196 protein-coding genes, 2 tRNA genes, 3 rRNA genes and 1 pseudogene (2 of these 202 cut by a window edge) are annotated in these 230686 nt (G+C 56.8%); 82 read left to right on the plus strand and 120 right to left on the minus strand.

What is annotated here, in order from left to right; genetic code table 11:
- The 3 genes in view from rplD to rpsJ are tightly spaced (at most 32 nt apart) and all read right to left on the minus strand, a layout consistent with a single transcriptional unit that may run on beyond the window.
- Positions 1-99, minus strand: the 5' end (the start) of a protein-coding gene (rplD, locus tag MX657_RS20380) for a 50S ribosomal protein L4 (protein WP_000424395.1). It extends 507 nt beyond the left edge of the window; the window shows 99 of its 606 coding nt (coding positions 1-99); the start codon lies at positions 97-99; its stop codon lies off the left edge, out of view.
- A 10-nt stretch (positions 100-109) separates the two neighbouring features.
- Complete coding sequence (gene rplC, locus MX657_RS20385; protein WP_003863274.1) at positions 110-739, minus strand: 50S ribosomal protein L3; 630 nt, start codon at positions 737-739, stop codon at positions 110-112.
- Between the two features lie 32 nt (positions 740-771).
- The gene (rpsJ, locus tag MX657_RS20390) at positions 772-1083 is read right to left on the minus strand and encodes a 30S ribosomal protein S10 (RefSeq protein ID WP_001181005.1); all 312 of its coding nucleotides are present in this window, start codon (positions 1081-1083) and stop codon (positions 772-774) included.
- A 380-nt stretch (positions 1084-1463) separates the two neighbouring features.
- On the opposite strand from rpsJ, the gene MX657_RS20395 reads away from it, so the two are divergent.
- Complete coding sequence (locus tag MX657_RS20395) at positions 1464-1937, plus strand: prepilin peptidase (RefSeq protein ID WP_346806610.1); 474 nt, start codon at positions 1464-1466, stop codon at positions 1935-1937.
- Here the strand turns inward: MX657_RS20395 and bfr are convergent.
- The 11 genes from bfr to fkpA all read right to left on the minus strand — a co-directional run bounded on the left by bfr (position 1921) and on the right by fkpA (position 10126).
- Positions 1921-2397 carry a bacterioferritin gene (gene bfr, locus MX657_RS20400; RefSeq protein WP_003863270.1) on the minus strand — a complete coding sequence of 159 codons (477 nt, stop codon included), beginning with the start codon at positions 2395-2397 and terminating at the stop codon, positions 1921-1923. The two genes, MX657_RS20395 and bfr, sit on opposite strands and share 17 nt — an antisense overlap.
- 72 nt (positions 2398-2469) lie before the next feature.
- Entirely contained in the window at positions 2470-2664 is a 195-nt protein-coding gene (bfd, locus tag MX657_RS20405; protein ID WP_008503493.1) for a bacterioferritin-associated ferredoxin, read from the minus strand.
- 179 nt (positions 2665-2843) lie between these two features.
- Positions 2844-4028: an elongation factor Tu gene (gene tuf, locus MX657_RS20410; RefSeq protein WP_023309456.1), complete on the minus strand. Its 1185-nt coding sequence runs from the start codon at positions 4026-4028 to the stop codon at positions 2844-2846.
- A 73-nt stretch (positions 4029-4101) separates the two neighbouring features.
- The gene (gene fusA, locus MX657_RS20415) at positions 4102-6216 is read right to left on the minus strand and encodes an elongation factor G (protein WP_346806613.1); all 2115 of its coding nucleotides are present in this window, start codon (positions 6214-6216) and stop codon (positions 4102-4104) included.
- A gap of 96 nt (positions 6217-6312) precedes the next feature.
- Positions 6313-6783 (minus strand): 30S ribosomal protein S7, encoded by a 471-nt coding sequence (gene rpsG / locus MX657_RS20420; protein ID WP_003861706.1) that lies wholly within the window; start codon positions 6781-6783, stop codon positions 6313-6315.
- 96 nt (positions 6784-6879) lie between these two features.
- Positions 6880-7254 carry a 30S ribosomal protein S12 gene (rpsL, locus tag MX657_RS20425; RefSeq protein ID WP_000246815.1) on the minus strand — a complete coding sequence of 125 codons (375 nt, stop codon included), beginning with the start codon at positions 7252-7254 and terminating at the stop codon, positions 6880-6882.
- Between the two features lie 124 nt (positions 7255-7378).
- A complete protein-coding gene (gene tusB, locus MX657_RS20430; RefSeq protein ID WP_041911943.1) occupies positions 7379-7666 on the minus strand; it encodes a sulfurtransferase complex subunit TusB in 288 nt (95 codons plus the stop codon).
- A gap of 7 nt (positions 7667-7673) precedes the next feature.
- Positions 7674-8033, minus strand: coding sequence for a sulfurtransferase complex subunit TusC (gene tusC / locus MX657_RS20435; protein ID WP_217480383.1), 360 nt, complete (start codon positions 8031-8033; stop codon positions 7674-7676).
- Complete coding sequence (tusD, locus tag MX657_RS20440; RefSeq protein WP_346806616.1) at positions 8033-8419, minus strand: sulfurtransferase complex subunit TusD; 387 nt, start codon at positions 8417-8419, stop codon at positions 8033-8035. The genes tusC and tusD overlap by 1 nt, the downstream gene beginning before the upstream one ends.
- Positions 8419-9141, minus strand: a complete 723-nt coding sequence (locus MX657_RS20445) for a helix-turn-helix transcriptional regulator (protein ID WP_003861697.1) — start codon at positions 9139-9141, stop codon at positions 8419-8421. Before MX657_RS20445 ends, tusD begins: the two co-directional genes overlap by 1 nt.
- A 166-nt stretch (positions 9142-9307) precedes the next feature.
- A complete protein-coding gene (gene fkpA, locus MX657_RS20450; protein WP_080329016.1) occupies positions 9308-10126 on the minus strand; it encodes an FKBP-type peptidyl-prolyl cis-trans isomerase in 819 nt (272 codons plus the stop codon).
- Between the two features lie 238 nt (positions 10127-10364).
- On the opposite strand from fkpA, the gene MX657_RS20455 reads away from it, so the two are divergent.
- Positions 10365-10583, plus strand: coding sequence for a protein SlyX (locus MX657_RS20455; protein ID WP_008503009.1), 219 nt, complete (start codon positions 10365-10367; stop codon positions 10581-10583).
- 51 nt (positions 10584-10634) lie between these two features.
- Here MX657_RS20455 and slyD read toward each other — a convergent pair whose 3' ends face one another.
- The 4 genes from slyD to kefG form a co-directional block, all read right to left on the minus strand.
- Complete coding sequence (gene slyD, locus MX657_RS20460) at positions 10635-11225, minus strand: peptidylprolyl isomerase (protein ID WP_003861691.1); 591 nt, start codon at positions 11223-11225, stop codon at positions 10635-10637.
- Between the two features lie 94 nt (positions 11226-11319).
- Positions 11320-11520 (minus strand): YheV family putative zinc ribbon protein, encoded by a 201-nt coding sequence (locus MX657_RS20465; RefSeq protein ID WP_003861689.1) that lies wholly within the window; start codon positions 11518-11520, stop codon positions 11320-11322.
- 13 nt (positions 11521-11533) lie between these two features.
- A complete protein-coding gene (gene kefB / locus MX657_RS20470; RefSeq protein ID WP_217480385.1) occupies positions 11534-13339 on the minus strand; it encodes a glutathione-regulated potassium-efflux system protein KefB in 1806 nt (601 codons plus the stop codon).
- Positions 13340-13894 carry a glutathione-regulated potassium-efflux system ancillary protein KefG gene (gene kefG, locus MX657_RS20475; protein WP_059357223.1) on the minus strand — a complete coding sequence of 185 codons (555 nt, stop codon included), beginning with the start codon at positions 13892-13894 and terminating at the stop codon, positions 13340-13342. It abuts the gene before it with no gap.
- A gap of 135 nt (positions 13895-14029) precedes the next feature.
- On the opposite strand from kefG, the gene MX657_RS20480 reads away from it, so the two are divergent.
- From MX657_RS20480 to MX657_RS20495, 4 genes are all read left to right on the plus strand, one after another.
- The gene (locus tag MX657_RS20480; RefSeq protein WP_265195379.1) at positions 14030-15934 is read left to right on the plus strand and encodes an ABC transporter ATP-binding protein; all 1905 of its coding nucleotides are present in this window, start codon (positions 14030-14032) and stop codon (positions 15932-15934) included.
- 112 nt (positions 15935-16046) lie between these two features.
- Complete coding sequence (locus MX657_RS20485) at positions 16047-17069, plus strand: hydrolase (protein ID WP_333017500.1); 1023 nt, start codon at positions 16047-16049, stop codon at positions 17067-17069.
- The gene (locus tag MX657_RS20490) at positions 17066-17284 is read left to right on the plus strand and encodes a YheU family protein (RefSeq protein ID WP_013099053.1); all 219 of its coding nucleotides are present in this window, start codon (positions 17066-17068) and stop codon (positions 17282-17284) included. Before MX657_RS20485 ends, MX657_RS20490 begins: the two co-directional genes overlap by 4 nt.
- A gap of 30 nt (positions 17285-17314) precedes the next feature.
- Positions 17315-18184: a phosphoribulokinase gene (locus MX657_RS20495; protein ID WP_219366511.1), complete on the plus strand. Its 870-nt coding sequence runs from the start codon at positions 17315-17317 to the stop codon at positions 18182-18184.
- Positions 18185-18271: 87 nt separating this feature from the next.
- Here MX657_RS20495 and MX657_RS20500 read toward each other — a convergent pair whose 3' ends face one another.
- On the minus strand, positions 18272-18676 hold the full coding sequence (locus MX657_RS20500; protein WP_023323819.1) for an OsmC family protein: 405 nt from the start codon (positions 18674-18676) through the stop codon (positions 18272-18274).
- 311 nt (positions 18677-18987) lie between these two features.
- Here MX657_RS20500 and crp point away from each other — a divergent pair, with 311 nt between their 5' ends.
- Positions 18988-19620, plus strand: a complete 633-nt coding sequence (gene crp, locus MX657_RS20505; protein ID WP_000242758.1) for a cAMP-activated global transcriptional regulator CRP — start codon at positions 18988-18990, stop codon at positions 19618-19620.
- 57 nt (positions 19621-19677) lie between these two features.
- The gene (locus MX657_RS20510; protein ID WP_346808582.1) at positions 19678-21765 is read left to right on the plus strand and encodes a YccS/YhfK family putative transporter; all 2088 of its coding nucleotides are present in this window, start codon (positions 19678-19680) and stop codon (positions 21763-21765) included.
- Here the strand turns inward: MX657_RS20510 and argD are convergent.
- From argD to ppiA, 4 genes are all read right to left on the minus strand, one after another.
- Positions 21762-22982: a bifunctional acetylornithine/succinyldiaminopimelate transaminase gene (gene argD, locus MX657_RS20515; RefSeq protein WP_208861688.1), complete on the minus strand. Its 1221-nt coding sequence runs from the start codon at positions 22980-22982 to the stop codon at positions 21762-21764. The two genes, MX657_RS20510 and argD, sit on opposite strands and share 4 nt — an antisense overlap.
- A gap of 86 nt (positions 22983-23068) precedes the next feature.
- A complete protein-coding gene (pabA, locus tag MX657_RS20520) occupies positions 23069-23632 on the minus strand; it encodes an aminodeoxychorismate synthase component 2 (RefSeq protein ID WP_346806623.1) in 564 nt (187 codons plus the stop codon).
- A gap of 30 nt (positions 23633-23662) precedes the next feature.
- Positions 23663-24247: a putative adenosine monophosphate-protein transferase Fic gene (locus MX657_RS20525; protein ID WP_346806625.1), complete on the minus strand. Its 585-nt coding sequence runs from the start codon at positions 24245-24247 to the stop codon at positions 23663-23665.
- A gap of 105 nt (positions 24248-24352) precedes the next feature.
- A complete protein-coding gene (ppiA, locus tag MX657_RS20530; RefSeq protein ID WP_014885514.1) occupies positions 24353-24925 on the minus strand; it encodes a peptidylprolyl isomerase A in 573 nt (190 codons plus the stop codon).
- Between the two features lie 276 nt (positions 24926-25201).
- On the opposite strand from ppiA, the gene tsgA reads away from it, so the two are divergent.
- Positions 25202-26386, plus strand: a complete 1185-nt coding sequence (gene tsgA, locus MX657_RS20535) for an MFS transporter TsgA (protein ID WP_346806626.1) — start codon at positions 25202-25204, stop codon at positions 26384-26386.
- A 3-nt stretch (positions 26387-26389) separates the two neighbouring features.
- On the opposite strand, the gene MX657_RS20540 is transcribed toward tsgA, so the two are convergent.
- Positions 26390-27706: a cytosine deaminase gene (locus MX657_RS20540; RefSeq protein WP_346806627.1), complete on the minus strand. Its 1317-nt coding sequence runs from the start codon at positions 27704-27706 to the stop codon at positions 26390-26392.
- A gap of 240 nt (positions 27707-27946) precedes the next feature.
- On the opposite strand from MX657_RS20540, the gene nirB reads away from it, so the two are divergent.
- From nirB to MX657_RS20560, 4 genes are all read left to right on the plus strand, one after another.
- On the plus strand, positions 27947-30490 hold the full coding sequence (gene nirB, locus MX657_RS20545; RefSeq protein ID WP_080329026.1) for a nitrite reductase large subunit NirB: 2544 nt from the start codon (positions 27947-27949) through the stop codon (positions 30488-30490).
- Entirely contained in the window at positions 30487-30813 is a 327-nt protein-coding gene (nirD, locus tag MX657_RS20550; RefSeq protein WP_080329027.1) for a nitrite reductase small subunit NirD, read from the plus strand. The genes nirB and nirD overlap by 4 nt, the downstream gene beginning before the upstream one ends.
- Positions 30814-30948: 135 nt before the next feature.
- On the plus strand, positions 30949-32322 hold the full coding sequence (gene cysG / locus MX657_RS20555; protein WP_346806629.1) for a siroheme synthase CysG: 1374 nt from the start codon (positions 30949-30951) through the stop codon (positions 32320-32322).
- A 138-nt stretch (positions 32323-32460) separates the two neighbouring features.
- Positions 32461-32631, plus strand: coding sequence for a YhfL family protein (locus MX657_RS20560; protein ID WP_080329029.1), 171 nt, complete (start codon positions 32461-32463; stop codon positions 32629-32631).
- Between the two features lie 144 nt (positions 32632-32775).
- On the opposite strand, the gene trpS is transcribed toward MX657_RS20560, so the two are convergent.
- The 12 genes from trpS to MX657_RS20620 all read right to left on the minus strand — a co-directional run bounded on the left by trpS (position 32776) and on the right by MX657_RS20620 (position 42744).
- A complete protein-coding gene (gene trpS, locus MX657_RS20565; RefSeq protein WP_080329030.1) occupies positions 32776-33780 on the minus strand; it encodes a tryptophan--tRNA ligase in 1005 nt (334 codons plus the stop codon).
- Positions 33773-34534 carry a phosphoglycolate phosphatase gene (gph, locus tag MX657_RS20570; RefSeq protein WP_080329031.1) on the minus strand — a complete coding sequence of 254 codons (762 nt, stop codon included), beginning with the start codon at positions 34532-34534 and terminating at the stop codon, positions 33773-33775. Before gph ends, trpS begins: the two co-directional genes overlap by 8 nt.
- Complete coding sequence (rpe, locus tag MX657_RS20575; RefSeq protein ID WP_080329032.1) at positions 34527-35204, minus strand: ribulose-phosphate 3-epimerase; 678 nt, start codon at positions 35202-35204, stop codon at positions 34527-34529. The genes gph and rpe overlap by 8 nt, the downstream gene beginning before the upstream one ends.
- 41 nt (positions 35205-35245) lie before the next feature.
- Positions 35246-36058 (minus strand): adenine-specific DNA-methyltransferase, encoded by an 813-nt coding sequence (gene dam / locus MX657_RS20580; protein WP_080329033.1) that lies wholly within the window; start codon positions 36056-36058, stop codon positions 35246-35248.
- Positions 36059-36125: 67 nt separating this feature from the next.
- Positions 36126-37421, minus strand: a complete 1296-nt coding sequence (damX, locus tag MX657_RS20585; RefSeq protein ID WP_346806631.1) for a cell division protein DamX — start codon at positions 37419-37421, stop codon at positions 36126-36128.
- A gap of 92 nt (positions 37422-37513) precedes the next feature.
- Entirely contained in the window at positions 37514-38602 is a 1089-nt protein-coding gene (gene aroB / locus MX657_RS20590; protein ID WP_041911921.1) for a 3-dehydroquinate synthase, read from the minus strand.
- Positions 38603-38659: 57 nt separating this feature from the next.
- Complete coding sequence (gene aroK / locus MX657_RS20595; RefSeq protein ID WP_003861630.1) at positions 38660-39181, minus strand: shikimate kinase AroK; 522 nt, start codon at positions 39179-39181, stop codon at positions 38660-38662.
- 286 nt (positions 39182-39467) lie between these two features.
- A complete protein-coding gene (hofQ, locus tag MX657_RS20600; RefSeq protein WP_346806633.1) occupies positions 39468-40706 on the minus strand; it encodes a DNA uptake porin HofQ in 1239 nt (412 codons plus the stop codon).
- Positions 40618-41022, minus strand: coding sequence for a HofP DNA utilization family protein (locus MX657_RS20605; protein WP_346806635.1), 405 nt, complete (start codon positions 41020-41022; stop codon positions 40618-40620). Before MX657_RS20605 ends, hofQ begins: the two co-directional genes overlap by 89 nt.
- Positions 41012-41473: a HofO gene (locus MX657_RS20610; RefSeq protein ID WP_346806636.1), complete on the minus strand. Its 462-nt coding sequence runs from the start codon at positions 41471-41473 to the stop codon at positions 41012-41014. The genes MX657_RS20605 and MX657_RS20610 overlap by 11 nt, the downstream gene beginning before the upstream one ends.
- A gap of 3 nt (positions 41474-41476) precedes the next feature.
- Positions 41477-41971 carry a PilN domain-containing protein gene (locus MX657_RS20615; protein ID WP_333017508.1) on the minus strand — a complete coding sequence of 165 codons (495 nt, stop codon included), beginning with the start codon at positions 41969-41971 and terminating at the stop codon, positions 41477-41479.
- The gene (locus MX657_RS20620) at positions 41968-42744 is read right to left on the minus strand and encodes a pilus assembly protein PilM (RefSeq protein WP_252003016.1); all 777 of its coding nucleotides are present in this window, start codon (positions 42742-42744) and stop codon (positions 41968-41970) included. Before MX657_RS20620 ends, MX657_RS20615 begins: the two co-directional genes overlap by 4 nt.
- 120 nt (positions 42745-42864) lie before the next feature.
- On the opposite strand from MX657_RS20620, the gene mrcA reads away from it, so the two are divergent.
- Positions 42865-45417 carry a peptidoglycan glycosyltransferase/peptidoglycan DD-transpeptidase MrcA gene (gene mrcA, locus MX657_RS20625; protein WP_219366517.1) on the plus strand — a complete coding sequence of 851 codons (2553 nt, stop codon included), beginning with the start codon at positions 42865-42867 and terminating at the stop codon, positions 45415-45417.
- 79 nt (positions 45418-45496) lie between these two features.
- Here the strand turns inward: mrcA and nudE are convergent, their stop codons facing one another.
- Entirely contained in the window at positions 45497-46057 is a 561-nt protein-coding gene (nudE, locus tag MX657_RS20630; protein WP_008503041.1) for an ADP compounds hydrolase NudE, read from the minus strand.
- 322 nt (positions 46058-46379) lie between these two features.
- Between nudE and MX657_RS20635 the strand changes: the two genes are divergently transcribed.
- The 5 genes from MX657_RS20635 to pckA all read left to right on the plus strand — a co-directional run bounded on the left by MX657_RS20635 (position 46380) and on the right by pckA (position 52539).
- On the plus strand, positions 46380-48515 hold the full coding sequence (locus MX657_RS20635) for an intracellular growth attenuator family protein (RefSeq protein ID WP_346806639.1): 2136 nt from the start codon (positions 46380-46382) through the stop codon (positions 48513-48515).
- Positions 48516-48581: 66 nt separating this feature from the next.
- A complete protein-coding gene (yrfG, locus tag MX657_RS20640; protein WP_080329043.1) occupies positions 48582-49265 on the plus strand; it encodes a GMP/IMP nucleotidase in 684 nt (227 codons plus the stop codon).
- Positions 49262-49663, plus strand: a complete 402-nt coding sequence (hslR, locus tag MX657_RS20645) for a ribosome-associated heat shock protein Hsp15 (RefSeq protein ID WP_080329044.1) — start codon at positions 49262-49264, stop codon at positions 49661-49663. The genes yrfG and hslR overlap by 4 nt, the downstream gene beginning before the upstream one ends.
- A gap of 18 nt (positions 49664-49681) precedes the next feature.
- Positions 49682-50566, plus strand: coding sequence for an Hsp33 family molecular chaperone HslO (gene hslO / locus MX657_RS20650; RefSeq protein ID WP_346806641.1), 885 nt, complete (start codon positions 49682-49684; stop codon positions 50564-50566).
- Positions 50567-50919: 353 nt separating this feature from the next.
- On the plus strand, positions 50920-52539 hold the full coding sequence (gene pckA, locus MX657_RS20655) for a phosphoenolpyruvate carboxykinase (ATP) (RefSeq protein WP_045259359.1): 1620 nt from the start codon (positions 50920-50922) through the stop codon (positions 52537-52539).
- A gap of 96 nt (positions 52540-52635) precedes the next feature.
- Here the strand turns inward: pckA and envZ are convergent, their stop codons facing one another.
- On the minus strand, positions 52636-53982 hold the full coding sequence (envZ, locus tag MX657_RS20660; protein WP_023309494.1) for a two-component system sensor histidine kinase EnvZ: 1347 nt from the start codon (positions 53980-53982) through the stop codon (positions 52636-52638).
- Entirely contained in the window at positions 53979-54698 is a 720-nt protein-coding gene (ompR, locus tag MX657_RS20665) for a two-component system response regulator OmpR (protein WP_001157751.1), read from the minus strand. Before ompR ends, envZ begins: the two co-directional genes overlap by 4 nt.
- 229 nt (positions 54699-54927) lie before the next feature.
- Between ompR and greB the strand changes: the two genes are divergently transcribed.
- The 5 genes from greB (at position 54928) to feoC (ending at position 60941) form a co-directional block, all read left to right on the plus strand.
- Positions 54928-55401: a transcription elongation factor GreB gene (gene greB / locus MX657_RS20670; protein ID WP_014885539.1), complete on the plus strand. Its 474-nt coding sequence runs from the start codon at positions 54928-54930 to the stop codon at positions 55399-55401.
- Positions 55402-55487: 86 nt separating this feature from the next.
- Entirely contained in the window at positions 55488-57815 is a 2328-nt protein-coding gene (locus MX657_RS20675; RefSeq protein WP_217480400.1) for a Tex family protein, read from the plus strand.
- 300 nt (positions 57816-58115) lie between these two features.
- Positions 58116-58343, plus strand: a complete 228-nt coding sequence (feoA, locus tag MX657_RS20680) for a ferrous iron transporter A (RefSeq protein WP_008503050.1) — start codon at positions 58116-58118, stop codon at positions 58341-58343.
- A 30-nt stretch (positions 58344-58373) separates the two neighbouring features.
- Positions 58374-60692: a Fe(2+) transporter permease subunit FeoB gene (gene feoB, locus MX657_RS20685; RefSeq protein ID WP_346806643.1), complete on the plus strand. Its 2319-nt coding sequence runs from the start codon at positions 58374-58376 to the stop codon at positions 60690-60692.
- Positions 60693-60704: 12 nt separating this feature from the next.
- Complete coding sequence (gene feoC, locus MX657_RS20690; protein WP_047743474.1) at positions 60705-60941, plus strand: [Fe-S]-dependent transcriptional repressor FeoC; 237 nt, start codon at positions 60705-60707, stop codon at positions 60939-60941.
- 33 nt (positions 60942-60974) lie between these two features.
- Here feoC and MX657_RS20695 read toward each other — a convergent pair whose 3' ends face one another.
- Positions 60975-61244, minus strand: a complete 270-nt coding sequence (locus MX657_RS20695) for a YdgH/BhsA/McbA-like domain containing protein (protein ID WP_023309499.1) — start codon at positions 61242-61244, stop codon at positions 60975-60977.
- A 111-nt stretch (positions 61245-61355) separates the two neighbouring features.
- Positions 61356-62129, minus strand: coding sequence for a pimeloyl-ACP methyl ester esterase BioH (gene bioH / locus MX657_RS20700; protein ID WP_346806645.1), 774 nt, complete (start codon positions 62127-62129; stop codon positions 61356-61358).
- 36 nt (positions 62130-62165) lie between these two features.
- Here bioH and gntX point away from each other — a divergent pair, with 36 nt between their 5' ends.
- From gntX to gntT, 3 genes are all read left to right on the plus strand, one after another.
- Positions 62166-62849 carry a DNA utilization protein GntX gene (gene gntX / locus MX657_RS20705; RefSeq protein ID WP_080329049.1) on the plus strand — a complete coding sequence of 228 codons (684 nt, stop codon included), beginning with the start codon at positions 62166-62168 and terminating at the stop codon, positions 62847-62849.
- A gap of 61 nt (positions 62850-62910) precedes the next feature.
- The gene (gene nfuA, locus MX657_RS20710) at positions 62911-63486 is read left to right on the plus strand and encodes a Fe-S biogenesis protein NfuA (RefSeq protein WP_003861601.1); all 576 of its coding nucleotides are present in this window, start codon (positions 62911-62913) and stop codon (positions 63484-63486) included.
- 307 nt (positions 63487-63793) lie between these two features.
- Complete coding sequence (gntT, locus tag MX657_RS20715) at positions 63794-65110, plus strand: gluconate transporter (protein WP_119916340.1); 1317 nt, start codon at positions 63794-63796, stop codon at positions 65108-65110.
- Positions 65111-65221: 111 nt separating this feature from the next.
- On the opposite strand, the gene malQ is transcribed toward gntT, so the two are convergent.
- Both malQ and malP read right to left on the minus strand, forming a co-directional pair.
- Complete coding sequence (gene malQ / locus MX657_RS20720) at positions 65222-67300, minus strand: 4-alpha-glucanotransferase (protein WP_346806648.1); 2079 nt, start codon at positions 67298-67300, stop codon at positions 65222-65224.
- A gap of 9 nt (positions 67301-67309) precedes the next feature.
- On the minus strand, positions 67310-69703 hold the full coding sequence (gene malP, locus MX657_RS20725) for a maltodextrin phosphorylase (RefSeq protein WP_346806650.1): 2394 nt from the start codon (positions 69701-69703) through the stop codon (positions 67310-67312).
- Between the two features lie 585 nt (positions 69704-70288).
- On the opposite strand from malP, the gene malT reads away from it, so the two are divergent.
- Complete coding sequence (gene malT, locus MX657_RS20730) at positions 70289-72994, plus strand: HTH-type transcriptional regulator MalT (RefSeq protein WP_059355755.1); 2706 nt, start codon at positions 70289-70291, stop codon at positions 72992-72994.
- An 81-nt stretch (positions 72995-73075) separates the two neighbouring features.
- Here malT and MX657_RS20735 read toward each other — a convergent pair whose 3' ends face one another.
- From MX657_RS20735 to glpE, 3 genes are read right to left on the minus strand one after another with little or no spacing between them, the layout of a single operon-like run.
- The gene (locus tag MX657_RS20735; RefSeq protein ID WP_080329054.1) at positions 73076-73834 is read right to left on the minus strand and encodes a DeoR/GlpR family transcriptional regulator; all 759 of its coding nucleotides are present in this window, start codon (positions 73832-73834) and stop codon (positions 73076-73078) included.
- Between the two features lie 16 nt (positions 73835-73850).
- On the minus strand, positions 73851-74681 hold the full coding sequence (glpG, locus tag MX657_RS20740) for a rhomboid family intramembrane serine protease GlpG (protein ID WP_080329055.1): 831 nt from the start codon (positions 74679-74681) through the stop codon (positions 73851-73853).
- Between the two features lie 47 nt (positions 74682-74728).
- Positions 74729-75061, minus strand: coding sequence for a thiosulfate sulfurtransferase GlpE (glpE, locus tag MX657_RS20745; RefSeq protein WP_080329056.1), 333 nt, complete (start codon positions 75059-75061; stop codon positions 74729-74731).
- A gap of 188 nt (positions 75062-75249) precedes the next feature.
- On the opposite strand from glpE, the gene glpD reads away from it, so the two are divergent.
- On the plus strand, positions 75250-76758 hold the full coding sequence (gene glpD / locus MX657_RS20750; protein ID WP_080329057.1) for a glycerol-3-phosphate dehydrogenase: 1509 nt from the start codon (positions 75250-75252) through the stop codon (positions 76756-76758).
- Positions 76759-76844: 86 nt separating this feature from the next.
- Here glpD and glgP read toward each other — a convergent pair whose 3' ends face one another.
- From glgP to asd, 6 genes are all read right to left on the minus strand, one after another.
- Positions 76845-79292: a glycogen phosphorylase gene (glgP, locus tag MX657_RS20755; RefSeq protein ID WP_080329058.1), complete on the minus strand. Its 2448-nt coding sequence runs from the start codon at positions 79290-79292 to the stop codon at positions 76845-76847.
- Between the two features lie 18 nt (positions 79293-79310).
- Entirely contained in the window at positions 79311-80744 is a 1434-nt protein-coding gene (gene glgA, locus MX657_RS20760) for a glycogen synthase GlgA (RefSeq protein ID WP_061096850.1), read from the minus strand.
- Positions 80744-82039, minus strand: a complete 1296-nt coding sequence (glgC, locus tag MX657_RS20765; RefSeq protein ID WP_080329059.1) for a glucose-1-phosphate adenylyltransferase — start codon at positions 82037-82039, stop codon at positions 80744-80746. Before glgC ends, glgA begins: the two co-directional genes overlap by 1 nt.
- 17 nt (positions 82040-82056) lie before the next feature.
- Positions 82057-84030: a glycogen debranching protein GlgX gene (gene glgX / locus MX657_RS20770; protein ID WP_346806653.1), complete on the minus strand. Its 1974-nt coding sequence runs from the start codon at positions 84028-84030 to the stop codon at positions 82057-82059.
- On the minus strand, positions 84027-86213 hold the full coding sequence (glgB, locus tag MX657_RS20775) for a 1,4-alpha-glucan branching enzyme (RefSeq protein WP_346806655.1): 2187 nt from the start codon (positions 86211-86213) through the stop codon (positions 84027-84029). The genes glgX and glgB overlap by 4 nt, the downstream gene beginning before the upstream one ends.
- A 242-nt stretch (positions 86214-86455) precedes the next feature.
- On the minus strand, positions 86456-87559 hold the full coding sequence (gene asd, locus MX657_RS20780) for an aspartate-semialdehyde dehydrogenase (RefSeq protein ID WP_033146834.1): 1104 nt from the start codon (positions 87557-87559) through the stop codon (positions 86456-86458).
- Between the two features lie 179 nt (positions 87560-87738).
- On the opposite strand from asd, the gene yhgN reads away from it, so the two are divergent.
- Positions 87739-88332 carry an NAAT family transporter YhgN gene (gene yhgN / locus MX657_RS20785; protein WP_003861574.1) on the plus strand — a complete coding sequence of 198 codons (594 nt, stop codon included), beginning with the start codon at positions 87739-87741 and terminating at the stop codon, positions 88330-88332.
- A 64-nt stretch (positions 88333-88396) separates the two neighbouring features.
- Here yhgN and tusA read toward each other — a convergent pair whose 3' ends face one another.
- Entirely contained in the window at positions 88397-88639 is a 243-nt protein-coding gene (tusA, locus tag MX657_RS20790) for a sulfurtransferase TusA (protein ID WP_008503071.1), read from the minus strand.
- 167 nt (positions 88640-88806) lie between these two features.
- On the opposite strand from tusA, the gene MX657_RS20795 reads away from it, so the two are divergent.
- A complete protein-coding gene (locus MX657_RS20795; RefSeq protein ID WP_028014693.1) occupies positions 88807-89472 on the plus strand; it encodes a 7-cyano-7-deazaguanine/7-aminomethyl-7-deazaguanine transporter in 666 nt (221 codons plus the stop codon).
- A 72-nt stretch (positions 89473-89544) separates the two neighbouring features.
- The gene (locus MX657_RS20800; RefSeq protein WP_008503073.1) at positions 89545-90102 is read left to right on the plus strand and encodes a DcrB family lipoprotein; all 558 of its coding nucleotides are present in this window, start codon (positions 89545-89547) and stop codon (positions 90100-90102) included.
- Positions 90103-90106: 4 nt separating this feature from the next.
- Here the strand turns inward: MX657_RS20800 and MX657_RS20805 are convergent, their stop codons facing one another.
- A complete protein-coding gene (locus MX657_RS20805; RefSeq protein ID WP_119916333.1) occupies positions 90107-91324 on the minus strand; it encodes an MFS transporter in 1218 nt (405 codons plus the stop codon).
- 144 nt (positions 91325-91468) lie between these two features.
- On the opposite strand from MX657_RS20805, the gene MX657_RS20810 reads away from it, so the two are divergent.
- From MX657_RS20810 to acpT, 20 genes are all read left to right on the plus strand, one after another.
- Positions 91469-92518 (plus strand): AI-2E family transporter, encoded by a 1050-nt coding sequence (locus MX657_RS20810; RefSeq protein WP_346806659.1) that lies wholly within the window; start codon positions 91469-91471, stop codon positions 92516-92518.
- A 337-nt stretch (positions 92519-92855) separates the two neighbouring features.
- Positions 92856-93245, plus strand: coding sequence for a hypothetical protein (locus MX657_RS20815; protein WP_346806661.1), 390 nt, complete (start codon positions 92856-92858; stop codon positions 93243-93245).
- A 69-nt stretch (positions 93246-93314) separates the two neighbouring features.
- A complete protein-coding gene (locus MX657_RS20820) occupies positions 93315-94379 on the plus strand; it encodes a methyltransferase (RefSeq protein WP_119916332.1) in 1065 nt (354 codons plus the stop codon).
- 66 nt (positions 94380-94445) lie between these two features.
- Positions 94446-95168 carry a beta-ketoacyl synthase chain length factor gene (locus MX657_RS20825; protein ID WP_119916331.1) on the plus strand — a complete coding sequence of 241 codons (723 nt, stop codon included), beginning with the start codon at positions 94446-94448 and terminating at the stop codon, positions 95166-95168.
- Complete coding sequence (locus MX657_RS20830; protein WP_346806663.1) at positions 95165-95980, plus strand: lysophospholipid acyltransferase family protein; 816 nt, start codon at positions 95165-95167, stop codon at positions 95978-95980. Before MX657_RS20825 ends, MX657_RS20830 begins: the two co-directional genes overlap by 4 nt.
- A complete protein-coding gene (locus MX657_RS20835; RefSeq protein WP_028014701.1) occupies positions 95961-96218 on the plus strand; it encodes a phosphopantetheine-binding protein in 258 nt (85 codons plus the stop codon). Before MX657_RS20830 ends, MX657_RS20835 begins: the two co-directional genes overlap by 20 nt.
- A 10-nt stretch (positions 96219-96228) precedes the next feature.
- Positions 96229-96480, plus strand: a complete 252-nt coding sequence (locus MX657_RS20840; protein ID WP_080329068.1) for an acyl carrier protein — start codon at positions 96229-96231, stop codon at positions 96478-96480.
- A 54-nt stretch (positions 96481-96534) separates the two neighbouring features.
- The gene (locus MX657_RS20845; RefSeq protein WP_429844955.1) at positions 96535-97074 is read left to right on the plus strand and encodes a hypothetical protein; all 540 of its coding nucleotides are present in this window, start codon (positions 96535-96537) and stop codon (positions 97072-97074) included.
- The gene (locus MX657_RS20850) at positions 97067-98428 is read left to right on the plus strand and encodes an AMP-dependent synthetase (protein ID WP_346806667.1); all 1362 of its coding nucleotides are present in this window, start codon (positions 97067-97069) and stop codon (positions 98426-98428) included. The genes MX657_RS20845 and MX657_RS20850 overlap by 8 nt, the downstream gene beginning before the upstream one ends.
- The gene (locus tag MX657_RS20855) at positions 98415-98768 is read left to right on the plus strand and encodes a hydroxymyristoyl-ACP dehydratase (protein WP_119916327.1); all 354 of its coding nucleotides are present in this window, start codon (positions 98415-98417) and stop codon (positions 98766-98768) included. The genes MX657_RS20850 and MX657_RS20855 overlap by 14 nt, the downstream gene beginning before the upstream one ends.
- Positions 98759-100450, plus strand: a complete 1692-nt coding sequence (locus MX657_RS20860; RefSeq protein ID WP_346806669.1) for a glycosyltransferase family 2 protein — start codon at positions 98759-98761, stop codon at positions 100448-100450. The genes MX657_RS20855 and MX657_RS20860 overlap by 10 nt, the downstream gene beginning before the upstream one ends.
- 3 nt (positions 100451-100453) lie before the next feature.
- Positions 100454-100876, plus strand: coding sequence for an acyl-CoA thioesterase (locus tag MX657_RS20865; RefSeq protein WP_061096838.1), 423 nt, complete (start codon positions 100454-100456; stop codon positions 100874-100876).
- On the plus strand, positions 100873-101478 hold the full coding sequence (locus tag MX657_RS20870) for a LolA family protein (protein ID WP_119916325.1): 606 nt from the start codon (positions 100873-100875) through the stop codon (positions 101476-101478). Before MX657_RS20865 ends, MX657_RS20870 begins: the two co-directional genes overlap by 4 nt.
- Positions 101447-103771: an MMPL family transporter gene (locus MX657_RS20875; protein ID WP_346806670.1), complete on the plus strand. Its 2325-nt coding sequence runs from the start codon at positions 101447-101449 to the stop codon at positions 103769-103771. Before MX657_RS20870 ends, MX657_RS20875 begins: the two co-directional genes overlap by 32 nt.
- Entirely contained in the window at positions 103768-104346 is a 579-nt protein-coding gene (locus MX657_RS20880) for a DUF3261 domain-containing protein (RefSeq protein ID WP_061096835.1), read from the plus strand. Before MX657_RS20875 ends, MX657_RS20880 begins: the two co-directional genes overlap by 4 nt.
- 1 nt (position 104347) lies before the next feature.
- Positions 104348-105517, plus strand: a complete 1170-nt coding sequence (locus MX657_RS20885) for a beta-ketoacyl-[acyl-carrier-protein] synthase family protein (protein WP_218727743.1) — start codon at positions 104348-104350, stop codon at positions 105515-105517.
- Positions 105514-105987 carry a 3-hydroxy-fatty acyl-ACP dehydratase gene (locus MX657_RS20890; RefSeq protein WP_080329077.1) on the plus strand — a complete coding sequence of 158 codons (474 nt, stop codon included), beginning with the start codon at positions 105514-105516 and terminating at the stop codon, positions 105985-105987. The genes MX657_RS20885 and MX657_RS20890 overlap by 4 nt, the downstream gene beginning before the upstream one ends.
- Complete coding sequence (locus tag MX657_RS20895; protein ID WP_346806673.1) at positions 105984-106715, plus strand: 3-ketoacyl-ACP reductase FabG2; 732 nt, start codon at positions 105984-105986, stop codon at positions 106713-106715. Before MX657_RS20890 ends, MX657_RS20895 begins: the two co-directional genes overlap by 4 nt.
- Positions 106712-107941 (plus strand): beta-ketoacyl-ACP synthase, encoded by a 1230-nt coding sequence (locus MX657_RS20900; protein WP_217480420.1) that lies wholly within the window; start codon positions 106712-106714, stop codon positions 107939-107941. Before MX657_RS20895 ends, MX657_RS20900 begins: the two co-directional genes overlap by 4 nt.
- 2 nt (positions 107942-107943) lie before the next feature.
- A complete protein-coding gene (gene acpT / locus MX657_RS20905; protein WP_119916319.1) occupies positions 107944-108552 on the plus strand; it encodes a 4'-phosphopantetheinyl transferase AcpT in 609 nt (202 codons plus the stop codon).
- On the opposite strand, the gene arnF is transcribed toward acpT, so the two are convergent.
- From arnF to MX657_RS20945, 8 genes are all read right to left on the minus strand, one after another.
- On the minus strand, positions 108509-108889 hold the full coding sequence (gene arnF / locus MX657_RS20910) for a 4-amino-4-deoxy-L-arabinose-phosphoundecaprenol flippase subunit ArnF (RefSeq protein ID WP_346806675.1): 381 nt from the start codon (positions 108887-108889) through the stop codon (positions 108509-108511). The genes acpT and arnF overlap by 44 nt on opposite strands.
- Positions 108886-109221 carry a 4-amino-4-deoxy-L-arabinose-phosphoundecaprenol flippase subunit ArnE gene (gene arnE, locus MX657_RS20915; RefSeq protein ID WP_119916317.1) on the minus strand — a complete coding sequence of 112 codons (336 nt, stop codon included), beginning with the start codon at positions 109219-109221 and terminating at the stop codon, positions 108886-108888. Before arnE ends, arnF begins: the two co-directional genes overlap by 4 nt.
- Positions 109221-110876, minus strand: a complete 1656-nt coding sequence (gene arnT, locus MX657_RS20920) for a lipid IV(A) 4-amino-4-deoxy-L-arabinosyltransferase (RefSeq protein WP_346806676.1) — start codon at positions 110874-110876, stop codon at positions 109221-109223. The genes arnE and arnT overlap by 1 nt, the downstream gene beginning before the upstream one ends.
- Positions 110873-111775, minus strand: a complete 903-nt coding sequence (gene arnD, locus MX657_RS20925; protein ID WP_119916315.1) for a 4-deoxy-4-formamido-L-arabinose-phosphoundecaprenol deformylase — start codon at positions 111773-111775, stop codon at positions 110873-110875. The genes arnT and arnD overlap by 4 nt, the downstream gene beginning before the upstream one ends.
- The gene (arnA, locus tag MX657_RS20930; RefSeq protein WP_346806678.1) at positions 111772-113754 is read right to left on the minus strand and encodes a bifunctional UDP-4-amino-4-deoxy-L-arabinose formyltransferase/UDP-glucuronic acid oxidase ArnA; all 1983 of its coding nucleotides are present in this window, start codon (positions 113752-113754) and stop codon (positions 111772-111774) included. Before arnA ends, arnD begins: the two co-directional genes overlap by 4 nt.
- Entirely contained in the window at positions 113751-114734 is a 984-nt protein-coding gene (gene arnC / locus MX657_RS20935) for an undecaprenyl-phosphate 4-deoxy-4-formamido-L-arabinose transferase (RefSeq protein WP_218729187.1), read from the minus strand. The genes arnA and arnC overlap by 4 nt, the downstream gene beginning before the upstream one ends.
- Before the next feature lies 1 nt (position 114735).
- Entirely contained in the window at positions 114736-115875 is a 1140-nt protein-coding gene (gene arnB, locus MX657_RS20940) for a UDP-4-amino-4-deoxy-L-arabinose aminotransferase (protein WP_119916312.1), read from the minus strand.
- A gap of 322 nt (positions 115876-116197) precedes the next feature.
- Complete coding sequence (locus MX657_RS20945) at positions 116198-116704, minus strand: phenolic acid decarboxylase (RefSeq protein WP_119916311.1); 507 nt, start codon at positions 116702-116704, stop codon at positions 116198-116200.
- A gap of 98 nt (positions 116705-116802) precedes the next feature.
- Between MX657_RS20945 and MX657_RS20950 the strand changes: the two genes are divergently transcribed.
- Positions 116803-117684: a LysR family transcriptional regulator gene (locus MX657_RS20950; RefSeq protein ID WP_346806679.1), complete on the plus strand. Its 882-nt coding sequence runs from the start codon at positions 116803-116805 to the stop codon at positions 117682-117684.
- Between the two features lie 32 nt (positions 117685-117716).
- Positions 117717-118511 carry an SDR family NAD(P)-dependent oxidoreductase gene (locus tag MX657_RS20955; RefSeq protein WP_080329090.1) on the plus strand — a complete coding sequence of 265 codons (795 nt, stop codon included), beginning with the start codon at positions 117717-117719 and terminating at the stop codon, positions 118509-118511.
- A gap of 5 nt (positions 118512-118516) precedes the next feature.
- Here the strand turns inward: MX657_RS20955 and MX657_RS20960 are convergent, their stop codons facing one another.
- Positions 118517-119044, minus strand: a complete 528-nt coding sequence (locus MX657_RS20960) for an NlpC/P60 family protein (protein WP_333017529.1) — start codon at positions 119042-119044, stop codon at positions 118517-118519.
- A 239-nt stretch (positions 119045-119283) separates the two neighbouring features.
- On the opposite strand from MX657_RS20960, the gene MX657_RS20965 reads away from it, so the two are divergent.
- Positions 119284-119946, plus strand: coding sequence for an HAD family hydrolase (locus MX657_RS20965; protein WP_119916307.1), 663 nt, complete (start codon positions 119284-119286; stop codon positions 119944-119946).
- A 60-nt stretch (positions 119947-120006) separates the two neighbouring features.
- On the opposite strand, the gene MX657_RS20970 is transcribed toward MX657_RS20965, so the two are convergent.
- Both MX657_RS20970 and MX657_RS20975 read right to left on the minus strand, forming a co-directional pair.
- A complete protein-coding gene (locus MX657_RS20970; protein ID WP_080329092.1) occupies positions 120007-121032 on the minus strand; it encodes a TerC/Alx family metal homeostasis membrane protein in 1026 nt (341 codons plus the stop codon).
- A gap of 107 nt (positions 121033-121139) precedes the next feature.
- On the minus strand, positions 121140-122339 hold the full coding sequence (locus MX657_RS20975; RefSeq protein ID WP_346806682.1) for an NAD(P)/FAD-dependent oxidoreductase: 1200 nt from the start codon (positions 122337-122339) through the stop codon (positions 121140-121142).
- 228 nt (positions 122340-122567) lie between these two features.
- Here MX657_RS20975 and pitA point away from each other — a divergent pair, with 228 nt between their 5' ends.
- The 3 genes from pitA to MX657_RS20990 all read left to right on the plus strand — a co-directional run bounded on the left by pitA (position 122568) and on the right by MX657_RS20990 (position 125025).
- Positions 122568-124067, plus strand: coding sequence for an inorganic phosphate transporter PitA (gene pitA, locus MX657_RS20980; RefSeq protein ID WP_080329096.1), 1500 nt, complete (start codon positions 122568-122570; stop codon positions 124065-124067).
- A 174-nt stretch (positions 124068-124241) separates the two neighbouring features.
- Positions 124242-124631, plus strand: coding sequence for a polymorphic toxin type 44 domain-containing protein (locus tag MX657_RS20985; RefSeq protein WP_346806683.1), 390 nt, complete (start codon positions 124242-124244; stop codon positions 124629-124631).
- Positions 124609-125025 carry a hypothetical protein gene (locus MX657_RS20990; RefSeq protein WP_080329097.1) on the plus strand — a complete coding sequence of 139 codons (417 nt, stop codon included), beginning with the start codon at positions 124609-124611 and terminating at the stop codon, positions 125023-125025. The genes MX657_RS20985 and MX657_RS20990 overlap by 23 nt, the downstream gene beginning before the upstream one ends.
- A gap of 34 nt (positions 125026-125059) precedes the next feature.
- Here the strand turns inward: MX657_RS20990 and uspB are convergent, their stop codons facing one another.
- The gene (gene uspB, locus MX657_RS20995) at positions 125060-125395 is read right to left on the minus strand and encodes a universal stress protein UspB (protein ID WP_003861224.1); all 336 of its coding nucleotides are present in this window, start codon (positions 125393-125395) and stop codon (positions 125060-125062) included.
- A gap of 282 nt (positions 125396-125677) precedes the next feature.
- Between uspB and uspA the strand changes: the two genes are divergently transcribed.
- Entirely contained in the window at positions 125678-126115 is a 438-nt protein-coding gene (gene uspA, locus MX657_RS21000) for a universal stress protein UspA (RefSeq protein WP_003861223.1), read from the plus strand.
- A gap of 60 nt (positions 126116-126175) precedes the next feature.
- Here the strand turns inward: uspA and rsmJ are convergent, their stop codons facing one another.
- Positions 126176-126928 (minus strand): 16S rRNA (guanine(1516)-N(2))-methyltransferase RsmJ, encoded by a 753-nt coding sequence (gene rsmJ, locus MX657_RS21005; protein ID WP_032640378.1) that lies wholly within the window; start codon positions 126926-126928, stop codon positions 126176-126178.
- 7 nt (positions 126929-126935) lie between these two features.
- Positions 126936-128978 (minus strand): oligopeptidase A, encoded by a 2043-nt coding sequence (gene prlC, locus MX657_RS21010; RefSeq protein WP_080329099.1) that lies wholly within the window; start codon positions 128976-128978, stop codon positions 126936-126938.
- 179 nt (positions 128979-129157) lie between these two features.
- Between prlC and MX657_RS21015 the strand changes: the two genes are divergently transcribed.
- Positions 129158-130000 carry a 23S rRNA (adenine(2030)-N(6))-methyltransferase RlmJ gene (locus MX657_RS21015; RefSeq protein ID WP_346806687.1) on the plus strand — a complete coding sequence of 281 codons (843 nt, stop codon included), beginning with the start codon at positions 129158-129160 and terminating at the stop codon, positions 129998-130000.
- A gap of 71 nt (positions 130001-130071) precedes the next feature.
- The gene (gene gorA, locus MX657_RS21020) at positions 130072-131424 is read left to right on the plus strand and encodes a glutathione-disulfide reductase (protein ID WP_346806689.1); all 1353 of its coding nucleotides are present in this window, start codon (positions 130072-130074) and stop codon (positions 131422-131424) included.
- Between the two features lie 10 nt (positions 131425-131434).
- On the opposite strand, the gene MX657_RS21025 is transcribed toward gorA, so the two are convergent.
- Positions 131435-134995, minus strand: a complete 3561-nt coding sequence (locus tag MX657_RS21025; RefSeq protein WP_346806691.1) for a response regulator — start codon at positions 134993-134995, stop codon at positions 131435-131437.
- A 269-nt stretch (positions 134996-135264) separates the two neighbouring features.
- Here MX657_RS21025 and MX657_RS21030 point away from each other — a divergent pair, with 269 nt between their 5' ends.
- On the plus strand, positions 135265-135603 hold the full coding sequence (locus tag MX657_RS21030) for a Biofilm associated protein A (protein ID WP_119916301.1): 339 nt from the start codon (positions 135265-135267) through the stop codon (positions 135601-135603).
- A gap of 4 nt (positions 135604-135607) precedes the next feature.
- Here the strand turns inward: MX657_RS21030 and MX657_RS21035 are convergent, their stop codons facing one another.
- Positions 135608-136879, minus strand: coding sequence for a tetratricopeptide repeat protein (locus tag MX657_RS21035; protein ID WP_419179117.1), 1272 nt, complete (start codon positions 136877-136879; stop codon positions 135608-135610).
- A 402-nt stretch (positions 136880-137281) separates the two neighbouring features.
- Between MX657_RS21035 and MX657_RS21040 the strand changes: the two genes are divergently transcribed.
- On the plus strand, positions 137282-140152 hold the full coding sequence (locus MX657_RS21040; RefSeq protein WP_346806693.1) for a transporter substrate-binding domain-containing protein: 2871 nt from the start codon (positions 137282-137284) through the stop codon (positions 140150-140152).
- A gap of 20 nt (positions 140153-140172) precedes the next feature.
- Here the strand turns inward: MX657_RS21040 and MX657_RS21045 are convergent, their stop codons facing one another.
- The 7 genes from MX657_RS21045 to MX657_RS21075 all read right to left on the minus strand — a co-directional run bounded on the left by MX657_RS21045 (position 140173) and on the right by MX657_RS21075 (position 157032).
- Positions 140173-140859, minus strand: a complete 687-nt coding sequence (locus MX657_RS21045) for a response regulator transcription factor (RefSeq protein ID WP_346806694.1) — start codon at positions 140857-140859, stop codon at positions 140173-140175.
- A gap of 50 nt (positions 140860-140909) precedes the next feature.
- Positions 140910-142385, minus strand: coding sequence for a TolC family protein (locus tag MX657_RS21050; protein WP_346806696.1), 1476 nt, complete (start codon positions 142383-142385; stop codon positions 140910-140912).
- 1 nt (position 142386) lies between these two features.
- Positions 142387-143625 carry an HlyD family type I secretion periplasmic adaptor subunit gene (locus MX657_RS21055; RefSeq protein WP_346806698.1) on the minus strand — a complete coding sequence of 413 codons (1239 nt, stop codon included), beginning with the start codon at positions 143623-143625 and terminating at the stop codon, positions 142387-142389.
- Positions 143622-145868, minus strand: coding sequence for a type I secretion system permease/ATPase (locus tag MX657_RS21060; RefSeq protein WP_346806699.1), 2247 nt, complete (start codon positions 145866-145868; stop codon positions 143622-143624). The genes MX657_RS21055 and MX657_RS21060 overlap by 4 nt, the downstream gene beginning before the upstream one ends.
- A gap of 214 nt (positions 145869-146082) precedes the next feature.
- On the minus strand, positions 146083-146991 hold the full coding sequence (locus MX657_RS21065; protein WP_346806701.1) for an OmpA family protein: 909 nt from the start codon (positions 146989-146991) through the stop codon (positions 146083-146085).
- Between the two features lie 46 nt (positions 146992-147037).
- Entirely contained in the window at positions 147038-152335 is a 5298-nt protein-coding gene (locus MX657_RS21070; RefSeq protein WP_346806703.1) for an Ig-like domain-containing protein, read from the minus strand.
- Positions 152336-152421: 86 nt separating this feature from the next.
- The gene (locus MX657_RS21075) at positions 152422-157032 is read right to left on the minus strand and encodes an Ig-like domain-containing protein (protein WP_346806705.1); all 4611 of its coding nucleotides are present in this window, start codon (positions 157030-157032) and stop codon (positions 152422-152424) included.
- Positions 157033-157308: 276 nt separating this feature from the next.
- Here MX657_RS21075 and MX657_RS21080 point away from each other — a divergent pair, with 276 nt between their 5' ends.
- Both MX657_RS21080 and MX657_RS21085 read left to right on the plus strand, forming a co-directional pair.
- Complete coding sequence (locus MX657_RS21080; RefSeq protein ID WP_346806706.1) at positions 157309-157932, plus strand: response regulator transcription factor; 624 nt, start codon at positions 157309-157311, stop codon at positions 157930-157932.
- Positions 157933-158117: 185 nt separating this feature from the next.
- Entirely contained in the window at positions 158118-159767 is a 1650-nt protein-coding gene (locus tag MX657_RS21085; protein WP_346806708.1) for an alpha,alpha-trehalase, read from the plus strand.
- Between the two features lie 73 nt (positions 159768-159840).
- Here the strand turns inward: MX657_RS21085 and MX657_RS21090 are convergent, their stop codons facing one another.
- A complete protein-coding gene (locus MX657_RS21090) occupies positions 159841-161433 on the minus strand; it encodes an STY4199 family HEPN domain-containing protein (RefSeq protein ID WP_080329102.1) in 1593 nt (530 codons plus the stop codon).
- 148 nt (positions 161434-161581) lie between these two features.
- On the opposite strand from MX657_RS21090, the gene MX657_RS21095 reads away from it, so the two are divergent.
- Both MX657_RS21095 and MX657_RS21100 read left to right on the plus strand, forming a co-directional pair.
- Positions 161582-162121 carry a GNAT family N-acetyltransferase gene (locus MX657_RS21095; protein WP_119916290.1) on the plus strand — a complete coding sequence of 180 codons (540 nt, stop codon included), beginning with the start codon at positions 161582-161584 and terminating at the stop codon, positions 162119-162121.
- A 71-nt stretch (positions 162122-162192) separates the two neighbouring features.
- A complete protein-coding gene (locus MX657_RS21100; protein WP_346806710.1) occupies positions 162193-162531 on the plus strand; it encodes a lysozyme in 339 nt (112 codons plus the stop codon).
- Here the strand turns inward: MX657_RS21100 and MX657_RS21105 are convergent.
- Entirely contained in the window at positions 162510-163112 is a 603-nt protein-coding gene (locus MX657_RS21105) for a response regulator transcription factor (protein ID WP_265195423.1), read from the minus strand. The genes MX657_RS21100 and MX657_RS21105 overlap by 22 nt on opposite strands.
- A 173-nt stretch (positions 163113-163285) precedes the next feature.
- Positions 163286-164044, minus strand: coding sequence for an SDR family NAD(P)-dependent oxidoreductase (locus MX657_RS21110; protein ID WP_346806711.1), 759 nt, complete (start codon positions 164042-164044; stop codon positions 163286-163288).
- A 119-nt stretch (positions 164045-164163) separates the two neighbouring features.
- Here MX657_RS21110 and MX657_RS21115 point away from each other — a divergent pair, with 119 nt between their 5' ends.
- The 3 genes from MX657_RS21115 to MX657_RS21125 all read left to right on the plus strand — a co-directional run bounded on the left by MX657_RS21115 (position 164164) and on the right by MX657_RS21125 (position 167724).
- Positions 164164-165063, plus strand: a complete 900-nt coding sequence (locus MX657_RS21115) for a LysR family transcriptional regulator (RefSeq protein ID WP_119916287.1) — start codon at positions 164164-164166, stop codon at positions 165061-165063.
- Positions 165064-165114: 51 nt separating this feature from the next.
- Positions 165115-166140, plus strand: coding sequence for an inner membrane protein YhjD (yhjD, locus tag MX657_RS21120; RefSeq protein ID WP_080329108.1), 1026 nt, complete (start codon positions 165115-165117; stop codon positions 166138-166140).
- 261 nt (positions 166141-166401) lie between these two features.
- Positions 166402-167724 (plus strand): MFS transporter, encoded by a 1323-nt coding sequence (locus MX657_RS21125; RefSeq protein WP_346806714.1) that lies wholly within the window; start codon positions 166402-166404, stop codon positions 167722-167724.
- A gap of 496 nt (positions 167725-168220) precedes the next feature.
- Here the strand turns inward: MX657_RS21125 and MX657_RS21130 are convergent, their stop codons facing one another.
- Both MX657_RS21130 and pdeH read right to left on the minus strand, forming a co-directional pair.
- Positions 168221-170263 (minus strand): AsmA family protein, encoded by a 2043-nt coding sequence (locus tag MX657_RS21130; RefSeq protein ID WP_346806715.1) that lies wholly within the window; start codon positions 170261-170263, stop codon positions 168221-168223.
- A gap of 65 nt (positions 170264-170328) precedes the next feature.
- Entirely contained in the window at positions 170329-171102 is a 774-nt protein-coding gene (pdeH, locus tag MX657_RS21135) for a cyclic-guanylate-specific phosphodiesterase (protein WP_080329110.1), read from the minus strand.
- A 229-nt stretch (positions 171103-171331) separates the two neighbouring features.
- Between pdeH and MX657_RS21140 the strand changes: the two genes are divergently transcribed.
- Positions 171332-172261, plus strand: a complete 930-nt coding sequence (locus MX657_RS21140) for a sugar kinase (RefSeq protein ID WP_346806716.1) — start codon at positions 171332-171334, stop codon at positions 172259-172261.
- 63 nt (positions 172262-172324) lie between these two features.
- Here the strand turns inward: MX657_RS21140 and MX657_RS21145 are convergent, their stop codons facing one another.
- The 9 genes from MX657_RS21145 to bcsR all read right to left on the minus strand — a co-directional run bounded on the left by MX657_RS21145 (position 172325) and on the right by bcsR (position 188188).
- Entirely contained in the window at positions 172325-173818 is a 1494-nt protein-coding gene (locus tag MX657_RS21145) for a M16 family metallopeptidase (RefSeq protein ID WP_218727782.1), read from the minus strand.
- Between the two features lie 226 nt (positions 173819-174044).
- A complete protein-coding gene (locus MX657_RS21150; protein ID WP_080329113.1) occupies positions 174045-175331 on the minus strand; it encodes a dicarboxylate/amino acid:cation symporter in 1287 nt (428 codons plus the stop codon).
- A gap of 158 nt (positions 175332-175489) precedes the next feature.
- Positions 175490-177496: a biofilm formation regulator HmsP gene (hmsP, locus tag MX657_RS21155; protein WP_346806717.1), complete on the minus strand. Its 2007-nt coding sequence runs from the start codon at positions 177494-177496 to the stop codon at positions 175490-175492.
- A 119-nt stretch (positions 177497-177615) separates the two neighbouring features.
- Positions 177616-181098 carry a cellulose synthase complex outer membrane protein BcsC gene (gene bcsC / locus MX657_RS21160; protein ID WP_346806719.1) on the minus strand — a complete coding sequence of 1161 codons (3483 nt, stop codon included), beginning with the start codon at positions 181096-181098 and terminating at the stop codon, positions 177616-177618.
- Positions 181080-182186 carry a cellulose synthase complex periplasmic endoglucanase BcsZ gene (gene bcsZ / locus MX657_RS21165; protein WP_217480460.1) on the minus strand — a complete coding sequence of 369 codons (1107 nt, stop codon included), beginning with the start codon at positions 182184-182186 and terminating at the stop codon, positions 181080-181082. Before bcsZ ends, bcsC begins: the two co-directional genes overlap by 19 nt.
- Before the next feature lie 6 nt (positions 182187-182192).
- Entirely contained in the window at positions 182193-184613 is a 2421-nt protein-coding gene (bcsB, locus tag MX657_RS21170) for a cellulose biosynthesis cyclic di-GMP-binding regulatory protein BcsB (RefSeq protein WP_119916279.1), read from the minus strand.
- Between the two features lie 10 nt (positions 184614-184623).
- On the minus strand, positions 184624-187239 hold the full coding sequence (gene bcsA / locus MX657_RS21175; protein WP_080329117.1) for a UDP-forming cellulose synthase catalytic subunit: 2616 nt from the start codon (positions 187237-187239) through the stop codon (positions 184624-184626).
- On the minus strand, positions 187236-187988 hold the full coding sequence (gene bcsQ / locus MX657_RS21180; protein ID WP_080329118.1) for a cellulose biosynthesis protein BcsQ: 753 nt from the start codon (positions 187986-187988) through the stop codon (positions 187236-187238). Before bcsQ ends, bcsA begins: the two co-directional genes overlap by 4 nt.
- Before the next feature lie 11 nt (positions 187989-187999).
- Positions 188000-188188, minus strand: coding sequence for a cellulose biosynthesis protein BcsR (gene bcsR / locus MX657_RS21185; RefSeq protein ID WP_008503237.1), 189 nt, complete (start codon positions 188186-188188; stop codon positions 188000-188002).
- Between the two features lie 174 nt (positions 188189-188362).
- On the opposite strand from bcsR, the gene bcsE reads away from it, so the two are divergent.
- From bcsE to bcsG, 3 genes and pseudogenes are all read left to right on the plus strand, one after another.
- Positions 188363-189925, plus strand: a complete 1563-nt coding sequence (gene bcsE, locus MX657_RS21190; RefSeq protein WP_346806723.1) for a cellulose biosynthesis c-di-GMP-binding protein BcsE — start codon at positions 188363-188365, stop codon at positions 189923-189925.
- Positions 189922-190116, plus strand: coding sequence for a cellulose biosynthesis protein BcsF (gene bcsF / locus MX657_RS21195; RefSeq protein WP_080329120.1), 195 nt, complete (start codon positions 189922-189924; stop codon positions 190114-190116). Before bcsE ends, bcsF begins: the two co-directional genes overlap by 4 nt.
- A pseudogene (bcsG, locus tag MX657_RS21200) lies at positions 190109-191788 on the plus strand (cellulose biosynthesis protein BcsG). Before bcsF ends, bcsG begins: the two are co-directional and overlap by 8 nt.
- Before the next feature lie 168 nt (positions 191789-191956).
- Here the strand turns inward: bcsG and birA are convergent.
- The 11 genes from birA to pepQ all read right to left on the minus strand — a co-directional run bounded on the left by birA (position 191957) and on the right by pepQ (position 203475).
- Complete coding sequence (birA, locus tag MX657_RS21205; RefSeq protein WP_346806724.1) at positions 191957-192919, minus strand: bifunctional biotin--[acetyl-CoA-carboxylase] ligase/biotin operon repressor BirA; 963 nt, start codon at positions 192917-192919, stop codon at positions 191957-191959.
- Positions 192916-193944, minus strand: coding sequence for a UDP-N-acetylmuramate dehydrogenase (gene murB, locus MX657_RS21210; protein ID WP_346806726.1), 1029 nt, complete (start codon positions 193942-193944; stop codon positions 192916-192918). The genes birA and murB overlap by 4 nt, the downstream gene beginning before the upstream one ends.
- Positions 193945-194068: 124 nt before the next feature.
- Positions 194069-194184 (minus strand): 5S ribosomal RNA (gene rrf, locus MX657_RS21215).
- Between the two features lie 65 nt (positions 194185-194249).
- Positions 194250-197153: ribosomal RNA gene (locus MX657_RS21220) — 23S ribosomal RNA — on the minus strand.
- Positions 197154-197324: 171 nt separating this feature from the next.
- Positions 197325-197400 (minus strand) — tRNA-Ala (locus tag MX657_RS21225).
- A 42-nt stretch (positions 197401-197442) separates the two neighbouring features.
- Positions 197443-197519, minus strand: a tRNA-Ile gene (locus tag MX657_RS21230).
- A gap of 69 nt (positions 197520-197588) precedes the next feature.
- Positions 197589-199128: ribosomal RNA gene (locus MX657_RS21235) — 16S ribosomal RNA — on the minus strand.
- The 16S, 23S and 5S rRNA genes sit together here with 2 tRNA genes alongside, the layout of an rRNA operon.
- A gap of 352 nt (positions 199129-199480) precedes the next feature.
- The gene (gene hemG, locus MX657_RS21240; protein WP_217480744.1) at positions 199481-200026 is read right to left on the minus strand and encodes a menaquinone-dependent protoporphyrinogen IX dehydrogenase; all 546 of its coding nucleotides are present in this window, start codon (positions 200024-200026) and stop codon (positions 199481-199483) included.
- Between the two features lie 10 nt (positions 200027-200036).
- A complete protein-coding gene (trkH, locus tag MX657_RS21245; RefSeq protein ID WP_013099227.1) occupies positions 200037-201488 on the minus strand; it encodes a Trk system potassium transporter TrkH in 1452 nt (483 codons plus the stop codon).
- Positions 201489-201529: 41 nt separating this feature from the next.
- Complete coding sequence (locus MX657_RS21250) at positions 201530-202144, minus strand: IMPACT family protein (protein ID WP_218727798.1); 615 nt, start codon at positions 202142-202144, stop codon at positions 201530-201532.
- Entirely contained in the window at positions 202144-203475 is a 1332-nt protein-coding gene (gene pepQ / locus MX657_RS21255; RefSeq protein WP_080330397.1) for a Xaa-Pro dipeptidase, read from the minus strand. Before pepQ ends, MX657_RS21250 begins: the two co-directional genes overlap by 1 nt.
- A gap of 190 nt (positions 203476-203665) precedes the next feature.
- Here pepQ and fadB point away from each other — a divergent pair, with 190 nt between their 5' ends.
- On the plus strand, positions 203666-205855 hold the full coding sequence (fadB, locus tag MX657_RS21260; RefSeq protein ID WP_346806728.1) for a fatty acid oxidation complex subunit alpha FadB: 2190 nt from the start codon (positions 203666-203668) through the stop codon (positions 205853-205855).
- Positions 205856-205864: 9 nt separating this feature from the next.
- Positions 205865-207028, plus strand: coding sequence for an acetyl-CoA C-acyltransferase FadA (gene fadA / locus MX657_RS21265; protein ID WP_008501515.1), 1164 nt, complete (start codon positions 205865-205867; stop codon positions 207026-207028).
- A gap of 106 nt (positions 207029-207134) precedes the next feature.
- On the opposite strand, the gene fre is transcribed toward fadA, so the two are convergent.
- Positions 207135-207836: an NAD(P)H-flavin reductase gene (gene fre / locus MX657_RS21270; protein WP_028014772.1), complete on the minus strand. Its 702-nt coding sequence runs from the start codon at positions 207834-207836 to the stop codon at positions 207135-207137.
- Positions 207837-207878: 42 nt separating this feature from the next.
- On the minus strand, positions 207879-209372 hold the full coding sequence (ubiD, locus tag MX657_RS21275; RefSeq protein ID WP_346806730.1) for a 4-hydroxy-3-polyprenylbenzoate decarboxylase: 1494 nt from the start codon (positions 209370-209372) through the stop codon (positions 207879-207881).
- 170 nt (positions 209373-209542) lie between these two features.
- On the opposite strand from ubiD, the gene rfaH reads away from it, so the two are divergent.
- Positions 209543-210034, plus strand: coding sequence for a transcription/translation regulatory transformer protein RfaH (gene rfaH, locus MX657_RS21280; protein WP_080330394.1), 492 nt, complete (start codon positions 209543-209545; stop codon positions 210032-210034).
- Here rfaH and tatD read toward each other — a convergent pair.
- From tatD to udp, 9 genes are all read right to left on the minus strand, one after another.
- Entirely contained in the window at positions 210031-210813 is a 783-nt protein-coding gene (gene tatD, locus MX657_RS21285) for a 3'-5' ssDNA/RNA exonuclease TatD (protein WP_346806732.1), read from the minus strand. The two genes, rfaH and tatD, sit on opposite strands and share 4 nt — an antisense overlap.
- A gap of 41 nt (positions 210814-210854) precedes the next feature.
- Positions 210855-211625 (minus strand): Sec-independent protein translocase subunit TatC, encoded by a 771-nt coding sequence (gene tatC, locus MX657_RS21290; protein WP_080330392.1) that lies wholly within the window; start codon positions 211623-211625, stop codon positions 210855-210857.
- A gap of 2 nt (positions 211626-211627) precedes the next feature.
- Positions 211628-212170 (minus strand): Sec-independent protein translocase protein TatB, encoded by a 543-nt coding sequence (tatB, locus tag MX657_RS21295; RefSeq protein WP_080330391.1) that lies wholly within the window; start codon positions 212168-212170, stop codon positions 211628-211630.
- Between the two features lie 3 nt (positions 212171-212173).
- Positions 212174-212428, minus strand: a complete 255-nt coding sequence (tatA, locus tag MX657_RS21300) for a Sec-independent protein translocase subunit TatA (protein WP_080330390.1) — start codon at positions 212426-212428, stop codon at positions 212174-212176.
- 76 nt (positions 212429-212504) lie between these two features.
- Positions 212505-214145, minus strand: a complete 1641-nt coding sequence (gene ubiB / locus MX657_RS21305) for a ubiquinone biosynthesis regulatory protein kinase UbiB (RefSeq protein WP_080330389.1) — start codon at positions 214143-214145, stop codon at positions 212505-212507.
- Complete coding sequence (gene ubiJ / locus MX657_RS21310; protein WP_346806735.1) at positions 214142-214747, minus strand: ubiquinone biosynthesis protein UbiJ; 606 nt, start codon at positions 214745-214747, stop codon at positions 214142-214144. The genes ubiB and ubiJ overlap by 4 nt, the downstream gene beginning before the upstream one ends.
- Positions 214748-214760: 13 nt before the next feature.
- A complete protein-coding gene (gene ubiE, locus MX657_RS21315; RefSeq protein WP_003860790.1) occupies positions 214761-215516 on the minus strand; it encodes a bifunctional demethylmenaquinone methyltransferase/2-methoxy-6-polyprenyl-1,4-benzoquinol methylase UbiE in 756 nt (251 codons plus the stop codon).
- Positions 215517-215582: 66 nt separating this feature from the next.
- Positions 215583-217040, minus strand: a complete 1458-nt coding sequence (rmuC, locus tag MX657_RS21320; RefSeq protein WP_265195580.1) for a DNA recombination protein RmuC — start codon at positions 217038-217040, stop codon at positions 215583-215585.
- A gap of 139 nt (positions 217041-217179) precedes the next feature.
- Positions 217180-217941, minus strand: a complete 762-nt coding sequence (gene udp, locus MX657_RS21325) for a uridine phosphorylase (protein WP_003860792.1) — start codon at positions 217939-217941, stop codon at positions 217180-217182.
- 255 nt (positions 217942-218196) lie between these two features.
- On the opposite strand from udp, the gene MX657_RS21330 reads away from it, so the two are divergent.
- Positions 218197-219003: a dienelactone hydrolase family protein gene (locus MX657_RS21330; protein WP_346806739.1), complete on the plus strand. Its 807-nt coding sequence runs from the start codon at positions 218197-218199 to the stop codon at positions 219001-219003.
- Between the two features lie 44 nt (positions 219004-219047).
- On the opposite strand, the gene metE is transcribed toward MX657_RS21330, so the two are convergent.
- Positions 219048-221309, minus strand: coding sequence for a 5-methyltetrahydropteroyltriglutamate--homocysteine S-methyltransferase (gene metE / locus MX657_RS21335; protein ID WP_346806741.1), 2262 nt, complete (start codon positions 221307-221309; stop codon positions 219048-219050).
- A 115-nt stretch (positions 221310-221424) separates the two neighbouring features.
- Between metE and metR the strand changes: the two genes are divergently transcribed.
- On the plus strand, positions 221425-222378 hold the full coding sequence (gene metR, locus MX657_RS21340) for an HTH-type transcriptional regulator MetR (protein WP_080330385.1): 954 nt from the start codon (positions 221425-221427) through the stop codon (positions 222376-222378).
- Here the strand turns inward: metR and MX657_RS21345 are convergent.
- The 3 genes from MX657_RS21345 to pldB all read right to left on the minus strand — a co-directional run bounded on the left by MX657_RS21345 (position 222266) and on the right by pldB (position 225072).
- A complete protein-coding gene (locus tag MX657_RS21345) occupies positions 222266-223165 on the minus strand; it encodes a carboxylate/amino acid/amine transporter (protein ID WP_346806743.1) in 900 nt (299 codons plus the stop codon). The two genes, metR and MX657_RS21345, sit on opposite strands and share 113 nt — an antisense overlap.
- Before the next feature lie 82 nt (positions 223166-223247).
- Complete coding sequence (gene yigL / locus MX657_RS21350) at positions 223248-224048, minus strand: sugar/pyridoxal phosphate phosphatase YigL (protein ID WP_346806744.1); 801 nt, start codon at positions 224046-224048, stop codon at positions 223248-223250.
- A gap of 31 nt (positions 224049-224079) precedes the next feature.
- Complete coding sequence (gene pldB, locus MX657_RS21355; protein WP_119917161.1) at positions 224080-225072, minus strand: lysophospholipase L2; 993 nt, start codon at positions 225070-225072, stop codon at positions 224080-224082.
- Positions 225073-225182: 110 nt separating this feature from the next.
- Here pldB and rhtB point away from each other — a divergent pair, with 110 nt between their 5' ends.
- On the plus strand, positions 225183-225803 hold the full coding sequence (rhtB, locus tag MX657_RS21360) for a homoserine/homoserine lactone efflux protein (RefSeq protein WP_028014786.1): 621 nt from the start codon (positions 225183-225185) through the stop codon (positions 225801-225803).
- Here the strand turns inward: rhtB and rhtC are convergent.
- From rhtC to pldA, 3 genes are all read right to left on the minus strand, one after another.
- Positions 225800-226420 (minus strand): threonine export protein RhtC, encoded by a 621-nt coding sequence (rhtC, locus tag MX657_RS21365; RefSeq protein ID WP_109846480.1) that lies wholly within the window; start codon positions 226418-226420, stop codon positions 225800-225802. The two genes, rhtB and rhtC, sit on opposite strands and share 4 nt — an antisense overlap.
- A 61-nt stretch (positions 226421-226481) precedes the next feature.
- On the minus strand, positions 226482-228311 hold the full coding sequence (gene recQ, locus MX657_RS21370) for an ATP-dependent DNA helicase RecQ (RefSeq protein ID WP_047345452.1): 1830 nt from the start codon (positions 228309-228311) through the stop codon (positions 226482-226484).
- Positions 228312-228401: 90 nt separating this feature from the next.
- Entirely contained in the window at positions 228402-229271 is an 870-nt protein-coding gene (pldA, locus tag MX657_RS21375; protein WP_080330381.1) for a phospholipase A, read from the minus strand.
- A 162-nt stretch (positions 229272-229433) separates the two neighbouring features.
- Between pldA and yigI the strand changes: the two genes are divergently transcribed.
- Both yigI and rarD read left to right on the plus strand, forming a co-directional pair.
- Positions 229434-229901: an acyl-CoA thioesterase YigI gene (yigI, locus tag MX657_RS21380; protein ID WP_028014789.1), complete on the plus strand. Its 468-nt coding sequence runs from the start codon at positions 229434-229436 to the stop codon at positions 229899-229901.
- A gap of 51 nt (positions 229902-229952) precedes the next feature.
- A protein-coding gene (rarD, locus tag MX657_RS21385; protein WP_119917162.1) for an EamA family transporter RarD crosses the window boundary here: on the plus strand, positions 229953-230686 show its 5' portion. It continues 163 nt past the right edge of the window; 734 of the gene's 897 nt are visible here — the first part of the coding sequence; the start codon lies at positions 229953-229955; its stop codon lies off the right edge, out of view.

Raw genomic sequence — 230686 nt, forward strand, 5'->3', positions numbered from 1 at the left:
AACAACAACCTGGTGAACCAGCGCTTCGTTGAAATCACGACCGAAGGTAGTTTCGGAAACAGTCAGCGCGCTCTGCGCGTCTTTCAATACTAATTCCATTGCTATCCCCTTACGCCTTCACAGCTGGTTTAACGATCAGGTCGCTACCGGTTGCACCCGGGACCGCACCTTTAACCAGCAGCAGGTTGCGCTCAGCGTCAACACGTACTACGTCCAGGCTCTGAACGGTTACACGTTCGTTACCCAGCTGACCTGCCATTTTCTTGCCTTTGAACACTTTGCCCGGAGTCTGGTTCTGACCGATAGAACCCGGAACGCGGTGAGACAAGGAGTTACCGTGAGTAGCGTCCTGGGTACGGAAGTTCCAGCGCTTAACGGTACCAGCAAAACCTTTACCTTTAGAGGTACCGGTTACGTCAACTTTTTTAACGTCAGCAAACAGCTCAACGCTAATGTCCTGACCTACGGTGAACTCTTCGCCTTCAGCAAGACGGAATTCCCACAGACCACGGCCAGCTTCTACGCCAGCTTTAGCGAAGTGACCCGCTTCTGGTTTGGTTACACGGTTAGCTTTTTTAGCACCAGTGGTAACCTGAATAGCGCGGTAGCCATCGTTAGCCAGATCTTTAACCTGAGTAACGCGGTTTGCTTCAACTTCGATTACGGTTACTGGGATAGAAACGCCATCTTCAGTGAAGATGCGGGTCATACCCACTTTTTTACCGACTAAACCAATCATTGTTTCAACCTCTCAATCGCTCGATGACCTGATTAACCCAGGCTGATCTGCACGTCTACACCGGCAGCCAGATCCAGACGCATCAGAGCATCAACGGTTTTCTCAGTTGGCTCAACGATGTCAACCAGACGCTTGTGAGTGCGGATTTCGTACTGATCGCGCGCGTCTTTGTTAACGTGCGGGGAGATCAGAACGGTGAAGCGCTCTTTGCGGGTCGGCAGCGGGATCGGACCACGGACTTGCGCACCAGTGCGCTTAGCAGTCTCGACGATTTCCGCGGTTGATTGATCGATCAGACGATGATCAAACGCTTTAAGGCGGATACGGATTCTTTGGTTCTGCATGAGACCAGAGCTCCAATTATTTTATAAACGAAAATGATTACTCCTCAAACCCATTACGATTGATGGGAGAGTGTAACCGTTCTTACGTAGCTCCCCAATTGGGAGCATTGTTGAGTAACAAAATGAGCTACTCTGGTTCTGATTGAACCCGCCGTCAATTACGACAAGCCCGCGCATTATACGTAAATCAGAGAAAGACGCAAGTGCCGTTTATAAATTAAGCGTCAAAGGCATGATATGCGTAAGGCTGCGCAACTTTTTTCGCAATGTAACCTTCCCCGACGCTTTGTTGGAAGGCTCTACGCAATTGTTGGTTTTGTACATTGCCGGATAAGCAGATTATGGCGAGGATGCGCTCAAACCCGTTTGAGGCCTTTTCCATGCTAACTACCCTCCCCTTTCTGCTGATCTATTTTTCGCTGACGGTCTTCCTCGTACATGCCGATCTTCGCCATGGTTTACTTCCCGATAAATTTCTCTGCCCGCTACTATGGGCGGGTCTGCTCTTTCAGCTCTATGTCCATCCTGATTTTCTGCCGAGTGCGGTGGTGGGTGCGATGGCAGGATATGTCGGTTTTGCCATTATTTACTGGGGCTATCGGTTTATCTGCCGGCGGGAAGGGATGGGATACGGTGATGTGAAGTATCTGTCAGCACTGGGCGCGTGGCATGGGTGGTGCATACTTCCAACGCTGGCGTTACTCGCCGCGCTGATGGCACTTCTTTGCATTCTTAGCTTTTCGTTTCTCAACCCAGATAAGGAGGTATTAAAAAACCCACTGCCTTTTGGGCCATTTCTGGCAGCAGCGGGTTTATGCGTTGGCTGGGAAAACCTGATTAGCTTTCCACTTTGATCTGCGATTGTAGATAGTTCTGCAGCCCAATTTTGCTAATGAGATCCAGTTCGGTTTCCAGCCAGTCGATGTGGCCTTCTTCATCGGCAAGGATCTGGATCATCATATCACGGCTAACATAGTCATGGACGCTGTCAGCATAAGCAATGGCTTCACGCAGATCTTTCGCACCTTCCAGCTCCAGCCGGAGGTCAGAACGCAGCATCTCTTCGACATCCTCACCGATGCCCAGCTTGCCGAGATCCTGCAGGTTTGGGATGCCTTCAAGGAATAAGATACGCTCGATGTATTTATCGGCGTGTTTCATCTCATCAATGGACTCATGATATTCAACATCGTTGAGGCGAGTCAGCCCCCAGTTTTTGAACATTCTTGCATGAAGAAAATACTGGTTGATTGCGACAAGCTCATTTCCCAATAATTTATTGAGATAACTTATGATTTTAACATCACCTTTCATTATATAGTCCCTCCGCTTCCACTCATTGAAGCGTAGATCGGGCTACGGGGATGTCAAAAAAAAGATGGGCGCTTAGGCGATCTCTTTGTATTCCGGGATCTGCATCAGTTCGTCCTGCATAATCTCACGCGCTGCGCGAACGCATTTACCGCATTGATTTCCCACTGGAACAAACTTGCGAAGCTGCTGGAATGACTGTGGCTGAAACTGGCGAACGGCCTGACGTATTTTTTTGTCGCTTACACCATTACATAAACAAACGTACATAGAGACTCCCGTTCAAAATATGCGCAAAGTGTAAGTGAGAATGGTTATGATTACAATAGCACAGGCGCTGGAATACGGGGCGGGAGAAGACAAAAAATGCGAATTTTTATGACAATGATTCAGCGACAGAAAACAAAAAAGGACGCCGAAGCGTCCTTTTTTAATTCAGGGATAATTAATTAACCCAGAACTTTAGCAACAACGCCCGCGCCAACGGTACGGCCGCCTTCACGGATTGCGAAACGCAGACCGTCGTCCATCGCGATTGGGTGGATCAGAGTCACAACCATCTTGATGTTGTCGCCTGGCATTACCATCTCAACGCCTTCTGGCAGTTCGATGGTACCGGTCACGTCAGTTGTACGGAAGTAGAACTGTGGACGGTAGCCTTTGAAGAACGGAGTATGACGGCCGCCTTCGTCTTTGGACAGAATGTACACTTCAGATTCGAACTTGGTGTGTGGCTTGATTGAGCCTGGCTTCGCCAGAACCTGACCACGTTCGATTTCTTCACGTTTGATACCACGCAGCAGAACACCAACGTTCTCACCAGCACGGCCTTCGTCCAGCAGTTTGCGGAACATTTCAACGCCAGTACAGGTAGACTTCGCAGTCTCTTTGATACCAACGATTTCAACTTCTTCGCCAACTTTGATGATACCGCGCTCTACACGACCGGTAACAACGGTACCACGACCGGAGATGGAGAATACGTCTTCGATTGGCAGCAGGAATGGCTTGTCAATCGCACGCTCTGGTTCTGGGATGTAAGAATCCAGGAAGCCAGCCAGTTCGATGATTTTCGCTTCCCACTCTGCGTCGCCTTCCAGCGCTTTCAGCGCGGAACCGCGAACGATTGGAGTGTCGTCGCCTGGGAAATCGTACTGAGACAGCAGTTCACGAACTTCCATCTCTACCAGTTCCAGCAGCTCTTCGTCATCAACCATGTCGCATTTGTTCAGGAACACGATGATGAAAGGAACGCCAACCTGACGACCCAGCAGGATGTGCTCACGAGTCTGAGGCATTGGGCCGTCAGTCGCAGCAACAACCAGGATCGCGCCGTCCATCTGCGCAGCACCGGTGATCATGTTTTTAACATAGTCGGCGTGGCCTGGGCAGTCTACGTGTGCGTAGTGGCGAGTCGGGGTGTCGTACTCAACGTGAGAGGTGTTGATGGTGATACCACGAGCTTTTTCTTCTGGCGCGTTATCGATCTGGTCGAATGCACGAGCAGAACCACCGTAGGTTTTAGCCAGAACGGTAGTGATTGCAGCGGTCAGGGTAGTTTTACCATGGTCAACGTGGCCGATAGTACCAACGTTGACGTGCGGTTTTGTACGTTCAAATTTTTCTTTAGACACGGCTATATTCCTTACTATAGTGCTCTCCCCTCTGGAGAGAGCACGGGACTTAGGTTTTAATCCTGTGGATTAATTACTTACCACGGGCTTCAATAACGGCCTGAGCAACGTTGTTAGGCGCATCATCATACTTCAGGAATTCCATAGTGTATGATGCACGACCTTTGGTCAGAGAACGCAGCTGAGTTGCATATCCGAACATTTCAGACAGCGGAACTTCAGCGTGGATCTTAACGCCAGTTACTTCGGATTCCTGACCACGCAGCATACCGCGACGACGGCTCAAGTCACCGATAACGTCACCGGTGTTCTCTTCAGGAGTTTCTACTTCAACCTTCATGATTGGCTCAAGCAGAACTGGTTTTGCTTTCTTAAAGCCTTCTTTAAAGGCAATAGACGCAGCCAGTTTAAACGCCAGTTCAGAGGAGTCAACGTCGTGGTAAGAACCGAAGTGCAGACGGATACCCATGTCAACAACCGGATAGCCAGCCAGAGGGCCCGCTTTCAGCTGTTCCTGGATGCCTTTATCAACGGCTGGGATGTATTCGCCAGGAATTACACCACCTTTGATGTCGTTGATGAACTCGTAACCTTTCGGGTTAGAGCCCGGCTCCAGTGGGTACATGTCGATCACAACGTGACCGTACTGACCGCGACCACCAGACTGCTTAGCGTGTTTACCTTCAACATCGGTAACTTTCGCGCGAATCGCTTCGCGGTAAGCAACCTGAGGTTTACCCACGTTCGCTTCAACGTTGAATTCACGCTTCATACGGTCAACGATGATGTCCAGGTGCAGTTCACCCATACCAGCGATGATGGTCTGGTTAGATTCTTCATCAGTCCATACGCGGAATGATGGGTCTTCTTTCGCCAGACGGCCCAGAGCCAGACCCATTTTTTCCTGGTCAGCTTTGGTTTTTGGTTCAACCGCGATGGAGATTACCGGCTCAGGGAATTCCATACGCTCCAGAATGATCGGGTGATCAGGGTCACACAGGGTGTCACCAGTGGTCACGTCTTTCAGACCGATAGCTGCAGCGATGTCGCCCGCACGAACTTCTTTGATCTCTTCACGTTTGTTAGCGTGCATCTGTACGATACGGCCAAAACGTTCACGCGCCGCTTTCACGGAGTTCAGGATGGTGTCACCGGAGTTAACCACACCAGAGTAAACGCGGAAGAAGGTCAGGTTACCCACGAATGGGTCGGTAGCAATTTTGAACGCCAGTGCAGAGAACGGCTCGTCATCACTTGCGTGACGCTCGGCCGGAGTGTCTTTACCGTCGTCCAGGATGCCGTTGATCGCAGGAACGTCAACCGGGGATGGCAGGTAGTCAACTACCGCATCCAGCATCGCCTGAACACCTTTGTTCTTGAACGCAGAACCACAGGTTACCAGGATGATTTCGTTGTTCAGAACGCGCTGACGCAGAGCTTTTTTGATCTCTTCTTCAGACAGTTCTTCACCACCCAGGTATTTCTCCATCAGCTCTTCAGAAGCTTCAGCAGCGGATTCGATCAGGTTCTGGTGCCATTCGTCAGCCAGGTCCTGCATCTCAGCCGGGATATCTTCATATTCGAAGGTAACGCCCTGGTCTGCGTCGTTCCAGTTGATGGCTTTCATTTTCACCAGGTCGATAACGCCGGTGAAACCTTCTTCAGCACCAATTGCCAGCTGCAGCGGAACAGGGTTCGCGCCCAGACGGGTTTTGATCTGACCAACAACTTTCAGGAAGTTAGCACCCATACGGTCCATTTTGTTAACGAACGCGATGCGTGGAACTTTATATTTGTTCGCCTGACGCCATACGGTTTCAGACTGTGGCTGAACACCACCAACTGCGCAATAAACCATTACCGCGCCGTCAAGAACACGCATGGAACGTTCTACTTCGATGGTGAAGTCAACGTGCCCTGGGGTGTCGATGATGTTTACGCGATGCGGTTCGTACTGCTTAGCCATACCTGACCAGAATGCAGTAGTCGCTGCGGAGGTGATAGTAATACCACGCTCCTGCTCCTGTTCCATCCAGTCCATGGTGGCTGCGCCGTCATGAACTTCACCGATTTTATGGTTTACACCGGTGTAGAACAGAATACGTTCGCTAGTAGTGGTTTTACCGGCGTCGATGTGCGCACTGATACCGATGTTACGGTAGCGTGCGATGGGTGTTGTACGAGCCATTTGATTCCTCGTTTATATCTTTAGGCGTTCAGTTAAGTTACCCAGAGCGGGCGGCTTCTCTGAAGCGCCCGCCTGGTGACTAATACTCCGAAGGGATTACCAACGGTAGTGTGCGAACGCCTTGTTGGCTTCTGCCATACGGTGAACGTCTTCACGTTTCTTAACTGCAGTACCTTTGTTTTCTGCAGCATCAGAAAGTTCGTTCGCCAGACGCAGAGCCATGGATTTATCACCGCGTTTACGAGCAGCTTCAACGATCCAACGCATTGCCAGGGCATTACGACGAACCGGACGAACTTCAACTGGAACCTGATAAGTAGAACCACCAACGCGGCGGGACTTAACTTCTACAGTTGGGCGAACGTTGTCGAGAGCGACTTCGAAAGCTTCCAGTTCATTTTTACCAGAACGCTGAGCCAGGGTCTCCAGCGCGCTGTATACGATTGCTTCTGCAGTAGATTTTTTACCATCTACCATCAGGATATTTACAAATTTTGCCAGCAGTTCTGATCCGAACTTCGGATCTGGAAGAATTTTACGCTGACCAATGACGCGACGACGTGGCATGGGAATACTCCGTTGTTAATTCAGGATTGTCCAAAACTCTACGAGTTTAGTTTGACATTAAGATAAATCAGTTTGGCCTTACTTAACGGAGAACCATTAAGCCTTAGGACGCTTCACGCCGTACTTGGAGCGAGCCTGCTTACGGTCTTTAACACCTGAGCAGTCCAGCGCACCACGAACGGTGTGGTAACGAACACCCGGAAGGTCTTTAACACGACCGCCACGGATCAGGATCACGGAGTGCTCCTGCAGGTTGTGACCTTCACCACCGATGTAGGAAGTCACTTCGAAACCGTTAGTCAAACGCACACGGCATACTTTACGCAGTGCGGAGTTTGGTTTTTTAGGAGTGGTGGTATATACACGAGTACATACGCCACGTTTCTGCGGGCAGGCTTCCAGCGCAGGCACGTTGCTCTTTGCAACTTTGCGTGCACGTGGTTTGCGTACCAGCTGGTTAACTGTTGCCATTAAATAGCTCCTGGTTTTAGCTTTTGCTTCGTAAACACGTAATAAAACGACCTCATACAATATGAGGACGCGAAATTTTAGGGCTACGTCGAAAAGGTGTCAAGAAATATACAGCGATCTCAAATCACCAGTTCATTTGACTGGCGTGCGTCACAGTAAGATTGACGAAATCAGTATAGCCAACCACGTCAATTTTGGCTGAAATTTGACCAGAAAGACCCCGCGCGTCAAGATCATCCTTCAGCGCAGAGACAGTTATGGGGGCATTCGTGAGAATTTCAACGAAACGACCGCCTTCAAGTGCAGCGAGCACGCCATCCTGAATCAGCAGAAGATCGTCACCTTCGCGCAGCATGCTCAGCAGCGTGTCGATATCACATTGCCACGGTGAATGGCTCAGAATATGGAGCATGGCAGCCTCAGAAAGTCAAAACAGTGTCGAAGTGGGAAAGGTGTTCGCGCAATGCAGAAGAAGGCAGGACCGTCACATCCAGCACGAAAGGCGTTGCCTCGTTTAAACCGCGCGCGGCTAATGAGTCAGCACAAACATAGAAGGTTTCGATATCGTAAAGCGGTAGCACTTTGAACGTTGCGATGTAATCGCGCGCCAGAATGGCCTGCGGCTGCTGCCCCGCCAGAAGCTGAAACACTCCATCCCCCAAAAAGAAGACGCCGATATCTTCCGTTAATGCCGATGTTGCCAGCAGCGCGTCCAGGCCTTCGCGACCAGAGGCGCTGCCGTGCGGCGCAGAAGTAAAAACAAATGCCACACGCTTCATCAGAATTGCACCACTCTGTCGCAGGTTAACGCCGCCTGGGCCAGTGCGCCCAGACCACTCAACGAAAATCCGGGCTGCAGGTTAGCACCCGATAACCCCAGGCGTTCGGCTTCGGCTGCATCCGTCACGCCGCGACGCAGTGCCGCCGCCACGCAGATATGCAGCTCAACGCCCTGCGTTTCGTTTAACGCCTGCCAGGCGCGAACCAGATCAAACTCATCGCTCGCCGGTGACGTAAACTGGTTCGCGTTATACACCCCTTCCCTATAGAAGAAGACGCTCGCCAGCTCGTGTCCGGCCGCCAGTAGCGCATGCGCATACTGCAGCGCGCTACTGGCCTGCTGAGTCCCATACGCCGGGCCTGTCACCATTAACGCAAAACGCATTACTTGTCTTGCCCCAGGAAGTCACCGCTTTTGAACTGGCGAATGTAAAGATAGACCGTATGCTTGGAGATGTTCAGACGATCGGCCACCTGGTTGATGGCATCTTTAATATCGAAAATCCCTTTCTCGTAGAGATTGAGTACGATCTGGCGATTCTTGGCGTTGTTCGATACGTTACGGTCGGCATTCACCTCTTCAATGGTGAACTCCAGCGTCTGCGTCACAAGATCCTCAACGGAGGAAGCAAAGTTAACAGAAGAGCCAACGTCTGGCGTTTCTGGCGGGATAAAGGTGCTCATGATCTGCGAGAAAGGCACATCAAGGTTCATGTTGATGCACAGCAGCCCAATCACACGATGCTCGCGGTTTCGAATCGCGATAGTTTCTGATTTCATCAGCACGCCGCTTTTGGCGCGGGTGAAATAACATTTGGAGACGCTGCTGTCCGCGCCGGTCATGTCATGCAACATACGCAATGCAAGGTCGGTAATTGGCGAACCAATTTTTCGGCCAGTATGCTCACCATTAGCAATGCGGATGGCAGAACATTTCAGATCTTGCAGGGAGTGCAATACGATTTCGCAGTGGGAACCAATGAGCATCGCTAACCCGTCCACTACCGCTTCATAGGATTTAAGAATATCGAAGTCGGTCTGGTCAAAAGGACGTTGATCCAGCAAATCAAGTTCACTGGTTTCGTTGGTTAAAAGCGACCTGGACATGAAAAAAACACTCCTTTTCAGGAGCCTGTCGTTAGGTTTTCAGGGCAGGCTCATTATCTACACGGACAACTAAATTAATACAGCGTGTATAACGCTTTCCAGTGTTAATTATATCTGCCCCACAATAAAAAACCGCCGCCTCAAGGGCGGCGGTTTTTTTTCAGCATTACTTCTTAGCAGCAGCGGCTTTATCGTCAGCCGGAGCGTCTGCCTTGGCATCCGCTTTAGGTGCTGGTTTGATATCCAGCAGTTCTACGTCAAAGACCAGCGTAGAGTTAGCAGGAATACCCGGAACGCCGGTTTTGCCGTAAGCCAGATCCGGTGGGATGACCAGCTTGATCTTACCGCCTTTTTTGATGTTCTTCAGGCCTTCGGTCCAGCCCGGGATCACACCGTCCAGACGGAAGGAAAGAGGCTCACCACGGGTGTAAGAGTTGTCGAACTCTTTACCGTCGATCAGCGTACCTTTGTAATTTACTACAACAGTGTCGCTGTCTTTAGGTGCGTCACCGGTACCTTCTTTCTCAACTTTGTACACCAGGCCAGTAGAGGAAGTTTTCACACCCTTCTCTTTAGCAAAGGTATCGCGGTAGGCTTTGCCTTTCGCTTCGTTGTCTTTAGCGTCCGCTTCCATCTTGGTCTGCGCGGCACCCTTCACGCGCGCTTCGAACGCCTGCAGAGTCTGTTCGATTTCCTGGTCAGACAGTTTGCTCTTATCAGCAAAGGCGTCCTGAACACCGGCGATCAGCTGGGCTTTATCCAGTTTGATGCCCAGTTTCTCTTGTTCTTTCAGAGAGTTTTCCATGTAACGGCCCAGAGATGCGCCCAGTGCGTAGGCGGATTTCTGGTCGTCATTTTTGAACGCCGCTTTGCTGTCTGCAGTGGCAGCAGGCTTCGCAGCAGTATCAGCAGCGAATGACAGCGGCGCGTTCAGCGCAACAGCCATCGTCGTCGCCAGCAGCGTTACTTTAAACAGTGATTTCATCCATATCTCCAGGGCCTGGGGTCTCTCACCCCAGCATTAAACGTAAATGAGTGACGTACTATAAAACGTTGCGGAAGAAATCTACAGACAGACACTTCCAATTCTCGCCACTTTTCAGACTATTTTTGTTTAAATAAGTTTCTTGCCAACGGGATAGAGACTGCACTTAAGGATAAACTCAGTTAAACTGCGCCGCCGCTGGGCCAATATGGCGTATCAGATATAAACGAGGTGAATGATGAAGGACACAACGATAGAAGCGAGAATGGCTGAGCTGGAAAGCCGCCTGGCTTTTCAGGACATCACCATCGAAGAGCTTAACCAGACCGTGACCGCGCACGAACTTGAAATGGCGAAACTGCGGGATCATATGCGCCTGCTGACGGAAAAGCTGAAGGCTACGCAGCCGTCAAACATTGCCTCACAGTCGGAAGAGACGCCACCACCTCATTATTGAGGCGTAAAAAAAGCGGGATAATCCCGCTTTTTTATTTTCCGCTTGAAGGAATTAGTGGCAACCGCAGCCGCCGTTGCCGCAACCACCTTTACCGTGGCCATGGTCATGACCATGGTCGTGGCCGTGACCACCGCAGCAGCCGTCGTGGCCGTGATCATGGTCATGGTCGTGACCGTGCGCACCGTGAACGTGGCCATGAGCCAGCTCTTCTTCGGTCGCTTCACGGATCGCAACAACTTCTACGTTGAATTTCAGGTTCTGGCCAGCCAGCATGTGGTTGCCGTCAACCACAACGTGGTCGTCTTCAACTTCAGTGATTTCAACAGGAACTGGACCCTGGTCAGTTTCAGCCAGGAAGCGCATGCCAACCTGCAGTTCGTCAACGCCCATGAACACGTCTTTAGGAACGCGCTGAACCAGGTTGTCGTCATACTGACCGTAAGCGTCGTTCGCGCCTACAGCAACGTCAAATTTATCGCCAACTTCATGACCTTCCAGCGCAGTTTCCAGGCCGGAAATCAGGGAACCGTGACCATGCAGGTAGTCCAGCGGCGCACTCACCGGAGACTCATCAACCAACACACCGTCTTCTGTACGTACCTGATAGGCCAGGCTGACCACCAGGTCTTTTGCTACTTTCATGATATCTCCTGAGCGTGGGAAAATTGCTGGCGCAGATTGTAGCGGAAATCTGCACCCGTGTACCCTTTAGCTTAAAAAAACTCAGGGCATATCGCTAGTCCGGATGAAAAATGCCGATAACTTGCTCTTCTTTGCGAACGTGATCGCGGGCCTCTTTATCGGCCTCACGCATCTGGTGACCGCACTTAACACACTCAACTATATCAATATTATTTTCCCGCCACATCGCCAGCGTATCTTGCGCCTGGCAGGACGGGCACTTTGCACCCGCGATAAAACGTTTACGTACAGCCATCTTTCGTTACCCTTTATTCAAATTCATCCCAGCCATCGAGCTGGCGTCGTTCCTGTTGCATCTCTCGCTGGAAGATCTCCTCCAGCTCGCGCCGCGCTTCCCGCACGCGGGAGATTTGCGCCGTATCGCTATGTACCGGCATCAGCTCGCGCAGCATTCGCATATCCAGCCGGCGGAAATGCATCTGGGCGCGCTGCGCCTGATGCGGATGCATGCCGAGCGAGATCAGTGCCTTACGGCCCAGTTCCAGCGCACTGGAGAACGTCTCACGGGAGAAGTGTTTCACACCTGCCTGCAACAGTTCGTGAGCTTCAACACGTCCCCGGGCACGCGCCAGAATATGCAGGTGCGGGAAGTGCTGCTGACACAGCTCCACCAGCTTCATCGTATCTTCCGGATCGTTGCAGGTGATGACGATAGACTCCGCGGCTTCCGCCCCGGCCGAGCGCAGAAGCTCAAGCTGGGTCGCGTCGCCGTAGTAAACCTTATAGCCATATTTGCGCATCAGATTGACCGCGCTAATATCGCGCTCCAGCACCGTAATGCGCATTTTGTTCGCCATCAACAGGCGGCCGATAACCTGTCCGAAACGGCCAAAGCCCACCACAATCACCTGCGGCTTATCGTCTTCCACCCACGGCGCTTCATCTTCACCGTCAGCCGAGTTCAGGCGGCGCGACAGCAGTTTATCCACCAGCTTCATCAGCAGCGGCGTGGTCATCATAGACAGCGTGACCGTCACCAGCAGCAGCGCCATCTGGTCATCTTTAAACAGCTTCTGGGAGGAGGCGGTGGAGAACAGCACAAACGCGAACTCGCCCCCCTGGCTTAACACGCTGGCAAACTGCATGCGTTCTGAACTGCGCAGCCCGTAAATACGCGCCATGACGTACAGCACCAGGGTTTTCACCGCCACCAGGATCGCAACACTCACCACAACCCACAGCAGATGGGTATAGAGCACGCCAAGATTGAGCGCCATTCCTACCGAAATAAAGAACAGGCCTAACAGCAGACCTTTGAAGGGATCGATGGCAATTTCCAGCTCGTGCCGGTATTCACTCTCCGCCAGCAGCACCCCGGCAATAAAGGTGCCCAGCGCCATCGACAGCCCCAGCGCGTCCATAAACAGCGCCGAGCCGAGCACCAGCAGCAGCGTCGCGGCGGTAAACACCTCGCGCACGCCCGAAGCGGCAATAAAGCGGAACACCGGACGTAACAGGAAACGTCCGCCAATCAGCATGCCGGCGAAGGCCAGCACCTTCATGGAGATTTTTGCCCAGTCGAAGTGATCGTCCCCGGACCCCGCCAGCAGCGGCACCAGCGCCAGCGCCGGGATCACCGCTAAATCCTGGAACAGCAGCACCGAAAAGCCGAGCTGTCCGGCTTCGTTGCGGTTCATCCCCTTGTCGCGCATCAGTTGAAGCGCCATCGCCGTCGACGACATCGCAAGGCCTATCCCGCCAATCACAGCCGCCTGCCAGGAAAAGTTGGTCAGCATTAACAGGCCAGCCAGAATCGCGGCGCTAAACAGCACCTGAGCCGCCCCTACACCAAAGATAGAGCGTCGAAGCTGCCACAATTTGGAGGGGTTCAGCTCCAGGCCGATGATAAACATCAGGAATACCACGCCCAGCTCGGAGAAATGGAGAATCTCATCTACATCACTGATGAATCCCAGTCCCCAGGGGCCAATCGCGATCCCCGCCAGCAGATAACCCAACACCGCACCGATACCAATCCGTGCAGCAAGCGGCACCGCGACGACGGCCGCAAATAAAAACAGCACCCCGGCGAGGAGCAAATTCGATCCTTCCATTTAACGACCTCCAGCCGGAATGGGTGACGCCAGCCATTCACCGTAGGCTCTGGCGTGGCTCGCCAGCGCTTTCGGATCCTGACGCCGTGCCCAGTAAACGATAATTGGGCTCATCCAGTGCATACGGCACATTGCCGCCGTTAGTTCGAAAGGCCGCAGAATGTCGCTCATCGGATAACGGTTCAGCCCGTCATGACGGTACGCACTTTCAGGCTCGCCGGTGGTGATGACGCTACGCCAGTACTTTCCCGCCAGCTGGTTGCCCCCCACCCCGCTGGAGAAGCCCCGGCTCAGCACACGGTCCAGCCACTCTTTGAGCAGCGCCGGACAACTGTAGGTATAAAGCGGATGCTGGAACACGATCACGTCATGCTGACGCAGCAGTTCCTGCTCGTAAGGAATATCAATAAAGAAATCAGGATAGTGCGCGTAGAGATCGTGCACCGTTACGTTACTGAGCTGTGTGGCCGGCTTAAGCAGCACCCGGTTCGCCACCGAGTCCTGAGATTCCGGATGGGCATACAGCAGCAGCACTTTTGCTGTCTGAGACATCATTCCCCTCCCGGTCTTGTTTCTGTTTTTGTGTATCGTCGTTGTTTTGGGCTACCATGGCGGCCCGGTGCGGAAAATGGCCCACACCTTACATTATCATAATGACAAATTAACATAGTCGGAACATACGGCGCTTCTATGATTGTTTTCTCCTCGTTACAAATTCGTCGCGGCGTGCGCGTCCTGCTGGATAACGCCACTGCTACCATCAACCCGGGCCAGAAAGTGGGGCTGGTCGGCAAAAACGGCTGCGGTAAATCCACCCTGCTGGCGCTGCTGAAAAACGAGATTAGCGCTGACGGCGGTAACTTTACCTTCCCGGGGAACTGGCAGCTCGCGTGGGTAAACCAGGAGACGCCAGCCCTGAGCGAACCGGCGCTCGACTATGTTATCGACGGCGATCGCGAATACCGTAAGCTCGAAGCGGAACTCAATGCCGCGAACGAGCGCAACGATGGTCACGCCATCGCCACCGTTCACGGCAAGCTGGACGCCATCGACGCCTGGACCATTCGCTCCCGCGCCTCCAGCCTGCTGCACGGCCTGGGCTTCAGCAATGAACAGCTTGAACGCCCGGTCAGCGACTTCTCCGGCGGCTGGCGTATGCGTCTCAACCTGGCGCAGGCGCTGATCTGCCGCTCAGACCTGCTGCTGCTCGATGAACCGACTAACCACCTCGATCTCGATGCGGTTATTTGGCTCGAGAAGTGGCTTAAGAGCTATCAGGGCACTCTGATTCTCATCTCTCACGACCGCGACTTCCTCGACCCGGTGGTGGATAAAATCATTCATATCGAACAGCAAACGATGTTCGAGTACACCGGCAACTACAGCTCCTTCGAGCGCCAGCGCGCGACGCGTCTTGCCCAGCAACAGTCCATGTACGAAAGCCAGCAGCAGCGCGTGGCGCACCTACAAAGCTTTGTGGATCGCTTCAAAGCTAAAGCGTCGAAAGCGAAGCAGGCCCAGAGCCGCATCAAGATGCTGGAACGCATGGAGATGATTGCCCCTGCGCACGTGGATAACCCGTTCCACTTCAGCTTCCGCGAGCCGGAAAGCCTGCCAAATCCGCTGCTGAAGATGGAAAAGGTCAGCGCGGGCTACGCCGACCGCATTATTCTCGACTCCATCAAGCTCAACCTGGTCCCGGGTTCACGTATCGGCCTGCTGGGGCGTAATGGCGCCGGTAAATCGACGCTGATTAAACTGCTGGCGGGCGAGCTTAATCCGGTAAGCGGTGAAATCGGCCTGGCGAAGGGCATCAAGCTGGGCTACTTCGCCCAGCACCAGCTGGAATTTTTACGCGCGGATGAATCCCCGATTCAGCACCTGGCGCGCCTGGCGCCGCAGGAGATGGAGCAGAAGCTGCGCGACTATCTCGGCGGCTTCGGCTTCCAGGGCGATAAGGTGACCGAAAACACCGAGCGTTTCTCCGGCGGCGAAAAGGCCCGTCTGGTGCTGGCGCTGATCGTCTGGCAGCGACCGAACCTGCTGCTGCTCGACGAACCCACTAACCACCTCGATCTCGACATGCGTCAGGCGCTGACCGAAGCGCTGATTGAGTTCGAAGGCGCGCTGGTTGTCGTGTCGCACGACCGTCACCTGATCCGCTCCACCACGGACGATCTCTACCTGGTGCACGGCGGTAAAGTCGAACCGTTCGACGGCGATCTGGAAGACTATCAGCAGTGGCTGACGGACGTACAAAAGCAGGAAAACCAGCCGGAAGAGTCAGCCAAAGACAACGCCAACAGTGCACAGTCGCGTAAAGACCAAAAGCGTCGTGAAGCCGAGCTGCGCACCCAGACGCAGCCGCTGCGTAAAGAGATTGCCCGTCTTGAAAAAGAGATGGAAAAACTCAACGCCACGCTTGCCACCGTTGAAGAGAAGCTCGGCGATAGCGGTCTGTACGATCAGAGCCGTAAAGCCGAGCTGACGGACTGCCTGCAAACCCAGGCGAAGACCAAATCCAGCCTCGAAGAGTGCGAAATGGCGTGGCTGGACGCGCAGGAACAGCTGGAAGCGATGCTGCAGGCGGAGTGACCTATTTACCCCGTTGTGCGAACGGAATTTGTCCCTGGTTCGGAAATCCAGGCTAAACGGGGTACAATTCGGAAAGTATCGTAAATTTCCGACAAGAATCAGCATCGCGCTTATGACCCAAATCATTCCATCAGACTTCGACATCGCAGCCGAAGACAGCACCGAGTTCGTGCCCATGCGCGGCGTGGCTAACCCCCACCTGCAAACCATGCTGCCTCGCCTGATTCGCCGTAAGGTTCAGTTCACCCCGCACTGGCAACGGCTCGATCTGCCCGACGGTGACTTTCTGGATCTCGCCTGGAGCGAAGCGCCGGAGCAGGCTCGTCATAAGCCGCGTCTGGTGGTGTTTCACGGTTTAGAAGGCAGCCTGCACAGCCCGTATGCACATGGGTTAATTGAGGCGGCAAAAGCGCGCGGCTGGCTCGGCGTGGTGATGCATTTTCGCGGCTGTAGCGGCGAGCCCAATCGTCAGAAACGCATCTATCATTCGGGTGAAACCGAAGACGGCACCTGGTTTTTACACTGGCTGCGGGAAAATTACGGCACTGTGCCAACGGCCGCCGTCGGCTACTCGCTGGGTGGTAATATGCTGGCCTGCCTGCTGGCTAAAGAGGGCGACAGCGTACCGCTGAATGCCGCCGTCATTGTTTCCGCACCATTTATGCTGGAGCAGTGCAGCTACCACATGGAAAAAGGCTTTTCCCGCGTCTATCAGCGCTATCTGCTCAACCTTCTGAAAGCCAACGCGGCGCGCAAGCTGAAGGCCTACCCGGATACCCTGCCGGTAAGCCTGCGCCAGCTGAAAAAGGTGCGCCGCATCCGCGAATTCGACGACCTGATCACCGCGAAAATCCACGGCTTCGCCGATGCCATCGACTATTATCGTCAGTGCAGCGCCATGCCGCTGCTCAGCAAAATCACGCAGCCGACGCTGATTATTCACGCCAAAGATGACCCGTTTATGGACCATCACTCTATTCCCGCGCAGGAATTCCTGCCTGACAACGTTCACTACCAGCTGACCGAGCATGGCGGCCACGTCGGGTTCATCGGCGGCACGCTGCGCAGGCCGAAAATGTGGCTGGAGGCGCGAATTCCTGACTGGCTTACTCCTTATCTGGACGGTGCAAAATGATCATTCCCTGGCAGGATCTGGCTCCCGAAACGCTCGATAATCTGATTGAAAGCTTTGTATTACGCGAAGGCACCGATTATGGTGAACATGAGCGTTCGCTTGAGCAAAAGGTCAACGATGTAAAACGCCAGCTGAAAAGCGGCGACGTGGTGCTGGTGTGGTCAGAACTGCATGAGACGGTCAATATCATGCCCCGCAACGCGTTTCACGGCTGATCTTCCAACCTTTTCAGTCAGGGAGTTGCTATGTCTGCCAGACATCCCATTATTGCCGTTACGGGCTCGAGTGGTGCGGGAACCACCACCACCAGCCTCGCATTTCGCAAGATTTTCGCCCAGCTGAATCTCCGTGCGGCGGAGGTCGAAGGCGACAGCTTTCACCGCTATACGCGGCCTGAGATGGACATGGCGATCCGCAAGGCGCGCGATCTGGGCAAACACATCAGCTACTTCGGCCCGGAAGCCAATGATTTCGGCCTGCTGGAACAGACATTCCGTGAATACGGACAGAGCGGCACCGGGCAGTCCCGCAAGTATCTGCACACCTACGACGAAGCCGTACCCTGGAACCAGGTTCCAGGCACCTTTACCCCCTGGCAACCGCTGCCGGAACCAACCGACGTGCTGTTTTATGAAGGATTGCACGGTGGTGTGGTTACGCCTCAGCACGACGTGGCGCGGCACGTGGATCTGCTGGTCGGCGTGGTCCCAATTGTTAACCTGGAGTGGATCCAGAAGCTGACGCGTGACATGAGCGAGCGCGGCCATTCGCGCGAGGCGGTAATGGACTCGGTGGTGCGTTCCATGGAAGACTACATCAACTACCTCACGCCGCAGTTCTCCCGCACCCACATTAACTTCCAGCGCGTGCCGACGGTGGACACCTCCAACCCGTTTGCCGCCAAAAGTATCCCGTCTCTGGATGAGAGCTTTGTGGTGATCCATTTCCGTAATCTTGAAGGCATTGATTACCCCTGGCTGCTGGCGATGCTGCAGGGCTCGTTTATTTCGCACATGAATACGTTAGTGGTACCGGGCGGGAAAATGGGGCTGGCGATGGAGCTCATCATGACGCCGCTGGTGGAGCGGCTGATGGAAGGGAAGCAGATCGCGTAACATCTGTTGCCGGATGGCGCTTCGCTTATCCGGCCTACGTTCGTGCAGTTGTAGGCCCGGTAAGCGCAGCGCCACCGGGCTTTGTTTTTAAGCCTCGATCACTTCATACGAATGCGTGATTTTTACCGCTTTCTCCAGCATTAACGCCACAGAGCAGTATTTCTCCGCAGAAAGATCCACCGCACGTGAAACCGCCGCGTCTTTCAGTTCTTTGCCGGTGACGATAAAGTGCAGATTAATATGGGTGAACAGGCGTGGCGCCTCTTCGCGACGTTCTGAGGTGAGTTTAACCTCGCAATCCGTCACGTCATGACGACCTTTTTGCAGAATCGACACCACGTCAATCGCGCTGCATCCGCCTGCCGCCATCAGCACCATTTCCATTGGGCTAGGGGCTTTATCGCCGGAGTTACCATCCATCAAAACCTGGTGCCCTGATGCGGACTCGCCCAGGAACGTTAAACCTTCAACCCACTTCACGCGCGCTTGCATATTCATTAACTCCAACGTTGCATTTTTGGTGACAGATTACGCGCACGTTACATTTCTCGCAATGGAAGGCGACCTGCATCATGCTGAAGCGAGACACCAGGAGACACGCGGCGAAAGCTATGCTAAAACACTCAGGATGCTACAGTAATACATTGACGTTACACATGTATGCAGAGGACATCAAACTTTACTGGCTGCGAAACGTTACGACAGCCGACTTCCCAGGGTATGGGTAAGAATTCGATTGCAACCCCAGAGTCCGGATGCATCTGATGACTCTGGTGACAGCTTATAACAGAGGATAACAGCGCATGGTGCTTGGCAAACCGCAAACAGACCCGACTCTCGAATGGTTCTTGTCTCATTGCCACATTCATAAGTACCCATCGAAGAGCACGCTGATTCACCAGGGTGAAAAAGCGGAAACGTTGTATTACATCGTCAAAGGCTCGGTGGCAGTGCTGATCAAAGATGAGGAAGGCAAAGAGATGATCCTTTCTTATCTGAACCAGGGCGATTTTATCGGTGAACTGGGCCTGTTTGAAGAAGGCCAGGAACGTAGCGCCTGGGTTCGTGCAAAGACAGCATGTGAAGTGGCTGAAATTTCCTACAAGAAATTCCGTCAGCTGATTCAGGTTAACCCTGACATCCTGATGCGTCTTTCTTCCCAGATGGCGCGCCGTCTGCAGGTGACGTCAGAGAAAGTGGGTAACCTCGCCTTCCTGGACGTGACCGGCCGCATCGCGCAGACCCTTCTGAACCTGGCGAAACAGCCAGACGCGATGACCCACCCTGACGGCATGCAAATTAAAATTACCCGTCAGGAAATTGGTCAGATCGTCGGTTGCTCCCGCGAAACAGTGGGCCGTATTCTGAAAATGCTGGAAGATCAAAACCTGATCTCCGCCCACGGTAAAACCATCGTGGTTTACGGAACCCGTTAATCCCGGTCAAACGGCGTGTCATCGTAAGGTGTCACGCCGTTTTTGTCTCTATTCCCCATGTGGCGCAGGCTGATCTATCACCCGGAAGTTAACTACGCACTGCGACAAACGCTGGTGCTGTGTCTTCCCGTGGCCGTGGGCCTGATCCTCGGACATCTTCAGCAGGGTCTGCTGTTTTCCCTCGTCCCCGCCTGCTGCAACATTGCCGGTCTGGACACGCCGCATAAACGCTTTTTCAAACGCCTGATTATCGGTGGCAGCCTGTTTGCTGGCTGTAGCCTTGCCGTCCAGCTTTTACTGGCCCGCGACATTCCGCTGCCGCTGATCCTGTCCGTGCTGGCCATGACCCTCGGCGTCACCGCCGAAATCAGCTCGCTGCACGCCCGTCTGCTTCCCGCGTCACTCATTGCGGCCATCTTCACCCTGAGCCTCGCCGGAAATATGCCCGTGTGGGAGCCGCTGCTGATCTACGCCCTCGGCACGCTGTGGTACGGGCTGTTTAACTGGTTCTGGTTCTGGCTGTGGCGTGAACAGCCGCTGCGCGAATCCCTGAGCCTGCTCTACCGCCAACTGGCCGATTATTGCGAAGCGAAATATACCCTGCTTACCCAGCACACTGACCCGGAAAAATCGCTGCCGCCGCTGCTTGCGCGCCAGCAAAAGGTGGTAGACCTGATAAGCCAGTGCTATCAGCAGCTGCACATGCTTGCCGCCAACAAAAATCACGAATACAAACGGCTGCTGCGCACCTTCCAGGTCGGGCTCGATTTGCAGGAGCATATTTCCGTAAGCCTGCATCATCCGCAGGAGGTGCAAAAGCTGGTTGAGCGCAGCCATGCCGAAGCGGTGATCCGCTGGAACGCGCAGACCGTCTCCGCGCGCCTGCGGGTGCTGGCAGATGATATTCTCTACCACCGCTACCCCACGCGCTTTACCATGGACAAACAACTCGGCGCGCTGGAGAAAATTGCCCGCCAGCACCCGGAAAACCCGGTCGGCCAGTTCGCCGCCTGGCACTTCAGCCGCATCGCCCGCGTGCTGCGCACCCAGCGACCGCTTTATCCCCGCGACCTGATGGCGGATAAACAAAAACGTCTGCCGCTGCTGCCCGCCCTCAAAAGCTACCTGTCGCTGAAATCATCCGCCCTGCGCAACGCCGCAAGGATTAGCATCATGCTCAGCATCGCCAGCCTGATGGGAATGGCCCTGCACCTGCCGAAACCGTACTGGATCTTAATGACCGTGCTGTTTGTTACCCAGAACGGCTATGGCGCCACGCGGGTGCGCATTCTGCACCGGGCAGGCGGCACGATGGCGGGGCTGATCATTGCGGGCGTGACGCTGCACTTCCACGTACCCGAGGGCTATACCCTGGCGGGCATGCTGGCGATCACGCTGGTGAGCTATCTGATCATCCGTAAAAACTACGGCTGGGCGATGGTGGGCTTTACGGTGACGGCGGTATATACCCTGCAGCTGCTTACGCTTAACGGCGAACAGTTCATCGTTGCCCGGCTGATCGACACGCTGATTGGCTGCCTGATTGCCTTTGGCGGCATGGTCTGGCTGTGGCCGCAGTGGCAGAGCGGGCTGCTGAGGCAGAACGCCCACGACGCGCTGGAAGCTGACCAGCAGGCCATTCGTCTGATCCTGAGCGACGACCCGCAGCCTTCCCCGCTGGCTTACGAACGTATGAAGGTCAACCAGGCGCATAACGCCCTGTTTAACTCGCTGAATCAGGCGATGCAGGAGCCGGGCTTTAACGCGCATTATCTGGCGGACATGAAGCTGTGGGTGACGCACAGCCAGTTTATCGTCGAGCACATTAACGCCATGACCACGCTGGCGCGCGAGCACACGATGCTGACGCCGGATCTGGCGCAGCGCTATTTGCAGTCGTGTGAAATTGCGTTGCAGCGGTGTCAGCAGCGTCTGGAGTATGACGCGCCGGGTGAGTCGGGAGATTCGAACATTCTGGAAGCACCGGAGACGCTGACCCACGGGCCGATGAGCACCCTGGAGCAGCATTTGCAGCGCGTTCTGGGACATCTGAACACCATGCACACCATTTCGTCGGTGGCATGGCGTCAGCGCCCGCATCACGGCATTTGGTTAACGCGGCGGTTAAAACGCACCGAGTATTAGCTCTTTACGATCTTCTCAACCGCCGCAGCAAAGCGGGTTAACCCGTCTTCAATGTCTTTGTCTTCTACCACCAGCGACGGCGCAAAGCGCATCACGTCCGGCCCGGCATTGAGCACCATCACCCCTTCGTGGGCGGCTGCGTGCAGAAAATCGCGCGCGCGGCCTTTGTACTGCGGCTTCAGCTCCGCGCCAATCAGCAGCCCCATGCCGCGGATCTCGCTGAAGACGTCGTACTTATCGTTAATCTGCTGGAGATGCTGCACAAACAGCTCACGCTTTGCGCTGACGCCGTTTAGCACCTCAGGGGTGTTGATGATGTCGAACGCGGCACCTGCCACGGCGCTCGCCAGCGGGTTACCGCCGTAGGTGGAGCCGTGAGACCCGACGTGGAACGCGGAGGCAATCTCCTGCGTCGTCAGCACCGCACTCACCGGGAAACCGCCGCCGAGCGCTTTGGCGCTGGTCAGAATATCCGGCGTCACGCCGTAGTGCATATAGGCAAACAGTTCTCCGGTACGCCCCATCCCGCACTGCACTTCATCAAAGACCAGCAGCGCCTGATGCTCGTCGCACAGTTCGCGCAGCCCTTTCAGGAATTCCGGGGTTGCTGCGGTCACACCGCCCTCACCCTGAATTGGCTCCACCACTACCGCGCAGGTATGGTCGTCCATCACCGCTTTCACCGCGTGCAGATCGTTAAACGGCACGTGGACGATGTCGGCCGGTTTCGGGCCGAAGCCGTCGGAATACTTCGGCTGGCCGCCAACGGAGACGGTAAAGAAGGAGCGTCCGTGGAAGGCGTTATGGAAGGCAATGATTTTGGTTTTATACGGGCTATGGCGCGTGGTTGCGTAGTAGCGTGCCAGCTTAAAGGCGGTTTCGTTCGCTTCGGTGCCGGAGTTCATAAACAGCACGCGTTCCGCGAAGGTGGCATCAATGATCTTACGACCCAGACGCAGCGCCGGTTCGTTGGTGAACACGTTGCTGGTGTGCCACAGGGTTTCACCCTGGGTTTTCAGTGCCTCCACCAGCGCAGGATGGCAGTGACCCAGCGCCGTAACCGCAATGCCGCCCGCGAAATCCACATACTCCTTGCCCTGCTGATCCCAGACGCGGCTGCCTTTCCCCTTCACCGGGATAAACTCAGCCGGTGCATAAATCGGCAGAATCACTTCATCGAATGTTGCGCGGGTAATTGCTGGTTGTTCAGTTGCCATGTCATGCCCATCCATTTTACGTCACAGTTATTGTGAAAATATAATCACAAAATATGCATAAAAAATCACAACAAGGCAACAGATATTCAGCGATGAAGGAAATTTGCCAGCAGGGCGTGCCCCTGCTCGCTGAGGATACTTTCCGGGTGGAATTGCACGCCTTCGAGATCCCACTCGCGGTGGCGAATGCCCATGATCTCCTGCGTATCGCTCCAGGCGGTGACTTCAAAGCAGTCGGGCAGCGTCGGCGGGTCAATCACCAGGGAATGGTAGCGCGTCACGGTTAACGGATTATTCAGCCCCGTAAATACGCCCGTGCAGGTGTGCGTGACTGGCGAGGTTTTTCCGTGCATCACTTTTGCGGCACGGACAATTGTTGCGCCAAATACCTGGGCAATGGCCTGATGCCCCAGACAGACGCCCAGGATCGGCAGCCTGCCGGCATAGTGGTGAATAACGTCCAGAGAAATGCCCGATTCCGACGGCGTACACGGCCCCGGCGAAATGACGATTTTCTGCGGAGCCAGCGTCTCGATATCGGCCAGGCTGAGTTCGTCGTTGCGGCGGACAACCACCTCTGCACCCAGTTCGCAAAAATACTGGTAAAGGTTCCAGGTGAAGGAATCGTAGTTATCAATCAGCAGAATCATGGCGGCTCCCGAAAAAAATGCCGCCCTATTCTACTCAGATTCCCGCGCTACGCTCACTACTTTGGCAAAGATAGCGCTTAGTGTGCTCAAATCCCCCGTGGCCCCGCTTCGGTTCGCCGCCACCCACTGCCCGGGATCGATATCCCGCCAGTCCAGCGCGTAACCCGCGTGGAGGGCCAGTTGCTCAAAGAAGACGCGTTGCGCAATGCCGTTACCGCGTATAAAGGGATGCAGCATGTTGATTTCACAGTAGTAATGGCTGACTTTGTCAACAAACGCCGTTTTCTCAAGACCCACAAGATACTTATCGCTCTCCAGCGCCGCCATCAGCTCGTTACCCATCTTCTCGATGTACTCGAAATGACAGAAGGGAATGTCACCCTTAAAAATATCGTCGGTACGGAATTCGCCTGCCCGCTTCATCTCGCTGTGATACAGATGGCGGTGAATAAGGCACAGATGGGGCAGCCCGGGCGCGGAAGGCCCAAGCTCCAGCGTCTCGATGTGGGGTTCTGAGGGACCATTACCTTTTTCAAGGAGACAACTGGCCTGAAGATTGACGTTACGCTGCTGCTCCCAGAGACGGGATTTTTGCTTATCGGTGAGTTTTTTCACTTAACGCCTCCCTGAATAGTCCGTTTGCCACAAGTATAAGCAGCAAAACGCGCTTTCGCAGGGAGGGGTCGCAACACGGGCTAGGATCGCCCGTGTTAAAGAGGATTACGGCAGAACTTTCGCGGAGAGGATCACGACAGGTTTAGACGGTACATTCTGGTACGGGCCGACGTCATGAGTCGGTACCTGAGAAATCTTGTCCGCCACGTCCATCCCTTTCACGATTTTACCGAAGACCGCATAGCCGAAGTCGCGCTGGCCGTGGTCAAGGAAGGCATTATCCGCCACGTTGAGGAAGAACTGGCTGGTGGCGCTATCTTTGTCTGCGGTACGCGCCATCGAGATGGTGCCGCGTTTGTTCAGCAGGCCGTTGTCCGCTTCGTTTTTAATTGGCGGGTTCGGCTGTTTCTGCTGCATCTGCTCGTTAAAGCCGCCGCCCTGGATCATGAAGCCCGGGATCACGCGGTGGAAGGTGGTGTTGTTATAGAAACCACTGTTCACATAGTCGAGGAAGTTTTTCACAGAAACCGGAGCTTTCTGGCTATTCAGTTCCAGCTCAATGTTCCCGGCGGAGGTGGTCAGCAGAACGTGAGGGTCCCCTTTGGCTGCCAGCGCAGCAGGGGAAACGGCAGAAAGAGCAAACACAGCTGCGACAGCCGCCAGTGTTGATTTGAGCATGAGAATTCCTTAACAAAGCGCAGTATAAAAAGCGAATGGCTTGATTCTAAAGAGCAGTATGAACCGAGACCAGCCTTTTACCTAATTTTACGAAATTGAAACAATTATTACCGCGCAAACGATTGGTTATGCCCGCATTAGTGTGATTTAGATCACACTAAAATCTGCAATTGAATATTCATTGCCTTTAAAAGATAGGAATAGATCACTTTAGCGACTAAAATCTGCCCGCTCTCAGCGCCCCCTCGGCGCTTTTCTTTTTCTAACAGGCCAGACATGACTAACAGCAATCGCATCAAGCTCACATGGATCAGCTTCTTCTCCTACGCCCTGACCGGCGCGTTGGTAATCGTCACCGGGATGGTGATGGGAAATATCGCAGACTACTTCCAGCTGCCCGTTTCCAGCATGAGTAACACCTTCACCTTCCTCAACGCGGGGATCCTGATCTCTATCTTCCTGAATGCCTGGCTGATGGAAATCGTCCCGCTGAAAACCCAGCTGCGCTTTGGCTTTGTGCTGATGGTCGCTGCCGTGGCGGGCCTGATGCTGAGCCACAGCATCGCGCTGTTCTCCGCCGCCATGTTCGTCCTCGGTCTGGTCAGCGGGATCACCATGTCGATCGGTACGTTCCTTATTACGCACATGTATGAAGGCCGCCAGCGCGGCGCGCGTCTGCTGTTTACCGACTCCTTCTTCAGCATGGCCGGGATGATTTTCCCGATGGTCGCCGCCGTTCTGCTGGCGCGCAGTATTGAGTGGTACTGGGTGTATGCCTGTATCGGCCTGGTCTACGTGGCGATCTTTATCCTGACCTTCGGCTGTGAGTTCCCGGTGCTGGGCAAAAAAGCGCAAACCACCGCAGAGCCCGTCGCGAAAGAGAAATGGGGCATCGGCGTGCTGTTCCTCTCCATCGCCGCGCTGTGCTACATCCTGGGCCAGCTGGGCTTTATCTCCTGGGTTCCGGAATACGCCAAAGGTCTGGGCATGAGCCTGAACGACGCGGGTAAACTGGTGAGCGATTTCTGGATGTCTTACATGTTCGGCATGTGGGCGTTTAGTTTCATCCTGCGTTTCTTCGACCTGCAGCGCATCCTGACCGTTCTGGCGGGCCTGGCGGCCGTGCTGATGTACCTGTTCATCAACGGTTCACCGGAGAATATGCCGTGGTTCATTCTGACCCTGGGCTTCTTCTCCAGCGCGATTTACACCTCAATCATCACCCTGGGCTCCCTCCAGACCAAAGTGGCCTCGCCGAAGCTGGTTAACTTCGTGCTGACCTGCGGCACCATCGGCACCATGCTGACCTTCGTGGTGACGGGCCCGATCGTTGCCCACAGCGGCCCGCTGGCGGCGCTACACACCGCGAACGGTCTGTACGCCGTGGTGTTCATCATGTGCTTCATCCTGGGCTTTGTGACCCGCCACCGCCAGCACAACGCGGCAGCAGCGTCTCACTAATCCCTACGCCCCTTTGCGATCGGCAGAGGGGCTGTTTCTGGCAAAACTCACCTCTTCTCCCCCAACGTCCGTCTGGATCCACGTCTGCGCCAGCTGCGTGGTCGCAATCACCCGCCCCTGACGAATCGACCAGCGCACCGGCACCTGACGGCGCACCGCTTCAAAGCCACTCTCCGCAGGAAGAATAATCAGGTTCGCTGGGTTTCCCGTCGCAATGCCGTAATCGCGCAGGCCAAAGGTTCGGGCGCTGTTATGGGTGATGAGATCCAGACCGCTGTCGATTTGCGGATAGCCCATCATCTGACAGACATGCAGCCCCATATGCAGCACCTGCAGCATATTGCCGGTGCCGAGCGGGTACCACGGGTCAAAAACGTCGTCATGACCGAAGCAGACGTTAATGCCTGCCTCCTGCAACTCTTTCACGCGCGTGATGCCGCGGCGCTTCGGGTAGTCGTCAAAGCGCCCCTGCAGGTGGATATTCACCAGCGGGTTAGCCACGAAGTTAATCCCCGACATCTTCAGCAGCCGGAACAGCCGAGAGGTGTAAGCGCCGTTGTAGGAGTGCATGGCGGTAGTGTGGCTGGCCGTCACGCGCGGGCCGATGCCGGCCTCACAGGCCAGCGCTGCCACCGTCTCGACAAACCGCGACTGTTCGTCGTCAATTTCATCGCAGTGGATATCCAGCGGGCGGTCATACTTCTTCGCCAGATCGAAAGCGATGTGCAGCGACTGCACGCCATACTCACGGGTGAATTCGAAATGCGGGATCGCCCCCACCACGTCGGCTCCCAGTTTTAACGCCTCTTCCAGCAGCGCCGCACCGTTCGGGTAAGAGAGAATGCCCTCCTGCGGAAACGCGACAATTTGCAGCGTCACCCACGGGGCAACCTCCTGCTTCACCTCCAGCATGGCCTTCAGGGCGGTGAGCGTCGGATCGGAGACATCAACGTGGGTACGCACAAACTGGATACCGTTGGCGATTTGCCACTTCAGCGTCTTCCACGCGCGCGCTTTCACATCCTCATGACTGAGCAACGCCTTGCGCTCGGCCCAGCGCTCAATGCCCTCAAACAGCGTGCCGGACTGGTTCCACTTCGGCTCACCCGCCGTCTGGGTGGTATCAAGATGGATATGCGGCTCAATAAACGGCGGGATGGCGAGCCCACCGTGCGCATTTAACACTTCATAACTCTCAGCGTGGGTATCGTCCATTGGGGTGATGTCACCAAATCGGCCGTTTTCAATGGCGAGTTGCCACAGTCCTTCCCGGCCCGGTAAGCGAACATTCTGTACAAGCCAAAGCGGTGTTGTAGACATTTCATTTCCACTGATAAACGCAACGGTTGTTAAAGCGTACTTTTGTTTGAAAATCCGCCTTTGTTTTGTACACAAAATCGACGACATCGAAAAGCCTGCGATTTCCACAACTTATAAAAATCCTGACAAATCAGGCTCATACCCCCTAAGGGGTAGGCGAAGACGTATTTGATTTACATCAATAAGCGCTACTGCTGAATCGTTAAGGTAGGCAGTAATAGATAAGAAATCGAGGCAAAAATGAGCAAAGTCAGACTCGCTATCATCGGTAACGGCATGGTCGGCCACCGCTTTATTGAGGATCTTCTCGATAAAGCCGATGCTGAGCAGTTCGATATTACCGTGTTCTGTGAAGAACCCCGCAAGGCGTACGACCGTGTGCACTTGTCTTCCTACTTCTCCCATCATACCGCCGAAGAGCTCTCTCTGGTGCGTGAAGGTTTCTACGAGAAGCATGGCGTAAAAGTGCTGGTGGGCGAACGCGCCATCACCATTAACCGTCAGGAAAAAGTGATCCACTCCAGCGCTGGGCGTACGGTTTTTTACGACAAGCTGATCATGGCGACGGGCTCGTATCCGTGGATCCCGCCCATTAAAGGCTCGGAGACGCAGGATTGCTTCGTTTATCGCACGATTGAAGACCTCAACGCCATCGAATCCTGCGCGCGCCGAAGCAAACGCGGCGCGGTGGTCGGCGGCGGCCTGCTGGGTCTGGAAGCGGCTGGCGCGCTCAAAAACCTCGGGGTTGAAACCCACGTCATCGAATTTGCGCCAATGCTAATGGCCGAACAGCTGGACCACATGGGTGGCGACCAGCTGCGTCGTAAAATCGAAAGCATGGGCGTGAAGGTTCACACCAGCAAGAACACCAAAGAGATCGTGCAGGAAGGTACCGAAGCGCGTAAAACCATGCGCTTTGCCGACGGCAGCGAGCTGGAAGTGGACTTCATCGTCTTCTCCACCGGTATTCGCCCGCGCGACAAACTGGCAACCCAGTGCGGCCTGGCGGTAGCGCAGCGCGGCGGGATCATGATTAACGATGCCTGCCAGACTTCCGATCCGGATATCTACGCCATCGGCGAATGCGCCAGCTGGAATAACCGCGTATACGGTCTGGTCGCGCCGGGTTACAAAATGGCGCAGGTCGCCGTGGACCATATCCTCGGTAGCGAAAACGCATTTACTGGCGCAGACATGAGCGCCAAGCTGAAGCTGCTGGGCGTGGACGTGGGCGGTATTGGCGATGCGCATGGCCGCACCCCGAACTCCCGCAGCTATGTCTATCTCGACGAAAGCAAAGAAGTCTACAAACGCCTCATCGTCAGCCAGGACAACAAAACCCTGCTCGGTGCGGTGCTGGTGGGCGACACCAGCGACTTCGGCAACCTGCTCCAGCTGGTGCTGAACGCCATCGAACTGCCGGAAAACCCGGACGCGCTGATCCTCCCGGCTCATGCCTCCAGCGGCAAGCCGTCTATCGGCGTGGATAAACTGCCGGACAGCGCGCAGATTTGCTCCTGCTTCGACGTCACCAAAGGCATGCTGATCTCCGCCATCAATAAAGGCTGCCACACCGTGGCGGCACTGAAAGCGGAAACCAAAGCCGGTACCGGCTGCGGCGGCTGTATTCCTCTGGTCACTCAGGTGCTGAACGCTGAACTGGCGAAACAGGGCATCGAAGTGAACAACAACCTGTGCGAGCACTTTGCCTACTCTCGCCAGGAGCTGTATCACCTGATCCGCGTGGAAGGTATTAAGTCCTTTGACGAACTGCTGGCGAAGCACGGCCAGGGCTACGGCTGCGAAGTGTGTAAACCGACCGTCGGCTCCCTGCTGGCCTCATGCTGGAACGAGTACGTGCTCAAGCCGGAACACACGCCGCTGCAGGACACCAACGACAACTTCCTGGCGAACATCCAGAAAGACGGTACCTACTCCGTTATTCCGCGTTCCGCCGGGGGCGAAATCACCCCGGAAGGGCTGGTGGCCGTGGGCCGTATCGCCCGTGAATTTAACCTGTACACCAAAATCACCGGCTCCCAGCGTATCGGCCTGTTTGGCGCACAGAAGGATGACCTGCCGGAAATCTGGCGTCAGCTGATTGAAGCGGGCTTTGAAACCGGCCACGCGTACGCCAAAGCGCTGCGCATGGCGAAAACCTGCGTGGGCAGTACCTGGTGCCGCTACGGCGTGGGCGACAGCGTCGGCTTCGGCGTGGAGCTGGAAAACCGCTACAAAGGCATCCGCACCCCGCACAAAATGAAGTTTGGCGTCTCCGGCTGTACCCGCGAATGTGCGGAAGCGCAGGGTAAAGACGTGGGTATTATCGCCACCGAAAAAGGCTGGAACCTGTACGTCTGCGGCAACGGCGGGATGAAGCCACGCCATGCGGACCTGCTGGCAGCGGATCTCGATCGCGATACGCTGATTCAGTATCTCGACCGCTTCATGATGTTCTACATCCGTACCGCCGATAAGCTGACCCGTACCGCCTCCTGGCTCGATAACCTGGAAGGCGGCATCGATTACCTGAAAGCGGTGATCATCGACGACAAGCTGGGCCTGAACGAGCATCTGGAAGCCGAGATGGCTCGCCTGCGCGAGGCGGTGATCTGCGAGTGGACTGAAACCGTCAACACCCCGGCGGCGCAGACGCGCTTCAAACACTTTATCAACAGCACCCAGCGCGATCCGAACGTGCAGGTTGTGCCAGAGCGCGAACAGCATCGCCCGGCAACACCGTATGAACGCATCCCAGTGACGCTGGTGGAGGAAAACGCATGAGCCAGTGGGTAAACATCTGCGAGATTAACGACATTCTGCCCGCCACCGGCGTGTGTGCGCTGTTGGGCAACGAGCAGGTCGCCATTTTCCGCCCTCGCCACGATGAACAGGTTTTTGCCATCAGTAATATCGACCCGTTCTTCGAGGCCAGCGTGCTCTCCCGCGGACTGATTGCGGAGCACCAGGGCGAGCTGTGGGTTGCCAGCCCGCTGAAAAAGCAGCGTTTCCGCTTAACCGACGGGCACTGCATGGAAGATGAAAGCTTTTCTGTGAAGCACTACGACGTCCGCGTGAAGGACGGCAAGGTGCAGCTCAAAGCCTAACCCCCCGCCTTTTCAATAGGAAAGGCTTATGACCCCTTATGGGTAACGGCAGGAAAAACCGTATGTTCTGTACGATTCCTGCTGTTATCCTGACGTCAATTCTTACCCCCTCCTTGAATGCTGTGAGGTAACGTCGTGGACCACCTGCCGATTTTCTGTCAATTACGCCATCGCGACTGCCTGCTTGTGGGCGGCGGCGATGTGGCTGAACGCAAAGCTCGCCTGCTGCTGGAGGCTGGCGCCCGGCTGACCGTCAACGCCCTCACCTTCGCCCCGCAGTTTGACGTCTGGGCTCAGGAAGGGATGCTCACGCTGGTGCAGGGGGCGTTTGATGAGTCCCTGCTCGATACCTGCTGGCTGACGATTGCCGCGACGGACGACGATGACGTGAACCAGCGCGTCAGCGACGCCTGTGAAGCGCGCCGCATTTTCTGCAACGTGGTGGATGCGCCGAAAGAGGCCAGCTTCATCATGCCGTCGATCATCGACCGTTCACCGCTGATGATTGCAGTGTCGTCCGGCGGTCGTTCGCCCGTTCTCGCCCGTCTGCTGCGGGAAAAACTGGAGGCCGTGCTGCCCCAGCACCTTGGTCAGATTGCGCATTACGCCGGACAGCTCCGCTCCCGCGTGAAGCAAACCTTCTCAACCGTGGGCGAACGTCGCCGCTTCTGGGAGAAATTCTTCGTTAACGACAGGCTGGCGCAGTCGCTGGCGAATCAGGACACCAAAGCCGTTGAAGAGACGACCGAGCAGCTGCTGAGCGAGCCGCTGGATCACCGTGGTGAAGTCGTGCTGGTAGGTGCAGGCCCGGGTGATGCAGGGTTACTGACGCTAAAAGGGCTGCAGCAGATCCAGCAGGCCGATATCGTGGTTTATGACCGCCTGGTTTCCGATGACATCATGAACCTGGTACGCCGCGACGCCGACCGCGTTTTCGTCGGCAAGCGCGCGGGCTACCACTGCGTGCCGCAGGAGGAGATTAACCAGATCCTGCTGCGCGAAGCGCAAAAGGGTAAGCGCGTGGTACGCCTTAAGGGCGGCGATCCGTTTATCTTTGGTCGCGGCGGCGAGGAGCTGGAAACCCTGTGCAATGCAGGCATTCCGTTCTCAGTGGTGCCCGGCATAACGGCGGCGTCCGGCTGTTCAGCCTACTCTGGCATTCCGTTGACCCATCGCGACTACGCCCAGAGCGTGCGTCTGGTTACGGGCCACCTGAAAACCGGTAGCGAGCTTGACTGGCATAACCTCGCCGCTGAAAAGCAGACGCTGGTGTTCTACATGGGGCTGAATCAGGCCGCCACCATCCAGGCGAAACTGCTGGAGCACGGCATGGAGGCGGATATGCCCGTTGCGCTGGTGGAAAACGGTACGTCAATCAAGCAGCGCGTGGTGAATGGCTTACTGACGCAGCTCGGTGAGCTGGCGCAGCAGGTTGAAAGCCCGGCGCTGATTGTGGTGGGTCGCGTGGTTGAACTGCGCGATAAGCTGAACTGGTTCTCGAATCACTAACGCATATTCTTCCCTTTTCGAGTAGTCCTTATGCGGACTACTCCCCTCTACCTGCTGCCGATAACATACCGCCCGCATAGTGGAACTTTTCCATTTATTCCCTCGTATTACATCCAATTTTTTAGACAAGGAATGCGTATGTTCAAACTGGCAAAAGCCGCCGTTCTGGTTGGCCTGTTATCGACCCTGACGGCCTGTACCGGTCACGTTCAAAACACCAAAAATAACTGCAGCTACGATTATCTGCTACACCCGGCGATCTCTATTTCGAAGGTTATCGGTGGTTGCGGCCCGGCGGCACAGCAGTAAACATTTTCAGGCACAAAAAAACCGGGGAGTCCCCGGTTTTTTTGTTTGCACAGTGCGGTTTTTTCGTCGGGTGGCGCTAACGCTTACCCGACCTACACCGTTCCGTAGGCCGGGTAAGGCGAAGCCGCCACCCGGCAAACAGGCTCACGGCTTCGCAACAAACCCAATCGCTTCGTACACCGCTTTCAGGGTCTCGGACGCGCGCGCGCTGGCTTTTTCCGCGCCCTCTTTCATCACCTTCTGCAGGAAGGCTTCATCGTTACGGTAGCGATGATAGCGCTCCTGCAGCTCAGTCAGCATGCCGGAAACGGCATCCGCGACTTCACCTTTCAGGTGGCCGTACATCTTACCTTCGAAGTGCTGCTCCAGCTCAGGAATGCTCTGCCCGGTCACGCCGGAGAGGATATCCAGCAGGTTGGAGACGCCCGCTTTGTTCTGAACGTCGTAGCGCACCACAGGCGGCTCGTCGGAGTCGGTGACCGCGCGCTTGAGTTTTTTCACTACCGATTTCGGATCTTCCAGCAGGCCGATAACGTTGTTGCGGTTATCGTCAGACTTGGACATCTTCTTGGTCGGCTCCAGCAGCGACATCACGCGCGCGCCGGATTTCGGAATAAACGGCTCTGGCACTTTGAAGACGTCGCCGTAGATCGCGTTAAAGCGCTGGGCGATATCGCGGCTCAGCTCCAGGTGCTGCTTCTGGTCTTCACCCACCGGCACCTGGTTAGTCTGGTACAGCAGGATGTCCGCCGCCATCAGCACCGGATAGTCGAACAGACCGGCGTTAATGTTTTCGGAGTAGCGCGCAGACTTGTCTTTGAACTGGGTCATGCGGCTCAGCTCACCGAAATAGGTATAGCAGTTCAGCGCCCAGCCCAGCTGCGCGTGCTCTGGCACATGGGACTGAACGAAAATGGTGCTCTTCTCAGGATCGATGCCGCAGGCCAGGTACAGCGCCAGCGTATCCAGCGTGGCTTTGCGCAGCTTCTCAGGATCCTGACGCGCGGTGATAGCATGCAAATCCACGATGCAGTAAATGCAATGGTAGTCATCCTGCATGCTGACCCACTGACGTAACGCACCCATGTAGTTACCAATGGTCAATTCACCTGAAGGCTGTGCGCCACTAAAAACGATGGGCTTAGTCATTATTCAATTCCTGATGTTCACTGTGCGAAAGCCCGAGTGCGGGCAACAAATCTTTGAAGTGGTCGAACACAACATCCGGCTCACTCAGCGTAATGGCTTCACCGTAGTTGTAGCCATAGGTTAATCCGACGGAAGGACACCCAGCCGCTCGGGCAGCCAGAATATCATTGCGTGAATCCCCAACAAAGAGCAGCTCCGCAGGTGTTAAGGATAATTTTCCTGCCACCAGCAACAGCGGTTCCGGATGCGGCTTTTTGTTCTGCACGTCATCCCCGCCCACAACCACGGAGAAATACTTCGCGATATCCAGCGCTTCCAGCAGTGGCGCCACGAACGGCGTCGGCTTGTTGGTCACCAGTCCCAGCGGGATGCCGTTCGCGTGCAGCGCGCTCAGCGTCTCCAGAACGTCCGGGAACAGGAAGCTTCCCTCCTCGACCGTCTCTTCATAAAAACGATCGAACAGTTTACGCAGAATGCGCAGCTGCTCGTCCTTAGGGATATCGGCGTGATCGACGCTCGGTTTTCCCTGCGCGGAACGCTGCGATGCGCGCTCCTGGCGAGCCCAGGTCAGCGCGCGCTCCATCAGCACGTCGGCACCGTTACCAATCCACGTCACCACGCGCTCTTCACCCGCAACGGGCAGCTCAAGGGCATACAGCGCCTGGTCAACGGCGCTCGTTAAGCCCGGCGCGCTGTCGACCAGCGTACCGTCGAGGTCGAACGCCACACCCCGAATTGCCTGCAATTTATCCATGACTTACCTTCGCCAGCTCTCGGCGCATTTCATCAATGACTTTTTTGTAATCCGGTTGGTCGAAAATCGCCGAACCTGCAACGAACATATCCGCGCCCGCTGCCGCAATTTCACCAATGTTATTCACTTTCACACCGCCGTCCACTTCCAGACGAATGTCATAACCCGACTCATCAATACGACGGCGCACTTCACGCAGTTTATCAAGCGTTTGAGGGATAAATGACTGGCCACCAAAGCCCGGGTTAACGGACATCAGCAGGATCACGTCCAGCTTATCCATTACGTAGTCGAGATAGCTCAGCGGCGTGGCCGGGTTAAACACCAGACCCGCTTTACAGCCGTTCTCTTTGATCAGCTGGAGCGTACGGTCAACGTGTTCGGAGGCTTCAGGATGGAAAGTGATGATGCTGGCGCCCGCTGCGGCGAAGTCAGGCACTATGCGGTCGACGGGCTTCACCATCAGGTGAACGTCGATCGGTGCGGTAATGCCGTAGTTACGCAGCGCCTTGAGCACCATTGGGCCAATCGTCAGGTTGGGAACGTAGTGGTTGTCCATAACGTCGAAATGGACGACATCCGCGCCCGCCGCCAGTGCGTTAGCGGTGTCTTCACCCAGGCGGGCAAAATCGGCCGACAGAATTGAGGGGGCAATCAAAAACTGTTTCATCCGCATCTCCTTGAAATGTGTTTACCGGCGGGCAAAACGGCTCAGGGGCGATAAAGAGCCAGAAGTTCGTCCACCTTTTTACGTGTGCCGCCGTTGCTGCTAATGCTACGCCGTACCTTAACCTGAAAATGCTTCGCGGCTTTGTACCATTCGCGCGTATCAGGGGTATCGTGATTTGAAATTAACACCGGAATTCTTTTGCTGACCAGCTTTTCCGCCATCTCCGCCAGACGCGCCTGTTCGGCCGGGCTAAAGCTGTTGGTGTGGTAGGCGGTAAAATTCGCCGTTGCAGAGAGCGGCGCGTAAGGGGGGTCACAGTAAACCACCGAGTTTACGCCTGCCAGCTCCATGCACTCCTCGTAGGAGAGACAATGGAATTCTGCATTCTGCGCTTTTTCAGCAAAGTGATACAGCTCGTCCTGCGGGAAATACGGGCGCTTATAACGACCAAACGGCACGTTAAATTCCCCGCGCAGGTTATACCGGCACAGGCCGTTATAGCCATGACGGTTAAGATAGAGGAACAACAGCGCGCGGCGGAACGGATCCTGGCTCTGATTAAACTCAGTGCGGAACTGGTAGTAGACGTCAGGCTGGTTGTTCTCTGGCGTAAACAGCTTCCGCGCCTCTTCCACATACTCGTCGGTACGCAGCTTGACGATGTTATAGAGGCTGATAAGGTCGCTGTTGATATCCGCCAGGATATAACGAGAAAAATCGGTATTCAGGAATACCGATCCAGCGCCCACGAAGGGCTCGATAAGACACTCGCCTTTCGGCAGGTGCTTTTTAATATCATCGAGCAGGGGGTATTTCCCCCCTGCCCATTTCAGAAAAGCGCGATTTTTTTTCATGCTGACTAACTGATTACACCTTCTCCGGCTGTGGAGAAAGCTCCGACAGCATCCTGCGCTTTAAACATTACTTCAGATCGGCCTGCACCTGATGAATCGGCTTCGCCCACGGGTTTTTCGCCTGAACGTCTGCTGGCAGTGTCGCCACGGCGCGTTTCGCTTCATCTTTGGAAGCATACACACCGCTCACCAGCACGTACCACGGCTGACCGTTACGGGTCGTCTGATAAACCACGTAGTTTTTCAGATTCGATTTCTTCGCCCAACCGTTGAGGTTGTCATAGTTAGACGAACTGCTCAACTGCAGCGTGTAGTTGCTGGATGGCGCAGATTTCAGGGAACCGACGTTGCCCGCTGTTTTACCTGCTGCAGAACTTGATGCAGTTGCGGCAGGCGCAGTGGTGGCAGCAGGTGCCGTTGTGGTCGCGGTTGCTTTCGGCGCGGTCTGCGTGACTGGCGCTTTAGCCGGCTCGCTTACCGCAGCCGTTTCTGTGCGTTTCGGCTGTGCCGGTGCGGCTTTCACTTCAGGCGCTTTGACTACGGCCTGAGGTTTAGTTTCACGCTTAGGCTCAATCACCGCCTGCTTACGCTCAGGACGCGTCGCAGTTTGCGTCTGGTGAGGTTTGGTTTCCGTTGCTGCAGTCTGCGGTTGAGCGGTAGCACCGCGAATCGGCGCGACGGTTGCAGGTTCAGTTGGCAGCGTAGAGTTCACCACGACGTTATCAACCTGCTGCTGGTTTTGCGGCTGCGTTAGCGCATTGTTCAGGTCACCCTGAACTTCTACACGCTGCTGGCCTTCAGGCGTGGCAGGTGCCTGGCCCTGCGCAGGCGTTGACGAAACGGGCGGCAGAGAAACATCCTGCGGCGTCGTTGTATTGCTCGCAGTCTGCTCAGCAGAAGTGGTGCCCGGCGCAGGCTGTGTGCCATTCGCCTGATCCGTCGCATCATTGCCAGAAAGGTTGATGCTCTTCTCTGCGGAGGCGGTTTGTTCGGTTGAGTTCGTAGACGGTGCTTTCAGCGCGGAGCCAATGCCAATAATCAGCAGCACAAGCACCAGAACGCCAAGGCCCATCATGATGTACTGACGGGAGGCCGGTTTCTGCGCAGCGGCTTTTTTACGTTTACGCGGGCGACGCTCTACAGGCTGTTCGTCCATTGAATCTTCTTCGGACTCATAATCCTCTTCTTCTCGCTCATCACGCGCGTTGCGGCTGCGCGAAGGGCGACGATCGTCTGCATCCAGATCAACATCGTCAAAGTTGATCTGCGGCTCGTTATCACGTTCTGAAGATTGACGAGAACGACCAGTACGACGATCGCTGGGATCGGGTTTCAGCTCGTCTTCTGGTTTGAATTCATCCATTTAACACCCCACTCAAAGGCTTATGCCTACGTCTTTGCATTTCGCCTGAAGCTAAACGACCACCGGTAACAGTGGCCTGACCTTTCTAGTTGTTACGCCTGCTGACAATCAGCGATAGCGCCAAGAACGACATCGTGCGACACTCCGCCGCGCACTTCACTCTTCCCTATTGCAAGCGGGAGTACAAGACGCATCTCACCTGCCAATACTTTTTTATCGCGCATCATGTGGGGTAAATACGCTTGCGCCGACATCTCCTGCGGCCCGGTTACCGGCAAACCTGCACGTTCCAGCAACGCGATGATACGTGCCGTCTCTTCAGGTTTAAACTGACCCAGACGTTCAGAGGTGCGGGCTGCCATGACCATGCCAGCCGCGACGGCTTCACCGTGCAGCCAGTTGCCATAACCCATCTCGGCTTCAATGGCATGGCCAAACGTATGCCCAAGATTCAGTAAAGCACGTAAGCCGGTTTCACGCTCGTCTGCCGCGACAACTTCTGCTTTCAGCTCACAACAACGACGAATGCAGTATGCCAGTTTCGCCTCATCCAGACGCAGCAGCGCATCCATATTCTCTTCAAGCCAGTTAAAGAACTCGCCATCCAGAATAATGCCGTATTTGATCACTTCAGCCAGACCCGAAGCCAGCTCGCGCTTCGGCAGGGTTTTCAGACAGTCGAGATCCACCACCACCGATGCGGGCTGGTAGAACGCGCCAATCATGTTTTTGCCGAGCGGATGGTTGACTGCCGTTTTGCCACCGACAGAGGAGTCAACCTGAGACAGCAACGTGGTTGGAATTTGAATAAAACGGACGCCACGTTGGTAGCTTGCGGCCGCAAAGCCGGTCAGATCGCCCACAACACCGCCGCCCAGGGCAAGCAGTGTTGTATCGCGACCGTGCGGTTTTTGCAGCAATGCGGTAAAGACGGTATCCAGTACCGTCAGGCTTTTATACTGCTCGCCATCGGGCAGAATCACACTGTCGACTTTTACGCCTGCCTGCTCAAGCAGATGGCGCACGCGGTCGAGATAAAGCGGAGCCAGCGTCTCATTGGTGACCAGCATCGCCTGATCACCCGCTTTAAGTGGTAAAAAGGAAGCTGGGTCGTTAAACAAACCAGCCGCGATGGTGATAGGGTAACTACGTTCCCCGAGAGTAACTGTAATCCTCTCCATGACGCGACATCCACCTTTAATGCTTTTACCCGCAGGCGAGTGTATATAAAGCCAGAATCAGTTGCTTTCCAGCATATGAATAATCTGGTTTGCAACCACTTTAGCGCTCTGATCGTCAGTACGAATGGTCACATCGGCAATCTCTTCATACAGCGGATTGCGTTCATCGGCCAACGCTTCCAGCACTTCGCGTGGTGGCGTTTCAACCTGCAGCAGCGGGCGCTTTTTATCGCGCTGCGTGCGTGCCAGCTGTTTCTCAATGGTCGTCTCAAGATAGACCACTACGCCACGGGCGGAGAGACGGTTGCGGGTTTCGCGAGATTTCACAGAGCCACCGCCTGTTGCCAGAACGATGCCCTGTTTTTCCGTGAGTTCGTTGATCACTTTTTCTTCTCGGTCACGGAAACCTTCTTCGCCTTCTACGTCGAAAACCCAGCCCACATCAGCTCCGGTTCGTTTCTCAATCTCTTGATCAGAATCGTAAAATTCCATATTGAGTTGTTGAGCTAACTGACGCCCAATAGTGCTTTTGCCGGCACCCATAGGCCCAACCAGAAAGATATTGCGTTTCTCTGCCATTTTATCGGTACTACTAAGACTATTCGTTAATGGTAATCCCTGCTTCGCAGACACCCAGCGTAGCAGGACATGAACTGAAACCTCATATGCAATAGAGCGAGAGTCAGACTAAAAATTATCTCAATACTCCGGCTTGTTTGGCAACTGATTAAATCACCGCGTCGGGCGCATAAGGTAATAAGACGTAAGTCCGACTCAAATCGGTACTCCTTGTATGCTAATTCATGCCCCACGTCAAACATCTGCAACAAACTGAATGCAAAATCATTGCGGGGATCGTCGCCCGTCAGTGAATACCGACCAGACGTGGCGTAATAAACACCACTAACTCACGCCGTTCGTTATCCTTACCATCGTGGCGAAAAAGCTGACCAAGCCAGGGGATTTTCCCCAGCCCAGGCACGCTGTCACTACCGGTTTTATTCTTTTGTGAAAAAATTCCCCCCAGCGCCAGCGTTTCTCCGCTTTTTACCTCCACCTGGGTTTCAATCTCCTGTTTGTCGATCGCCAGCGTTTCGCCATCGGCCTGCTGCAGAACCTGCCCCGGCATGTTTTCACTGATGTGTAGCTTCAGACGCACGCGTCCACCGGGCAAGACCACGGGGGTGACCTCCATCCCGAGGACCGCCTCTTTAAACTCCACCGAAGTCGCCCCGCTTTCACCGCTTGAAACCTGATACGGGATCTCGCTTCCCTGCTTGATGCTGGCCGGTTGCATATGCGAGGCCAGCAGGCGCGGGCTGGCGATGATATCGACCTGCTGTTTTTGTTCCAGCGCCGACAGCTCCAGATCCAACAACCTGCCGTTAATCCGCCCGATGTTAAACCCCACACGCGTGGTAGCACTGGCCACAGAAAGATCGCTGCCGAGCGTCGTAATCTGTCCAACCTTGCCCGCTTCGGTGGCTTCGGCAAGATTCCACTTCACCCCCAGCTCTCGCAGGCTTTTTTCATTAATGGTGACAATGTGCGCCGCCAGTTCGACCTGCTCGACGGGAATATCCATCTGAGCCGCCCACTGCTGCAGCGTCTCCAGCACCGCCTTGTTATCCCTGATGAGCAGACGGTTAGTACGTTTGTCGACAGATAAACTCCCCTTTGGACTCAGGAGCTTTTCAGCCGCTTTTTGCAACTCCCCGGCATCAGCATAAGAAAAAGGGATGCTGTGCGAGATTAGCGGCGCATCGAGCTGTCGACGCGTCTTCTCCTGTTCCGAACGCTCCCGCTGTTCACGCTGCCATGCCGCGGTATTAACATAAAAAATGCCGCCCTCCTCACGCAAAACGAGCCCGGCGCTGGTGACTACCGTCTGTAGCGCCTGCCGCCAGGGAACGCGGGTCAGGTTGAGCGAAAGCGTGCCGCTGACATCAGGCGATACCACCAGATTACGGTTCTCCTGTGCAACCAGCGCCTGCAGCACCTGGACCACAGGAACGTCATCCACCACCAGCGTGACCGGCTTTGGCGCGGCGGCCCACAGCGGGTGGCTGAACGCCAGCAGCAACAGCACTATCCTTAGATTCATTTTTATCCTTTCCTTCTCGTTGCCACGTCCATTGTTCGGGTTCACATGTTTCACCCACAGCAATGGTCAGTTCCGTTTCATTTATGTCCGTTATCCGCCAGCCCGCCGGGAAAAGCTCCTGAGCTTTCAGGCGATACCAGCGCTGTTGTCCATCCTGCAAAATGGCGATGGCCTGCTGCCTCTCCACCATTCCACGGTAGTGCCATCGCGCCAGCTCACCGGTGGCGCAAGGATCGTCCGGTGGACGAAACGGATCGCGCATGCCGGTCAATAACAGCGCGGAGCAAACCAGCACATATTTCGCGCTATTTCGCATTATCTGGCTCCAGCGTCAGCAGCAGGCGTAACGCCGCGCCCTGGGGCGAAACAGTGAACGCAGCGACCTTCACATCCCGCTGTGCCAGGCGGGAAAAAACATGCGTGATCGTCTGCCACTCCGCGTCCAGCGCCAGTTCGCCTCCCTTCTGAAATGGTTTCCAGTGAACCAATGCCATGCCCTCGCCCTGAAAGTCGAGGGGTGAAAAGGGCGGCATCTCCACTGCCGCCTGGGTTTCCGGACGAAACGGCACCTGGATGGCTACAGGCCAGAGCGACGCGTTAGTCCGCGCATTCTGTATCAGCTGTCGCTGTCGCTCCGCGCACTGCCGCTCTACTGGCCGGAGCAATATGCTCCACGCTGCCAGCACCACAAGAAGAATACCCAGCCCTCCGCAGGCCAGACGGCACCAGGGGCGGCTTGCACACCAGCGTTCTGACAAGGTGTTCACGCGTTATCCCTCACTTTTCAGGTGCAGCGTGAACATCCAGCGCCCCTGGCTATCCTGGCGGAGCTCCCCCTCAGGGCCAGGCGTAAAGCCAGCGAGCTGTCCCAGCCCATCGCGCAGGGCAGAGAGGGCCGGCAGAGTGGCGGCATACCCGATCAACATCAGCGCTGGAGGCTGATAACGCAGCTCTGTTAGCCAGACCTGCGTCGGAATGGTGCCGGAAAGGGATTCCAGTACCGGTTGCCATTCGCGTCGTTGCAGCATACGCGCAGGTTTCTGTGCCTCCGCAGTGAGTCTCTGACGAGAGACAAGCCCCCGCTGCACGGACTGCATTCCCACCAGTTGCGTTTGCAGCGCGCGCAGCGTCACGAGATGGTTCATTCGCAGAGTGAAAACGGCTATGAGCATCAGCAGCGATGCGCCGAAAAACACGGTTCCCCAGAAACGCAGGCATCGCGTGCGTCGCTGCTGACGCCAGGGCAGGAGGTTGGTGACGTTCATTCAGGCACCTCGCTCATGGCCAGCGCCAGCGCGACGGTATAGTCAGCCCCGCATTCGGGAAGAGGCGCATGGCAGCGCTGCAGCGTTTCCCATGGATTCCGTTGGGTATCAAACAGCGTAATGTCGTGCTGGTTGAGGGCCAGCAGCGCCGCCAGTTCAGCGACGTTTTCAGCTTCAGTGGTATAACGACGCCCCCACTGATGGCGCATGGCCCACAGCCATTGATGCGCATCCCGCCAGGCGACACACTGCGTCGGCGCCACCGCTGGCAGCAGGTTCGCCAGCGCGCTGGCGTCCGGGGTGATAGCCGCCAGCCGCAAACGTAGCGTTTTCGCCAGTGCCAGAAGCGTTTCAACCTCTTTGTTTTGTGCGGCAGTCACGTAAAACGTATTGCTGAACGTATCCTGGGTGTAATCAAAACAGAGGGACTCTGCCGACATCTCCAGTTCGCGCGAGAGCGCCGCCCCCAGCCACGTGAGTTGCTCGCTGTCGCGCAGGGCAACGGCTGGTCTGGGAAGCGCTTTTTGCAGGGTGCGTGCAGCCGGAAAGGAGAGAAACACCCGGTGATAGTGCGGCAACGTTTTCCGCCACTCGCGTAACGCCTCAACCAACTGTTCTGGCTGACTTATTTTGCCGTCGCGGATGATGCCTTCGGCCAGAGGAATGGCCCACCAGCGGCGTAAGCACCAGCCGGTTCGCGCCTTGACCAGCGCAACAATCAGCACCCTATCCTGTTGAATATGAACGCCCGTTTGCCATGTTTTTAAAGCCATGCTTCACGATCTCCTTATCGCCCGTCACCTTGACGGCTATATCAATGAATCAGGCTTGCCTTTATACTACCGCGCGATTGTTTAGAAACTGCCCAAGTGAAACCAAATGGGAAATCTCCGGTGAAGTTCGTAAAGTATTTATTCATCCTTGCAGTCTGTTGCATTCTGCTGGGAGCAGGCTCGATTTACGGTTTGTACAAATATATTGAGCCACAGCTACCTGATGTCGCCACGCTTCGCGATGTGCGGCTCCAGATCCCGATGCAGGTCTATAGCGCCGATGGCGAGCTGATGGCGCAGTATGGCGAAAAGCGTCGTATCCCGCTGACCTTAAACCAAATCCCCCCCGTCATGGTGAAAGCGTTTATCGCCACGGAGGACAGCCGTTTCTACGAGCACCACGGTGTCGACCCGGTGGGGATTTTCCGCGCCGCGAGCATTGCGTTGTTCTCCGGTCACGCCTCTCAGGGGGCGAGTACCATTACGCAACAGCTGGCGCGTAACTTCTTCCTCAGCCCTGAAAAGACGCTGACACGTAAGATCAAAGAGGTGTTCCTGGCGATTCGTATTGAGCAACTGCTGAGCAAGGACGAGATCCTTGAGCTGTATCTCAATAAAATCTACCTGGGCTACCGCGCCTATGGCGTGGGGGCTGCCGCACAGGTCTACTTCGGTAAGCCTGTTGAGCAGCTCACCTTAAGCGAAATGGCAACCATCGCCGGTCTGCCTAAAGCGCCTTCCACGTTCAACCCGCTCTACTCGCTCGATCGTGCCACCTCACGTCGTAACGTCGTTCTGTCACGTATGCTGAGCGAAGGCTATATCAGTCAGAGCGAGTACGACCAGGCGCGTAACGACGTTATTGACGCCAACTATCACGCTCCTGAGATCGCCTTCTCTGCCCCATACCTGACCGAAATGGTGCGTCAGGAGATGGTGAATCGTTATGGTGATAAGGCGTATGAAGATGGCTATCGCGTTTACACTACCGTCACCCGCAAAGTACAGCAGGCGGCCCAGGACGCGGTGCGCAATAACGTGATGGACTACGATATGCGTCACGGCTATCGCGGCCCGTCGAACGTGCTCTGGAAAGTGGGTGAGAGTGCCTGGGACAGCAAAAAAATCACCAGTACGCTGAGAGCGCTGCCAACTTATGGCCCGCTCCTTCCCGCCGTGGTGACGCAGGCCGATCCTCAGGAAGCCGTTGCGACGCTGGCGGACGGCACGTCCGTCTCCCTGCGTATGGACGGTATTCGCTGGGCGCGTCCATACCGTTCAGACACCCTGCAAGGGCCAACGCCGCGCAAAGTGACCGACGTGGTACAGACCGGGCAGCAAATCTGGGTGCGCAAGGTGGGCGATGCCTGGTGGCTGGCGCAGGTGCCGGATGTGAACTCGGCTCTGGTCTCTATCAACCCACAGAACGGGGCGGTAATGGCGCTGGTCGGCGGGTTCGATTTCAACCAGAGCAAATTTAACCGCGCCACGCAGGCGCTGCGTCAGGTGGGTTCCAACATCAAACCGTTCCTCTACACGGCTGCGATGGATAAGGGACTGACGCTTGCCAGCATCCTTAACGACGTACCGATCTCCCGCTGGGATGCCGGTGCCGGTTCCGACTGGCAGCCGAAGAACTCCCCTGCGCAGTATGCCGGCCCTATTCGTCTCCGCCAGGGTCTGGGACAGTCGAAAAACGTAGTGATGGTACGAGCCATGCGCGCAATGGGGGTCGACTATGCGGCAGAGTATCTGCAACGCTTCGGTTTCCCGGCGCAGAATATCGTTCGCACCGAATCGCTGGCGTTAGGTTCAGCCTCCTTTACGCCGCTTCAGGTCGCGCGCGGATACTCGGTGATGGCCAACGGCGGCTTCCTGGTTGACCCGTTCTTCATCAGTAAAATCGAGAATGACCAGGGCGGCGTGCTGTTTGAAGCGAAGCCGAAAATTGCTTGCCCTGAGTGTGATATTCCGGTCATTTACGGCAACACGCCGAAATCCGATGTGCTCGAAAATAAGGACATGGAAGACCCTGCTGTTTCTCAGGAGCAGCCGAATATCGTCGTGCCGCAGCCGCAGCTGGAGCAGGCTAACCAGTCGCTGGTGGCGCAAACCGGCGCGCAGGAATACGCCCCGCACGTGATCAACACGCCGCTGTCATTCCTGATCAAGAGCGCGCTGAACACCAACATCTTCGGTGAACCAGGCTGGCAGGGTACCGGCTGGCGAGCAGGACGCGATCTGCAGCGTCACGATATCGGCGGTAAAACCGGGACGACCAACAGTTCGAAAGATGCGTGGTTCTCCGGCTACGGTCCGGGCGTGGTAACGTCAGTCTGGATCGGTTTCGACGACCACCGCCGTGACTTAGGTCGTACGACCGCCTCCGGCGCGATTAAAGATCAGATCTCCGGTTACGAAGGCGGCGCCAAAAGCGCGCAACCCGCCTGGGATGCGTACATGAAATCCGTGCTTGAAGGCGTGCCAGAGCAGCCGCTGACGCCGCCTCCGGGCGTGGTGACCGTTAATATTGACCGCAGCACCGGCCAGCTCGCGAACGGCGGTAATAGCCGTGCCGAGTATTTCATCGAAGGTACGCAGCCAACCACACAGGCGGTGCACGAGGTGGGTACAGAGATTATTGATAACGGCGAGACGCACGAGCTGTTTTAAGCATAAAAATGCCCGGTAAAAACCGGGCAAAGAAATCCAGGCCGGGTAAGGCGAAGCCGCCACCCGGCTTTTTTATGTCCTACAGCCGCCCTTGCCCCTTCAGCCACTCGCGAACCAGGAACAGCGCACTCACGTTGCGAGCTTCGTTAAAGTCAGGGTCCTCAAGCAGATCCATCAGATGCGCCAGCGGCCAGCGAACCTGCGGCAGCGGCTCTGGTTCATCGCCCTCCAGTGATTCTGGATAGAGATCTTCCGCGACCACGATGTTCATTTTGCTGGAAAAATAGGACGGCGCCATGCTCAGCTTTTTCAGGAACGACAGCTCGTTCGCGCCAAACCCCACCTCTTCTTTCAGCTCGCGGTTTGCCGCTTCAAAAACCGTTTCACCCGGGTCGATGAGCCCTTTTGAGAACCCAAGCTCGTAAGATTCCGTCCCCACGGCGTATTCGCGGATCAAAATCAGATGATCGTCGACGATAGGGACGATCATCACCGCTTCGCGCGAAGAGGGGCGCATACGTTCATAAACACGACGCACACCGTTGCTGAACTCCAGATCCACACTCTCGACATTAAACAGGCGCGATTTGGCGACAGTTTCAACATTCAGAATGGTGGGTTTTTGTAGTGGTTTGCTCATCTTGATGGGGTCTTAGCAGTGTGAACTGGCTTTATTGTGCGATATGCCGCACGGTTTCGGCAATGTCAATTGTTCTTTATTTACATTTATGCAACGTATTCGGGATCAATCCTCAATTCAAAACAAATGTCAAGAGGTTGAAATGTTTCCAGGAATTTGCTGATATCGCGCCATGACAGGCTTTGCTATCATCACCGGTCACTGGGATGCGCTTCAGAATGCTCAAGTTCGACTCCATACTTGCCGATAGCCAGCCACAGACTCTCATTCAATGTAAAGGTGCTACTGACTACACCTGTAAGATAAGTAAGATGGGGAAAGCATGAGCACCATTTTGATTGTTCTCGCTGCTATGCTGGCCAGCGCATTGATTGCAGGATGGCTGTACAGGCGACGCGCGCAGCGCCGTTACCGGCTGCCTTTTTTAAATGCCTTCGCGGGGGCGACAACCCGTAAACTCACGCAAGACGAACTTGATGCGGTTGAAAACTATCTCGAAACGCTGAACCGTTCTCAGTTAACGCCCGGGCCGACGGGGGCTACTGCTGCGCCTGTCGCACTGAAGCTTAACGCGCAGAGTGATACCGTGCTCTGCGTGACGCGCTCCATCACACGCTATGGCATCACCACCGATGACCCTAACAAGTGGCGCTACTATCTCGATTCCGTCGAAGTGCACCTGCCTCCGTCCTGGGAGCAGTACATTAACGACGAAAATAGCGTTGAGCTGATTCACACCGATTCGCTGCCGCTGGTTATCTCGCTCAACGGCCATACTCTGAATGATTATCTTCACGAAGCCCCGCGCTTTGCGCTGGAGCGCGCGAGTTCAACGCAGGCCTCCATTCGTGGTGAAGAGACCGAGCAGATTGAACTGCTGAACATTCGTCAGGAGACGCATGAAGAGTACGCCCTGAGCCGTCCGGACGGCATTCGTGAAGCCATCCTGATCGTTGCCGCTTTCCTGCTCTTTTTTGTCTGCCTGCTGACGCCGGACGTGTTTGTTCCATGGCTGGCGGGGGGCGCAGTGCTGCTTCTGGCTGCCGGGCTGTGGGGGATCTTTGCCCCGCCAGCAAAAACCTCGTTGCGAGAGATCCACTGCCTGCGCGGCACGCCAAAGCGCTGGGGCCTGTTCGGCGAAAACGATCAGGAGCATCTCAACAATATTTCGCTCGGTATCATCGACCTGATTTACCCGCGCCACTGGCAGCCGTGGATCGCGCAGGATTTAGGGCAGAAAACCGACATTGATATCTACCTTGACCGCCACGTTGTGCGTCAGGGGCGCTTCCTGTCTCTGCATGATGAAGTCAAAAACTTCCCGCTTCAGCACTGGCTGCGCAGTACGGTTATCGCCGCAGGCGCCGCGCTGGTATTCATCATGCTGCTGCTTTTCGTGCCGCTGGATATGCCTATCAAATTCACCCTGTCGTGGATCAAAGGGGCGCAGACCATCGAAGCGACCAGCGTGAACCAGCTCGATGAAGCGGGTGTACGTGTAGGCGATACGCTGCGCCTGAAAGGCACCGGGATGTGTAACATCCACACTCCGGGGGCGTGGAACACGCGCCAGAACTCACCGTTCATGCCGTTCGACTGCTCGCAAATTATCTGGAACGACGCGCCGCCGCTGCCGCTGCCGGAATCTGAAGTGGTGAATAAAGCCACGGCGCTGACCCAGACGGTCAACCGCCAGCTGCACCCGAAACCGGATGATGATTCACGCGTCAGCCCCGCGCTACGCTCGGCCATTCAGAAATCAGGCATGGTGCTGCTGGATGACTTCGGCGACATTGTCCTGAAAACTCAGGATTTATGCTCCTCGCAGGATGAGTGTGTACGCCTCAAAAACGCGCTGGTTAACCTCGGGAATAGCAAAGACTGGGACTCGCTGGTAAAACGCGCCGAAGCGGGACGGCTGGATGGCGTTAACGTGCTGCTGCGTCCGGTCAGCGCGGAGTCGCTGGATAACCTGGTCGCCACCTCGACATCGCCGTTTATGATGCGTGAAACCACCCGTGCGGCTCAGGCGCTCAACAGTCCGGCGCCGGGTGGCTTTGTGATTGCCAGCGATGAAGGCAGCGACCTGGTCGACCAGCCTTACCCGCAGGTCGCGCTGTATGACTATCCGGCACAGGAACAGTGGGCCCAGTTCCAGCGTCTGGCACAGATGCTGATGCAAACCCCGTTCAGTGCCGAAGGGATCGTCACCGGTATTTATACCGATGCCAACGGTACCCGCCATATCGGCCTGCACCGGATGCCGGACAGCGCAGGTCTGTGGCGTTACATTGGCACCTCTCTGCTGATGCTCGCCATGCTGGTTTCCATTTTCTGGAACGGTTTTATGGCCCTGCGCCGCTACCAGCGCTCGCGCACGCGTCTGGCTGAGATCCAGCAATACTACGAAAACTGCCTTAATCCTAAGCTGATCCCCTCCTCTGAGAGCCTGATCTGATAACGTCGTTGCGCGACAAGATGTGCTACCCTGTCGCGCACGTTTCTTCTGGCTGGAGTTCCCCTTATGCATCTTGATATCGCCTGGCAGGAGGTCGACACGGTTCTGCTGGATATGGACGGCACGCTGCTCGATCTCGCCTTTGATAACTATTTCTGGCAAAAGCTGGTGCCGGAAACCTATGGCGAGCAGCAGGGTATTTCCCCGGCAGAAGCGCAGGCGTTCATTCGTTCGCAATATAGCGCGGTACAACATACGCTAAACTGGTACTGTCTTGACTACTGGAGCGAGCGCCTCGGTTTGGATATTTGTGCCATGACCACCGCCCAGGGACCACGCGCCGTGTTGCGCGAAGATACGGTTCCGTTCCTGGATGCGCTGAAAGCAAGCGGCAAGCGCCGTATTTTGCTGACCAACGCGCATCCGCATAACCTGGCCGTGAAGCTGGAGCATACGGGGCTGGCGTCGCACCTTGATTTATTACTTTCCACCCACACATTTGGTTATCCGAAAGAGGATCAGCGGTTGTGGCATGCGGTGAAGGAAGAGACCGGTTTGCAGCCGGAGCGCACGCTGTTCATTGACGACAGCGAGCCCATTCTGGATTCTGCGGCAGCATTTGGCATTCGCTATTGTCTGGGCGTTACCAATCCTGACTCTGGCTTGGCTGAAAAAAGCTATCTGCGACATCCTGGACTGAACGACTACCGCCAGATGATCCCCTCACTGACCGTGAAGGAGACGCCATGAAAGAAAAACCCTCTGACGGGGTAAGACTGGATAAATGGCTGTGGGCAGCCCGTTTTTATAAAACGCGCGCCCTTGCCCGCGAGATGGTTGATGGCGGTAAAGTGCATTACAACGGCCAGCGCAGTAAGCCGAGCAAGCTGGTTGAGTTGAACGCTACCTTAACGCTGCGCCAGGGCAACGATGAACGTACGGTAGTGGTTAAAGCCATTACCGAACAGCGGCGGCCCGCATCGGAAGCCGTACTGCTTTATGAAGAGACGGCTGAAAGCATTGAAAAGCGCGAGAAGACCGCGCTGGCGCGCAAAATGAATGCGCTGACGATGCCTCACCCGGACCGGCGACCGGATAAAAAAGAGCGCCGCGATCTGATGAAATTTAAACACGGTGAGACTGAGTAACACTCACCCGCACGAGAGATGAAAATGGCCCAACACGACCAATTACACCGCTATCTGTTTGAACAATTCGCCGTGCGCGGCGAGCTGGTCACCGTATCCGAAACCTGGAAACAGATTCTGGAAAACCACAACTACCCGCTGCCGGTGAAGACCCTGTTGGGCGAACTGCTGGTTGCCACCAGCCTGCTGACCGCCACGCTGAAGTTTGCCGGCGATATCACCGTGCAGCTGCAGGGCGATGGCCCGATGACGCTGGCAGTGATCAACGGTAATAACCAGCAGCAGATGCGCGGCGTGGCGCGCGTTCAGGGCGACGTGCCTGAAAATGCAGATCTCAAAACGCTGGTGGGCAATGGCTACCTGGTGATCACCATCTCCCCGGAGGAAGGTGAACGCTATCAGGGCGTCGTTGGTCTGGAAGGTGATACCCTGGCAGCCTGCCTGGAAGACTACTTCATGCGCTCCGAACAGCTGCCAACGCGTCTGTTCATCCGTACCGGTGAAGTGGACGGCCAGCCTGCTGCGGGCGGCATGCTGCTGCAGGTTCTGCCTGCACAGGATGCGCAGACCTATGACTTTGAGCATCTGGCGACGCTGACCGAAACCATCAAAGCGGAAGAGCTGTTCAACCTGTCGGCGACCGACGTGCTGTGGCGTCTGTATCACGAAGAAGAAGTGACCGTGTACGACCCGCAGGCGGTGGAATTCAAGTGCACCTGCTCCCGCGAACGCTGCGCTGGCGCATTGAAAACCCTGCCGGATGAAGAGATCGACAGCATCATGGCGGAAGACGGCGAAATTGATATGCACTGTGACTACTGCGGTACGCACTACGTGTTCAATTCAATGGATATCGCTGAGATCCGCAATAACGCCTCTCCGGCGGATCCGCAGGTTCATTAATACCCCCTCTCACCCTGCCCTCTCACCAAAGGGGAAAGGGCAGGGTGAGGGGCAAATATCCCGCTCAAGCTGAATCGTTTTCATAATGTAACCCTTACGTAATTTTCTTACATGTATGCGATTACATTCACATTCCTTCCGATAAAATCACCAGCCTTTAACCTTTTCGGAACATTTTCCCCAACCAAAAAGCGTTTCCTGCGATAATCCGCCTGCACTGTGACTGGAGTCGCAGCGTTTTCCGTTAGTAAGGGTTTTGTCCAGATGCATAAATCTATGAGCCCCGTCGCGGTTAACATCCCCAGAAAGACCCTACAATTTCAGGCAGTACATATTGGCTAAGGAGCAGTGATATGCGTGTTACTGGTTTAACCCCGCAAGATCTCAAGGCTTATGGTATTCACGACGTCCAGGAAGTCGTCTACAACCCCGACTACGATACGCTGTATCAGGAAGAGCTCAATCCAGCACTGGAAGGATACGAGCGAGGTGTGTTGACGAATCTTGGTGCTATCGCCGTCGATACCGGTATTTTTACCGGTCGTTCGCCGAAAGATAAGTATATCGTCCGAGACGAAACCACTCGCGATACGCTGTGGTGGGCTGACAAAGGCAAAGGGAAGAACGACAACAAACCGCTCTCCCCGGAAACCTGGCAGCATCTGAAAGGGCTCGTCACCCATCAACTTTCCGGCAAGCGTCTGTTCATCGTCGACGCTTTCTGCGGCGCTAACGCCGACACCCGCCTTTCCGTGCGTTTCATTACCGAAGTGGCCTGGCAGGCGCATTTCGTTAAGAATATGTTTATTCGTCCGACCGACGAAGAGCTGCAGGACTTCACGCCTGACTTCATCGTGATGAACGGTGCGAAATGCACCAACCCACAGTGGAAAGAGCAGGGTCTGAACTCCGAAAACTTCATTGCCTTCAACCTGACCGAGCGTATTCAGCTGATCGGCGGTACCTGGTACGGCGGCGAAATGAAGAAAGGGATGTTCTCGGTCATGAACTACCTGTTGCCGCTGCGCGGTATCGCCTCCATGCACTGCTCGGCGAACGTCGGCGAGAAAGGCGACGTGGCGGTGTTCTTCGGTCTTTCCGGAACCGGGAAAACCACCCTCTCCACCGATCCAAAACGTCGTCTGATTGGCGATGACGAGCACGGTTGGGACGATGACGGCGTGTTTAACTTCGAAGGCGGCTGCTACGCGAAAACCATTCGCCTGTCTGAAGAGGCCGAGCCGGATATCTTCCACGCGATCCGCCGCGACGCGCTGCTGGAAAACGTCACCGTACGTGCCGACGGCTCTATCGATTTCGACGACGCGTCGAAGACCGAAAACACCCGCGTCTCTTACCCGATCTACCACATCGACAACATCGTCAAGCCGGTGTCAAAAGCGGGCCATGCCACGAAGGTGATTTTCCTGACGGCGGATGCGTTCGGCGTGCTGCCACCGGTTTCCCGCCTGACGGCCAGCCAGACGCAGTACCACTTCCTCTCCGGCTTTACCGCCAAGCTGGCGGGTACCGAGCGTGGCGTCACGGAGCCAACCCCAACCTTCTCCGCCTGCTTCGGCGCGGCATTCCTGTCGCTGCACCCGACGCAGTACGCGGAAGTGCTGGTGAAGCGCATGCAGGCCTCCGGCGCGCAGGCCTACCTGGTGAACACCGGCTGGAACGGCACCGGCAAGCGTATCTCTATCAAAGATACCCGCGCCATTATCGACGCCATTCTGGATGGTTCTCTGGATAACGCCGAAACCTTCACGCTGCCGATGTTTGATCTGGCCATTCCGACGGAACTGCCGGGCGTGGACACGCGTATCCTTGACCCGCGCAACACCTACGGATCGCCGGAGCAGTGGCGCGAGAAGGCGGAATCGCTGGCGAAGTTGTTTATTGAGAACTTCGAGAAGTATACCGATACACCGGCAGGCGAAGCGCTGGTGAGTGCGGGACCGAAGCTGTAGGTAAAAGCAAAAAGGCAACGAAAGTTGCCTTTTTTAATGTTTTCTCCCTCTCCCCGTGGGAGAGGGCCGGGGTGAGGGCATCAGCCCGCACCTTTTTTAACTCTCTTTCACCTGCCCTCGCGTCACCGGCACCGGTAACCAGGCGCGAATGCTTAACCCACCCCGCTCGCTGGTACCAATCTCCAGCAACCCGTTATGGTTATCGATAATACGCTGCACGATCGCCAGGCCTAAGCCCGTTCCGCTGGTGCTGCGCGCGCTGTCGCCGCGCACAAACGGCTGGAACAGATGCTTACGCTGCTCAGGCTTAATGCCCGGACCGTCGTCCTCCACCTGGAACCAGGCGCGGTTGAGTTCAGACCCGCTGCTGACTTTAATCCAGCCATTGCCGTAGCGCGCCGCGTTGACCACCATGTTGGCGACCGCACGTTTGATCGAGAGCGGGTGCATACGAACCTGAATTTCACCGGCCTGCAGGTCGGTATCAATCTCGCGCTCGTAGCCGCTTTCCGCCGCCACCACTTCACCCAGCACCGCGTTCAGATCCGCCATCTCCATCGGCATCTCCTGCCCGGTACGCAGGTAGTCAATGAACTGCTCGATGATGGCATTACACTCTTCGATGTCCTTGTTGATGGACTCGGCGAGATAACCGTCCTCTTCCCCCATCATCTCCGTCGCCAGGCGAATACGCGTCAGCGGCGTGCGCAGGTCATGACTGACCCCCGCCATCAGCAGCGTACGGTCGTCAGCCAGCTGCTTCACGCCTGCCGCCATATGGTTAAACGCGCGCGTTACTGAACGCACTTCAGAGGCGCCATACTCGCGCAGTGGGGGTGGAATAATGCCTTTACCGACCTGCAGCGCCGCGTGCTCCAGGTCGACCAGCGGTCGGTTCTGGATACGGATAAACAGCCACGCGCCGCCTATCGCCAGCAGCATAATCGCCAGGGTGTAGCGGAACAGCGGCGAGAAGTCGCCCTGATGGATTTCGGTCAGCGGAACGCGCACCCAGATATTGGGTGACAGCCAGGTTTTCAGCCAGACGACGGGCGAGCTTTTGTTGACCTCAACGCGCACTTCCGTTGGGCCACCTAGCTGCTGCGCCATCTGCTGGCTGAGGAATTCATAGTGCTGCGCCCAACGCAGGCCAGCGTCTTCTGCCGCTTCATTGGAATAGAGCGAAATGCCCAGCTCACGGTAGATTTCACGGCGAAACGCCGGGGGAACAACCAGCTGCGTGCCGTCCTCCAGCTGCAGCTTATCGGTCATCAGCATACGCACTTCGTAGGCCAGGACCTTATTAAACTGCTGGAGGCTCGGCAGGATCGCAAAGTTCAGCACCACCAGGTAGGTCGTCACCAGGCTGACGAACAGCAGGGTGACGATCAGTAACAGGGTGCGGGCAAACGAGCTTCGCGGCGAGAAGCGCATTCGCCTCATGCTTTAGAGCCGTCCGGGACGAACACGTAGCCCAGACCCCATACGGTCTGAATATAGCGAGGATGCGCCGGATCTTCTTCCACCATGCGGCGCAGGCGGGAGATCTGCACGTCGATGGAGCGTTCCATTGCGGAATATTCGCGACCGCGCGCCAGGTTCATCAGCTTGTCGCGGGAAAGCGGCTCGCGCGGGTGGCTGACCAGCGCTTTCAGTACGGCAAACTCTCCGCTGGTGAGCGGCATTGGCTCATCTTCACGGAACATCTCACGGGTGCCAAGGTTCAGCTTGAACTTGCCGAAGGCAATGACGGCTTCTTCCTGCGACGGCGCGCCCGGCAGCTCGTTCGCCTGACGGCGCAGCACGGCGCGAATACGCGCCAGCAGTTCGCGCGGGTTAAACGGTTTAGGAATATAGTCGTCCGCGCCGATTTCGAGGCCTACAATACGGTCAACCTCTTCACCCTTCGCCGTCACCATGATGATTGGCATCGGGTTGCTCTGGCTGCGCAGACGTCGGCAGATGGAAAGCCCGTCTTCGCCAGGCAGCATCAGGTCAAGGACCATCAGATGGAAAGATTCACGGGTCAGCAGACGATCCATCTGCTCAGCGTTCGCGACGCTACGAACCTGGAAGCCCTGCTCGGTCAGATAACGCTCAAGCAGCGCGCGCAGGCGCATGTCGTCATCCACGACCAGAATTTTGTAGTTCTCTTGCATTGTGTGTACTCCCAAAGGTTCGGATAGTCTTTGTAACAGCGTATTCTAAAAAAGTGCACGTATTCGACCAGCGAATTCTGGTATAAATTCTAGTCGAAATTGTTACAAAGCATATTTAACAGCAGCTTATCTGCTCATTTCATCACATAAATCATTATTATTCCTGTCTGTTACACTGTGTGGTACGTATTGTGCGCAAAGACAGAAAACCGGCAGCAAAGGCTTCACCATGAAAACGCCCCTGATCACCCGCGAAGGGTACGAAAAACTTAAAAAAGAGATGGATTACCTCTGGCGCGAAGAGCGTCCTGAAGTGACCAAAAAGGTGACCTGGGCGGCCAGCCTGGGCGATCGCAGCGAAAATGCGGACTATCAGTACAACAAAAAGCGACTGCGTGAGATCGACCGCCGGGTACGCTACCTGACCAAGTGCCTCGAAAATCTCAAAATTGTCGATTACTCCCCGCAGCAGGAGGGCAAAGTGTTCTTCGGCGCGTGGGTGGAGATAGAAAACGATGACGGTGATACCCTGCGTTTTCGCATCGTCGGTTACGATGAAATTTTCGGTCGTAAGGATTACATCTCTATCGACTCCCCGATGGCCCGCGCGCTGCTGAAAAAAGAAGTGGGTGACCTGGCCGTCGTTCAGACCCCCGCCGGTGAAGCCAGCTGGTATGTCAATGAGATCGTCTACGTAAAATAGTCCGAGAGCGCCCTCCCCGGCTGGCATTTTGCCATGTCAGCCCGTATAACTATCCCCTGATTTTTGACCCACAAGATGATAAAGCCATGATGAAAGATTCGCTCTGCCGCATTATTGCGGGTGAACTTCAGGCCAGAGCCGAACAGGTAGAAGCTGCCGTTCGCCTGCTTGATGAAGGGAACACCGTGCCGTTTATTGCACGTTATCGTAAGGAAGTCACCGGCGGTCTGGATGACACGCAGTTGCGTAACCTGGAGACCCGTCTGGGCTATCTGCGCGAACTGGAAGACCGACGTCAGGCAATCCTCAAATCCATCGGCGAACAGGGCAAGCTGACCAGCGAGCTGGAAAGCGCCATTAACGGCACCCTGAGCAAAACCGAACTCGAAGATCTCTATCTGCCCTACAAACCGAAGCGCCGCACCCGCGGGCAGATTGCGATTGAAGCGGGCCTTGAGCCGCTGGCCGATCTGCTGTGGAACGAGCCTTCTCACGACCCGGATACCGAAGCGGCGAAATTCATCGACGCCGACAAAGGCGTCGCCGATACCAAGGCCGCTCTGGACGGCGCGCGCTACATTCTGATGGAGCGCTTCGCCGAAGACGCCGCACTGCTCGCCAAAGTGCGTGATTATCTGTGGAAGAACGCCCACATCGTCTCTACCGTCGTCGCAGGTAAAGAGGAAGAAGGCGCGAAATTCCGCGACTACTTCGATCACCACGAACCGATTTCAACCACCCCTTCACACCGCGCGCTGGCGATGTTCCGCGGCCGCAACGAAGGCGTGCTCCAGCTCTCCCTGAACGCCGACCCGCAGTTTGACGAGCCGCCGAAAGAGAGCCACTGCGAGCAGATCATCATCGACCATCTTGGCCTGCGCCTGAACAACGCCCCGGCGGACAGCTGGCGCAAAGGCGTGGTGAGCTGGACCTGGCGCATCAAGGTGCTGATGCATCTGGAAACCGAGCTGATGGGCACCGTGCGCGAGCGCGCCGAAGATGAAGCGATTAACGTCTTCGCCCGTAACCTGCACGACCTGCTGATGGCTGCCCCTGCGGGCCTGCGCGCCACCATGGGTCTCGATCCGGGCCTGCGTACCGGCGTGAAGGTCGCAGTGGTTGACGGCACCGGCAAGCTGGTGGCGACCGATACCATTTATCCGCATACCGGGCAGGCAGCGAAAGCCGCCGTCGTGGTGGCGGCGCTGTGCGAGAAGTACAACGTGGAGCTGGTTGCCATCGGTAACGGCACGGCGTCCCGTGAAACCGAGCGTTTCTACCTCGACGTGCAGAAGCAGTTCCCGAAAGTGACGGCACAGAAAGTGATCGTCAGCGAAGCGGGGGCATCCGTCTATTCCGCATCCGAGCTGGCGGCGCAGGAGTTCCCGGACCTGGACGTTTCCCTTCGCGGTGCGGTTTCTATCGCACGCCGCCTGCAGGATCCGCTGGCGGAGCTGGTGAAGATCGATCCAAAATCTATCGGCGTGGGCCAGTACCAGCACGACGTGAGCCAGACTCAGCTGGCGCGCAAGCTGGATGCGGTGGTGGAAGACTGCGTAAACGCCGTCGGCGTGGATCTGAACACCGCTTCCGTTCCCCTGCTGACCCGCGTGGCGGGCTTAACCCGCATGATGGCGCAGAACATCGTCGCCTGGCGCGATGAGAACGGCCAGTTCCAGAACCGTCAGCAACTGCTGAAGGTAAGTCGCCTGGGGCCAAAAGCCTTTGAGCAGTGCGCGGGCTTCCTGCGCATCAACCACGGCGATAACCCGCTGGATGCTTCCACCGTTCACCCGGAAGCGTACCCGGTGGTGGAGCGCATTCTGGCCGCCACCCAGCAGGCGCTGAAAGATCTTATGGGCGACAGCGGCGCGCTGCGCAACCTGAAAGCGGTGGATTTCACCGACGACAAATTTGGCGTGCCAACCGTCACCGATATCATCAAAGAGCTGGAAAAACCGGGCCGCGATCCGCGTCCAGAGTTTAAAACCGCGACCTTTGCTGACGGCATCGAGACCATGAACGATCTCCTGCCGGGCATGGTGCTGGAAGGTGCGGTGACCAACGTCACCAACTTCGGCGCGTTTGTCGATATCGGCGTGCACCAGGACGGTCTGGTGCATATCTCATCCCTCGCCGACAAGTTCGTTGAAGACCCGCACACCGTGGTCAAAGCGGGCGACATCGTGAAGGTGAAAGTGCTGGAAGTGGATCTGCAGCGCAAGCGTATCGCCCTGACCATGCGTCTGGACGAGCAGCCGGGCGATACCAACGCGCGCCGTGGCGGCAACGGCGGTGGCCGCGAGCAGCAGCGTCCGGCAGCGAAAGCCAAACCACGCGGACGTGACGCACAGCCTGCGGGCAACAGCGCAATGATGGATGCGCTGGCGGCGGCGATGGGTAAGAAACGCTAAGGCAACACCCCCCTCACCCTAACCCTCTCCCCAAAGGGGAGAGGGCCGGGGTGAGGGAAAAATTATATCGTAAAATATGAAACCGATTGCATATCCATATTTAAACCACGAATTATCACCTCGTTAACAAATACCCTTCTTTTTATTTTCACCTCAATTCCGTAAATATTGAGCAAGGTCAAGCAGACCGCAAATTAATACGATTAACAACATCCGGTCACATTTTTATTATTGCTGATAAAAACTATTCTCATTATCATCGCAGTGTAGATTATTTAACCTCTCGTGGAATCAGGCATTATGCAATTCACTCCAGACAGTGCATGGAAAATTACCGGTTTTACCCGAGAAATTAGCCCAGCCTATCGGCAAAAGCTGCTGTCGCTGGGCATGCTGCCGGGCTCGTCATTCCAGGTCGTACGCGTGGCGCCGTTAGGCGATCCTGTTCATATCGAAACCCGACGCGTCAATCTGGTTCTGCGTAAAAAAGACCTCGCATTAATAGAAGTCGAAGCCTTATCCCGATAACAAGCCAGCGGTTTCAGTGAGTCTAAAAAAATGAAAAAGTTAACTATTGGCTTAATTGGCAATCCTAATTCCGGCAAGACAACGTTATTTAACCAGCTGACGGGGGCGCGTCAGCGCGTCGGCAACTGGGCGGGCGTGACGGTTGAACGTAAAGAAGGCCAGTTCACGACAACGGACAATCAGGTCACCCTGGTTGACCTTCCCGGCACCTACTCCTTAACCACGATTTCGTCCCAGACTTCGCTCGATGAGCAGATCGCCTGTCATTACATTTTGGGCGGCGACGCGGATCTGCTGATTAACGTCGTTGACGCCTCCAACCTCGAGCGAAACCTTTACCTGACGCTGCAACTGCTGGAGCTGGGGATCCCCTGCATCGTGGCGCTCAACATGCTCGACATTGCGGAAAAACAAAAGCTGCGTATCGACGTCGATGCGCTCTCCGCGCGCCTGGGCTGTCCGGTGGTTCCGCTGGTCTCAACGCGCGCTCGCGGTATCGACGCCCTGAAGCTGGCGATTGACCGTCACGCGGGAAACCGCGACGTTGAGCTGGTGCACTACGCCCAGCCCCTGCTGCGCGAAGCCGATCTGCTGGCGCAGGAGATGGACAACAGCATGCCTGCGAAACAGCGTCTGTGGCTCGGCCTGCAGATGCTGGAAGGGGATATCTATAGCCGCGCCTATGCCGGACATGCGGCAGATAAGCTGGACGTGGCCCTCGCCCGTCTCAGCGACGAGCTGGACGACCCGGCGCTGCACATCGCCGATGCGCGCTACCAGGCCATTGCCTCAATTTGCGACGTGGTCAGTAACGCGCTTACCGCAGAACCCAGCCGCTTTACGGCGGCGGTGGATAAGATTGTACTTAACCGCTTCCTCGGTTTGCCGATCTTCCTGCTGGTGATGTACGTGATGTTCCTGCTCGCCATTAACATCGGCGGTGCGCTGCAGCCAATTTTTGACGCGGGTTCCGTCGCCGTTTTCGTACACGGTATTCAGTGGGTAGGTTACACCCTGCACTTCCCGGAATGGTTAACCATCTTCCTCGCCCAGGGGATCGGCGGCGGTATCAACACCGTGCTGCCGCTGGTGCCGCAGATTGGCATGATGTATCTGTTCCTCTCGTTCCTGGAAGATTCCGGCTACATGGCGCGCGCCGCCTTCGTGATGGACCGCCTGATGCAGGCGCTGGGCCTGCCGGGTAAATCCTTCGTCCCGCTGATCGTCGGCTTCGGCTGTAACGTGCCGTCGGTAATGGGCGCGCGCACCCTGGATGCGCCGCGTGAACGCCTGATGACCATCATGATGGCGCCGTTTATGTCCTGCGGTGCCCGTCTGGCAATCTTTGCGGTCTTTGCCGCAGCCTTCTTTGGTCAGCAGGGCGCGCTGGCGGTCTTCTCGCTGTACGTGCTGGGCATCGTGATGGCGATCCTGACTGGTCTGATGCTCAAGCACACTATTATGCGCGGTGAAGCGTCACCGTTTGTAATGGAGCTGCCGGTCTATCACGTTCCGCATCTGAAAAGCCTGGCGATCCAGACCTGGCAACGCCTGAAAGGCTTCGTGCTGCGCGCCGGTAAGGTGATTGTCATCGTCAGTATCTTCCTGAGCGCGTTGAACAGCTTCACCCTCACCGGTCAGGCGGCAGACAACATCAACGACTCTGCCCTTGCCTCCGTCAGCCGCGTCATCACGCCGGTCTTCAAACCGATTGGCGTGCAGGAGGATAACTGGCAGGCGACCGTGGGACTGTTCACTGGTGCGATGGCAAAAGAGGTGGTTGTCGGGACGCTGAACACGCTCTACACCGCAGAGAACATTCAGGAGCAGGAATTTAACCCGGCGGAGTTTCACCTCGGTGACGAACTGCTGAGTGCCGTTGAGGAAACCTGGCAGAGCCTGAAAGACACCTTCAGCCTGAGCGTGCTGGCGAACCCGATTGAGGCCAGCAAAGGCGACGGCGAAATGGCGACCGGTGCCATGGGCGTGATGGGCGAGAAGTTTGGCAGCGCGTCTGCGGCCTACAGCTACCTCATCTTCGTTCTGCTCTATATTCCGTGCATCTCGGTGATGGGGGCGATTGCCCGCGAGTCCAGCCGCGGCTGGATGGGCTTCTCCATCTTGTGGGGGCTGGATATCGCTTACTCGCTGGCGACGCTGTTTTATCAGACCGTTAACTTCAGCCAGCACCCGCGCTACAGCCTGGTCAGCATCCTGGCGGTCGTCCTGTTTAACGTAATTGTAATTGGCCTGCTGCGCCGGGCGCGGAGCCGCGTTGATATTAACCTGCTGGCAACGCGTAAAACCCCAACCACCTGCTGCAACAGCCCGGCTGGCGACTGTCACTAAGGGGGAAAACAGATGGCATCGTTGATTCAGGTTCGTGACCTGCTGGCGCTTCAGGGGCGGATGGAGGCAAAGCAGCTCAGCCTCAGCCTGCATACGCCGCAGCCGATGATCGATGCCATGCTGGAACGCCTGGAAGCGATGGGTAAAGCCGTGCGGATACAGGAGGACGCGGAGGGTTGCCTCTCCGGCAGTTGTAAAAGCTGCCCGGAAGGAAAGGCCTGCCTCAGGGAGTGGTGGGCACTGCGCTAACAAAGCCGGGCATTGCTGCCCGGCTTTATCGTATTACTTATAGACGTCCGCAGTAGCGCGAACGTTTTTGGTCTGTTTTTCTGCGCTGGTGACGACGTAGTATGTCCCGCCCAGCTCATCCGCTTTCTTCGACAGCTCTTTTCTTGCGTCCATCGGCGCGGTGGTGTCAGACGTAGAAATCTCACCAATTTTCGTCAGATTCATCCCGGCAACTTTATCTTTTTCCAGCTCTTTCGCTGCAAAGACGCCAAATGACAGTGACCCAATAACCAGAGAAGTGACAATACCTGTAACAAGTTTCATAGCCTGACTCTCCATAGGATTGTTGTTTTGATTATCGTAGGCAGAACAACCGCAACGACATCTGGAGTATGGTTGCGGTGTGTTACTTTTTCCAGGCTGGATAGAAAATAATCAGTCTAAACGTTGACTTAACGCAACAAGCGCTGAACAAAATTCAACCGGATGGGAGATAAACGGCGCATGTGCGGCTTTGGCAATGACCTGTGATTCGCTGTCCGGCCAGAGGGAATCCAGTAATGGAACCACTTTGCGCGGTACCAGCCCGTCGAGATAGCCATAGATGCGCAGGTGCGGCAGGGTCAGCCCGGCCAGCGGCTCACGCAGGTCAACCGTTTTCAGGATCTCCAGCCCTCCGTTAAGCACGTCAATGTCCGGCATCGGCAGGGAAAGTACCACCTGTTTCAGCGCTCTGGCATCCTGGCGCGCGGTTTCGGTGCCCATCGTCTGCAAGGCGAGGAATCGCTCGACGGTCCGCTGGAAATCGTCGCTCAGCTGCTGCTGAAAGCCCGCCAGAACCTCAGGTTTGATGCCGGGCCACGCCTCTTGCGCGCTAAAGCATGGCGACGAGGCCACGGTGACCAGCGCCTTTACGCGCTCGGGCCTGGTGAGCGCAATCTGGCTTGCCACCAGCCCGCCCAGACTCCAGCCCAGCCAGATGGCATTTTGCGGCGCGGCGTCCACAACCTGTTGCGCCATCTCATCAAGCGACATCGCGCCAAAGCCGCGGCTGCGACCGTAGCCCGGCAGATCGACCAGATGTAACGTAAAGTGCGAGGCAAGTTCCTCGCTTATGCAATGCCATACTTCCGCATTCAGGCCCCATCCGTGCAGCAGCACAAGATGGCAATTTCCTGTCCCTACGGTCTGCCACCACAGCGTCTTCATCAGTTACTGTTCTCTTTTTTCACATGGAGGTTGCACATGCTAACAGTGCCTGGCTTGTGCTGGCTATGCAAAATGCCGCTTGCCCTCAGCGCGTGGGGCGTCTGTTCCGTCTGCACGCGCTCGCTGGAAAGGCCAATCACTCGCTGCCCACAATGCGGTTTATCGGCGACACACCGCGATTTACCCTGCGGTCGCTGCCTGAAAAAAAACCCGCCGTGGAGCGCGCTGGTGGCCGTGGATGATTATGTTCCGCCGCTGAGCGGGCTGATTCACGCCCTGAAGTTTTCCGGCCAGAGTTCGCTGGCGCAGCCCCTTGCCCGCCTGTTACTGCTGGCGGTTTTGCAGGCGCGACGCGCCCGCGCTCTGCCGAAAACCGATATGGTGGTGAATGTTCCCTTATACCGACGCCGGCACTGGCGGCGCGGCTATAATCAAAGCGACCTGCTCTGCCGCCCTCTCGCCCGGTGGCTGGGCTGTCGCTATGATGCCAGCGCACTTACGCGCGTGCATGCCACCGCCATCCAGCACCAGCTCAACGCCCGGCTTCGCAAAAGAAACCTTAAAAATGCCTTTCGCCTTGAATTGCCGGTCCACGGCCTCCATATCGCCATCGTGGATGACGTCGTCACCACAGGCAGTACCGTTGCTGAACTTTCCCGACTGCTTTTGCAAAGCGGCGCCGCGTCGGTTCAGGTATGGTGTCTGTGCCGTACCTTGTAGCCCTTCTTCAATGGGCGTATGATTATACCCAGGTAATTTAGTCAACTATTAGGCCAAAGCTATGATCCGTATTTCCGATTCTGCACAAGCGCACTTTGCCAAACTGCTGGCAAATCAGGAAGAAGGGACGCAGATCCGCGTGTTTGTGATCAATCCAGGCACTCCGAATGCAGAATGTGGTGTCTCTTATTGTCCTCCGGACGCTGTGGAAGCAACTGACACTGCCCTTAAATTTGAACAGCTCACCGCGTATGTCGATGAACTGAGCGCGCCGTATCTTGAAGATGCGGAGATCGACTTTGTCACCGACCAGCTGGGTTCTCAGCTGACCCTGAAAGCGCCAAACGCCAAAATGCGTAAAGTCTCTGACGATGCGCCGCTGATGGAGCGCGTAGAGTATCTGCTGCAATCCCAGATCAACCCGCAGCTGGCGGGCCACGGCGGTCGCGTTTCCCTGATGGAAATCACCGAAGACGGTCTGGCGATCCTGCAGTTCGGCGGCGGCTGTAACGGTTGCTCCATGGTCGACGTGACCCTGAAAGAAGGGATCGAGAAGCAACTGCTGAACGAATTCCCGGAACTGAAAGGCGTGCGCGATCTGACCGAGCACCAGCGCGGCGAGCACTCTTACTACTAATTCAGTCCCCGTCTGTAATGCCCGGTGGCGCTGCGCTTACCGGGCCGACCTTCCCTTGCTTTCTCCCTCTATATGTTGACCTGCGTCTCATAATTTAAATTTTGCCTCCCTGGGTGATTCTCAACCACGACATGTTACCCGTATCATTCTCGTGGGCACTAAGCACACTCATAACAGCCGACTAAACTAAATAGTTTCCAGGATATCAGTATTAGTGCCGTTAACCACTCTGTTCCCAGTTGGGACAATCGGAAATTGTCGTTGAAACAATGACGTTACCCATAACAATTCAAAGGCCAGGTAAATCATGCCATTAGTCATCGTTGCTATCGGTGTTGTGTTATTACTGCTCTTGATGATCCGTTTCAAAATGAATGGGTTTATCGCTTTGGTTCTGGTGGCACTTGCAGTCGGTCTGATGCAGGGTATGCCGCTGGTTAAAGTTATCAGCTCCATTAAAGCTGGTGTCGGCGGCACGCTCGGCAGCCTGGCGCTGATCATGGGCTTCGGCGCCATGCTCGGTAAAATGCTGGCGGACTGCGGGGGCGCGCAGCGTATTGCCACCACGCTTATCGAAAAATTTGGTAAGAAGAATATCCAGTGGGCGGTGGTGTTAACCGGTTTTACCGTCGGTTTCGCGCTGTTCTATGAAGTAGGCTTCGTGCTGATGCTGCCGCTGGTGTTCACCATCGCCGCCGCGGCCAACATCCCGCTGCTGTTCGTGGGTGTGCCAATGGCTGCAGCGCTGTCCGTAACCCACGGTTTCCTGCCGCCGCACCCGGGTCCAACCGCCATCGCCACCATCTTCCACGCCGATATGGGTAAAACCCTGCTGTTCGGTACGATTCTGGCGATCCCGACCGTGATTCTGGCAGGCCCGGTGTATGCCCGCTTCCTGAAAGGCATTGATAAGCCTATCCCGGAAGGTCTGTACAGCGCCAAAACCTTCACCGAAGAAGAGATGCCGGGCTTTGGCGTCAGCGTCTGGACCTCACTGGTGCCGGTGATCCTGATGGCGATGCGCGCCGTGGCGGAGATGATCCTGCCAAAAGGTCACGCGTTCCTGGCCGTTGCAGAATTCCTCGGCGACCCGGTGATGGCAACGCTGATTGCGGTGTTGATCGCGATGTTCACCTTCGGCCTGAACCGTGGCCGCTCCATGGATCAGATCAACGACACGCTGACCTCATCCATCAAAATCATTGCCATGATGCTGCTGATTATCGGCGGTGGCGGTGCGTTCAAGCAGGTGCTGGTCGATAGCGGTGTGGATAAATACATTGCGGCCATGATGCATGAAACCAACGTGTCGCCGCTTCTGATGGCCTGGTCTATCGCCGCAGTTCTGCGTATCGCGCTGGGTTCTGCAACCGTTGCGGCAATCACCGCGGGCGGTATCGTTGCGCCACTGATTGCCACCACGGGCGTCAGCCCTGAGTTGATGGTAATCGCGGTAGGCTCCGGCAGCGTGATTTTCTCTCACGTGAACGATCCTGGCTTCTGGCTGTTCAAGGAGTACTTCAATCTGACTATCGGTGAAACCATCAAGTCCTGGTCCGCGCTGGAAACCATTATTTCGGTGTGCGGTCTGGTCGGGGTGCTGCTGTTGAATATGGTGGTCTGATGCCATAAGTCGGGTGGCGGCTTCGTCTTACCCGACCTACTCGCTCCATGTAGGCCCGGTAAGCGTAGCGCCACCGGGCAATAAAAAACCCGCCACTGGCGGGTTTTTTTATCACTTCTTCGCGACTGCTTTTCGCCGCTTATCCAAATCCTTAATCAGCCTGTTCACCCCGTCATCGGCAAACATCGTCTTAAGCGTTGTGGACAACTTACGACGCCAGTTCTTGTACTGATAGCTGGTTCCCGGAACGTTCACCGGCTCCGCCATATCGATCCAGTCTTCCGGCTGCAGGCCGAGTAGCGCGCTGTTGCTGTCGGCAATATAGCGCTGCAGACCACGGTTGAGCGTTGACGTCATTGCCATCAGCGAGGCCTTATGTCCGGCACGCTTCGGCAGACAGCCATGCTTATGCAGCGCATCCAGCAGCCCCTGCTTCGCCAGCTCGCGATCCTGATACAGTCCACGCAGAACCTCCTCATCAGGATACAGCCCCAGCGTTTTACCGAGCGTCAGATCGCCGCTTTCCCAATAGCCACGAAGCGTAGGAAGGTCATGCGTCGTCGCGACTGCCATTGACTGTTCAGGGTACGCTTTCGGCGCGCGGAAGGTTTTCTCATGGTCGTTTTCAAAATAGAGCACTTTGTAGGAGTAGACGCCGCTGTCGCGGAGCTTACTGACAATTTCCACCGGCACAGTACCGAGATCTTCACCGATCACCATGCACTGGTGGCGCTTACTCTCCAGCGCCAGGATCGACAGCAGATCGTCCACCGGATACTGTACATACGCCCCGTGATCGGCGGTTTCACCGTACGGGATCCACCACAGGCGCAGCACGGACATCACGTGGTCGATACGCAGCGCTCCGCAGTTCTGCATGTTCGCGCGCAAAAGGTCGATAAACGGCTCGTAGGCGCGCGCCGCCATCACGTGCGGATCCATCGGCGGCAGGCCCCAGTTCTGACCGAGCGGGCCGAGGATATCCGGCGGCGCGCCGACGGACGCTTTCAGGCAGTAGAGCTCACGGTCGCACCAGGTTTCCGCGCCGCCTTCCGCCACGCCCACGGCCAGATCGCGATACAGGCCGATCGGCATCTTATAGCCCTGGCTCACCTGCCAGCAGGCGGCAAACTGGCTGTACGCCAGCCACTGCAGCCACAGGTAGAAGTCCACCTCGTCGGCATGATTTTTACAGAACGCTTTGACTTCAGGGGTATCCACGGTCTGATACGCTTCCGGCCAGACCGGCCAGCCCCAGCGCATTTCGTCCTCTTTCACCTGATACGCGTGCAGCGCATCAAATGCCGCCTGCCAGTAGAGACTTTCACCTTCCTGCATCACGAACTGGCGGAAGGCTGCCATCTGCTCATCGTCGCGTTTCGCAAAGCCTTTCCACGCCAGACGCAGAGCCGCCATTTTCAGCGCGGTCACGCTGGCATAATCTACCCAGTCCGCATCGCGGGCCTGTTTCAGCATCTGCTGGGTGGTCTCGAGCTTCCACCACGCCTGCGCCTCTTTGCTGTTTTTGAAATCGTCTAATGCGTTAACGTCGATGTAAATCACGTTCAGCCAGCGTCGGGAAGACGGGCTGTACGGGCTGGCACTTTCCGGATTCGCCGGATAGAGCGCGTGGATCGGGTTGAGGCCGATGAACGCGCCGCCGCGCTCACCAACAGATGCCAGCATCTTTTTCAGATCGCCAAAATCGCCGATGCCCCAGTTGCTGTCGGAACGCAGCGTATAGAGCTGCACGCAGGCACCCCACAGCTTTTTGCCTTCGAGCAGCGCCTGCGGCTCATAGCAGCGTTTTGGCGCGACGATCACCCGACAGTGAAAACGCTGTTCGTCCTGGGTGAGCGTCAGGCTGTGATAGCCCTCGGGCAGCTTCGCCGGAAGGTTTAACGTTTTGCCGCCGGTGGCGTGGCCTTTATGCTGATGCCCCTCTTCGGTGGTGAGCAGCCAGCTAAACTCGCCGCGCCCCTCCACCGCCAGCGGCATCTTTTTGCCTGCGGTAAAGACCTTCACGTTGGGCACCGGAGCAACCGACGCTTTCGCGTCGGTTTTGTGCATGGCATCCAGCAAACGTCTTTTGGTGTCCGCACCAATAGACTGCGGTTTGCCGTGCGCGTTGATGTAACTGAGGCTAATTCCCGCCGCCTGCGCGGCACTGTCCAGACGTTTACTCTCCATCGCGCTTCCTTAGCGTTTTGCCTGCCAGATACGGGCCTGATAATCACGGATTGAGCGGTCAGAGCTGAACATGCCGCAGCGCGCGGTGTTCAGAATGCACGCCCGGGTCCACGCCTCCTGGTCGCGGTACAGCACGTCGACCTGTTTCTGCGCTTCAACGTAGGCCGTGAAGTCCGCCATCACCAGGTACGGGTCTCCGCCGTGTTTGTCCATGCTGTGCAGCATCTGGTCAAACGCGTGCTTGTCGCCGTCGCTGTATTTGCCGCTCTCCAGCTCCTTCAGCACCGCATCCAGCACTTTGTCTTTCTTACGCCATTTCACCGGGTCGTAGCCTTTGGCCTTGATGGCTTTCACTTCTTCAACAGTATGGCCGAAGATAAAGATGTTCTCTTCACCGACCTTCTCGGCGATTTCGACGTTCGCACCGTCCAGCGTGCCGACGGTCAGCGCGCCGTTCAGCGCCAGCTTCATGTTGCCGGTACCGGACGCCTCTTTCCCTGCGGTCGAGATCTGCTCGGAGATATCCGCCGCCGGGATCAGCATTTCCGCCGCCGAGACGCAATAGTCCGGCAGGAACACCACCTTCAGCTTGTCGCCCACTTTCGGATCGCTGTTGATCGCCGCCGCTACCTTATTGATGGCGAGTATAATGTTTTTCGCCAGGTAGTAGCCCGGCGCCGCCTTCGCACCGAACAGGAACACGCGCGGCACGCGGTCTGCCTGCGGGTTCTCGCGGATCTCTTTGTACAGCGCCAGAATGTGCAGCAGGTTCAGGTGCTGACGCTTGTACTCGTGCAGGCGCTTGATCTGAATATCGAAAATGGCATTCGGGTTGATCTCAATCCCGGTACGCATTTTCACAAACTCCGCCAGGCGAACCTTGTTCTCCAGCTTGATCGCGCGGTACTGCTCGCGGAATTTCGCGTCGTCGGCCTGTTTTTCCAGGTTGATCAGCTGGTCCAGATCGTTGGCCCACTCTTTCTTCAGGGTCTTATCCAGCAGGCCAGCCAGCAGCGGGTTGCACTGCTTGATCCAGCGACGCGGCGTGATGCCGTTGGTCACGTTATGGAATTTGGTCGGCCACAGCTGGTGGTATTCCGGGAACAGATCTTTCACCACCAGATCGGAGTGCAGCGCCGCCACGCCGTTAACGGCAAAGCCGCTCACCACGCACATGTTCGCCATGCGCACCTGTTTGTCGTGCACCACCGCCAGCTTGGCCCAGACGGCTTTGTCGCCCGGCCAGGTTTTCTCCACCAGCACTTTAAACTGGTCGTTAATCTTGTTGATGATCTGCATGTGGCGCGGCAGCAGCGCTTTCACCAGCTTCTCATCCCAGCACTCGAGCGCTTCCGGCATCAGGGTGTGGTTGGTGTAGGCGAAGGTGCGGCTGGTGATGGCCCAGGCGTCGTCCCAGCTCAGCTGATGCTCGTCGATCAGCACGCGCAGCAGTTCCGGGATGGCGATGGTCGGGTGCGTGTCGTTGAGCTGAATCACTTCGAAGTCCGGCAGTTGCGCCAGCTTGCGGCCCGCCAGGTGGTGGCGACGCAGAATGTCCGCCACGGAGCAGGCGCACTGGAAGTACTGCTGCATCAGGCGTAGCTTTTTACCCGCCAGATGGTTGTCGTTCGGGTAGAGGACTTTGGTCAGCTTCTCGGCGTCGATGCCCTGCTGCTCGGCGCGCAGGAAATCGCCGTCGTTGAATTTGGTCAGGTTGAACGGATGCACGTGCTTCGCCTGCCACAGGCGCAGCGGCTGCGCCACGCCGTTACGGTAGCCAAGCACCGGCAGATCCCAGGCTTCACCGGTAATAGTGAACGCTGGCTCCCAGAGCCCCTGCTTCGTCACTTTCCCGCCGATGCCGACCTGCACATCCAGCTGCGCGTTGTGGCGGAACCACGGGTAGGTATTGCGGTGCCAGTCGTCAGGCGCTTCCATCTGATGGCCGTCGGCAAACGACTGACGGAACAGACCATACTGGTAGTTCAGGCCATAGCCAATCGCCGACTGGCCGACGGTCGCCATGGAATCAAGGAAACAGGCCGCCAGGCGCCCCAGACCGCCGTTGCCCAGCGCCGGGTCAATCTCTTCTTCCAGCAGGTCGGTCAGATTAATGTCGTGCTCTTTCAGCACGTCCCCCACCTCCTGATACCAGCCGAGGTTCAGCAGGTTGTTGCCGGTCAGGCGGCCAATCAGGAACTCCATCGAGATATAGTTAACGTGACGCTGGCCTTTGACGGGCTTCGCCACGGGCTGAGCATCCAGCTGCTCTGCGAGCGCCCCGCTCACCGCCTGCCACCACTGGTGAGGCGTCATTTCATTTGCAGCATGAAGGCCAAAACGCTGCCACTGACGCGTCAGGGCAGCCTGGAATTGAGCTTTGTTGAAGGTAGGCTGTGACATAGGGGATCGGCATCCTTTAGAAAGAAAACACAAGTTAGCGCTAGTGTGCCTGGCTCATTTCGCCTCTTCCTCCTCCCGTGGGGGATTAGACAGGGAGGAGTAGCGGGGATGAGCGTAAAAGTGTGATCGAGGCCACTCAGAGAGCATAGTTTGAGTGTGCCCGGAAGAGGAAAAAGTAACCGGGGAGAATGTCAAAGAAATGAAATGCAGTTTTGGAAGAAATTAATCCACGCGGAAATGATTGCTTACGGAGAATAATATTTCAGCAATCGGGTTCTGCCTAAGGAGATTATTAATCTCACTCAACTTTACCCGAAGTTTATTAAATTCGACGTCATTATCCCTTTCTGAAACCAGTTTCAGCGCAACCGCCTGACATCCATACAAGCCAGCAGTGGCGCGGTGTCAACGCATTTTTGAAAAAGTTCCAGCAACAGTCTGAATGTTTTGTGACAGAGTGCAAATTCAGAGCCACAAAAGCCAGACATAACTTGCAATAGTTCTCTTTCTGACCGACCTTATAGCTATTAATTACGAAGCGCAAAAAAAATAAATTCTCTCGTTCCCCACAGTGAAGTGAAACCTATGTTGATTCCGTCTAAATTAAGTCGCCCGGTTCGTCTTGACCATACAGTGGTCCGCGAGCGTCTGTTGGCTAAACTTTCCGGCGCGCATAATTTCCGACTGGCGCTGGTTACGAGCCCTGCAGGTTATGGAAAAACAACGCTCATTTCGCAATGGGCCGCAGGTAAGAGCGATCTTGGCTGGTACTCCCTCGACGAGGGCGATAACCAGCAAGAGCGTTTTGCCAGCTATCTGATTGCCGCTATTCAACAGGCAACCAATGGACACTGCGTCGCCAGCGAGGCAATGGTGCAAAAGCGCCAGTACGCCAGCTTGTCCTCCCTTTTCTCCCAGCTGTTTATCGAGCTGGCCGAATGGCATCGTCCGCTGTACGTGGTGATTGATGACTATCATCTGATTACGAACCCGGTTATCCATGAGTCGATGCGCTTCTTCCTGCGCCACCAGCCGGAAAACCTGACCTTAGTCGTGCTGTCACGCAACCTGCCGCAGCTCGGTATTGCCAACCTGCGCGTGCGCGATCAGCTTCTGGAAGTGGGCAGCCAGCAGCTGGCCTTCACCCACCAGGAAGCGAAACAGTTCTTCGACTGCCGCCTGACCTCCCCCATTGAGGCCTCCGAAAGCAGCCGCCTGTGTGATGATGTCGCGGGCTGGGCCACGGCGCTGCAGCTGATTGCCCTTTCCGCGCGACAAAACAACAGCCCGACGCACCAGTCTGCGCGTCGTCTGGCCGGCATCAACGCCAGCCATCTCTCTGATTACCTGGTGGATGAGGTGCTCAACAGCGTCGATCCCTCCACCCGCAATTTTCTGCTGAAAAGTTCCCTGCTGCGTTCCATGAACGACGCGCTGATTGTGCGCGTTACCGGCTGTGAAAACGGTCAGCTACAGCTGGAAGAGATTGAGCGTCAGGGGCTGTTCCTGACGCGCATGGACGATCCCGGCGAGTGGTTCAGCTACCACCCGCTGTTTGGCAGTTTCCTGCGCCAGCGCTGTCAGTGGGAGCTGGCCACGGAATTACCGGAAATCCACCGCGCTGCCGCCGAAAGCTGGATGGCTCAAGGCTTCCCGAGCGAAGCTATCCATCACGCGCTGGCCGCCGGTGATGCCAGCATGCTGCGCGATATCCTGCTCAACCACGCGTGGGGGCTGTTTAACCACAGCGAACTGACGCTGCTGGAAGAATCGTTGAAAGCCCTGCCGTGGGAGAGCCTGCTGGAGAACCCGCGCCTGGTGCTGCTCCAGGCCTGGCTGATGCAAAGTCAGCACCGCTACAGCGAAGTGAATACCCTGCTGGCGCGTGCCGAGCAGGAGATGGAAAGCGAAATGGATACCACCCTGCACGGCGAATTTAACGCCCTGCGGGCGCAGGTCGCGATTAACGACGGCGATGCGGATGAAGCTGAACGACTGGCGATGGTCGCGCTGGACGAACTGCCGCTGGCGAATTTCTACAGCCGAATTGTGGCCACCTCGGTACACGGCGAAGTGCTGCACTGCAAAGGCGAGCTGACGCGCTCCCTTTCGCTGATGCAGCAAACCGAGCAGATGGCGCGCCGCCATGATGTCTGGCACTACGCCCTGTGGAGCCTGATCCAGCAAAGTGAGATTTTATTTGCTCAGGGGTTCCTGCAGGCCGCCTGGGAAAATCAGGAAAAAGCGTTCCAGCTGATTCGTGAACAGCACCTGGAACAGCTGCCGATGCACGAGTTCCTGTTGCGCATTCGCGCTCAGCTGCTGTGGGCATGGTCGCGCCTGGATGAAGCAGAAAGCTGCGCCCGTCAGGGTGTAAACGTGCTTTCTGGCTTCCAGCCTCAGCAGCAATTGCAGTGTCTGGCCCTGCTGGTGCAGTGCTCGCTGGCGCGTGGCGATCTGGATAACGCCCGCAATCACCTTAACCGTCTGGAAAACCTGCTCGGCAACGGTCAGTACCACAGCGACTGGGTATCGAACGCCGACAAGGTGCGGGTGATTTACTGGCAGATGACAGGGGACAAAAAATCCGCCGCCAACTGGCTGCGCCAGACGCCTAAACCGGAATTTGCCAATAACCACTTCCTGCAAAGCCAGTGGCGCAACATCGCCCGCGTGCAGATCCTGCTGGGTGACTTTGAGCCTGCCGAAATTGTGCTGGAAGAGTTAAACGAAAACGCCCGCAGCCTGCGTCTGATGAGCGACCTGAACCGCAACCTGCTGCTGTTAAACCAGCTTTACTGGCAGGCCGGGCGTAAAAATGACGCCCAGCGCGTGCTGCTGGAAGCCTTGCAGCTGGCGAACCGCACCGGGTTTATCAGCCACTTCGTGATTGAAGGTGAAGTGATGGCGCAGCAGCTGCGCCAGCTGATTCAGCTCAACACGCTGCCGGAGCTGGATCAGCATCGCGCCCAGCGCATTCTGCGCGAGATTAACCAGCATCATCGCCACAAGTTTGCGCATTTCGATGAGAACTTCGTGGAACGTCTGCTGAACCACCCGGAAGTGCCGGAGCTTATTCGCACCAGCCCGCTCACCCAGCGCGAATGGCAGGTGCTGGGGCTGATCTATTCCGGCTACAGCAACGAGCAGATTGCCGGTGAGCTGGCGGTGGCGGCAACCACCATCAAAACGCACATTCGCAATCTGTATCAAAAGCTGGGCGTGGCGCACCGTCAGGACGCGGTGCAGCATGCACAGCAATTGTTGAAGATGATGGGATACGGAGTGTAATTCATTGCCCGGCGGCGCTACGCTTGCACGGGCCTACGGGTTTTGTAGGTCGGGTAAGCGCAGCGCCACCCGACACAACCGTTAGCACAGTTCCAGCTGCAAATTATTATCTTTAATCACCTGCATCACGCCCGCCGGTGGCATCACGTCGGTGTAGACCGCATTCACCATGCTGATGCTGCCCATATTCACCATCGCGTTACGACCAAACTTCGAATGGTCCACTACCAGCATCACGTGGCGTGAGTTTTCAATAATCGCACGCTTGGTGCGCACCTCGTGGTAATCAAACTCCAGCAATGAGCCGTCGCTGTCGATGCCGCTGATCCCCAGAATGCCGAAGTCCAGGCGGAACTGAGAGATAAAGTCGAGCGTCGCTTCGCCAATAATCCCGCCGTCGCGGCTGCGCAGTTCGCCGCCCGCGAGGATGATGCGGAAATCGTCTTTCTGCATCAGTGTGTTAGCAACGTTCAGGTTGTTGGTCACCACGCGCAGGTTCTCGTGATCCAGCAGCGCATGGGCGACCGCTTCCGGCGTGGTGCCGATGTCAATAAACAGCGTCGCCCCGTTCGGGATCTGGCTGGCAACTTTACGCGCAATGCGCTCTTTCTCTGCCGTCTGCGTGGCTTTACGGTCGTGCCAGGAGGTGTTGACCGAGCTGGACGGCAGCGCCGCGCCGCCGTGATGGCGCAAAATACGGTTCTGATCGGCCAGATCGTTCAGATCACGACGGATGGTTTGCGGGCTGACGGCAAACTGCTCTACCAGCTCTTCGGTGCTGACGTATCCCTGTTTTTTGACCAGTTCGATAATGGCGTCATGACGTTGTGTTTGTTTCATCAATTATCCCTGAAAATTATGTTCGTTTTCGCGCATGGAGCGTGTCGGCCAGTGCCATTGCCAGCCCGACAGCCAGGCCGGTGACGTGCGCACCATTGGCGATAGACATACCAAACAGATCAAACCATCCGGCAATTAGCCATATTAACGCAAAGGCTATTAATCCGCGTTGTAAATAGATGCCGCTTTCCGGGTCGCGCTCCCCGCGAAGCCAGACGTAGCCCATCAGGGCGTATACCACGCCAGACAGCCCACCGAACCACGGGCCGCTGAATTTATGCTGCACATAGCCGCTCAGCAGGGCGCTGATAATCGTGATAACAATCAGCTTGCCGCTGCCGAGCCGCTTCTCAACGATACCGCCGAGATACCACCACCACAGCAGGTTAAAGAGGATATGCATTACCGAGAAGTGCATCAGCGCGTGGGTGAAATAGCGCCAGACGTCGAAATCCAGCGACGGATCGTACGGCCACGCCAGCGCGATCATCACGCTCTGGTCGCCCACCACGTTCATAATAATGAAGACAATAATGCAGGCCGCCATCAGCAGCAGCGTAAACGGGCCCGCGCGCTCGCGAATCGTGGCAAGGAAGGGAAAACGGCTGTAGTGAAGTCCACTGCCGGTCTGGCCGGACTGCCAGCTTGCCGCCAGATAGCGCGGGTCGCCGGGGTTCTCAAGGAAACGCGCCAGCTCCTCGTTTACCCGCCCTGCCTGGCTCTCGTCGGCCAGCCAGACGTCGGTCTGAGTATGTTGCTGGATGGTCAGAATAACGCCCTGCGTCGCCATATAGTCGACAAACGCCTGGGCGACGCGCGGGTTGGTAAAAGAGGTGATCATCAACATGGGCAGCGGTCGCTTATTTCCACACAAAAGGGGACAGTATAGCGGGATTAGCGCTCAAACGCGTATTCCACTTCTGCCGGGAAATGACGATGCCAGGCATCGAAGCCGCCGTCGACGCTGTATACCGCGTCATAGCCTTGCTGAATCAGGTACTGCGCCGCGCCTTTGCTGCTGTTGCCGTGGTAGCACATGACCATAACGGGCGTTTCAAAGTCGTTATCGCGCATAAACGCGCCTAATGAGTCGTTGGTGAGATGGAACGCGCCCGGCGTGTGGCCCATCGCAAAACTCTGCGGATCGCGGATGTCCACCAGCACCGCTTTTCCCTGGTGCATCTTCTGATGGGCTTCTTCTACGTTAATGCATTCAAACTGATCCATGGTGTTCTCTTTACAGTGGTCAACGACAAGATTTTACCCCGTAGTGTACGTCCTGGCGGCGGGTAAACGCCATTATGTTATCCATATCACTCTAAATTGTTTTTTTGATGTTACCAAAAGCGCGTTCCTTTGCTATTATGAGCGATATCGAACATTTTTGAGCTTTAACGAAAGTGCATGAGGGTGTTATGGAAACCAAAGATCTGATTGTGATAGGCGGTGGCATCAACGGTGCCGGTATTGCGGTTGATGCCGCAGGACGCGGTTTATCCGTGCTGATGCTGGAAGCTAACGATCTCGCCTGCGCGACGTCGTCCGCCAGCTCCAAGCTGATCCACGGTGGCCTGCGCTACCTGGAACACTACGAATTCCGCCTGGTCAGCGAAGCACTGGCCGAACGTGAAGTGCTGCTGAAAATGGCCCCGCATCTGGCGATCCCGATGCGCTTCCGCCTGCCTCACCGCCCGCACCTGCGTCCGGCGTGGATGATCCGCATCGGCCTGTTTATGTACGATCACCTGGGTAAACGCACCAGCCTGCCGGGCTCGAACGGTTTGCGTTTTGGCTCAGAATCGGTCCTTAAGCCTGAAATCGTGCGCGGTTTCGAATATTCCGACTGCTGGGTGGACGATGCGCGCCTGGTGCTGGCGAATGCGCAGATGGTCGAGAAGAAAGGCGGCGAGGTGAAAACCCGCACCCGCGCGACCGCCGCCCGTCGTGAAAACGGCCTGTGGATTGTGGAAGCGGAAGACATCGATACCGGCGAGAAATTCAGCTGGAAAGCGCGCGGCCTGGTGAACGCCACCGGTCCGTGGGTGAAGCAGTTCTTCGACGACGGCATGCATCTGCCTTCCCCGTACGGCATCCGCCTGATTAAAGGCAGCCACATTGTGGTGCCGCGCGTGCATACCCAGAAGCAGGCCTACATTCTGCAGAACGAAGATAAACGCATCGTGTTTGTGATCCCGTGGATGGACGAGTTCTCCATTATCGGCACCACCGACGTGGAGTACAAAGGCGACCCGAAAAACGTCGAGATCGACGAGAGCGAAGTGAACTACCTGTTGAAAGTGTATAACGCACACTTTAAGAAACAGCTGTCACGCGATGACGTGGTCTGGACCTACTCCGGCGTGCGTCCGCTGTGCGATGACGAGTCTGACTCACCGCAGGCCATCACCCGCGACTACACGCTCGATATCCACGACGTAGATGGACAGGCGCCGCTGCTGTCGGTGTTTGGCGGCAAACTGACCACCTACCGCAAGCTGGCCGAGCACGCGCTGGAAAAACTGGCGCCATACTACAAAGGCATTGGCCCGGCGTGGACCAAAGAGGCGGTGCTGCCCGGCGGGGATATCGGCGGTAACCGCGACGATTACGCCGCGAAGCTGCGCCGTCGCTTCCCGTTCATTACCGAAGGGATGGCGCGTCACTACGCCCGCACCTACGGCAGCAATACCGAGCTGTTCCTGGGCGACGCGAAAGCGCTCGCCGATCTGGGTGAACATTTCGGCCACGAGCTGTATGAGGCCGAGTTGCGCTACCTGGTTGAGCACGAGTGGGTTCGCCGTCTCGAAGATGCCGTCTGGCGTCGTACTAAAGAAGGGATGTGGCTTAACGCCGAGCAGCAGTCTCGCGTGGCACAGTGGTTGCAGCAGCATGCGGGAAAGCGTGAATTGTCGCTGGCGTCGTAAATAAAAAAAGCCGGGTGGCGGCTCCGCCTTACCCGGCCTACTCGATCCCGTAGGCCCGGTAAGCGCAGCGCCACCGGGCTTTGTTTTTACAACCGCACCGGATCAATATGCCAGATATTCTCGGCATACTCCTTGATAGTCCTGTCAGACGAGAAATACCCCATATTGGCGATATTATGCATCGCCGCGCTGGTCCACTTCTCCTGCTGACGGTACAGCTCGTCCACCTTATCCTGACAGTCCACGTAGCTGCGATAATCCGCCAGCACCTGGTAGTGGTCGCCAAAGTTAATCAGCGAATCCACCAGATCGCGATAGCGGCCCGGCTCGTCGGGGCTGAACACACCGGTCGCAATCTGCGTCAGGACCTGACGTAGCTCTTCATCCCCTTCGTAGAACTCACGCGGGGAGTAGCCTTTTCTCCGCAGCGCCTCCACTTCTTCGGTGGTATTGCCGAAGATAAAGATATTCTCTTCCCCTACGTGCTCCAGCATCTCGACGTTCGCGCCGTCCAGGGTGCCGATGGTCAGCGCGCCGTTGAGGGCAAACTTCATGTTACTGGTGCCGGACGCTTCCGTTCCCGCCGTGGAGATCTGCTCGGAGAGATCCGCCGCCGGGATGATCAGCTGCGCCAGGCTCACGCTGTAGTTCGGGATGAACACCACCTTCAGCTTGTCGCCAATATCCGGATCCTGGTTCACCACCTTCGCCACGTCGTTGATCAGGTGAATAATGTGTTTCGCCATGTAGTAGGCGGACGCGGCCTTACCGGCGAAGATCTTCACGCGCGGCACCCACTCGGCGGTCGGATCGGCCTTAATGCGGTTGTAGTGGGTGATCACGTGCAGCACGTTCATCAGCTGACGCTTGTACTCGTGGATGCGTTTGATCTGCACGTCGAACAGCGCTTTCGGGTTTGCCACCACGTTGAGGTGCATCGCCAGCCAGACCGCGAGACGTTTTTTGTTCAGCAGCTTGGCTTCACGCACGGCCTTGTTCACCGTCGGGAAATCAATGTGCTGTTCAAGCTCGCTCAGCTGGCTCAAATCGGTGCGCCAGGTGCGACCGATATTCTCATCCAGCACGTCAGAGAGCGGCTGGTTGGCCAACGCCAGCCAGCGGCGTGGCGTAACGCCGTTGGTCACGTTGCAGAAACGCGTCGGGAAGATCTTCGCGAAGTCAGCGAACAGGGACTGCACCATCAGGTTCGAGTGCAGCTCAGACACCCCGTTGACCTTGTGGCTGATCACCACCGCCAGCCACGCCATGCGCACGCGGCGACCGTTAGATTCATCAATGATCGAGGCACGGCTCAGCAGGCCGGTATCGTTCGGGTACTGCTCCTGCAGCGTCTTGAGGAAGTAGTCGTTGATCTCGAAGATAATCTGCAGGTGGCGCGGCAGGATTTTGCCGAGCATGTCCACCGGCCAGGTCTCCAGCGCTTCACTCATCAGGGTGTGGTTGGTGTAAGAGAACACCTGACACGTTACCTCAAACGCGTCGTCCCAGCTGAACTTATGCTCGTCAATCAGCAGGCGCATCAGCTCAGGAATGGAGAGCACCGGATGGGTGTCGTTGAGGTGAATCGCCGTCTTCTCGGCCAGGTTGGCGTAGGTCTTATGCAGCTGATGGTGGCGGCTGAGGATATCCTGAATCGTTGCGGAGACAAGGAAATACTCCTGGCGCAGGCGCAGCTCGCGCCCGGAGTAGGTTGAATCATCCGGGTACAGCACGCGGGAAACGTTCTCGGAGTGGTTTTTATCTTCCACCGCCGCAAAGTAGTCGCCCTGGTTAAATTTGCCGAGGTTGATCTCGCTGCTCGCCTGGGCGTTCCACAGGCGCAGGGTGTTGGTCGCGTCGGTGTCGTAGCCGGGGATGATCTGGTCATAGGCCACGGCGAGGATCTCTTCGGTTTCCACCCAGCGGGATTTTTTCCCTTCCTGCTGAATACGTCCGCCAAAGCGCACCTTGTAGCGCGTGTTGTGGCGCTTGAATTCCCACGGGTTGCCATATTCCAGCCAGTAGTCCGGGGACTCTTTCTGACGACCGTCAACGATGTTCTGCTTGAACATGCCGTAGTCGTAGCGAATGCCGTACCCGCGGCCCGGCAGCGCCAGCGTCGCCAGCGAGTCGAGGAAGCAGGCGGCAAGACGCCCCAGACCACCGTTGCCCAGCCCCGGGTCGTTCTCTTCGTCAATCAGCTCTTCTAAATCCAGCCCCATCTCTTCCAGCGCGGTTTTGACGTCGTCGTAAATACCCAGCGACAGCAGCGCGTTAGAAAGGGTGCGGCCAATCAAAAATTCCATCGACAGGTAGTAAACCTGCCGCGTCTCCTGCGAAAGCTGGGCGCGGTTAGAGCGCAGCCAGCGTTCGACCATACGGTCTCGCACCGCAAACAGCGTGGCGTTCAGCCACTCGTGCTTGTTGGCAATGACCGGATCTTTCCCGATGGTGAACATCAGCTTGTAGGCGATGGAGTGCTTTAACGCCTCAACGCTGAGCGTGGGGGAAGAGTAGCTAAATGGAGCATTCATATCAGTAACTTCGCCTCGTTACATCAAGCGTTGATAAAGGTCGCGGTAGGACTGCGCCGCAACGTGCCAGCTAAAGTCCATGGACATCGCCTGACGCTGAACGTAACGCCACAGGGATGGACGGGACCACAAGACGAAAGCACGCCGAATCGCCCGAAGCAGCGACCAGGCGTTACTGTCTTCAAAGACAAAGCCGCTGGCGATGCCGTCCGCCAGGTTTTCCAGAGAGCTATCCGACACCGTATCTGCCAGCCCGCCCGTGCGGCGTACCAGCGGCAGGGTGCCGTATTTCAGGCCGTAGAGCTGCGTCAGGCCACAGGGCTCAAACCGGCTCGGCACCAGAATCACGTCCGCACCGCCCATGATGCGGTGCGAGAACGCTTCGTGATAGCCAATCTGCACGCCCACCTGCCCCGGATGTTCCGCCGCGGCGGCGAGGAAACCTTCCTGCAGCACCGGGTCACCCGCGCCGAGCAGCGCCAGCTGGCCGCCCTGCTCCAGTAACCCTGGCAGCGCCTCCAGCACCAGATCCAGCCCCTTCTGGCTGGTCAGGCGGCTGACCACCGCAAACAGCGGCACCTTGTCGTTGACCTTCAGACCCATTGCAATCTGCAGCTGGCGTTTGTTTTCCGCTTTGTCTTCCACGGAGTCGCGGCCATAGCGTGCGGCCAGCAGGAGATCGGTTTCCGGGCTCCAGATCTGCTCATCCACGCCGTTCAGAATACCCGACAGGCGGCCTTCACGGTGGCGCTGCTGCAGCAGCCCTTCCAGACCGTAGCCAAACTCCGGCTGGGTGATTTCACGCGCGTAGGTTGGGCTCACCGCCGTAATATGGTCGGCGTAGTACAGCCCCGCCTTCAGGAACGAGATCTGCCCGTTAAACTCCAGACCGTGCATGTTATAGAACGACCATGGCAGATCGATGTCATTCATATGATGGGCGTAATACATGCCCTGATACGCGAGGTTGTGCACCGTAAAGACCGATTTGGCCGGATGCCCTTTCGCCGCCAGATACGCAGGCGCCAGCCCGGCGTGCCAGTCGTGCGCGTGGACGACATCCGGACGCCAGAAAGGATCCAGCCCGACGGCCATCTCTGCCCCTACCCAGCCGAGCAGCGCAAAGCGCAGCACGTTGTCGGTGTAGGCGAACAGGTTCGTATCGTGATACGGGCTGCCCGGTCGGTCGTACAGGTGCGGCGCGTCGATCAGGTAAATCCCTACGCCGTTGTAATGTCCAAACAGCAGGGTGATGCGTCCGGCAAAGGTTTCACGGCGCGTCACGACCTTTGCATCGGGAATGCCGCGCCGGATATCCGGGAAGGCGGGCAGCAGGACGCGGGTATCGACTCCACCGGCGATTTGCGCCGCGGGTAATGCACCAAGAACATCCGCCAGGCCGCCCGTTTTTAACAACGGGAACATCTCAGAACATACGTGTAAAACCTGCATCATCGCTCCTGTTTGATCTGCAGCTTCCGCAACATTTCCCGTGTGACTAACACGATCCCCTCTTCAGAACGGTAGAAGCGACGCGCGTCTTCTTCCGCGTTTTCACCAATCACCATTCCTTCAGGAATGACGCAGGCACGGTCGATCACGCAGCGACGCAGACGACACGAACGCCCTACCCAGACATCCGGCAGCAGAACCGCCGAATCGATATTACAGAATGAGTTTATACGCACGCGCGGGAACAGCACGGACTGCACCACCACAGAACCGGAGATGATGCACCCGCCGGAAACCAGCGAGTTCAGGGTCATGCCATGGCTACCGGAGCGATCCTGGACGAACTTCGCCGGCGGCAGCGATTCCATATGGGTGCGAATTGGCCAGTTCTGGTCGTACATATCCAGCTCAGGCGTCACGGATGCCAGATCGAGGTTGGCTTTCCAGTACGCTTCCAGGGTTCCCACATCGCGCCAGTAAGGCTCCGCATTCGGGTCAGACTGCACGCAGGACAGCGGGAAGGGATGTGCATACGCCATGCCAGCTTTGGTAATTTTCGGGATGATGTCTTTACCGAAGTCGTGGCTGGAGCTTTCGTCTTTGTCGTCTTCTTCCAGCAGCTCATAAAGATAATCTGCATCAAAGACATAGATCCCCATGCTGGCGAGCGATTTGGTGTCGTCGCCTGGCATGGTTGGCGGGTTCGCCGGTTTTTCAACGAAGTCGATAATCTTGTCGTCGCCATCTACATGCATCACGCCAAACGCGGTTGCTTCCGCAACGGGCACCGGCAGACACGCCACGGTGCAGCGCGCCCCTTTTTCAACGTGGTCGATCAGCATGTGGGAGTAATCTTGCTTGTAGATGTGGTCCCCCGCGAGGATGACGATGTATTCCGCGTTGTAGCGGCGAATGATGTCGAGGTTCTGGGTCACCGCATCCGCCGTGCCGCGGTACCAGTTCTCCCCGTGAACGCGCTGCTGCGCCGGGAGCAGATCGACAAACTCGTTCATCTCTTCGCTGAAGAATGACCAGCCGCGCTGGATGTGCTGCACCAGCGTGTGCGACTGATACTGCGTAATGACGCCAATGCGGCGAATGCCCGAGTTCAGGCAGTTGGAGAGCGCAAAGTCGATAATGCGGAACTTACCACCAAAGTGAACGGCCGGCTTGGCGCGCTTGATGGTCAAATCTTTCAGACGGGTACCACGCCCGCCCGCGAGTATCAGGGCAACTGTTTTTAATGGTAGCTGGCGCGCCAACATTAACGGATCGTTCTTCTCTAATCTAACCATGACTAACTCCTTTTTTATCATCTTTGGAATACGCACACTCCGTGCGCAGGCCCGTGCCAGACAGCCATTACTACCGGATTATCCGCTCCGGCAAAGGGGGGAACAGCTCGCCACTCCCCGTCAGGTAAAACAATCTCTGCGACGTCGTCCGTCGCGTTCAGCGTCACCAGCCACTTATCCGAGAGCAGGATTTGCAGGCAGGTGGTGCCGTGTTGCCACTCTTGCGCGCTCAACGGCTGCGCGTCTTTATTCAGCCAGCGAACGTTGCCGTCGCCCTCCTCCCACCAGCTGTTGGCGGTAAGGGCGGGGATCTGCTGGCGAAGGTGGATCAGCGCCGCGGTGAAATGGGTCAACCCGCTGTTCGCCTCTCCCCAGTCGAGCCAGGTTAAGGTATTGTCCTGGCAATAGGCGTTGTTGTTGCCGTGCTGGCTGTGGCCGTGCTCGTCGCCCGCCAGCAGCATCGGCGTACCCTGCGACAGCAAAAGCGTCGTCAGCAGCGCATGAACGCTGGCGCGTCGCCGCTCGATCACATCCAGACTTCCGCCTAACCCTTCTATACCATGGTTAAAGCTATGGTTATTGTTAGTCCCATCGCGATTCTCTTCGCCGTTTGCCTCATTGTGTTTCTGATTGAAACAAACACAGTCACGCAGCGTGAAACCGTCGTGCGCCGTCACCAGATTAACGGTGGCCGACGGACGTTTGCCGTCGCGCTTAAAGAGATCGCTTGAAGCGGCAAAGCGTCCGGCGAACTCCCCCAGCGACAGATCGCGCGCCAGCCAGAAGCGGCGGATAACGTCGCGATAGTGGTCGTTCCACTCGGCAAACAGCGGCGGGAAGTTTCCCACCTGATAACCACCCTCACCAATGTCCCACGGCTCTGCGATGAGCTTCACCTGTGAAAGCACCGGACAGTTTTTTATCGCCTCAAACAGCGGCGCCTGCTGGCTGAACGCCGGGGTACGCCCCATCACTGGCGCCAGGTCGAAACGAAAACCGTCCACGTGGTACGTCTCAACCCAGTATTTCAGGCATTCATACGCGTAATGCGTGACCGCCGGATGACTGAGGTTGAGGGTGTTACCGCACCCGGTCCAGTTCTCGTAATCGCCGTCGTCCCTGATCCAATAATAGCTACGGTTATCGATTCCGCGCTGTGAGAGCGTCGGACCGTCAAGATCGCTTTCCGCACTGTGGTTCAGCACCACGTCCAGAATGACCTCAATGCCCGCCGCGTGAAGCGCCTTCACCGCATCGCGAAACTCATCCCGCGCCTTTTCCGGATGGGCGGCATAGCGTGGGTCAAGGGCGAACATCGCCAGCGGGTTGTAGCCCCAGTAGTTGCTTAACCCAAGACGCTGTAGACGCGGTTCGCTGGCGAAATGCGCCACGGGCAGTAGCTCCAGCGCGGTGATGCCTAAGTGCTTCAGGTAAGCGACCATCGTCGGATGCCCAAGCGCTTTGTAGGTGCCACGCATCTCTTTAGGGATCGACGGGTGCAGATACGTCAGCCCTTTGACGTGCGCTTCATAAATGACGGTGTTGCCCCACGGCGTGCGCGGCGGGGCATCGTCTTCCCAGTCGTAGAGATCGTGCACCACCACGCTTTTGGGCGCGACGGACGCGCTGTCGCGGTGGTCAGGTTCGCCGTAGCCAACGTGGAACAGCGGGTCGTCTTTAAACTCGCCGTCCACGCGGTACGCGCACGGGTCAATCAGCAGCTTCGCCGGGTTAAACCAGTGCCCCTGAGAAGGCACCCAGGGGCCGTGAACGCGAAAACCGTAATGCATTCCTGGCCGTCCTCCGGCCAGGTAGCCATGCCAGGTATCTTCCGTGCGCGCCGGTAAATCGTAACGGTGCTCGTTACCTTTCCCGTCAAACACACAGAGTTCCACCCGTTCCGCGTGAGCAGAAAAGAGCGTGAAGTTCACCCCCTTTCCGTCAAAGCTCGCCCCGAGCGGTTCGGGTTTACCTGCCGTGAGCTGCGTCATTCGCCCTCCCGCACCAGCCAGATGGTGCCAAGCGGCGGCAGCGTCAGGCTCAGGGAGTTCGGCCGGCCGTGGCTTTCGATGGCATCGCTTTGCACCAGCCCGCCGTTACCGGCGTTACTGCCGTGGTAGTGCATGGAGTCGGTATTGAGAATTTCGCGCCATTTACCCGGCTGGTTAATGCCGAAGCGATAGTGTTCGCGCGGCACCGGGGTAAAGTTGCTGGCAACGATGATCTCGTTACCCGCTTTGTCGCGGCGCACAAAGACAAACACCGAGCGCTCGTGGTCGTCCACCACCAGCCATTCAAAGCCGTACGGATCGAAGTCCAGCTCGTGCAGCGCTTTGTGGTGGCGGTAGGTCAGGTTCAGATCGCGCACCAGGCGCTGCACGCCGTGGTGCCAGTTGTCCGCACCTTCCAGCAGATGCCAGTCGAGGCTTGAGTCGTGGTTCCACTCGCGCCCCTGGGCGAACTCATTGCCCATAAACAGCAGCTTTTTGCCCGGGAAGGCGAACATCCAGCCGTAGTAGGCGCGCAGGTTGGCAAATTTCTGCCACGGGTCGCCCGGCATGCGGTCGAGAATGGATTTCTTGCCGTGCACCACTTCATCGTGCGACAGCGGCAGCATGAAGTTTTCGGTGTAGTTGTAGAGCAGCCCGAAGGTGAGCTTATCGTGGTGATACTGACGATAGACCGGGTCGAGCTTCATATAGTCGAGCGTGTCGTGCATCCAGCCGAGGTTCCACTTGTACCAGAAGCCCAGACCGCCCATTGACGGTGGACGGGAAACGCCCGGGAAGTCGGTGGACTCTTCCGCCATGGTCACGGCGCCTTCCACCTGCTCACCGATGATGCGGTTGGTGTTGCGCAGAAACTCAATCGCTTCCAGGTTTTCACGGCCACCATACTCGTTCGGGATCCACTCCCCCTCTTTGCGGCTGTAGTCGCGGTAGATCATTGAGGCCACCGCATCCACGCGCAGGGCATCAATGCCGAAGCGCTCGATCCAGTACAGCGCGTTCCCGACCAGATAGTTCGACACTTCACGGCGACCGTAGTTGTAGATCAGCGTGTTCCAGTCCTGGTGATAGCCTTCGCGCGGGTCGCTGTGCTCGTACAGCTTCGTGCCGTCGAACTCTGCCAGCGCAAAATCATCCGACGGGAAATGGCCCGGCACCCAGTCGAGGATCACGTTCAGCCCGGCGGCGTGCGCGGCATCGATAAAATAGCGGAAGTCATCGCGGGTACCGAAACGGCGAGTAGGTGCATACAGCCCGGTAGGCTGATAGCCCCAGCTGCCGTCGAACGGGTGCTCATTGATCGGCAGCAGCTCCAGATGGGTAAAGCCCATCCATTTGGCGTATGGCACCAGCTGGTCCGCCAGCTCGCGATAGCTCAGCCAGAAGTTGTTATCGGTGTGACGACGCCACGAGCCGAGATGCACCTCATAAACGGAGATCGGCGCATCGAAGCGGTTGGCCTGCTTGCGCTCTTCCGTCTGGACAACCTTTTCCGGCAGCCCGCAAATCAGCGAGGCGGTATTCGGGCGCAGCTCTGCCTCAAAGGCGTACGGGTCGGATTTAATACGCAGCTTGCCGTTGGCATCGATCATCTCAAATTTGTAGAGCTGACCGTTGTGCGCGCCGGGGATAAACAGCTCCCAGATGCCGGTTTCCCGACGCAGGCGCATGGGGTGACGACGACCGTCCCAGTAGTTGAACTGCCCGACGACGGAGACGCGCTGGGCGTTTGGCGCCCATACGGAAAAGCGCGTGCCGGTGATACCGTCCATGGTATCCGCATGGGCACCCAGCGTTTCGTAAGGGCGTAAATGGGTCCCTTCGGACAGCAGCCAGGCGTCCATCTCTTTTAAGAGCGGGCCGAAGCTATAGGGATCGTCAATCAGGTTTTGCTGGCCGTGCCAGATGACGGCGAGCTGGTAACGAAAGGGGTTTTTACGGCGGGGCATCACGCCCGAGAAGAAGCCACGCGAGTCGAGGCATTCCAGATTACCCACCTTGCGGCCGGTTTTGGGTTCGATAACCCACACTTCTGTTGCATCCGGTAACAGCGCACGAACTTCCAGTCCGGCCTCTGTACGGTGCATCCCTAGCACAGAAAAGGGGTCGGCAAAGTGACCCGCAATAAGCGCATTAATCACGTCTCTCGAAATACGATCGGACATGGTATTCATCCTGTTTTTTTATGTCGCCCTTTTTACGCGCTCCGGGACGACTTTTAATGTGACCTAAACGGTGCAGCTAATCCTCTCTGCTCCGTCCTACCCTCAGGTGAGAAATAAATCTTCCTTAAAGCATAGCCAACGACGTGGTTCCTCCCGATAAAAAATAAGACATCTGCGTTTTACTCCATGTAGTACGCATAAAAAGGGGGGCGAAAATCACCCCCCCCGTGTTTAACAAATTATTACGCCAGCTGGCGCAGCATGCGGCGCAGCGGCTCTGCGGCACCCCACAGCAGCTGGTCGCCGACGGTGAATGCGGAGAGATACTCCGGCCCCATGTTCAGCTTGCGCAGGCGGCCAACCGGGGTGGTCAGCGTGCCGGTCACGGCTGCCGGGGTCAGTTCACGCATGGTGATATCGCGATCGTTTGGCACCACTTTCGCCCACGGGTTGTGTGCGGCCAGCAGCTCTTCCACGGTCGGAATAGACACATCTTTTTTCAGTTTAATGGTGAAGGCCTGGCTGTGGCAGCGCAGCGCGCCGATACGCACGCACAGACCGTCAACCGGAATGGTGTTCGCGGTCGCGAGGATTTTGTTGGTCTCCGCCTGGCCCTTCCACTCTTCGCGGGTCTGGCCGTTATCCAGCTGTTTGTCGATCCACGGGATCAGGCCACCGGCCAGCGGTACGCCGAAGTTATCCACCGGCAGCTCGCCGCTGCGGGTCAGCTGAGTGACCTTACGCTCGATGTCGAGGATCGCGGACGCCGGGTTTGCCAGCTCGGTCGCGACGCTCTGGTGCAGCTGGCCCATCTGGGTCAGCAGCTCGCGCATATGACGCGCGCCGCCGCCGGAGGCCGCCTGGTAGGTCGCCACGGAGACCCACTCCACCAGATCCTGCGCGAACAGGCCGCCGAGGGACATCAGCATCAGGCTGACGGTGCAGTTACCGCCGACAAAGGTTTTCACGCCGTTGTTCAGGCCGTCGGTGATCACGCCCTGGTTAACCGGGTCGAGAATGATGATCGCATCGTCTTTCATGCGCAGTGAAGAGGCCGCGTCAATCCAGTAGCCCTGCCAGCCGCTTTCACGCAGCTTCGGATAGATTTCGTTGGTATAATCGCCGCCCTGGCAGGTCACAATAATGTCGAGTGCCTTCAGCGCTTCCAGATCGTAAGCATCCTGCAACGTGCCTGTGGTACCACCAAAGGACGGTGCAGCCTGGCCGAGCTGGGAAGTAGAGAAGAAGACCGGGCGGATGGCGTCGAAATCGCGCTCTTCAACCATGCGTTGCATGAGTACAGAGCCGACCATACCGCGCCAGCCGATAAAACCAACGTTTTTCATAGCATTTTTTTCCTGCTGAGGGTGTGTGCTGATTGTGCAAGCCAGTATTGAACTGGGATATGCTTCACATTACAAAATGCTGCCAAAGTCGCAAGCGAAATTAATCGATGATTGCCCGGCTATCAGAAAAAGTGCTAATCATCGGAATAACACTACTAAGTATCAGGGATAATTTAAAGATGAGTGAAATCATTTCCGCCGCGGTTTTATTGATCCTGATTATGGATCCGCTCGGTAATCTGCCAATCTTCATGTCGGTGCTGAAGCACACCGAGCCGAAGCGCCGCCGGGCGATCATGATCCGTGAACTGCTCATCGCCCTGCTGGTGATGTTTATTTTCCTGTTCGCGGGTGAAAAAATCCTCGCTTTCCTGAATCTGCGCGCTGAAACGGTCTCAATTTCCGGCGGGATTATTCTGTTCCTGATTGCCATTAAGATGATTTTCCCGAGCGCCGAAGGCAGCAGCAGCGGCCTGCCCGCGGGTGAAGAGCCGTTTATCGTGCCGCTGGCGATTCCACTCGTCGCCGGGCCAACGATTCTGGCCACGCTGATGCTGCTGTCGCATCAGTATCCTAATCAGATGAGCCATCTGGTGATTGCCCTGCTAATTGCCTGGGGCGGGACGTTTATCATCCTGCTGCAGTCTTCGCTGTTCCTGCGCCTGCTGGGCGAGAAAGGGGTGAACGCGCTGGAGCGCCTGATGGGGCTGATTCTGGTGATGATGGCAACGCAGATGTTCCTGGATGGGATCCGGGCGTGGATGAAAGGCTGACTTTCTCCCTCTCCCTGTGGGAGAGGGCCGGGGTGAGGGCATCAGGCCGCAGAGGACAGCCCACCTAACCCTTACGAATCAAATACCGATACGGCAGCGCCTCGGTCTGCTGCGCCACCAGCTCATGCTCCATAAAGGTACAAAAACCGGGAATATCGCGCGTGGTGGCCGGATCGTCGGCAATAATCAGCAGCGTTTCACCGGTCTGCATGTTACGCACGGTTTTACGTACCATCATTACCGGCTCCGGGCAGCGAAGGCCCTGGGCATCAAGGGTGTGGTCTGGGCTGGAAAACAGGTCGGTCATGATCTTCTCGGTCAGGTAAAAACGGCTGTAGTTTACGCCCCGGCGCGGGCAATGCAAACCAGGTTAACGATTGCGCAAAAACTAACCATTGCAATGTCCAGCCAAAGCAGTATCATGCTGCGGTTTTTATTGGGTTCCCTCACCCCAACGTATAAAAAGGTCACAATATGACGCAGTTTTCTGAATCACAGCGCGTAAAAGCGTTGTTCTGGCTTTCGCTTTTCCATTTGCTGGTGATCACCTCCAGCAACTATCTGGTGCAGCTCCCTATCTCCATTTTTGGTTTTCATACCACCTGGGGCGCATTCAGTTTTCCGTTTATTTTCCTCGCCACCGATCTGACCGTGCGTATCTTTGGCGCCCCGCTGGCGCGTCGCATTATTTTTGCGGTCATGCTCCCGGCGCTGTTCATCTCGTACGTGATCTCCTCCCTGTTTTACATGGGAAGCTGGCAGGGCTTTGAGGCGCTGACCCACTTCAACCTGTTTGTCGCCCGTATCGCCGCAGCGAGCTTTATGGCCTACGCGCTGGGGCAGATCCTCGACGTGCACGTGTTTAACCGCCTGCGCCAGAATCATCGCTGGTGGATGGCGCCGACCGCGTCCACGCTGTTCGGCAACGTGAGCGATACCCTGGCCTTCTTCTTCATCGCCTTCTGGCGCAGCCCGGATGCCTTCATGGCCGAGCACTGGATGGAGATCGCGCTGGTGGACTACTGCTTCAAGGTGCTTATAAGCATTGTTTTCTTCCTGCCGATGTACGGCGTGCTGCTGAATATGTTGCTGAAAAGGCTGGCAGATAAATCTGAAATCACGGCATTGCAGGCTGGTTAAGGGTTCGCTTTAACAGTTGTGATAAGATGGGTGAATGAGCCGCTATGGCCGTTTATCGAAAGGAAGAAGTCAATGCGCAATCTGGTTAAATATGTCGGGATTGGCCTGCTGGTTGTGGGTCTTGCAGCCTGTGATAACAGCGACACGAAAACGCCTGCTCAGGGCGCATCCGCAGAGAGCAACGCGACCGGTCAGCCGGTGAATCTGATGGATGGCAAACTCAGTTTCTCTCTGCCAGCCGATATGACTGACCAGAGCGGCAAGCTGGGCACCCAGGCGAACAACATGCACGTTTACTCCGACGCAACCGGCCAGAAAGCGGTCATTGTGATTGTGGGCGACGACACCAGCGAAGACCTGGCCGTCCTGTCCAAACGTCTGGAAGACCAGCAGCGCGGCCGCGATCCGCAGTTGCAGGTGGTGACGAATAAATCCATCGAGCTGAAAGGCCATAAGCTGCAACAGCTGGACAGCATCATCTCCGCAAAAGGCCAGACCGCTTATTCTTCTGTGGTGCTGGGCAAGGTGGATAACAAACTGCTGACCCTGCAGATTACCCTGCCAGCGGAAGACCAGCAGAAAGCGCAGACGGCTGCTGAAAACATCATTAACACCATCGTGATCCAGTAACGCTTCACGATGATGACGTGGCCTCCGGTGCCTGCACCGGGGGCCATTTTTTTAGCCGCCACGTCAGCAACAACGCAATCATTACCAGACCCGCCGCGGCAAGGTAGATCACCGGTACCCCTGCCCGGGCCATCACCAGCCCCGCCAGAGGGCCGGTAATGCCTAAAGACATATCCATAAATACCGTATAGGTCGCCAGCGCCGCCCCCTGGTTCTGCTGCGGCACGGCTTTAACCGCCACCACGCCCAGCGCCGGGAAGACCAGTGAAAACCCCGCCCCTGCGAGGAATACGCCAATTTTCGCCATCCAGGGCACCATCGCGATGCCGGTCAACAGCAGCCCGACAATCTCTACCGCAAAGCAGATCATCGCCACGTTCAGCCCGCCCAGACGGTTGATGCCGTTCGGGAAAAGCAGGCGCGTGCCCACAAACGCTCCGCTAAAGAGGGTTAACGCAAAGGCCGCCCCCTCCCAGCCTTTGGCGTCATAAAACAGGGTAATGAAGGTCGCAATCACGCCGAAGCCGGTGGTCGCCAGGGCCAGCGCCATGCCGTAAGGCCAGACGCGCCCCAGCACGGCCCGAAACGGCAGCGGCTTGCCCTTGCTGGCCTTCACCTTCGGGCGCGGCAGCGCAAACAGAATCGCCGCAAGCGCGACCGCCATAATGGTGATGGCCAGGCCATACAGCCCGCCAAGCGCAAAGCAAGCCACGCCAAGCGGTGCGCCGAGCGCCATCGCCCCGTAGGTGACGATCCCGTTCCACGAGATCACCCGGCCAATGTGTGGCGCACCGACAACCCCCACGCCCCACAGCGTCGAGCCGGTTCCTGCCAGGCTTTGCCCAATGCCGAGAATGACGCGCCCCAGACAGAGCAGCGCCAGGCTGACCAGCGGCCAGTGGCTGGTGGTAGCGGCCAGCAGGTAGCTCAGGCCACTCAGAAAGCAGCCGCAGAGCCCCATAATCACAATGCGTTTTGGACCGAAAAGATCGGCGTAGCGTCCGGCGTGCGGGCGGCTCAGAAGCGTGGCGAAATACTGCAGGCTGATGACAAGTCCCGCCCAGAATGCACTAAACCCCATCACGTCATGGACGTAGCCCGGCAGAACCGCCAGCGGCAGGCCGATCGTTAAGTAGCTGGCAAAGTTGAAGATAACAACGGAAACAATGCGCAGATTGAGGCGCAATCCGCTCAGCGCCGGTTCGGCGGCAGGTTCGGGCATCGGGTTCTACCTGATTTTTTGCAACAGTGTTTCACTATTACCACGGCGCAATAAGAAAATCAGCCCCGACTTTCAGATTATCGGTGCCAGACGAAGCGGCCCCCAGGCACTACACTTATCGGGTCATCTTATTAAGGAACGCGCATGTTAGCTCCCCAGCCCGATAAAGCAGGACTCCATATCTTATTAAAACTCGCCTGTCTGGTGGTTATCCTTGCGGGTATCCATGCTGCCGCTGACATTATCGTCCAGCTCCTGCTGGCGCTCTTTTTTGCCATTGTCCTCAATCCGCTGGTGACCTGGTTTTTACGTCGGGGCGTGAGCCGCCCGGTGGCCATCACCATCGTGGTTATTGTGATGCTGATTGGCCTGACGGCGCTCTTCGGCGTACTGGCGGCGTCACTGAGCGAATTCTCCACCATGTTGCCGCAGTACAATAAAGAGCTGACGCGTAAGATCGTCGCGCTGCAGGAGATGATGCCCTTTCTTAACCTGCATATCTCACCCGAACGGATGCTGCGCAGGATGGATTCCGAGAAGGTCATGACCTACGCCACCACGCTGATGACCGGTCTTTCCGGCGCGATGGCCAGCATTTTGCTGCTGGTCATGACGGTGGTGTTTATGCTGTTCGAAGTGCGTCATGTTCCGTATAAGCTACGCTTTGCTTTAAACAACCCGCAAATACATATTGCCGGTTTACACCGTGCATTAAAGGGCGTCTCCAAATATCTGGCGCTGAAAACGCTGCTCAGCGTATGGACCGGGATTATTGTCTGGCTGGGGCTGATGCTGATGGACGTCCAGTTCGCGCTGATGTGGGGCGTACTGGCGTTTCTGCTGAACTACGTGCCGAATATTGGCGCGGTGCTTTCCGCCGTGCCGCCGATGATTCAGGCGTTTCTGTTTAACGGTTTTTACGAATGTATGCTGGTCGGCGCGCTGTTCCTCGTCGTGCATATGGTGCTGGGTAATATTCTTGAACCGCGGATGATGGGACACCGGCTCGGCATGTCGACGCAGGTGGTGTTTTTATCCTTGTTGATTTGGGGATGGCTGCTGGGCCCGGTCGGCATGCTGCTGTCGGTCCCGCTGACCAGCGTATGTAAAATCTGGATGGAAACCACCAAAGGGGGCAGCAAGCTGGCGATCCTGCTTGGGCCGGGGCGGCCAAAAAGCCGGCTGCCGGGGTAGCAAACCTACCAGTATCGGTAGGTTTAAAGCGTCAATAATACGCCGTACATTACCGCGATTATCATCCGTCGCGGTATTTTTTATTTGCGTTAAGGTATATTAATTCTGTTTTTATTTGCTCCCCACGTATTTCTACAAAACGCAATGACTGCTCTAACGCAAATTGAAAAAAACCGAAAAGCGCTATTTTTTCCGTGATATTATACCCCTCCTTCGCGTCAACGTAATGCAAACATTAATATTGATTAAAAATACACCCAGCGCAAACGACGGACTGGATGAATATTATTTGTGAAAACCACTAACTTTAATTGTTATTATTGATATGGAGTTGTTGATGAAAAAGATCGTTAAATGGTGTGCAGCAGCAGTATTCGTTGGCGCACTGGCAGGCTGTGCGCGTACCGCCCCTATCGCTCAGGTTCACTCCACCGTCAGTGCAGGCCATACTGCCGAACAGGTGAAAACGGCGATTTTGAAAGCGGGCCAGAAACGTGACTGGATCATGACGGAAGCGGGTCCGGGCGTGATTAAGGGGCGTTTACAGGCGCGCGATCACTCCGTCCAGGTGCGTATTCCGTATTCAGCAACAAGCTATTCAATCAATTACGAAAGCAGCCTGAACCTGAAAGCGGCAGACGGTAAAATTCACAAAAATTATAACCGTTGGGTGAATAACCTCGACCACGATATTCAGCTGAACCTCTCTGCGGGCGCTGCACTGTAATATTTTTCTAAAGTCGGGCCAGATATGGCCCGATAACCCCTATTTCTTGCCCTGAAAGGTTATGCAGCAATGTACGAAAAGGACACGCTCAGCGCACTGGATGCCATTACCGAAGCGCAACGCATCGCATTTGCGCCGATGTTATTTCAGACCGCGCTTTGTCTGCGTAACTCAGGCATTCTCGCCTGGCTCGATAAACAGGGTAAAGCGGGTGCCAGCCTTGAAGAAATAACCGAAAACAGCACGCTCGGCAGCTATGGCGCCAGCGTACTACTGGATATGGGATTAAGCGGTCGAATCGTTACTCAACAGAATGGACGTTATTTTCTGGCGAAAGTAGGCCATTTTTTACTGCACGACGAAATGACCCGCGTAAATATGGATTTTACTCAGGACGTTTGTTATCAGGGATTATTTCACCTGGCGGATGCCCTGCAGGAAGAAAAGCCGGCCGGATTAGCGGTGTTTGGCAACTGGCCGACCATCTACCCGGCATTATCCCAATTACCGGCTCCGGCGAAAGAGAGCTGGTTCGCCTTCGATCACTACTATTCCGACGCCGCGTTTGACGCTGCGTTGCCATATATATTCGCAAGCTCGCCGACAAAATTGTACGATGTAGGCGGAAATACGGGTAAATGGGCGTTACGCTGCTGCCGCTATGACGACAACGTTGCCGTGACGATCCTCGATCTGCCTCAGCAGGTAGCGCTGGCGCAGGAAAACATCGCAAAAGCAGGTTTTTCTCATCGTATTGGATTCCATGCTGTCGATATGCTTAGCCCAGCGACATTGCCGGGTGATGCCGACGTCTGGTGGATGAGCCAGTTCCTGGACTGTTTCTCTCCGGATCAGATTGTCGCCATGCTGACGCGCGTCGCAGAGGCCATGAAGCCAGGCGCACGGCTGTGCATTATGGAGCTTTTCTGGGATGCCCAGAAGTTTGAAGCGGCCTCTTTCAGCCTGAATGCCACCTCGCTCTACTTCACCTGTATGGCGAATGGTAATAGCCGGTTTTACAGCGTAGAGAAGTTTTATCACTACCTGGAGAGAGCGGGTTTCAGCGTAGAACAGCGGCTGGATAACCTTGGGGTAGGTCATACCCTGTTGATTTGCAACAAACGTGAACAATAGAGCAGTTTAGCTGCCCGGGTGGCCCAGCCTGCCCTTTGAATACGGTTTTTCCGCGGACGCGCGTAGATGAAATTTTCACTGAACATTATTGACTGGCAGGCAAGAGCGCCAGGACTAAGCGATGCCGCAGAGTGGCAGGCGTGGTCACGCCTGCAGGCGACGATAGACCCATCAGCGCCGCTCCCACGGCTGACCGCGTTACCGATGATGACCGCGCGCCGCCTCAATTCAGGCAGTAAGCTGGCGGTGGATATTGGTCTTGCCATGCTGCAAAGCCACGCCATTGACGCCGTCGTCTATGCCAGCCGCCACGGCGAGCTGGAGCGCAACTACCGTATCCTGCATGCTCTGGCGACCGGGCAGTCCGTTTCGCCTACCGACTTCGCCATGTCCGTGCACAATTCCGCGGTAGGCAATCTCACGATTACCGCACGCCAGGCCATCGTCTCGTCATCCATCTCTGCCGGGCTGGACACCTTCCAGCAGGCCTTATGCGAAGTGCTGAGCCTGCTGCAGGCGGGCTACTCCCGCGTCCTGCTGGTGGACTTTGACGGCGCGCTGCCGGAATTTTACCACCCGGCGTTACCGCCGCAGATGCCCACCTGGCCGTACGCGCTGGCGCTGGTGATTGAAGCTGGCCGCGAGTTGCAATGTGAGACCCGCAGCGGCAGCACGGGTGAGGAGCCCGCCCTGCCGCAAAGCCTGATGTTCCTGCAACGCTACCTCAGCGAGGAAAGCCAGTTTGTGGTCTCCGGCGAACGTTTGCTGTGGCAGTGGACGCGCCAATGAACCGCCTGACCGCCCGCATCAACTGGCTATGGCGTTTGGTCATGACCGGATTCTGCTTCGCGCTGTTTGGCGCGGGCGGACTGCTGCTGTCGCTGGTCTGGTTCAACCTGCTGCTGATTGCCCAGCGCGATCGCGCCAAACGCCGTCGTCTGGCACGCCGCAGCATTGCGGCCAGCTTCCGCTTCTTCTTAACCGTGGCCCGCGGCACCGGGGTGCTGGACTATCGTATCCACAATCTTGACGCCCTGCGCGGCGAACGGGGCTGTCTGGTGGTGGCTAACCACCCGACGTTAATTGACTATGTGATTCTGGCGTCGGTGATGCCGGAAACCGACTGTCTGGTGAAAAGCGCCCTGCTGCGCAATCCGTTTGTCAGCGGCGTTATCCGCGCGGCGGACTATCTGATTAACAGCGAAGCCGAGCCCCTGCTCGCCGCCAGCCAGCAGCGTCTGGCCCAGGGCGACACGCTGTTAATCTTCCCGGAAGGGACGCGGACCCGCCCAGGCGAGGCGATGACCCTCCAGCGCGGCGCGGCAAATATCGCCGTGCGCTGCCACAGCGATCTGCGGATCGTTCTCATCCACTGCAGCGAGCACCTGCTGGATAAAAAAAGCCGCTGGTATGATGTACCGCCCGCAAAACCCGTCTTCACCGTGGATGTCCGCGATCGCGTGAACATCGACGAATTTTACGATGCAAGGCAACAAGAACCGGCACTGGCGGCAAGGCAGTTAAACCGGCACCTGCAGCATCGATTAACATCAGGCCTTCAATCTTTGTCAGGAATTAATGATGCAAGCGCTTTATCTTGAAATTAAGAATCTCATTATCACCACGCTGAATCTGGACGAGCTTACCGCAGAGGATATTGATACCGATGCCGCGCTGTTTGGCGACGGGCTGGGTCTCGACTCTATCGACGCGCTGGAGCTGGGTCTGGCGGTGAAAAACCAGTATGGCGTGGTGCTTTCTGCCGAAAGCGAAGAGATGCGCCAGCACTTCTTTTCCGTCGCCACGCTGGCGTCCTTTATCCACGCTCAACGCGCCTGAGGTGTGAACGATGACCGACCAGGAAACCATTTATCAGGAAGTCTGCGGCCTTCTGACCAAACTCTTTGAAATCGACCCGCAGGACATTACGCCCGAAGCCCGTCTTTACGAAGATCTGGAGCTGGACAGCATTGACGCGGTGGACATGATTGTCCATCTGCAGAAGAAAACCGGTAAGAAAATCAAGCCGGAAACCTTCAAATCGGTTCGTACCGTTCAGGATGTGGTAGACGCCGTCGAACAGCTTCTGCGCGAAGAGTAAGACGTCGTGCGTGGTGGACGGACGTTCCCGCTCATCCCACTGCTGACGGGGTTGATGCTGCTGGCGTGGCCCTTCCTGATTGGATTTGGGCTGACGCATAACAGCCTGTCGTGGCTGCTGCCCGTGATGGCGCTGCTGTTGCTGCTGCGGCTGCGTCAGGCGCGGCGAAACACCGGCCCGATGCGATATGTGGTGCAGTGCGTGGCGCTCGCGGGGATCGCGCTCTGCGCGGCAAGCTACCTGCTGAAAACCCACCAGTGGCTGCTGTTCTACCCTGTGGTCGTTAATCTTGTGATGCTGGCCGTTTTTGGCGGTTCGCTGTGGACAGCGATGCCGCTGGTTGAACGCCTGGCGCGCCTGCGAGAGCCAAATTTGCCCCCGGAGGGCGTGCGCTATACCCGCAGGGTGACCCTCGTCTGGTGCGGCTTTTTCATCGGCAACGGGGCGATGGCGCTGTATACCGTCCTGCACGGCGACATGCATCTGTGGACGCTGTGGAACGGTATGGTGGCCTACATCCTGATGGGGACGCTGATGGCGACAGAGTGGCTGGTGCGCCAGCGGGTGATAAAAAAAGAGATGCACAATGAATAACCCCCTTCCGCTGGGCCAGTGGTTAAACGCGCCCCGCCCAGACGACACGCCCGTCGCCTGGCTTGACGATCGTACCTGGACGCTGGGCCAGCTGCGCCACGACGTGACGTTACTGGTCGACACCCTGCGTCAGCAGGAAGGCGAGCGCTGGGCGCTGTGCTTTGAAAACAGCTACCTGTTTATCGTTGCGCTGCTGGCCTCGCTGCATGCGGGTAAAACGCCGGTCATTCCCGGCCATAGCCGCGTTTCGCTGCTTGAGGAGCAGCAGTATCTGTTTAGCGGCGTCCTGAGCGATCGCACTCTCGATATCCATGGGAAGCTGATTGTGGTGGCCTCCCGCCACCAGACGATCGGCCACTGGGCGCCCCTGCCCGCGATTGACGAAAACCGCTTCGTTGAGCTGTTCACCTCCGGCTCTACGGGTACGCCGCGCCGGGTGATTAAGCACATCGCCAGCCTGAATCGCGAAGCCCGCCTGCTGGCTGACCGTTTCGGCGAGCGTCTGGCTGGCTGTAGCGTTGTGGCCTCCGTCGTCCCGCAACATCTCTATGGCCTCACCTTCCGCATCGTATTGCCGATGGCGATGGGCCTGCCGCTGCATGCCGCGATGCTCTACTACGCAGAGCAGCTGGCCGCCCTTCCTCATGACCGGCATTATCTGTTCATCAGCAGCCCGGCGTTTCTGAAGCGCCTGGATACCGAGCTGGCCGCGCCGCCCGTCAGGATGCTGATTTCCGCAGGTGGAATGCTGCCCTGGTGTGACGTCTCCACCACCGCTGGCTGGCTTAACATCTGGCCGGACGAAATTTATGGCAGCACCGAAACCGGGATCCTCGCCTGGCGCCATCGCCGGGAAGATAGCCTGCCATGGCTGCCCTTCCCCGGCGTAAACTTCCATCAGGAAGGCGAAGCCTGCCGCGTCACGTCGCCGCTGATCCATGAGGTTGAAGGACTCCAGCTGGACGATATCCTCCACTTCGACAGCGTGGGGCTGTTCAGCATCGCCGGGCGTCGCGGGCGGGTGGTCAAAATTGAAGAAAAGCGCATCTCGCTTAACGAGATCGAACGTCGCCTGCTGGAGCTCGACGGCGTTTGCGAAGCGGCTGCGCTGCCGGTTACGCGCGGGGGCCGTCAGGGGATTGGCGCACTGCTGGTGCTGGACGAAGCGGTTCGTCAGCGCGGGTATATGCAGGACAAAAAAGCGCAGGAGTTCGCCTGGCGTCGCGCCCTGCTGCCGTGGCTTGAGCCAGTCGCCGTGCCGCGCTACTGGCGCGTTGTGGACGAGATGCCGGTAAACAGTATGAACAAGCGTGTCTATGCGCAGTTAGAGGAGTTATTTCATGAAAATTCATGAAATCGAGCGCCATCAGGCACAGCCGGAGAAGCTGGAGATCGTGTTACATCTCGACGCCTCTCTGTTCTGGTTTCAGGGCCATTTTGCCGTACAGCCGCTGCTGCCCGGCGTTGCGCAGCTTGACTGGGTGATGCACTACGCAACGACCTTACTGGCACCAGGCTATCGCTTTCACAGCATTCAAAACGTGAAGTTCCAGGCGCCTCTGCTGCCGGAAACCACGGTGACGCTGGTGCTTGAGTGGCACGCCGAACGCAAAATGCTGTCCTTCAGCTACCTGCGTCATGACGGGGCTGAACGCCATACCGCCAGCAGCGGGAAAATTCGTCTATGTCAGTAACCTTCCGCCCCTGCGTGCTGATCCCGTGCTACAACCACGGCGCCATGATCGCCAGCGTGCTGTCGCGTCTCGCGCCGTTTGGCCTGCCGTGCCTGGTGGTGGATGACGGCAGCGAAGCCGTCACCCGTCAGGAGCTGGAGCGCCTCGCAGCAGAGCAGCCGCAGATGACGCTGGTCCGTCTGGCACAAAACGCCGGGAAAGGTGCCGCGGTCATCAGGGGGCTGGAGGAGTGCGCGCGTGCGGGTTATACCCACGCCGTGCAGGTGGATGCGGACGGCCAGCACGCCATCGAAGATATTCCCAAACTGCTGGCGCTGGCGGAGCGCCACCCGGACGCGCTGATTTCCGGCCAGCCCATTTACGATGATTCTATTCCGCGTTCGCGACTCTACGGACGCTGGGTCACCCACGTCTGGGTGTGGATTGAAACCTTATCGCTGCAGCTTAAAGACAGCATGTGCGGCTTTCGTGTTTACCCGGTCGCGCCCACGCTGCGTCTGGCCGCGCGTGAAACGCTCGGTAAACGGATGGACTTTGACACCGAAGTGATGGTCCGTCTCTACTGGCAAGGCAACACCAGCGTCTTTCTGCCCACCCGTGTGACCTACCCGCAGGACGGGTTGTCCCATTTCGACGCGTTAAAAGATAACGTGCGGATCTCCCTGATGCATACCCGGCTGTTCTTCGGCATGCTGCCCCGCATTCCCGGCCTGATCTTCCGTCGACGCGGCCAGCACTGGGCGCAGCAGGACGAGGTCAAGGGTCTGTGGGGGATGCGCCTGATGCTGCGGGTCTGGCAGCTGCTGGGACGGCGGGCCTTTACCGTGCTGCTGTGGCCGGTGATCGGCGTGTACTGGCTTATCGCGCGGCAGGCGCGCCAGGCTTCGCAGCAGTGGATTTCGCGGGTGAAGCTGGTTCTGACTCAGCGAAACATGCCCGTTCCCCCACGGTTCAACAGCTTTTTCCACTTCATGCGCTTCGGCAACGCGATGCTGGACAAAGTCGCCAGCTGGCGTGGCGAGCTGAAGTTTACGCGCGACGTGGTCTTTGCCCCCGGCGCGAGCGAAACGCTTAATATCGAGGCGCCGCAGGGCAAGCTGCTGCTGGCCTCGCATCTTGGCGACGTCGAAGCCTGCCGGGCGCTGGCCCAGCTGGACGGCAGCAAAACCATCAACGCCCTGGTCTTCAGCGAAAACGCCCAGCGCTTTAAGCAAATTATGCGCGAAATGGCGCCTCAGGCCGGCGTGAATTTGATGTCGGTCACCGACATCGGCCCGGACACCGCCATCGCCATCAAAGAGAAGCTTGAGCGCGGAGAATGGGTCGCGATCGTGGGCGACCGCATCGCGGTGAATCCGCAGCGTGGCGGCGAGTGGCGGGTGATCTGGAGCCCGTTCATGGGCCAGCCCGCGCCGTTCCCTCAGGGGCCGTTTATCCTGGCCTCCATTCTGCGCTGTCCGGTGGTGCTGATTTTCGCCCTGCGCCAGCAGGGGAAGCTTGTCCTGCACAGCGAGCCATTTGCCGACCCGCTGATCCTGCCGCGCGGGGAACGCCAGCAGGCGCTGCAGGCTACCGTCGATCGCTACGCGCAGCGGCTGGAGCATTACGCCCTGATGTCGCCGCTCGACTGGTTTAATTTTTTCGATTTCTGGCATCTGCCAGAGTCCAGAGAGAAGGAGTAAAGGGTGCTGACCGATCCCCGCTTTACGACTGAAGTTGAGATCACCGTTCCGTTCCACGACGTCGATATGATGGGCGTGGTCTGGCACGGCAACTATTTCCGCTACTTTGAGATCGCCCGCGAGGCGCTGCTCAATCAGTTTGACTATGGCTATCGCCAGATGAAGGCCTCCGGCTACGTCTGGCCCGTTGTCGACACGCGGGTGAAATACCGCGATGCGGTGACCTTTGAGCAGCGCATTCGCGTCCGCGCGCAGATTGAAGAGTATGAAAACCGTCTGCGCATTGCCTATCAAATATTCGATGCGCAGACCGGCAAACGCACTACCACCGGGTACACCATCCAGGTGGCGGTCGAAGAAGCCACCCGCGAAATGTGCTTTGTCAGCCCGGCAATTCTGTTTGAACGTATGGGAGTCACGCCATGAAATGGTTGCCTTTGCTGGCGCTGATCGTCAGCCCGCTGGTCAGCGCCGTGACGCTGGATGAACTGCAGCAGCGCTTCACCGAGCAGCCCGTGGTGCGCGCGCACTTCGAACAGGTCCGCACGATAAAAGATATGCCGCAGCCGCTGCGCTCGCAGGGCGAGATGCTGATCGCCCGCGACAGCGGCCTGCTGTGGGATCAAAAAGCGCCGTTTCCGATGACACTCCTGCTGGACGACAAGCGGATGGTTCAGGCGATCAACGGCCAGCCGCCGCAGACCATCACCGCCGACAATAATCCGCAGATGTTCCAGTTCAACCACCTGCTGCGGGCCCTGTTCCAGGCCGACCGCAAGGTGCTGGAAGAGAACTTCCGCATCGATTTTAAAGACCTGGGCGCGGGCCGCTGGTCGCTGGTGCTTACGCCAAAAACGACGCCGCTGGACAAGATTTTCGCCACCCTCGATCTGGGCGGCGCGACCTATCTGGAGACGATTCGCCTGAACGATAAGCAGGGCGACCGTACCGATATCGCCCTTTCAAACCACCAACTGACGCCCGCCACCCTGACCGATGACGAACGCCAACGCTTTGCCGCACCGTAAATCCCTGCGCCCGGCGCTGCTGTGGGCCACGGTATGTCTGGTTATGCTGGGCGTGCTGCTGTCGCTGCTGCCCGGCGCGCGTCTGAACAGCAGCGTGCTGGCCATGCTGCCGAAGCAGACGTTGGGGGCGATCCCACCGGCGCTCAACGACGGGTTTATGCAGCGTCTCGACCGCCAGCTGGTCTGGCTGGTCAGCCCCGGCAAAGAGCCCGATCCGCGCGTGGCGCAGCAGTGGCTTGAACTGCTGCACAGCAGCGACTCGCTCCGCGAGGTTAAGGGCCCGATGGACGCCGCCGGGCAAAAGGCCTGGGGAGAATTCTTCTGGCAGCACCGCAACGGGCTGATTGACCCGGCCACCCGCGCCCGCCTGCAAAACGGCGGAGAAGCACAGGCGCAGTGGATTTTATCCCAGCTCTACTCCGCCTTCTCCGGCGTCAGCGGCAAAGAGCTGCAAAACGATCCGCTGATGCTGATGCGCGGCTCGCAGCTCGCTCTGGCGCAAAACGGCCAGAAGCTGCGGCTGATGGACGGCTGGCTGGTCACGCAAGATGAAGCGGGGAACTACTGGTATCTGCTGCACGGCGAACTGGCGGGCTCATCATTTGATATGCAGCAGACCCACCGGCTCGTGACGACGCTTAACGCGCTGCAACAGACGCTGAAAGCGCGTTATCCGCAGGCGCAGCTGCTTTCGCGCGGAACCGTGTTCTACAGCGATTACGCCAGCCAGCAGGCCAAGCGCGACGTCTCGACGCTGGGCATCGCCACCCTGCTTGGCGTGTTCCTGCTGATCGTGGCGGTGTTCCGCTCTCTGCGCCCGCTGCTGCTGAGCGTGCTCTCGATTGCCATCGGCGCACTGGCGGGCACGGTGGTGACGCTGCTGCTCTTTGGCGAACTGCACCTGATGACGCTGGTGATGAGCATGAGCATCATCGGTATTTCGGCCGACTACACGCTCTACTACCTGACCGAACGGATGGTCCACGGCGCGGAGCATTCCCCCTGGCAAAGCCTGGCGAAAGTGCGCAATGCGCTGCTGCTGGCGCTGCTGACGACCGTCGCCGCCTACCTGATTATGATGCTGGCCCCCTTCCCCGGGATCCGCCAGATGGCGGTATTTGCCGCCGTGGGGCTGAGCGCCTCCTGCCTGACGGTGATTTTCTGGCATCCGTGGCTGTGCCGGGGTCTGCCGGTGCGCCCGGTTCCCTTTATGGTCCTGATGCTGCGCTGGCTGGCCGCCTGGCGACGCAGTAAAAAACTGTCCGTTGGTCTGCCCGTCGCGCTGGCGCTGCTCTCCGCCGTGGGAATGAGCACCCTGAAGGTGGACGACGACATCGCCCAGCTGCAGGCGTTGCCGAAAGATATTCTGACGCAGGAGAAAGCCATTACCGCCCTGACCGGCCAAAGCGTCGATCAGAAATGGTTTGTGGTGCATGGCGCTTCGCCCCAGCAAACGCTGGAGCGGCTGGAAGCCTTTACCCCGGCGCTGGCCGAGGCGCAAAAAGCGGGAGAGATTGCCCGCTGGCGCACCCTGCCGCTGAACTCGCTGGCCCGCCAGAAAAGCGACCTTACGCTGCTGCGGAACGCCGCCCCTGCGGTGACGAACGTGCTGAAAAGCGCCGGGCTTAACGCCGTATCCCCGAATCTCGACGCCATGCCGGTCAGCGTGGACGCGTGGCTTAACAGCCCGGCCAGCGAAGGCTGGCGTCTGCTCTGGCTGACCCTGCCCGACGGGGAAAGCGGCGTGCTGGTGCCGGTGGACGGCGCGAAAAACAGCGCGGCGCTCGATGAGCTGGCCGCGCGCCATGACGGCGTCGTCTGGGTCGATCGCAAAGCCAGCTTTGACAGCCTGTTTGCCCTCTACCGCACGCTGCTGACGGGGCTACTCTTTGCCGCGCTGGCGGTGATTACCTGCGGAGCGATGCTGCGCCTCGGCTGGCGTAAAGGGCTGATAAGCCTGGTGCCATCCGTGCTGTCGCTGAGCTGCGGGCTGGCGGTGCTGGCCGCAACGGGCCACCCGGTGAACCTGTTTTCACTGCTGGCGCTGGTACTGGTGCTCGGCATTGGCATTAACTACACGCTGTTTTTCAGCAACCCGCGCGGTACGCCGCTGACCTCGATGCTGGCAATTACCCTGGCGATGATGACCACCCTGCTGACGCTGGGCATGCTCGTCTTCAGCGCCACCCAGGCCATCAGCAGCTTTGGTATTGTGCTGGTAAGCGGTATTTTCACCGCCTTCCTGCTGGCCCCGCTGGCGATGCCGGATAAGAAAGAGAGAAAACGTAAATGAACGCTGTTTATCGCGCCGTCGCGCTGGCCGCGGCGCTGCTGCTGGCAGGCTGCAGCCATTCGACCGATACCCAAGAGACGCGGCCTCAGGCCTGGCTCCAGCCGGGAACCAAAGTCACGCTGCCCCCGCCCGGCATCAGCCCGGCGGTAAGCTCCCAGCAGCTGCTGACCGGCAGCTTTAACGGGCAAACGCAGTCCCTGCTGGTGATGCTCAACGCGGATGCGCATAAGGTCACGCTGGCCGGGCTCTCCTCCGTGGGGATCCGTCTGTTCCTGGCAACGTACGATGAGAGCGGTATTCATACCGAGCAGTCTATCGTCGTGCCGCAGCTGCCGCCCGCCAGCCAGGTGCTGGCAGACGTAATGCTCAGCCACTGGCCGATTAGCGCCTGGCAGCCGCAGTTGCCGAAGGGCTGGACGCTGAAGGACAATGGCGATCGGCGCGAGCTGCGCAACGCCAGCGGCAAGCTGGTGACGGAGATTGTCTACCTACAGCGCAAGGGCAAGCGCGAGCCGATCAGCATCGAGCAGCACGTATTCAAATACCACATCACCATTCAATATCTGGGTGACTGAGATGATTTATATTTCCGCTGTTGGCATGGTCAACGCGCTGGGCAACTCGCCTGACGAGATTGCCGCAAACCTGACGGCAGGCGTGGCGCCGGGGATGCATGCCCGGACCGGCTGGTTGCAGGGAACACCCGAAGCGGTACTGGGCGGCGTGGAAGGCGAGCTGCCGACTATCCCGGACACCTTCTGTGCGCACCGCACCCGCAACAACCAGCTGCTGCTGGCCGCGCTGGCGCAGATCCAGCCCGCCGTTGACGAGGCTATCGCCCGCGTCGGTCGCGACCGCGTAGCCGTGGTGCTGGGAACCAGTACCTCCGGGCTGGATGAGGGCGATGAGCACGTACGCCGCATGACCGACGGCGAGACCAGCACGCGCTGGCAGTATCCCCAGCAGGAGCTGGGCGATCCGTCCCGCTTCCTGGCCAACTGGCTTCAGCTCGACGGCCCGGCCTATACGATCTCGACGGCCTGCTCTTCCAGCGCGCGGGCGATGATCGGCGGTAAACGCCTGATCGAAGCCGGGCTGGTGGACATCGCCATTGTCGGCGGGGCCGATACCCTGAGCCGCATGCCCGTCAACGGCTTCAACAGCCTTGAATCCTTCTCCCCCACGCTCTGTGAGCCGTTTGGCCGCGACCGCCGGGGGATCACCATCGGTGAAGCCGCCGCGCTGATGGTGCTGAGCCGCGATCCCGCCGACGTGGCGCTGCTGGGGGCGGGCGAATCCAGCGATGCGTACCACATTTCCGCGCCGCATCCGCAGGGCGAAGGGGCGATGAGAGCCATCACGCAGGCGCTTAACGACGCGGGGATGCAGCCGCAGGACGTCGGCTATATCAACCTGCACGGCACGGCCACGCCGCTTAACGATCAGATTGAATCTAAAGTGGTACACGATCTCTTCGGGGAAAGCGTGCCGTGCAGTTCAACCAAACACCTTACCGGCCACACGCTGGGCGCTGCCGGCATCACCGAAGCGGCTTTAAGCTGGCTTATCCTGACGCGCGATCTGCCCTTGCCGCCGCAGGATTTTGCCCGCTACGCCCCGGACGAGACGCTGGCACCGTGCGGCCTGCTGCACCAGCGCACCGCCCTGAAAAAGCCGGTGATTTTGTCTAACTCGTTCGCGTTTGGCGGCAACAACGCCAGCATTCTGCTGGGGAGAGCGTCATGAGCTACCTGTCACCCGAAGCCTATTTGCCGCACGATGCGCCCATGATGCTGCTGGGGTCCGTTGAGTGCGTCACGGACGACACGGCGGTCTGCCGCGTTGCGGTCAATAGGCAAAGCGTGCTGGCACCGTTTCTGAATGCCGATGGCGACCTGCCGGGCTGGTACGCGCTTGAGCTGATGGCGCAGACCGTTGGCGTCTGGTCAGGCTGGCATCGTCAGCGGCAGGGACAGGAACATATCGCACTGGGCATGGTGCTCGGCGCGCGCGAGCTGGTCTGCGCCAGCGGACGTTTCGCCACAGGTTTAACGCTGGACATTACCGTCAGACTGCTGATGCAGGACGAACGCTTCGGCAGTTTTGAATGCACGATTAGCGCAGGGGAAGAGACGCTGGCCACGGGCCGGGTCAACACCTTCCAGCCAAGTGCAGAAGAATTAACATCGCTTTTTAATCAGGGATCCCACGCATGAGTCGTTCCGTACTGGTCACAGGGGCCAGCAAAGGCATTGGTCGTGCCATCGCCTGCCAGCTTGCCGCTGACGGGTTCACCGTCGGCGTACATTACCATCGCGATGCCTCAGGCGCGCAGGAGACGCTGGACGCCATCACGCAGACGGGCGGCAGCGGCCGTTTACTCTCGTTTGACGTGGGCAACCGCGAACAGTGCCGCGAGGTGCTGGAGCAGGAGATCGAAACCCATGGCGCATGGTATGGCGTGGTCAGCAATGCCGGAATTACCCGCGACGGTGCTTTTCCGGCGCTGAGTGAAGACGACTGGGACAGCGTGATCCACACCAATCTCGACAGCTTTTATAACGTCATTCACCCCTGCATTATGCCCATGATCGGCACCCGTCAAGGCGGGCGCATTATTACCCTGTCCTCCGTCTCCGGCGTGATGGGCAACCGCGGCCAGGTGAACTACAGCGCGGCCAAAGCGGGCATTATCGGCGCCACCAAAGCGCTGGCGATTGAACTGGCAAAACGCAAAATCACCGTGAACTGCATTGCCCCAGGGCTGATTGATACCGGCATGATTGAGATGGAGGAGGCCGCGCTCAAAGAAGCCATGTCCATCATCCCAATGAAACGTATGGGCCAGGCCGAAGAGGTCGCCGGGCTGGCAAGCTATTTGATGTCGGATATCGCGGGCTACGTTACCCGCCAGGTCATCTCGATTAACGGAGGAATGCTATGACGCGTCGCGTGGTGATTACGGGCATGGGCGGCGTGACCGCCTTTGGCGAGAACTGGCAGTCCGTTTCCAGCAGGCTGCTGGCGTATGAAAACGCGGTGCGGAAAATGCCGGAATGGCAGGTGTATGATGGCCTGCATACCCTGCTGGGCGCGCCGATCGATGATTTCACGCTGCCGGAACACTATACCCGCAAGCGTATTCGCGCCATGGGCCGCGTGTCGCTGATGTCGACCCGCGCCACCGAGCTGGCGCTGGAGCAGGCAGGGTTGATTGGCGAAGCGGTGCTCACCAACGGGCAAACCGGCATCGCCTATGGTTCTTCAACAGGCAGCACCGGCCCGGTCAGCGAATTCGCGACCATGCTCACCGAAAAGCACACCAATAACATCACCGGGACAACCTACGTCCAGATGATGCCGCACACCACGGCGGTGAATACTGGCCTGTTCTTTGGGCTACGTGGCCGCGTCATCCCGACGTCGAGCGCCTGTACCTCCGGCAGCCAGGCGATTGGCTACGCCTGGGAGGCCATTCGCCACGGGTATCAAACCGTGATGGTCGCGGGGGGCGCGGAAGAGCTTTGTCCATCTGAAGCGGCGGTGTTTGACACGTTGTTTGCCACCAGCCAGCGCAACGACGAACCCAAAACCACTCCCTCGCCGTTCGATACGCAGCGCGATGGGCTGGTGATTGGGGAAGGCGCAGGCACACTGATACTGGAAGAGCTGGAGCACGCCAGAGCGCGCGGGGCCACCATTTACGGTGAGATCGTGGGCTTTGCCACCAACTGTGACGCGGCCCATATCACCCAGCCGCAGCGTGACACCATGCAAATTTGCATGGAGCAGTCGCTGGCGATGGCGGGGTTAAGCGCAAGGGATATGGGGTATATCTCCGCGCACGGTACCGCCACCGACCGCGGCGATATCGCCGAAAGCCTGGCGACGGCTGCCATTTACGGTGACAACGTGCCGGTTTCCTCGCTGAAGAGCTATTTTGGCCATACGTTAGGGGCCTGCGGCGCGCTGGAAGCGTGGATGAGCCTGCAGATGATGCGCGAAGGCTGGTTTGCCCCGACGCTCAATTTAACGCAGCCGGATGAGCAATGCGGTGCTTTAGATTATATTATGGGAGAAGCCCGTCAGATTGACTGCGAGTATCTGCAGAGCAATAACTTCGCGTTTGGCGGCATCAATACCTCGATTATCATTAAACGCTGGGCGTAACTATGTACCGGTTTGTACTGGGAAAAATTTCCACCCTTTGCGCGGACCCGCTGGCGTCAACGCTCGCAGATACGGCACCTCAGGGTGCACGACAGGCTTCCTGGCTGGCTGGCCGGACGCTGCTCGCCAGAACGTTATCCCCCCACCCGCTCCCCGATATCATTTACGGCGAGCAGGGGAAACCGGCCTTTGCGAAGGGGGAGCCGCTGTGGTTCAACCTGAGCCATAGCGGAGACGATATCGCCCTGCTGATGAGCGATGAAGGCGAAGTGGGCTGCGATATCGAAGTGATTCGCCCACGCAAGAACTGGCAGGCGCTGGCCAACGCCGTTTTCAGCCTGACTGAGCACGACGAGCTGGAGCGTGAAGCGCCGGAGGAGCAGCTTTCGGCCTTCTGGCGTATCTGGACGCGCAAAGAAGCGATTGTTAAACAGCGTGGCGGCAGCGCCTGGCAGATTGTCAGCATCGACAGCACGGCGCAGACGCACGCGGTCAGTCAGCTACAGCTCGGCTCCCTGAGCCTGGCCGTTTGTACCCCAACACCCTTTATCCTGACCACCGAGTCGATTATTCACGTCGGGGCAGGAAAATCACCAGTACACCCAGCATAATCAACGCGACGCCCAGCAGCCCATGCCAGGAGAAGCGCTCCCCCCAGCCGGGCAGCAGAATTGCTGCGCCCCACACCAGGATATAGCTGAGGCTCAGCAAGGCATACGCTTTGCTGAGCGCCATGCGATGCAGCGCCAGATACCAGCACCCTATGGAGGCCACATACCCCGTTAACCCCAGCAGCAGCGCGCCCGTGCCGGACGAAACGTGCCACAGCGCGGAGATAAACGTCAGAAGATCGCTGACCGATGGCAGAGCCTGCATGGCATCGCGCAGCAACAGCTGCGAGGCGCTGACTAACAGCACGCTGCATAACGCCCAGAACGCGCCTTTCACAGGCTTCCTCCCAGCACGATAATCCCCATGATGATGAACCCGACCCCCAGCCAGTGATGCACAGCAACATGCTCACGCCAGATGACCTTCGCCGCCAGCGTCACCCAGACAAAGTTGAGGCTCAACATAGGGTAAGCCACGCCGACGGGCAGGCGCTGCAGCACCACCAGCCAGACCAGCATCCCGCAGCCCAGCGCCAGCACTGCCAGCCCAAGCCACAGCGCGATATGCGCCCCACGCCGCCCGGCCTTCGCCGGACGGGTAGCCTGTTTCTGGCACAGCTGTCCCACGCAGCTCAGCAGGCTTGCCAGTATCAACCAGGTCCAGGTCATCACTTCGGCAGATACTCCAGCAGGGCCAGACGTCCCTGGATATAGAGATTGTCCGGCTGCGGTAAATTTGCCTCTGAAATATCGTCACGCTTAGACAGCAGCATCACCAATGACACGCTCCCCTGCTTACGATGCGTTGCCAGCCACTGCGCGAAGTCGTCCTCACTGACAAAACGATCTTTCGCATCGGGATAATCCAGCCCGTAGCGCAGCTCGCCGCTCTGAGCAAACAGCGTGATGTCACTGCGCTTCAGCTCCCACGCCAGGCCCGCGGCCACGCCAACGTTATTCGTCAGCACAAAACGGCTGCCCTGAAGCGGCTCGCGCACGGTATCCACCAGCGACTGCGGCTGTTTGGAATCCACCACCAGGTTCGGAATGGCAAAACCAATCAGCAGCGCCAGCCCGGCTGGGCACAGCGCCGCCAGCCACCAGCGCTGCTGGCTCTGCCTGAGCGTAAACCAGCCTACCGCGCCCCAGATGAGGAACGCCACCACCGCACAGAAGACTTTATACAGTTCAACCGACGTCCAGACCGGATGCTTAGCCAGCCCCCATGGTGAGACCACCAACGCCGCCGCCACGCCGATAGCGCCAAACGCCAGGTTAATCCCGCCATTAATGCGCAACGCTCTGGCCCCTTTTTCCGCCGCGAAGCAGGCATAGCGCGCCATCAGGATCGCCAGCGGGGCAAAACAGGGCAGGATATAGGTCGGCAGCTTGCCTTTGGCGATGCTGAAGAACAGCAGCGGCATCACCACCCATCCCAGCAGGTAGAACCCGCCGCCCGCGTTTTGTCTGTCATTCCAGCCGAGACGCAGCGCGCCTGGCAGCAGCGCCAGCCACGGCAGGCTGCCCGCGAGCAGGAACGGCAGGTAGTACCAGAACGGGGCTTTATGCTGCGCGTCGCTCTGGGCAAAACGCTGAATATGCTCAACCCAGAAGAAATAGCGCCAGAAATCAGGCTCACGGTGCGCGATGGCCAGCCCCCAGGGCAGCACGATAAGCACGCAGCTCAGGATCGCAAGCCAGCCAAAAATCAGCACCTCTTTCCAGCGCTTTTGGGCGATGACCCACGGCAGCACGCCGATAACCGGTACCGCCAGCGCCAGAAAGCCTTTGGTCATCACCCCCATGCCGCAGGCCAGCCCAAGCAGCACATAGCCCCCCGCTTTTCCGGCAACGGTTTGGGCCTGTGACGCCAGCCAGAAGCTGCACATCGCCGCCACCAGCCACAGGGTAATAATGGGGTCCAGCACCGCATAGGTGCCGATGCCATACACCAGGAACAGGGTCAGGAAGATAAGGCCGGAGAAAATGGCCGTCCGCTTATCCCGCCAGAGCCGCCAGGCCATCCAGATAACCAGCAGCGCCGCGAGCCCCGTGGAGAAGATCGACCCGGCGCGTACGGCAAAGTTCGTGTGGCCGAACAGCAACTGCCCGATGCTGTTGATCCAGTAGCCGGCAATCGGCTTTTCAAAGTAGCGCAGCCCCAGAAAATGCGGGACGATCCAGTCACCCGACGCCAGCATTTCGCGGCTGATTTCCGCATAGCGCGTTTCATCAGGCTGCCACAGCAGACGGATATCGACCGGAATGAGGTAGTAAACGATAAACAGTGCGAAAAGCGCTACGCCATAACGGGCTGTTTTCATGGGACCGAACTCACGGTTTGTTGATAGCCAAGCCAGCCTTCCCGGCCAGCCAGTTCATTACGGACAACCTTGCCCACGGGCAGGGTGCTGAGGTCGTCCGGCAGCAGCTCACTCAACGGGCAGAACGCAATGCCTTCCCGGGCGGCCATCGTCAGCAGTTCATCGAAATCATGCTGATACGCAATCCCTTCCACTTCTGCATGGATGGTATAGACTGGCGTTCCGGCGTCACGATGGATGCGGTCCAGTATGTAGCGATTAAATGCTTCCGCCTTCACCTCGCGCCCCACCACTTCATCCCACGTGGGAAGCGTGACCGGAATTTGCACCGTACCGTAGCGATGTTCGCCCAACAGCGGCAAAAACGGCCCGGTTCCGCGACAGTCGCTGTTATAGCGAAACGCGAAATGCTCTTTGGCTTTCACCACTCGCTGATCCGCACGCCATCCCGCCACGGCGGAGCAGCGCACGGGCTGACCGATGATGGCCTCCAGCTCCAGCATCCCACGCTCGACCTCACGGGACAGGCGCGGGATATCCCAGACGCCCGCCCAGGCCTGCCAGGCATGGTGGTCCCAGGCATGCAGGCCAATCTCATGATGCGCCGCCGCCTCGCGGATAATGTCTTCATTACCCGCGCCGATGCGTCTGCCGGGCCAGGCGGTGCCGGCCAGCAAAATATCCCAGCCGTAGAGGGATGCCGCGCGCGAGCGCAGCATTTTGAACAGAAATGCCGGTTTAACCAGACGCCATAAATGGCGTCCCATGTTGTCAGGCCCCACGCTGAAGAACATGCTGGCACGCACGCCGTGCCTGCTCAGCAGTTCCAGCAGCCTGGGCACGCCGTCACGCGTTCCCCTGAAGGTATCGACATCGATGCGTAAACCGACTTTTTTCATGAGGCCTGTTCCGACAGCTCCACGGTGCGCAGGAAGAAGTCGAGCGTTTCATCAATGGTCTGCTCCATCTTCACCGTCGGCGTCCAGTTCAGGCAGCGCTTCGCGTTGCGGATGCTTGGCTTACGGTGCTCAACGTCCTGGTAGCCCTTACCATAGTAGCTGCTGCTTTCCACTTCGCGGAAACCGGCGAACGGCGGGAAGCGATCGCGCAGCGGGTGGCGCTCGAAGCTTGCCAGCAGCATCTCTGCCAGCTCGCGAATGCTCGCCTCGTTTTCCGGGTTACCAATGTTGATGATTTCACCGTTGCAGCGGTTATCTTTGTTCTCGATGATGCGGAACAGAGCTTCGATACCGTCGCTGATATCCGTAAAGCAGCGTTTCTGGCTCCCCCCTTCAATCAGCTTGATAGGCGAGCCTTCCACCAGGTTCAGGATCAGCTGGGTGATCGCACGGGAGCTACCGATACGCGCCGCGTTCAGGTTATCCAGACGCGGGCCCATCCAGTTGAACGGACGGAACAGGGTAAAGCGCAGACCTTCCTTCTCGCCGTAGGCCCAAATCACGCGGTCCAGCAGCTGCTTGGAGACAGAGTAGATCCAGCGCTGTTTGTTGATCGGCCCGACCACCAGGCTGGAGGCATCCTCATCGAAGTTTTTGTCGGTACACATGCCGTACACTTCAGAGGTGGACGGGAAGATGATGCGCTTGTCGTATTTCACGCAGTCGCGGATGATCTTCAGGTTCTCTTCGAAATCCAGCTCGAACACGCGCAGCGGGTTACGGGTGTACTCGATTGGCGTGGCAATGGCGACCAGCGGCAGCACCACGTCGCATTTTTTAATGTGATATTCGATCCACTCAGAGTGAATGCTGATGTCCCCTTCCACGAAGTGGAAGCGCGGGTTGTTGAGGAAACGGCTGATGGCGTCAGAGCCGATATCCAGACCGTAAATCTCGTAGTTATCGTCTTTGAGCAGACGTTCGGTCAGGTGGTTCCCGATAAAGCCGTTCACGCCGAGGATCAGCACGCGGGTGCGGCGCTTGATGGCCACCACCGGGGCGCTGGTGATCAGCGCCCCGGCCACCAGCCCCAGAGACTGCGCCAGCTGCGTGCCCTGAACGTACAGCCCGTTGTCGGTCTGCCCGGTGACGATCTCCAGCGCCTGCTCGCCGCAGCTCACAATCAGCGGGGAGACGGAAACGACGGTGCCCGGTTTAGCCGCCGGGATATCGTCACGCACGCGGGATTTCCAGACGATAAATTTGCTTACGCCCGCAAAGCTATACGCGCCCGGCCACGGATCGGTCACGGCGCGCACCAGGTTGTGCAGCTGGCGGGCAGGTTTGTTCCAGTCCAGACGACCATCTTCCGGCGCGCGGCGGCCAAAGCAGCTGGCCTTGCTTTCGTCCTGCGCGGTCTCGCTGAAGGTGCCGTTGAGGATCGCTGGCAGCGCGTCACGCAGCAGGCTTTGCGCCGCGGCACAGAGTTTCTGATGCAGCTCGAGCGCGGTTTCATCCGCGTCAATTGCCACGCGGTGCTGGGCGACGATGGCTCCGGCATCCGCGCGGTGCACCATGCGATGCAGCGTCACGCCCGTTTCCGTTTCGCCGTTGACCAGCACCCAGTTTAGCGGCGCGCGGCCACGGTAGGCGGGCAGCAGAGAGCCGTGAAGGTTAAACGCCCCTTTGGCGGCCAGACCTAAGATTTCGTCGCAGATCAGGTTGCGATAGTAGAACGAGAAGATCACGTCAGGCGCGAGCGCGCGAATGCGATCCACCCACAGCGGGTGGTTAACGTCGTCCGGAGCATATACCGGAATTCCGCGTTCAGCGGCGATACGCGCCACGGAGCCAAAGAAGTGATTCTCTCCGGCCGCGTCCGGATGGGTAAAGATTGCAGCAATGTCATAGCCCGCTTCCAGCAGGGCCAGCGTGCCCGCGCACCCCATATCGTGATAGGCAAATACAACGGCTTTCATGGGTGGTTTTCCTCTTGAGATGCTTTGTGTTCCTGACGGACAACACGTTGAATAAAGTAGCGCGGACGTGCGCGAACATCGTTATAGATACGGCCAATGTATTCACCGAGCAGGCCCATCCCGACAAACTGGGCACCGATGAACATAAACAGCACGGCAAAGAGCATGAAGACCCCTTCCGCCGCCCACTGCGGGCCAAAGACCAGCCGCAGCACCACCAGCAGAACGGAGAGCGTAAAACCGGCAAGGGCGATGACGCTGCCGAACACGCTCAGCAGACGCAGCGGCGTGGTGGTCAGACAGGTGATGAGGTCGTACATCAGGTTGATGAGACGCATAAAGCTGTACTTCGACTCCCCGTGCTCGCGCTCGGCGTGCAGGACCGGAATTTCCGTTGCCTTGCGGGCAAAGGTATTGGCGAGGATCGGAATAAAGGTGCTGCGCTCATGGCAGTGCAGCATGGCGTCGACGATATGGCGGCGATAGGCGCGGAGCATGCAGCCGTAATCACCCATCGCTTTACCGGTGGTACGCTGGATAAGACGGTTGATGGTTCGCGATGCCAGCTTGCGGAACAGGCTGTCCTGACGGTTCTGACGCACCGTGCCCACCACGTCATAGCCCTCATCGGCTTTCGCCACCAGGCGCGGGATCTCCTCCGGCGGGTTTTGCAGATCCGCGTCCAGGGTGATGATCAGATCGCCCGTAACGTGGCTGAACCCGGCCATAATGGCAGAGTGCTGGCCGTAATTGCGGTTTAGCAAAACCGCGACGATATGGCTCCCCTCTGCCTGGGCGGCTTCGGTCAGCATCATTGCGGAATCATCACTGCTGCCGTCATCCACCAGCAGAATTTCATAGGCTTTGCCCAGCGTGTCGCAGGCGGCCGTGGTGCGGCGGATCAGCTCGGGCAGGCTCTCCTGCTCGTTATAAACAGGGATCACCACAGAAACTTTTTGTACAGGCGGTGCGCTGAACATATCAATGTCCTGCAAGCTGATGGAGCGCGGTAATGACGCGGGTTGTGTCGTCATGAGTCATGTCCGGGAAAAGAGGGAGAGAACAAATACGCGCGCTATTCCATTCCGAATTCGGAAGCGATACATCAGGAAAACGCTCGCGGTAGTATTTTTGGGTGTGTGCCGCGCGGAAATGCAGGCCGGTACCGATGCCTTGCTCCTTCAGCGCCGCCATCAGGCCGTCGCGTGAGATCCCGCAGCGCGCTTCATCAACGCGAATAATAAACAGGTGCCAGGCGTGAACGTGTGGCCATGACGGAATGCTCAGCGGCTGGAACGGCGTATCGGCAAGCTCCCGCAGGTAGCGCTGCGCGATTTCCTCGCGGCGTGTGTTGGCCTCTTTCAGCTTGCCCAGCTGCACCAGCGCCAGCGCGGCGTTGATATCCGCGAGGTTGTACTTAAAGCCCGGGGAGATCACTTCTGCCTGCGGCGCACGACCGTGCGTCTGGCGGTCATAGGCATCCACACCCAGGCCATGGAATTTCAGGCTGCGGATCCGCGCGGCAAGCTGAGCGTTATCCGTGACGACTAAACCGCCTTCCGCGCAGGTCATGTTTTTGATGGCGTGGAAGGAAAAAATCGCCGTGCCTTTCCAGCCCACGTGACGGTTCTTGTAGTACGTTCCGGCGGCATGGGCTGCGTCTTCAATCACCGGAATACCGTGACGCTCACCGATGGTATGAATGGCGTCGATATCACACGGCGCACCGGCGTAATGCACGGGAATAATCGCTTTGGTACGCGGGGTAATGGCGGCTTCAACCGCTTCCGGCGTCACCATCAGCGTATCGTTGTCCACATCGATCATCACCGGCGTGGCGCCCAGCAGCACGATCATATTCAGCGTGGAAACCCAGGTCTGGGAGGGGGTAATGACCTCATCGCCCGGGCCAATGTCCAGCGCCATCAGCGTGACGTGCATGCCTGCCGTTGCTGAACAGACGGCAATCGCGTGCTGGTTCCCCGTCAGGTGACAGAATGCCGCTTCAAGTTCCTGATTTTTAGGTCCGGTGGTGATCCAGCCGGAGGTTAATACCTCCTGCAACGCCGCTAATTCCTCATTACCCATCGACGGGCGGGAAAAAGGCAAAAAATCACTCATCATTATTTTCCTTGCAATAAGAATGGCACGCGCTTGATATTAACCAATTACCTTTTCGTTTATTTCAACGAACCATAAACTCATATCAAGGTAGCGTTCATTTCTTAGGAAAAATTAAGATGGTGTTTTTAAATGTTACGATAAGAATATTAAATAATTAAAAAACAAGGAGTTAGTTAATTATGAATTATTTATTTCGTGATCTACCACAATCTTTTCTAAATGTTATTTTAAACCAGACATCAACAAACAAAAAAAATCCCGATTATTTCCATCGAAATAGAAATAACCGGGAACTTTTCCGTTTAGTTAATTGTCGCGCTTATTTTAAGTTATCTGGAAAGTTTGCAGGTAACTCGCTAGCCGGGCACGCAATAATGCTGTCATCGTCAGGGCCACAGTCGCGTACAAAGGTGATTGTCGCGAATTCATCAATCACTTCCGTTGGGTAGGCCGGGCCAGCATCGCGATAGCTATTCATCAGCGGAATGTGATCGTTCTGGAAGCAGACGGTTTTTTCCGGGTTATTCATGACCCAACGCGGGAAGAAGATAGTGCCATGGAACAGTCTGTCTCCCAGGTTCGCAATCAGGCTGACGTCGGTGCCGGTTGGCTCAGTCCATGAAATTTTATAGATGCTCTCGCCCACCTGGACAATGTAAACCTGCTGATCTTTAACCCAGCGATTCGCCACCAGCCCGCTGTGAATACGGTAGTCGATGGTGTTTTCGTTTTTAACGTAAAACTCGTAATTCCAGCCGTTATCATAGGTATACACCAGATGTTTGCCCACGAAGCCGCTTAAGTCATGTTTGTCGAATGTGTTCATATGATGTCTCCTTGTTTTGATGAGACGATCTTAAGCCTTCAAAAAATGAATGAATAACGCTATGTTTTAATCAAACCCATCCAATTTTTAGATAAATTATGCACAAGACGACGCTGGAACAATGGTCTCTGCTGGAACGAGTCGTGGAAGCGGGCAGCTTTGCCAAAGCCGCGGAAGAAACCCACCGCAGCCAATCCTCGGTGAGCTATAACCTGTCGCTGCTGCAGGAAAGGCTGGGAGTGGCGCTGCTGGTCCCAGAAGGGCGTCGGGCCGTATTGACCCCCGCCGGAGAACTGCTTCTCAACCAGGTTAAGCCGCTGCTGAAAGCATTTTCGTACGTCGAGACGCGCGCGGCGACCCTTCGTAACGGGATGCGCACGCGGCTGGACCTGGTCGTGGACTCGATTTTTCCGCGCCGCCGCCTGTTCGCCATCCTGCGTCAGTTTCAGCAGCAGTATCCGCAAACTCAGGTCCGTCTCACGGAGGTGCTGGAAAACACCCGCGCCGATGTCATGAATAACGAAGCCGATGTGATGGTCCTAACCCGCCGCCATGACATTACCGGGCTCGGCGAATGGCTGATGAATATCGACTTTGTCGCCGTGGCGCATCACCAGCATCCCCTCTTTAGCCTCGACGCGCCGCTAAGCGATGAGATGCTGCATCCGTGGCCGCTTATCCAGATTGCGGACAGCCAGAACGCCGCGCGGGCCGCCAGCCAGTCGTGGACGTTCTCAACCATTGATGCCGCCATAGAGGCCGTTGTCTCGCAGGTCGGCTACGGCTGGCTGCCTGAGGAACGCATTCAGCCCCAGCTGGAGCAAGGCGTACTGCGAATGCTTCCGCTGAGCCACGGTGTCCGCCGCGCCACGCCGCTGCATCTGATTGTGAAGCGCACTCTCGCCCCGCTGGATGAGCAGGTAGAGACCCTGCTGCGCCTTTTTAGCCAGGAGCCGTCATCATCACCTGCTACGCTTTAAGGTCCGAACGTTAAAACGATAAGGAGCTGATGATGAAAATCGACTTTGCGGGGAAAGTGGCGCTGGTCACCGCCTCTACCGGCGGCATCGGGTTCGCCATTGCCAGAGGCCTGGCAGAAAGCGGCGCGGAAGTGATTGTTAATGGCCGCAGTACCGACTCGGTGAACAAGGGGATTCAGCAGCTACAGCAGGTGGTGCCGGGCGTGCAGGTGCGTGCCGCCATTGCCGATCTCAGCACCGCGGAAGGGGTTGAATCGCTGCTGAAGGTCGCGAGCGACGTCGATATTCTGGTGAACAACGCCGGGATTTACGGCCCGCAGGATTTCTATGGCACCGACGATGAAACCTGGGAGCGCTACTGGCAGACCAACGTGATGTCCGGCGTGCGCCTCTCCCGCGCCCTGCTTCCGGGGATGGTGAAAAAAGGCTGGGGCCGCGTTGTGTTTATCTCCTCCGAGTCGGCCTGCAATATCCCGGCGGATATGATCCACTACGGGGTGACCAAAACGGCACAGCTCTCGCTGGCGCGCGGGTTGGCAAAGTTCGTGGCGGGAAGCGGCGTGACGGTGAACAGCGTGCTGCCGGGCCCAACGATGTCGGACGGTTTCGCTGAAATGATGAAAGACGAGATCGAGAAAACCGGTAAATCGCTGGAGCAGCTGGCGAAAGAGTTTGTCATGGCCAACCGCCCCAGCTCGGTTATTCAGCGCGCCGCCACCGTTGAAGAAGTCGCTAATATGGTGATTTATGTCTGTTCAGCGCAGGCCTCCGCCACCTCGGGCGCGGCACTGCGCGTCGATGGCGGCGTGGTGGATGACATTATTTAACGTCGTCAGGCGGCGCTGCCCGCGACACGACGGGCGGTAATGTAGCGTGCCTGCCAGTAGTCATCGGTCAGGGTTGAGACCGTTACGCCCTGGCTGCTTGAGGCATGAATAAACTGGCTGTTACCGATATACACGCCAACGTGCCTGCGGTTCGGACCCGTCTGGAAGAAGACCAAATCTCCCGCCTTCAGGCGGTATTGCGCCACCCGAACGCCGCGATGGATCTGCTCGCTCGTCGTGCGCGGCAGATAAAGGTGCGCGGCATCGCTGAACAGATGCTGCATCAGCGCGGAGCAATCTACCCCGCGGTGCGTGGTGCCGCCCCACTGGTACTGGGTGCCCTTCCACTTCTGGTATTGATCGAGAATGCGCGAGCGCAGCGGGCCTGTTTCCTGGTGAAACAGAGCCGATTTCACCGGCGATTCCGCAAACGTGCTATCTACGGAGATCATCGATGCGGGCAGCTGAAAACTCAGCGCAGAAAACGAAGCAAAACTTAACGTGAGGATTGAAATAAGCGATCTGAACGTCATATCTATACTGGAACTAAGCGTGAATTTTTCCTTACCGGTGGGGGCCAATGTTCCCCCGAAATATCTTGCGATGTGGCGATAATATAGACAGCTTATTTTTTCACCAATCATTATTGAGGCCAAAATTGGACTCACTTTCAGATCGCAAGATCGAGAAAAAAATGGCGGTGATGTAAGGACTGTTCAGGTAAAGCAGGTACACTGATCCACAGAATGTGTATTTCAGCTAAGACGTATTTATGACCAATATGATTGCCGACGAGACGGTGGCAAAATCCAACGTGCTCTCTGTCTTTGACTTTGACGGGACATTAACGCACCACGACAGCTTTATCCCTTTCCTGCGTTTTGCCTTTGGGAAACGCTATTTCGCGGGTCGCCTGGTGCGCATGGCGCTGCCCACGCTCCACTGCGTGCGCCGCAAGCTGACGCGCGATGAGCTAAAAGAAGTGCTGATTAAAACGTTCCTGACGGGCGTGGACGAACACTGGCTGCGCCAGCAGGCGGAAGCCTTTTGCGAAAAATACTGGAGCAAGCTGATGCGCCCTGAAGGGGTGCTGGCGGTGGCGGCGGAGGTGAATGCCGGTGCGGAAGTGACAATTTGCTCTGCGTCGCCAGCGCTGGTGCTCCAGCCGTGGGCGGACAAGCTCGGCATTAAGCTTATTGGCACACAGCTGGAAGTGAAGGACGGCAAGCTGACGGGCCGTATCACCGGCAACAACTGCCGCTGTGCGCAGAAGGTGGCGAGACTGGAAAAGGTGTATGGCGATCTGAACGCCTATCACCTGCGCGCCTGGGGAGACACCCGCGGCGACCACGAACTGCTGGCGGCGGCGCAGGATCCGCACTGGCGGCATTTCCATCACCCGCGCAAGCGCCGGAATTCACCGATTAAGGGTTAAGTGCGGCCTGATGCCCTCATCCCAGCCCTCTCCCACAGGGAGAGGGAGAAAAACGGTACATCAGGCTTCACGTTTCCCCGGGAACAACACGCTCGCAATAATCCCCAGCGCCAGCACGCCTAACACAACAAACAGACTGGCCGTCGCGCCAATGCTGTAACCGTGGTGCCAGAAGTGATCGGTCGCATTCAGACCCAGCTTGAACGCCACGAAGAACAGCAGCAGCACCACCGCTTTCTCCAGATGCACCAGATACTGCTTGAGCGCTTCCAGCACAAAGTAGAGGGTACGCAGGCCGAGGATGGCGAACATCATGGCGCTGTAGATAATCAGCGGCTCGCGGCTCACCGCGATAATGGCCGGTACGGAGTCAAACGCGAACATCACGTCTGAGAGTTCGACCACCGCCACGCAGAGCAGCAGCGGCGTCGCATAGCGCTTCGCCTTCTTCACACGGCCAACCGTTACGTCCTGGTTTTCCGGCTTCTCAAGCTCTGCATCCACCTCTTTCTGGGTCAGAATAAAGGCGTGGCTGCTGATTTTCGGCCAGACGGGGTAGAAGCGTTTCACCAGGCGATAGGCAAGGTGACCCGAGTAATCTTCCACTTCGTCACTCTCTTCGTTGCGTTTGAGCATCATCACCGCCGTCCAGCCGACGACCAGCGCGAAAATAACCTCCACGTACGGCCCCAGACTCAGCAGGCTGGTGCCGATCGCCACGAAAATACCGCGGAAGACAATCGCCCCCAGCACGCCCCAGTAGAGCACGCGGTGACGGTACTTATCCGGCACGCCGAACCAGGCGAAGATCGCCATCATCACAAACAGGTTATCAATGGAGAGCACCTCTTCCAGCGCGTAGCCGGTGAGGAACAGGCTCGCCATCTCGGCGCCGTGATGGATATACAGGAACCCGGCAAACGCCATTGCCATTGAGAACCAGAAAACGGACCACATCGCCGCGCTTTTCAGCGAGACAGGCTTATCGTGACGGTGCATGAAGAGGTCGATAAACATCGCCCCAACGGCCATCACCACAAAGACAACAACGGTTTCCGTCGGGAAACCGAGATGAGCAGCAGACATACACAACCCTTTTATAGAGGCAGAACACAGCACCATGCAGGCTGGCGTAAACCAGCAGAGAAAAAGAGTGGGCTTTCAGTGAAGGCCACACTCAAAAAAAATCAATTCTAAACGTTCTTTTCCGCCAGCGCCTGCGCGCAGGCCCAGGCGCTGGCCCACGCCCACTGGAAATTATACCCGCCGAGCCAGCCGGTAACGTCCATCACTTCGCCGATAAAATAGAGCCCCGGTACGTTGCGCGCTTCCATGGTACGCGAGGAAAGCTCATTGGTGTCGACACCGCCCAGCGTCACTTCCGCCGTGCGGTAGCCTTCGGTGCCGTTTGGCTGGACGCGCCAGTTCGTTAGGGTATCCACCAACGTTTCCTGCTCGCGGCTGTTCAGCTGCTTGAGCGTCACATCCGGGATCTGCCCCAGCACCTGCAAACACTCTACCAGACGTTTTGGCAGCTGCATCGCCAGGGTATTTTTCAGGCTCTGATTCGGGTGAGCGGTGCGCTGTTCGTTGAGGAATGCATCCAGATCGCAGTCCGGCACCAGATTTACCGTGACAAACTCACCCGGCTGCCAGTAGCTGGAGATTTGCAGCACCGCCGGGCCGGAGAGACCGCGGTGAGTAAAGAGCAGGTTTTCGCGGAACACCGTCCCATCTTCGGCAGTAATAACGGAGGGAACGGACACGCCGGAAAGCGTCTGAAGCTGCTCCAGCAGCGGCTTATGCAGCGTAAACGGCACCAGCCCGGCGCGCGTAGGCAATACGTTCAGGCCAAACTGCTCGGCAATCTTATAGCCGAACGGGGACGCCCCCAGCCCCGGCATCGACAGACCGCCGCTGGCGATGACCAGGTTATCGGCGCTGACAGTGTCACCATTGAGCTGCAGCGTGTAGCCCTGCTCGTCGCGGGCAACCTCCAGCACTTCGGTACGCAGGCGCATGACCACGCCGCCCTTCTCGCACTCGGCCACCAGCATATCGACAATCTGCTGCGCGGAGTCGTCGCAGAAGAGCTGTCCCAGCGTCTTTTCATGCCACGCGATGCCGTGCTTACCGACCAGATCGATAAAATCCCACTGGGTATAACGCGCCAGCGCGGATTTGCAAAAATGGCGGTTCTGGCTCAAATAGGCCGCGGGTTCGACATAGAGATTGGTAAAGTTGCAGCGCCCGCCGCCGGACATCAGGATCTTGCGGCCTGGCTTTTTGCCGTTATCGAGTAACAGCACGCGACGACCCGTTTGTCCGGCCATTGCCGCACAAAACATACCCGCCGCACCGGCGCCAATGACCACGGCATCAAACCTTTCCACGTCAAAATCCTCTTCGTTAACTGCCGCGGATTGTAAAGTTTCCTCTGTGGTCACACCAGCGTAAAAAGATATTACAAAGCCATTTCATTGAAATTTAACGATTATCCTTTAAGGCACTTTTCTCAAATCAGGTGGTATGTCAAAAAAAGTCTATATTTCACTTTGCCCGTTGCGCATTTGTCCTGGATAATGCGCCGCGTTCATGTCCTCAAAATGGCGTAACGTCCTATGCTACATTTGTTTGCCGGCCTGGATTTACATACCGGGCTTTTACTATTGCTTGCTCTGGTTTTTGTACTGTTTTACGAAGCGATCAACGGCTTCCACGACACTGCAAACGCAGTAGCAACGGTTATCTACACTCGCGCAATGCGATCGCAGCTTGCGGTTGTTATGGCGGCGGTATTTAACTTTTTTGGTGTCCTCCTGGGCGGACTGAGCGTTGCGTATGCGATCGTGCATATGCTGCCAACGGATCTGCTGCTTAACGTTAGTTCTGGCCATGGCCTTGCTATGGTGTTCTCAATGCTGCTTGCTGCGATTATCTGGAACCTCGGTACCTGGTATTTCGGCCTGCCTGCATCCAGTTCTCACACTCTCATCGGCGCGATTATCGGTATCGGGTTAACGAATGCCCTGATGACCGGGACCTCGGTTGTTGATGCGTTAAATATCCCGAAAGTACTGGGGATCTTTGCCTCACTCATCGTCTCCCCTATCGTGGGTCTGGTGGTGGCGGGTGGCTTGATTTTCATCCTGCGTCGCTACTGGAGCAACACGAAGAAACGTGCGCGAATCCACCTGACGCCAGCAGAGCGTGAAAAGAAAGACGGCAAGAAAAAGCCGCCGTTCTGGACGCGTATCGCCCTGATCATTTCCGCTATCGGCGTGGCCTTCTCTCATGGCGCGAACGACGGGCAGAAAGGCATTGGTCTGGTGATGCTGGTACTGATTGGCGTCGCACCGGCGGGCTTCGTGGTTAACATGAACGCCTCCGGTTACGAAATTACCCGTACCCGTGATGCGGTCAACAACGTTGAGACCTATTTCCAGCAGCACCCTGAGCTGCTGAAAAAAGCGACCGGCGTTGACCAGCTCATCCCGTCTCCGGAAGCTGGGGCAACTACCGCCCCTGGTGAGTTCCACTGCCATCCGGCTAACGCGATTAACGCGCTGGAACGTGCCAAAGGCATGCTGGGCGATATCGAAAGCTACGACAAACTGGCTGTGGAACAGCGTGGTCAGCTGCGTCGCATTATGCTCTGCATCTCTGACGTGACCGATAAAGTCGCGAAGCTGCCAGAGGTTAATGCTGACGACAAACGTCTGCTGAAGAAACTGAAAAGCGACATGCTCAACACCATTGAGTACGCGCCAATCTGGATCATCATGGCCGTCGCGCTGGCTCTGGGTATCGGTACGATGATTGGCTGGCGTCGCGTGGCGACCACCATCGGCGAGAAGATCGGTAAGAAAGGCATGACCTATGCGCAGGGTATGTCCGCGCAGATGACGGCGGCGGTATCTATCGGCCTGGCAAGCTACACCGGTATGCCAGTATCCACCACCCACGTACTCTCCTCGTCCGTGGCAGGTACCATGATTGTTGACGGTGGCGGTCTGCAACGCAAAACCGTGACCAACATTCTGATGGCCTGGGTGTTCACCCTTCCGGCGTCCATCCTGCTGTCTGGCGGTCTGTACTGGATTTCGCTGAAGCTGATTTAATCGGTTGAAGGCGACAAAAAAGCGGGTCAGGAAACTGACCCGCTTTTTTTATGGCTGTTGTTTGTAGTCGGACATTTTATAACGTCAGGATTTTCTGAACATTTTTTGCCCAACCCAATTGCGAAGATAAAACTATCATGGCCGCCAGAAGAAAAACCAGACAAAGGAGAATGTATGGCTTCCGTCCCTATTCCAGGACCTGGCTCAATTGTTATAGCGAACAACATGCGCGAAGCACGCATTCACGGCATGTCGCGTAATATGGCCACTCCCTCAACGTATTATTGGTTCTACCAGAAAGTCAGGAATGGTGGTCCCTGGGACTACAAAAAGTTCGACCCATACTTAGCAGCATTTGGTAACTTCAATTTCGGTGCCGCCGGAACTGCCGCGGGAATCCCTGCAAACATTCTTCTTATGGGCGCAGGCTGGGCCCAAAGACGCGCTGGCACCTCAAAACCTGAATGGGGAAGGTGGCACGAAAAACCGCCTTACGGGGACGACCCGACGGACCAACGCAATATCAGAGAAGGAATAGAGTATGCCATTCAAAACGGCTACTAAATGGATTCATCGCCTTGTGACACTATCGCTTTTAGCTCTGGTCATTGGGTTTCTCTGGTTAAACTACCAGCCCAATCAGCGTAATAGCGATGAGCTTCAGCGCGCTTATAAATTATCTGACAGTGTCTGGCTCTATATGACCGTGAACAATCAGGGTGACGCAACCGTGCCCACAATCTACCGTTACTATCTCTCAGAAGAGATAGCAGGGAAAGATACTGACATTATCCATCAGCTCGCTATGAAGCATCCGATCATTGAAGGTACAGGCACAATTACCTCAGCAAGCATTGATGCAAACGGAGAAGTGAAAATTGCCTACAGCGGGAGGGTTATCTCGATTGAGGACAATATTTCAGATCTTCGATTCTCAGTTAAACCCTGGGCCAGATGAAACAAGGCGGGTCTTACCCCGCCTGCTGTTATGCTCAGTGCCAAATCATCAACGCAATCATACTGACCACGACCAGCCCACACAGGGCGCTGGTCAAAATGAACTGACGACGCAGACGTTCGCAGCGACGGATAAACTCTTCATCGTGATGATCGCGGTAGCGCTGGTAGTAGATATACCCCACCAGACGCATCTGCTTGCTGGGCTGCCCATGCGAGGTGAAGAACCCTCCACCATCCACATACTGATACAGCAACGGATCGCAACCACGAAGTACCACTAACAGCGCACGTAATGATGAGAAGTAGCGCGCCATATTCACTATGCAAACTACGCATAACGCCCAAAATAATGCGACGGTGCTAATCATACATCCTCCCCGGCGTCCGCCCACGAAGCAAGGCTTCTGAGCTACCGCACCCCAATGCCCTGACAGACAGTTCAGTGAAAGAATGACTAAAAATCGATCCGGTTCGCGTTTTAATATCCGAACGGTTCATTAAATAGTGTAGGAGATCCGTTAATTTTTTTGCCACAAGGTTAATCGTTATCAACACCAAAGCTTGAAAAATATGTTTAACTGGGCCGTAATGAAAGCATCAGACGACGCTTTCCCATTTAGTCATCGATAACTTAAGGAAGGAGTAACACTATGGCTTACAAACACATTCTTATCGCGGTAGACCTCTCCCCGGAGAGCAAAGTGCTGGTTGATAAAGCAGTCTCCATGGCACGTCCTTACAACGCGAAAGTTTCGCTGATCCACGTTGATGTGAATTACTCCGACCTCTACACCGGTCTGATCGACGTGAATCTTGGCGATATGCAGAAACGCATCTCCGAAGAGACCCACCACGCGCTGAGCGAACTCTCCACCAACGCGGGCTATCCGATCACCGAAACCCTGAGCGGCAGCGGCGACCTGGGCCAGGTGCTGGTTGATGCAATTAAGAAATACGATATGGACCTGGTGGTATGCGGTCACCATCAGGACTTCTGGAGCAAACTGATGTCTTCAGCGCGCCAGCTGATTAACACCGTTCACGTGGACATGCTGATTGTTCCGCTGCGCGACGAAGAAGACGAGTAAGTGCAAAAAAAGCGGCACTGAAAGTAGGCCGGGTAAGGCGAAGCCGCCACCCGGCTTTTTTTATTCTGGCGTACCCGAATAAATATCAAACCGATGCCCTTTCGTGGTCACCGCGTTAGTAGTCGCAACGTCCGCCAGCGGCGGCGCGTAGTCCGGACGCTTCACCACCACCCGCTTCGTCGCGAGCTGACGAGCCGGTTCCAGCAGGCCATCTGCGTCTAAATCCGGCCCCACCAGCGACTGAAATACCCGCATCTCTTTTTTCACCAGCGCGCTTTTCTGCTTATGCGGGAACATCGGGTCGAGGTAGACCACCTGCGGGCGCGGGGTGATATCGGTCAGCGCCGTCAGGCTGGAGGCGTGGATAAGCTGCAAGCGCTCCTGCAGCCACGGGCCGATTTCCGGGTCCGCGTAGCCCCGCGCCAGCCCGTCGTCGAGCAGCGCGGCCACCACCGGATTGCGCTCCAGCATCCGCACGTGACAGCCGACAGACGCCAGCACAAACGCGTCGCGCCCCAGCCCTGCCGTGGCGTCGACCACGTCCGGGAGATAGCTCCCCTTAATGCCGACCGCTTTGGCCACCGCTTCGCCGCGACCGCCGCCGAACTTGCGCCGGTGCGCCATCGCGCCGCCAACGAAGTCGACAAAAATCCCGCCGAGCTTCGGTTCGTCGCGCTTGCGTAATTCGAGATGCGCTGTCGTCATCACCAGCGCCATCAGGTTCTCTTCATCGTGCTCCAGCCCCCAGCGGGCCGCCAGAACAGATAAGGCGCCGTCTCCGGCGCCCGTTTCATCCACTAAGCAGATCTTCACGTAGCAATCAGCCTTTGATCCCGTAATGCTCAAGCATCGCGTCCAGCTGCGGCTCGCGGCCACGGAAGCGTTTAAACAGTTCCATCGGCTCTTCTGAACCGCCGCGGGTCAGGATGTTATCAAGGAACGACTGGCCGGTTTCGCGGTTGAAGATCCCCTCTTCCTCGAAGCGAGAGAAGGCATCCGCCGCCAGCACGTCGGCCCACAGGTAGCTGTAATAGCCTGCCGCATAGCCGCCCGCGAAGATATGGCTGAACGCGTGCGGGAAGCGGCCCCAGGTTGGCCCTGGAATAACGGCAACCTGCTTTTTAATCTCGGCCAGGGTTTCGAGGATTTTCGCCCCCTGCTCCGGGCTGAACTCCGCGTGCAGGCGGAAATCGAACAGGCCGAACTCCAGCTGACGCAGGATGAACATCGCCGCCTGGTAGTTTTTCGCCGCCAGCATTTTATCCAGCAGTTCCTTCGGCAGCGGTTCGCCGGTCTCGTAATGACCGGAGATAAACGCCAGCGCGTCCGGCTCCCAGCACCAGTTTTCCATAAACTGGCTTGGCAGCTCGACCGCATCCCACGGCACACCGCTGATGCCTGCAACGCCTGCGGTTTCGATGCGGGTCAGCATGTGGTGCAGGCCGTGACCGAACTCGTGGAAAAGGGTGATCACTTCATCGTGGGTGAACAGCGCAGGCTTGCCGCTTACCGGACGGTTGAAGTTACAGGTCAGGTAGGCGACCGGCTTTTGCAGAGAACCGTCTGCTTTACGCATCTGGCCCACGCAGTCGTCCATCCACGCCCCGCCGCGTTTGTTTTCACGCGCGTAAAGATCCAGATAGAAGCTACCGCGCAGCTCGTTTTTCTCGTCATACAGCTCAAAGAAGCGCACGTCCGGATGCCAGACGTCAATATCAGTACGCTCTTTAGCGGTAATGCCGTAAATGCGTTTTACCACTTCGAACAGGCCGTTAACGGCTTTGTTTTCCGGGAAGTACGGGCGCAGCTGCTCGTCGCTGATGCTGTAAAGATGCTGCTTCTGTTTTTCGCTGTAGTACGCGATATCCCACGGCTGAAGCTCGTCAACGCCGAACTCCGCTTTCGCGAAGGCGCGCAGCTGGGCCAGCTCTTTCTCCCCCTGAGGACGAGCGCGTTTCGCCAGATCGGTCAGGAAGTCGAGAACCTGCTGCGGGTTCTCGGCCATTTTAGTGGCGAGGGATTTATCGGCGTAGTTTTCAAAGCCCAGCAGCTGGGCCAGCTCGTGACGCAGCGCGAGGATCTCCGCCATCACCGGGCTGTTGTCCCACTTACCGGCATTCGGCCCCTGATCGGAGGCGCGGGTGCTGTAGGCGCGGTACATCTCTTCGCGCAATGCCTGGTTGTCACAGTAGGTCATCACCGGCAGATAGCTTGGGATATCCAGCGTTAACAGGAAGCCTTCCTGCTCTTTCGCTTCGGCCTGCGCTTTTGCCGCCGCCAGCGCGCTTTCCGGCATACCGGCCAGATCGGATTCATCGGTGATCAGCTTCGTCCAGCCCATGGTGGCGTCGAGGACGTTGTTGCTGTACTGGTTGCCCAGCTCGGACAGGCGCGCGGCAATTTCACCGTAGCGAACCTGCTTCTCTTTTGGCAGGCCGATACCGGACAGCTCAAAGTCGCGCAGCGCGTTATCAACCGATTTTTTCTGCGCCGTGTTCAGTTCGGCATAGTGGTCGCCGTCGCGCAGGTCGCGGTAGGCTTTGTAGAGCCCCTCGTGCTGACCGACCCAGGTGCTGTACTCAGAGAGCAGCGGCAGGGTTTGTTCGTAGGCTTCGCGCAGTTCCGGGCTGTTTTTCACCGAGTTCAGGTGGCTCACCGGGGAGAAGATACGCCCCAGTACGTCGTCCACTTCGGCCAGCGGCTGACACAGATTTTCCCAGGTGTACGGCGCGCCCTGCGCAACCACGCTTTCTACCGCCGCTCGGCAGTTGTCCAGCGACTGGGTAACGGCTGGAACCACATGCTCAGGGAGGATTTTAGAAAACGGTGGCAACGAAAAAGGCGTCAGTAATGGATTGGTCATAAACGCTGTCCTGTTGAAATAGGTGAATGAAGCGCGCATCCGGCGCTGTGCATATTGTTTTCAGTAATGGGGTTAAGTGTAGAGGATTTCAATAGCTGCGCTTACCGGGCCTGCGGGTAATCTGTGCCGTTCTGCTGTAAACTGTGGCAAATCGTCAATTCAGCGGAAAATCATTACCCATGCTCAGTTATCGCCACAGCTTCCACGCTGGCAACCATGCCGACGTCCTCAAACACACCGTTCAGAGCCTGATCATCGAATCGCTCAAAGAGAAAGAGAAGCCGTTTCTCTATCTGGACACCCATGCGGGCGCGGGCCGTTACCAGCTGAGCGGCGAGCATGCCGAGCGTACCGGCGAATACCTGGAAGGGATTGCGCGTATCTGGCAGCAGGACGATCTGCCTGCCGAGCTGGAGCCGTACATTGGCGTGGTGAACCACTTCAACCGCAACGGCCAGCTGCGTTACTACCCGGGTTCACCGCTGATTGCCCGCCAGCTGCTGCGCGAGCAGGACAGCCTCCAGCTGACCGAACTGCACCCGAGCGACTTCCCGCTGCTGCGTTCTGAATTTCAGAAAGATAACCGCGCCCGCGTGGACAAAGCCGATGGCTACCAGCAGCTGAAAGCCAAACTGCCGCCGGTTTCCCGTCGCGGCCTGGTGCTGATCGACCCGCCGTACGAAATCAAAACCGACTATCAGGCGGTGGTGACCGGCATTAACGAAGGTTACAAACGCTTTGCCACCGGCACCTATGCCCTGTGGTATCCGGTGGTGCTGCGCGCGCAGATCAAACGCATGATCAAAGACCTGGAAGCGACCGGCATCCGCAAAATCCTGCAGATTGAGCTGGCGGTACGCCCGGACAGCGACCAGCGCGGCATGACCGCTTCCGGCATGATCGTCATTAACCCGCCGTGGAAGCTCGAAGCGCAGATGAACAACGTGCTGCCGTGGCTGCACAAAACGCTGGTGCCAGCCGGAATGGGCCACGCCACCGTCAGCTGGATCGTGCCGGAGTAATCGCAGCCATCGGTGGAAACTATTGATTTCAGGTATACAATCGCGGCAATTTACGATTAAGGACAAGAGCTATGACTAAGCATTATGACTACATCGCAATCGGCGGCGGCAGCGGCGGCATCGCCTCCATCAACCGCGCGGCCATGTACGGCCAGAAGTGTGCGCTGATTGAAGCCAAAGCGCTGGGCGGCACCTGCGTGAACGTGGGTTGTGTACCGAAGAAAGTGATGTGGCACGCGGCGCAAATCCGTGAAGCGATCCATATGTACGGTCCGGACTACGGCTTTGACACCACGATTAACAATTTCGACTGGGACAAGCTTATCGCCAGCCGTACCGCCTACATCGACCGTATTCATACCTCGTACGACAACGTGCTGGGCAAGAATAACGTTGACGTCATCCACGGTTTCGCCCGCTTTGTGGACGCGAAAACGATCGAAGTGAACGGCGAAACGATCACCGCCGATCACATCCTGATCGCCACCGGCGGCCGTCCGAGCCACCCGAACATTCCGGGCGCGGAATACGGTATCGACTCCGACGGTTTCTTCGAGCTGCCTGCTCTGCCAGAACGCGTTGCCATTGTGGGCGCAGGTTACATCGCGGTTGAGCTGGCTGGCGTGATTAACGGCCTGGGTGCAGAAGCGCACCTGTTCGTGCGTAAACACGCCCCCCTGCGCAGCTTTGACCCGCTGATCGTCGATACGCTGGTTGAAGTGATGAACACCGAAGGCCCAACCCTGCACACCAACGCCGTGCCTAAAGCGGTGGTGAAAAACGCGGACGGTAGCCTGACCCTGGAGCTGGAAGATGGCCGCAGCCAGACCGTCGACTGCCTGATCTGGGCGATTGGCCGTGAACCAGCGAACGACAGCTTCAACCTGGCCGTGACCGGCGTCAAAACAAATGACAAAGGTTATATCGTCGTTGATAAGTTCCAGAACACCAGCGTGCCGGGCATTTACGCCGTCGGTGATAACACCGGTGCGGTTGAACTGACTCCGGTCGCCGTCGCGGCGGGCCGTCGTCTCTCCGAGCGTCTGTTCAACAACAAGCCGGACGAGCATCTGGATTACAACCTTATCCCAACCGTGGTCTTCAGCCACCCGCCAATCGGCACCGTCGGCTTAACCGAGCCGCAGGCGCGCGAGCAGTACGGCGACGATCAGGTGAAAGTGTATAAATCAGCGTTTACAGCGATGTATACCGCCGTCACCTCACACCGTCAGCCGTGCCGCATGAAGCTGGTCTGCATCGGCCCGGATGAGAAGATTGTCGGTATCCACGGCATTGGCTTCGGCATGGACGAGATCCTGCAGGGCTTCGCGGTGGCGCTGAAGATGGGCGCAACCAAGAAAGACTTCGACAACACCGTGGCGATCCACCCGACGGCGGCGGAAGAGTTTGTGACCATGCGTTAATGCCAGAACGTCAGCGCGCATCGCTGTTCTCTGACGACAGCTGCTGATTAAACCGACTCATCTCTTCCAGGACGCGGTTGACGAGGGATTCAATCTCTTGCCAGCCGCGTTCTTCATTACAGGCCGCTTCCAGCTGTTCGCAGGCTTGCTGCAGAGACGTCATGTTCATCATCCTTGCGCCGCCGTTAATGCGGTGCGCCATGCGGCCCACCTTATCGCGTTCTTTTTGCGCGAGCCACTGCGTCAGCTTGCTGGCATCCTGCCTGTTGACCTCGACCATTTCGGCCTGCAGTGCCCACGTGGCATCATTCACCCACTCAGATTTAGCGCCGCTGCCAGCAAAATAGCGGTCCAGCAGCGTCTGGAGTTTTTCTGCCGTCAGCGGTTTTTCCAGGTATTCATTCATACCGGCCTCAATGCAGCGAGCAGCCGATTCCTCGCCGCTCATCGCACTCAAACCGAAAACCGGGATCTGCGGTTGGACTGTCAGCTGCTCGGTGTGGCGGATTTGCCGTGCCAGTTCATAGCCGTCCATTTCCGGCATCGTGCAATCGGTAATAATCACATCGTAGCGGCCAGGATTCTGCTGCCACATCGACAGCGCCTCCGCGCCCTGCGTCGCCAGCGATACCCGGTGCCCCCATGACTCCAGCCGCTGTTGCAGCGCCCGGCGTGCAGGCGGGTAGTCATCCACTCCCAGAATATGCAGGCTGCGCGCCTGGTCGACGGGAGGAGGTGTTAACACCTTACCGGCGGCGGGCTGCGCATCAAAGTGAAGGCTCACCACGCAGCCCTCATGCGGTTCACTGTCGATACGCACCTCCGCCCCTGCGGCCTGCGCCATATACAGGCAGGCCGGTAAGCTGAACCCGGTATCGGTCCACTCGGATTTCAGCGTCACGTGGTGAGCGCGTCGGGTAATCTCCTCCAGCCGCTTTCCGTCGATTCCTTCTCCCTGGTCACACACCTCAATGACCAGCGGGACGGTCGTGGAGCCCGCGTCTGTGGTGCCCTCGTACACCTCAACGTCAATTTCTTCGCCGTTCGAGTGCTTGATCGCGTTGCGAAGCAGGCTGGAGAGGATGCGAATAATCAGCAGCGGATCGGTAATAAAGCGCTCACCGGAAAGCTCGATCAACACGTTCAGGGTGATCCCTTTGGCTTCCGCCTGCTGACGATAGAGCGCCACCGTACTGTGGATCAGCTGGGGCAAATGCGTGCTGCGGGTCGTGCCATTCAGCTGCGGGTTATCGGCCCGGAAAACATCAAACATATCCCCGATAAGCGAAAGCAGGCTCAGGGAAGATTCCCAGATCAGATTCAGATTTTCGTTATGCTCATGCCGCGCCTCCAGCGCCTGAAGCTCCATCTCCAGCAGGCCGGTGATCACGCTAAGCGGCGTGCGCACTTCATGCCCCATGCTCTGCATAAACGCGTTCTTACTGCCGATCGCCTGTTCCAGGTTATTTTTCGTCTCTGAAAGCTGGGCAATCAGCTGCTCTTTTTCCGTGACATCCAGCCAGCCGCCAATCAGGCCGCTGATATCGCCCTGGCCGTCATGCCACGGCACAACCCAGCCCTGCAGATAACGTCGCTGGCCGTTGATCGTACAGCTTTCAGACCAGTTCTGCGGCTGTCCATCCTGCAACGCCTGCTGGTACTTCGCCTCCAGGTTCGCCAGCACCGCCGGTTCGGCTATGGCGATCGCCGTGACAGGCTGCCCCTGCAATACCTCACCCGGCTGACCGATGGTCTCCGCCCAGACCTGGTTGTAACGCAGCAGGTTTCCGTTGCGATCGCGCACATAGAGCGCCACGGGTGAGGCGTCTATAAGCGCCTGGGTAAAACGCAACTGTTCGGCAAGCTGCTGCTGCCAGACGTTCCCGCGACGCAGCGCGGCGCGCAGATACTGGATCCACAGCCAACACCCGGTGACCACCAGCAGAAGCAGCACGCCCCAGACCAGGGAATTAAGCACCGTGCTTTGCGCCCAGGTTTCGCTATTGTCGATGGCGGCTTGTCGCCAGTCGCCCGCCAGCTGCATCAACGCCTGCGGCTGCATATCCGCCAGCGCCTTATTGAGAATATTAATCGGCTGGCTGGTGTCGGTTTGCGCGGCCATCACCACATCCGTGGGCGGTACGGGTACCGTCACCGCCAGATGAAAGCGGGTGGGATGATGGCGCGTCACCAGATAGTTGGCGATAAACTGCGGCGCAATCACGCCGCGCACGTCGCCTTTTTTCAGCCACGCGAGCGCATCATCCATCTTCGTAAGCGGCACCAGCTGGATGGTGGGATACCAGGTTTCCAGCCAGTGGATCAGCGGGTCATCAGCCATAATCGCCAGCTTTTCGCCCTTCAGCTGGGAAAAATCATCCGGTCGTTTGATCTCCTGATCCATGACCACCACAGAGGGCGTGGTGAGCAACGGTGAGGTCATCGCCATGCTCGCGGTAGACTTTTGCGCTATGTCGGTCTGCAGACTGAGCATCAGCGCGTCCGGGTTGTCCCGCTTCAGTGCATTCAGTTCGGCGTCGCTACCGGCGGTCAGAATCGTGAATTGAATATCGTACTGCTCGCTAAACTGATTGAGCAGGTCAACCACCAGACCCGCGGGCGATCCCTCCTCCACAAACGACAGCGGACGCTGGCGGCTATCCAGGATCACCTGGATCTGACTGTGCTCGCGCAGCCAGTTCTCTTCCTCCTGATCCAGCGCCAGCGGGTTGGTGGTGATCACGAAGCTCCGGTTGAGTCCCCAGCTGTTGGTAATACGCAAACGGCTGGCTAACGGAATGTGTTTAAACACCGTGTCGATGGCTTCCGCCAGCTGCGGCAGCTGGCGATCCACGCCAAAGCTCATGTTCAGATTGGGCAGCGCCGGGCTATAGCGCCAGTGTAGCCCCTGGGCCTGATGATACTGGGTGAGGTATTCCGCACTTGCGCGGTTAATCCACAGCGCGTCTATCTGCTTAAACGCCAGCGCGCTGACGGCTGAAGGGTACCAGTACTGAAAACGGAGCGTGCTGCCAGGGTAGTAACGACGCAGCGCCGGGCTGGCGCTGGTATCCGACATCAGCCCCAGTTTCCTGGGGATGGCTTCGCGTGCGTCGTCAGCACGATCGCGGGTGGTCATCAGGACCGCCTTATCCAGCAGCCATGGCGGCGTGGTTACCAGATCCGGATTTGGCCAAAGTTCCGGGTTCCACATCGCCACCATCTGAATTTCATGACGGCGCAGCGCCTGGAACGCATCGCGGCTATGGCTGTAATAATGCAGTTTGACGTTGACCTTAAGGCTATCCTCCAGCAGCGCCAGATAATCGGCAGCAATGCCGCTGAAAAGCCCGTGGCCCATGCCTTCACTCAAAGGGGGATGGGGCTGCCCCCAGACGCCCACATGAAGCGTCTGGTTGTTGTCCAGCCACTGCTGCACATCAACATTAAACTGGACGTGCGGCGCATTGACCTGCACACGGCGTTGCAGAGACAGTTCCTGGGCCTGAATCTGTCCGACACTGCACAACAGTAAAAACAGGCTTATCAACCGGGCAGATAAAAAACGCATCGTATGAGTGGTTCCCTGAGGAGAAGAACTGGAGGGGCCAGTAAAGAGGTTGTCTCTATTTTAGCAACTGCGCGTCGAACCACATTGCCTGATTACCCGCCATAATTTGCGGGAATTTTAGCAATACAGGCGCCAGCCCTGATTAAGGTCGGTCTTGTTTTTGCGAATAAGCGTAAATCTCTTTTTTATAAGACCGACCTTATTGTTCCCTTTTTCCATGGCAGGTAAAAATCAGGCAGATTTGCTATGCGTAAACAGGTTACTTCGTGATGAACAATAACAGCGACAACAGCACAGAAGCCCACACGGACGAGGCAATTAACGATAACTTTCCGGCCCTGACGGCGATCTCCCTCGGCGATATTTTAATTCAGCGCGAGGAGAGCCTTTTTATTAATGACAACAGTAAACAATGGCTGATAAAAGGGACTTCGGGGGAACAGGTTAATCTTTCCGACCTGCTCCCCGCCGATTCAGAGCCGGGAGAGTGGATGAAAGCCAGAGGGTCTGTCACCGTGGATGGTGTGCAGTACGAGGTCTATCACCACTCGGGTCTTGAGACGGAGCTGCTGGTGCAGGTCGGTATGCAGGTCGCGTCTCTTGAGTAACGGCTCATGTGCCGGTATCCCCGATCGCCTCCACCTGCATCTCTCCCTGACGAAAACGGTCGGCGAGGAAGAAAGGCACGGGTAAGGTCCACTGCCCGTTACGCACCAGCGCCGTATAGCGATAGCTCACACCATCAAACCGTAGCACAACGGCCTGCTTTTCGCCGTCCGCTTTCTCGCTCGGCCCCGCCAGTACGGTAAACCCGGCATTACTGCCAACATGAAAATGCTCTGCCTCCCAGCGGACAGGCGGGTGTTCTGGCCAGGGCCGGGCATGGTGAAACGCGAAAATCTCGTCGTGATTCATAATGCTCTGCCGAACGGTGGGCCACAACGCCACCTTCAGGAAATACTGATCGGTGAAACGCGCGCTGCCCTGATAGCCCGCCACAAACTGACGCATCATCCCTTCCACATTCTGGACCAGCCCGCCGCAGCCGCCCCACATCCCGGCCAGCAGCAGTTCGGTATGGGTAAAGTAGTCGCGCATATGGTGGAAATAAAACGGCGAACGCAGCCAGGCTTCCACGCAGACCTGTTCCCGCTCGGACAGCAAGGAGTCGGCGTCTCGCACCAAAAAGCGGTCGACCTGCGGGTCATCCATCACCAGAAAACGCCACATCGTCGGGTAGATCCCCTTTTCATGGCTCATATCCACCAGCGCCGCGCCCGCCTGCTCCAGCCGCTGCCAGACGTGCTGCGGCACGGAGTCGTCGAGATAGACGCGGCAGCGCCACGCAGGAAACAGCCCGGCGGCGGCATCGATATTTTTAATTAAGGTTTCGCAGTAGCGCGGCTGGTCGCCGTACAGACTAAACGCGATGATGTTCTTTTCGCGGCAATCCGCCTGAAAAGTCGGCGGTGGCGTCTGGGGCAGCGGCCAGACGGTTCCCTGACGAAAGCGCTGGTCAGAAAGGGTCAATGACTCCAGACCGTAGGCACGCATTTCAGCCGTTTTGCCCATATGTCCGCACAGTTCCGTCAGGCCATCAAGCCAGGTTTCTGACGCTTCGTGACGGCGGAGCGACTGATAAATCTTGCGATAAACCTTATAAGCCCGGTCATGCTTTCCCTCACGCATCAGACTCAGGGCGTAATCGCTTTGTACCGACATATTGTTCGGCAGAACAGCCAGCGCCTTTTCGCAGCAGCGGGAAGCCGTCGCGTAATCCGCAACGGCCATGGCGTGACGATACTGCTCCGCCAGCGCAGAAAATTTCTGGCGCAGTGCTTTTTGTTTCGTCGCAGAAGAATGAGGAAGAAAAGATGGGCGCATCGTCCGGGCTCAGTAAATGAAATAAACGTGAGTATTATTTTCCCCTCCGCGAGTAAGGTAAGCGACAAGACCCGTCTTGATGTTGCCGTTAAGCCGGAAATAAAAATTTATACGTTAAAAAGCCGATGAGGATGTAAGCTTTTATTATCATTGCGTTGATAGCGCAGAATTAATAACGTTCCTGCCCAGACATTGCGCTTTTCGTTATTGATGATTGCCAGAATAATAAACAAGCCTGGTCTTATAACAATGCGTTTCTCGTTTCATCAGAATGAAACTATCAGAACCCCATCCTCTGGAGCGTTATAAAAAAATATGCGCCACTACCTTCGTCTTTTTTTGCTTCTGGTTTTATTTTTACCTGGTACGTCTTCGGCACACAGTGAAGAATATAAAATTCTGATGCGCACCCCCATTGAAGGCATGAACCGCCTTCCGCTTACCGGGGAGCAGGCCACGCTGCTGAAGCAGATGCAAAATCTGACGGTAGGCATCACCCGCGATGACGCGCCCCCTTTCGGGATGCGCAATATGCGCCATGAATATGAAGGACTGAGCGCCGACTTCATCGGCCTGGTCTCCTGGCAGCTGAATCTGCCCGTTAAGGTCAACATGTACGACTCGCCGGACGAGTTGTGGCAGGCGCTTGCCCGCGGTGAAATCGACATTATTCCCTCTGTCGCCGCCTTCGAGGCGAATGACACCTTTGTTTTCTCAACGCCCTATGCCAGCGATAAACCGGTATTAGGTATTAACGACCGCGACACCCAGCCCCTCGCCGACGATCTTGCCGACACCGATGTCGCGATGGTCAGGGACTATCTGCCCCTCGCGCAGGTAAAAGCGGCCTATCCTAAAGCGCATTTTCGCCTGTTTGACAGTTACCAGGAGGCGCTGAGCGCTGTGGCATTTGGTCAGTCCCGCGCCTATCTGGGGAATAGTTATTCGCTGAGCCGAAACTATTTAAACAACATTCACATCGAGCGCTTCTCCCGACTCCCCAACCGTGAGGTGGGGTTCGCCCTGAGCCAGAGTCATCCGCAGCTCAACCAGCTCATCAACGCAACGATTCGTGCTGTGCCCGAAGAGGAAAAGCTGGATCTCTATCGGCGCTGGCAGCCCGATCGCGTCGATATTGCCCAGGGAACCAAGTCACTGGACTTTACCGATCGGGAAAAAGCGTGGATCGCTCGTCATCCTGTGGTGAACGTGCTGATCTACAGCCAGGACAATGCCGCGCCGGTCTCCTTCATTGATAACAAAGGCGTGCTGCGCGGCGTCGTGGCAGATCTCTTTTCCGTGGTGTCGCTGCGCACCGGATTGCGCTTTAGCTTCGAGACCGGCAATACCACCGATGACCTAATCGACCAGGTCAACCATGGGCAGGCCGACATGCTCGCCTCACTGACACCGAGCGACGCGCGCAAGGATCGGATCCTCTTCACGCGGCCCTACTTACGCAGCGCGTTTGCCCTCACCACATCAACCTCACGCAACGACATCACGACGCTGGCCGACCTGCGCGGCAAACGTCTGGCGCTGGTGAAAAATATTGGCGTGGAGCAACGGATACGCGAACGTTACCCGGAAATTAAGATTGTGCATGTTGGCAATGAATCGCAGCTGCTCACCAGCATCACCCGCGGTGATGCCGACGCGGCGATAGGCATTCTGGTGATGACGGATTACCAGATTTACACCAATTTTCAGGACAAGCTGAAGGTGGTCTCAATTGTCGGAGAATCACCCGCCTGGATCTCCTTTGGCGTGGGGCTGGCAAACCCGGAACTGCAGCGCATTCTGGATAAAGTCCTGCTGAGTATCTCTCCCATTGAGATGGAAAATCTGGCTAACCGCTGGAGACCCAACGAGCTGGTGGTGGTCGACAGCTTCTGGTATCGCTACCGCGAGGTGTTGATTGCTACGGGCGTCTTCAGTGCCGTGCTGGTGTTATTAGCCCTGGGATGGGCGCTCTATTTACGTCGGCAGATTGTACGTAAGGCGGCGCTGCGCAGGCAACTGAACGAGCAGCTCACCCAGCTGCGCGAAATGCTCACCGAACGCGAGTCGCTGCTGGCGGAGCTGAGCGAGGCGAAAGAGCGGGCGGAAGACTCCAACCGGGCAAAATCCGTTTTTCTGTCAACCATGAGCCATGAGATCCGCACGCCGATGAACGCGATCATTGGCATGCTCGACATCGTGCTGAAAAAAGGACGTCGGGGCGAACACGATCTTCAGGCCCTGGAGGTCGCTTACGACTCGGCAGAGGGTCTGGTGGGGTTGATTGGCGATATTCTGGATATCTCGCGGATCGAGGGCGGGCATCTCGATTTCAACCCGGAACCCGTCCAGTTTGGCAAACTCATCGACAACATGATGCGGGTATTTCAGGGAGTGGCGACGGAGAAGAATATCCAGCTGAATAAAGTCTTTCCGACCGAAGCGCTGTATGAGGTCTACGCCGACCCGCTGCGCATTAAGCAGGTGATCTCCAACGTGCTGAGCAACGCGATTAAGTTCACCGATCGCGGCAGCGTGACGCTGACCCTGTCGCAGCGGGAAGAGGCCGACGCCGACAACATACAGTTCGTGATAGAGGTGCAGGACAGCGGTGTCGGCATTGATGCCAGCCAGCAGGCTGCGTTGTTCAGGCCTTTCAGTCAGGCGGATAATCGCCGGGCGGGAACCGGGCTGGGGTTATATATCAGCCGGACGATTTGTGAAAGCATGAACGGTACGCTCACGCTTGCCAGCGAAAAGCACGTTGGCACCACGGTCAGGGCGACCTTTTCTCTGCCTAAAGTCACCCGTGCCGTGACGACTCGTGCCCAGCCTCATACGGAAGAGGAAACGTTACCGGCGCTTAACGTACTGGTGGTTGATGACAATCCCGCAAACCGTATCCTGCTAGCCAAACAGCTGGCGTGGCTGGGACAGCATGCGCACCTGGCTTCCGGCGGCGATGAGGCGCTAAAAATTTGGGCCGACACGGCGTTCGATGTCATTATCACCGACTGCAACATGCCCGGCATCAACGGCTATCAGCTAACGGGGATGTTGCGTAACGCAGAACGTGAACAGGGCCGGGCACCCGCATGGATTATCGGGTTTACGGCGAATGCGATGCATGAGATTAAGGAACGGTGTTTACAGGCGGGGATGAATGATTGTCTCTTTAAGCCGTGCTCTATCAGCGATCTTGCGGCAGCACTTCGCTTGCACGGGCCTGCGAGGAACGGTAGACCGGGCAAGCGCAGCGCCACCCGGTTATAAAAACGACCCGGGGTTGATCATCACAACAACTGGTCGTGCCAGAGGAACAGCTCAGGATCGGTCTTCACACCCAGCTTTTTCATCGCGGCTTTCTTCTGGCCGCTAACGGTTTTGCGGCTGCGGCTGAACTTCTCGGAAATTTGCAGCACGGACATACCAGAGAGGAAGAGGCGCAGCACTTCCAGCTCCCGCGCAGAGAGCTGGTCCAGGCGGCCAATACCGTCGATGACCTGCTGTTCATCTTCAGCGTTGCCGGACGTCGTCGGCTCGGAGATAAGATAAAACTCCTTCTCCATGCTTTCAGAGAGGCAGATATGACCCGCCGCCACGCGGCGTACGGCATCTACCACTTCCGAGGCGTCACGGCTTTTACCAATATGTCCGCGCACGCCCGCCTTCAGCGCCATACGGACAATGGCGGTATTTTCCAGCGTCGATGAGATTAATATTTTCAGCCACGGAAAATTACTCATCAGCTGCTTGATCATCGGTAATCCGTCGATATCTTCATCGCCGAGTAAATAGTCCAGGATCAGCACATCGATACGATTGGTACGTAAAAAGTTAATCAGATCGATGCGGCTGGCAAAGCTGCCTTTCAGTTCAAAATCCGGCTCCTGGCTGAAAATAATTTCCAGCCCTTTGCGCACAATAGGATGATCGTCGAGTAAGGCAATATAGATTTTTTTTCCTGAAAACTGATTCATCTGCACTCTCTTTCTGTGCCTGCTGAGTGGTTCATTATTTAAACGGCTGGTTACTGCTTTCTCAGCCACTGCAATAATGTTCCCGCACTGGCATAACTACGAAATATTGCAGCGTAAGCGTCAAAGCGGTTGGTGGCTTCTGCAACCTGGTTACCGTAATAATCACTTTCTGCACTCAGCACATCCAGCAGGGTTCGTCTGCCAAGGTGGTACCATTGATCGAAGAAATCATGGCGAATACGATCGGATTCAAAGGCTAAGTCATGGTACAACTCGGCGCGTTCCAGCATGCTGCGGGCATCCTGATCCGCCGCGCGCACGCGGTTATCCAAATCGCGTAATTGTTTTTCAATCGCCTCTCTGCTGGCATCAGCCCGACGCGCAGCAGAGAGTTCAGCGGCGCGTTGAGAACCGCCGCGGAAAATAGGCCAGCTCACGTTTACGCCCGTCTCCCAGGATTGTTCACGCCCCAGCTCGTCACGCCCGGTGCTTTTGCCAACGTTCCAGGTGACCGTCGGAAACGATGCAGAGCGCGCGGCGTCCGCGTCAGCCAGCGCCGATGCGGTTTCCGCCTTTGCCTGACGAATCGTCGGATGGCTATTGAGGGCCGTCAGCTGCGTCGTCAACTCTCCCGGCTTCAGGTTCCAGACGGTTGCCGCGGGCAGGGGCACTTTTTTATCCCCCAGCAGACGGTTAAGGGTGATTTCAATATCGCGAGCCCGTGAAACCGCCGTATCCAGCGATGATTGCGCCTGAAGCAAGCGCCCGCGCGCCTGAGTCAGCTCGCTGCGACGCCCCTGATCGACCTTCACAATCCCGTCCAGCATGTTGACCAGCTCGTTCATGCGGGCCACGTACTTTTGGCTCAGGCTGATGATCTGGCGCTGTTTGCTCAGCTCAACCAGCGAGCTGCTGACCTGCCAGGCGATATCTTCCGCCTGGGCATCGACGTTGTTTTTCGCCGCGTCATGCAGTGCCTCACGGCTTTTAATGGTGTTACTGGTGCGGCCATAGTCGAGCAGTGTGGTCGCCATATTGACGGTTACTGCCGGTCGGCTGTCGCTGTAGCGGCGTTCACCGCCGCCAAACTGGTAACTTTTGGAACGGGTACCGACATCAATCTGCGGCCAGCGCTGACCTTTGGCTTCGTCCACGTTGGCTTCCGCCGCTTCAGTGTTGTAATGCGCGCCACGCACTTCGGGGCTGATGCTCAGCGCGGTATTTACCGCATCATTAAACAGGGCGCGAATCTCACCTTCGCTGGGTGCCCGGGCCGTTGCAGCCTGGGCAAGGCTTTCACGCTTCGGCGTCGCAGCCGCTCTTTTCACGGATGACGACTCCACTAACGGCGCGGCTGGCGCAGGCGGCGTGGAGGCCATCACCATGCGAGATTTTACCACAGGGGCTGCAGGCTCAAAGGCTAATAAACCATCACTATTGGCTGCACTTTTAGCCGATGCCAGGCACGCCGCGGCCGTCAGCAGCGCCGCCAGACGGCGCTGCACAAACATTGAATCACTTTTCATATTAACGCTCGCGGAACGCTTCCTTCGCTTTGAAGATAGGTTTCAACAGGTAATCAAGAATGGTTTTTTCACCGGTGCGGATTTCTACCGTGGCAATCATGCCCGGGATGATCGGCAGTGACTTGCCACCGGCGCTCAGCGTGCTGCTGTCGGTTAACACCATCACCCGATAATAGGTATCGTCAGGGCGGCCTGCGGCGGCTTTGGCGTCATCCTTCAGCGTGTCCGGGCTGACGAGAGAAACGTGCCCTTTGAGGCCACCGTAAATACCAAAATCATACGCGGTGATCTTCACCATCGCCGGTAACCCGGCATGCAGGAAGGCCACGTCAGACGGTTTGATCTTCCCTTCCACCAGCAGTTGGTCTTCCAGCGGTACGATTTCCATAATGTGTTCACCGGGCTGGATTACGCCGCCGATGGTGGTGACGCGCACGTTTTTCACCGTGCCTTTCACCAGCGCGGTGATGGTGGTACGGCTTACCACGTCGGCGCGTCCCGTCAGGTTCTCTTCGGCCTGCACCAGATCCAGTTCCTGACGAATCAGCTCGGCGTTAGCATCTGCCTGGTAGCGGTTACGACGCTCGACGATTTGCGACTGCAGATCGTTCGCCTGACGACGCATGCGCAGCAGTTCGACTTCCGAAAGCAGGCCGCGTGCCGCCAGCGGCTCTGACATAGCAATTTCGTTCTGCGCCAGGCGGTAGCTTTTCTCTAATGAGGCCACCCCCTCTTCCAGCGCCTGTTTGCGGCTGTTGTAGGCGCGCGTTTCCAGGTCCACTTCGGAAGGGTACTGCTTCACGCGATCGCTAAAGGTCAGCGGCAGACCGTAGGCTTCCGCACGCAGGCGGTTAACGGTTGCTTCAAGGGCCACCACTTTACGCAGCGTCTCCTGATAACTGGACTGGGCGCGGGTAGGGTCAATCTTGAGCAGCACCTGACCCGGCTCGACGATGTCGCCTTCACGCACGTTCATCTCTTCAAGGATCCCGCCTTCGAGGCTTTGAATCACCTGCTCACGGCTTTTAGAGACAATTTTGGCGTCGCCTTTGGTGATCTCTTCCACTTTGGCAAAATGCGCCCACGTTAAGAAACCGGCAAAGACCGCCAGAATCAGCCAGAGAACCAGACGGGATTTCGGCGTCGTCTGCGAGAACAGAGCCTCCTGGATGTCGCTCATCCAGGCGGCGTCGCGCGCCGACAGGTTTTTCTGTTTACGGTTGCGTTTGAAGAAGGTCATGCGCTTGCCTCCACGGGCTGTTTTCCGGTAGCGGCTTTCGCTGGATGGCTGTCATTGGCGGGTGCGCCGTTCAGTGCGGCCAGAACCTGCTGTTTAGGGCCATCCGCCACAATTTTGCCGTCATCTATAACAATCATGCGGTCCACCAGCGCCAGCAGCGACGGGCGATGGGTGATCACCACCAGCGTGTGCCCAGCGGTCGCCATTTTCAGATGCTGTAAGAACAGGGCTTCCGTCTGGGAATCCATCGCGCTGGTGGGTTCATCCAGCAGCAGCAGGTTCGGTCTCGCCAGCAGCGTTCGGGCCAGGGATACCAGCTGACGCTGACCGCCGGAGAGGCTATTCCCCTGCTCGCCCACCGGCATGTGGATACCGCGTGGATGACGCGCGGCAACCTGATCCAGCCCCGTCAGCCGCAGCACGTGCAGGAATTCATCGGAGGAGGCGTTCTGGCGGCCAATCATGATGTTTTCACGCAGGGTACCGTAAAACAGACGCGCTTCCTGGCCGACAAAGCCCACGTTGTTACGCCAGTCCGACGGTTCAATCTGGTTCACATCCAGCCCACTGCTGAACATTTGCCCTTTCACCGGGGTATAGAGACGCGCAATGATGCGCAGCAGGGTCGATTTACCGCTGCCAATTTTGCCCACAATCGCCACGCGCTCACCCGGTTTGATCGTCACGTTGACGCCTTTCAGGATCTCCGGGTTAGGCTGCATCGGCGGTGCCGGGTAGGAGAAGGTCACGCCTTTCAGTTCAATATCGCCGTTCAGTTCAGGCTGTTTGATGTAATCAATCTCGCTGCTGCGATCGGTCGGATGTTCCATCAGCCTGTTCAGCGAGGTCAGCGCGGCTTTGGCCTGCTGATAACGCACGGCCAGACCAATCACCTGGCTTAAGGGTGCCGTCACGCGCCCGGCCAGCATCACGGTACCGATCAGCGCACCCTGGGTCAGGTTCCCGGCATCAATGAGATATACCCCGGTGACAATCAGCATCACCGTCTGCAGCTGCTGCAGGAAGCTCACCGAGTTCATCGCCAGCGTCGAGTAGTGCTTCGACGCCGCCGCGCTGGAGGACTGCATGGCGCTGAACTTCTGCCAGCGGCTCTGCATCCAGGACTCCCCGCCGACCGACTTCAGGGTCTCCATCCCTTCGATGGATTCAATCAGCACGCCCTGCTTTAACGAGGCTTCCTGCAGGCTGGCTTTCATCACTTTCGCCAGCGGCCACTGGATAAGCAGGCTCACCAGCAGGATCATCGGCAGCATCAGCATCGGGATGAATGCCAGCGATCCGCCAATGGCAAAAATAATGCCGATAAACAGCAGCACAAAAGGTAAGTCGGCAATCGCCGCCAGCGTGGCGGAAGAGACAAAGTCACGGACGGATTCAAATTCGCGCAGCTGGTTGGCAAACGAGCCGGAAGAGGCCGGCTTATGTTCCATTTTGACCGCCAGCGACTGACGGAACAGAATGCTGCCGACGATCAAGTCCGCTTTTTTCCCGGCGGTATCGAGCAGATGCGCACGTACCGTACGGGTGACGGCCTCAAAGACCATCGCCACCAGTACGCCAATCGCCAGCGACCACAGGGTAGTAAACGCCTGGTTGGGGATCACCCGGTCATAGACGTTCATGGTAAAGAAGACGGACGCCAGCGCCAGAACGTTCACCAGCACCGAGGCCAGCGCGGCGCTGCGGTAGTAGCTGCGATAGCGCCACAGGGTGCTGAACAGCCAGTGGCCTTTCGGCTGCGGCGGGGCAATGTCGCTCACCCGGCTGTCAATGCGCGCCGTCGGCTTCGCCGCAATGGCATAGCCGACATACAGCTCGCTGAGCGCCGCATGGTTCAGCTCAACCGGCTCATCACCCACTTCCGGCATGATCAGGGTATAAAACAGGTCCCATTTATCATCGGCATTTTTACGACGCTCGCGCGCGAGCAGAACCATGCCGCCCGCACCTTTGCGCAGCAGAATCATGGGGAAAACCTGCTCGGGCAGTTCAGCGCTGTTACGCTTGATGAGCCCCCCGGTGATACCGGCGTTTTTGAGCGCATCAAGCGCTAAAGAGGGTGTGAGCGTTTGTTCAACAGGCAGACCAGCCAGCAGGACATCGTCGCTCTTACCCAGACCATAATGCTCCGACAGCCAGGCAATACTTCGTAGCAGGGAGTCATCATTAAGTCGGGTATCGCGGGCGATGGCATGCAGCTGTTCCTCCTGGGTGTTAGCCATTGAGGATTCCATATTTCGTGTATTCCAGGTTATAAAAAATCAAATAAATCAAAAAGATAAGTTAACTTTCTGAGTGAATTAGGAATATTCTGTCACGCGGAATGGTCTTGCCTTAATGAGACCTGTCTCAATGGAAGTGCTTATTTTTTGGCACGAAAGAGGTTCTGAGCGGGGGAAAAGGGCCTTCCCGTGGCGGGAAGGCAGCGTTGATACATTATTTTTGTGCAGAAGCACTCATGTCGCGATCGCCGCTCACGCGCACCACAACACGACGGTTAGGGGCATTACAGGCGATCAGCGTTTTTTTATCGGATGCCGCGCAGTCGTTCACGACAGGCTCCTTGCTGCCCACGCTGGTCGCACTCATCAGGCGAGCCGGAAGGCCGTTCTCCGCCAGCATAGTATGCACGGTCTGCGCGCGCTTCAGGCCAAGGGCGTAGTTGCCGCGATCGCTGCCGATGGCGTCCGTGTGGCCGATCACCTGGATCTGCTTCAGCTCAACGTTTTCACGTTTGATCGTCGCCACCAGATCCTTAACGGCCTGATGACCCTGAGCAGAAACGCCTTTCGCGCTGCCCTGACCAAAACGGAACATCACGTCACCAGAGAGGGTGTAATCTTTGTACCGGGGTGCAGGCAGATAGTTACAGGCCTCGACGCTGGACGCGCGGGACAGCACGTGGATCTGCTCGCGCAGACCCGCGAGATCCTTCTCCGCCTGCTCGCGCGTACGGGCTTCCGGCACCGCATTCATCGTGGAGCTGACGCGCACAAAGTAGGTTTGCCCTCCGCTCATCTCAACGTTATAGCCCTGCTCTTTGCCATGGTACTGCGGCGCATCATTCTGATACGCACCCAGATTATGCTTACCCGGAGCCAGACAGAATGTCGTAAAGCCGCCAGGTAACAGCGCGTCATGGAATTCATTGTCGACATAAATATGCGCCGCACCGCCCGCCGTATTGCTGGCGTCACGGTAGTAAACCACCTGCGTTTGCGTCTGGCTGACGGGCGCAACGGGCTGATAGGTCTTGCCAAAATTCTCCGCCGCCAGCGCCGGATGAAGAATAAATGCGGATGAGGTAAACAGCGCCGCGAATAAAGAGGTCTTGAAAAAAGTCATAAATCCTCCAGAGGCCTCCCCGAAAGGAGGCCTGGAAAAGTTTAAGTTAGTGATTATTCACGTTGACGGTCACACCGGTTTGCACCAGCAGTTCCACATCCAGGTTTTCGACCTGGTATATCTGGTACTCGACACCAGACACCTTGACGTTACCGGCATTGGTCCAGTTACCCGGATCGCTGTTATCAGGCAGCAGGTCGCTCAGGTTCACCACATCACCTTTGTTCCCCTGAACCATCAGCTGTTTATTGCCATCAGCGATAAACATATCCTTCTCTGCGTGGGTCAGCACATCGTTCAGGCTGATATTCAGCTTGTCCTGCTTGCTGTTGGTCAGATCAATGGTCTTGTGCTGGAGGTTATCCAGGTTAATCTCACGATCGTTCAGCGTGCTGACAACACTGGCGTTATCGTCATGCTGCTCTTCAGCATTCATCATCATGGACATAGAGCGGCCTGCGGAACGGCTGGCAGCCTGTGTTCCCCATGAAATATTGTCCAGCCCCAGACCACTCTGGTCATTGCTGTAAATGTGAATTTTAGCGATCGTTTCACCGGCTGGTGCCTGGAAATTAAAGTTCACGTAGTCCGTACCACTCGTTCCACGCCCGCTCAGTGAGCCAATCTCTTTTCCCGCAGCATTATAAAACTTCACGTAAGCTGCTGAGGTTGTTGTGCCGCTCCCGTATCCCCCCCATCCCATTAACTGGAAGTTAATGCGATCTGTTTCACCCACGGTAAAGGTTGTTCCTGCGCTTCCCTGAGCGATATACAGGAACGGATTACCATAGTAACCACCATTTTGCGTGGTCGATACGCGGGCATCTCCTGACAATAACGTAAAGCCTGAATCGGTCGGTTTACCAATCGTAAGGGACATATTCGCCAGCGCGTTGAAGTCTTCTTTACCACTGGTGACAGGCGAAACGATTGTCAGGCTTCGCGAAACACCCGCACTCCTGTTACCCGCCTGGTCAACAGAGAATACGCTGAAGGTATGGTTGCCCAGTGGCAGCGCTGGCGGCGTAAAACTCCAGTTACCGTTGGTGGCAACAGTGCTATACGTGGTTCCATTCACCGCGATATAAACCGTGCTACCTGCCTCTGCCGTACCATTCAACGTTGGCGTACTGTCATCCGTCCGCCCCAGGTTGGCAACATTGCCTGTTTCTGCCCCTGCGTTATCTATCACGCTGGTGATCGCTGGCGCGGCGTTAACCGTATCCACCGTAATCGCGAAGTTTGTTGAATTCGCCGAACGGTTGCCAGCCGGATCGATAGAATAAGCCTGGAAGTTATACGTCATGTTGTAGTTCGTGGTGAGTGGGAAGGACCATTGCCCATTCGCACCCGCCGTGGTCGAACCATGCACAGCACCGTTTGCCGGGTTGATGATATACACCACGCTGCCCGCTTCCGCCGTGCCGCGCAGATCCAGCGTACGGTCGTTTGTGACGCCGCCGTTACCTACCAGGCCGTTATAAACGCCACCCTGGACATCGTCGAACGAACCGGTGATTGTCGGTGCGTTATTGACGGTGTCGACCGTCAGCGCAAAGCCCGACGAGTTCGCGGAACGGTTCCCTGCTGCGTCAACAGAATATGCATGGAAGTTGTACGTCTGGTTGTAGTTCGTGGTAATCGGGAATGACCATTGGCCATCTGCGCCCGTAGTAACGGAGCCCGCAACCGTACCGTAGTTATTCACCACAATGTAAACCACACTACCAGGCTCTGCCGTACCTTTCAGCTCCGGCGTGCGATCGTTGGTGACACCGCCGTTACCAACCAGACCGTTGTATACCCCGCCCTGAACATTGTCATAGGCACCGGTGATCACCGGCGCAGCGTTGACCGTGTCTACGTTGAGTGAGTAGGTCGCCGATTTTTCGGACACGTTGCCCAGGTCATCCTTCGCGATGGTGTAGAACATGTGCGGACGGCCTGCAGCCGTATTTGCGACAGCACGCTCCCAGCTCCAGTTGCCGTTTCCATCGGCTTTCACCGTATCAATCACCGCGTTGTTATACGCGTTGTAGATGTACACGATGCTGTTCGCTTCTGCCGTCCCGCGCAGTTCCATATTCGCATCGTTGGTCAGCCCACCGTTCGGCACCAGGGCTTTATAGATGCCGCCTTCCACGTCATCGTACGCGCCCAGAATCACCGGCGTGGTCGCTTTGGTATCGACTTCCAGACCATAATGGTTGGATTCACCCGACACGTTACCCGCCTTGTCCTGCGCCCTCACATAGAAGTCATGCTGCGCATCGGACAGGGCTGGAGAGGTCCATTTCCAGTTACCATTCTCATCGGCATATACGGAATCAATCGGCACGTTGCTGCCCGGAACGTAGATTTTCACCAGGCTATTTTTCTCAGCGGTACCACGCAGTTCAGGCGTTGCATCGCGTGAACGGCTGCCGTCGGCGATCAGGTTGCCCGCGTCGTCATACATGCCCTTGATGGTCGGTGCATCCGGCGCCTGAGTATCAATGGAGATATTCCACGGGGCCGTTGGCGCACTCTTCACGCCGGTTGGGCTCTGGAATACCGCCGTCAGAGACAGCTCGGTTCCGTTGTTCTGCTGTGGCAGCGTAAAGTTCCAGGTATTCGCTGGTCCAACGGTGACGGAGTCGATCAGTCGGGTACCGTCGTAAATGAACACGACGTCGCCCGCCACACCGGTACCGTGCAGCGTCGGCGTGGTGTCATCGGTCACAGCCGGGTTCGCCAGGTCACCCTGAACCAGGCCCACGTCATCCGCCACGCGGTCCAGGGAACCGGTTGGTACGCGAGTATCCAGCGTCAGTTCGAACGGCGCGGTTTGCGCACTCTCACCCGCACCGGCGTCTTCACTCGCGGTGATCTTATAGGTGGCATCCACAGACAGCGCCGGACTGATGGTGTACTGCCATTCGCCGGTCACGGCGTCTGCACGCACGCTATCCATGTATTTGCCGTCAACATACACCTTCACCAGCGCGCCAGCCGTTGCGCGGCCCACAACCGTTGGGGTCGTGTCGTCGGTGTGGCTACCGTTGCCCAGGTTACCCACGATGTCGCCCTGATCGTCCACAACGTGGCTGATGGAGACGCCGTTACGGCTGGTGTCCACGATGAAGTGGATCGGATCTGAAGCCGGACCGACGTTACCCGCTTTATCCTCGATAGAGACTTTCCAGGTGTAGTCACCATCCGTCAGCGCCGGGGCCGGGGTGTAGCTCCAGTTACCTTTATCGTCTACCGGTACGCGCACGGTGGTGCCGTTACCCAGATCGATAATCGCGGTACCACCAGGCTCACCCTTACCGCGGTAGGTTGGGGTGTTGTCATCGGTGGTGTCGTCATTGGCGATGAGGCCTGGCGTGCCGAAGTCGTCCCACAGCTCAATGTCGGTCGCGGCCAGCGGATCGATGGAGTCCACGATAATGACCCATTCGCCGGTTTCCGGGCTGCGGTTACCCGTCACATCTTCCGCGACGGCGCGGAAACGGTGCTCGCCCTGCGACAGTGCGGTGTCAAAATCAATCGTCCAGCGGCCGCCCGTTACCACGGCGCTGCCGATCGGGTTCGGGTTGGTGCCATCGTACAGATAGACAGTCGTACCATCCTGCGCGGTCCCGGTAATGGTCGGGCGATCGTCGTTGGTGATGCCGCCGTTTTGTACCGTCCCGACATGCGACTCAACGTCGTCGATTACGTCGGTGATAGCCGGTGCCGTCGGAATACCGCCCGCCAGCAGATCGAACGAGAAGGTGTCAGACGGTTCAGAACGCAGACCCGCCTTATCCTGCGCCACAACGGATACGTCATAGTGACCGTTTGCCAGGCCCAGCGGCGGCGTCCAAGTCCAGGTTCCGGTGCTGTCAGCCGTCACCGAGTCAACCGTACGGCCATTCACAATGATAAACACCAGGCTGTTCTTCTCGGCGGTACCGGTGAAGTCCGGGGTGCTGTCATCCGTAATACCGCCGTTAGCGATATTGCCGGTCTGCTGACCTGCGTCATCGAACACGGTATCGATCGTCGGTTTTGCCGGCGGCTGGGTATCCACGATAAAGCCGATCGGATCGGACGGCTCGCTGGCGTTACCCGCAGGATCGACAATCACCACCACGGCTTCATGCTCGCCTTCCGGCAGTGGGTTTTCCGGGGTCACTTCCCATTTGCCGTCGTCGCCCACGATCGCGGTGCCCACGACTTCGTCGTCGATAATCAATTCAACCGTTTCGCCAGGCACAGCGCCTTCGCCGCTGAATACCGGCTGCGTATCGTCAGTGACATCACCGTTGTGGATAGGCCCGACAACCGGACCCTGGTCGTCTTCAACGTCACCAATGATCGGTTTGTTCGGTGCTTCGGTATCAATCACCAGCTTCCACGACGCGGTCGGTGCGCTTTCCACACCGGTCGGGCCGCGGAATACCACGCTGACGTCCAGCGCTGTGCCGTTCGTCTGCTCAGGAAGGGTATATTCCCAGCTGTTGTCAGCACGCACGGTCACGGAGTCGATGATCTCATCCCCGTTGCGAATGAACACAATATCCCCAGGACGGCCCGTGCCGTGCAGGGTTGGCGTGGTATCATCGGTGACCGCCGGGTTGGGCAGATCGCCCTGATAGCGACCCACGTCATCCGACACGCGATCGAACGTGCCCGTCGGGACAACGGTATCAATGGTCAGCAGGAACGGACGGGTATTCGGCGGGTTATCGCCTGGGCCGCTGTATTCACCTGCGGTAATTTCATAGGTCTTCCCGGATTCCAGCGCCGGGTTGATCTCAATCGCCCACGCTCCCGTGGCAGGATCGGCAGTCATCGACCCGACGGCGTTCCCGTCCACATACAGGGTCACCAGGGAGCCCGGCGTCGCCGTACCCACAATAACCGGATTAACGTCATCGGTGCTGCTGCCGCTTGCCAGCGGGTTAGTCAGCGTACCGGTATTATCTTCAGCGTGGCTGATGGACACGCCGTTACCTACCGTATCTACAGTGAACATTATGGGAGGCGTCGACGGCCCACGCTCGCCCGCGCTGTTTTCCAGCGCGACAGACCAGCTGTAGCTACCGTCCGCCAGCGCAGGCGCAGGCGTCCAGCTCCAGTTACCGGCTGAATCTACCGGTACGCGAACGCTTTGACCGTCACCGAGGTCAATCACCGCAGTCATGCCCGGCTCACCCTTTCCGCTGAAGGTTGGGGTGTTATCTTCGCTCGGATCGCCATTGTGGATTTCACGCGGGAACAGGTAGTCGTTCCACAGCAAAACATCCGCAGGCAGTGGCGGCAGCGCGGCGATATTTGGCTCGGTACTGTTATTTGAAACGAGGGTCTTTTTCATACTATTTTCCAAAAAAAATTCTGTTTATGTTCTGGTCTAAAACGTTCCGGAGGTTCCGGTAAAGGAACCCCCTTTCCTGGTATCAATTAATGGTTCTGCAGCGTGACCGTGACTCCCATCTGAACGAGGATCTCAGTATTCAGGCTGTCCATCTGGTAAGACTGATACTCCACTCCTCCCACATTCACCGTACCGCCATCGGTCCAGTTACCCGGGTCCATGCCGTTCGGCAGCAGATCGCTCAGGTTCACCGTGTCGCCTGCGTCGCCCTTCACCATCATTTGGTTGAAGTCGTTGTCGTGGAACAGGTTTTGCGTGGCGTTTTCCAGTACATCCCCCGCGTTCAGCGTCAGGGTGTTGTTGCCTGTTCCGGTAATGTCGAACACTTCCATTGACTGGACTTTGTGGGTCAACACGCTCAGGTCAAGGTGCTGATCCGCTCCCAGCAGCTTCAGCGTGTCCGTGCCTTCTCCGCCCTGAATTACCGCATCGGACAGTTTTGCTACGTCAGCAACCTGATACAGGTTGTCCGCCGCGTCGCCGTACCAGATATCGCCCTGGTTATCCGCCAGGAACTCGCCTGGGGTAACGGTTGTTGCTGACCCGCTCACCACCAGGTTGTCGATGCTGAAGCCAAACCCAGGACCAGTTGGTCCTTCCTGGTGGTAAATCTCCATTCGGTAAACCGGCGTATCATCCGGGCTGGTAAACGACACCGGGTAATTTCGGTTACTACCGAAAGCGCTCACCGACTGGGAGCTAATCTCATTGCCGTTGATGTCATAGAACCTCACAACCGTCGATTGGCCCGCCCATCTCGGGTTAAAGTCGAAACGAATCTCACTGGCGCCGTACTGAAAATCGACAAACATGCTGCCTTCCATGCCGAGATCCTGTACAGAACCTTCCAGAGTCAGATTGAAACCTCCCCCGAAGGACTCGTTACTAAATGAAAACTGATTTCTGGCAGTATCCGCTGAATGGGAGAAACGCATCCCATGCACCCACTCACCGGCATCAATTGCGCTGAACTCCGCAGGTGACTCGAAGTTGTTGGTACTGGTAAACGCGCTGGTGCGGTAGCTGGAGCTGTTGCCCGCCGCGTCAACTATCGCCGTGCCCACCGGAATATCGGTGTAGCCACCCGCTGGCATGGTCAGGGTGACATTGCCGTTAGCGATATCCGCCGCCGTCAGGGTGTGCGTGACGGTGATGTCACCGCTCTTCAGCACCACGGTGTCACCCTCGACAACGCCGCTGCCCGGCAGCGTGACGGTCACGTCATTACCGCTGCGCACCACGTCGGTTGGCGCGTCTGGCGCAACCTGATCGAGCACCACCTTCTGCGAGGATTCGGTGTAGTTTCCGGCGGCATCGACGACGCGAGTCTGGATAGTCCAGTCCGCGCTATGGCCTGTCGCATCAACAAACGCCCACTTGTCACCGTCAACCATGGCTTCTGTCCAGGTCTTCCCACCGTCGGTGGAAACCATCACGCGATCGCCCGCTTCCAGCGGTGCAGAGAGATGGCCGCTCACCAGGCTGCCCGCTTTACCGCTGTTGGTAAGGAAGTCGCTGCCGCTGAAACCGGAGTCCTGGGTCATGTCATCGACCACCGCGCTGCCCGTTGGCGCCTCGGTATCAATGATGATTTTCCACTCCGCAGACGGCGCGCTTCTTACGCCAGTCGGGCTCTGGAAGACTGTCGTCAGTACCAACTCAGTACCGTTGTTCTGCGCAGGCAGGGTGTAGTTCCAGGTGTTGCCTGGCCCAACGGTCACGGAGTCAATCAGCGTGGTGCCGTCATAAATGAAGACCACATCACCCGCCACGCCTGTCCCGTGCAGGGTTGGCGTGGTGTCATCGGTCACTGCCGGGTTCGCGAGGTCGCCCTGCACCAGGCCCACGTCATCTGATACGCTATCGAACGAGCCAGCCGGTACGCGCGTGTCCAGCGTCAGCTCAAACGGCTCAGTCTGAGCGCTATCACCCGTGCCGGTGTTTTCACTGGCCGTGATCTGGTATGTGCCGTCTGCGGTCAGCGCCGGGTTAAAGGTGTAACGCCACTCACCGGTGCGCGCATCGGCAATCACGCTGTCGACAAGCCTGCCGTCCAGATACACTTTCACTTCTGCACCCGGCGTCGCACGGCCCACAACGGTTGGCGTCGTGTCATCGGTGTGGCTACCGCTGGCCAGATTGCCCTGCAGCGCCCCTTCATCATCTTCTACGTGGCTGATGGAGATGCCGTTACGGCTGGTATCCACGGTAAAGTGGATAGGGTCCGTTGCTGGCCCCACGTTACCCGCTTTGTCTTCAATGGAGACTTTCCACGCGTAGTCGCCATCCGCCAGCGCAGGCGCCGGGGTGTAGCTCCAGTCACCGTTGTTATCGATCGGAACGCGCACGGTGGTACCGTCACCCAGATCGACGATCGCGGTACCGCCAGGTTCCCCTTTGCCGCGGTAGGTCGGCGTGTTGTCATCCGTCGTGTCGTTATCCGCAATGACGCCAGGCGTGCCGAAGTCGTCCCACAGCTCAACGTCCGTCGCGGCGCCTGGTGGCACGGAATCAATAATAATTACCCATTCACCGGTTTCCGGGCTGCGGTTACCCGCCGCGTTTTCAGCCACCGCACGGAAGCGGTGTTCTCCCTGCGCCAGTGCCGTATCGAAATTAATGGTCCAGGTTCCCCCCGTGACCACAGCGCTGCCGATCGGATCCGGGTTGGTGCCGTCATACAGGTAAACGGTCGTACCGTTCTGGCCGGTTCCCGTAATGGTGGGACGATCGTCGTTGGTAATACCGCCCTGCTGCACGGTCCCCAGATGCGCATCCACATCATCTATGACATCCGTGATGGCCGGAGCGGTAGGAATGCCGCCCGCTACCAGATCAAAGGAGAATGACTCAGACGGCTCGGAACGCAGGCCAGCCGCGTCTTCGGCCACGACTTCAACGTCATAGTGACCGTTGGCCAGCGCCGGAGACGGCGTCCAGGTCCATTTGCCTGTAGCATCAGCGGTAACGGAATCCACTTCACGGCCATTGACGATGATGTGCACAATGCTGTTTTCTTCGGCTGTGCCGGTAAAGTCAGGGGTGCTGTCATCAGTAATATCACCGTTCGCCAGGTTGCCCGTTTTCAGACCCGCGTCATCAAATACGGTCTCAATCGTCGGCCTTTCCGGTGGTGTGGTATCGACAATAAAACCGATCGGATCGGACGGTTCGCTGGCGTTACCCACCGGATCAACGATGACCACAACCGCTTCGTGCTCGCCTTCCGGCAGCGGATTTTCCGGGGTCACTTCCCATTTGCCGTCGTCGCCCACGATTGCGGTACCCACGACTTCGTCGTCGATAATCAGGCGAACGGTGTCGCCAGGCGTGCCGCCGTCGCCGCTGAATACCGGCTGGGTATCATCAGTGGTATCCCCATCGTGGATCGGGCCCACAACCGGACCGACGTCATCTTCAACGTCACCAATAACCGGTTTGGCTGGCGCCTCAAGGTCGACAATAAATTCAAAGTCATCAGACGGTTCGCTGTCGTTACCCGCCGGATCGGTGATGATCACGGTCCCGGTGTGGCTGCCTTCCGGCAGCGGTTGTTCAGGCGTAACTTCCCATTTACCGTCTTCACCGACGATTGCTGTGCCGACCACTTCGTCGTCAACGATCAGCCTGACGGTGTCGCCAGGGGTCGCACCTTCGCCGCGGAATGTCGGCTGGGTATCATCGGTCGCGCCGCCGTTCTGAATGGGGCCCGTCACCGCACCGACGTCGTCTTCCACTTCGCCAATAATCGGTTTAGCTGGTGCGTCCAGATCCACGGTGAAATCAAAAGAATCGCTCGGCGCGCTGGTGCGGCCGTCCGGGCCTTTACCAATCAGCACAATACTGTGGTCGCCTTGCGCCAGCGGGGTTTCCGGCGTCCAGCTCCATGAACCGTCAGGATTGACGCGGGTTTCGCCGAGTTTTTGGTTGTTTTCCCAGAATTCAACGATATCACCCGGCGTACCGGTACCGCTGAAGGTTGGGGTGGCGTCATCGGTGACGCCGTTTTGAGGGATCGCGCCGGTTTTCGTGCCGACATCGTCGTGAACGTCGGTCAGCACCGGTGTCTGCACAGGCGCAACGGCACCGCCGTTATCACCGCCATTGTTATTACCGCCATCGTCACGGTTATGACGAATAATGGCGCCCAGGCCCACCAGCGCGCCAATACCGGCTAACGCGCCCAGCGCCAGTAAGGCAGGCGAGAACGCGGTACCCGCAACGGCTAAACCGTCGAGAGCCGCAATAGCGCCCGCACCCAGCGCCTGGGCGGAAGATTCACCATCCAGCAGGAAAGCGGCTTTGTGGTCGTCATCGCCGTCAGTGGCAATGTACTCGTGCCATTGACCGTCTTCGCCTTTACCGACCAGCTCACCCGGATTATCGAAATAGCCTTCAATGATCAGCTGTGGCTGATCTTCGTCAGTGCCTTCCAGCAGAACGAACAGGTCTTTCCCGACGCGTTTCAGCGTAATGTTTTCTGGCGCGACGCCATTTTCCCCTTCCGCAAGAATGTATTTTGCATTCGGGATGGCTTTAATTTTGACAGCACTGCCAACCTTTTCACTGCGCAGAACGTCAGCTTTGACAATCGTCTCTTTATCAACGACTGCAATATTTACTGGCTTGAGATTCATTTTCTAAATTCTCGTGTAAATAATCGATCTGTGTCCGCGCAACGCGCCAGACGCACTTCCATACGGGATACACTCCCTGGCTGACGCTATCTTCCCGGCGGGCAAGTTTTGGCTTAATAAGACCTGTCGCAAACCCGTCTTATAAGTCATTTAAGGGGCAGGAACAGTCAGGATGGCGTGAGGAAAATAATGGCGAAGATAAAGACAAGTCTTGGTTCACTTTTTTAGCGATGGATAGAAAATAATGTTTTTGTTACCCACTCAGGACAGTCAGGAATGTCAGGTAAAAAAGTCATTCTCATGGATTCCAGCCCACTGCTGCGTGCAGGTATCAAGGGCTTATTAACAGAACAAGATTATGAGGTTGTGGCACAATTCCCCGCCATCGAGGAATTGCACAGTGCATTACCTGCGTTACATGCTGACCTGATTATCATGGAACATCTGCAACAAAGCGCCGAGGTATTTTCTTACCTGGCGAAAATAAGGAAAACACACCCTGAGATTTGTGTTCTCATTTTGTCCTCATCATTCAGTGATTTTCACATCCAGCTAAGCAGGCGGGCTGGCGCAGCAGGTTACATCAATAAAAATAGCTCGTTAGAAAAAATAACCACAACCGTCAATAACGTCCTTTTCGGTAAGTATTGCTACGGCTCTGAGCTTTGGCATCATCACGCCAGATATCCGCAGGATGCCTCGTTATTATTATCCCTGTCCCATATTGATATCTGTATTTTGCGTTATATTTCCGCTGGCTATAGCAACCAGATTATCGCCTCGATGCTGGACATAAATAATAAAAAGGTCAGCGCCTATAAGCAGCGTATCATGGCAAAGTTTAACATCACCCGACTGGCGGACCTGGTCGATCTGGCAAAACGGAATTATCTGTACTGAGCGCCGGAAGCAGCCCGGACGACGGTTCGTTCGGGCTTGATGACATAAATCGTTGCAAAACGAATGCTCCGAAAAGAGTGATCTACCGCACATATCCCTCCACATCCACCGAAGCGAATGTCTACGCTTATAGGACGCCCGGAAAAACCTGTCTTCAGAACACACAACCGGAGGTCCTTATCACCATGTTCAACCAGAAACTACAGGCTACCGAGAACGTCGAATTCGAGATTGCAGAAGAGCTGCGCTACGAGACCGATCCCTGCGAGTTAAAACTGGATGAGATGATTGAGGCGGAGCCGGAACCCGAAATGATCGAGGGGCTACCCGCCTCCGATGCCCTGACGCCCGCCGATCGCTACCTTGAACTGTTCGAGCATGTGCAGTCGACGCGGCTGTTTGCGGACAGCAAAACCTTTCCCGACTGCGCGCCGAAGATGGACCCGCTGGATATCCTGATCCGCTACCGCAAGGTCAGACGACACCGGGATTTCGACCTGCGCCAGTTCGTGGAGAACCACTTCTGGCTGCCTGAAACCTACAGCACGGAATATGTTTCCGACCCTGGCCTGTCGCTGAAAGAGCACATTGACAGCCTGTGGCCCGTGCTGACGCGTGAGCCGCAGGACCACATCCCCTGGTCGTCCCTGCTGGCGCTGCCGCAGGCCTATATCGTGCCCGGCGGACGATTCAGTGAGACCTACTACTGGGACTCGTACTTCTCGATGCTGGGGCTGGCGGAGAGCGGCCGTAATGACCTGCTAAAGTGCATGGCGGATAACTTCGCCTGGCTGATCGAGCGCTACGGCCATATCCCTAACGGCAACCGCACCTACTACCTCAGCCGCTCGCAGCCACCGGTTTTTGCCCTGATGGTGGAGCTGTTTGAAGAGGACGGGGTGCGCGGCGCGAAGCGCTACCTCGATCACCTTAAAATGGAGCATGCCTTCTGGATGGACGGCGCGGAGTCGCTGCTGCTTAATCAGGCCTACCGCGGCGCGGTGCGCATGCCGGACGGCTCGCTGCTGAACCGCTACTGGGACGACCGCGATACTCCGCGCGACGAATCATGGATTGAGGATGTGGAAACCGCCCGCCACTCAGGCCGTCCGCCGAATGAGGTCTATCGCGACCTGCGTGCGGGTGCAGCGTCTGGCTGGGATTACTCGTCCCGCTGGCTGCGCGATCCGGCGCGGCTCGCCAGCATTCGCACGACGCAGTTTATCCCCATCGATTTGAACGCCTTTCTGTTTAAGCTGGAGAGCGCGATTGCCAATATCTCGGCGTCGAAAGGGGATAAAGAGACGGCTGAGCTGTTCCGCCAGAAAGCCACCGATCGCCGCGCGGCGGTGAACCGCTACCTGTGGGACGAGGAGAGCGGCTGTTACCGCGATTACGACTGGCGGCGCGAGGAGTTGGCGCTGTTTTCTGCCGCCAGCATTGTGCCGCTGTATGTTGGAATGGCGACGCATGAGCAGGCAGAACGTTTATCTGACGCGGTAAAAGCGCGTCTGCTGACGCCGGGAGGGATTCTGGCAACCGAGTACGAAACCGGCGAGCAGTGGGATAAACCCAACGGCTGGGCGCCGCTGCAGTGGATGGCGATTCAGGGGTTTAAGCAGTACGGCAATGACTCGCTGGGGGATGAAATCGCCTGGAGCTGGCTGCATACGGTGAACCACTTCTACAAGACGCACCATAAGCTGATTGAGAAGTACCACATCGCCAGCAGCACGCCACGCGAAGGGGGCGGCGGGGAGTATCCGCTGCAGGATGGCTTCGGCTGGACCAACGGCGTGGTGCGACGTTTGATTGGGTTGTATGGGGAGCCTTGAGGGGGTTAGGGCGCGGTCTGGCCCCTCACCCTAACCCCTTTGGGGAGAGGGCCGGGGTGAGGGGTGAAAAATTTTATCGAATCACCTCATAAATGGCGGTCTGAATAGACTGCCATTTTTTCGTGGTGGCATCCGGCTGTGACTGCGCGCGGCGCGTTGCCATCTCAAGATCGTGCTTCTGGCGCTTGACCACGGCCGGCACGGTGCAGAACGCTTTCAGATACTCTTTACGTATTGACGTCAACGACTCGCCGTTGGACATGGCGTGGCTGAGCGTATTGATGAAACGGCGGCACGGCTTCTCTTCCACCATGTTCTGCCGGTAGCGCAGCATCAGTTCCAGCACGTCGTCATAGTCTGCCGACATCGCCTCTTCGGTCCATGACAGCTTCCAGTCCATCCCGCCCTGCAAAAAGAGCAGCGCCACGCGGGTGTCGTTGCGGTTAATCGCCGAACGGAAATTACTCTCGTCCCAGGTGACCCCCATGCGCGTCAGCGTCTCACGCGAGGACGGCGTCTCGCGCATCTCCTGCGGCGGGGCCGCCTGCACCGTAGCCGCCACCGCTACAGGCTGCGGTTTGCTGCTGGTCACCAGCCAGAAGCCCCCCGCCACAATGGCAATCACCATCACGCCTACCGCCCCCCATAACACACCGGAAATAAGTTGCTCACGCTGCTCCGGCGTGCGCGGCGCGCGCTGGGTCGGCTTTTCAATCGTGTCGCGAACTTCAAACAGATCCCCACCGGTGACCCGATCCATTTTCTGCGCCTTTTCCCAGAACGCGTGCAGCTCGCTGGCGTCCACTGCCATGAGTCCAGCCGGGTTGACGCGCGTTCTCCCCTCTTCAAACGCCCGTTGGACCGGTCGGGAGATTTGCGTGTAGTAGTTATCCAGCAGCTGAATTTGCGCAGAGCTTAGCGTTTTCTGCACCGTGATGCTGTTGCGGATTTGTCGAATGTCGTCGAGGAAGGTTTGCAGGGTTTTGCGCGGCTCTACCAGAAGCGTCAACATTGAAGGATCGTTAAACAACGAGGCGTAATAGCGGCTGAACTCTTTTTTATCCACCAGCATTTGCGCCAGTTCACTAAACATCATGCCGCTCAGAACATCGTTGATTTCGCCAAGCTTCAGCCAGCGTCGTACGCGGTCAGCGTTAAATAAGGTTTTAAGATGATTATTGAGCCGCACCTGATCGGGCCAGGCCTGCTGGATGAGCCCTTTAATCATCAGCTCGATAGCGCGTACCTGCTTGTGCGCCTGCTGTTGCTGGAGTTCGCTTCCCGGGGCCAGCTCGGTGCTGTAGGTCAGCAGTGGCTGCTGCAGACGAAGATGCTCCAGCGCGGTTACAAACCGCATTGCCGCAATCAGCTGATTTTCACTGACATCCTGTCCGCTCTCATATTGCGGTACGCGCTGCTGCAGCAGACGCAACTGCAGCGTAAATTCCGACATTTCGGCATCATTCAGGTTAAGCTTCTTCGCAACGGCGCCCCATCCTCCCAGGCCTGAACGCGCACTGTCCAGCTGTTCCAGAAACCAGCGTGGATCTTTTCCCTCAGAAACATGTACATTCAGAAGAAGTAAAATTTCTACCGACGCCTGGCGAATGACCGCCAGACAGTGTTCGAACTGTTCGCGAATATGATGTGATGTGCTGAGAGTCATTGTTTTCCTTAAGCGACAACGAAGACATCCGGAATGGGCACTAATGGCCGTTTTTCTTTTTATTTATACGCGCTTAACCATACCTGACTTTCCGTTGAAATAAAGTGACAACCCTAAAATCATTTAAAATGTTTCAGGAGAATCTTAAATGCCGGTTTTAATGACCTCACGCCTGAGCTGCTCACCCCTGCAGGAGCAAGACTGGCCCTTTTTTCTGGCACTGCAGCAGCATCCCGAGGTCATGCGATATGTGGCGGAAGACCGCCCCGTCGCGGCGATCCGCGAGGCGTTTGATTCACGCCTGACGCCCTGGTCGCCGGGCAGCACGCACTGGCTTTGTCTGGTCGTGCGTGATGCCGCCTCACAGACCCCGCTGGGCTTAACCGGGTATATTCATCGGGAAGAAGATTGTGCCGAAGTAGGCTTTCTTTTTGCACCTGAGGCGCAGGGAAAAGGTTACGGTTTTGAATCCCTTAAAGCGCTTTGTGATTACGCCTTTCATCAGGGCGGTATACGCCGGCTCACCGCCACCGTCACCGCGGGAAATGTCGCCTCCAGACGCCTGCTGGAAAAAGCCCATTTTCGCCTGGAAGGGGAGCTACGCGAGAGCTATTACCTTTCCGGGCGCTGGCAGAATGACTGGTTATTTGGCTTATTACGGCAGGAATACCTGCATAATAATTTCTGAACAATAGCCATTTGGCGGATATTTCTCCTGGCCCGATTCCTCTACAGTATCGCCATTAAGAGGAAACGAATATGAAAGGTCATGCGCTGAATATATCTTCTGCCGCCATTGCGTTAATTAAGAACCATCAAGGGCTTTCACTGGAGAAATATCGTGACGAAAACGGTTTATGGGTTATCGGCTACGGACATGTGATCCGCGAGCGGGAAAAATTTCACGGCCTTATAACGCCTCTTCAGGCGGAATATTTGCTTCAGGAAGATATTCAGCTGTGTGAAACGCTGCTGCGGGAAATGTGTGTACGTCCACTAACCCAGCAGCAGCATGACGCGCTGGTCCTGATGATATTAAGTTTCGGCGTGACGTCCTCACTGCCGAAAGCGGTGCTTCAGGCCGTCGCCCGGGTGTAATACATGGCGGCCTGGGTTCTGTTTTTCACCTCCAGCCGGCGGAAAAGCGCCTCCAGGTGTGCTTTCACCGTGGCCGCACTGATATTGAGATTGCGGCCAATCTCTTTATTTGATTCCCCCGCAGCCAGCAGTTTCAGGACCTCACGCTGACGTTCGCTCAGGGATAACAACGCCTGCGCAGACGATTGTTGGTTGACCCACTCCCCGGGGAAGCAGACCATCCCTCGGGACACGGAATCCAGCACGGCGGAAAACCGCTCGGGGTTGGCATTACGGGGGATAATGGCCATTACGTTTCGCTGCATAAGTTGCTCCACCCATCTGGCCTCTTTTTTTGCCAACACCATGATCACCCGTATCGCCGGGTAGCGATGCATGATTTCCTCCAGGAAGGAACACCCCTCTTCCTGAATTAAACTGCCATCAATCATGACGATAGCAGACGGTGAAGCGGATATTTGCGCCCATAAATCGTCTGCCTGACAAGCCCCCGTTATATTTATTTCAGGAATCAACTTTTGCAGACCGTGTATCGCTCCATGAATAAATATCGACTGCCTGTCAAACATGATTACTCGCATCGTTTTTCTCCCTCTGAGAATAGCGAAGGGGGATTCTACAGAGGCATTATTTAAGAAAAAACTCAATGAATGGAGACGTTACAAATCCGCCAGTGGTTTTTATATTTACCCGCATTTTGACACATTCACATTAAGGATTTCCTTAAGGGATTCCCTCCCCTTAAGCGAAAACATCAGAGGAACATTCCGCCAGACACTTCAATACGTTGCGCATTCATCCAGCCGAGCTTATCGCTGAGCAGTGCCGCGATGGCATCGCCAATATCGTCCGGCAGCCCCACCCGCCCCAGCGCCGTCTGCGACGCCAGCATGTGGTTAAGCTCGGCGTTGTCGCGCACGCGTCCACCGCCAAAGTCGGTTTCTATCGCCCCTGGCGCGATGATATTAACGGCGATCCCGCGCGCGCCCAGCTCTTTCGCCTGATAGCGGGTCAGCACTTCCATCGCCCCTTTCATGGCCGCGTAGGTCCCCGAGCCCGGCTGGGTGAAGCGTGCCAGTCCGCTGGAGACGTTGAGGATCCGACCGCCGTCGTTAAGCAGCGGCAGCAGGCGCTGCGTCAGGAAAAACGGTCCTTTGAAGTGAATGTTCAGCGCCTCATCAAACTGGGCTTCCGTTGTTTCGGTATAGGGCGCGTATAAACCCGTTCCGGCATTGTTCAATAAATAGTCAAACGTTTCACGTTGCCAGACGCTCATAAGGATTTCCTGAAGCTGTCGGGCAAAATGTTCGAAACTGGTAATATCCCCGACGTTGAGCGGTAATGCCGCCGCCTTGACGCCTTTTCCCTGAATTTCGCGTACTACGTCCAGCGCCTCCTGCTGGCTGCGGTGGTAGGTGAGGATAATTCCCGTCCCGTCTGCTGCCAGCTTTAACGCAGCGTTTTTACCCAAACCACGGCTACCACCCGTCACTAAAGCAATACGTTCAGTCATCTTAAACCTCGTTTTGGCTGTTATGGAGATTGAGAAAGAGCTTATTAGGTGATAGAAAATCAATAAAGATGACCTAAAACGCTTCACTGTTTCATTGCAAACAACAATGAGCTTCCTCTATGGATAAAATTCACGCAATGCAGCTGTTTGTTCGCGTCGCGGAACTGGAAAGTTTTTCCCGTGCGGCAGAGACATTAACGCTGCCAAAAGGCAGCGTTTCGCGGCAAATCCAGGCCCTGGAAAACCGGCTTGGCACCCAGCTACTGCACCGCACCACGCGCCGCGTCAGCCTGACGCAGGACGGCATGGTCTATTACGAGCGGGCAAAAGATCTGCTGGCGAACCTGGATGAGCTGGACGGCATGTTTCAGCACGATCCCTCCAGCATCAGCGGAAGGCTACGCGTGGATATGCCCGTCGGCGTTGCGCGAAATGTCGTCATCCCCAAACTGCCTGCGTTTTTACAGCAATATCCTGGTATCGAGCTGGAGCTCAGCAGCAGCGATCGACTGGTGGATGTGATCCGTGAAGGGTTTGATTGCGTCGTCCGCGTGGGTTCCCTGAAGGACTCGGGGCTGATTGCCCGTCCACTGGGCAAGCTGTCGGTGATTAACTGTGCCAGCCCGGACTACCTGGCGCGCTTTGGCTACCCCGACACGCTGGACGATTTGGGCTCGCACGCCGTGATTCATTACGCCGCGATGTTAGGAAGCCGCCCTCAGGGCTTTGAGTTTTATAACGGCAGTGCAACGCAGTGGATAAAAACGGGCGGCGTGTTAACCGTCAACAGCACCGAAACTTACCAGGCCGCCTGCCTCGCCGGGCTGGGCATTATTCAGGCACCGCGCGTTGGGGTGCGTGATTTACTGCGCGCGAAGAAGCTGGTCGAGATCCTCCCGCAGTATCGTGCGGAACCGATGCCTGTCTCCCTGATTTACCCCCACCGGCGAAACCTCTCCCGCCGGGTACATCTGTTTATGGAGTGGCTAACCGAACTCACAAAAGCTTACGTGGACTAGTCGCAAGCTATAATTCAGTAACATCCAGCCAAACGAAAAAGGAAAAGACGCGTGACGCCGGAAAATAACCCGCAACGACCCACCCAACATTTAGAGTATGACCCCATCAAGAAGATGGAAACCGAGCCAGAAGAGGCTAAAGCCCCCGGTACCGCCAGCAAGGCGCTGGGTACCGTCACCAGCCTGGCAGAAAGAATTCAGCAGTTTCCCATGGTGGCGCATCTGATACGCGCGACCGAGCGCTTTAATGACCGCATGGGGAACCAGTTTGGTGCCGCTATCACCTATTTTTCGTTCCTGTCGATGATCCCCATTCTGATGGTGTCGTTTGCGGCGGCCGGTTTTGTACTCGCGTCGCACCCGACGCTGCTGCAGGATATCTTCAATAAGATCCTGAATAACGTCAGTGATCCGACCCTCGCCACCACGCTTAAAAGCACGATTAATACCGCCGTTCAGCAGCGTACCACGGTCGGGATCGTCGGTCTGCTGATCGCCCTTTACTCCGGCGTCAACTGGATGGGCAACCTGCGCGAGGCCATTCGCGCCCAGTCGCGCGACGTGTGGGAGCGCACGCCTCAGGATCAGGAGAAAATTTGGGTTAAGTATTTCCGTGATTTTATTTCGCTGATTGGTCTGCTCGTCGCGCTGGTCGTGACGCTCTCGATCACCTCTGTTGCCGGTTCCGCACAGCAGATGATTATCTCGGCGCTCTATCTTGATTACATCGAATGGCTGAAGCCCGCCTGGCGCGGTATTGGGCTGGCGATCTCTATCTTCGCCAACTACCTGCTGTTCTTCTGGATTTTCTGGCGTCTGCCCCGCCATCGTCCGCGCAAGAAGGCGCTGCTTCGCGGCACGCTGATTGCGGCGATAGGCTTTGAAGTGATTAAAATCGTGATGACCTACACGCTGCCGTCGCTGGTGAAATCCCCGTCCGGCGCGGCGTTTGGCTCGGTGCTGGGGCTGATGGCCTTCTTCTACTTCTTCGCCCGCCTGACCCTGTTCTGCGCGGCGTGGATTGCCACCGCCGAGTACAAAGGCGATACGCGAATGCCCGGTAAAACACACCGCTAACTCCGCTCTCGGGCTGATATTTCAGCCCGACTCATCATTTCAGCATATAAATCCAGTCCGTAACTTTTATTTAACCTAAAACCAGTTTAATCAACCAATATTTAAAAACTGTGAAGCATTTCATGGAAGCATTTCGGCTGGTCTGAACATTATTCGCTTTTTGTTGCTTTTATCACCAGAACGCGGCCTTGTTACAGATTGAAATGTCGCTTTTGCTGTGCGTAATATGGCCTTTCGTTCGACAAAAAATAAGAAAATATTATGCAAGCAACAGCCACAACACTCGACTCCGGTGCGGAAAACGTCCCGGTCAACTCGCGCAATAAAGTTGTCGTCGCATCGCTGATTGGCACCGCCATTGAGTTCTTCGACTTTTACATTTACGCCACCGCAGCGGTCATCGTTTTCCCGCATATTTTCTTCCCGCAGGGCGACCCGACGGCGGCAACGCTACAGTCTCTGGCGACTTTTGCTATCGCGTTTGTGGCGCGTCCGATTGGATCTGCGCTGTTTGGACACTTTGGCGATCGTATTGGCCGTAAGGTCACTCTGGTGGCTTCGCTGCTGACGATGGGGATCTCCACCGTGGCGATCGGCCTGCTGCCGACCTATGAAACCATCGGCATTCTGGCGCCGGTCCTGCTGGCGCTGGCGCGTTTTGGGCAGGGTCTGGGGCTGGGCGGTGAATGGGGTGGTGCGGCGCTGCTGGCGACCGAGAACGCCCCGCCGCGTAAACGCGCGCTGTACGGTTCATTCCCGCAGCTTGGCGCGCCGATTGGCTTTTTCTTTGCCAACGGGACCTTCCTGTTGCTCTCCTGGCTGCTGACCGACGAGCAGTTCATGAACTGGGGCTGGCGCATTCCGTTTGTGTTCTCAGCGGTGCTGGTGCTGATTGGCCTGTATGTGCGTGTTTCCCTGCATGAAACGCCGGTGTTCGCAAAAGTGGCCGCGGCGAAAAAACAGGTCAAAGTGCCGCTGGGTACCCTGCTGACCAAACACGTGCGCGTGACCGTGCTGGGCACGTTTATCATGCTGGCGACCTACACGCTGTTCTACATCATGACGGTCTATTCCATGACCTACAGTACCGCCGCCGCGCCGGTTGGGCTGGGTCTGCCGCGTAACGAGGTGCTGTGGATGCTGATGATGGCGGTGATTGGGTTTGGCGTGATGGTACCGATTGCCGGCCTGCTGGCAGATAAGTTTGGCCGTCGCGCGAGCATGATTACGATCACCACGCTGATTATTCTGTTCGCGCTGTTCGTCTTCCCGCCGCTGCTGGGTTCAGGTAGTCCGGGGCTGGTGATGGCGTACCTGCTGATTGGTCTGAGCCTGATGGGGCTGACCTTCGGCCCGATGGGCGCGCTGCTGCCGGAGCTGTTCCCGACGGAAGTGCGTTATACCGGCGCGTCGTTCTCCTATAACGTCTCGTCTATTCTGGGTGCGTCCGTGGCACCGTATATCGCCACCTGGCTGCAGGCAAATTATGGTCTGTTCTACGTGGGCGTTTATCTGGCGGCCATGGCGGCGCTGACGCTGATTGCGCTGCTGCTGACCCATGAGACTAAGCATCAGGCGCTGTAATTTATTGCGGCCTGATGCCCTCATCCCGACCCTCTCCCACAGGGCTGAGGGATCCCCACAAATTAATGCGAGCAGCGAATTATCCCCTCTCCCTTTTGGGGAGAGGGTTAGGGTGAGGGGAACATACGGCAGCAGTGGTCATTCCGTTCACTTTATATTCCTTGCTACTCTGTGATTCCTGTACCGGTGAACGTGCCAGGGCGGCTCAATCGCCGCCGCCCTGGCGACCCGGGCTCCCGGCGGTAAATCGCCGCTTCGCGGTGCCTTCGGCTAATTCCTTCCGGCTTATCGGGGACGGGCGGAGGTAACGTCCATGTAAAGCCCGCCCTCTCGGCGCATCCCTGCGCCTCGCCCCGGCCTGCAGGAAACGCCTCAGCGATTTACAGCCGGACCAGGGCGTCGCTGCAAGTCTTTCATTTTCCTGAAGTAAAATTCATCGCTTCGTGTAGAGAAATTACTGGGGCTCCCTCTCCCACAGGGAGAGGGAGAAAGGGAGCTATTTCTTCATCTGCGACAAAATATTCCGGCACTGATTCGCCTCGCCTTCTGACGGCGAAATCAGCGCCAGCAGCGCCGCAGCGGGCGTCACCAGTGTGGCAAGCGCTGCCGCTACTGCACCGCGCGCAATCAGCGGCCCTGGCTTGACGCCCGCCTGCGGATTTTTAAAGGTCCCGCGCACGTAAAGCGGCGAGCGCAGGGTGATAATACGAATCCCCTTACTTTCCGGATCGATGGTCAAATCCAGCTGCTCCGAGGCCATGCTGGCGGTACCGGTCACGTTAATCACCGCGTTTTCCGTGTCGAAGGCAAATATCTGCGGACGCGCCACGCCGTTCACCAGATCCAGGTTCGCCGCTGCGCAGTTCACCCGCACCTCGTCATCACCAAAGATTTGCCCGATGATAAAGTTACCGACGTTCAGCCCCAGGATCTCCATCAGGTTGCGGCTGACCAGACCGTCGTTCATCAACAGTTTCAGGTTACCGTTGCCGCTGCCCAGCAATGCCGCCACGGAATTCCCCACCCCGCGAATATCCGCGTCGCCGTTCATTTCACCGAGGGTCTTCTGCATCAGCTCCACGTTCGGCATTAGCTCTTTCAGCTTCAATCGACGGGCCTGGATCTCCGCCCGTCCCTGCATCGGCTTCTTATCGCCTTCCAGGTGAATGTTGGAGGAAATCGTCCCGCCCGCCATGCCAAACTTCAGCGGCTGCAGGCGCAGGTCGGCATTTTTCAGGATGATATGCGTCGAGAGATCGCTCAGCGGCAGCGTGCTGCCATGCTCAATCTTGCGTCCTTTGAAGCGCACATCTGCATCCATCACGTCCCACTTATCGGTTTCAAAGCGATCGTAAGGCAGTACTTTTCCCGCAGGCTGAACGTCTTTTTTCACCTCTTTTGATTTAGTGCCTTTGCCGGAATCCACGCCAATCAGCGGGCCCAGATCGGCCAGACGAAGCTGGCGAGACTCGACATCCCCTTCCAGTTTTGGCCGTGGTTTGCCGGTGGTGTAGGTCAGTGTGCCGTGGATGTCACTGTCGCCGATGCGGCCATTGAAATCCCGGTAGTCAAAAACGGACGATTTTTCGGTATCGATTTTGGCCACCAGATGTCCATCCGTTTCGAACGGCGGGGTATCCGGCAGCAGTACGCCGGTCAGTTCATACAGCTCACCCAGCGAGTCACCGGCGAACTTGAGCTGGAGGTCGACGCCCCCCATGTTCATCGGGTCGTTAACCGTCCCCACAAACGCCACGCGCGTATTCCCCGAGCGGAAATCCGCCTGCACCGGGAACGGCGTGCCTTCGCTCCGGAGCGCCAGCATGCCGCCGATTTTCCCTTTCCCGGTCAGCGGCTGACCGTTGTAGCGCCCTTTTGCCGTCAGGCCGAAGACATAATCACCCGCTTTGGTGTTATCGCCTTTCTCCTTGTTGCCCGTGACTTCGCTAAACGGCAGCGGTTTGCCCAGCGGATCGACCTGGATCTCCACGTCCGCCTTGCTGACCTTATCGTCGATGGCGATCCGCCCGCGATCGAAAAGAATATTGTCGAGTCGGAATGACCATGATGAGGGCTGGGCATTCGGATCTTTTTCGCCGTCGCTGGCAAGGTTAAACGTCCAGTTATTGTTTTTTTCAGAGAGTCGGATCAGGCGCGCATCGGGTTGCTGAAGTTTGATCCACGGTAAATAGACGGTCTTGGTCAGGAGCGCTAACGGCGCCAGCGTGGCTTCCACGCGCGGCAAATGCACCATGGTCACTTCGGGGATATCCGGCGGGTTGCCGAGAATAATGTCGTCGGCGTGGACGTGGGGCCAGGGGATCCAGCTTCGCCAGCCGGTCTCCTCTTTCTGACGCTCCCATACCACACCCAGATCGCCGCGAATGGCGAAGGGACGGTTTAGCTCAGTGGAGACTTTCTGGTTGATGGTCGGCTTAAGGCGGTTCCAGTCAAACGTCGCAATAATGACAACGACGATCGCGATCAACAACAAGAAAATCCCTGTAGTCCAGGAAATTACCCTGGTTGTTTTTGTCATTGTTATCCCCTTTCCTGATGACCTGTCCTGTAAAACTATAGTCCAGACAAAGGGAAACGGGGTTATCAGAGGGTCGTTCTGACGCTTTCGAGGAGATCCATCGGCACGGGGCGAGAGAGGAAATAGCCTTGCGCCGCCGCTGCGGGAGAGTTTTGCACATCACGCCACTCTTCCAGCGTTTCCACGCCTTCAACAATCACGCCCTGGCAATAGCGGTTCATCAGCTGTAATAACAGCGTAAACAGATTCCGCCCTTCCGGGGTCTGGCGCAGCATGATGAACAGATCGCGGGCTACCTTGATGTAGTCATAACGCACTTCGCTGAGGGCCGAGAAGTTCGCCATACCGGTGCCAAAGTCATCCAGCCACAGCGGGCCAAATTCACACATCGACGCAAAGGAGGAGTCCTGCGGCAGGCGGACATGCTCCACCAGTTCAAAGCGCAGCCACGGCAGGGTGGCGATCAGCTCCTGCAGCTTCGCGTTCTGACGCAGCGCCAGCAGAGTCGGGCCATCAACGTTAACCGAGGCGAGGAGAGTATGCTGCTCGAAAAAAGCCTGTTTCGTCGCCAGCATACGGATCTGCTCTTCCAGCACGTCCAGACGCTGGCGAACAGCAACTTCGGCAAAATAGCGATCCGGCGCGATACGCTGGGAAGGATTTGACGGGTGCGTGACGACGGTCAAAATTTCAATTGCCATCAGTCGACCATCCGTTCGGTAGATCGGCTGCCAGGTATACGCGCGCTCACATTGCAGCCAGTAGCGATGCTCCTGCAAGTTCTCAATACTTGCCTCAGGCGTAGTGCTCAGCCGCTGGATAACCTGCTCTGACTTCATTTCAGATGTCCTGTTGTTGGGATGGCCTTTCTGGACTCGTCAATGGGTTATCGGCCCGACAATTGAGAACTTTATGTTCAATTCACCGCGAAAATGAAATTAAGATGACAGAAATTTGCCGGAACACGCGCTGGCTCAAATAAAATAATGGAACGTCGTTTTAATATAGTTGACCATCTAATTCACTCAGCGCACACTGCTGAAAATTCTTCTGTTCAGGTTCACGACTATGTCTAAAAAAATTGCCGTGATTGGCGAATGCATGATTGAGCTGTCACAAAAAGGCGCGGAAGTCAGCCGCGGATTTGGTGGCGATACGTTAAACACGTCCGTTTATATTGCCCGTCAGGTTGCGCCTGAGGCGCTCACCGTGAACTACGTTACCGCCCTGGGTACGGACAGCTTCAGCCAGCAGATGCTGGAAGCCTGGCAGAGTGAACATGTTGAAACCTCGCTAATTCAGCGGATGGAAAACCGCCTGCCTGGGCTTTACTACATCGAAACCGACAGCACCGGCGAACGCACGTTTTATTACTGGCGTAACGAAGCGGCGGCCAAATTCTGGCTGGAGAGCTACGCTGCTGCGGCCATCTGCGAAGAGCTGGCGACGTTTGATTACCTCTATCTGAGCGGCATTAGCCTGGCAATTTTAAGCCCGACCAGCCGCGAAAAGCTGCTCTCGCTGCTGCGCGAATGCCGCGCCAACGGCGGGAAGGTGATTTTTGATAACAACTACCGCCCGCGCCTGTGGGCCAGCTGCGAAGAGACGCAGCTGGTTTATCAGCAGATGCTGCAGTACACGGACATCGCCTTCCTGACGCTCGACGATGAAGACGCCCTGTGGGGTGAAAAGCCGGTAGAGGACGTGATTGCCCGCACACAGGCGGCCGGCGTGAGCGAAGTGGTGATTAAGCGCGGCGCGGAGTCGTGCCTGGTCGCGATTGCGGGTGAAGCGGTGGTCGAGGTTCCTGCTGTGAAGCTGGCCAAAGAGAAAGTGATTGATACCACCGCGGCAGGGGATTCCTTCAGCGCGGGCTACCTGGCGGTACGTCTGACGGGAGGAACGCCGGAAGCAGCGGCACAGCGTGGTCACCTGACGGCCAGCACCGTGATTCAGTATCGCGGGGCGATTATTCCGCGCGAGGCGATGCCTGTTTAAGTAAGGTGCGGGCTGATGCCCTCACCCTAACCCTCTCCCACGGGGAGAGGGAATGTTTAAGCATTACTGCCCCTGCGGAATATCCGACGCGTCCTGGTGTAGATCATCCGCCGAGGCCGCCTGCGCCGGCTGCGACGCGGTGACCATAATGGAATCCCAGGTCTTCTGAAGTTCCTTCATGTCATACTCCGGCTCGCCTTTCGGCTGCAGAAGGATCAACGCCATATCCTGCGACAGCTGCTGACGTAAGTCCTGATTGAGCATATCAACGGTCAGACCATTGAGGAAATCCTGACGCAGCTTCTGGTATTGCTCAGGCGCAATGTCGACAACCTGGTTCTGCAGGGAGCGAATCCGCTGGCTGATCAGAATATCGGTATCGGCACGAGCGTAGGTGGCAAACAGCTTCTGCAGCTCCAGTTTTTTCTGGGCCAGCAACGCGTTGAACTCCTCTTCGGAAAGCCCCTCCTTCCGCACTTTTGCCAGCTCTTTCGCCACCACACCGAGATTCGCATTCAGTTTATCGCCCGGCGATTCAACGTTAATGGCGCACTGCGCACGCTGGAACAGCACGCGGCAGTCAAAGCCAAGGCCAATATTCTTCACGTTGTTTTTACTGAGCGTCTGCTGGACGTGCCAGAACAGCGCTTCACGCGCCAGATCGGCACGCCAGTAACGCAGCAGCGCCGCGGACTCGCGGATAGGCTGCCAGGCGTTATCCCACATCACGGAAAGCCGGTCCTGACGCACGGTGTCCGTCATGATGCTGACAGGCTCGGCGCGCAGCGGAGAGAGTGTCGGAACAGGGGCTGGCGTTTCGCGCTTGCCCTTCAGATCGCCAAACGCTTTGTTGATCTGCTCAACCACCGCGCGGCTATCCACATTGCCGACGACGATCAGCGTCATCGCGTCCGGGGTGTACCATTTCTGGTAGAACGATTTTACCTGTTCGACGTCCACCGGCTGCTTCAGCGGCTCGGCCGGATCGTGACCCAGCAACGTTGAGCCTTTCAGGCGGTAACGCCACCAGCCCTCTTTGGTATCCACAGGCCAGGTCGCCACCATGTCGCTGTTGCTCAACGCATAGTTCACGGTTTCCGGCGTAATCGCCAGGTTGCCAGAGGCATCAGAGAGATACGTAAGCGCTTCTTTAAGCAGGTCGTTACGGTTATTTGGCAGGCTCAGGTTAAACATGGTGTAGTCATAGGAGACTACAGCCGGAGGAAGCGGGCGTTTCGGGTCGATGGCCTGTTGCCACAGCGAACGCACCTGAACTGCCTGCAAGCTGCCGCTCTGCGTGAGCGCCAGACGGGGAATAAAGTGGCTAAAACCGGTTTGCTGAGTGCTTTCCGTAAGGGAGCCGGTATTAACGGACAGACGGATTTCAATACGATCGCTGGGACGTTGCGGTGTGGACAAAACCTGCCATTGAAAACCATTCGCTAACGTACCTTGTTGCCAGGCCGGGTCTGGCTGGAGCGCATCTGCCTGCACATAACTGGCTGCTGCCATCATCAGCAAACCGCCGGTTAAGAGTCGAATTTTTGTGCCCTGCATGTGAACCCCTGATCAACATTCCTGGTTAAAAAGAGTGTCTCGCGACGCGCTTCACTCTAAAAGATGACGATGAAAACACGTCGATTAGACCGCGCGTTCGGCAAAACGTCACGGTCCGAAGTGAAATATACCCAAAAAAAATCTTGTCGAATTATGACAGGTATGAACAGTTATTATGCGCAGGAGCCCGCATCCCGACAAGGGAATGCGGGCATTTGTGACAAGATTAGGAGGTTAAACCAGGCGTTTTGCTATCAGACGCGCGATTATTCAGCGTATCGTCGAGTTTTTTGTGATCCAGCTCTTTCACCCATTTCGCGACCACGACCGTTGCCACGCCGTTACCCACCAGGTTGGTTAACGCACGTGCTTCAGACATAAAGCGGTCAATACCGAGAATCAGCGCCAGACCGGCCACCGGCAGATGCCCCACCGCAGAGATGGTGGCCGCCAGCACGATAAAGCCACTGCCCGTCACGCCCGCCGCCCCTTTAGAGGAGAGCAGGAGCACCACCAGCAGGGTGATCTGATGGAAAATATCCATATGGCTGTTGGTCGCCTGAGCGATAAACACCGCCGCCATCGTCAGGTAAATCGAGGTACCGTCCAGGTTAAAGGAGTAGCCCGTCGGGATCACCAGGCCGACGACCGATTTACGGCACCCCAGCTTTTCCATCTTGTCGAGCATACGCGGCAGCGCCGATTCAGAAGAGGAGGTTCCCAGAACAATCAGCAGCTCTTCACGGATGTAGCGGATGAATTTGAAAATGCTGAAGCCTGTCGCACGGGCGATGGAGCCCAGCACCACCACCACGAAAAGAATACAGGTGATGTAGAAGCAGATGATCAGCTGACCCAGCTGCACCAGCGTGCCAACGCCATACTTGCCGATGGTGAAGGCCATCGCACCGAAAGCACCGATCGGCGCCAGGCGCATGATCATATTGATAATGCCAAAGATGACCTGCGAGAAGCTTTCAATCACGTTGAAGATAAGCTGGCCTTTGCTGCCCAGACGGTGCAGGGCGAAGCCAAACATCACGGCAAACAGCAGCACCTGCAGAATGTTTCCGCTGGCGAAGGCGCCGATGACGCTGCCAGGGATGACGTCCAGCAGGAAGGCGACCACGCCCTGATCCTTCGCCTGCTCGGCATAGACCGCGACCGCTTTGGCGTCCAGCGTTGACGGGTCAACGTTCATACCCGCGCCAGGCTGTACCACGTTGACGATGACCAGACCAATAATCAGCGCAAGGGTACTGACCACTTCAAAGTAGAGGAGCGCCACTGCACCGGTACGGCCTACCGCCTTCATGCTTTCCATGCCAGCGATGCCCGTCACCACCGTACAGAAGATCACCGGGGCGATGACCATTTTAATGAGCTTAACGAATGCGTCGCCAAGCGGTTTCATTTGCGCGCCCAGCTCCGGGTAATAATGACCCAGCAGAATACCGATGGCGATGGCTGTCAGGACCTGGAAATAAAGACTTTTGAAGAGTGAGGTTTTCATAGGGTGTCCTTGGGAAGAAAAACCACAGGCTTTGTAAGGTTATGGTTAACCTGCGGCTCTAAAATAAAACCGTATAACAGGACAGAAATAAACCCCGTTCAAATTTGAAACACAAATGTTAAAAACTTTGAGCTGGCTCGCACAAGCCAGCAACAAAATTACACTTTTGCGTTATTGGCAGCACCAGAAAGGTATCGCTGTTCAAAGACATCCGGCGGCACTGCGCGGGCAAAAAGGTAGCCCTGACCGCTCTCCACGCCCGCCTCGGCCAGCCAGGCGCGTTGCGCTTCGGTTTCAATCCCCTCGGCAATAAGATGCAGGTTGAGGCTGCGCGCCATCTGGATAATGGCCTGCACCATGCTGCTGTCTTCCGGCAGCCCGTCAACGAAGGCTTTATCGATTTTTAGCACATCCACCGGCAGGGTTTTCATGTGCTGAAGCTGACGCAGCCCGGCGTATCCCATACCAAAATCGTCCAGCGCAATGCGAATGCCGGCATTGCGCAGCGGCTTCAGAATAGCGACGGCGTCGTTAGGATCGTCAATGCGTCGGCTCTCCGTCACTTCCAGCGTCAGCGTATCAGGCGCGATCCGGTAGCGGTGGATCAGCTCCAGCATCTCGGAGACCATCGTCGGATGCATGAGCTGCAGCGCTGACAAATTGACCGACAGCGGCAGCATTACGCCGCGCTCCTGCCAGGCAGCAAGCTGACGGCAGGACTCCTCCAGCACCCAGTAGCCGACGGTGACCATCAGCCCACAGGATTCGATGCGCTCAATCAGCCCCTCCGGCAGTTCCCATGAGCCATCCGGCTGCTGCACGCGAAGCAGCGCCTCAGCGCTTTTTACTTCACCCGTCTGTAAATTCACCTGCGGCTGTAGCCAGAGGGCAAACTGACGGTTGTCCAGGGCGGTCAGGATGTCGCTCTCTTCCGTCAGGCGCTGCTGCGCCTTTTCCATCTGCTCCGGGTCGAAGAACTGGATCTGGTTTTTCCCTTTGCGCCGGGCGGTAAACGCCGCCGAGAACGCGCGGCGGTACAGCTGTTCCGCCGTTAAATCACCATAGTACATGGCGATGCCGATACTGGCGCTCGGACGAAGCTGGATACCCTGTACCGGCAGCCGCTCATTTATGACAGTGAGTACTTGCTGACCTAATGTGATGGCGTGCCACGGCTCTTTCACGCCGTTGGCAATCACCACCAGGTCGTAACCGCTGACCTGCGTCAGCACCATGCGCGGGGCAAGGACAGACTTCACCTTTTCCACCAGCGTCAGCAGCAGCATTTCGCGCTGGCTCTCTTTAAGCACGCCCGCCGTGTCCTGCAGGGTTTCACAGGCGATAACCATCAGCGCCGTGGTTTGCTGTCGCGCAACGGTCTGCTCCAGCATCGCCATCAGAAACGCCTTATTGGGAAGCTCAGACACCGGGAAGCGCGTGGCGCTGTTGTTTAACTCATCCTGCTGACGCTGGATGCGCTGCTGGTTGAGGTTGTAGCTGCGCACCAGCATACCGATTTCGTCGTCGTGATGAAGGCGCGGCAGTTCAAGCTGGTGCCCCAGCTGATCCTGCGGCGTGAGCCCGTTTAGCTCGCGGGCAATACGGCGCAGCGGGTGGACAATGAGGCGGTTTATACACCACGTCAGCGCCACGCTAAGGATCAGGGTCATAAGTAAGCAAGTGGTCACTAACGTAACCACCCAACTCATGACGAATTTATACATCCGGTACGAGTCCGCCTGCAGAACCAGGTAAGCCAGCGGCTGCGGATTAGCAGGACGCTCCAGCGAATAGAGAGGCAGAGAGATTTGCACCGGCAGCTCGAACAGGCGCATCACCATCATCGGGACAGGACGCTCCGGGATAAAGCTCATCCGCAGCGCCTGAAACTGGTTGGGCAAGACGACATCGGCGCGGCTAACGACGCCAGCAGGCTGAATGCGTTTTAAGATAGTTTCCGCTTCGGGAATGTCCCCTTTCAGGATCGAGGCGGAGAGCGGAGCGCGCACCGAGCGGGCAATACTTTCTAACTGCGAAGCCGTGTTGTAGCGATTCTGCTGTACGGAATGAAACAGCAGAATTACGCAGAAGAGCAGTACAAACAGCATAGTGACGGCAGAGACCATCGCCATCTGTTTGATCGTTAAGGAACGGCTGACACGCAAAATGACTCTCCACAAAACTCGAAGCGCAGGGCGCGCCAGGGTGTAAACCTGGCGCGCCTGAGTATACCTGATTGCCGCGCTATTAAGAGAGACTTACAAATGGATTAAGGAAAATCCGATTACCAGTCCGCGTAAGGAATAAGCGGCTGCGGCGGTAAGTCCATATCGCCCTGCCATCCTGCAGCAGAGTAGCGCACATAAATCAGCGCATGGCTTGGGGTATAGTCTTTCGCTTCCTGAATGTCCACGCCCATGCCCACAAACCAGTTGGAGGTGACCCGGCGTTCGATAATTGCCCGTGCGGTATAACCCGTCCCGGAGGAGGAGCTGCCGGTTTCCATCGCACCACGATCGGTATAGCGGCCTGGCTCATCGGTCGGGATCAGGCTCTGGATCGGGTAACGCAGCTCGTCTTTGGTTTTAGAGTGGGACCAGGACACCGAGCCACCCAGCTCCCAGGACCAGTTTTCCGTGCGCTTACGCCAGGTCACCGGCAGCGCGAACGAGACATACTCCTGCGGGCTGTAGTAGCCCCCCTGACCGAGCGAATAGCCGCTCAGATCCTTGTCGTAGTGCCAGAGCATATTGGAGACACCAACCGACAGACGCTCGTTGTTTTTATTAATGAGCTTGTAGTAGTAACCCGTCATCCAGCGGACACGCCAGTTATCTTCCACATTTTTACCCGTCAGCGTTTCCGCGTTCAGGCTTGACCAGACGCCGTTCGCCTCGCCTTTGTCATAGCTGATGCTTACCCCACCGCCCGTCGCGCGCACGCCGCCCCAGGTGGTGCCAGTATTGGTATCTTTTTGCCCGGCGAACGCCAGCAGAGAGCTGGAGATAGGCCGACGATGGGCGTTGACGGTATAGCCGATGGGGCCTAAATCGCTGCTGTAGCTGATACCGCCCACCACGTCGACGACGTCAAAGCCCATTGGCGTGGTACCAATATCCATCGCCCAGGTTTTATTCTGCCAGCCAACGGCGACGCTGGCACCGCTGTCGCTCTGGCTGGTGTTGCCGCTACACGGTGTGTCGTAGCAGGTCCCCCATTTAGGATCGTAAGTCCCGTTATTGTTATCAAAGGTACCGGCATCCATGTTGACCAGATCGCTTCGGAAGAACATGCGCCCGTCAGAGAGAGGGGCATCTACATGGAGCATGGTGGTATGCGCTTTCAGGTCGGAATAACCGCCCGTGCCGCTGGAGCCCCAGTAGTCGTGCTGAAGCGTGACGTTAACATCCTGTTGACGGTACAAATCACCGGCATCACTGCGCACGCCGCGCTTCAGCCAGTCATCTTTTTCATCGTTACGCGTCAGACGGGTGAAGCTGTCGTTATCCACCGGGCGCGTCGTGGTGATGCCGGACGACACCATCGCATCTTTATACGTCTCCAGCGCCTGCTGCGGCTGGCCGTTTTGCGTCTGGAAGCGGGCAGCATCACGCAGCACCAGCGCGCTTTCCATGGAGGCGGGTTGCGATTTGGCCTGCGGAATGATTTTGCTGAAGGTCTGTTCTGCGGCAGCAGAATCGCCCAGGCCTGCCTGCGCCATCGCGATCCGGCGCTGCATATTGAGCGACAGCGGCTGGCCGTTTTGCCCGGCGGGCAGTTTCGCCAGCTCCGCACGGGCGGCCTCTTTGTTACCTTCCGCGCTGTAAATCTCGGTCAGACCGAGGATCGCGTCCTCGTTCTGCGGCTCACGCTGCAGGACGGCGCTGTACGTCGTTTTCGCCGCGTTCAGATCGCCACGCTGCTGCGCCCAGTCCGCCAGGGTCAGGTCGATGCGGGTGGAGGCTGGCTGCTGACGCAGAAGGTTTTCCGCCTCCTGCTCTTTGCCGCTGTCGCGCAGACGGTTGGCGGTCTCGAGTACCTGGTTACTTTGCAGGCGGTCGGCAAGTTCCTGAATATTGCCGTTCCACTGGCTGCGCGGCAGGGTATCCAGATGCGCCAGCGCGGCCCGGTCCTGATCGTTCCCTGAGAGATAGAGCCCGTTGGCGTAGACCTGATCCGGGTCAGACGGTTTCTGGCTGGCGAGCTGGCGCATCAGGGTATCCGCCTGGCTGCGCTGACCCGCGCTGTAGAGATCGCGCGAGAGACGATAGGTTATCCACACGTCACCGGGCGAGAGCGCCAGACGGCGACGCTGAATTTCTGCCGCCTGTGCGAATTTCCCCTGATTCTCCAGCTGTTCTGCCTGGGCAGAGAGCTGCTCGTTAGTCAGGCTACGCTCAATATCATCAATGCTCCGGCGCTGGCTGGCGGAGAGCGACTGGATAAACTGCGAGGCCTTCTCCGGGGACTGCGCGCGGTAAATATTGGCCAGGCCGCGAACCGCATTGCTGTTGCTGCTGTCCATCCGCAGCGCCTGGCGGTAATAACGCTCCGCCGCGTCGTTATCTTTACGCGCCGCGGCGGCATCGCCCAGCCCCAGCACCGCGTAGCTGTCGGTATTGTCGACGTTGCGCGCCTGCTGATAGTAACGCTCCGCCTGCGCCGGGTTATTCGCCTTCAGCGCCGCATCCCCCTGCTGGATCAGTAGCCAGTAGCGATTAACCTTCAGCAAGCTGTCCCATTTCCCGCGGTTATCGCTCTGCGGATCGAGGGCAATCGCCTTTTCAAACTGTGCCACCGCGCGGGCGCGGTCGCCTTTCTGAGAATAGGCCTGCCCCAGAGCCCCCACCGCTTCACTGTCGGCATGGTTGGCGCTGACGGCTTTTTGCAGCTCCGCCACCGCCTTACTCCCCTGCCCGGCATCCACTGCCGCGAGCCCTTCCGCTTTTGCGCGGAACGCCGGGTCGGCGAGCTGCTTTTGCTGCGCCTCAAGCTGGGCGCGCGCCGCCGCAACGCTATCGCCGTCGCTGAAGACGGTCAGGTATTTTTGCAGCGCGCTAACGCTGGCGCTGCTGGCAGGCTGGTCTTTGATCTGCTCATACCACATATCAGACGCCTGGCTGCGGCCGCCGGTGGATTTAGCCATCTCCTGCAGCACCGCAAAGCCTTCATCACGGCGTCCGCTCTGGAACAGAAGCTGGGCCAGCGTCGTCTGGAGCTGCGTATTCCCGGGGCTGCTGCTGTTTATTTTTTTCAGCTGGCTAATGGCCGCATTGCGACGGGCAGGATCTTTCGCCACCACATTCCAGTATTCCGTCGCTACGTCACCGCCCGGCGGGTTACCGTCAAAGAGCTTGTCATAGGCGGCAATCGCCTCCTGCGTGTGCCCTGTCGTGGCGAGTAATCGCGCCTGCTGAAGCTGCTGGCGGCCATCCGGGGTGGAAAGCAGCATCGTGTTACGTGAGGACTGGTAAGCGCTGGAGTCCGGGGCCATCCCCTTCAGGCGATCCAGCTCTTTTTGCGCACCGGCGTTATCGCCCTGGCGCAGCAGGTAGCGAAAGCGGGCGGCAATGACGTCAGGGTTATTCGGATCGATCAGCTCAAGACGGTAGAGCGACTGGCGAACCAAATCCTCACGATGGGTCGATTCGCCCAGCCGAACCTGCTCCAGCAGCTGTTTCTGTTGCGGAGAGTTGACGGCCTGCGCCAGCGGCATCAGTGCCAGCCCAAGCGATAGAGTGAGTAGATTTACTGTGAACTTGCGCATTCCTGGCCCCAATCCGGTATTAATTCACCCTTAGCGGTGAAGCGAAAACGATGCTGATCCCATCCCTGACCAAAAAGAGTCAATACATAGCTGTAGTAGGCATTGTTATCGGGAAAATGGTCTGCCACGCGCTGGCGCTGAACCGCCTGGGCATCGCGCTGCTGTAAAAACGGCAGCATTGCGGCAGAGAACCCGACCGGGCCATTGCCAGTGTGTTTACCCGTCGCCACATCCACTTTCTCCGGCGGCACGCCCTGTTTGATTGTCTTTACCGCCATCGGCTGGAAGCGCGTCAGCAGCCGGGCTTTTTGAGGATCGTTATCGCTCATCATGCCCACCCAAAGATAGACACGGATGGCGTCATAGCCCCCTTCCAGCGTCTTATCCTGCTGTAACTGCCAGCCTCTGTTTTTCTGATACTGCACCCAGTTTGGCGAGAATCCCTTCGGCGCGCTTTCCAGCAACAGCCGCAGATTGGTTTCACGCAGCGTGGTCCACGGTGCACCATAGCGGGTGAAATAGCTCGCTAACTGTGGAGGAAGGTAGCTGGGGTTAAAGCGCCAGGCGTTTTCTTCGGCAAAGCCGACTTTACCGGGAAGCAGCATTGAGCCGAGCCCCGGCACTTTCACCACTTCCTCGCTGGCAATGCGTTTTAGCAGCGCTTTACCCGTGCGGGTATAGTCCGGGTTTTTCCATAGCCGCCCCGCTTCGAGCAGCGACCAGGCAATCCAGACATCGGCATCTGAGGCGGAGTTGGTATCAATCACCCCCCAGTTTTCTTTGTCTTTCTGCCCCCAGAGCCAGGCGGGCAGACGATCGTTGAGATTGCCGCTGGCAAGGTTATCGCGCGTCCATGCCAGCAGCTGGTCGAACGCGTTACGATCGTTGGCAACCAGGGCAAAGAACAGCGCGTAGCTTTGCCCCTCCGACGTCGTAATTTTGCGCGTGTCGCTGGGATCAATGACGCGACCGCCCTCGCTGATGTAACCCTTTTTAAACTGTTCCCAGGCAGGCCAGGTGCAGGCGGCGCGAAGCGGGATCGCCGCCAGCATCAACGCTGCGACTAAACACCAGCGAAAGGCTTTCATCACGTTTTACTCATCCGGGTTAAGGCGACGACGGCTGATGATGCGCAGCAGACGCCACAGCACCCATGCCAGCAAGACCACGCTGACCGCAGCCAGGATAGCGAGCAGAACCGGATGGTTCGACAGCGCATACCACAGGCGTTCGAACCACGGCAGATGGCCGACGTAGTACACATCACCCACGCGCAGGCTGTTGACGCCGGACTCGCGGATCACCGACACCGAGCCAAACATTGCGGCACGTTTGCCGCTGTCGTTCATCGCGGTATTCAGCAGCTCATAGCCACGCGGGCTATCCGCCAGCAGGGCTATCACGCTACGCTGATCGTTGTAAGGAGACTGGAAGCCCACCACCGCAGCCATCGCCCCCTGAGAGGTTACGGCCGTTTGCGCGCTGGCCTTGCGGTCGTTCACGTCCGGCATAATGCTCGGGAACTCAGTCTGGCGCAGCGGCGTGTTAACCCACGACTCGGTGGCTTTCACCAGCAGATCGATACGTTTTTCATCCTTCAGCTTATCCGGAATGGTGCCGATCACCATAATGTCCGCATCTTTGTTCTGGATCTGGCTGCCATCGTCCGTCAACGTGACGTTAATCGCCGGTAATCCGGTTTGCGCGCCTACGGTTGCCATGGTGTCGAGCAGGGTCGTCACCTGACCTTCGTTTGGCGCTTTTGGCATCACCACAATGGATTCAGAGAGATCGGCCATGCGGCTGAACGGGAAGCCCGCGTTCGCAAAGGCACGCAGATCCGGCATCGCCAGGAAGTGATAGTACTTCGAGAAGTCGATGGTCGACTCATCGCCAATCACCACGTGGTTCTGCACCGGCTGGAAGGTGATACAGTTATCCACCGAGCCGCCAGGCATCGGGTTCATGTACTGGAAATCAAAACGCAGCTGGTTGATCGCGCCAAGCTTCAGTGCCGGAATTGAGACGTCCGTTTTACCGTCCAGCAGCCCCTGCAACACCGGCAGGCGGAGCATCAGACGGTTAGTGTCCTGGGTACTTTGCAGGCTGAACGATTGCAGGAACTGGTTGTTCAGGCTGATATCCATGCGCGAACTGTCTTTCGTTGCCGGCGCGGTATAGCGGTAGTTAAGATTGATATCAATGCCGTTGGTGCGCAGCAGGTACAGATCCGGCGGCAGGTTCAGCGACAGGCTAATCGGCGATGGCTCCAGGCCGGACGCCTGCAGCTGCTCTTCATAGGTTTTCAGCTCGCCAAACGTCACGGCGCGGTCGGTACGCACCCAGTTTGGTGCGTCATAAGGTTTACGCGCCAGCAGCGGCTTAACGTCGTCCACCACCACGCTGTTGCCGCGGAAAAGAACGTTGCCCTGAGCAATCGCCTTCGCGGCCTGGACCAGATCTTTATCATCACGACCAAAGACCACCAGCAGCTTCACGTACGGGTTATCCGGGTGGCTTACCATCTCAATGGTTGGCGCTTTGACTTCCGGGTGGTCGCGCAGGAAGCCCGGACGCTTCGCGTTGGTTGCAAAGACAATCGCGTTTCTGTCCGGCATTTTGTCATACATCACCGGGAAGTTCTGACCGCGCCAGCCGGAGCGGGAACCAAACCAGGAGGCCACAATGGTCGCCGCCAGCTGCTCGGTCACGTCAGGGGATGAGGCAAACACCATCGGCAGCGTGAGCGGACGGTTATCACGCGGGTCGAAGAACGGAACCGGGAACGCCGACAGATCGTTTTTCAGCGCCAGCGGCTGGTAGGTCATCTGCAGCGAGGAGTTACGCCCGACGTCCAGCCACAGCGTGTTGCTGGCCGGGTTTTCGCAAACATCGCGGTAGTGGCCAACAAACTCCAGACGGATACGGTTAAAGTCGGTAATGAACAGCGGGTTGATCGGTACCTGCGCCTGGGTTTTCTTGCCCAGCTGCTCTTTGGTCACCGGCAGAACGTCCATCAGCTCATCGTTGAGATAGACCTTCAGCTGAGACTGCGTCGGCAGCAGGGAGGGCGACGGCGTGTATTCAAGGTTCAGTACCGCATTCGAGACAACCTCATCGCTGCGCATACCGAATTCAATGCTGCCATTAGGGTTGACGCCGCGCAGCACCATGCTGCCCGGCGGCGGCGCGATTTGTGCGAAGGTCAGCTTCACGTCCCGCGACGGCACATTATCCGCGACGACGGGCGCGTTAGCTCCCCGCACGCCCGGCATCACCTGCCCGATGACCTGGCTGTCTGCCGGCAGGGTGTTCCCCTCCGTTGGCTGGTTCGGAATGACGTTTTCTGTTTGACCGGGTGCCGCCGTAACAACCGGATCGGTTGCCTGCGCGACCACGGGCACCGTTGGCGCAGGCGTAGCCGCTGCGTTACCAGGTGCTGCGTTAGCCATTGTTGCGGGGAGTGCACTCACTCCCATTGCCACTGCACATAACCAGGAAAGTTTTGTTTTCATCGCGTTATCATCATTGTTGAGCCATAACCGGGTCCGCCTGCTTCGCCTCATCCCGCTCAGGACGACGAGGAATGAACGACACGACCCAGGAAACCAGCGAAGTAAGTGACCGGAAAATTAATTTCACCGACGACGGGGCAAATTCTGCAAGGTGACGATAGCCACGGAACCCCAGCTTCAGAATATCCAGCAGGCTTTCCAGAGGTTTATCTTCCGGGAAGCTGTCCTGCCAGAGAGCCCATGTATCCGCACGGGCAAACGTACACTGCACAAAATCAATGTGTTGCTTTTTGGTCAACGGCATCAGCTGCAGACCTACCTCACTACCTGCCACACGCACAACCTGCGTCGGGAAGACGTACTCCTGCTGGCCGCGTTTAAGCAGCAGGTTAACTTTCTGCCCTTCCAGCACTTTCGCCTGGCCGTTGATTTTGATCCCCAGACCACCATCAGAGAAGTCGTGCACCGTACAGGAGAAGAGGTGACCATCTTCACGGGCAATCGCCGCAGGCATGCAGATTTCAACGCGATGCGCGCGACGAACCTGTTTACTCTCCACCGACACCGCCACCGCGCCGCCGAGGATAATCAGGTTGTAGAACACCCAGGCCATACTCACAAAGACGGTGAGGATTTCGTTTTCCGGGCCGTAGAAGTAGCGCCAGATACCGGCGATCACGCCGACAATATTCAGAAGCACGAGGAAGATGTACGGGCGGGAGATCACCCAGTCAACGTACTCCTCTTCCACCAGACCGCCCTTCGCGGTGACGTTGAACTTCCCTTTATGCGGGTTAATCAGCGCGACCATCGTCGGCGGCGCGATGTACCACGCCAGCACCGTTTCGTAGATTTCACTCCAGAACGAATGGCGGTATTTACCCTGAATCTTCGAGTTCGTCAGGCTCGCGTGGATCATGTGCGGCAAAACGAACAGCGCAATCATCAGCGCGGGGGCGTAGATGATATAGGCGTGAAGCAGCAGGAACGCCAGGGGCGCGGTCAGGAAGATCAGCCGCGGGATGCCGGACAAGAAGTGGAACATGGCGTTGACGTAGCAGAGACGCTGCGCAAGCTTAAGCCCTTTACCTATCAGCGGGTTATCAAGGCGGAAAATCTGCACCATGCCGCGCGCCCAGCGAATACGCTGGCCAATGTGCGCCGAGAGTGATTCCGTCGCCAGACCGGCGGCCTGAGGGATACGCATGTAGGCAGAGGTATAGCCCCGACGGTGCAGGCGCAGAGAGGTGTGCGCATCTTCGGTCACCGTCTCAACGGCAATACCGCCAATTTCATCCAGCGGCTTACGGCGGATAACCGCACAGGAGCCGCAGAAGAAGGTGGCATCCCACATGTCGTTCCCGTCCTGTACGAGGCCATAGAACAGCGTGCCTTCGTTCGGGGTTTTACGGAAGCGGCCAAGGTTACGTTCAAACGGGTCCGGCGAGAAGAAGTGGTGCGGCGTCTGCATCATTGCCAGCTCTTTCTCTTTCAGGAACCAGCCCATGGTCATCTGCAGGAACGAGCGCGTCGGCACGTGGTCACAGTCAAAGATCGAGACGAACTCCCCGGTGGCATACTTCAGGGCGTTGTTGATGTTCCCGGCCTTCGCGTGTTCGTGAGTCGGACGGGCGATGTACTCAACGCCGACCTCTTCGGCAAACTGGCGAAACGCTGGACGGTTGCCGTCATCCAGGATCCAGACTTTGAGCTTATCTTTCGGCCAGTCGATGCCCAGCGCGGCATAGATGGTGTTTTTCACCACGCTCAGGTCTTCGTTGTAGGTCGGGACGAAGAGATCGACGGTCGGCCACTGCGTGGTGTCTTTCGGCAGCGGAACCGGCTGGCGGTTGAGCGGCCAGATCACCTGGAAATAGCCCAGCACCAGCACAATCCACGCGTAGGTTTCTGCAAACAGCAGCACCAGACCGCACACCAGGCTGACCGGATCGTCCCAGTTCAGCGTTGAGGTGTAACGCCACCAGATATACCGACAGGAAACCGTCAGCGACAGCACAATCAGCATCAGCGCCGAGAAGCGGCCCGGAATACGGCGAACCAGCAACGCCACGCCCCACAGCAGGATCAGGAAGGTGAACTGCGCCAGGGGATTGAAGGGTTGCGTGATACAGACCAGCGCCAGAATGAGCGAGAACACGACAATCACGCCAAGGATAAAACGCCGCAAGCCCGGATGGAGATGCCCGAGCTCTTTATGGTTATCCAGATGGCTGGTCTTATCGCTGACGCTATCGGGCAGTTTATCCAGCCACTGGTGATAGCGTTCGCGTAGCTGCTGTACGCGGGAGTAGCTGCGCCAGTGCGGAACTTTATTTTCTGACCGGGGAGACGTCGCCACCAGCCAGATGGCCTGAATGAGGTAGCGCGCCGGATCCAAAGGCCGTGGCCGATCGGGATTAATGTGGGGATATAATTCAGCGTGGCGCGCACGTATGCGCTGCCAGCGCGGGTGTTCGAGTGGAATGAACGTCCAGGCCAGAATCATCCAGAAACAGCCGAGCGCGGCGCTGAATGCCGAGGCGCCATGCCGGCGAAAATGCCGGTAATGGTCGCTCAAACGCGAACTGACCGGCGGGATAAGAAGCCAGCTGGCGAGTCGACTCATACCGAACTCCCTGCGGGCTCCGCCTTGCTGGCGAAGTTCAGCAGACACCAGTTAGCCAGCGTCAGGATCTCTTCTGCTGCGAGCGAGTCGCTGCGATACTCACCGAGCGGCTGCTTGGAGGCGAGGCATTCTGCCATCCCCTCATCCCGATGAATCACAATGGGCAGCAGGCGGCGCTGGCTTTGCAGCCAGACCTGGTAGAGATCGTCCTGAATCTGGCTGCCAATGCGTAAATCGTTAATCAGGAGATGCGCATTCTGAGGCAGTCCCTGCTGATGCAGGCGAATATGGCAGTTCGCATCCACGTTCACGATGGAAAGCACATGGTCGCACTGGGCGATAAGCTGCCGGGTCAGCGTCCCGGCGCCGTGCGGCAGATCCAGCAGGATCCACTGATAATCTCCCTTCTCTTTCAGACTCTGCAGCGCAAGCGTGAACTGCGAAAACAGACGCTGATAGGCGGCTTCATTTTCGCGCTCCGTGGTGGTCAGTTGACCAAAAGGCAGCAAATCCAGCTGGGAGGTGTAACGCAGACCTGCGTCCCGCCAGTCTTTGTCATCAAGCAGCGCGCGGGCCCAGCCCTCTTCGCGCGTGAAATCGACGTTGAACGACATACGCAGCAAATTATCGGCGCAGGCATCAATCACCAGCACCGATTCACCTAAAAGCTGTAATGACCACGCCAGCGCCGCGGTAACAGATGTGGTACCCACACCGCCACGGACGCCCTGTAATCCGAGTATGGCCATCAATGGCTCCCTTATTGTTGATGGGCAAATTCAGCTAATAACGGCCAGCGTTTAATAGCCGCGGCCAACTGTTCCCGCTGGGAAATATCGGTGTAATCTATTTCGGGTAATGAAAAGGCCTGCGTCAGCGCCAGAAAATCGTTCTGGAAAGTGTAACCCAGGGTCGAGTCGACTGGGGTTCCGGGTTCGTTATTATCCATTCTTTTTCCATCCCTTTGAGGAAAATCGCACGCTCAGAAGTCGCGGGGCATCCTGCCCTGACAAATTTCATTTACATGCTAAATCTGATGTTCTTTAATTTCAATGTTAGGTTTATTTCTACGCTTTCGCTAGTAAACTGAGATACAGATAAATTAGACGAAAAGAGGGACACCGTGGACTCCATATTTTCTATTGGCATCCAGTCATTATGGGACGAATTGAGCCACATGCCAGTCGGTGGAGTCTGGTGGATTAATACGGATCGTAATGAAGATGCTATCAGTCTGGTAAACCAGACAATTGCCGCTCAGGATAAGGATTCCCGCGTGGCCGTCATTAGTATGGGCGAAGAGCCGAAGAAAATTATTACGCTGGAAAGTGACAGCGGCCCCCAGAAAATACGTTTGTTTTCCATGTCAGCGGAAGCGGATAGTCTATACTTTTTGTCCCGCGACGTTCAGTGCTCTATTGATCCGGATCACTATTTAGTGATTCTGAAATGTGCAAATAACGTACTGCAAAATATTCCTGCTGAAAAACTGCTGCCGTGGCTGGAAAAAATCAATAAATGGGCAAAGTTTCAAAATTGCACGCTATTGGTCGTCAACCCCGGCAGTAATAATGACAAGCTGTTCTCACTTTTAATGGGCGAATATCGTTCCCTGTTCGGACTGGCAAGCCTGCGTGACCAGGCGGGCAGCTATCTCTACGATATTGCCTTCTGGTGTAACGAAAAAGGCGTGAGCGCCAGGCAACAGCTCACCCTTAGTCATCGCGAGAGGAAATGGCATCTGGCACAGCAGGAAGAAACGGTAGTGCAGCCGCGCAGCGATGAAAAGCGCATTCTGAGCCATATTGCCGTTTTAGAAGGCGCGCCTGCACTGTCGGAAAACTGGTCGCTGTTTGAATCTAACGAAGCGCTTTTTCATGAAGCCCGTACCACCCAGGCGGCTACCCTCGTTTTCTCGTTGATGCAAAATAACCAGATTGAGACGCTGGCGAGACAAATTCATACCTTGCGCCGCCAGCGCGGAAGCGCGTTAAAAATTATCGTGCGCGAAAACAATACCAGCCTGCGCGCCACCGATGAGCGTTTGCTGCTTGGCTGCGGGGCCAATATGGTTATCCCCTGGAATGCGCCACTGTCACGCTGCCTGACGCTTATTGAGAGCGTTCAGGGCCAGCAGTTCAGCCGTCATGTACCGGAAGATATTTCCACGCTGCTCTCCATGACGCAGCCGATGAAGCTGCGCGGATACCAGAAATGGGACACGTTCTGCGATGCCGTCGGCAACATGATGAACAACACGTTGCTGCCTGCGGACGGTAAAGGGGTTATGGTTGCCCTGCGACCTGTACCGGGCATTCGCGTTGAGCAGGCGCTCACCTTATGCCGCCCGAACCGCACAGGGGACATCATGACCATTGGCGACAATCGCCTGGTGCTGTTTTTGTCCTTCTGCCGGGTGAACGATCTCGATACCGCGCTTAACCACATCTTCCCCCTGCCTACCGGGGATATTTTCTCAAACCGTATGATTTGGTTCGAAGATAATGCTATCAGCGCGGAGCTGGTGCAGATGCGCGCGCTTCAGCCTGAACAATGGGCTAAACCCCTTGCGATCACGAGCGATGTGAAGCCGATCCTCAATGCCAGACATGATGGACACGTCTGGCGCCGGGTTCCGGAGCCCCTTCGCTTATTAACAGACAATGCGGAGAACGCACCATCATGAATATCAGCGATATCCTGCAACTGGTTATAGTCTGTGCGCTGATCTTTTTCCCGCTTGGCTACTATGCGCGCCATTCCATACGTCGTATCCGTGATACGGCCAGAGTGATGTTTGTAAAACCTCGCTATGTAAAACCAGCCGGAACACTGACACGGGCATCACACGTCAAGGCAGACCGAAAACATGACTAATTCTACCTATACCGCTTCGTCACCCTCGCCGCTCTGGCAATACTGGCGTGGCCTTTCCGGCTGGAACTTCTACTTTCTGGTGAAGTTTGGTCTGCTTTGGGCAGGCTATCTGAATTTCCATCCTCTGCTTAACCTGGTGTTTATGGCCTTCCTGCTGATGCCGCTGCCGAATATCAGGCTGCATCGTTTACGTCACTGGGTGGCTATCCCCATCGGCTTTGCGCTGTTCTGGCACGATACCTGGCTGCCTGGCCCGGAAAGCATTATGAGCCAGGGATCGCAGGTTGCGGGCTTCAGCGCAGACTATGTGCTTGACCTGGTTGAGCGCTTTATTAACTGGCAGATGATTGGCGCCGTCTTTATCCTGCTGGTTGCCTGGCTTTTCCTTTCCCAGTGGATCCGCGTCACGGTGTTTGTCGTCGCGATTATGATCTGGCTTAACGTGCTGACGCTGTCGGGGCCAGGCTTTTCCCTGTGGCCTGCTGGCCAGCCGACGACAACAGTGACCACGACGGGAGGAAGCGCAGCGGCTACCGTGACAACGGCTGGCGATACGCCAGTGGTGGGCGATATTCCAACGCAGACCGCGCCGCCAACCTCCACCAATCTCAATGCGTGGCTCTCCAGCTTCTATACCGCTGAAGATAAGCGACAGACGAAATTCCCGGATGCGCTGCCAGCCGATGCGCAGCCGTTTGAGCTGCTGGTGATTAACATCTGCTCCCTCTCATGGGCCGACGTGGATGCCGCCGGGTTAATGTCTCACCCGCTGTGGTCCCACTTCGACATTCAGTTTAAAGATTTTAACTCTGCCACCTCGTACAGCGGCCCGGCGGCAATCCGCCTGCTGCGTGCAAGCTGCGGTCAGACATCCCATAAAAACCTGTATCAGCCCGCCGGTAACTAGTGTTATCTGTTCGATAACCTCGCGAAACTGGGCTTTACGCAGCATCTGATGCTGGGGCATAACGGCCAGTTCGGTAACTTCCTGAAGGAGGTGCGTGAACAGGGCGGCATGCAGGCGCCGCTGATGGATCAAACCGGTCTTCCCGTTACGCTGTTGGGCTTCGACGGCTCGCCGGTTTATGACGATACCGCCGTGCTGCAGCGCTGGCTGCAGACCATCGAAAAAGACAGCAATCCGCGCAGTGCGACGTTCTATAACACCCTGCCGCTTCACGACGGTAACCACTTCCCGGGCGTGAGCAAAACGGCGGATTACAAAGTGCGGGCGCAGAAATTCTTCGACGAGCTGGACGCGTTCTTCACGGAGCTGGAAAAATCCGGTCGTAAAGTGATGGTTGTAGTGGTGCCTGAACACGGTGGCGCGCTGAAAGGCGACAGAATGCAGGTATCCGGCCTGCGTGATATCCCAAGCCCGTCCATCACCAACGTGCCAGCCGGTATTAAATTCTTTGGCATGAAGGCTCCGCGCCAGGGTGCGCCAATTGAGATTACTCAGCCAACCAGCTATCTGGCAATCTCAGAACTGGTGGCCCGCGCCGTTGACGGGAAGCTTTTTGTGGAAGATAGCGTGAACTGGGATCAGCTCACCAGCAACCTGCCGCAAACGGCAGAGGTCTCTGAGAACGCCAACGCGGTGGTGATTCAGTATCAGAACAAGCCGTACGTTCGTCTGAACGGCGGGGACTGGGTACCGTATCCGCAGTAACTGATTTACCCCTCACCCTAACCCTCTCCCCCAGGGGAGAGGGGATAGTCAGTGCGACATTATTGCGCTGAAATCCACGCAAGCATTTTCAGGCTTGCAGAATAGTCGTCGTCTTTAGAGGTGATTTCGGGCTCTTCGCAAGACTATCCCATCGTTAACTCCATCCGATTATTCGGCGCTTCGCAGGGAAATTTCACCACCCACCCAGGGCTTGATCGCGCCGTCCTGCTCCAGAAGCAGCGCGCCCTGTGCGTCAATACCGCGGGAAACCCCGTAGATCTCTTTATCACCAATCAGCAGTTTCACCGGTCGGTTGATGAAGTTATCCAGCTTTTCCCAACGAGACAGGAACGGTGCCAGACCTTCCTGTTCAAAAAGCGTGAGTGAGCTACGTAACTCTTTAATCATACGCACGGCAAGGGTGTTACGATCGATGACGATCCCCGCCTCCTGCAGGTTGGTCCAGGCCTGATTGACCACGTCACTTTGGACATTGCGCATCACCATATTGAGGCCCGCGCCAATGACAATTTGCGCAGCATCACCGGTTTTTCCCGTCAGTTCAACCAGAATACCGGCAAGTTTACGATCGTTAAGGTAAAGATCGTTTGGCCACTTAACGCGCACTCGATCGGCACCCAGATCGTGCAGCACTTCCGCCATGACGATACCAATGACCAGACTCAGGCCGATGGCAGCGGCCGGGCCCTGCTCCAGGCGCCAGTACATGGACAGATAGAGATTGGCGCCAAATGGCGAGAACCATTTGCGACCGCGACGGCCACGACCAGCCTGCTGATACTCGGCAACACAGGCATCACCGGAGGAGAGTTCGCTCAGCCGATCCATAAGATACTGGTTCGTCGAATCAATCACCGGCAGCACCGCAACATTGCCGTATCCAATCTGGCTGCGGATCGTCTCTTCATTCAATAATTGAATAGGCTCCGGCAGGCTGTACCCTTTTCCGGGCACCGTGAACACATCAACGCCCCAGTCGCGAAGCGTCTGGATATGCTTGTTAATGCCGGCACGACTCATGCCCAGCTGTTCACCCAGCTGCTCGCCAGAGTGAAACTCCCCGTCAGCAAGGATGCTAATCAGGGTTAACGGAATCGTATTGTCCTTCACGCGATGGTCTCCACGGCATTGACTTCACCAGTGCGACCAATGAAGCGGACCTCTGGCTCCAGCCAGACGTTAAACTTTTCACCCACACGCTGACGAACATAATGAGCCAGCTGTACAACATCATCGCTGGTCGCATCGCGTTGATTAATCAGTACCAGAGCCTGCTGCTGGTGAACGGCAGCGCCACCCACTGACGTGCCTTTTAACTGGCATTGATCGATAAGCCAGCCTGCGGCCAGCTTCACGCTGCCGTCCGCCTGAGGGTAATGTGGCGCTGTTGGCCATCCTTCAAGGAAGACTTTTGCATTTTCGCTGCTGATAACCGGGTTTTTGAAGAAGCTTCCTGCATTTCCGTTAACTTTCGGATCGGGAAGTTTGGTCATTCGCATATGGCAAACTGAGTCAAACACGTCACGGGGAGTGACGGTTGCCGGATCGAGACGCGTTAAATCGCCATAAGTCAGCACCGGCTGCCAGTTCTTCGACAGGCGCAGGCCCACGGCGACAATCACGTAGCGATCCTGATATTCATGCTTGAAAATACTGTCACGATAGCCAAATCGGCACTGTTCTGCCGTTAAACGCTTAGCCGTTCCGGTCGCCAGTTCGATGCAGTCGACATATTCACAGACATGCTTCAGTTCGATGCCGTAGGCACCGATGTTTTGAATGGGTGACGATCCGGCACAGCCTGGAATCAGCGCAAGGTTCTCCAGACCCGGCATCCCTTTTTCGAGGGTAAATTGCACCAGCTGATGCCAGTTTTCTCCGGCCCCCACGTGCAGATGCCAGCTATCGGCACGCTCTTCCACATCAATGCCCATGATGCGGTTAACGATCACTGTTCCCGCAAAATCGTCGAGAAACAGGACATTGCTTCCCTCGCCCAGAATCAGTACGGGTTCGTTATTTTCGGTTGCGCTTTGCCATGCATCCAGCAGTTGCTGTGCGGTATTGGCACGTACAATTTGATTAGCATTGCGTTGAATGCCAAAGGTATTCCAGGGCTTAAGGGAGTGGTTCATAAACGCTATCCTGATGCAAAAACGCAGGTAGTTTACCGTATAAGCAGGGCGTTGGGGGATTAGTTTGTGCAGCGCAGAAATGCAAAAAGGCCATCCTTGCGGATGGCCTCTTCACTTAATTGATGCCTGGCAGTTCCCTACTCTCACATGGGGAGACCCCACACTACCATCGGCGCTACGGCGTTTCACTTCTGAGTTCGGCATGGGGTCAGGTGGGACCACCGCGCTAAAGCCGCCAGGCAAATTCTGTTAATCTGTATCAGGCTGAAAATCGTGTCTCTTCGCCAAAACATCTTCGGCGTTGTAAGGTTAAGCCTCACGGTTCATTAGTATCGGTTAGCTCAACGCATCGCTGCGCTTACACACCCGACCTATCAACGTCGTCGTCTTCAACGTTCCTTCAGGAGACTTAAAGTCTCAGGGAGAACTCATCTCGGGGCAAGTTTCGTGCTTAGATGCTTTCAGCACTTATCTCTTCCGCATTTAGCTACCGGGCAGTGCCATTGGCATGACAACCCGAACACCAGTGATGCGTCCACTCCGGTCCTCTCGTACTAGGAGCAGCCCCCCTCAATTCTCCAGCGCCCACGGCAGATAGGGACCGAACTGTCTCACGACGTTCTAAACCCAGCTCGCGTACCACTTTAAATGGCGAACAGCCATACCCTTGGGACCTACTTCAGCCCCAGGATGTGATGAGCCGACATCGAGGTGCCAAACACCGCCGTCGATATGAACTCTTGGGCGGTATCAGCCTGTTATCCCCGGAGTACCTTTTATCCGTTGAGCGATGGCCCTTCCATTCAGAACCACCGGATCACTATGACCTGCTTTCGCACCTGCTCGAGCCGTCACTCTCGCAGTCAAGCTAGCTTATGCCATTGCACTAACCTCCTGATGTCCGACCAGGATTAGCTAACCTTCGTGCTCCTCCGTTACTCTTTGGGAGGAGACCGCCCCAGTCAAACTACCCACCAGACACTGTCCGCAACCCGGATCACGGGTCTACGTTAGAACACCAGCCATTAAAGGGTGGTATTTCAAGGACGGCTCCACGCAGACTGGCGTCCACGCTTCAAAGCCTCCCACCTATCCTACACATCAAGGACCAGTGTTCAGTGTCAAGCTATAGTAAAGGTTCACGGGGTCTTTCCGTCTTGCCGCGGGTACACTGCATCTTCACAGCGAGTTCAATTTCACTGAGTCTCGGGTGGAGACAGCCTGGCCATCATTACGCCATTCGTGCAGGTCGGAACTTACCCGACAAGGAATTTCGCTACCTTAGGACCGTTATAGTTACGGCCGCCGTTTACCGGGGCTTCGATCAAGAGCTTCGCGTTGCCGCTAACCCCATCAATTAACCTTCCGGCACCGGGCAGGCGTCACACCGTATACGTCCACTTTCGTGTTTGCACAGTGCTGTGTTTTTAATAAACAGTTGCAGCCAGCTGGTATCTTCGACTGATTTCAGCTCCACCCGCAGGGGCTTCACCTACATATCAGCGTGCCTTCTCCCGAAGTTACGGCACCATTTTGCCTAGTTCCTTCACCCGAGTTCTCTCAAGCGCCTTGGTATTCTCTACCTGACCACCTGTGTCGGTTTGGGGTACGATTTCGTGTTACCTGATGCTTAGAGGCTTTTCCTGGAAGCAGGGCATTTGTTACTTCAGCACCGTAGTGCCTCGTCATCACACCTCAGCGTTAAAAGGTACCGGATTTACCTGGAACCTCCGCCTACATGCTTAAACCGGGACAACCGTCGCCCGGCTAACATAGCCTTCTCCGTCCCCCCTTCGCAGTAACACCAAGTACAGGAATATTAACCTGTTTCCCATCGACTACGCCTTTCGGCCTCGCCTTAGGGGTCGACTCACCCTGCCCCGATTAACGTTGGACAGGAACCCTTGGTCTTCCGGCGAGCGGGCTTTTCACCCGCTTTATCGTTACTTATGTCAGCATTCGCACTTCTGATACCTCCAGCAACCCTCACAGGCCACCTTCAACGGCTTACAGAACGCTCCCCTACCCAACAACACATAGTGTCGCTGCCGCAGCTTCGGTGCATGGTTTAGCCCCGTTACATCTTCCGCGCAGGCCGACTCGACCAGTGAGCTATTACGCTTTCTTTAAATGATGGCTGCTTCTAAGCCAACATCCTGGCTGTCTGTGCCTTCCCACATCGTTTCCCACTTAACCATGACTTTGGGACCTTAGCTGGCGGTCTGGGTTGTTTCCCTCTTCACGACGGACGTTAGCACCCGCCGTGTGTCTCCCGTGATAACATTCTTCGGTATTCGTAGTTTGCATCGGGTTGGTAAGCCGGGATGGCCCCCTAGCCGAAACAGTGCTCTACCCCCGAAGATGAGTTCACGAGGCGCTACCTAAATAGCTTTCGGGGAGAACCAGCTATCTCCCGGTTTGATTGGCCTTTCACCCCCAGCCACAGGTCATCCGCTAATTTTTCAACATTAGTCGGTTCGGTCCTCCAGTTAGTGTTACCCAACCTTCAACCTGCCCATGGCTAGATCACCGGGTTTCGGGTCTATACCCTGCAACTTAACGCCCAGTTAAGACTCGGTTTCCCTTCGGCTCCCCTATACGGTTAACCTTGCTACAGAATATAAGTCGCTGACCCATTATACAAAAGGTACGCAGTCACCCCATAAAGAGGCTCCCACTGCTTGTACGTACACGGTTTCAGGTTCTTTTTCACTCCCCTCGCCGGGGTTCTTTTCGCCTTTCCCTCACGGTACTGGTTCACTATCGGTCAGTCAGGAGTATTTAGCCTTGGAGGATGGTCCCCCCATATTCAGACAGGATACCACGTGTCCCGCCCTACTCTTCGAGTTCACAACCTGTGTGCTTTCGTGTACGGGACTATCACCCTGTACCGTCGGACTTTCCAGACCGTTCCACTAACACACAAGCTGATTCAGACTCCGGGCTGCTCCCCGTTCGCTCGCCGCTACTGGGGGAATCTCGGTTGATTTCTTTTCCTCGGGGTACTTAGATGTTTCAGTTCCCCCGGTTCGCCTCGTTAACCTATGTATTCAGTTAACGATAGTGCAACGGATTGCACTGGGTTTCCCCATTCGGACATCGCCGGGTCAAAGGTTCATATCACCTCGCCGGCGCTTTTCGCAGATTAGCACGTCCTTCATCGCCTCTGACTGCCAGGGCATCCACCGTGTACGCTTAGTCGCTTAACCTCACAACCCGAAGATGTTTCACTTCATGATTGCGAAAATTTGAGAGACTCGAACACACATAACATGTGTGTCGTTTCAATTTTCAGCTTGATCCAGATTTTTAAAGAGCAAAACTTCGCAGTGCACCTTTTCAGGTTCACTCTGAAGTTTTCTTGTGTTCGCAGTAAAAGATGGTGGAGCTATGCGGGATCGAACCGCAGACCTCCTGCGTGCAAAGCAGGCGCTCTCCCAGCTGAGCTATAGCCCCATCGTGTGTAATCTCTGTACCGCTCATCCTTTAAAAGGAGTCTGGTAGGCCTGAGTGGACTTGAACCACCGACCTCACCCTTATCAGGGGTGCGCTCTAACCACCTGAGCTACAAGCCTGCAGAGATTTTTACTGCTGTTTTTCATCAGACAATCTGTGTGGACACTACAAAGGCAGGTTCTTTAAGGTAAGGAGGTGATCCAACCGCAGGTTCCCCTACGGTTACCTTGTTACGACTTCACCCCAGTCATGAATCACAAAGTGGTAAGCGCCCTCCCGAAGGTTAAGCTACCTACTTCTTTTGCAACCCACTCCCATGGTGTGACGGGCGGTGTGTACAAGGCCCGGGAACGTATTCACCGTGGCATTCTGATCCACGATTACTAGCGATTCCGACTTCATGGAGTCGAGTTGCAGACTCCAATCCGGACTACGACGCACTTTATGAGGTCCGCTTGCTCTCGCGAGGTCGCTTCTCTTTGTATGCGCCATTGTAGCACGTGTGTAGCCCTACTCGTAAGGGCCATGATGACTTGACGTCATCCCCACCTTCCTCCAGTTTATCACTGGCAGTCTCCTTTGAGTTCCCGGCCTAACCGCTGGCAACAAAGGATAAGGGTTGCGCTCGTTGCGGGACTTAACCCAACATTTCACAACACGAGCTGACGACAGCCATGCAGCACCTGTCTCAGAGTTCCCGAAGGCACCAAAGCATCTCTGCTAAGTTCTCTGGATGTCAAGAGTAGGTAAGGTTCTTCGCGTTGCATCGAATTAAACCACATGCTCCACCGCTTGTGCGGGCCCCCGTCAATTCATTTGAGTTTTAACCTTGCGGCCGTACTCCCCAGGCGGTCGACTTAACGCGTTAGCTCCGGAAGCCACGCCTCAAGGGCACAACCTCCAAGTCGACATCGTTTACGGCGTGGACTACCAGGGTATCTAATCCTGTTTGCTCCCCACGCTTTCGCACCTGAGCGTCAGTCTTTGTCCAGGGGGCCGCCTTCGCCACCGGTATTCCTCCAGATCTCTACGCATTTCACCGCTACACCTGGAATTCTACCCCCCTCTACAAGACTCTAGCCTGCCAGTTTCGAATGCAGTTCCCAGGTTGAGCCCGGGGATTTCACATCCGACTTGACAGACCGCCTGCGTGCGCTTTACGCCCAGTAATTCCGATTAACGCTTGCACCCTCCGTATTACCGCGGCTGCTGGCACGGAGTTAGCCGGTGCTTCTTCTGCGGGTAACGTCAATCGACAAGGTTATTAACCTTATCGCCTTCCTCCCCGCTGAAAGTACTTTACAACCCGAAGGCCTTCTTCATACACGCGGCATGGCTGCATCAGGCTTGCGCCCATTGTGCAATATTCCCCACTGCTGCCTCCCGTAGGAGTCTGGACCGTGTCTCAGTTCCAGTGTGGCTGGTCATCCTCTCAGACCAGCTAGGGATCGTCGCCTAGGTGAGCCGTTACCCCACCTACTAGCTAATCCCATCTGGGCACATCTGATGGCAAGAGGCCCGAAGGTCCCCCTCTTTGGTCTTGCGACGTTATGCGGTATTAGCTACCGTTTCCAGTAGTTATCCCCCTCCATCAGGCAGTTTCCCAGACATTACTCACCCGTCCGCCACTCGTCACCCGAGAGCAAGCTCTCTGTGCTACCGTTCGACTTGCATGTGTTAGGCCTGCCGCCAGCGTTCAATCTGAGCCATGATCAAACTCTTCAATTTAAGTTTGATGCTCGTGAATTAAACTTCGTAATGAATTACGTATGTTCACTCAGAGACTTGGTATTCATTTTTCGTCCGAGGACGTTAAGAATCCATGTCACTTTGAGTGCCCACACAGATTGTCTGATAAATTGTTAAAGAGCAGTACCGCTTCGTTTTCGCTGCGGCGCGGGGTGTGCATATTACACTTTCCCGCTTCAGAGTCAAGCGTTTGTTTTGCTTTTCTCTGCTGACCCGGCGGCCTGTGTGCCGTTGTTCCGTGTCAGTGGAGGCGCATTATAGGGAGTTATTCTGAAGTGACAAGCACAAAATACAAAAAACTTTTTGTTCGCTCACTTTTCAAACTCAACGCTTATTTAACCCGCGAATCGCCCGCTAAATGCGCAATTTCACGCGCAAAACTGGCTACCTGCGACCAGTCGGTATAAACCACTTCTTTACGCGTATCGGTTTCGCCACCCGTCATCTTCATAATCAGACGGATCATGAAGCGGTCATACCAGCGGTAGCGAGGATAGCGCAGCGCACCGGCAAAGACGGCGCACAGGTCTGGCTGCCACGGCGAGCTGAGTAAAAACTTACGCGTGTAGCTGTTGGTCTGCGGCGTACGCTTCTCGGCTTTACGAGCAACCAGATTGACCGAGTAAAACGCACCGGGCAATGTATTGAGCACCGCCGTGTGTTTTTTTACAAAGCGATCCAGCGCCGGATGGAAATGCCCGTAACGAATTGACGCCCCAATCACCACGCGATCGTAATCCTGCCAGGCAATCTGCTCCGCGCGATTCAGGTTCACCACATCCGAGTAAATATCCAGTTCTTTTAATTCCGACGCCAGATACGCGGCAATCTCACGCGTTTGCCCGTCTCGCGTTGAGAAAAGAATCAGTGTTTTCATCAATGGCTCCTTATTCGCGCCAGAATGTTGGGGTGAACAGCACCAGCAGCGTAAAGACCTCAAGACGACCAAACAGCATATTGGCAATGAGGATCCATTTCGCAACCGGGTTCATGCTGGCAAAGTTATCCGCCACCACCCCCAGACCAGGCCCGAGGTTGTTCAGTGTTGCGACGACGGACGCAAAGGCGGAGAAATCATCCACCCCCGTCGCGATAATCGCCAGCATGCTGACGATAAAGACCAGCGCATACGCCGAGAAGAACCCCCACACCGCTTCGAGGATACGTTCCGGCAGCGCGCGGTTACCCAGCTTGATGCTGTAGACCGCGTTCGGGTGAACCAGGCGCTTCAACTCGCGGTTCCCCTGCTTAAACAGCAGCAGAATACGAATCACCTTCAGGCCACCGCCCGTAGACCCCGCACAGCCCCCGATAAATGCAGAGCATAAAAGCAGCACCGGCAGGAACAGCGGCCAGCGCGCGATGCTGTCCGTGGTAAACCCGGCGGTCGTCGCCATCGACACCACCTGGAAAAACGCCTGATTGAGCGTTGTCAGCGCCGAGTTGTAAACATCATGGAACCACAGCACCAGGGTGCAGATGACGACCAGCGTAAGCTGGACGCCAATGAACATGCGGAACTCAGGGTCGCGCCAGTACACCTTCAGGCTGCGTCCGCTCAGTAAAGAGAAGTGCAGGCCGTAGTTACAGCCGGAGATCAGCAGGAAAATCGCAATGATGGTGTTAATCGTTGGGCTGTCGAAGTAGCCCACGCTGGCGTCGTGCGTGGAAAATCCGCCGATAGCAATTGTCGCAAAGCTGTGTCCGATAGCATCGAAGGCAGGCATCCCGGCGAACCAGAGCGCCAGCGCACAGGCCACCGTCAGCAATACATAGATAAGCCAGAGGGTTTTCGCCGTCTCGGCAATACGCGGGCGCATCTTGTTGTCTTTCAGCGGCCCCGGCATTTCGGCGCGATAGAGCTGCATACCCCCAACGCCCAGAATCGGCAGAATAGCCACCGCCAGGACGATGATCCCCATCCCCCCGAACCACTGCAGCATCTGGCGATAAAAGAGAATAGCGTGGGGTAACGAATCCAGCCCCACCAGCGTCGTCGCACCGGTGGTCGTTAAGCCGGAGAACGATTCAAAAAAGGCATCCGTGATGCTGAGATTGGGCTGTTCAGAGAAAATAAAGGGCAGCGAACCAACGCTTCCCAGTACCGTCCAGAACAGAACCACAATCAGAAATCCTTCGCGCGATTTAAGCTCACCTTTCTGACGACGGTTCGGCCACCACAGCAGCGAGCCAATCGCCAGCGCGACAAAGAAGGTCTGGGTAAATGCCCGCCCCGCACCGTCCCGGTAGATAAGCGCCACCAGTCCAGGGAGAATCATCGTCCCGGAAAAGAGTATGACCAGCAGTCCAACGATTCGGGTTATGGCACGAAAATGCATCTCTGCCGCTTCCTTTGGTATTCAAAAAAGTGAGGTGGGGATTATTCTTCAATCGGCAGCAATTGCAACGAACCACGACTAAAATCAGCCAGTTTTGCTGAAAAAGCAGCCAGTTCAGCCTGAGGAAGCGCCACGCGTAATTGCACCATCGCCTGGTAATCACTGTGCGCGATGACGCCGTTAAACTGCCGCAGCAACGCTTCAATACCGGATAGCTGAGCGTAATCGCACAATAGAGTATATTCGGTGAGCGGCGTTTTGCGGGTGGTCATCAACATATTCAGTGCCTGCTGGACGCCACCGCCATACGCTTTAACCAGCCCGCCCGTGCCTAACAGAATGCCGCCGTAGTAGCGCACCACCACGGCGGTAATTTCACCCACGCCGCTGCCCATCAGCTGGGAGAGCATGGGTTTACCGGCCGTGCCCGCCGGTTCACCGTCGTCTGAAAAACCGAGCTGTAGCGAATCGTCCGGCGGCCCTGCCACCCACGCCACGCAGTGGTGACGTGCGTCAGGGTGCTCCGCGCGAACGGACTCGACAAACGCTTTCGCCGCCTCTACGCCGTCGGTGTGCGCCAGCAGCGTAATAAAGCGGCTTTTCTTGATTTCCTCAACAAAGGTGACCGGTTCAGCCGGTATCAGCCAGCTTTCCATCAGGCCAGCTTCAGGTCTCGCGTCATATTCTCGATACCGTTCTCGTGAACCACCACGTTATCTTCGATACGAATGCCGCCATACGGTTTCAGCGCGTCGATTTTTTCCCAGTTGAAGTGCTTGCTGAACTGCCCTTCACGCCACGGCGCCAGCAGGGACTCAATAAAGTAGATCCCCGGTTCAATCGTCAGCACCATGCGCGGCTCAAGAATACGGGTGCAGCGCAGGTAAGGATATTTAGACGGTGCCGCCAGATGCGTGCCGGTATCATCCTGCATGAAGCCCGCAACGTCGTGAACCTGCAGGCCCAGCGGGTGGCCGATACCGTGCGGCATGAATGGCCCGGTCAGATCGTTCTCGACCATCGCCTCTTCGCTCATGTCTTTCACAATCTGATGCTTACGCAGCAGTTTTGCGATGCGCTGATGGAACTGGATGTGGTAATCCACATAGCTGGTTCCGGCTTTCATGGTGCCAATCAGCGCCAGCTGTTCGTCGTTTACGTCTTTAATAAGCTGCGCAAAATCGGTATCCGCATTCGCCGCCCAAGTGCGGGTCAGGTCGGCCGCGTAGCCGTTGTACTCTGCCCCTGCATCCAGCAGGAAGCTGCGCATCTCAGACGGAACCTGGTGATCCAGTTTAGTGTAGTGAAGAACAGACGCATGCTCGTTCAGCGCAACGATATTGCTGTACGGAACATCGGTGTCGCGATGACCGGTTGCGGTCAGGTAGGCCAGGTTGATGTCGAACTCGCTCATGCCTGACTGGAACGCTTCGTGCGCGGCGCGGTGACCGTTCACCGCCGTTTTTTGCGCTTCACGCATGCAGTAGAGTTCATAGTCGGTTTTATACGCGCGGTAATAGTGCAGATAATCCAGCACGCCTTTCGGATTGAGCTTGTCTGCCGGAATATCCAGGCCGATCGCACGTTCAGGTACAGGGCCGATGTAGCCGATGTTGCCGCGCGCAGCTGGCAGCTGGCTGCCAATGCCGTCCGCTTTCGGCAGGGCAATCACCTCAATTTCTTCGGTCCAGAAAGAGGTCGGCAGCGGTTCGACGTTGTGCCAGTAATCCACCGGCAGGTAGAACCACAGTTTCGGCTTGTTCACGCCGTCCACCAGCAGCCAGCAATTTGGAACCTGTGTCACCGGCACCCAGGCTTTAAACTGCGGGTTAACCTTGAAGGGATAAGCATGGTCATCAAGAAACGTATTCATCAGCTCACCGGAGTGGATCAGCAGAGCATCCAGCTTGAAGCGGGCCAGTACATCGCGGGTACGTTCCTGTAGGGTAACGATATGATTTTTATAAAGCGAAGCCAGTGAGTCCATCATTCTTCCTTTCGTTTTTTTGACCTCAAGTCAACGCATCTTAGCACACCTCACTCCGGCTGCGTGATTTCCACCGACCGTGATCAACGCAGCAATTTCTTAATGAGTAATTTGCATTTTATTAACATAAATTCCACACTCCGTCTCATCTGGTATGACCAGATCCACTTGCTGGATTCAGGAGACTGACATGCTTTACAAAGGCGACACCCTGTACCTCAACTGGCTGGAAGATGGCATAGCCGAACTGGTGTTCGATGCCCCCGGCTCAGTGAATAAGCTTGATACCGCGACGGTGGCCAGTCTTGGCCAGGCGCTGGAAGTACTTGAAAAGCAATCTGAATTAAAAGGGCTGCTGCTGCGTTCGAACAAAGCGGCCTTTATTGTCGGTGCCGATATCACCGAATTCCTTTCGCTGTTCCTGGTGCCTGAAGAACAGCTGAGTCAGTGGCTGCACTTTGCCAACAGCGTCTTTAACCGTCTGGAAGATCTGCCTGTTCCAACGATCTCTGCCGTAAATGGTTACGCGCTGGGCGGCGGGTGTGAGTGTGTACTCGCGACCGACTACCGACTGGCGACGCCGGACCTGCGCATCGGCCTGCCGGAAACCAAGCTGGGCATCATGCCGGGCTTTGGCGGTTCCGTGCGTATGCCGCGCATGCTGGGCGCCGACAGCGCCCTGGAAATTATTGCCGCCGGTAAAGATGTCGGTGCAGAACAGGCGCAGAAAATCGGTCTGGTCGACGGCGTCGTGAAACCAGAGAAGCTGGTTGAAGGCGCACTCGCCATTCTGCGTCAGGCGATTAACGGCGACCTCGACTGGAAAGCCAAACGCCAGCCGAAGCTGGAGCCGTTAAAGCTTAGCAAGATTGAAGCTACCATGAGCTTCACCATCGCCAAAGGTATGGTGATGCAGACAGCGGGTAAACATTACCCGGCGCCAATCACGGCGGTGAAAACTATTGAAGCGGCAGCCCGTTTTGGCCGCGACGAAGCACTGAAGCTGGAAAACCAGAGCTTTGTTCCGCTGGCGCACACCAATGAAGCCCGCGCGCTGGTTGGTATCTTCCTCAACGATCAGTTCGTGAAGGGCAAAGCCAAACAGCTGACCAAAAACGTTGAGACGCCAAAACACGCGGCGGTACTCGGCGCCGGCATTATGGGTGGCGGCATCGCTTACCAGTCAGCCTGGAAAGGCGTGCCGGTAGTGATGAAAGACATCAACGAGAAGTCCCTGACGCTGGGCATGACCGAAGCCGCCAAGCTGCTGAATAAACAGCTGGAACGCGGAAAAATTGACGGGCTGAAGCTCGCAGGCGTGATCTCCACCATCCAGCCTGTGCTGGAGTATAGCGGTTTCGACCGTGTGGATGTGGTCGTTGAAGCGGTCGTTGAGAACCCGAAAGTTAAAAAAGCAGTGCTGACGGAAACGGAAGACAAGGTACGTCCTGAGACCGTGCTGGCCTCAAACACCTCCACCATCCCCATCAGCGAACTGGCGAGCGTGCTGAAGCGCCCGGAAAACTTCTGCGGGATGCACTTCTTCAACCCGGTACACCGTATGCCGCTGGTCGAAGTGATCCGTGGGGAAAAAACCTCTGACGAAACCATTGCTAAAGTGGTGGCGTGGGCAAGCAAGATGGGCAAAACGCCGATCGTGGTCAACGACTGCCCGGGCTTCTTCGTTAACCGCGTGCTGTTCCCTTACTTCGCCGGTTTCAGCCAGCTGCTGCGCGACGGTGCGGACTTCCGCAAAATCGACAAAGTGATGGAAAAACAGTTCGGCTGGCCGATGGGCCCGGCGTATCTGCTGGACGTGGTCGGCATTGATACCGCCCACCACGCGCAGGCCGTCATGGCGGCGGGCTTCCCGCAGCGCATGCAGAAAGATTATCGCGACGCGATTGACGCCCTCTTTGACGCCAACCGCTTTGGTCAGAAAAACGGCCTGGGCTTCTGGCGTTATAAAGAAGACAGCAAAGGCAAGCCGAAGAAAGAGGAAGATCCGGCAGTGGATGGCCTGCTGGCCGACGTATGCCCGCCAAAACGCGACTTCACCGACGACGAAATTATCGCCCGGATGATGATTCCGATGATCAACGAAGTGGTGCGTTGCCTGGAAGAAGGCATCATCGCCAGCCCGGCAGAAGCCGACATGGCGCTGGTATACGGCCTGGGCTTCCCTCCGTTCCACGGCGGCGCGTTCCGCTGGCTGGACACGCTCGGCAGTGCCCGCTATCTCGATATGGCGCAGCAGTACCAACACCTCGGCCCGCTGTATGAGGTGCCGGAAGGCCTGCGTAATAAAGCGCGCCATAACGAACCCTACTATCCAGCAGTTGAGCCAGCCCGTCCGGTTGGCGCGCTGAAAACGGCTTAAGGAGTCACAATGGAAAAGGTTGTCATTGTTGATGCGATTCGCACCCCGATGGGCCGTTCAAAAGGCGGCGCGTTCCGTAACGTGCGTGCGGAAGACCTCTCCGCGCACCTGATGCGTAGCCTGCTGGCGCGCAACCCGGCGCTGGATCCGGCAGCGCTGGACGATATCTACTGGGGCTGCGTACAGCAAACGCTGGAGCAGGGCTTCAACATCGCCCGCAACGCGTCGCTGCTGGCGGAGATCCCACATTCGGTTCCGGCTGTCACCGTGAACCGCCTGTGCGGTTCGTCGATGCAGGCCCTGCACGACGCGGCGCGCATGATCATGACCGGCGATGCGCAGGCCTGCCTGGTGGGCGGCGTTGAGCACATGGGCCACGTACCGATGAGCCACGGGGTCGATTTCCACCCGGGCATGAGCCGTAACGTGGCGAAAGCCGCGGGGATGATGGGCCTGACCGCCGAGATGCTCTCTCGTCTTCATGGCATCAGCCGTGAAATGCAGGATGCCTTTGCCGCGCGCTCTCACGCCCGCGCCTGGGCCGCCACGCAGTCCGGTGCCTTTAAGAATGAGATCATCCCGACCGGGGGCCACGACGCAGACGGCGTACTGAAGCAGTTCAGCTACGACGAAGTCATTCGCCCGGAAACGACGGTCGAAGCGCTTTCTACCCTGCGTCCTGCGTTTGATCCGGTCACCGGTACGGTAACGGCGGGGACGTCGTCGGCGCTGTCCGACGGTGCCGCCGCGATGCTGGTGATGAGCGAAAGCCGCGCCCGCGAGCTGGGCTTAACTCCTCGCGCTCGGGTACGTTCGATGGCGGTGGTGGGCTGCGATCCTTCAATCATGGGCTACGGCCCGGTTCCGGCCTCGAAGCTGGCGCTGAAAAAAGCGGGTTTAACCGCCAGCGATATCGACCTGTTTGAGATGAACGAAGCCTTCGCCGCGCAGATCCTGCCGTGCATTAAAGATCTGGGTCTAATGGAGCAGATCGACGAGAAAATTAACCTCAACGGCGGCGCGATCGCCCTCGGCCACCCGCTGGGCTGTTCCGGGGCGCGTATCAGCACGACGCTGATTAACCTGATGGAACGCAAAGATGCCCAGTTTGGTCTGGCAACGATGTGTATCGGGCTGGGTCAGGGTATCGCGACGGTGTTTGAGAGAGTGTAAGTAAGGAAAAGTATCTCAAAGCCAGTGACGCCAGAACAAGGCGTCATTGGCGAAGAGAGACAGTTTAGTTGCCGTTCTTCCCGCCTGTCAGGGGCGGGCTTTTTATTTAGATAAACGCAAACGCATCGCCAAACAGGCGATCTTCACGCGCATCGCGTTCGTTACAGAACAGGTCGCGGGCAATTTTCGCCATCTCGAAACGGCCTGCAATGTAGATATCATGTCCCGCCAGCGTACCGTGATCCTGCAGCACCGCCGTCAGCACCGTCCCGCTACGCCCTCGCCAGCCCTCTTCCGGCTGCTCAACCACTGGCTCAATGCGCAGGTTAGGATGGTTAACGCTCAGCGCTTCGAGTTCAGACAGGTCGTACAGGTGCTTCTCTTCGCGGCCGCCCCAGTAGATGGTGATGTCACGGTCTGGATTACGCGCCAGCGCGGTCAGCAGGATAGAGCGTACATAGGAGAAGCCCGTACCGCCCGCGATCAGAATCAACGGACGATCTTCGTCATCACGCAACCACGCGTCGCCGTGGGGAATGTCGACCACAATCTCACGCTCTTTCAGGATGCGGTCCATAACGGCCATCGCGTACAGGTTAAGCTCAGACGCACCAATATGCAGCTCAATAAATTCCTGCTCTGCTGGCGTAGAGGCCATAGAGAAAGGACGCTTATCACGCTCATCCATCACCACCATCAGGTACTGACCGGCACGGAATGAGAATGCCGCTTCAGGAACCAAACGGACGCGATATACGGTGTCGGTAATAGCATCTACCGACGTCACTTTACAGCTTAAGGTTGTCATTCGCTCTCTCTGTCGGGAAGTCTATAGGGCTTAACGGTCAGCTCAGGGTTTACCGTTATTCATTATGGCCAGTTCGTCCCAGATCGCGTCAATTCGCGCGGTCACAGCAGGATCTTTTTTGATCGGGCGACCCCATTCACGGTCGGTTTCGCCAGGCCATTTATTTGTGGCATCCAGTCCCATCTTTGAGCCAAGACCGGAAACCGGCGAGGCAAAATCCAGATAATCTATCGGCGTATTTTCGACTAACACCGTATCACGCGCAGGATCCATTCGCGTGGTAATCGCCCAGATAACGTCATTCCAGTCGCGGGCGTTAACGTCATCATCGCAGACAATAACAAATTTGGTATACATAAACTGGCGCAGGAAAGACCAAACGCCCATCATCACGCGTTTAGCATGACCAGGATACTGCTTCTTCATCGTGACCACCGCCATGCGATACGAGCATCCTTCAGGCGGCAGATAGAAATCCACGATTTCCGGGAACTGCTTTTGCAGGATCGGCACAAACACTTCGTTCAGCGCCACGCCCAGCACCGCCGGTTCATCCGGTGGGCGGCCAGTATAGGTGGAGTGATAAATCGCATCTTCACGCTGGGTAATGTGCGTGACGGTAAACACCGGGAAGTTATCCACTTCGTTGTAATACCCGGTGTGGTCGCCGTAAGGGCCTTCTGGCGCCATTTCACCCTGCTCAATGTAACCTTCCAGCACAATTTCGGCACTGGCCGGTACTTCGAGATCGTTAGAGATACACTTCACGACCTCGGTTTTGGTCCCGCGCAGCAGGCCAGCAAACGCATATTCAGAGAGCGTATCCGGGACGGGCGTGACCGCCCCCAGAATGGTGGCCGGATCGGCACCTAAGGCGACAGACACCGGGAAACGTTCACCCGGATGGGCAGCACACCACTCCTGGAAATCCAGCGCGCCGCCGCGGTGCGACAGCCAGCGCATAATGAGCTTATTCTTGCCAATCAGCTGCTGGCGATAAATACCGAGGTTTTGCCGCTCTTTATGCGGCCCACGCGTCACGGTGAGGCCCCAGGTGATCAGCGGCGCAGCATCTTCAGGCCAGCACTGCATGATCGGTATTTTGGTCAGATCCACCGCATCGCCTTCCAGCACTTTCTGCTGGCACGGCGCGCCGCGCAGGCGTTTGGTGGGCATGTTCAGCACCTGCTTAAACTGCGGCAGTTTGTCGAACAGATCTCGGAAGCCTTTCGGTGGCTCCGGCTCTTTCAGAAATGCCAGCAGCTTGCCCACTTCACGCAGCGCGGTAACGTCTTCCTGCCCCATTCCCAGCGCGACACGGCGCGGAGTGCCAAACAGGTTGCACAGCACCGGCATGGAGTAACCTTTGGGATTTTCAAACAGTAATGCGGGGCCACCGGCACGCAGGGTGCGGTCAGCAATTTCTGTCATTTCCAGATAAGGATCAACAGGAAGTGTAATGCGTTTCAGTTCACCCTGCTGTTCCAGCAGCGTCAGGAAGTCGCGGAGATCGTGGTATTTCATGCAGTTAGTCATGGCCTCTCTGTAAGCGCTTCATTATACGGCGTAAGCCTGCTCGATGCTGTAATTTTGTTAAATTAGCGTGAACTTATCCGCTGCGATCGAATTTCCCACATTATAATCAACTTAGCGATCCCTCCAGGGTTTTGATATGCTTGCGCCCCGAACTAAGGGAAAGAGTGATTATGCAGGCCTGGTATTTACTGTATTGCAAACGCGGGCAACTTCAGCGCGCGCAGGAACATCTTGAACGTCAGTCTGTAAATTGTCTGACACCCGTGATCACGCTTGAAAAAATGCAGCGCGGGAAGCGCACAACCGTCAGTGAGCCTTTATTCCCGAACTATCTGTTCGTGGAGTTCGACCCTGAGGTGATCCACACCACCACCATCAGCGCAACGCGCGGCGTCAGCCACTTCGTGCGTTTTGGTGCCCACCCGGCAACCGTTCCGTCAACGGTTATCCATCAGCTGTCAATTTATCAGCAGCCTGAAGGGATAACCGACCCGGAAACCCCTTACGCGGGCGATAGCGTCGTCATTACGGAAGGGGCGTTCGAAGGCCTGCAGGCGATTTTCGCCGAGCCGGACGGTGAAGCGCGCTCCATGCTGTTGCTCAATCTGCTGAACAAGCAGGTGCTGCAGAGCGTGAAAAACACCGACTTCCGTAAAGTCTAAAAGTTAATCCCGAACAGGTTACGCACGTTGTCATCCGTCTGCGCGGAAAGCCAGTGCGGCTCCTCTCCGCGCCAGTGCGCTACGCGCTCAACAATGTGCCCCAGCCAGGCGGGCTCATTTCGCCGCGATGCCGGTTTGGGCTTTATATCTCGCGGCAGCAGGTATGGCGCATCAGTTTCAAGAAGCAAACGGTCTGCCGGAATTATCGGCAGCAGCTCGCAAAGCTCAAGCCCACGGCGCTCATCACACACCCAACCGGTGATCCCCAGATACAAACCGCGGTTCAGGCAATCCAGCGCTTCCTGGCGCGACCCGGTAAAGCAGTGAAGCACTGCGCCGGGCAGTTTATCCAGCCACGGGTCCAGCAGAGCGAGAAAACGTTCATGCGCGTCGCGACAGTGCATAAAGACGGGCATTTCAAGCTCTGCCGCCAGCGCAAGCTGGGCAGTGAACGCCTTTTCCTGTTCTTCAGGCGTCGAGAAGTTGCGGTTGAAATCCAGCCCGCACTCACCAATAGCCACGACCTCTGCCGTTTTTGCCAGCGTGCACAAGGTTTCTGCGCTCTCCGCAGTCCACTGGCTGCTGTCATGAGGGTGGACGCCAGCGGTTGACCAGCAGCGATCGTAGCGTTGCGCCAGCAGCAGCGCCTGTTCACTCTCATGCAGGTTGGTTCCGGTCAGAAGCAGCCCTTTTACGCCAGCGTCAAAAGCACGCGCAACCACCTCATCACGATCTTTTGCAAACTGCGAACTGGTCAGGTTGAGTCCGATATCAAACATGCAATTCCCCATATAACAACCGCCCTGACGGGCGGTTGGTTTTACTCTTCAGTGGTCTTTTCGGACGCATCGTCTTCGTCGTCCAACCGGCGTCCTTTACCCACGTAGAAACGCGAGAAGAATACGCCAACTTCAAACAGGCAGTACATCGGTATTGCCAGCAGCGTTTGCGAGAAGACGTCCGGCGGCGTCAGCAGCATGCCAACCACAAAGGCGCCCACCAGAATATAGGGACGCTTCTTACGCAGGTCATCAGGGGTGGTTACCCCTACCCAGCAAAGCAGCACAATGGCCACCGGCACCTCGAATGCCACGCCGAACGCCATAAACAACGCCATCACAAAGCTGAGGTAGCTGGCGATGTCCGTCGATACCTGGACCCCTTCCGGCGCGGTATGCGTCAGGAAGCCGAAAGCCAGCGGGAAGACAACGAAATAGGCAAACGCCATGCCGATATAAAACAGCAGCGAACTGGAGACCAGCAGCGGGATCACCAGTTTACGTTCGTGCCTGTACAGTGCTGGCGCCACAAATGCCCATACCTGGTAAAGGATGACGGGTGCAGACGCAATCAACGACACCCAGAAGGTCAGCTTAATCGGGGTGAAGAACGGTGATGCAACGTCTGTTGCAATCATTGTTGCCCCCAGCGGCATCTGCTTGATCAGCGGCGCAGATACCACCTGATAGATATCGTTGGCGAAATAGACCAGGCACAGGAATATGAGGAACACCGCAATAATGCAGTTTAACAGGCGTTTACGCAGCTCAATAAGGTGCGCAATAAGCGGTTGAGTATCATCTACTGCCATGGTTACGCTTTATCACTCGACGAGGGGGATGATTCGGAAACGGGTGCGGCGGGCTTAACGTCAGCCGCTTTTGCCACTGGCTCTTCCGGCTGCACCTGTTTTTTCAGTTCAGGTTCCTGCGGCGTTTGTTCAGGCGCTGCGGCCTGGTGCTCCGCACTCGCTGGCGTCACGCCCTCGCGCTGCGCTTCGCTGTCCTTCACCACCGGGTTATGAATGGTGTTCGCTTCATCACTCGCTTTTTCAGGATCGTTAACGCTGTAAGAGCGCTTCATGGATTCCGCCGCTTCGCGCAGCTCATCCATTGAGGCTTTCAGTTCCGGCGTCAGGTTATCCATGCTCGCCTTCTCAACCTTTTTCAGGCTTTCCTGAAACTCCTGCAGCTTAAGCTCCTGTGCCAGCTCGTTCTGAACGGTCGAAGCCAGCGATCTCAGCGCGCGAACCCAGCCCACGACGGTTTTCACCGCCACGGGAAGACGCTGCGGCCCCAGCACGATCAGGCCAATCACAAAGACCAGCAGCAGCTCACTAAAACCAATGTCGAACACGGCTTACACCTGCTCTTTGTCGTGGCTTTTAGCGTCTTCCTTCCTGGCATCTTCTTGCTTGTCGGAGATGGATTTAGCAGTAAAGTCAGCATCCTGGCTGGTTTTATCCTGCTTATTCTCATCATCGCTCATTGCTTTCTTGAAGCCTTTGATAGATGCGCCCAGATCGGAACCAATAGAACCGAGCTTTTTGGTGCCAAACAGCAGCACGACGATGACGGCAATAATGACTAATTGCCAGATACTGATACCACCCATACATATTCCTCAGGGATAGATGATTAATTGGTCAGATCGCATTATACGTATGCAACCTGATGATAGCGACGCAAACTCAGCGCGTTTTTCTCCAGCCAGCGAGCCAGACGACAACCCCACCCGCCATCAGCCAGGCAGGCATCATTTGCCAGTCCGGACGGTTAATCAGCAGCAGCGTACCGCTCAGCAACAGCGTAGCCCCAATGCCAAAGAGGTAGCGTGACTGTCCCTGGCGCACACGGCTGGACTGAAGCTCGCGGGCGATTTTATCCATGCTGTGCTGAAGGTTCTTGCTCTGACGCAAACTGTCGTAAACCAGTTCAGGAATTTCAGGCATTTTTTCGATCCAAAACGGGCCTTTCTCTTTCAGCGAGCGCACCAGCGCGGGTAGGCCAACCTGATCCTTAATCCAGGATTCCAGGAAAGGTTTAGCCGTCTTCCACAAGTCTAACTGAGGATAGAGTTGTCGACCTACACCTTCAACGTAAAGTAATGTTTTCTGAAGTAAAACTAGCTGTGGCTGAACTTCCATATTAAAACGGCGGGCCGTATTAAACAGGTTTAACAGCACGTGGCCGAAAGAGATCTCTGCCAGCGGTTTTTCAAAAATCGGTTCGCAGACGGTACGGATAGCAAACTCAAACTCTTCGACGTTGGTGTCCGGCGGAACCCAGCCGGAATCCACATGCAGCTCGGCCACCTTACGGTAGTCGCGGTTGAAGAACGCGATGAAGTTCTCAGCCAGATAACGTTTATCTTCTTTGTTCAGCGAGCCCACAATCCCGCAGTCGATACCGATGTACTTCGGGTCCTCAGGATGCTCATAGCTCACGAAGATATTGCCCGGGTGCATGTCCGCATGGAAAAAGCTGTCGCGGAAAACCTGGGTAAAGAAGACCTGCACGCCACGTTCGGCCAGCAGCTTCATGTTCGTTCCCTGCTTCTCCAGGGCCACCACATCCGAAACCGGAATACCGTAGATGCGCTCCATCACCATCATGTTCTGGCTGCAGTAGTCAGAATAGACTTCGGGCACATAGAGCATCGGGCTGTTTTCAAAATTGCGGCGCAGCTGGATGGCGTTTGCCGATTCGCGCAGCAGATTAAGCTCATCAATCAGCGTCTTTTCATATTCCCGCACCACTTCCATTGGACGCAGTCGACGGCCGTCCGGCAGCAGACGCGGAACCCAGCGCGCCAGACGATATATTAGCTTCATGTCGGCTTTGATGATCGGCAGGATATCCGGGCGGATCACTTTAATCACCACCTCTTTGCCGTTCTCTTTCAGACGCGCAGTGTGCACCTGAGCGATAGAAGCCGACGCCAGCGGTTCTATTTCGAAATCATCAAACCAGGCTTCAACGGGAAGGTTACCCATCGCCTCTTCGATCTGTTTCTTCGCTCTCACCCCGTCAAACGGGGCGACACGATCCTGCAGCATCGCCAGTTCATCGGCAATGTGCGGCGGAAAGAGATCGCGGCGGGTTGAGAGCATTTGCCCGAACTTAATCCATACCGGGCCGAGCTCCTGCAGCGCCAGACGCAGGCGTTCACCCAGCGGCTGACCTTTATGGCGATTTGGCATCCAGAACAGCGTCCGCCGCCAGATCCTGAGCGGCAGCGTGATACGCATTTTGGGGATGAGCTCGTCGAGCCCGTAACTCAAAAAGGTGTGGATGATAAAATAGAGGCGCCGAATTTCACCAGGCGTCATTTGCCCTCCAGTTTTTCCAGCCGTTTGCTTAAGGCATCAACCGCACGTTCAACCGCGGCCGTTTCTTCCGCGAACCACGCCACTTCCAGTGGCCCGGGCGCCATACGCCACTCTTCGGTCAGCACTTCTGCGGCATAGCGCTGTTGGCGTTGCAGATTTTTGCGCAGGAACGCCGTACCGCCATGAATCACTTTCCCGATCCCTTCAGCGGCGATGTCGCCAATAAAGGGCGCAAGCAGCTCTGCCGGGTCAAACTCAGCCAGATCGCTGAGCGCAACGAAGTTCTGCACGACCTGAATATCGCCTTCCACTTCCAGCTCACCGCTGCGGATAAGCGCCGTCAGCTGCTGGCGATCGCGCAATTTCGGCAGCACGCTCATATGGGTGATGACCGAGCAATCCGCCTTGCCTTCCCACTCACCCAGAACGTCAAGCTGGCGTTCGCTGAAGACCAGCACGAGCGGCGTCGAGAACTCTTTTAACACAATGCGCAAAACCTTCCCGTTTAGCCGCTGACGTGCAGCTTTCAGCGCCGGAGCGCGATACAGGAAGGCATTCAGCACATTCTCGATGCCTGCGGTGACTAAGGGTTTAAAGGGCACGGGACACCTCCACTCAGAATTTGTAACCGCGATGCAGCGCGACGACACCCGCCGTCATGTTGAAGTATTCAACGTTCTCAAATTCCGCATCCTGCATCATGGCTTTTAAGGTGTCCTGATCCGGGTGCATGCGAATTGATTCCGCCAGATAGCGATAGCTTTCCGCGTCGTTTGCCACCAGTTCGCCAATACGCGGCAGCACGTGGAAGGAATAGGCGTCGTAGGCTTTGCTCAGTGGGTCGATAATCGGTTTAGAGAACTCGAGCACCAGCAGGCGTCCACCCGGCTTCAGCACGCGGTACATGGAGCGCAGCGCTTTGTCTTTGTCGGTCACGTTACGCAGGCCGAAAGAGATGGTGATACAGTCAAAGGTATTGTCCGGGAACGGCAGCGCTTCGGCGTTGGCCTGCACGTATTCCACGTTCCCCACCACGCCAATGTTACGCAGCTTTTCGCGCCCCATTTTCAGCATGGAATCATTAATATCAGCCAGTACAACGCGACCGGTTTCGCCCACCAGACGGGAGAATTTCGCCGTCAGATCGCCCGTACCGCCAGCCAAATCGAGAACCGTTTGTCCACGACGCACACCGCTGCAGTCGATGGTGAAGCGCTTCCACAAGCGATGAATGCCGAACGACATCAAGTCATTCATCACATCGTACTTCGCCGCCACGGAATGAAATACGTGGGCCACCATGTCAGCTTTCTGCGCTTTGGCAACAGTCTGAAAGCCAAAGTGCGTCGTGTCTTGTGAATCGTCAACCATCTCAGAGCCTGCTTATCAGTCAAATGTTCGTGAAGTGTAACAGATTGGGCGCAATTGCCCTACGATTCAACCACCGCGAAAGAAACGCGCTGGCTGTTCATCTGGCGATAATTCCGCCGCTAAATCGTTGTCCTGGCTGAGGGTATTTTGCTCATCCCCGCCCTCACGCAGTCGGAATTCTTCGTCCTGCGCTGTCGCCTGTTCGGCCAATTCCGGATTAATCTCGCGTTTAACCTCCACCCCCAGGCTGCGAAACGCTTCGGCCTGCGCCAGCAGGTTGCCACGCCCGGAGGCGAGCTTTTTCATCGCCTGACGGTAGTTATCCTGCGCACGTTCCAGGCTTTGTCCGACGGAGGACATGTCGTCCACGAAGAGACGCATTTTGTCGTACAGCTTGCTGGCGCGATCGGCAATTTGCTGCGCGTTGCGGCTCTGGTGCTCATAGCGCCACAGGTTCGCGATGGTGCGTAACGCCACCAGCAGCGTGGTGGGGCTGACCAGCATAATGTTATTTTTGAGCGCTTCGGTGATCAGTTCAGGCTGTCTGTCGAGTGCCAGCAAAAACGCGGGCTCGACCGGGATAAACATCAGGACATAGTCCAGCGAGCGCAGCCCCGGCAACTGCTGATAATCCTTTCTGCCCAGCAGACGAATATGGTTACGCACGGAGGCGATGTGTTCCTGCAGCGCCGATTCGCGCGTGTAGTCATCCTCGGCGTTGAAGTAGCGCTCATACGCCACCAGCGTCATTTTGGCGTCAATGACCACATCTTTGCCCTGCGGTAGACGCACGATCACATCCGGCTGCATTCGCGAGCGGGCGTCGTTTTCAATACTCACCTGCGTCTCGTATTCATACCCTTCCCGCAGGCCAGAAGCCTCAAGCACGCGGGTGAGCACCACTTCTCCCCAGTTGCCCTGGGTTTTGTTGTCCCCTTTCAGCGCGCGCGTCAGGTTGACCGCCTCCTGCGCCATCTGGGCATTCAACTGCTGGAGATTACGGATCTCATGCGCCAGCGTGTGCCGCTCGCGGGCTTCCTGACCAAAGCTGTCCTGCACCTGACGACGAAAGCCGTCCAGCTGTTCGCGTAGCGGCGTCAGCAGGCTGTTCAGGCTCTGGCGGTTCTGTTCGTCAACGCGGCGGTTGCTGTGCTCGAAAATACGGTTGGCGAGGTTCTCAAACTGTTCGCTAAGGCGCTGCTCGCTGTTGATCATCTGGCGGATTTTGTCTTCCGCATGCAGCTGGGTGGATTCAAGGCGGGTGGTCACTTCGCGGAGATCGGCCTCCAGCGAGGTATTGATATCACGCAGATTGCGCAGTTCATTATTGAGCAGTTCGCACTCGTCGCGCCAGTGGTCACTCAGCGCAAGCTGTTGTTTTGCTGCGCTGAGGTCAGCAACAATCTCTTCGCGCTCTGCCAGCTGCTCGGCTTTCTGCTGCGCGTGCTGGTAGCTGGAAATCAGCCAGCCTATCCCCACGCTTACCAGCGCAATCACCGCATAAACCAGGATTGAGATATCCACAATGCCCCCTGCATCCACGTATAACCCGCACAAAATAGAATTGTGCTGTATAAACGTCCAGTTTGAAAGGGTTTTCCTGCGAGGCGTTACGCAAAAAATAAAGGCCGAACGTGTCGGCCTTTTATCTCAGAGAGGAGAACTAGATCAGGCGGCGAGCCGCTTCCACCACGATTTTCACCGCGTGACTTTCGGTCTGCTTCATGGTTTCGGCGTTCGGGATCTCCTGCTGGGTGCGGTTGACGATAACGCCCGCCACCATACCGGCACGCAGACCCTGGCTTGCGCACATGGTCAGCAGCGTTGCGGATTCCATCTCGTAGTTCATCACGCCCATAGACTGCCACTCTTCCATTGAGCCTTTGAAGCGGCTCACCACGCGACCAGAGAAGGTGTCGTAACGCTCCTGGCCCGGGTAGAAGGTATCAGAAGAGGCAGTTACGCCTACGTGAGTGGTTGCGCCCACGGATTTCGCCGCTTCAACCAGCGCGGTGGTGCATTCGAAATCTGCCACTGCCGGGAATTCCATCGGCGCAAAATGCAGACTTGCGCCATCCAGACGCACGGATGCGGTCGTCACCAGCACGTCGCCGACGTTGATGTGCGGCTGAATCGCGCCGGTGGTACCGATACGCAGGAAAGTACGAATGCCCAGCTGCGCCAGCTCTTCCACGGCGATAGAGGTAGACGGGCCACCGATACCGGTAGAGCACACAATCACCGCTTTGCCATCCAGCTCTGCGCGCCAGGTGGTGAATTCACGATGGGCAGCCAGCTTGACCGGCTTATCCATCAGCGCGGCGATCTTTTCCACACGCTCTGGATCGCCAGGGACGATAGCGAGCGTAGCCCCTTGTAAATCGTTTTTAGTGAGGCCGAGATGAAAAACATCAGACTTAGACATAGGTGACTCCTCTGTGGGTCGGTTAGTCAGAAGAAGTAAAACGGTACTTTACAGAAGCGGTAAGCATAATTTCGTGACGCATCTCACCATGAATGAAAATGATTGCATTGAATTTCCACCAAAGAGTGATTCGCATCACATTAACAAGTTATATCGTCGGGTGCTGCACAAAAGATAGACCGTTTAAGGCACTGTGGGTTGTTAACCTGGTGTCTATATTTACCTTTGCGCTAACTCATTGGTACGGAGAATGCCATGACTGGAAAAACCGGATTTGCACCTGCTGCGGCTCCGCATGCTTCAACCATCGTCTCAACCTCAGAAGACGCCATTACTGCGGGCGAGACCTCCATCCCCTCGCAGGGGGAGAATATGCCTGCTTATCACGCGCGCCCCAGGTCGGCAGACGACCCGCTGCCCATCGTGATAGTGGTTCAGGAGATTTTCGGCGTTCACGAACATATCCGCGATATCTGCCGCCGCCTGGCACTTGAAGGATATCTGGCCGTTGCGCCAGAGCTCTACTTCCGTCAGGGCGATCCCAATGACTACAGTGATATCCCGACGCTGTTCAGTAACCTGGTGAGCAAAGTGCCAGATGCGCAGGTGCTGGCCGATCTCGACCACGTTGCCAGCTGGGCGGCGCGCAACGGCGGTGACCCGCACCGTCTGATGGTGACCGGCTTCTGCTGGGGCGGGCGCATTAGCTGGCTGTATGCCGCGCATAACCCGCAACTGAAAGCTGCTGTGGCCTGGTACGGCAAACTGGTGGGCGAAAAAACGCTGAATTCACCGAAGCAGCCTGTTGATATCGCAACGGATCTGAATGCGCCCGTATTAGGGCTGTATGGTGGTCAGGATACCGGCATCCCGCTTGATACCGTCGAGACCATGCGTCATGCGCTACGTGCGGCGAATGCAAAGGCGGAGATTGTGGTGTATCCGGATGCCGGGCACGCGTTTAACGCCGATTATCGCCCGAGCTATCACGCGGAATCCGCGAAAGATGGCTGGCAGAGAATGCTGGCGTGGTTTAGCCAGTACGGCGGGAAAAAAGCGTAAAAAAAAGCCCGGTGGCGGCTACGCCTTACCGGGCCAACGTTTCATCAAGCCTGACGTAAGTTCTGCGCCGCCTTCACCATGTTGGCGAGCGCCGCACGCGTCTCCGGCCAGCCGCGGGTTTTCAGCCCACAGTCCGGGTTCACCCACAAGCGTACCGCCGGAATGCGCTGGGCGGCTTTTTTCAGCAGCGCCTCAATCCATTCCACGCTCGGGACGTTCGGAGAGTGAATGTCATACACGCCCGGTCCGATTTCGTTCGGATAGTCGAACTCTTCGAACGACTCCAGCAGCTCCATGTCTGAACGCGAGGTCTCAATGGTGATGACGTCGGCATCCAGCGCAGCAATGGAATCCATGATGTCGTTAAATTCGCAGTAACACATGTGGGTGTGGATCTGGGTGTCGTCCTTCGCCACCGCGGCGTTGATGCGGAACGCTTCCACGCCCCACTGCAGATAAGCATCCCAGTCGCTGCGGCGCAGCGGCAAACCTTCGCGCAGCGCCGGTTCGTCAATCTGGATGATGCCAATGCCCGCCGCTTCCAGATCCGCCACTTCATCACGCAGCGCCAGGGCGATCTGTTTGGCGATGGTTTCACGGGTCACGTCTTCACGCGGGAACGACCAGCAGAGAATGGTCACCGGGCCGGTCAGCATCCCTTTCACAGGCTTATCCGTCAGGGACTGGGCGTACTTCGCCCATTCAACGGTGATCGGTTCTGGACGGCTGACGTCACCGATGACCACCGGCGGCTTCACGCAGCGGGAGCCGTAGCTCTGTACCCAGCCGTTCTGAGTAAAGACGAAGCCGTCCAGGTGTTCACCGAAGTATTCTACCATGTCGTTACGCTCGGCCTCGCCGTGCACCAGCACGTCCAGCCCCAGGCGTTCCTGCTCGATAATCGCCTGCTTGATGTGTTCCGCGATGCCGGTGCGGTAGTGATTCGCATCCAGATTGCCCTTTTTGAAGTCCAGGCGCAGGCCGCGGATCTCCGTCGTCTGCGGGAAGGAGCCGATCGTCGTGGTCGGCCATGCGGGAAGGTTGAAGCGGGCGCGCTGGGCTTCGGCGCGCACCTCATACGGGCTCTGGCGCTGGCTGTCCTGGGCGGTGATGGCCGCCAGACGTTTTTCTACCGCCGGGTTGTGCACGCGAGCCGAGTGACGACGCGCCTGAATCGGGGCGCTCCAGTCGGCAATCGCCGCCGTGTCGCCGCTGTTCAGGGCGTCGCGCAGCAGCGTCAGCTCTTCACATTTTTGCAGGGCGAAGGCAAACCAGCTTTTCACTTCAGGGTCGAGGCGGGTCTCCACGCTGAGATCGATCGGACTGTGCAGCAGGGAGCAGGAAGAAGCCACCCACAGTTCACGTTTGCCGACGATGTCCTTGATTTGTGCGTATTTCTCGGTCAGATCGGCACGCCAGACGTTACGACCGTTGACCAGACCAGCAGAAAGCAGCCAGTCTGCAGGCAGGCGCTTGTGCAGCAGCGCCACATCGTCCTTACCGTGAACCAGGTCAACGTGCAGGCCCTGAACCGGCAGCGCGATAATGGTCTTCAGGTTCGGCGTCACGCCTTCAAAATAGGTGGTCAGCAGTAGCTTCACCTGACCGGTAAGCGCGTCATACGCCAGTTTAAAGGCATCGAGCCACTCCTGCGGCAGCTCCAGCACCAGCGCGGGTTCGTCGATTTGTACCCACTGAATGCCGCGCTTGCCCAGCTCAATCAGCACCTGTTTGTAGACCGGCAGAATATCGTTCAGCAGGCTGAGGCGGTCAAACTGCTCGCCCTTCACTTTACCCAGCCACAGGTAGGTTACCGGCCCCAGCAAGACGGGCTTCACCTGGTGGCCCAGCGCCAGCGCTTCATCCACTTCGTCCAGAAGCTGCGTCCAGGTCAGCTTAAACTGCTGACCTTTCACGAACTCCGGCACCATATAGTGATAGTTGGTGTTAAACCACTTGGTCATTTCCGCCGCTGCCGCTGGCTCACCCGTTGGCGCACGGCCACGGCCGATGCGGAACAGGGTATCGATATCTACCGATCCATCTTTGTTCTGATGACGAGCCGGCACGTTGCCCAGCAGCAGGCTGGTCGTCAGAACATGGTCGTACCAGGCGAAATCGCCCACCGGCAGCAGGTCAATGCCCGCCTGCTTTTGCTGATCCCAGTGACGGGCACGCAGCTCGCGCCCCACCGCCAGCAGTTCTTCACGGGTGGCGTTGCCTGCCCAGTAGCTTTCTTGCGCTTTTTTCAGCTCGCGACGCAGACCAACGCGAGGAAAACCGAGAGTGTGATTGCGGATTGTCATGGTATGCCCCTTGTGAAATTCGTTATTTAGACGTCCAGATGTTTACACTTCTATAATTGGCAGGTACTGTATATTCCTCAAGCGCAAAATGTTCATGGCGAAGTGAAGGACTTTCATGATCGAGATTAAACACCTGAAAACGCTACAAGCGTTGCGGAACTGCGGTTCGCTCGCGGCGGCTGCGGCCACGCTGCACCAGACGCAGTCCGCCCTTTCTCACCAGTTCAGCGATCTGGAGCAACGCCTCGGCTTCCGTCTTTTTGTGCGCAAAAGCCAGCCTCTGCGCTTTACGCCGCAGGGGGAAATTCTGCTGCAGCTGGCGAATCAGGTACTGCCGCAGATCGCCAGCGCGCTGCAGTCCTGTAACGAGCCACAGCAGACGAAACTGCGCATCGCCATTGAGTGCCACAGCTGTATTCAGTGGCTGACCCCCGCGCTTGAGAACTTTCGTCAGAAGTGGCCGCAGGTGGAGATGGACTTCAAATCCGGCGTGACCTTTGACCCGCAGCCGTCGCTGCAGCAGGGCGAGCTGGATCTGGTGATGACCTCTGACATACTGCCGCGCAGCGGCCTGCACTATTCGCCGATGTTTGATTTTGAAGTGCGCCTGGTACTGGCGCCGGATCATCCTCTGGCTGCCAAAACGCGCATCACGCCGGAAGATCTGGCAACGGAAACGCTGCTGATTTACCCGGTCCAGCGCAGTCGCCTGGATATCTGGCGTCACTTCCTGCAACCAGCAGGCATTAGCCCGCAGCTGAAAAGCGTGGATAACACCCTGCTGTTGATTCAGATGGTGGCGGCCAGCATGGGTATTGCGGCGCTGCCGCACTGGGTGGTGGAGAGTTTTGAGCGTCAGGGACTGGTAGTCACCAAAACCCTGGGGGAAGGACTGTGGAGCCGGCTGTACGCCGCCGTGCGCGATGGCGAGCAGCGTCAGCCGGTTACGGAGGCGTTTATTCGCTCAGCGCGGAACCACGCGTGCGACCATCTTCCGTTTGTGCGGAGCGCGGAGCGACCCAGCGGCGATGGACCCACAGTGAAGCCAGGATCACCGCTCCCCCAATAAGGAAGCTCGGCCAGTGCGGCTGTTCCTGCCAGATGGCGAGGTTCACCAGCAGCCCCGCCGGTACGTGCACGTTGTTCATGATCCCCAGCGTCCCGGCGTCGACCTGGGTAGCGCCGTAGTTCCACATAAAGTAGCCCAGCCCCGACGCCACCACGCCCAGCCAGACCAGAACGCCCCACTGTACGGTGGTGGTCGGCAGCTTTTGCGGGTTGCCGAGCATAAACCACGCCGCCACCGCGACGATAGCCGCGCCCATGTAGAACCACGCAAACGCGTTATGTTGCGGCATCGGGCGGGTTTCCATCAGGCGCTTGTAGCCCACCATGCCGATGGCGAAACTGATGTTGGCAAGCTGGACGAACATCAGCCCGGTCCAGAAGTGATCGCTCACCTTGTCGTAGCGAATGATCGCCGCTCCCACAACCGCCAGCGCGGCGCTCAGCAGGTATCCCCAGCGCAGACGGCGCCTGCTGAGCAGATCGTAGATCAGCGTGATATAGAGCGGCGTCAGCACGGTGAACAGCAGAAATTCCGAGACGGACAGGTAGACGTAGGCCCGGAAGCTGAACAGGTACATGATGCCGAGCTGCATCGCTCCCACCAGCATATACAGCAGAATGGTTTTCAGCGATTGCCCGCGGGTGCGCAGGAACGGCAGGAATACCAGCGCCGCCAGCCCCACGCGCATCAGCACCGAAAAGTAGCTGTCGACCGAACCGGCAAGGTATTCGCCAATCAGGCTAAAGGAGAAGGCCCACAGGATAGTGGTGATAATGAGTAGCGCCACAATGCTTGTCTCTCAGAAAGAAGGAGAGGCATTGTAGCGAACTCTTCAGTTGACAACTGAGCAATAAATAATCGAATGAAGATTATTCAAGGAACAGTTTGCGCAGATACTTCGGTACCGCGTTGTCTGCGTTGGTGCCGATGACTTCCAGCTCCGGGTGCAGATCCTTCAGGCGCTGGTGGGCGTTTTCCATGATGCAGCCTTTGCCCGCCATGGAGAGCATTTCGGCGTCGTTCATGCCGTCGCCGAAGGCGATGCAGTCTTTCAGCTCAAAGCCCAGACGTTTTGCTACCGCTTCAAGCGCGTGACCTTTGGAGACGCCCCCCGCCATTACTTCCAGACAGGTCAGCGTGGAGAAGCTCACGTTCACGCGATCGCCCCAGCGGGCGTTAATCGCCTGCTCCAGCGGCAGCAGCTCTTCGTGGCTTTCACAGGTAAAGAACACCTTGCTGATCCCTTCTGGATCCAGCAAACCCGGCTCATACAGGGAGTAGTTGAATACCGCTTCCTTGAAGAAACGCATTTCATCCGGGCGGTGGCGGTTCATGAACCATTCGTCGTCGCGGTAAACGTTGGTGACGATATCTGGGTTGTTATGAACCACGCCGAACAGATCGGCGGCAATATCGCGATCCAGATTGTGGGTGAAGATCAGGTTGCCGTCCGTGTCGTGTACGCGAGCACCGTTGGAGGTGATCATGTACGATTTGATCTCCAGGTTATCGCGGATCTGCCCCACGTCCACGTGGTGGCGCCCGGTGGCGAACACAAAGTTCACGCCACGGGCAGTCAGGAGTTTTAAGGTCTCTTTCGCGTAAGGCGACAGGGTGTGGTCGGGGGAAAGCAGCGTGCCATCTAAATCAGATGCAACAACCTGATACATAGGGATTTCAACCTCTGGTGGAAAACAATAATCAATTATGCCTGTTGAAAAAATCAACAATGGCGTTGAGCGCGACTGAGCGCATAGCGTCCTTTTCAAAAAGGATCTCATGGTACGCACCGTTGATGACCAGCGGTTTACCCCCTTCACAAGGGTGACCGGCTGCAGCGCGCAGTTCACAATAGCGGTCATGCATGCGGTTATCCACCACACGCTCTTCCTCCGCCTGAATCAGAAGCGTCGGCGTGTCATCATCGCCTACGCCCGCCAGCACCTGCTCACCGGCATGAATACCTTCCCGCACCCAGTGCCAGGTGGGGCCGCCAACGCGCAAGCGCGGTTCATCGGCATAAAAGCGCAGGTTGCGGCGATAGCGCTGCCGACTGTGGGTCAGAACGTTGATGGCGAACGGCAATGCGCGCCAGCGTCCGGTTCCGATGGCATAGCCTTCACGAATGCGCTGATGGCCCTCAGCCCAGTCGAGAAGATGGCGCACCATCCAGTCGGGAAAACGAATGACAATACCGTACATCGGCGCGGTGAGCGCAATGGCGTCGCACTGGTGCTCATACCGCTGCAAAAACAGCGTCGAAATGGCGCCGCCCATGGAGTGCGCAAGGATATATCGCTTGCGCCAGGGGCCAGGCTGCACTTCCTGCTGCCAGAACGCGGCAAAATCGTCGACGTAATCGCTGAAGTTATCCACGTGCCCACGGTGCGTATCCGGCAGCATACGACCGGACAACCCCTGTCCACGGTGGTCGATGATCAGCACGTCGAACCCCATATGGACCAGGTCGTAGGCCAGTTCGGCATATTTGACGTAGCTTTCGATACGTCCGGGGCAGACGACAATCACCCGGTCATTTTTTACATTGCGGAAACGAACGAAGCGCACCGGGATGCCCCCGACGCCCGTAAACTCATCTTCCTCACGCTGCCGCCAGAAATCGGTCAGCGGCCCCATAGAGAAAGCAGCAAAAGCGTTTTCTCGTGTTTCCCAGTCCTTTTTCTGCTGAAACATTGGGTTTCCACTCACGTAATCCAGGGAATATCGTTTTTTTCGTCACTGGTCACAAAATGACGCAATAATAGCGTATTGTGGCATAAAAATAGACGGTTCGGGAGTTTCAAATGACCTTCGAGTGGTGGTTCGCCTACCTGCTGACATCCATAATCCTCAGCCTTTCACCCGGCTCGGGGGCTATTAACACCATGACCACCTCCATCAACCACGGCTACCGCGGTGCGGCGGCGTCGATTGCCGGTTTGCAGACCGGGCTGGGCATTCACATTGTGCTGGTCGGGATTGGTCTGGGGACGCTGTTCTCCCGCTCGGTGCTGGCCTTTGAGGTGCTGAAATGGGCCGGTGCGGCGTATCTGATTTGGCTGGGCATTCAGCAGTGGCGCGCGGCAGGCTCGATTGACCTGAATACGCTCTCCCGGACGCAAACGCGCGGTCACCTGTTTAAGCGCGCGGTGTTTGTGAACCTGACGAACCCGAAAAGCATTGTGTTCCTCGCCGCCCTGTTCCCGCAGTTTATCGTGCCGCATCAGCCCCAGGTAATGCAGTACGTGGTGCTGGGCGCGACCACCATTATTGTCGATATTATCGTGATGATTGGTTACGCGACGCTGGCGCAGCGGATAGCGGCGTGGATTAAAGGGCCTAAGCAGATGAAGGCCCTGAATAAAGTCTTTGGTTCGCTGTTTATGCTGGTGGGCGCGCTGCTTGCGTCAGCGCGTCATGCTTAGCGAGAGATGATGAGATGAATGCCGAAGCCGGCGAACAGCGCGCCGGCGAAGCCGTCGATCCACTTCGCGATGCGCTGGTAGCCGCGGCGCATCGCCGGTAAGGCAAACAGGCTGGCCACGATGGTAAACCAGGCGAAGGTCTCAACGACGATCAGCAGGAAGATCCCCCAGCGCGCGCCCGCGCCGACGCTGTCGCCCACAAACAGCGAGAATACGGAGCCGAAATAGATAATCGCTTTCGGGTTCGCCAGGTTGGTCAGCAGCCCTTTCACAAAGCTGCGGCCGCCCGTTGCCAGCTCCACCTTGGGCTCTTCCGTTTTTTTCTCTTCTTTCTTTAATGCCCCGCGCAGCATCTGGTAGCCCATCCAGCACAGGTACAGTCCGCCACCGACCATAATGATGTTATGCAGCCAGGCCATCTTCGCCAGGATCAGGTTCAGACCGAGCAGCGCGACCGCCGCCCAGACCATAACGCCCATGGTAATACCGAGCACGCCCATCATCGCCTCTTTGCGGGAGCGGCTGACGGCCGTTTGCGACACGAAGAAAAAGTCAGGGCCAGGGCTCATCAGCGCAACGATGTGCACTAATGCCACGGTGAGAAATAGCATTAACATAATTAGCTCGCGGGGAAATAATGTAGTGAGTCATCATCCTGGCACTTTTTTGGCCGGCTGACTACTCCTCGTCATCACCATCTGCGTGAGAGCGGATGAGCGCCATAAACTCTTTCCCGAAGCGCTCGAGCTTACGTGTTCCCACGCCGTTAACGCTGAGCATTTCGCTGGCGCTGAGCGGCATCTGCTCGGCCATCTCAATCAGCGTCGCGTCGTTGAACACCACGTACGGCGGGATGTTCTCTTCATCGGCAATGGCTTTACGCAGCTTGCGCAGTTTGGCAAACAGCTTGCGGTCGTAGTTACCGCCGTAGGATTTCTGCATCACCCGCGGCTTGAGGGCAATGACGCGCGGCACGGCGAGCTTGAGTTCAACGTCACCGCGCAGCACCGGACGCGCGGCCTCCGTAAGCTGAAGCGCGGAGTGCTGAGCAATATTCTGCGTGGCAAAGCCGAGGTGGATCAACTGGCGAATGATGCTGACCCAGTGCTCGTGACTCTGGTCTTTACCGATGCCGTAAACCGGCAGCTTGTCGTGGCCCATATCGCGGATACGCTGGTTATTCGCGCCGCGCAGCACTTCCACCACGTAGCCCATCCCAAAGCGCTGGTTCACGCGGTAAATGGTCGAGAGCGCTTTGCGCGCGTCCATCAGGCCATCGTATTGCTTCGGCGGATCGAGGCAGATATCGCAGTTGCCGCACGGCTCCTGTCGCCCTTCACCAAAGTAGTTGAGCAGCACCAGACGGCGGCAGGTTTGCGCTTCCGCGAAGGCACCCATCGCGTTGAGCTTGTGGCGTTCGATATCCTGCAGCTGTCCCTGCGGTTTCTCTTCCAGACAGCGGCGCAGCCACGCCATATCCGCCGGATCGTAAAACAGCATCGCCTCCGCCGGCAGGCCGTCACGCCCGGCGCGGCCGGTTTCCTGATAGTAGGATTCAATGTTGCGCGGGATGTCGAAATGCACCACAAAGCGCACGTTGGGCTTGTTGATGCCCATCCCGAACGCCACCGTCGCGACGACGATTTGCAGGTCGTCGCGCTGGAATTTCTCCTGCACGTCGGCGCGGATGTGGTTCTCCAGCCCGGCGTGATAGGCCGCGGCGCTAAAACCGCGATTTTGCAGACGCGCGGCGGTGTCTTCCACCTTCGCGCGGCTGTTGCAGTAGATGATGCCGGACTTGCCGCGCTGCTCCTGGACGTAGCGCAGGAGCTGGTCCAGTGGCTTGAACTTTTCCATCAGCATATAGCGGATGTTCGGCCGGTCGAAGCTGCTGACCTGAATATAGGGGTCGTTCAGCCCCAGCAGGCGAACGATATCCAGACGCGTGGTGTCGTCCGCCGTGGCGGTAAGCGCCATAAACGGCAGTTCGGGGAAGCGCTGACGCAGCTGGCCGAGGGCGGCGTATTCCGGGCGGAAATCGTGTCCCCACTGGGAGATACAGTGTGCTTCATCCACCGCCAGCAGGACCGGGTTCCAGTGCGCCAGGTGATCAAGGAAGTTATCCAGCATCAGGCGCTCGGGGGCGATATACAGCAGGCGGATCTGCCCGGTGCGGCACCCGGCCATCACCTCTTGCTGCTGCTCCCGGGTTTGCGTCGAGTTCAGGCAGGCCGCCGCCACGCCGTTGGCGAGCAGCTGATCCACCTGGTCTTTCATCAGAGAAATAAGGGGAGATACCACGACCGTCAGGCCGTTCAGCACCAGCGCGGGCACCTGATAGCAGAGAGATTTCCCGCCGCCGGTCGGCATCACTACCAGACAGTCCCGGCCTTCCAGCACGGTTTCAATGATGGTTTCCTGGCCGGGGCGGAACTGCTGGTAGCCAAAGGTTTCATGCAAAACCTGTTTAGCCAGCGACTCCTGATTCAATACTTCCGCCTGCGCCACGTTAACCCCATATGCCAGAAATGAAACAGGCGCTATTTTCAGCGCCTGAGAGAGAAACTTCAACGTTTAACGCAAAAACATTCGAGCAGCTTAGAAAATATCGTTCAGCATAACGCCCACGCCCACGCGGGTCTGGTTGAAGTTGTAGTCGATCAGCGACTCGCCGTAACCGCTGTACACCTGCGTGTAGAGACGCACGTGCTTCGTCACCGGGTAGCTCAGGCCAAGCTCTGCGCCGCCGTAGCCGGTGTTCCAGTTGTACTGGCCTTTCGCGCTCAGCACGGCTTCACCTAACTGATAGCCCACTTTAAGCTGATAGTAGCCCATGTATTTGGTGATATCCGGGTTATCGTCGGTGTCACCCACAACAAACCACGGCTTCACTTCCACCATCAAATTGCCGTTCTGCGCCATCAGGCGCGTGTAGGCACGGTTCCAGCTGCGTGAGGTTGGGTCGGAGCGGCCATTGGAGTCGTGGTTAAAGCCGACTTCAACGTCGCGCAGCGTCCAGCCAGCAAATTCGTAGTCCGTTGCGAAGCCGAGGAAAAGTTGCGGCTCATAGTTGGTTTCGCGGAACGGAGAAGATTCCCCGCTGTTTGAGAGCTGCCACCAGGATTTCTGCGTATAAGACGCACCGAACACCGAGTTCGGCCCCAGAATGCCGCGCCAGAACGGGAATGCCAGGCTGAGCTGGTACTTCACCTCATCCTTACGCGCATTATCGGACCAGTTATAGGAACTTATCGCCTCTTTGTTGAGGTCGCTGGTCTGGGTGTAAATCACGTAGTTGGTGTCGTACGGGTAGAGCGTGAATGGATTGTCATGCTCCTGCAGCATATTGGCGATGATGCTGCCCTTAACGGCAGGTTGATCATGGACTTCTTTAATCGTCGCTTCCTGCGCATATGCTGTGAGGGGCAGCGCAACCGCCGCCAGTAACCAGGCCAGATACGTCCGCATCGGTGGTGTTCTCCTGCAAAGAGTAAGATTACCTGAATAGTTATGAGGCGAACATTCTACAGACTTCTGCGATAACTGCTGCATCCTCGTTTCTGAAAGTGGAATTCCTTATTGCTGAAGCATAAAATCAACATTTCATTAACAATAAGGATGTAATGCCTCATGTCAGCCATGCTTACCGCCGAAGAAGTGTTAAAACTCGTGGGCGAGATTTTTGTTTACCATATGCCGTTTAACCGTGCGCTGGGACTGGAGCTGGAGCGTTACGAGAAAGAGTTTGCCCAGCTGAGCTTCAACAACCAGCCGATGATGGTGGGTAACTGGGCGCAAAGTATTTTGCACGGCGGGGTGATTGCTTCCGCGCTGGACGTGGCGGCGGGTCTGGTCTGCGTGGGCAGTACGCTGACGCGGCATGACACCATCAACGAAGATGAACTCCGCCAGCGCCTGGCGCGCATGGGCACCATTGATTTACGCGTCGACTATCTTCGACCGGGGCGCGGAAACCGTTTTACCTGCACCAGCAGCCTGCTGCGTGCCGGAAATAAAGTTGCCGTGGCGCGCGTTGAGCTGCATAACGAAGAACAGGTTTATATCGCCAGCGCAACCGCCACTTATATGGTGGGTTGAGGCGGCAAAATCGGGTAAAATTGATTCACTTTTTTGTAACGGATTTTCCCGATGGATGCTAAACAGACGCGGCAGGGCGTTTTACTCGCCCTTGCCGCTTATTTTATTTGGGGTATCGCACCGGCGTACTTCAAATTTATCGCCTATGTACCGGCCGACGAGATCCTCACTCACCGCGTCATCTGGTCGTTCTTCTTCATGATCGCGCTGATGAGCATCAGCCGTCAGTGGTCCGGCGTTAAAACGCTGCTGCAAACCCCTAAAAAGGTCTTCCTGCTGGCGCTTTCTGCGGTACTGATCGGCGGCAACTGGCTGCTGTTCATCTGGGCGGTGAATAACCATCACATGCTTGAAGCGAGCCTCGGCTACTTTATTAACCCGCTGGTGAACATCGTGCTGGGGATGATTTTCCTCGGCGAACGCTTCCGCCGGATGCAGTGGGTGGCGGTAATTCTGGCCTTCTGCGGCGTACTGGTGCAGCTGTGGACCTTCGGCTCGCTGCCAATTATTGCCCTCGGCCTGGCGTTTAGCTTTGCCTTCTACGGCCTGGTACGTAAGAAAATAGCGGTGGAAGCCCAAACCGGGATGCTGTTTGAAACCCTGTGGCTGTTGCCGGTGGCGGCAATCTATCTGTTCGGTATTGCCGACAGTGCGACCAGCCATATGGGCAACAACCCATGGTCGCTGAACCTGATGCTGATGGCGGCAGGCGTGGTGACCACCATTCCTCTGCTGTGCTTCACCGGTGCAGCAACTCGCCTGCGTCTCTCCACGCTGGGCTTCTT

The sequence above is a fragment of the Enterobacter chuandaensis genome, from assembly GCF_039718975.1.
Lineage (GTDB): Bacteria > Pseudomonadota > Gammaproteobacteria > Enterobacterales > Enterobacteriaceae > Enterobacter > Enterobacter chuandaensis.

Excerpts from the sequence above, each read along its gene's own strand:
- rplC (WP_003863274.1), bottom strand. The coding sequence starts at position 739 with ATGATTGGTTTAGTCGGTAAAAAAGTGGGTATGACCCGCATCTTCACT.
- rpsJ (WP_001181005.1), bottom strand. The coding sequence starts at position 1,083 with ATGCAGAACCAAAGAATCCGTATCCGCCTTAAAGCGTTTGATCATCGT.
- MX657_RS20395 (WP_346806610.1), top strand. The coding sequence starts at position 1,464 with ATGCTAACTACCCTCCCCTTTCTGCTGATCTATTTTTCGCTGACGGTC.
- bfr (WP_003863270.1), bottom strand. The coding sequence starts at position 2,397 with ATGAAAGGTGATGTTAAAATCATAAGTTATCTCAATAAATTATTGGGA.
- bfd (WP_008503493.1), bottom strand. The coding sequence starts at position 2,664 with ATGTACGTTTGTTTATGTAATGGTGTAAGCGACAAAAAAATACGTCAG.
- fusA (WP_346806613.1), bottom strand. The coding sequence starts at position 6,216 with ATGGCTCGTACAACACCCATCGCACGCTACCGTAACATCGGTATCAGT.
- rpsG (WP_003861706.1), bottom strand. The coding sequence starts at position 6,783 with ATGCCACGTCGTCGCGTCATTGGTCAGCGTAAAATTCTTCCAGATCCG.
- rpsL (WP_000246815.1), bottom strand. The coding sequence starts at position 7,254 with ATGGCAACAGTTAACCAGCTGGTACGCAAACCACGTGCACGCAAAGTT.
- tusB (WP_041911943.1), bottom strand. The coding sequence starts at position 7,666 with ATGCTCCATATTCTGAGCCATTCACCGTGGCAATGTGATATCGACACG.
- tusC (WP_217480383.1), bottom strand. The coding sequence starts at position 8,033 with ATGAAGCGTGTGGCATTTGTTTTTACTTCTGCGCCGCACGGCAGCGCC.
- tusD (WP_346806616.1), bottom strand. The coding sequence starts at position 8,419 with ATGCGTTTTGCGTTAATGGTGACAGGCCCGGCGTATGGGACTCAGCAG.
- MX657_RS20445 (WP_003861697.1), bottom strand. The coding sequence starts at position 9,141 with ATGTCCAGGTCGCTTTTAACCAACGAAACCAGTGAACTTGATTTGCTG.
- fkpA (WP_080329016.1), bottom strand. The coding sequence starts at position 10,126 with ATGAAATCACTGTTTAAAGTAACGCTGCTGGCGACGACGATGGCTGTT.
- MX657_RS20455 (WP_008503009.1), top strand. The coding sequence starts at position 10,365 with ATGAAGGACACAACGATAGAAGCGAGAATGGCTGAGCTGGAAAGCCGC.
- slyD (WP_003861691.1), bottom strand. The coding sequence starts at position 11,225 with ATGAAAGTAGCAAAAGACCTGGTGGTCAGCCTGGCCTATCAGGTACGT.
- MX657_RS20465 (WP_003861689.1), bottom strand. The coding sequence starts at position 11,520 with ATGGCTGTACGTAAACGTTTTATCGCGGGTGCAAAGTGCCCGTCCTGC.
- kefB (WP_217480385.1), bottom strand. The coding sequence starts at position 13,339 with ATGGAAGGATCGAATTTGCTCCTCGCCGGGGTGCTGTTTTTATTTGCG.
- kefG (WP_059357223.1), bottom strand. The coding sequence starts at position 13,894 with ATGATGTCTCAGACAGCAAAAGTGCTGCTGCTGTATGCCCATCCGGAA.
- MX657_RS20480 (WP_265195379.1), top strand. The coding sequence starts at position 14,030 with ATGATTGTTTTCTCCTCGTTACAAATTCGTCGCGGCGTGCGCGTCCTG.
- MX657_RS20485 (WP_333017500.1), top strand. The coding sequence starts at position 16,047 with ATGACCCAAATCATTCCATCAGACTTCGACATCGCAGCCGAAGACAGC.
- MX657_RS20490 (WP_013099053.1), top strand. The coding sequence starts at position 17,066 with ATGATCATTCCCTGGCAGGATCTGGCTCCCGAAACGCTCGATAATCTG.
- MX657_RS20495 (WP_219366511.1), top strand. The coding sequence starts at position 17,315 with ATGTCTGCCAGACATCCCATTATTGCCGTTACGGGCTCGAGTGGTGCG.
- MX657_RS20500 (WP_023323819.1), bottom strand. The coding sequence starts at position 18,676 with ATGCAAGCGCGCGTGAAGTGGGTTGAAGGTTTAACGTTCCTGGGCGAG.
- crp (WP_000242758.1), top strand. The coding sequence starts at position 18,988 with ATGGTGCTTGGCAAACCGCAAACAGACCCGACTCTCGAATGGTTCTTG.
- MX657_RS20510 (WP_346808582.1), top strand. The coding sequence starts at position 19,678 with ATGTGGCGCAGGCTGATCTATCACCCGGAAGTTAACTACGCACTGCGA.
- argD (WP_208861688.1), bottom strand. The coding sequence starts at position 22,982 with ATGGCAACTGAACAACCAGCAATTACCCGCGCAACATTCGATGAAGTG.
- pabA (WP_346806623.1), bottom strand. The coding sequence starts at position 23,632 with ATGATTCTGCTGATTGATAACTACGATTCCTTCACCTGGAACCTTTAC.
- ppiA (WP_014885514.1), bottom strand. The coding sequence starts at position 24,925 with ATGCTCAAATCAACACTGGCGGCTGTCGCAGCTGTGTTTGCTCTTTCT.
- tsgA (WP_346806626.1), top strand. The coding sequence starts at position 25,202 with ATGACTAACAGCAATCGCATCAAGCTCACATGGATCAGCTTCTTCTCC.
- MX657_RS20540 (WP_346806627.1), bottom strand. The coding sequence starts at position 27,706 with ATGTCTACAACACCGCTTTGGCTTGTACAGAATGTTCGCTTACCGGGC.
- nirB (WP_080329026.1), top strand. The coding sequence starts at position 27,947 with ATGAGCAAAGTCAGACTCGCTATCATCGGTAACGGCATGGTCGGCCAC.
- nirD (WP_080329027.1), top strand. The coding sequence starts at position 30,487 with ATGAGCCAGTGGGTAAACATCTGCGAGATTAACGACATTCTGCCCGCC.
- MX657_RS20560 (WP_080329029.1), top strand. The coding sequence starts at position 32,461 with ATGTTCAAACTGGCAAAAGCCGCCGTTCTGGTTGGCCTGTTATCGACC.
- trpS (WP_080329030.1), bottom strand. The coding sequence starts at position 33,780 with ATGACTAAGCCCATCGTTTTTAGTGGCGCACAGCCTTCAGGTGAATTG.
- gph (WP_080329031.1), bottom strand. The coding sequence starts at position 34,534 with ATGGATAAATTGCAGGCAATTCGGGGTGTGGCGTTCGACCTCGACGGT.
- rpe (WP_080329032.1), bottom strand. The coding sequence starts at position 35,204 with ATGAAACAGTTTTTGATTGCCCCCTCAATTCTGTCGGCCGATTTTGCC.
- dam (WP_080329033.1), bottom strand. The coding sequence starts at position 36,058 with ATGAAAAAAAATCGCGCTTTTCTGAAATGGGCAGGGGGGAAATACCCC.
- damX (WP_346806631.1), bottom strand. The coding sequence starts at position 37,421 with ATGGATGAATTCAAACCAGAAGACGAGCTGAAACCCGATCCCAGCGAT.
- aroB (WP_041911921.1), bottom strand. The coding sequence starts at position 38,602 with ATGGAGAGGATTACAGTTACTCTCGGGGAACGTAGTTACCCTATCACC.
- aroK (WP_003861630.1), bottom strand. The coding sequence starts at position 39,181 with ATGGCAGAGAAACGCAATATCTTTCTGGTTGGGCCTATGGGTGCCGGC.
- hofQ (WP_346806633.1), bottom strand. The coding sequence starts at position 40,706 with ATGAATCTAAGGATAGTGCTGTTGCTGCTGGCGTTCAGCCACCCGCTG.
- MX657_RS20605 (WP_346806635.1), bottom strand. The coding sequence starts at position 41,022 with ATGCGAAATAGCGCGAAATATGTGCTGGTTTGCTCCGCGCTGTTATTG.
- MX657_RS20615 (WP_333017508.1), bottom strand. The coding sequence starts at position 41,971 with ATGAACGTCACCAACCTCCTGCCCTGGCGTCAGCAGCGACGCACGCGA.
- MX657_RS20620 (WP_252003016.1), bottom strand. The coding sequence starts at position 42,744 with ATGGCTTTAAAAACATGGCAAACGGGCGTTCATATTCAACAGGATAGG.
- nudE (WP_008503041.1), bottom strand. The coding sequence starts at position 46,057 with ATGAGCAAACCACTACAAAAACCCACCATTCTGAATGTTGAAACTGTC.
- MX657_RS20635 (WP_346806639.1), top strand. The coding sequence starts at position 46,380 with ATGAGCACCATTTTGATTGTTCTCGCTGCTATGCTGGCCAGCGCATTG.
- yrfG (WP_080329043.1), top strand. The coding sequence starts at position 48,582 with ATGCATCTTGATATCGCCTGGCAGGAGGTCGACACGGTTCTGCTGGAT.
- hslR (WP_080329044.1), top strand. The coding sequence starts at position 49,262 with ATGAAAGAAAAACCCTCTGACGGGGTAAGACTGGATAAATGGCTGTGG.
- hslO (WP_346806641.1), top strand. The coding sequence starts at position 49,682 with ATGAAAATGGCCCAACACGACCAATTACACCGCTATCTGTTTGAACAA.
- pckA (WP_045259359.1), top strand. The coding sequence starts at position 50,920 with ATGCGTGTTACTGGTTTAACCCCGCAAGATCTCAAGGCTTATGGTATT.
- envZ (WP_023309494.1), bottom strand. The coding sequence starts at position 53,982 with ATGAGGCGAATGCGCTTCTCGCCGCGAAGCTCGTTTGCCCGCACCCTG.
- ompR (WP_001157751.1), bottom strand. The coding sequence starts at position 54,698 with ATGCAAGAGAACTACAAAATTCTGGTCGTGGATGACGACATGCGCCTG.
- greB (WP_014885539.1), top strand. The coding sequence starts at position 54,928 with ATGAAAACGCCCCTGATCACCCGCGAAGGGTACGAAAAACTTAAAAAA.
- MX657_RS20675 (WP_217480400.1), top strand. The coding sequence starts at position 55,488 with ATGATGAAAGATTCGCTCTGCCGCATTATTGCGGGTGAACTTCAGGCC.
- feoA (WP_008503050.1), top strand. The coding sequence starts at position 58,116 with ATGCAATTCACTCCAGACAGTGCATGGAAAATTACCGGTTTTACCCGA.
- feoB (WP_346806643.1), top strand. The coding sequence starts at position 58,374 with ATGAAAAAGTTAACTATTGGCTTAATTGGCAATCCTAATTCCGGCAAG.
- feoC (WP_047743474.1), top strand. The coding sequence starts at position 60,705 with ATGGCATCGTTGATTCAGGTTCGTGACCTGCTGGCGCTTCAGGGGCGG.
- MX657_RS20695 (WP_023309499.1), bottom strand. The coding sequence starts at position 61,244 with ATGAAACTTGTTACAGGTATTGTCACTTCTCTGGTTATTGGGTCACTG.
- bioH (WP_346806645.1), bottom strand. The coding sequence starts at position 62,129 with ATGAAGACGCTGTGGTGGCAGACCGTAGGGACAGGAAATTGCCATCTT.
- gntX (WP_080329049.1), top strand. The coding sequence starts at position 62,166 with ATGCTAACAGTGCCTGGCTTGTGCTGGCTATGCAAAATGCCGCTTGCC.
- nfuA (WP_003861601.1), top strand. The coding sequence starts at position 62,911 with ATGATCCGTATTTCCGATTCTGCACAAGCGCACTTTGCCAAACTGCTG.
- gntT (WP_119916340.1), top strand. The coding sequence starts at position 63,794 with ATGCCATTAGTCATCGTTGCTATCGGTGTTGTGTTATTACTGCTCTTG.
- malQ (WP_346806648.1), bottom strand. The coding sequence starts at position 67,300 with ATGGAGAGTAAACGTCTGGACAGTGCCGCGCAGGCGGCGGGAATTAGC.
- malP (WP_346806650.1), bottom strand. The coding sequence starts at position 69,703 with ATGTCACAGCCTACCTTCAACAAAGCTCAATTCCAGGCTGCCCTGACG.
- malT (WP_059355755.1), top strand. The coding sequence starts at position 70,289 with ATGTTGATTCCGTCTAAATTAAGTCGCCCGGTTCGTCTTGACCATACA.
- MX657_RS20735 (WP_080329054.1), bottom strand. The coding sequence starts at position 73,834 with ATGAAACAAACACAACGTCATGACGCCATTATCGAACTGGTCAAAAAA.
- glpG (WP_080329055.1), bottom strand. The coding sequence starts at position 74,681 with ATGTTGATGATCACCTCTTTTACCAACCCGCGCGTCGCCCAGGCGTTT.
- glpE (WP_080329056.1), bottom strand. The coding sequence starts at position 75,061 with ATGGATCAGTTTGAATGCATTAACGTAGAAGAAGCCCATCAGAAGATG.
- glpD (WP_080329057.1), top strand. The coding sequence starts at position 75,250 with ATGGAAACCAAAGATCTGATTGTGATAGGCGGTGGCATCAACGGTGCC.
- glgP (WP_080329058.1), bottom strand. The coding sequence starts at position 79,292 with ATGAATGCTCCATTTAGCTACTCTTCCCCCACGCTCAGCGTTGAGGCG.
- glgA (WP_061096850.1), bottom strand. The coding sequence starts at position 80,744 with ATGCAGGTTTTACACGTATGTTCTGAGATGTTCCCGTTGTTAAAAACG.
- glgC (WP_080329059.1), bottom strand. The coding sequence starts at position 82,039 with ATGGTTAGATTAGAGAAGAACGATCCGTTAATGTTGGCGCGCCAGCTA.
- glgX (WP_346806653.1), bottom strand. The coding sequence starts at position 84,030 with ATGACGCAGCTCACGGCAGGTAAACCCGAACCGCTCGGGGCGAGCTTT.
- glgB (WP_346806655.1), bottom strand. The coding sequence starts at position 86,213 with ATGTCCGATCGTATTTCGAGAGACGTGATTAATGCGCTTATTGCGGGT.
- asd (WP_033146834.1), bottom strand. The coding sequence starts at position 87,559 with ATGAAAAACGTTGGTTTTATCGGCTGGCGCGGTATGGTCGGCTCTGTA.
- yhgN (WP_003861574.1), top strand. The coding sequence starts at position 87,739 with ATGAGTGAAATCATTTCCGCCGCGGTTTTATTGATCCTGATTATGGAT.
- tusA (WP_008503071.1), bottom strand. The coding sequence starts at position 88,639 with ATGACCGACCTGTTTTCCAGCCCAGACCACACCCTTGATGCCCAGGGC.
- MX657_RS20795 (WP_028014693.1), top strand. The coding sequence starts at position 88,807 with ATGACGCAGTTTTCTGAATCACAGCGCGTAAAAGCGTTGTTCTGGCTT.
- MX657_RS20800 (WP_008503073.1), top strand. The coding sequence starts at position 89,545 with ATGCGCAATCTGGTTAAATATGTCGGGATTGGCCTGCTGGTTGTGGGT.
- MX657_RS20805 (WP_119916333.1), bottom strand. The coding sequence starts at position 91,324 with ATGCCCGAACCTGCCGCCGAACCGGCGCTGAGCGGATTGCGCCTCAAT.
- MX657_RS20810 (WP_346806659.1), top strand. The coding sequence starts at position 91,469 with ATGTTAGCTCCCCAGCCCGATAAAGCAGGACTCCATATCTTATTAAAA.
- MX657_RS20815 (WP_346806661.1), top strand. The coding sequence starts at position 92,856 with ATGAAAAAGATCGTTAAATGGTGTGCAGCAGCAGTATTCGTTGGCGCA.
- MX657_RS20820 (WP_119916332.1), top strand. The coding sequence starts at position 93,315 with ATGTACGAAAAGGACACGCTCAGCGCACTGGATGCCATTACCGAAGCG.
- MX657_RS20825 (WP_119916331.1), top strand. The coding sequence starts at position 94,446 with ATGAAATTTTCACTGAACATTATTGACTGGCAGGCAAGAGCGCCAGGA.
- MX657_RS20830 (WP_346806663.1), top strand. The coding sequence starts at position 95,165 with ATGAACCGCCTGACCGCCCGCATCAACTGGCTATGGCGTTTGGTCATG.
- MX657_RS20835 (WP_028014701.1), top strand. The coding sequence starts at position 95,961 with ATGCAAGCGCTTTATCTTGAAATTAAGAATCTCATTATCACCACGCTG.
- MX657_RS20840 (WP_080329068.1), top strand. The coding sequence starts at position 96,229 with ATGACCGACCAGGAAACCATTTATCAGGAAGTCTGCGGCCTTCTGACC.
- MX657_RS20845 (WP_429844955.1), top strand. The coding sequence starts at position 96,535 with ATGCTGCTGGCGTGGCCCTTCCTGATTGGATTTGGGCTGACGCATAAC.
- MX657_RS20850 (WP_346806667.1), top strand. The coding sequence starts at position 97,067 with ATGAATAACCCCCTTCCGCTGGGCCAGTGGTTAAACGCGCCCCGCCCA.
- MX657_RS20855 (WP_119916327.1), top strand. The coding sequence starts at position 98,415 with ATGAAAATTCATGAAATCGAGCGCCATCAGGCACAGCCGGAGAAGCTG.
- MX657_RS20860 (WP_346806669.1), top strand. The coding sequence starts at position 98,759 with ATGTCAGTAACCTTCCGCCCCTGCGTGCTGATCCCGTGCTACAACCAC.
- MX657_RS20870 (WP_119916325.1), top strand. The coding sequence starts at position 100,873 with ATGAAATGGTTGCCTTTGCTGGCGCTGATCGTCAGCCCGCTGGTCAGC.
- MX657_RS20875 (WP_346806670.1), top strand. The coding sequence starts at position 101,447 with ATGACGAACGCCAACGCTTTGCCGCACCGTAAATCCCTGCGCCCGGCG.
- MX657_RS20880 (WP_061096835.1), top strand. The coding sequence starts at position 103,768 with ATGAACGCTGTTTATCGCGCCGTCGCGCTGGCCGCGGCGCTGCTGCTG.
- MX657_RS20885 (WP_218727743.1), top strand. The coding sequence starts at position 104,348 with ATGATTTATATTTCCGCTGTTGGCATGGTCAACGCGCTGGGCAACTCG.
- MX657_RS20890 (WP_080329077.1), top strand. The coding sequence starts at position 105,514 with ATGAGCTACCTGTCACCCGAAGCCTATTTGCCGCACGATGCGCCCATG.
- MX657_RS20895 (WP_346806673.1), top strand. The coding sequence starts at position 105,984 with ATGAGTCGTTCCGTACTGGTCACAGGGGCCAGCAAAGGCATTGGTCGT.
- MX657_RS20900 (WP_217480420.1), top strand. The coding sequence starts at position 106,712 with ATGACGCGTCGCGTGGTGATTACGGGCATGGGCGGCGTGACCGCCTTT.
- acpT (WP_119916319.1), top strand. The coding sequence starts at position 107,944 with ATGTACCGGTTTGTACTGGGAAAAATTTCCACCCTTTGCGCGGACCCG.
- arnE (WP_119916317.1), bottom strand. The coding sequence starts at position 109,221 with ATGACCTGGACCTGGTTGATACTGGCAAGCCTGCTGAGCTGCGTGGGA.
- arnT (WP_346806676.1), bottom strand. The coding sequence starts at position 110,876 with ATGAAAACAGCCCGTTATGGCGTAGCGCTTTTCGCACTGTTTATCGTT.
- arnD (WP_119916315.1), bottom strand. The coding sequence starts at position 111,775 with ATGAAAAAAGTCGGTTTACGCATCGATGTCGATACCTTCAGGGGAACG.
- arnA (WP_346806678.1), bottom strand. The coding sequence starts at position 113,754 with ATGAAAGCCGTTGTATTTGCCTATCACGATATGGGGTGCGCGGGCACG.
- arnC (WP_218729187.1), bottom strand. The coding sequence starts at position 114,734 with ATGTTCAGCGCACCGCCTGTACAAAAAGTTTCTGTGGTGATCCCTGTT.
- arnB (WP_119916312.1), bottom strand. The coding sequence starts at position 115,875 with ATGAGTGATTTTTTGCCTTTTTCCCGCCCGTCGATGGGTAATGAGGAA.
- MX657_RS20945 (WP_119916311.1), bottom strand. The coding sequence starts at position 116,704 with ATGAACACATTCGACAAACATGACTTAAGCGGCTTCGTGGGCAAACAT.
- MX657_RS20950 (WP_346806679.1), top strand. The coding sequence starts at position 116,803 with ATGCACAAGACGACGCTGGAACAATGGTCTCTGCTGGAACGAGTCGTG.
- MX657_RS20955 (WP_080329090.1), top strand. The coding sequence starts at position 117,717 with ATGAAAATCGACTTTGCGGGGAAAGTGGCGCTGGTCACCGCCTCTACC.
- MX657_RS20960 (WP_333017529.1), bottom strand. The coding sequence starts at position 119,044 with ATGACGTTCAGATCGCTTATTTCAATCCTCACGTTAAGTTTTGCTTCG.
- MX657_RS20965 (WP_119916307.1), top strand. The coding sequence starts at position 119,284 with ATGACCAATATGATTGCCGACGAGACGGTGGCAAAATCCAACGTGCTC.
- MX657_RS20970 (WP_080329092.1), bottom strand. The coding sequence starts at position 121,032 with ATGTCTGCTGCTCATCTCGGTTTCCCGACGGAAACCGTTGTTGTCTTT.
- pitA (WP_080329096.1), top strand. The coding sequence starts at position 122,568 with ATGCTACATTTGTTTGCCGGCCTGGATTTACATACCGGGCTTTTACTA.
- MX657_RS20985 (WP_346806683.1), top strand. The coding sequence starts at position 124,242 with ATGGCTTCCGTCCCTATTCCAGGACCTGGCTCAATTGTTATAGCGAAC.
- MX657_RS20990 (WP_080329097.1), top strand. The coding sequence starts at position 124,609 with ATGCCATTCAAAACGGCTACTAAATGGATTCATCGCCTTGTGACACTA.
- uspB (WP_003861224.1), bottom strand. The coding sequence starts at position 125,395 with ATGATTAGCACCGTCGCATTATTTTGGGCGTTATGCGTAGTTTGCATA.
- uspA (WP_003861223.1), top strand. The coding sequence starts at position 125,678 with ATGGCTTACAAACACATTCTTATCGCGGTAGACCTCTCCCCGGAGAGC.
- prlC (WP_080329099.1), bottom strand. The coding sequence starts at position 128,978 with ATGACCAATCCATTACTGACGCCTTTTTCGTTGCCACCGTTTTCTAAA.
- MX657_RS21015 (WP_346806687.1), top strand. The coding sequence starts at position 129,158 with ATGCTCAGTTATCGCCACAGCTTCCACGCTGGCAACCATGCCGACGTC.
- gorA (WP_346806689.1), top strand. The coding sequence starts at position 130,072 with ATGACTAAGCATTATGACTACATCGCAATCGGCGGCGGCAGCGGCGGC.
- MX657_RS21025 (WP_346806691.1), bottom strand. The coding sequence starts at position 134,995 with ATGCGTTTTTTATCTGCCCGGTTGATAAGCCTGTTTTTACTGTTGTGC.
- MX657_RS21030 (WP_119916301.1), top strand. The coding sequence starts at position 135,265 with ATGAACAATAACAGCGACAACAGCACAGAAGCCCACACGGACGAGGCA.
- MX657_RS21035 (WP_419179117.1), bottom strand. The coding sequence starts at position 136,879 with ATGCGCCCATCTTTTCTTCCTCATTCTTCTGCGACGAAACAAAAAGCA.
- MX657_RS21040 (WP_346806693.1), top strand. The coding sequence starts at position 137,282 with ATGCGCACCCCCATTGAAGGCATGAACCGCCTTCCGCTTACCGGGGAG.
- MX657_RS21045 (WP_346806694.1), bottom strand. The coding sequence starts at position 140,859 with ATGAATCAGTTTTCAGGAAAAAAAATCTATATTGCCTTACTCGACGAT.
- MX657_RS21050 (WP_346806696.1), bottom strand. The coding sequence starts at position 142,385 with ATGAAAAGTGATTCAATGTTTGTGCAGCGCCGTCTGGCGGCGCTGCTG.
- MX657_RS21055 (WP_346806698.1), bottom strand. The coding sequence starts at position 143,625 with ATGACCTTCTTCAAACGCAACCGTAAACAGAAAAACCTGTCGGCGCGC.
- MX657_RS21060 (WP_346806699.1), bottom strand. The coding sequence starts at position 145,868 with ATGGCTAACACCCAGGAGGAACAGCTGCATGCCATCGCCCGCGATACC.
- MX657_RS21065 (WP_346806701.1), bottom strand. The coding sequence starts at position 146,991 with ATGACTTTTTTCAAGACCTCTTTATTCGCGGCGCTGTTTACCTCATCC.
- MX657_RS21070 (WP_346806703.1), bottom strand. The coding sequence starts at position 152,335 with ATGAAAAAGACCCTCGTTTCAAATAACAGTACCGAGCCAAATATCGCC.
- MX657_RS21075 (WP_346806705.1), bottom strand. The coding sequence starts at position 157,032 with ATGAATCTCAAGCCAGTAAATATTGCAGTCGTTGATAAAGAGACGATT.
- MX657_RS21080 (WP_346806706.1), top strand. The coding sequence starts at position 157,309 with ATGTCAGGTAAAAAAGTCATTCTCATGGATTCCAGCCCACTGCTGCGT.
- MX657_RS21085 (WP_346806708.1), top strand. The coding sequence starts at position 158,118 with ATGTTCAACCAGAAACTACAGGCTACCGAGAACGTCGAATTCGAGATT.
- MX657_RS21090 (WP_080329102.1), bottom strand. The coding sequence starts at position 161,433 with ATGACTCTCAGCACATCACATCATATTCGCGAACAGTTCGAACACTGT.
- MX657_RS21095 (WP_119916290.1), top strand. The coding sequence starts at position 161,582 with ATGCCGGTTTTAATGACCTCACGCCTGAGCTGCTCACCCCTGCAGGAG.
- MX657_RS21100 (WP_346806710.1), top strand. The coding sequence starts at position 162,193 with ATGAAAGGTCATGCGCTGAATATATCTTCTGCCGCCATTGCGTTAATT.
- MX657_RS21105 (WP_265195423.1), bottom strand. The coding sequence starts at position 163,112 with ATGCGAGTAATCATGTTTGACAGGCAGTCGATATTTATTCATGGAGCG.
- MX657_RS21110 (WP_346806711.1), bottom strand. The coding sequence starts at position 164,044 with ATGACTGAACGTATTGCTTTAGTGACGGGTGGTAGCCGTGGTTTGGGT.
- MX657_RS21115 (WP_119916287.1), top strand. The coding sequence starts at position 164,164 with ATGGATAAAATTCACGCAATGCAGCTGTTTGTTCGCGTCGCGGAACTG.
- MX657_RS21125 (WP_346806714.1), top strand. The coding sequence starts at position 166,402 with ATGCAAGCAACAGCCACAACACTCGACTCCGGTGCGGAAAACGTCCCG.
- MX657_RS21130 (WP_346806715.1), bottom strand. The coding sequence starts at position 170,263 with ATGACAAAAACAACCAGGGTAATTTCCTGGACTACAGGGATTTTCTTG.
- pdeH (WP_080329110.1), bottom strand. The coding sequence starts at position 171,102 with ATGAAGTCAGAGCAGGTTATCCAGCGGCTGAGCACTACGCCTGAGGCA.
- MX657_RS21140 (WP_346806716.1), top strand. The coding sequence starts at position 171,332 with ATGTCTAAAAAAATTGCCGTGATTGGCGAATGCATGATTGAGCTGTCA.
- MX657_RS21145 (WP_218727782.1), bottom strand. The coding sequence starts at position 173,818 with ATGCAGGGCACAAAAATTCGACTCTTAACCGGCGGTTTGCTGATGATG.
- MX657_RS21150 (WP_080329113.1), bottom strand. The coding sequence starts at position 175,331 with ATGAAAACCTCACTCTTCAAAAGTCTTTATTTCCAGGTCCTGACAGCC.
- bcsC (WP_346806719.1), bottom strand. The coding sequence starts at position 181,098 with ATGCGCAAGTTCACAGTAAATCTACTCACTCTATCGCTTGGGCTGGCA.
- bcsZ (WP_217480460.1), bottom strand. The coding sequence starts at position 182,186 with ATGAAAGCCTTTCGCTGGTGTTTAGTCGCAGCGTTGATGCTGGCGGCG.
- bcsB (WP_119916279.1), bottom strand. The coding sequence starts at position 184,613 with ATGAAAACAAAACTTTCCTGGTTATGTGCAGTGGCAATGGGAGTGAGT.
- bcsA (WP_080329117.1), bottom strand. The coding sequence starts at position 187,239 with ATGAGTCGACTCGCCAGCTGGCTTCTTATCCCGCCGGTCAGTTCGCGT.
- bcsQ (WP_080329118.1), bottom strand. The coding sequence starts at position 187,988 with ATGGCCATACTCGGATTACAGGGCGTCCGTGGCGGTGTGGGTACCACA.
- bcsR (WP_008503237.1), bottom strand. The coding sequence starts at position 188,188 with ATGGATAATAACGAACCCGGAACCCCAGTCGACTCGACCCTGGGTTAC.
- bcsF (WP_080329120.1), top strand. The coding sequence starts at position 189,922 with ATGAATATCAGCGATATCCTGCAACTGGTTATAGTCTGTGCGCTGATC.
- murB (WP_346806726.1), bottom strand. The coding sequence starts at position 193,944 with ATGAACCACTCCCTTAAGCCCTGGAATACCTTTGGCATTCAACGCAAT.
- hemG (WP_217480744.1), bottom strand. The coding sequence starts at position 200,026 with ATGAAAACACTGATTCTTTTCTCAACGCGAGACGGGCAAACGCGTGAG.
- trkH (WP_013099227.1), bottom strand. The coding sequence starts at position 201,488 with ATGCATTTTCGTGCCATAACCCGAATCGTTGGACTGCTGGTCATACTC.
- MX657_RS21250 (WP_218727798.1), bottom strand. The coding sequence starts at position 202,144 with ATGGAAAGCTGGCTGATACCGGCTGAACCGGTCACCTTTGTTGAGGAA.
- pepQ (WP_080330397.1), bottom strand. The coding sequence starts at position 203,475 with ATGGACTCACTGGCTTCGCTTTATAAAAATCATATCGTTACCCTACAG.
- fadB (WP_346806728.1), top strand. The coding sequence starts at position 203,666 with ATGCTTTACAAAGGCGACACCCTGTACCTCAACTGGCTGGAAGATGGC.
- fadA (WP_008501515.1), top strand. The coding sequence starts at position 205,865 with ATGGAAAAGGTTGTCATTGTTGATGCGATTCGCACCCCGATGGGCCGT.
- fre (WP_028014772.1), bottom strand. The coding sequence starts at position 207,836 with ATGACAACCTTAAGCTGTAAAGTGACGTCGGTAGATGCTATTACCGAC.
- ubiD (WP_346806730.1), bottom strand. The coding sequence starts at position 209,372 with ATGACTAACTGCATGAAATACCACGATCTCCGCGACTTCCTGACGCTG.
- rfaH (WP_080330394.1), top strand. The coding sequence starts at position 209,543 with ATGCAGGCCTGGTATTTACTGTATTGCAAACGCGGGCAACTTCAGCGC.
- tatD (WP_346806732.1), bottom strand. The coding sequence starts at position 210,813 with ATGTTTGATATCGGACTCAACCTGACCAGTTCGCAGTTTGCAAAAGAT.
- tatC (WP_080330392.1), bottom strand. The coding sequence starts at position 211,625 with ATGGCAGTAGATGATACTCAACCGCTTATTGCGCACCTTATTGAGCTG.
- tatA (WP_080330390.1), bottom strand. The coding sequence starts at position 212,428 with ATGGGTGGTATCAGTATCTGGCAATTAGTCATTATTGCCGTCATCGTC.
- ubiB (WP_080330389.1), bottom strand. The coding sequence starts at position 214,145 with ATGACGCCTGGTGAAATTCGGCGCCTCTATTTTATCATCCACACCTTT.
- ubiE (WP_003860790.1), bottom strand. The coding sequence starts at position 215,516 with ATGGTTGACGATTCACAAGACACGACGCACTTTGGCTTTCAGACTGTT.
- udp (WP_003860792.1), bottom strand. The coding sequence starts at position 217,941 with ATGTCTAAGTCTGATGTTTTTCATCTCGGCCTCACTAAAAACGATTTA.
- MX657_RS21330 (WP_346806739.1), top strand. The coding sequence starts at position 218,197 with ATGACTGGAAAAACCGGATTTGCACCTGCTGCGGCTCCGCATGCTTCA.
- metE (WP_346806741.1), bottom strand. The coding sequence starts at position 221,309 with ATGACAATCCGCAATCACACTCTCGGTTTTCCTCGCGTTGGTCTGCGT.
- metR (WP_080330385.1), top strand. The coding sequence starts at position 221,425 with ATGATCGAGATTAAACACCTGAAAACGCTACAAGCGTTGCGGAACTGC.
- yigL (WP_346806744.1), bottom strand. The coding sequence starts at position 224,048 with ATGTATCAGGTTGTTGCATCTGATTTAGATGGCACGCTGCTTTCCCCC.
- pldB (WP_119917161.1), bottom strand. The coding sequence starts at position 225,072 with ATGTTTCAGCAGAAAAAGGACTGGGAAACACGAGAAAACGCTTTTGCT.
- rhtB (WP_028014786.1), top strand. The coding sequence starts at position 225,183 with ATGACCTTCGAGTGGTGGTTCGCCTACCTGCTGACATCCATAATCCTC.
- rhtC (WP_109846480.1), bottom strand. The coding sequence starts at position 226,420 with ATGTTAATGCTATTTCTCACCGTGGCATTAGTGCACATCGTTGCGCTG.
- pldA (WP_080330381.1), bottom strand. The coding sequence starts at position 229,271 with ATGCGGACGTATCTGGCCTGGTTACTGGCGGCGGTTGCGCTGCCCCTC.
- yigI (WP_028014789.1), top strand. The coding sequence starts at position 229,434 with ATGTCAGCCATGCTTACCGCCGAAGAAGTGTTAAAACTCGTGGGCGAG.